A 225,895-nucleotide genomic window follows, 5' to 3' on the forward strand; every position below is an offset into this window, starting at 1 on the left:
CCGCCGGCCTGCTTCAGCAGGCTCTCCACGCTCATCCGCTCGATCATCTTCTGCATGACGGCGGGGATCTTGATCTTCTTCGCGACGTCGCCCCGGCTCGCGGCGGCCGCGGCCATCATCTGGTCGACCAGCGCGGCCCCCTCGGGGGTGCGGCGGATGTCGCGCAGCGTGTCCCGGATGGAGAAGAACCCCTCGGGGCTGGGCAGCACGTCGTCGTCGAACCAGTTGATGACCGGGCCGCTGACCAGCGTGTAGTCCGGGTTCGGCTCGGCGACCCGCCGCACCGTCATGGAGTCGGACGCCTCCCCGGCGCGGGCGACGAGCGTGTGCTCCCCGCTCAGGGGCACGTCGAACCGGAAGACCCGGCGGCCCTCGCGGCGCCCGAGCAGGACGCCGTCGCGCCAGAGCTCCACCGCGGGCTGGTTGGAGTAGACCGTCACCTCGGTGACGTCCTCGGGGCGGTCGACGTAGCGGCGTCCGGCCAGATGCACGAACGGCTCGGAGGACCACGCGGCCTTGTAGACGTAGAACGCGTCCTTCTTCACCGACCGGTCGAAGGTGACCAGGCCCTTCATGTTGCGTCCGGGGACGCCGCCCTCGTCGCGTCCGTCCGCGGCGAAGTCGGCCAGGTTCCACACGTGCGTCGCCCACAGCCACGGCCGGGCCTCGATCATGGCCACCATGTGCTCGTGGTAGCGGGCCTGGTACTGCTCGGAGTAGTCGCCCCGGGTGGGGTTGGCCGTCTGGAGCGCCACGTTGGCGTCCGCCCCGTACTCCGACAGCCCGACCGCCACGTCGGGGAAGCGGGCGTGGAAGTCGTCGAACCAGGCGTCGTTGTCCTCCACCTCGCCGACGTACCAGCCGTAGTAGAGGTTGTAGGACATGACGTCGGCGATCGTGACGAGCGGGTCGTCGGACTCGAGCATGAACAGGTGGGCCATCGTCGTCAGGCGCGTCGGGTCGAGGCGGTGGGCCAGATCGTTGAGGCCGCGGTGTGCCTCGACGGATTCGGGTCCGGTGCCGGCGACGGAGATCTCGTTCGACAGCCCCCAGCACACGATGCTGGCGTGGTGCCGGTTCTGGACGATGAGCTCGGTGAGCTGGTGGGCGGCGTCGTCGACCGCGCCGGGCAGGAACTCCGTGATCATCGGGATCTCGGCCCAGACGACGATGCCCGCCTCGTCGCACAGGTCGTAGAACCGCTGGTCGTGCTGGTAGTGCGCGAGCCGCACGGTGGTGGCGCCGAGTTCGGTCAGCAGCGCCAGGTCGGCGTCCATCATGGCGGGGGTGATGGCGTTCCCGACGCCGAGCCAGTCCTGGTGCCGCGACACACCGCGCAGCGGGTAGGGCTCGCCGTTGAGGAGGAAGCCGCGCGCGGGGTCGACGGCGAAGGTCCGGCAGCCGAACCGCACCTCGACGGCGTCCACGACCTCGCCGTCGCGCAGAAGCTCCGCCGTCGCGGTGTAGAGGTGGGGGTCGGCGGTGCCGTGCCAGCGGCGGACGCGCGCGATGTCGAGCACGGTGGCCGCCGCGCCGTCGGCGACGGGAACCGTCCGCCAGTCCTCGCCGCCGATCGCGAACCGGACGGCGTCCCCGCCGGTGACGGACGCGGCCAGGGCCACCGAGGCCCGATCGCCCTCGAGCGTCGGGGTGACGGTCAGCCCGGGGCCGCCGTGCTCGTCGAGGGCGAGGTGCTCGCGTCCCACCAGCAGCAGCGAGACGTCGCGGTACAGGCCGCCGTAGAAGGTGAAGTCCGCGCGCTGGGGGTAGCTGGTCTCGTCGGGTCCGTTGTCGACCGTCACGACCAGGACGTTGGCGTCGGCGAGCGCGGCCGTGAGCTCGACGCGGAAGGTCGAGTAGCCGCCTCGGTGCCGCCCGACGGCGACCCCGTTGAGCCAGACCTGGGTGGCGGAGTTGGCGCCCGCGAACTCCAGCCAGACCTCCCCGTCGTGGTCCGGACGCGCGAACTCCTTCACGTAGCTGGACGCTCCCCGCCGGTAGTCGCCGCCGCCGTCCTGGCCGTCGGAGGCGTTCCAGGTGTGCGGCAGCGTGACGGGCTGCCCGTCCGGGAGCGGGGCGCCGGCGTCCAGCTCGCGCGGGACGAAGACCCAGCCCTCGTTGAAGCTCACGGCGCTTCGGGGCCGGCGGCGGTGGTTCATGGTGCTCCTCGGTTCGGCGATGCCCCGAGGCTATCGCCGGCCGCGGCGGCGTGATAGAAACGATCCCGCATCAGCAGCACGGATCCTGCGGCACCTGGCGCCGCGGCGGGAGGGGGCCCATGGACGCGGTCGAGGTCGCCGCCGGGACGCTCGGCACGGTGCTCGGGTGCCCCGTCGCCCTGACCGAGGACACCGCGGCGTTCCTGCGCGGCTTCGAGGAGCGGTACGCGTTCCTGCCGTCCGCGCAGCCGGCGCTGACGGCGTCCTATCTGGGCGCGTTCGTGGAGGCGATGGCCGACCAGGTGGTCCACGAGCTCACCGAGCCGCTCGGCACTGCCGTCACCGTGGTGCGCCTGCCCGGGCGCCTGGCCGTGATCGGGCCCTACACGGCGCGCACGCTGCGCGCGAACGAGGCCACGGCGCTGCTCGGGGAGTCCCGCATCCCCGGCGCTCACCTGCAGGCGTTCTCGCTCTACCGCTCCAGCTTCGCCATCGTGGACTCGGAGTTCGTGATGCGCGGCGCGATGGCGCTGCTGGAGGCGGCCGGTGGCGACGGCGACCGCGTCGGCTTCGAGCGCGTCGTCACGTCGGCCCGGCCGCTGGAGGAGGGCGTCCGGGAGCCGGCGCAGTCGGCCCCGTTCGCGGCGATCGAGGCCCGGTACGCGATCGAGCACGACTTCATCGAGGCCGTCTCGGAGGGCAACGAGCGCCGCGCGCTGGACGCGCTGCGGCGGATGAGCACCGTGCCGCGTCCGCCCGGGTACCTGAACACGCCCTTCCTGGGCGCCACCATCCTGCGGATCATGACGCGGGTCGCCGCCCAGCTGGGCGGCCTGCCGCCGGTGACCATCGACGCGATCTCCCAGACCTACGCCCAGGAACTGCACCGCAGCGGCCATTCCCCCGACGTGCAGCGGACGGCCGCGTCCATCGCGGCGATGGTCGGCGAGTTCTGCCGCCACATCCGGCGGCATCAGCAGAGCCCCTACTCCCCCGCGGTCCGGCGCGCGATGGACCACGTGGCGCTGCACCTGAGCCACCACGTCACGCCCGGCGAGCTGGCCGAGCGGGCCGGGGTGTCGGAGTCCCACCTGGGGCGGTTGTTCAAGGCCGAGACCGGCTGGACGCTGACCCAGTACGTCGCGCGCGAACGGGCCCGACGGGCCGCACAGTTGCTGGCCTCGACCGATCAGCCGGTGCGGGACATCGCCGCGCACGTGGGCTATCTGGACGCCAACTACTTCGTCAAGGTCTTCCGCACGGCGTACGCGATGACGCCCAGCGAGTACCGGCGCAGCCAGGCCTGAGCGACCGCCCGCGGCTCAGTCCGCGAGCGCGACCTCGGGCTCGGCGGTGAGCAGCGTGGCCTTCCGCTCGGCGATCCGGCGCTGCACGGCGACCATCTCCGGCTTGGTGAGGTGGTAGCCCTTCATCGCGATCACGGTGGCGATGAAGCCGAGCATCGGCATCCCGAACATCAGGGCGACCGTCAGGTACAGGATCGCGCTCGTCGGGGCGTCCGTGGGCTGCGGCATGACGGCGGCGTACCCGATCAGGGCGACCGAGCCGAGGGCGATGGTGGCGCCGAACGAAGAGACGAGCTGGTCGATGAAGTTGTAGGTGGCCGTGACGACGGCGGGGAGGTACTTGCCGGACCGGTCCAGCTCGTAGTCCACGATGTCGGCGCGCATGGCGCCGTTGGCCGTGGTCACGCACATCTTGGCGCCGTTGAGGATCAGCTGCAGCCCGAAGAAGCCGATCATGAGCGGGAGGCTGCCGAGGATGGCCCGCATGTCGACGGCGAGGCAGAACGCGATCGTGCAGGCGAGCAGCACGATGCACACCCAGCTCCAGGTGACCGTCGCCCGGTGCGACCCGTGGCGTCCGGCGTAGTGAGCGCCGATGATCGCGAACACGATCGAGGGCAGCATCGCGACCATGCTCATGATGGTGCCGAGCTGGATGTTCCCGATGAGGATGCCGTACAGCATCGTGCTGACCACGGCCTGGGCCGTCACGACCTGCGCGAGCTTCTCGGACGCCGCGGCGATCACGTAGCGCTGGAACGGGTTGTTGCGGCGCAGGAAGTCGAGCATGTCGCGGACCGTGACCGTGGCGTCGTCGCCCTGGGCCGACAGGTGCCGGAAGTTCTCCGGGCGGTCGGCGTGCGAGACGCCCACGCAGGCGAGGATCTGCAGGACCAGCGAGCACGCGACGAAGACCAGGGCGGTCTCCCGCAGCATCTCCACGGTGAACTGGTTGCCGTGGCGCGGCAGGATCACCACCGTCGACAGGATCGTGAACAGCGTGGGCACCAGGTAGGCGTACACGGTGGCCCACACCTGCACGGTCGGGCGCTGCCGCGGGTCGTTGGTCATGACCGGCGGCATCATGTTGCCAGCGATGTCGTTGGTGGAGGACCCGATGATGTAGACGACGTAGAGCGCGATGAAGAACACCGGCCCCAGGTCGTGGCCCGACCCCCACACGAACAGGGCCATGACCGCCAGCGACCGGACCGTCCAGCCCACCAGCATGAAGAAGCGCAGCTTGCCGAAGCGGAAGTCGACCCGGTCGATAATGAGCGCCAGGACGGGGTCGATCAGCCCGTCGAGGATGCGGGTCCCGGTGAGGATGAGCCCGGCGGCGGCCACGGCGATCCCGTAGCCGGCGTTCTGCAGGTAGCTCATCAGGCCGACCAGCACGTAGAAGATCATCGCCGAGCCGTTGTTGAGCTGGGAGAGGGCGATCTGCCACGTCCGGGCGCGGCGGTAGTCCACGCCGTCGATCTCGCCGGCGCTGAGTGTGCGTGCCTTGGCCATGGTGTCCCGACTCCTTCGTGTGAACAGCGCAGCCCGCCGGCGCGGGGGCGTCCATCGGCGAGTGGCTCGACCCTAAGGGCCACCGCGCGGCGTCGGATAGAACGTGAGCGGCGGCGCTAGAACGATCGCGGCGCGGGTGGGGAGGCCGGGTGTGACGTCGCGCAGGGCGGCGAGGCGCCCCCGCCGTGAGGAGGGTCGAGGGTCGGAGAAGGGAGGGTCAGGCGGGCAGCAGCATGACGTACTTCTGGCCGAGGTACTGCTCGACCAGGACGCCGCTGCGCACTACCGCGCCGAGCACCAGGTCGCGCGGCACCCGTCGGATCTCCGAGCCGTCGGCCCGCACGAAGACGGTCGCGCCCCCGGACTCGTCCAGGAGCGCCGCGGCCGTCCCCGACGCCGTCACCCCGACCGGCAGGCCGGTGAGGGGACGGTCGGCGAGGGAGATCCCAGGGCCGACGTCGGTCTGGACGCCGAACGTCGTCCCGTTGCGCCCCACGAAGGCGGGCCGACCCTGGTGGTCGGCGGCCTGCAGGTAGACGCCCTGGCCGGTGCTGGGGAACGGACGGCCCCACGTGCTGATGACGTCGGTGACCTCCCCGCGCGGCGACCCGTCGAAGCCGACCACGGGGCTGGCCGCGTCGGCCCTGCCCGGGCTGGCGACCTGGATCGCGCCCTCGGCGACCGGCACGACCGCGAAGGCGGCGCGGGCGGCGGGCACGACGGTCGCGCCGGTCCGCGCGTCGAAGGCCGCGTACTGCTGGTACTGGGCGTCGGTGCAGACGATGTGTTCGGACACGGGCAGGCACAGGGCCGGCAGGTCCAGGGCGGCCCCCTCGCCGAGCGCCCGGCGCTCGTACATGCCCTCGGGCACGGGGATCTTCCAGCGGGTCTCCCCCGCGTCGGTGATCGCCCGCAGGAACATGCCGTCGGTGTCGCTCGACATGAGGTAGGACGCCTCGGCGTCGCGCCCCAGGTGGAAGACCTGCTCGATGGCGCCCTCGATGGCGATCTTCGGGGTCAGCACCTTGCCGGTGGCCGCCTCGACGCGCTTCACCTGCCCCTCCGAGAAGACGAAGGCCTCGTCGTCGAAGGTGGCGTCCTGCGAGCACAGCCCCGGCATCTGCCAGACCTGCTGGTCGGTGCCGGTGCGGTAGGCCGTGATCGTGACGTCCGGGGTCGAGGACACGAGCGTGACCGTCGCGTCCGCCGACAGCCCGCAGAGTTCGCCGGGCAGCGCCCACTCGGTGACCTCGCCGGCGGCGTACGCGTCGTCGAGCCAGGCGCCCTCGGGCCCGACCGGGTGCGCGATCGAGGGCGCGGCGGGCGTCCCGGGCGTCGCGGGCGAGCCGGGCGTCGCCGGGCCGGTGGGGACGACACTGCACCCGGCCGCGGCGAGCAGCGTCACAGCGACGGCGGTGGCGGCGATCGCGCGGGGGCGACGAGCGGGGGTGAGCACCAGGGTCCTCCTCGGTTGGTCCGAACCCAACCTACAAGAGCGAGCCCGGACGCCGCCGCGGGCGTCCGCGTGCGGCCCGGACGCCTGCGGCCGGCTGGCGAGGTCTGCGGGTCAGCCCACGACCCCCAGCTCGTAGGCCCGGATCACCGCCTGGACGCGGTTGGCCAGGTCCAGCTTGTCGAGGATCCGCCCGAAGTGGGCCTTCACCGTGGACTCGCTCAGGTGCAGGGTTCCGGCGATCTCCGCGTTGGTGAGCCCCCGGCCCACCAGGACGAACACCTCGCGTTCCCGCTCGGACAGCGCGGCGAGCCCGTCCTCCTGCGGGGCGGGGCCCTTCAGGTGCGGGACGGCGACCTCGATGAGCTTGGCCGTGACGCGGGGCGCCACCACGGCGTCACCGCGGCGCACCGTGCGGATGGCGGCCACCAACTCGTCGGGGCGGGTGGTCTTGAGCAGGAAGCCCGCCGCCCCGGCCTGCAGCGCCCCGAAGGCGAACTCGTCGCGGTCGTAGGTGGTCAGCACGAGGACGCGGACGTCCGGCAGGGTGGCGGTGATCCGGCGCGTCGCCTCGATGCCGCCGATGCCGGGCATCCGGACGTCCATGAGCACCACGTCGGGCTTCAGGGTGGCCGCCGCCCTGATCGCCTCGCCGCCGTCGGCGGCCTCCCCGACCACGACCATGTCGTCCTCGGCCTCCAGCACCAGCCGGAAGCCGTAGCGGACCAGCTCCTGGTCGTCGACGAGCAGCACGCGCGTCCGATCGCTCACCCCTGCTCCCCTTCCGTGTCGCCGGTCGGCAGACGGACAAACACCCGCCAGCCGCCGCCGGGCCGCGGCCCGGTCTCCACCGCGCCATCGTAGAAGGCGGCCCGTTCGCGGATCCCGACGAGGCCGCGGCCGGGGTCCCCGGCTACCTCGGCCGGATCGGAGGCGTCCTGCACCAGCACCGTGATCCCCGCGTCGTCGGTCTCTAGGCGCACCTGCACGTCGCGGACGTTGCGGGCGTGCCGGAGCACGTTCGTCAGCGACTCCTGCACGATGCGGTAGACCGTGAACCCGACGACCGGGTCGCCGCCCGGGCGTCCGGACGACTCCAGCCGCACCGGTAGACCGGCGGCCCGGAACTCCTCGACCAGGGCGGGCAGCTGCTCGACGCCGGGTTGGGGATGCTCGGGGGTGGGCGCATCGTCGCGGACAGTGGCGAGGAGGCGCCGGACCTCGCCCAGGGTGCGGCGTCCGAGTTCGCCGATCCGCGCGACGGCGAGTTCGGCCTCCTCGGGACGCCGCGGTGCGGCCGCCCGGGCGCCGTCGGACAGGGCGATCATGACCGCCAGGCTGTGGGCGATCACGTCGTGCATCTCGCGCGCGATCCGCTCCCGCTCGGCGGCCCGCGCGATGCTGGCCTGCTGGTCGCGCTCGCGCTTCATCTGGTCCGCGCGCTCGACCAGGGCCGCGACGAGCCGGCGGCGGTGGCCGACGTTGATGCCGATCAGCGTCGACACCAGCACGCCCCCCGCCACGGGCACGAACAGCGAGAGGGCGTCGGTGAAGGCGTCGCTCTGCACGCGCGGGGTCAGCCCGAGGATGGGAGGGCCAACCTGCAGGCGGTGGGCCAGCGCCACCCCACCCGCCGCAGCCGACGCCAGCGAGGCCGCGCACCACAGCCAGGCCACTCCGGCGCGCCGTGCCAGGCCCGCGCGGTACAGCAGCGGCCCCAGCAGGATCACCTCCGCCCCCGTCCCGACGAGGAGGCTCACCGGGATCAGGACGAGTGCCGCCGCCAGCGCCACGCTGAGGGCCCGGCGCCGGATGGCGAGGACGACGGTGCCGGCGACGGTGATCAGGATCATCGGCCACAGCGGGGTGACGTGGGGCGGCTCCAGCGACAGCACGATGAGGAAGACCGCGACCAGCAGGTAGCCGGCCACCAGCACCGCGTCCGCCAGCAGGGCGCGCCGACTTCCCGGGACGCCCTCGGGCGGTGCTGCGGACGCGCGGGCGAGGGACGCCGCCGCGGCGTCCCTCCCGATGCTCGCGTCGGCCGTCATGCGTCGCGCCTGAGCAGGGCCGCCGCACCGCAGACCAGCGCGAGCAGCGTCCATCCGCCGACGAGCAGGTAGCCCGCCGCCGGGCTGATGTGGCCGCCCATCAGGTCCAGGAAGGGCGCGCCCGGGATGTCGACCCTCGACATGGCGTCGCCGGCGTTGCCGATCAGCAGGAGGCGGATGACCCGCGAGGCGACGTTGTAGGGCAGCATCGAGCTCAGGATCGGGCCCAGCAGCATCGCGAAGAACACGACGAACGAGCCGGCCGCGGTCGAGCGGAGCACCGCCCCCAGCCCCAGCCCGAAGACCGAGCAGAGCCCCAGGTAGACGCCCGTGCCGACCAGCGACCCGACCACCCCGTGCGCCGTCAGGGGCGCCTCGAGGCCGAACGGCGCGTACATCGGGTAGGTGACCGCCCAAGCGGCGACGACGGTGACCAACGCGACCACCGTGACGACGCCGAACAGCAGGACGGCCTTGGCCAGCAGCGACCGCAGGCGGGTCGGGGCGGCGAGCAGCGTCGAGGCGATGGTCCCCGAGGCGTACTCGGAGCTGATGCACAGCACCCCCAGAATCCCGGCGAGGATCTGGCCGAGGACCACCAGCGGCATGGTCACCTCGCCCATGGTGCGGGCGATGGACGCCGTCGAGGGCGGCTGTGAGGACTCCAGCGTGAGGCCCAGGAACAGCGGGCCGCCGAAGCCGATCGCGGCCAGGGCCAGCAGGCACAGCAGGGCGGCGGGCAGGCTCCAGAGTTTGATCCACTCCGAGCGCAGCAGGTCCACGAAGCGGGGGCGGCTGGCCGGCGCGGCGCTCCGTGCGGGGGCGAGGTCGAGGGTGTCGGTCATGCGAAGGCTCCGTTCGGGGTGGTCGACGCCGAACGGTACTCGACGGCGCCGGAGGTGAGGGCGAGGTAGGCGTCCTCGAGGGATCCGGCCACGGTGGTGACCTCGTACAGGACGACACCGGCGGCGGCGGCCGCGTCGGCGACCTGCTCGGCGGTCCGCCCGGTGATCTCGAGGGAGCCGTCGGGGTGGTTCGCCACGGTGACGCCGGGGGCGGCGACGGCTGAGGTGAGCCGGTCCGCTTCGCGCGTCCGGACGCGAACCGCGGACGTCGTCGCGTCGGCCATCACCTGGTCCAGGGGCTCGTCGATCAGGATCGAGCCGCGTCCCATGACGATGAGGTGGTCGGCGGTCTGGGCCATCTCCCCCATCAGGTGCGAGGACAGCAGCACGGTGCGGCCCTCGGCCGCCAGGCCCTTCAGCAGCGTCCGGATCCAGATGATGCCCTCGGGGTCGAGCCCGTTGACCGGCTCGTCGAGGATGATGGTGCCGGGGTCGCCGAGCAGGGCGCCCGCAATGCCCAGGCGCTGCCCCATCCCCAGCGAGAAGCCGCCCACGCGCTTGTCGGCGACGGACTCGAGGCCGGCCAGCCCGATCACCTCGTGGACGCGGCGTTTGCCGATGCCGTGCGTCGCGGCGAGCGCGAGCAGGTGCTTGTAGGCGGTGCGCTGCTTGTGCGCGGCGCGGGCGTCCAGCAGGACGCCGACCTCCCGCAGCGGCGCCGCCAGGTCGCGGTAGGCGCGTCCGTCCACCTCCGCCGTGCCCGCGGTCGGCGCGTCCAGCCCGACGATCATGCGCATGGTGGTGGACTTCCCCGCTCCGTTGGGCCCGAGGAAGCCGGTGACCTTCCCCGGCCGGATGGTGAAGTCGAGGTGGTCGACGGCGGTCTTGTCGCCGTACTTCTTGGTCAGGGACTGTGCCCGGATCATGTGAACCCCTTTCGTCGAGATCGACGCTACGGAGGTGGCCGCCCGTGCACATCGGTCAGCGATACCGACCCGGACGCCGACCAGTACCTGGGTACACATGACGGGTGCACCGGCGGTCGGGGCGGACGGTGTATCGGCGGGGAGTAGCCTCGACGACACGATGGAGATCCCCAGCCCCAGTCCGAGGTGGCGCGTCATCGCGGTCGCGCTCACCTGCCTTCCCTCGTCGTAGGGATCATGTTCGCGGCCCAAGCGACGAGAGACTATTGGCGCACCAGGGGGTCTCAGGGCGATCGCCATGTCGAACATTCTCCTGGTCGTGTATGACCCCGTCGGGTCCAGCTTCTTTCTGTTCGAAGGCGATGGGGTCTGAAGATGCTGAATGACAGACTCAGCCCCGAGGTCGACCGGTGATCCGCTCGGCAAGAGCCTGCACGGCCGCCTCGTCCAAGTCGCGCGCGAGGGCGACGAAGTGATCCTGAACAGCAGGCCGGTAGCGCACGGCAAGCACCTGTCCGGCGGCCAGTCGTGCGATCTGCGTGATCGTCAGCACCTCGTCGGCGATGCCTCGGAACTGATCCCCGTCGGGGGTCGTCACGTCGAGCATCACGACCATGCGCTGCTCGCGGTTCACCTCACGCCAGTCGACCACGGTGCCGATGGCGAGCGAGCCAGCCTTCAACTCCTCGTTGCGGCGACGGGCCTCGCCGCTCAGCAACGGGTTCGGCGCGATGCCCGGAAACGCCGATCCGACGCCGAGCGAGTCTCGGGACAGGTCGGGTCGCACCCGCGCCATGACGTCGTCGAGCCGGGTGTTGCTCTCCCGCTTCTTGCCGAATCCGAACACCTGCACTCCTCACCCGGTCGGCTGTGCACGCGGCTTCGCGGAGCAGGATGCCTGACCAGATCGCAAACGATACCCACCGTCGGTGACCGGTTCTCTGGGCGACCAATCCGGAACGAGTAGCTGATGCTCCCCGACCGTCGCACGCAAGTCACCGCCCCGACCACCGTCCGGCGCGCTCCGCCGAGCGTCTGGCCATGGCTAGCGCTGGGGCGTGACGCGGAGCGACCCGTCGGGTGAGCGGGCCACCGTGATCCCGCCGTGGAGGTCGGTGCGGAACACCCGGGCGCCGGTGGCCTCCACATCGCGCACCGTCCTGGCTGAGGGGTGGCCGTAGTCGTTCCCAGCACCCACGCTCACCAGCGCCACCGTGGGACTGACGGCCGCGAAGAAGGACGCGGCGTGCCGTCCGCTGCCATGGTGCGGGACCAGCATGACGTCGGCGTCCACCAGCGCGCCGAGCCGGGCGTGAGCCGCCTGCGCGGCGTCCTCGGCGTCCCCGGCCAGCATCAGCGACAGCCCGGGCGCCTCGATGCGCAGCAGCAGCGAGGCGTCGTTCTCGGCCGAGGACTCCCCGTCGTTCTGGACCGTCGTGTCGGCCACCCGCGGCGCGGCGACCACCCCGACGACGATCTCCCCGACCCGCCAGGACTCCCCGCCCGTCACGAACACCCGCGGCGTGCCGCGGAACGTGGCGTCGAGCATCCGGTCGGCCGAGGCCGGCGTCCGCACCGTCGACGTCACCACCATGCCCACGGTACGGTCCCCCAGGGCCGCCGCACCACCGGCGTGGTCGGCGTGCAGGTGGGTGAGTACCAGCACCGGCACCGACCGCACCCCCAACTGGTCCAGGCACCGGCGCAGCAACCGCGGCTCGGGCCCAGTGTCGACGACGACGCCGGCGCCCGGCCCGGCTCGGATCACGGTGGCATCGCCCTGCCCCACGTCGCACGACGCAACCCGCCACGCGGGATCCGGCCAGCCCGGGGTCGGCGGCACCCGCAGCAGCACCGCCCCCAGGCCCGCCGCGATCACCAGGCACACCAGGGGCCGGGCGAGGACGCTGGGCAGCACGACGACCAGGAGCAGGCACGCCAGAGCCACGACGGACTGCCCCCACACGTCGGCGCGCCACGGGATCGCGGCGCCGGGCAGCCCGTCCCCGATCCTGGCGATCCACGCGATGCCCTCCGCGCACAGCCCCGCCGGCCACGCCAGCAGCCGCGCACCCGCGAGCCACACCGGCGCCACCAACGTGACACCCAAGCCGACCACGGTCGCCGGCCCGACCAGCGGACCCGCCAGCAGGTTCGCCACCACCGCCACGACGCTTACCTGACCCGCCAACGCCACCACGAGCGGCTCGGTCGCCAACTGGGCGGCCAACGGCACCGCGAGCGCCTCAGCCACCCAACGGGGCAACCAGCGTCCCAGCGCAGCCGCGAAGGGACGGGCCCACAACAACAATCCCGCCGTCGCCGTCACCGACAACCCGAACCCCAGCGAGCGCGCCATCGCCGGCTCGACCAGAACCACCACCAGCACCGCCACCGAAAGCGCACGCAGGCCCGACCCGCGGCTCCCGCCATGCCCCAGCGCGGCCAGCCCCACCAGCCCCATCGCCGCCGCCCGCAACACGCTGGGCTCGCCCAGGCACAGCAGCACGAAGCCCGCCACCCCCGCGACCATCACCACCGAGATCACGCGACCCCGCAGCCCCAACCCGACCACGAGCGCCCTCAGGAACCCCAACATCAACGTGAGGTTCGCGCCCGAGACCGCCGTGAGGTGCGTCAACCCGGTCGTCACGAACCGCTGCCGCAGGTCCTCGGGGAAACCTGACGTGTCGCCCACCACGAGCGCCGGGACGAGGTGGCGTGCGTCACCGGGCAGGGTCGCGCACGCCTCGCGGAGCCCGGCGCGCAGCGCACCCACGGCGTTCCACGGCACCCCGGGCCCCCCGACGATGGTGGGTGCGCCCCGGGCCCGCACGACGAGCCAGGCGGCCTGCCCCGCGTCCGGCTCGGCGAGCCGCGCCTGCGCGCGCACCAGCGATCCGAGCGGGAGCGACGCCCAGGCCGGGGCGAGTGCCCCCGTCACCACCAACTCCACCGGGGTTCGGCCCGCCCAACGCCCACCCCGGGCGTCCGCGCTCATCAGCGTGCCCGTCGCCCGCCACAGTCCGTCCCGGTTGCCCGCCGCGGGCCACAGGCGACCCGCGCCGACCTGGACCTCGACCACGGCCGTCGCGCCCTGCCGGGCGAGTTCCCCCAGCGGGCCGTCCCGGACCGCGACCGCCTGCACGGCTCCCGTCGCGACGCACACCGCCGCCAGCACGGCGGCGGCGCCCAGCAGCGCGCTGCGGCGCCGCCACGCCAGCATCCCGGCGACGCCGGCGGCCAGCCCGATCCCGATCAACCATCCGGCCTCACCGCCGACGGCCGCGGCCGTCGCGGCCCACGTCACCCCGGCCAGCACGGGCAAGGCCCACGGCCACACCCCGGGGTTCTGCGATGAGGTGTCGGGGCGGTCGTCGGGCGCCACGCCGCTAGACCCTCACCAGCGGCGCCAGCTTCTCCAGCGTCTTCGCCCCGATGCCGTCGACCTCCTGGAGTTCCTCGACCCGGGTGAACCGGCCGTGCTCCGCCCGCCACGCCATGATGCCCGCCGCGGTGACGGGTCCCACCCCGGGCAGCGCCTCCAGTTGCTCGGCGGTGGCGCGGTTGAGATCCAGCTTCGCGCCCGGCGTGCCCGGCGCGGCACCGCCGCCTCCCGTCCCCGCACGCACCTCTCCCCCGGGACGCCCGGCGTCGCCCACCGCGACCTGGGCGCCGTCGGCGATCACCTCCGCGAGGTTGAGATCGCCCGGCTTCGCCTCCGGCAGCAGCCCGCCCGCGGCCGCGATCGCGTCCTCCACCCGCGCCCCCTCGGGCAGGCTCACCACGCCCGGATGCGCCACCGCCCCCACCACGTGGACGCGCAGCGTCGGTGCGGGGCTCGGGCTCGACGTCGGGCCGGGCGCGGACGCGGACGCGATCGGCGTCGCCACGGGCGCCTCCACTGGGACGGCGCGGGCCTGGCTGATGCCCCACAGGGTCGCCACGAGGCCGACGAGCCCCAGCCCGGCCACCACCGTCAGGTGCCGTCGCGTGAAGGACGCCAACCGCGCCGCCCGGCCCGGGCCGGGCGAAGGGTCGGAGTTCCGGCCGCCCGGTGCGAGCCGGTCGGTCTTGAACGGCGTGGAAGGCGCGTCGGACGCGGGGGGCTTGCGGGCTGGGAGCCTGCGCCCGCGCTCGACCTCCGCGTTCGGGCTCCGGCTCCGGGAGCCGCCCCGTGCCGGTGCGGCCAGGCGACGGGGTCCGTCGTCGGCATCAGCCGGATCCGCCTCCGGCCAGGACCCCTCCTCCCAGAGGCGAGCGGGTTCGTCCGCCTCCGCCCAGAGGTGAGCGGCTTCGTCCGGCTTCGCCCAGAATTGCGCCGGTTCGTCGGTGCCGCGGGCCGCGGGCTTCGCGGCATCGGCGGGAACGGGACCATCCAGGTCGTCCAGGAGCGCCGCCAGGCGCGCGCGCACCACGTCGCCCAGTGCGGGATCCCTGTGCGGTCGCAGCATGCTCATGCCCGCAGGTTGGGCATCCGGGAGCCCGCGGCGTCACGTCGCCGGAACCTGTGGACAGCCCGTCCGATCGTCCACACCCCACGCCCGTCAACGCCCCCACTCGGCGCGCACGCCACCGCCGCGGCTGCGAGGCCCCTCCCGAGGGCTAGGGCGCTCCGGCTAGCCTGCGGAGGTACGAAGTCCGCCCCACGCAACCCCACGTCCCGGAAGGATTCGACATGACGCACAACCGCTGGCCCGCCCTTCGCGTCGACGACTGGACCTCCACGCGCGACTTGCTGCACATGTGGCTGCAGATCGTCGGGAAGGTTGAGATGGTGTCGACCAGCCTGGTCAACCACTGGTGGAACGTCTCCTACGAGGTCAGCGCGCGGGGATTCCGCACGCGGCTCATGCACGGCGTCTCGGACTCCTTCGACGCCGAGTTCGACTTCGTCGCCAGCGAGCTCGTGGTGCGCAGTACCTCGGGCAAGCGGCACGCCGTCCCGCTCGAGTCGGGCTCGGTCGCCACGTTCTGGGGCCGGCTGCAGGAGGCCCTCGACGACCTGGCGCTGGGCTGTTCCATCGTCCCGATCCCGAACGAGATCCCGAACGCAGTCGCCTTCCCGGCCGACACGACCGAGCGCGACTACGACCCCAAGGCCGCCCTGACGTTTTGGCAGCAGATCGTCAGCATGGAGCCCGCGTTCGCCGCGTGGCGCTCGGGGTTCATCGGCAAGGACAGCCCCGTCCAGCTCTTCTGGGGGTCGCTCGACCTGTCGGTCACGCGCTTCTCCGGACGCGGCGCCCCGCCGCACCAGGGCAACCCGCCCAACTGCCCGCCCTGGGTCATGGCCGAGGCCGAGTCACGCGAGAACGCCGCCGCTGGGTTCTGGCCGGGCGGCTCGTCCGAGGGCACCTTCTACGCCTACCAGTACCCCGAGCCCGACGGTTACCGGGACGCCCACCTGAGCGTCGGCCACTTCGACACCGACCTCGGGGAGTGGGTGCTGCCCTATGAGGAGGTGCGCGCCAGCGGCGACCCCGACAAGCTGCTGCTGCAGTTCCTCAACGAGACCTACGCGCTGGGCGCCGACAACGCGGGCTGGGACCGCGCCGACCTCGAGGTCGACCCGCACCGCCTGGACGCGAAGATCTACCGCGGCCAGGCGCCCTGGCGCCACCGCCTCTAGCCGGACGGCGGCGATCCTCCCCTGCCGCCCCGCCGGGCCGTGGCAGCCTGAGGGCGTGGTCCGGGAGCGCAGGAAGGTCGCCTCCGCCGGCAGGCGGACGGCCATCGCCGTCGGGGTGCTGTGCGCCCTGCTCGCGACGGTGCTGGCGATCCTGTACGCGGTCCCGGAGCTCCAGCCGCTCAGCACCTTCACGGCCATGGCCTCCGCGCTCATCCCCTATGGAGTGCTTGCCTGGGGCATGGCCGTGCTGGGGATCCTGATCGGCGGTCGCGGCCTGCAACGCCTGTGGCTGGTGCCGCCCCTGGTGATGCTGCTGGTGCAGGCCGGCTGGGCGCGCCCCTACTGGCCCGTCGCGCCGCCGCCGTCGGCGTCCGAGCAGGGCCTGCGGGTGTTCTCCGCGAACCTCCACAACGGCGACGCCGACCCCGCGGCCACCGCCGCGGCGATCCGCGCGGCCGCCCCCGACGTCGTGATCCTCATCGAGGTGGACGACGCCTTCCTCGCCGCCCCGACGGTGCGGGACGCGCTGGCCGCCCACACCCACCGCGTGGGCCGCTCGGTGCCCGGCGAGGCGCCGGACCCGTCCACCATGATGATCGCGTCCACCCGGCCGCTGACCGAGTTGGGCCGCCTGCCGGGACGGTTCGACCAGTACCTGGTGGGCGTCGCGGGCCACGACACGAACCGTCCCTGGACGCTGGCGGCCGTGCATACCATCAACATGCTGACCGGGGGTCGCGCCTGGGACGACGAGGCGGCCGCGCTCGCCCGCGCGCTCGCGCCTCACCGCGGTGGCCCGCTGATCGTCGCCGGCGACTTCAACGCAACCGTCGAGCAGCAGCCGATGCGGCGGCTGTGGGAGGCCGGTCTGCGCAACGGGGCGGCGGACGCGGGCGCGGGCTGGGTGCCCACCTACGACGCCGGCCTGGCGCCGAGGGTGGCCTTCGTCGCGATCGACCACGCGGTGACGTCGCCGTCCGTCCGCGTGACCCGCTTCGTCACGGTCGCGCTCCCGGGCACCGACCACCGCGCGATCTCGTTCACCGCGCAGCGCGTCTGACGCCGTGGACGCGACCGCGGCCACGACCGAGAGGGCCGGGGGCCGCGCGTCGCGTCAGGGATCAGGCGGGGACGATGCTGACCATCTTCGGCAGGCGGACGATCACCTTGGCGACCTCGCGACCGTTCAGGGCGCGCTGCACGTTCTCGTCGGCCAGCGCCGCCGCGGTGGCGTCCGCCTCGGAGGTGTCGGCGGGCAGGTCCAGCTTCGCCCGGACCTTGCCCTGCACCTGCACCACGACGGTGACCGTGTCCTGCACCAGCAGCGCGGGGTCGGCCGACGGCCAGGTCGAGCGCGCCACGGAGGGGGCGTGGCCCAGCACGGCCCACATCTCCTCGCCCAGGTACGGCGCGACCAGGCTGATCGCCTGCGCCGTGAACTCGGACGCCTCGCGCACCGCGGGGTCGCCCGCGCCGGGGCCGGAGTCGATGGCCTTGCGGATGTGGTTGACCAGCTCCATGATGCGGGCCACGACCACGTTGTAGCGCTGCGACTCCACCGCCTCGGTGATGTCGGCCAGCAGCCGGTGCGTGCCGCGGCGCACCGCCTCGTCGCCGGACGCCGGATCGGCGCCGACCTCGGACGTCACCTCGTCGGCGACGCGGAAGGCGCGCGCCAGGAACTTCGACATGGACGCCGGCGACATGGCCGCCCAGTCGATGTCGTCCTCGGGCGGGCCGGCGAAGACCAGCGCCGCACGGATCACGTCGACGCCGAACTTGTCGATCTGCTCGCCCAGATCCACCCCGTTGCCCAGCGACTTGCTCATCGCCTTGCCGGCGTTGATCACCTGGCCCTGGTTCATCAGGCGCGTGAACGGCTCGGTGAAGGTGATCAGGTCCAGGTCGTACAGCACCTTGGTGAAGAACCGGCTGTACAGCAGGTGCAGGATGGCGTGCTCGACGCCGCCGACGTACTGGTCGACCGGCGCCCAGCGGCGGGTGGCGTCCTTGTCGAAGGCCGCCTGCTCGTCGGTGGGCGAGCAGTAGCGGAAGTAGTACCACGACGAGTCCACGAACGTGTCCATGGTGTCGGTGTCCCGCTCGGCGGGGCCGCCGCACGTCGGGCACGCCACCTCGCGCCAGGCGCGCGCCGCCTCGGACGCCAGCGGGCTGGTCCCCTTGGGCTTGAGGTCCGCGCCGCGCAGGTCCGGCAGCGTGACGGGCAGCTGGTCCTCGGGAACGGGCACCTCGCCGCAGGTCGGGCAGTGGATGATCGGGATCGGGCAGCCCCAGAACCGCTGCCGGCTCAGCAGCCAGTCGCGCAGGCGGTAGGTGACGGTCGCCTTGCCGGTGCCATCAGCCTCCAGCTTGGCGTTCATCGCCGCGATGCCCGACACCTTGTCCGGCAGCCCGTCCAGGATCACCGAGTTCACATAGGTTCCGTCGCCCGACGTCGCGACCCCGGACTCGTTGGGGTCGGCCTCGCCGGTGTCGATGACGACCTTGACCGGGATGCCGAACGCCTGGGCGAACTCCAGGTCGCGCTGGTCGTGCGCGGGAACGGCCATGATCGCGCCGGTGCCGTAGTCGGCCAACACGTAGTCGGCCGCCCAGACGGGCAGCTTCTCCTGGTTGACCGGGTTGATCGCGTACCGGCCGGTGAACACGCCGGTCTTGGGCCGTTCGGTGGACTGCCGCTCGATCTCGGTGGCCGCCTTGGTCTGCTCCAGGTACGCCTCGAAGGCCTCCCGCTGCTCGTCGGTCACCAGCTCGTCGGCCAGGGGGGCGTCCGGCGCGACCACGAAGAACGTGGCGCCGTACAGCGTGTCGGGGCGCGTGGTGAACACGGTCAGCGGCTCGTCGCGGCCCTCGATGGTGAAGTCGACGTAGGCGCCCTCGGAGCGGCCGATCCAGTTCCGCTGCATCGCCAGGACGCGGTCGGGCCAGTTGCCCTCCAGCGCCGGCATGTCGTCCAGCAGGCGCTGGGCGTAGTCGGTGATCTTGAAGTACCACTGCGTCAGCCGGCGCTTGGTCACGGCCGCGCCGCAGCGCTCGCACGCGCCCTGGGCGACCTGCTCGTTGGCCAGCACGGTCTGGTCGACTGGGCACCAGTTCACGAAGGACGCCTTGCGGTAGGCCAGCCCCTTGGCGAAGAACTGCTCGAACAGCCACTGCGTCCAGCGGTAGTACTCGGGATCCGAGGTGTGCAGCCGGCGGGTCCAGTCGAAGCTCAGGCCGTAGCGCTTGAAGGACGCGGCCTGGGTCTCGATGTTGGCGTACGTCCACTCCGCCGGGTGCGCGTCGCGCTGGATGGCGGCGTTCTCGGCGGGCAGGCCGAAGCTGTCCCAGCCGATGGGGTGCATGACGTCGTAGCCCTGCATCAGCAGGTAGCGGGCGGCGATGTCGCCCATGACGAACGCCTCGGCGTGCCCCATGTGCAGGTCGCCCGACGGGTAGGGGAACATGTCGAGGACGTAGCGCCGCTCGGCCGAGTCGTCATCCCGCGCGACGAACGTGCGGTCTTCTTCCCAGAACTTCTGCCAGCGCTCCTGGGCGGCGGAGGCATCGTAGGTTCGGGCGGACTCCATGGTGTGTTCTCCTCGTGACGGATGGATCGTGGACGTCGGCATGAAAAAGCCCCTGGCTGCCGTGTGGGCATTCAGGGGCGCCGCGCAACCGGGTGAGGCGCGCGGCTAGCCGAGAAGTCGCTGGTCGATGCTGCGATCCATGATCGCCATCATAGCCCACCGTCGCCACGCCCTCGTCCGCCCGCCGCGCCCGCACGGCGGCCCCCACCCGTCAGAATCCGGACGCCGTGGCGGGCACGTCGCGGTGTCCGGCGACCAGCGCGTCCCAGTGGTTCGGGCTCAGCGCAGCCGTGTTCACCAGATCCAGCAGGTCGATCCACCCGGGCGGGCCGGCGACCCGGCCGAGCGCCTCGAGGCACACCACCTGCAGCGCCCCCTCGCCGCACAGCCACGACGTGAGCCCCAGCGCCACCAGCGCTCCCCCGCGGCACGACGGCACGCTGGCCCGCACCACCTGGAGCCACAGCCGCTGCTGCACCCGCGCCTCCTGCGGCGTCATCCCCCACAGGTGCCGGTCGAGGAAGCCGTCGTCGTGGCTGGCCAGGCACAGCAGCGTGACGTCGTCCAGATCCAGCTCCCCCGGGTCGGCGAGGTGCGCGGCCAGCAGCGCCTCCGCGCGCCCCAGCAGGTCACCGTCGTCCTGCAGCGAGGCCTCGACCCGGCGCAGCGACGCGGCGACCTCCTCGGGTGTGCGCGACGTTTCGATGAGGGCCGCGAGTTCGGCGCGCGACCGCCGCACGGGGCGTCCCTCGAAGGCCGCACGCGCGACGTGGACGTTCCCGAGCCGGTCGTACGGCGTCCCCTCGCCGTCGGGGGCATCGAACCAGCGGTCGTCCCCGACGACGAGGTAGCGCCGCTCCGTCGTGGCGGGCAGGTCGGCGTCCACCCGGGCGAGGGTGGCCCAGGCCACCGCCGGGTCTGCGCAGAAACCCAGCAGCAGGAACAGCGCCCGCGGGTAGCGCCGCCACAGGCTGTCCAGGGCGGGCGCCAGCCGTTCCTCCTCTCTGGGGAGGTCGGCGCGCGCGGTCACCAGGACATGGCCGTCCTCCACCGCCACGACCACGATGGAGTCGCACGGGTGGAAGCCGAGCAGCGTGGGGATGACCTCGACGAGGTCGGTCATCGTGCGGATGGTGGTGGGTGAGGTGGGGTGCGTCATACCTCAGGATTGGACGCGCGAGCCGGTGCGCGTCACCGTCCACAGGACCCGGCGTCCTCCACAGTTCGGCGCCGCCTCGACGGCTCCCGGAACCGCCCCGATCGCGCCGCCGGGTTGGGGCGTGTCGGGTAGCCTCGCGCCCATGACGCAACCGTGGCAGCAGGGTCCCTACCAGCGCCGCCCCGTCGACATCAACGCCTACGCCCCGCCCAAGCGGCCCGGCGGCATGGGCTGGTTCATCGCCCTGGGCGTGCTCCTGGTCGGGGTCGTCGTCGCCGTCCTCTTCCTGCGTCCCGCGCCGCCCGCTCCCGCGCCCGCGCCGACCCCCACCGCCACGCAGCCGACCGCGGCCGGCCCGGGCATGCCGTTCACCTCCCCGGCGCCAGCGGGAACGAGGGCCGCTGGGAGGTCCTGCAGCAGAGCTGGAACGGAGATTCCCTCACCGTCCGCGTCCGGATCTCCGCCGACAAGGGCACCGTCACCTACGGCTTCGTGGCGTTCTCCAACGCCGGGGTCTCGGTGTACGACCCGGTCGACGGCGCCCCTTCGCCGCAACTCGACACCGGTCGGCTCTCGGCCGGCCAGAGCACGGAGGGCTACGTCCGCATCGACATGCCGCGCGGGCCCGCGACCCTCATCCTCACCACGCAGGCCGGGCGGCAGATGTCCGCGCTCCCCATCACGGGCTGATCTTCGCGACGGCCCCGCCGGCCGGGCCTCGTGCCCACGGCGGCAGATCGGGGCTCAGCAACAGTGGCGCAGTCGATTTGGTGCTGGCCGCGCGGGCAGGGTAAAGTTCCCATTCGTTCCGCACTGGAACATGGGGCTATGGCGCAGTTGGTAGCGCGCTTCCATGGCATGGAAGAGGTCAGGGGTTCGAATCCCCTTAGCTCCACCGAAGGTCCCCCAGAACGCTCCGCCGAACGGCGGGGCGTTTCTCGTATCCGGACCGCTGACAGCGTCCCGACTCCTGCGCCCGACCCCGCGGGCGGGAGCACGCCGAGATCGCCCTCCCCCAGGCCGCGCTGCGACCGGCCGGCGGGCTGCGCCGTGGTACGTTCGTCACGCCTCCGCGCCGGACGCGCCGCAGGCCCATCACGACGCCCGAGGAGGCCCTCCATGCCCACACCGCACATCTCCGCCGAGCCGGGTCAGATCGCTCCGCTGATGATGATGCCGGGCGACCCGAAGCGCGCCGCCCGGATCGCGCAGGAGTACCTCGACGACGTCGAACTCGTCTCCGATGTCCGCGGCATCGGCTGCTGGACCGGCACGTACCAGGGCACGCCGATGAGCGTGATGGCGTCGGGCATGGGCGTCCCGTCGACCTCGATCTACGCCACCGAGCTGTTCCGGTTCTACGGCGTCGAGCGGATCATCCGGGTCGGGACGTGCGGCGGCATGCACCCCAAGGTCAAGGTCGGCGACACCGTCATCGCCACCGCGGCCCACACGAACGCGTCGATCTCGACCCTGCTCGTCCCCGGCATCAACCTGTCGTGGGCGTCCTCCTACCCGCTGCTGCGCGGCGCGATGGACGCCGCCGCGGGCCTCACCGACGCGGGCATCCACGCCGGCCCGGTCTACACCTCCGACCTGTTCTACCTCGCGCGCCCCGAGATCATCTCGGGCCTGGTCGCGCTGGGAACGCTGGGCGTCGAGATGGAGTCCGCCGCGCTGTTCGCCGCCGCCCAGCAGGAGGGGGCCGAGGCCCTGACCGTCCTCACGGTGTCCGACCACCTGACCGACGGCAGCGTGGACATGACCGCCGAGGAGCGCGAGACCCTCTACGCCACCGCCGTGAAGATCGCCGCCGCCGCCCTGCTGTCCTGAGGCCCGGCCGGAGTCAGCCGGCGACGCGCTCCAGCACCCGGATCGCGGCGGCCACCGCGTCGGGCTCCTCGGCCATGCGCCGGCCCACCTCCGCCGCGCGCCGCCGAGCCCCCGGCTGGGACGCCCACGCCACGGCCGCCCGCACCGCCCCCGCGTCCGGACGCCGGGGGTTCAGCGGTTCGGGAGCGACGCCCAGCAGGCGCAGCCGCTCGGCCCAGAACGGCTGGTCCAGCGCGAACGGCACCGGGACGGTCGGCACGCCCGCCCGCGCCCCCTGGTGCGTCGTCCCCGCGCCGCAGTGGTGGATCACGAGGCTGCAGCGCGGGAAGAGCCAGTCGTAGGGGACGTGGTCGACGGGGAACACGTCGGCGGGCAGCCCGCCCGACTCGAGTCCCGCCCAGCCCGACGACAGCACCACCCGTCGGCCGGCCAGGCCCGCCAGGACCGCGTCCCGCAGCGCCGGCAGTCCGTCGAAGCCGCTCACCGAGCCGAAGCCCACGAATACGGGCGGCTCCCCGTCGGCGAGGAACGCCTCCAGGCCGGGCGGCGGCCGCCAGTCGGGATCCGGCGGCGGCGTCCACGCCCCCGTGATCGTCGCGTCGGCGTGGGTCCAGTCCGGGGCCGCGGGCACCAGGACGGGCGACCAGGCCATCAGGATCGGCATCGCGTCCCAGTCGATGCGCAGCCTGCCCCGCCCGGCGGCCCGCCGGTCGCGGTTGACGCCCCGGCTGATCACGAGGTCGCCGGCGCGGACGAGCAGCCTGCCCAGCGGGCGGTTCAGGACGCGGGGCAGCCGCCGCAGCCCGGACGCCGGGGGCGGGTACTCGCTGGTCTCCAGCGTGGGCTGGAGCTGGATCCCGACCAGCGGGATCCCGAGGTCCTGCGCGACGGATCCCGCCTGATGCAGCCCCAGCACCGAGGACGCGACCACGTCGGCGTCCCGGGCGGCGTCCGCGATCGTGGTGAGCCATTCGCTGCGGTGGAACGAACTCATCTCGGACAGCGCCCGGCTCGACAAGCGGCCGCTCCCCACCGTCTCCCGCCAGCCGCGCGAGTCCTCGGCCAGCAGGCGCTTGACGCTGCCCGCCAGGACGAGGAAGTCGATGCCGAGGCGCTCCGCGGCGGGCCCGGCCTGCTCGTCGGCGACGAGGATCGCGTGGTGGCCGGCCCGGTTGAGCCCGTCGGCGAGCGCCAGGAGCGGGACGTTGTCGCCGGTGCTGCCGTACCCGCTCACCACCACCTTCATGGCGGCCTCCTCCGCTCGCACGAACCTTCGCCCATGATCCTCACGAAGGGCGGCGGCGCGTCAACCCTGCGCCGGACGCCGTTGTGGTGCGGTCAGGCGATCTCCCCCGCGCCCGGGGCGGCGGGGTCGGCGGTGGCTTCGGTGCCGGTGCTCGCCGGGGCGCGGTCGGCGGTGGCGTCGGCGCCCGCCGGGGCGCGGTTGGCGGGCGCTGCTTCGGCGTCCGCGCGCGGGACCACGTTGTTGTAGGAGATCAGCCGCCAGCGATCGGTGACGTCCACCTCGGACCACGAGCAGTTCCACAGGCCGCCGAGCACGTGGAACGCCTCCATGCCGAGTCCGAGTGCGAGGCACAGTCCCCCGCGCAGTGCCCAGCCGTGCCCGACCACGACGGTGGTGCGCCCCGCGCGCTCCGCCGCGAGCCCGCGCAGCGCCTCGGCGACCCGCGCGGCGGCCTCCTGCGACGTCTCCCCGGTCGCGGAGCGGCGGAAGTCGGCTCCGGTGCGGATCGCCTCGAGGTACCAGGGGTTGTCGGCGGCGACCTGCGCCGACGTCTTCCCCTGCCAGGTGCCGATGTTGATCTCGCGCAGCTGCGGGTCGGTCGTGATCGGCGCCCCGGTGGCGGCGGCGATGGCCTCGGCGGTCGCGGCGGCGCGGCTCAGGTCGGAGGACACGATGCCGTCGGGCGCGAACGCGACGAGCCGGGTCGCGACGTCCGCGGCCTGGCGGCGTCCGGTGTCGTTCAGGGGGACGTCCTGCTGGCCCTGCATCCGTCCGCCCGCGTTGGCGTCCGTCTGGCCGTGCCGGACGAGGATGAGACGGGTGGGGGCCGCGGCGGTCACGTCAGGACGCGGCCAGTTCGACCTGCGGGGTGTCGCGCCACAGCCGCTCCAGCGAGTACAGCTGCCGCTCCTCGGGGTGCTGGACGTGGACCACGACGTCGCCGAAGTCGAGCAGCACCCAGCGGGCCTCCCGATCGCCCTCGCGGCGCAGCACCTTCGCGCCCTCCTTGTGGAGGGCCTCCTCCACCGCGTCGACCACGGCGCTGACCTGGCGCTCGTTGGCGCCGGTCACGATGAGGAACACGTCGGTCAGGGCCAGCCGCTCCGACACGTCGAAGGCCACCAGATCGGTGGCCTGCTTGTCGGCCGCGGCGCCCGCCGCAGCCTGCGTGAGGTGGAGGGCTCGCTCACTCGCCGCCATGGGACTCCTTGTTCTCGGGGACCTCGTAGAGCCCCCGCTTGCTGATGTACTGCACGATACCGTCCGGCACCAGGTACCAGATCGGCAGGTCCTCGGACGTGCGACGCCGGCAGTCGGTGGAGCTGATCGCCATCGCCGGGATCTCGAGCAGCGTCACCTTGTCGGCGGGCAGGTGCGAGATGTCCTTCTGCTGCAGGTCGACGCCGGGCCGCGAGACGCCGACGAAGTGCGCCAGCTCGAACAGCTCGTCGGCACCGCGCCAGGTGAGGATCTGGCTCAGCGCGTCCGCGCCGGTGATGAAGTACAGCTCGGTGTCGGTGCCCCGCTCGGCGCGCAGGTCGCGCAGCGTGTCGACGGTGTACGTGTCTCCGGGGCGGTCGATGTCGACCCGGCTGACGGAGAACCGCGGGTTGGACGCCGTCGCGATGACGGTCATCAGGTAGCGGTCCTCGGCCGGGGACACCTTCTTGGTCGCCTTCTGCCACGGCTGCCCGGTGGGCACGAAGACGACCTCGTCCAGGCCGAACCGGGCGGCGACCTCGCTGGCCGCCACGAGGTGGCCGTGGTGGATCGGGTCGAACGTGCCGCCCATGACGCCGAGACGCCACGAGCGTTGGCCCTCCCCGAGCGCGAGCCCGGTGGAGCTCATTCGGAGCGGGTGTGGGGCCGGCCGGCGCCGAAGCCGACCAGGACGGCGAGGATCACCATGAGCACCAGGAACACGGACACGCCGGTCGCCACCGAAGCGAACATGTGGTCGCCGGCGGCCTCGAGCAGAACGGTCATGCGGGGCAGCTTAGCGAAGCCGGGACGCCTCAGGCGCGCGTCTGTCCGCGGCCGGTCACGACGTACTTGGTCGACGTCATCTCCGTCAGGGCCATCGGGCCGCGGGCGTGCAGCTTCTGGGTGGAGATGCCGATCTCCGCGCCGAAGCCGAACTCGCCGCCATCGACGAACCGGCTGGACGCGTTGACGAGCACCGCCGCGGCGTCCACCTCGGCGGTGAACCGGTCGGCGTTGGCGAGGTCGGCGGTGACGATCGTCTCGGAATGCCCGGTGGTGTGCCCGGCGATGTGGTCCAGGGCGGCGTCCAGGTCGGGGACGATCGCGCAGGCCAGGTCGAGGGTGAGGTACTCGGCGTCGAACTCGTCGGGCCCGGCGGGCACGATGCGCTCGGAGAAGGCGGCGACGTCGGGGGCGCCGTGGACGGTCACGCCCGCGCACTCCAGTTCGGCCAGCGCACGGGGCAGGAAGCTCGGCGCGATGTCGGCGTGCACGAGCAGCGTCTCGAGCGCGTTGCAGACGCTGGGCCGCTGGGTCTTGGCGTTGAGCAGGATCTCCAGGGCCATGTCGGGGTCGGCGGAGGCGTCCACGAACAGATGGCAGTTGCCGGTGCCGGTCTCGATCACGGGCACCTTCGCGCCCTCGACGACGGCGTTGATGAGTCCGGCGCCGCCGCGCGGGATCAGCACGTCGATCAGGCCGCGGGCGGCCATCATGTCGGCGGTCACCTCGCGCCCGCCCTCGACGAGCTGGACGGCGTCGACGGGCAGGTCGGTGGTGGCGATCCCGGCGCGCAGCGCCTCGATGATGGCCCGGTTGGAGTGCAGCGCGGAGCTGGACCCGCGCAGGAGCGCAGCGTTGCCGGACTTCAGGGCGATGCCGGCGGCGTCCGCGGTGACGTTGGGGCGGGCCTCGTAGATGATCCCGACCACGCCGAACGGGACGCGCACCTGGCGCACCTGGACGCCGTTGGGGTTGGTCCAGCCGCGCACCACATCGCCGACGGGGTCGGCGAGCCCGGCCAGGTCGACCAGCCCGGACGCCATGCCGGCGACCCGCTCGGGCGTGAGCCGAAGCCGGTCGATCAGGGACGCCTCCGTGCCGGCCTCTTGCGCAGCGGTCACGTCGAGCGCGTTGGCGGCCAGCACCGTGTCGGCGGCGTCGAGCAGGTGCTGCGCCATCGCGGCCAGCGCGGCGTCCTTGCGCCCCCGGGACGCGGTGGCCAGGGCGCGGGCGGCGGCGCGGGCGCGCTGCGCCTGCTCGAGGAACTCCATGGGTCCGATTCTAGAGAGGGCACGGTCGCACACGCCCTTGGGGAGCGACCGTGGACACCCTCCCACGTGGCCGCCGGGTCTGGGAGAGCCTCTGAGGAGACGACCGCTGGGAGCAGGTCTGCTCGCCATCGCGACGATCCGCGCGGACCCGGGTGGTCGGCCACGGCGGCTCATGCGCCGAGATGTGATCGCGGCCAGGTACGAGTCAATGGCGAATCGATCCCGCCGAGGCCGCCTACGTGCGGGTGTGCCGACCCGCATGGCCGGCCGGCACTCTCCTCACCGGGAGCTTCTCCTAGCTCATCGAGTCGGACGCGTCGTTCTGGTGCCCCGGCTGCACGCTTCGCGCCGCACGGTTTGCGCTGACAAGGGCACCCGCGAAAGCCGTCTCTCTCTCGGGGCACCAGAACGACAGGAAGGCCCCGGCACCCGGCGCGCTGCAGGCTCACGCGGCTGGATGACGAAGCCCTCGTCGCCGGTCTGCCCGAAGGACGGCGCCTCCGCGACCCTGACCGAACGCGGCCTCCGCCGCTGCGCATCATCGCGATCTCACGCGCACCCCGCCACGCCGGCGCAGTCGCCCCCCTTTGCGTCAGATGCCCCCTTTCCTACGGGGGCAACTGCACCGACGCGGGCGACTCGTCACAAACGCGGGCGGCGCGTCGCAAACGGGGGCGACTCGTCACGAGCCGGGGCGGCGCGTCGCAAACGGGGGCGACTCGTCACGAGCCGGGCAGCACGTCGCAAACGGGGGCGACTCGTCCCAAACGCGGGCGGCGCGTCCCAAACGCGGGCGACGGGGCCCGAGGAGGTCAGGCCCGGAACTTCTTGCGCAGGATCATCGCGTCCCGGTGCACCAGTTCGCGGTCGAAGCCCTCCCCCAGTTCGTCGGCCAGGGCGCGGGTGGTGCGGCCCAGCATCGAGGGCAGGTCGGCCGCGTCGTAGTTGACCAGGCCGTGGCCGACGAGTTCGCCGTCGGGGCCGTCCAGGCGGACGGGATCGCCGGCGTGGAACGAACCCGAGAACCCCGAGACGCCCGCCGGCAGCAGGGACGCCTTCCGCTCCACGACGGCGCGCACGGCGCCTGCGTCCAGGGTGAGCACCCCGGCGGCCTTGGACGCGTACGCCAGCCACAGCATCTTCCGCGAGCGGCGGCGTCCGGACGCCCGGAACAGCGTGCCGACCGGCTCGCCGGCCAGGGCGGCGGCGACCTCGGTGGCCGAGGCCAGCACCGTGGTGACGCCCGCGTGGGTGGCGATCTTGGCGGCCTCCAGCTTGGTGGTCATGCCGCCGGTGCCGACCCCCGAACCGATCCGGGAGGTGTCGACGGCGAGGTCGTCGACCTCCGCGACGTCGGTGATCTTCCGCGCGCCGGGTCGGGCGGGGTGGTCGGTGTAGAGCGCGTCCACGTCCGAGAGCAGGAACAGAGCGTCCGCGCCGACGAGGTGGGCGACCAGGGCGGCGAGCTTGTCATTGTCGCCGAAGCGCAGCTCGTTGGTGGCGACCGTGTCGTTCTCGTTCACGATCGGCACCGCCCCCAGCTCCAGCAGCCGGGTGAAGGTGCGCAGCGCGTTGGCGTAGCTGCCCTGCCGGGTGACGTCCTCGACGGTGAGCAGCACCTGCCCGACCGTGAGGCCGTGCGCGGCGAACAACGAGGTGTACTTGGCCAGCAGGAGGCCCTGCCCCACGGACGCGGCGGCCTGCCGCGTGGCCAGGTCGCGCGGACGCCGCCGCATGCCGAGCGGGTCCAGGCCCGCCGCCACGGCGCCGGAGGACACGACGACGACGTCCTGCCCGGACGCCCGCGCGGCGGCGATGGCGTCCACCAACGCGTTGAGTTGCGGCACATCGATGCGGCCCTCGCGGTCGGTGATGGACGAGGAGCCCACCTTGACGACGATCCGCCGCGCCTCGGCGACGGACCTGCGGATGGCTGCGCTCACCCCTGCTCGTCCTCCATGGCCCGCCAGCTCTGCTTGGGGTCCCGCGACAGGCCCTCGGCCGCGGCCTTGGCGGCGTGGTACTCCGCGTCCAGCTCGCGGCGGCGCTTCACCGAGGCGCGCTCGTCGTGGAGGCGCTCGTCGTCGCCGCGGCGGGTGAGCAGCTCGGCGCCGGACTGGATCTGCGGCGCGAAGTCGAACACGACGGGGTTCTCCCCGGCGCCGATCGCGACGGCGTCGCCCTCGCGCGCGCCCAGGTCGAGCAGCTTCTCCTCGATGCCCAGCCGCGTGAACCGGTCGGCCAGGTAGCCGACCGCCTCGGGGTTGTTGAAGTCGGTCTGCTTGACCCAGCGCTCGGGCTTGTCGCCGCGGACGCGCCACACGAAGCCGCCCTCGCCGTCGCCCATCTTGTTGATGGTGAACGCGGCCGCCGACCCGGCGACCGGCTCGGGCCGGATCACGATCCGGGCGGGTTCGGGCGCGGGCAGCGAGGCGCGCCGCTCGCGCACCAGGTCGGCCATCGCGTACGTGAGCGCGTTCAGCCCCTCGCCGGTCTTGGTCGAGATCGGGAACACCCGCAGCCCGCGCGCCTCCAGGTCGGGCAGCACGATGTCGGCCAGCTCGCGGCCGTCCGGGATGTCGATCTTGTTGAGCGCGACCAGCCGCGGCCGATCCTCCAGGCCGCCGTACGCGGCGAGTTCGCCCTCGATGATGTCCAGATCGGTGACCGGGTCGCGGCCCGGCTCGTAGGTCGCGCAGTCGATCACGTGCACGATGGCCAGGCAGCGCTCGATGTGGCGCAGGAATTCGTGCCCCAGGCCGCGGCCCTCGGACGCCCCTTCGATCAGGCCGGGCACGTCCGCGACCGTGTAGGTGGTGTCGCCCGCGACGACGACGCCGAGGTTCGGGATCAGCGTGGTGAACGGGTAGTCGGCGATCTTGGGCCGGGCGCGGCTGATCGCCGCGATCAGGCTCGACTTGCCGGCGCTGGGGAAGCCGACGAGGCCGACGTCGGCCAGCACCTTCAGCTCGAGGGTGATGGTGCGCTGCTCGCCGTCCTCGCCCAGCAGCGCGAAGCCGGGCGCCTTGCGCGCCGACGTCGCCAGCGCGGCGTTGCCCAGGCCGCCGCGCCCGCCCGCCGCGACGGTCGCCTCGGCGCCCTCGCCGATCAGGTCGGCGATGATCGCACCCGTGTCCGCGTCGGTGACCACTGTGCCGTCGGGGACCGCCAGCACGATGTCGCCGCCGTTCGCGCCCGACTTGTGGTCGCCCTCGCCGGGCTGCCCGTTGGTGGCGCGCCGCTGGGACTGCCGGTGGTAGTCGACCAGCGTCGTCAGGCCCGGGTCGACACGCAGGATCACCGAGCCGCCGTGGCCGCCGTTGCCGCCGTCGGGGCCGCCGAGCGGCTTGAACTTCTCGCGGTGCACCGACGTGCAGCCGTGCCCGCCGTTGCCCCCCTGGACGCGGAGGGTGGCGCGGTCGACGAACGAGGGAATGGCCATGTCCGCAGATTCTACCGTGGGCGTCCTCGATGGCCTGCCGTGGCGCCGCGCGCCGCGTCCCGGTCATCTCCGCGCCGGGAGGGGCTTCGGCCGCCACGCGCCCTAGGTGTGGCGGTGGCCCATGAAATGCAGCACCCGGTGCGCGACGTCGTCGATGAGCCGGTAGCGCATCGTCCGTCCCTCACGGCGCGCCTCGACCCAACCTTCCTCCCGGAGCACCCGAAGTGCTTGGGACGCCGCCGTGCGGGTGACCCCGGCCGCGCGTGCAAGGTCGGCGACCGGAGAATCGGGATGCAGGTGCATGTGCGACAGCAGATGGAGCCGAGTCGGGTCGGCGAGGAGCTCGAAGTGGCGCGCCCACTCCACACCCGTGGGCGGGTCGCCCGCAGGTGATCCCCCAACCTCCGACACGCCGACCTCCGGAACGCTGTCCCTGCTACCGTCTTCCATGTGTCTGATCAGACACATGTTTCTTCGGGAAGAGCCCTCATGCTATCTCGGTTCTCACGGCGTGCCTGCCTCGCCGGCGCACTTCTGACCCTCAGCCTGATGGGCTGCACGGCCCAGCCGCTCCCCGCCACCTCCGGCAGCGAGATCGTGCTCGCCGACGCTTACGAGCTGGGGGCTACAACCCCGTCTCCGGCTATGGCGAGCTCGGGGTCTCGCCGCTCTACGACGGGCTGATGCGGCTCGACAGCGCAGGCGACGAGGCCCTCCCCGCGTTCGCACCGGCCTTGGCCATGGAGGCGCCCATCCCCAACGCCGACTCGAGCGTGTGGAGCGTTCCGCTGCGCCAGGGCGTCACCTTCCACGACGGCACCCCCTTCGACGGTGCCGACGTGGTCGCCACCTACAACGCGGTGCTCGACCCAGGCAGCGCTTCGGAGATCGCGTCGGCGTTCGCCATGATCGCTGAGGTCAGTTCCAGCCGCACCGCAACGGGCGAGACCGTCACCTTCACCCTGGCCTACCCCTACGCCGACTTCCCGTCGCGCCTCCTGTTGGCGATCGCCCCCTCCGAGCGGCTCACCGGGGGGCCGGCGGCGGAGTCGAGCCTCAACCGCGAGCCTGTCGGCACCGGGCCGTACCGACTCAGCGAGTTGACCGCCGACCGTGCCGTGTTCACCGCGAACCCCCACTATTGGGCCGGCCCTCCGCAGGTGTCGAAGGTGACCACGGTGTATCTGCCCGACGACAACTCCCGCGTCCAGCGGGTGGCGGCCGGGGAGTTCGACGGCACCATCCTCCCGCCCGCACTGGCCCGCACGTTCACCTCCAAGCCCGGCTTCGGGATCGAGTCCGCCCACTCCGCCGATTGGCGGGGGGTCTCGCTGCCCGCCGATGTCGCCTTCACCCGGGATCCCCAGGTGCGTCTCGCCCTCAACCACGCCGTCGACCGGCAGGCGATGGTCGACACGGTCCTTGCCGGGTACGGCGAGGTGGCGCACACCCCCGTTTCAGCGGTGTACGGCGACGCCTTCGACCCCGCCGCGGTGTTCCCCTACGACGTCGACAAGGCTCGCTCCCTGCTGGCGGGAGCAGGCTGGAGTCCCGGCCCCGACGGCGTCCTGGTGAAGGGGACCGACCGGGCGGCCTTCACCGTGGCGTTCCGGCCGACCGACTCGGTTCGGCGCGACCTCGCGACGGCGTTCGCCGCCGACATGATGCGGGTCGGCGTCGAGGTGACCCTCGCGGGGCTGGACTTCGACAAGATCGAGCCTCGGGTGCGCGACCTGGGCATCCTGCTCGGCGGCGGCGACAAGCCCTTCTCGCTGGACACCCAGGTCTACGCCGCACTGCACTCCCCCCTGCCCGGGACGGCCCTCTGGGACAACCCGGGCCAGTTCAGCACTCCCGCGCGCGACGCTGCGCTCGACCAGGCGCGCCGGACCCTGGACCCGGAGCGACGGACCAGTCTGTACCGACAGGTCCAGGCGGACTACCTCACCGACCCGTCCTACGTCTTCCTGGTGTTCCTCGAGCACACCTACGCCGTCCGGGACAGCACGTGGCAGCGCGCTCCGGTGACGATCGAGCCGCACTCCCACGGGGTGAACTGGGGGCCGTGGTGGAACGTGGCCTCCTGGACACGCTGACGACCGTGCAGACGGCCCACGGATCGCAGACGCCCTCACCGGACCTCGCGACAGCCCGGCGTCGGCGCCGCGCCCGCGAAGTGCGAGGGCTGATCGGGCGGCGGATCACGGTGGCTCTGCCGCTGCTGGTCCTGATCTCGATGGGTCTGTTCGTCCTGGCCCAGGCCTCGCCGTTCGACCCGCTCGTCGGTTACCTGGGCGACCGCTACCCGCTCACCACACCCGAGCAGCGCCAGTCGATGCGTGAGGTGCTCCGGCTCGATCAGCCCTGGTGGGCGGGCTGGCTGGCCTGGGCGTCCGATCTGGTGTCCGGAGATCTCGGCCACTCGCGTTCGTACGCCATGCCGGTTTCGGCCGTGCTGGCCGAACGTCTGCCCGCCACGCTCCTGCTGTCGGCGGCGGGTCTGGCCGTCGCCCTGCTCCTGAGCCTGCTCGGCGCCCTGATCGCCGCGCTCAACCCGGGCTCTGTCCTGGACCGGGCGACCCACGCGCTCGCCACCTTCCTGCAGGCTGTTCCGCCCTTCGTTCTCGCCCTGGCCGCGGTGACCGTCGGGCCATCACCCTCGGCTGGTTCCCGGCGGGCGGGGCCTCCCCCGTGGTCGGCCCCACCACCGCCCTCACCACGGTGCATCATCTGATCCTTCCGGCGCTGGTTCTGGGGCTGTCGCAGATGCCGTGGCTGCTGCTCTCGCTGCACGCCGAGATCACCACCGCACTCGCCTCCGACCCGGTGCGCGCGGCGCTCGCCCGCGGCCTGCCGTGGCCCGGCGTGGTGGTCGGTCACGTGCTGCCGCCCGCCCTGGCGCCTCTGGTCACGCTGGTGGGGGTACGACTCCCTGAGTTGATCGTGGGGGCGGCCCTCGTCGAGGAGGTGTTCGGATGGCCCGGCGTCGCGGCCGCGATGGTGACGTCGGCCCGAACCCTGGACATGCCGCTTCTCGCCATCCTGACCGTGGCCAGCACCGCCACCGTCCTGCTCGGCTCACTCCTGTCCGATCTCGGCTACCTCGCTCTCGACCCCCGGGTGCGCATCGATGACTGACGCGCTCCTCACCGCCGCCCCGCGCCGTCGGACCGAACCGGGGGCATGGTGGGCCATCATCGTCCTGATCGTGGTGCTCGCCTACGCCGCCCTGGTTCCCCTGCTCGCTCCCGCCGCCCTGCACGAGGTGGACCTCGCCGCGGCCCGGGAGGCGCCGTCCCCGTCCCACCTGTTCGGCACCGACAACTCCGGGCGTGATCTCTTCGTGCGGGTCGCCGAGGGCATGCGCGTCAGCCTGCTCATCGCCCTGGTCTGCGCCCTCACCTCGACGCTCATCGGCGTGGCGGTCGGTACCGTCGCGGCCGTGGCGGGCGGCGTGGTCGATGGGGCCCTGATGCGCGCAACGGACGCCACCAACGCCCTGCCCCACCTGCTGCTCGGGATCGTGATCGTGGCGTTCTTCCCCGGCTCGCTCACCGCGATCATCGCCTCCATCGCGCTCACGCACTGGCCGCAGGTCGCCAGGATCGTGCGCTCGGTGGCGGTCACCACCCGACGCATGGAGTTCGTGGACGCCGCCTACCTGGCCGGCGCGACCCACCGCGATGTGGCGTTCCGCCACGTCGTGCCCGCCGCTTCGGGCCAGTCGGTCGTGGCCGTCGTCCTGCTGCTGCCGCACGCCATCTGGCACGAGTCGACCCTGTCGTTCCTGGGCCTGGGGCTGGCCCCCGACCGCGCGTCGCTGGGCACACTCCTGCAGATCTCACGCGGCGAGGTGATGATCGGTGGTTGGTGGACCCTCGCATTCCCCGCCGCCGCCCTCGTGGTGACGGCCTTCGCGATCGCGGGCCTGGCCGGGGCAGCGCAGCGTCGCGTGGCCCCGATCGCCGAGGGGCGCGTGACGTGACCGCCGTCGACATCCGCGCGCTGACCCTGCGCATTCCCACCACCGTCGGTCGCCGCCCTGCCTGGGTTCACGTGGCCAACGACGTCTCCCTGGCCCTGACCCCCGGTCGGATGCACGCGCTCGTCGGGGAGTCCGGGTGCGGGAAGTCCGTGCTGGCGGCGACCCTGAGCGGCCTGCTGCCACCGCGCACCCGGGTGAGCGGCCACGTGGTCATCGGGCGGACCGATGTCACGGCCGCGCTGGGGTATCCCCGCGATCCTGTGTGGGTTCCGCTGCGCGGCCGCGTCGTCGGGACGGTCCCCCAGTCGGCGGCGACGGCCTTCACGCCGACCCGGAGGATCCGTCGGCAGATCGAGGAGACCGTCGCCGCCCTGGGGGGTCTCCGCACAGCGGAGGACCTGGCCGACGCCTGCCACCTCCCACGCTGGGCCCTGGACGCCTACCCCCACGAACTGTCGGGCGGACTGATCGGTCGAGCAGCGCTGGCGGCCGCGTTGGCGGGGCAACCCTCCGTTCTCGTCGCGGATGAGCCCACCGCCTCCCTCGACCGTCCGCTGGCCCGCACCGTCCTCGGGCTGCTTCGCGCTCAGGCCGACTCGGGGGTCGCCGTCCTGCTGATCACCCACGACCTCGCGGCGCTCCTCGACGGCGTCCGGGACGGCCGGCCACTGGTGGAGGACCTGTCGGTGATGTACGCCGGACGCCTGGTCGAGCAGGGCCCGGCTTCTGACGTCTGGGCGGCGCCGAGCCACTCCTACACCCGGGCTCTGCTCGACGCGCTGCCGCGCAACGGCCTCCGGGAGGTACCGGGAACGCCGCCCACACTCACCGACCCCGATGGCCCGGCGCGCTTCGACGATCGTCTCCGGGGTGCGTCATGAGCCTGAACGCCACGGCCATCACCGTGAGCTACGACGGCCGCCTCGTGCTGGACGGCGTCTCCCTGAGCCTCGCCCCGGGGCGGACGGTGGGGCTGGTCGGCCCGTCCGGGGTGGGGAAGTCGACTCTGGCCCGCGTGATGGCGGGCCTGCTCAGCCCCCTCGCCGGCCAGGTCACCCGCGACGGTGTTCCGGTCGAGACGGGCCGGGGCCGGATGGCCGGAGCGGTCACCATGCTGTTCCAGTCGCCGCATCGCTCGTGCAGCCCCCGGCAGCGGCTGGGCGCCCTGATCGCGGAGCCCTGGGCCATCGCCGGTGTGCCGCGAAGCGATCGCCACGAGCGGGTGACGGCGCTGGCGCACGAGGTCGGCCTCACCACCGACCTGCTGGGGCGACTTCCCGCCCAGGTCAGTGACGGCCAGCTCCAGCGCGCCGCGCTGGCCCGCGCGCTGGCGTCCGGCCCCGACTACCTGATCTGCGACGAGGCCACGGCCATGCTCGACCCCATCAGCACGGCCGCGATCGTCGCCGTCCTCCGCCGACGAGCCGCCGCCGGGCTGGGCGTGCTGGCGATCAGCCACGACACCGAACTGCTCGACGCCTGGGCCGACGAGGTGGTGGCCCTCCCCGCGCTCGGTCCGGAGCGCACGCCGGGCGGCCCCGCCGCCGGTGCGTGAGCAGTTGACCGGGACAGGCTGAGGGCCTCGCCCACGACCGCGATCAGGCGGGGTGAAACCCCCAACCTCGGGCGCGGTCACCGCGCGGAGGGGCTCAGGCTCGCCGGTGCAGGAGGTGCGTGGCGACGGCCCCGCGGAGGTTCTCCCCCGCCCGGGCGAGCGCCTCGGGCAGCGGCTGGCCGGCGGGGGTGATGGTGATCAGAGCCTCCACGGCGCCGTCGCGCAGCAGCACGTCGGCCTCGGGTTCGACGCGTCCGGCGAAGATCGCCACGGGGACGCCGTGGCGCCGGGCGGCGGCGACGATGCCGGCGGGTGCCTTGCCCGCGAGCGTCTGGGCGTCGGCCGATCCTTCCCCGGTGAGGACCAGGGTGGCGCCGGCGACGCGGTCGTCCAGGTGCACCAGATCCGCGACCAGGTCGATGCCCGGGCCGAGCTCGGCACCGAGGAGGGCCAGCAGGGCGAAGCCGAGGCCGCCCGCGGCGCCAGCCCCGGCCTGCGACGCCAGCCGTCCGCGGCTGACGAGGGCGGCGACCCTTTCCAGCACTTCGTCCAGGCGGGGCACGTCCGCAGCGGTGGCGCCCTTCTGCGGGCCGAACACGGCGCTCGCGCCGCGCGGCCCGGTGAGCGGGGTGTCCACGTCGCACGCCACCCGGACGCGGACCGCGCCCAGCCGGGGATCCAGGCCGGCCGCGTCGACCTCGGCGAGCTCGGCCAGGCCGCGCGGCGTGGTGGCGACGGGTTCCCCCGCCGCGTCCAGGAACCGGACGCCGAGCGCGGAGAGCATGCCGGCACCGGCGTCGTTGGTGGCCGATCCGCCCAGCCCGATCAGCAGTTCGGTCGCGCCCGCGTCGAGGGCCGCGGCGATCAGCTGGCCGACGCCACGGGTGTCGGCGTCCCAGATGGCGCGGTCCTCGTCGGCGACGGCCTCCAGGCCGACCGCGGAGGCGACTTCGATGACGGCCAGGTGGCCGGTGAGCGCGAACCGACCCCGGGCCGGCCGGCCCAGCGCGTCCAGCACGTCCACCTGGACGATCCGCGCGCCGAGCGCCCCGGCGAGGGCGTCGGTGAAGCCCTCCCCGCCGTCGGACAGCGGCAGCTCGACCGCGTCGGCGTCGGGCCACGCGTCCCGCACCCCGTCCGCCATCGCGGCGGCGGCCTGGGTGGCGGTGAGGGCGTGCTTGAACGAGTCGGGGGCGCACACGACGCGCACGGTCATGGGGTCTCTCCTAGCGGCCGCGCAGCGCGTCCAGATCGCGCCGCTGCTTCTTGGTCGGGCGTCCGGCTCCGCGATCGCGCACGGCGACCTTGCCGCTCATCGCGTCGATGGGCGGCGGCTTGTCCGGGGTGTGGTCGACGTAGGCGGTCTGGGCGACCGGCGCGCCGACCCGCTTGGCCAGGGTGGGGTTCGTCACCTGGAGGATGCGTTCCTCACCTTCGCGGCGCACCCGGATCCTGTCGCCCGTGGCGACGGGTTGGGCCGCCTTGGCGGGGGCGTCGTTGACGCGGACGTGCCCGCCCCGGCAGGCGGCCGTGGCGGCGGAGCGGGTCTTGAACAGCCGCACCGACCACAGCCATGCGTCCAGGCGAGCCATGCCCTCACCCTAGCCGGGCCGGATCCGCTCCGGGCCGTCGACCTGCCCCGCGCACGTGTCCGGGGGACGCCGTGGAGGGCCGACGCCGGGCGCGACCGGGCCGCCACCGTCCGACGACCCGACCGACGGCGTCGCTTCACCAGGTCAGGCCGTGCCCCAGCACGTAGTCGTTGCCGTCGGCGTCGCGGTAGGCGTAGGTCGAGCCCTCGGGCATGTATTGCTGCTTGGCGAAGCCGGGCACGTCGTTGGGCGAGGCGCAGCGGCCCTGCTCGTCGACCGCGATCACGGCCTCGGACGCCGGCAGCGTGATCGGCAGCCTGCCGTGCGGGGCGCTCGCCCCGGTGAGCACGTCGAACTGGGCGTCGAAGAACGTGGAGAACCCGGCGACCAGGGCGTCCGCGAGCGGCTCGACGTCGTCGAGGATCCACGGCATGGCCAGGTTCACCGACAGCACCACCTTCTGGCCGCGGGCGCGTGCGTCCCGGGCCAGGCCACGGAACCGGTCGGCGCCCAGCAGGGTGGTCTCGGCGTAGGTCTCGCCGCCGGTGGAGGTGAGTTGCTTGTCCTCGCACAGGGTCAGCTCGAGCAGGCCCGGGGTCGAGCTGAAGTAGTTGCCCGACTGTGGGTCGGCGAACAGCACCACGGCGTCGGCGTCCTCGGGGCGCTCGACCAGCCGCAGCCCGGCGTGTTCGGACGCCGCCGCGCGCGCCTGCGTCGTCTTGAGCTCGGCGCGCTCCGGGGAGCGGTGGAACACCTCGACGTAGACGGTCGTGCCGGCCGGCAGCGGCAGCGTCCCGCCGGAGTTCTTCAACGCCACGACCGACTTGCGGTGCGTGGCGGCGGCGAGTTCCCAGCCGGGCGACGCGGCGATCAGGCCGTCCGCCGCGGCGGCGTCCACGTAGGTGTGCTCGTCGAACAGCCCGAGGGCGAACATCTCGATCAGGAGCCGGGAGCAGGCCTCCTCGAGCCGGGCGCGGGTGATCCAGCCGTGGTCGACGGCGGCCCGCAGGTCGGCCACGTTGTTGGTGTCGGCGACCAGGTCGGTGCCGGCGTTGATGGTCTTGGCGAACCGCTCGGGGATCGACAGGTCCTCCACGCCCCAGCACATGTTGTCGGTGATGCCGGAGTCGGAGTTGACGTAGCCGGTGAACCCCAGCTGGCCGCGCAGCAGGTCGTGCAGCACGTAGCGGTTGAACGCGAACCCGACCTCCTCGTAGGGGATCTCGACGCCGTCGACGGCCTGGACCACCGACTTCGCGATCGAGGGCGCGGAGTAGTACGGCATGAACGACGAGGTCGCGGTCGCGGCTCGGAACGGCGGCAGGTGGTAGGCCTCGAAGCTGCCGGGGGTCGGGTAGCAGTTCCACTTGCCCTCGGCGTAGTGCGGGTCGAACCCGTTCTCGCGGGCGCCGCCGCCCGGGAAGTGCTTGATGGTGGTGGCGACGCTGGTGCCGTCGAGCCGCTCGCCCTGCAGGCCGGCGACGAGGCGTCCGATGATGTCGGCGATCAGCGCGGGGTCCTCGCCGAACGTGCCGTAGATCCGCTGCCAGCGCGGGTCGGTGACCACGTCGGCCATGTACAGGTAGCCCTTGCGGATGCCCGCCGCCAACCACTCCTGCCGGACGACGGCGGCGAACTCCGACGCCAGGGACGCGTCCCCGCCGACGGCCAGGTCGCCGAGGATGGCGGCGGCGATCCCCAGGGTGGCCGGGAAGGTCGAGAAGGCGCCGACGGCGTCGTTCATGCCGAAGATCGGCTCGCCGTTCTCGTTGCGCGAGTTGGACGCCGCGAGCGTCGGGATGCCCAGCCGGGTCGACTCGGCCACCTCGTTCATGGCGTTGTTCCAGGTGGCGAGCTGCGTCGCCGAGACGGGGTCGCGCAGGATGAAGTGGCGCAGCTTGAGCCGCTCGATGGTCTCGGTGGTGCCGAACACCTTGCGCGTGGCGAAGATGGACGTCCCCGCCTCGATGGTCCGCTCGTCGAGTGCCCCGTCGTGCGACGTCTCGGCCCCCTCGGGGGCGATGAAGCCGGTGAACCGGGTGTTGATGAGCATCATCCCGACGAGCTCGTCGAGGTCCATCCGGGCGACCAGGTCGGCCGCCCGCTCGGCCGGCGTGAGCCGCCAGTCCTCGTAAGGGTCCAGCTCGCCGTTGCCGTTGAGGTCCTTGAAGCGGAGCCCGTCCACGTCGATGAGCTGCTTGGAACGGACCTCGAGGTGCGGCTGCTGCATGGCGGACTCCAATGGGCTGGACGGGTGCGGGGTCACCTCGATGCTAAGGAGCGCGGCGCATCCCGGCCCAGTTGTTGCCGTACTTTCCAGAAACATTGCCAGGCGTGTCCGGGGACGCGAACGAGGGCGCCCCCAGCGGGAGCGCCCTCGTTCGGAAAAGCTGTGTCAGGCCTGCTCGGCCAGCGCCACGTTCACCACGCGGCGGCCGCGGCGGCTGCCGAACTCGACGGTGCCGGGCTTGAGCGCGAACAGCGTGTCGTCCTTGCCACGGCCGACGTTGTCGCCGGGGTGGAAGTGCGTGCCGCGCTGGCGGACGATGATCTCGCCCGCGCCGACGACCTCGCCGCCGAAGCGCTTGACGCCGAGGCGCTGCGCGTTGGAGTCGCGACCGTTGCGCGAGCTCGATGCACCCTTCTTATGTGCCATGTCTTCTCAGTCCCCTCAGCCGTCGATGCCGGTGATCTTGACGCGGGTGTAGCGCTGGCGATGGCCCTGGCGCTTCTTGTACCCGGTCTTGTTCTTGTACTTCAGAATGTGGATCTTGGGGCCCTTGTGCTCGGCGAGCACCTCGGCCGTCACCGACACCTTGGCGAGCTTGCCGGCATCCGTGGTCACGGCGTCGCCGTCGACCAGCATCAGCGGCGTGAGCGGCACGCTGGAGCCGATCTCGGCGTCGACGATCCTGTCGACGGTGAGGACATCGCCGACAGCCACCTTGTGCTGGCGTCCGCCGCTGCGCACGATCGCGTACACGCCTGACCTGCTTTCCTACGAAAATCTGTCGTCTTGATCGAACATCGGGCCATCGGGCCCGCGCCCTCGGTGCCGGAGGCGGCTCCACATCAGCGAAGCGCCCGCACAGGCACCGGGGATCAAGATTACTGGCACCCCTGCCCCGGGTCAAACCAACCGGGACGGCGTTGCGCCGTCATTCGCCCACGGCAAGGAACGTCAGCACGGCACGCACGCGACGGTTCTCCTCGCCGGGCCCCAGGTCCAGTTTGCCGAAGATGTTGGCGACGTGTTTGCTGACCGCCCCCGGCGACAGGTGGAGTCCCTCGCCGATCTGCCCGTTCGACTGGCCGCGCGCCATCAGTTCGAGCACCTCGAGCTCGCGCGGGGTGAGCGCGGCCAGCCGCGTCGGCGTCCGGTGCATGAGGCGGGCGGCCACGTCGGGGTCGACCACGACCCCGCCGGCCGCGACCACGGCCAGCGAGCGCAGGAAGTCCGCCACCCGCGCGACCCGGTCCTTGAGCAGGTAGCCCAGGCCGCCGACCCCGTCGGGCGTCGCGCCGGCGTCCGACCCGAAGAGCTGGTGGGCGTACTCGGGCGCGACGTACTGGCTCACGAGCAGGATCGCGATGGTGGGGTGGGCCCGCCGGATGGCCAGCGCCGCCCGCAGCCCGTCGTCGGTGAGCGTCGGCGGCATCCGGACGTCGGTGATGACCACGTCCACGCCGTCGTCGGCGGCGTGCCGCACGACGGCCAGCAGTTCGTCTGCGTCGGCGGCCTGCGCCACGATCTCGTGGCCCTGGCGCTCCAGCAGGCCCGCGATGCCCTCGCGCAGCAGCGCGGAGTCGTCCGCGACGATGATCCTCATGGCCGGCCCTCCCCCTCGGTCGGAACGCCGGTCTCGCCCCGGCGCAGCAGCAGCGGGATGCGCGCCGCCACGCTCGTCGGCCCGCCCGGCGGGCTCGTGAGGCTGAGCTCGCCGCCGAACGTCGCCAGCCGCTCCCGCAGCCCCGCCAGGCCGTGGCCGGGGCGCAGCGCCGCGCCGCCGGGACCGTCGTCGACCACGCTGACGTGCAGCGTCGTGTCGGCGGCCACCACCACGCTGACGTGGGAGCCGGGGGCGTGCTTGATCGCGTTCGTCAGCGCCTCCGACGCGAAGAACCAGGCGGCGCTGAGCACGCCCGGCGGCAGCGGCGGCAGCGGGTGGGGGACCCGCACCTCGATGGCCGACTCGGGCGTGCTCAGCCGCTCCCCCAGCTCCCGGACCGCCGCCTCGAGGCCGCGCTCGGCCAGCGTCCGGGAATGGACGCCGGCGACGGTCTCGCGCAGCGCCTTCAGCGCCCCGTCGGTGTCGTCCTGGGCTTCGGCCAGCAGCCGCGCCACGGCGACCAGCTGCGGCGAGTCGGCGGCGGAGCGCAGGCCCTCGAGGGCCAGCAACGCCTCCCCGACCTTCATGGACGCCGCCACGAGGTACTGCTGCGCGCCGTCGTGGAGGTCGCGCTCGATGCGCGCCCGTTCGATCTCGAACGCGTCCACGATGGTGCGCCGCGACTCGGTGAGCTGCTGGACGGCGCGGGCGTAGTCGGCCTGCGCCCCCGCCGGGGGCGCCGCCTGCTTGCGTCGGCCGAACACCCGCCCCAGTCTGCCAGGGTGGAGCTGGGTCCACCCCACAACGGGTGCCCGCGCCATGGTCCGGCGCCCGCGCCGCCACAAGACTGGAGCCATGACCACGAGCATCCCCACCCAGACCACCACGGGCACCCTCCGCGCCCGCGATCTCGTCAAGCGCTACGGCCCGGTCGTGGCGCTCGGCGGCGTCACCCTCGAGCTGTCCGCCGGCGAGAGCGTCGCGATCATGGGGCCGTCGGGGTCGGGCAAGTCCACCCTCCTGCACTGCCTCTCGGGCATCCTTCCCCCCGACGAGGGCGAGGTCACGCTCGGCCACCTGCCCGTCTCGCAACTCTCGGACGCCGAGCGCTCCCGGCTGCGGCGCGAGCGCTTCGGCTTCGTCTTCCAGGACGGCCAGCTGATCGGCGAGCTCCCCGCCCGGGAGAACGTCGCCCTGCCGCTGCTGCTCGCCGGGGTCGGGCGCGGCGAGGCGCTGCGGCGCGCCGACGCGTGGCTGGCGCGCCTCGGCCTGGAGACGATGGGCACCCGCCGCCCCGGCGAGCTGTCCGGCGGCCAGGCGCAGCGCGTGGCCATCGCCCGCGCCCTGGTGCACGACCCGTCGGTGATCTTCGCCGACGAGCCGACCGGCGCGCTGGACCAGGCCACCGGCCACGAGGTGATGCAGATCCTCACCGCGACCGCCCGCACGATGGGCGCCACCCTCGTCGTGGTCACCCACGACCTGCACGTCGCGCGCTGGTGCTCCCGCCTCATCGAGATCCGCGACGCCCTGGTCCACTCCGACACCCGCCAGGAGGCCTGAGATGGGCAGCAACACCCTCGCCCTGTCGACCCAGCTGGCGACCGCACGGCTCCGCGACCCCCGCGGGACCGGATCGCTGGACGTCTTCGCGGTCGTCGCCTACGGCGTCACCGCCTGGCTCGCCTTCGTCGTCGCCTCCGGCACGTGGATGTTCGTGCGGCGCCAGACCGAGCCGTCGGCGTGGCTGGTCGCGGTCGACCCCGAGGCGGCCGCCATGTTCGGCCCCTCCTATGTGGCGCTCGCGTTCATCGCCTGCGCGCTCCTCATCGTGCCGATCCTGACCCTGGGCGGCGCCGCGGCGCGGCTCGGTGCCCGCGGGCGCGCCCGCCGGCTGGCCTCGCTGCGGCTCATCGGCATGACGTCGGGGCAGATCGTGGGCATGTCGGTCGTGGAGAGCCTCGTCCAGGCGGCGGCCGGGCTCGTGCTCGGCGCGGCCGCCTGGGGGCTGAGCGTCCCGCTGCTCGGGCTGCTCACCTTCCAGCACGCGGCGGTGGCCGCGCATCACCTGCTCATGCCCTGGTGGCTGTGGCTCGCGCTGATCGGCACGCTGCTGGCGCTCGCGGCGGTCTCGACCGCGCTGGGGCTGACCCGGGTCTCGATCTCCCCGCTGGGGGTCGCCCGGCAGACCAGCGCCCCGGCGCTCGGCGCCCGCCGCCTCCTGGCGCTGCTCGCCGGGGTGGCCGCCATCAGCCTGCTCAGCTTCGTGCTGCAACTCCCCCTCGGCGCCCTGGTGATGGGCCTGATCTTCGCCGGCCTGCTGGGCGCGGGGATCGGGACGATGAACCTGGTCGCACCGTGGCTGCTGCAGGTGCTGGCCCGCATCGGGGTCGCGACCGGATCGCCGGCCCGGATGATCGCGATGCGCCGCATCATCGCCGACCCCCGCGGCGCCTGGCGCAACGTGTCCTCGCTGGCCCTGATCGGCGTGATCGCCGGCATGCTCGCCGTCATCCCGGTCGATGCCGCGACCTTCGGCGGGATGGACGACATCAACCTCATGATCATGTCCGACATCCGCACCGGTGCCCTGGTCACGCTGGCCATCGCCCTGCTGGTCGGGGCCACCTCGACCGCCCTGACGCAGGCGTCCGACGTGGTCGACCGGTCCGACGAGCTCGTCGCCCTGGACCGGATGGGCGTCCCGCCCGCCCTGGACGCCGCCGCGCGCCGCCACCAGGTGCTCATGCCCCTGCTGACCACCCTGGCCCTGTCGCTCGGCCTGGGTGTCCTCGCCTCGCTGAGCGTGATGTCGGCCTCCCCCGACATGTTCAGCTGGGGGCTGTCGAGCGGGACCCTGGTGCTGGGCACGGTGCTCGTCGCGGTCGGCCTGACGCTGGCGGCCGCGGAGGCCACCCGTCCCCTGCGCCGCCGGGCGATCCACCAGCAGGTGCGCCGCAACGACTGATCAGCCCAGGAGGGGCGTCAGGAACTCCTCGGCGGCGGCGACGACCTTCCCCGACGCCGCCGCCGGGAAGCTGTGGGTGGCCCCCGGAACCACGATCAGGTTCCGGGGGCCACCCTGCGTCCGCGCCAGGGCGTCCGCGAACTCGGCGGGCGAACCGAACGGATCGCGCGCCCCGGACACCAGCAGCATCGGGACGCCGACCGGCTCCATCTCGGCGGCGCGGCTCGCCTCGGGTTTGCCCGGCGGGTGCAGCGGGAAGCTGAGCGCCAGCACGCCGGCCAGGTCGGGCGTCCAGGTGCGGCAGGCGATCCGGGCGCCGGCGCTGCGCCCGCCGGTCACCAGCGGCAGGCCGGGCCAGCGGCGTCCCACCTCGGCGACGGCCGCTTCCCAGGCGGGGTCGGACGCCGGGGGCCGCGGCCCCACCTTCTTCCCGGCCACGCGCCAGCCGAACTCGAACCGGGCGACGACCCAGCCGTGCGCGGGCAGGGCGCGGGCCAGCGCGTCCAGGTCGACGGTGCGCACCTGACCGGAGTGCCCGCCGCCGAGCAGGAGGACCCCCTTCGGGTCGTCGCCGACCACCCAGGACAGCCGCCCCGGACCCTGGTCGGTGGGCACCTCCACGCTCTGCTCGCTCATGCGTGCACCATGACATGCTGAGCGCATGGACTTCTACAACCTCTACGACCACGACATGGTGCGCGTGGCCGCGGCGACGTTCCCGCTCACGCTGGTGGAGCCGGACAGGAACGCGGCCGCGATCGTGGCGGAGGCCCAGCGTCTGGACGCCGAGGGGGTCCGGCTCGTGGTGTTCCCCGAGATGTGCCTGGTCGGGTACTCCATCGACGACCTCGTGCTGCAGGACGCGGTGCTGGACGGCGTCGACCACGCCCTGACCGACCTGGTCGCCGCGTCGACGGATCTCGGCGCCGTCCTGGTGGTGGGCGCGCCGCTGCGCAGCCTCAACCGGGTCTACAACTGCGCGGTCGTCATCCACCGAGGCGCGGTCCTGGGCGTGGTGCCCAAGGTGTACCTGCCCACGTACCGCGAGTTCTACGAGGCCCGCACGATCGGCAGCGGGGAGGACGTGACCGGCGAGATCGCCGTCGCGGGCCAGGACGCCCCGTTCGGCGCCGACCTGCTGTTCGAGGCGGCCGATCTGCCCGGGTTCGTGCTGGCGGTGGAGATCTGCGAGGACATGTGGGTGCCGGTGCCGCCCGCCGCCGAGGCGGCGCTGGCCGGGGCGACCGTGATCGTCAACCTGTCGGGCTCCCCCATCACCGTGGCCAAGTCCGTGGAGCGCCACCTGCTGTGCCAGTCGAGCTCGGCGCGCTACCTGTCGGCGTACCTGTACGCCGCGGGCGGCGAGGGCGAGTCCAGCACCGACCTGTCCTGGGACGGCCAGACGATGATCTACGAGAACGGGACGCTGCTGGCCGAGTCCGAGCGGTTCCCGTCCGGCGCCCGCGCCTCGATCGCCGACGTCGACCTCGGGACGCTGACCCAGGAGCGGCTCCGGCAGGGCACCTTCGACGACAACCGGCGCGTCCACGCCGAACGGGCCGCGCAGTACCGCACCGTCACCTTCGACCTGGAGCCCCCGTCGGGCGACCTGGGGCTGCGGCGTCCGCTGGCCCGGTTCCCGTTCGTGCCCAGCGACCCGGAGCGGCTGGCGCAGGACTGCTACGAGGCGTACAACATCCAGGTGGCCGGCCTGGAGCAGCGGCTGAAGAAGATCGGCCAGCCCAAGATCGTCATCGGCGTCTCGGGCGGCCTGGACTCCACGCACGCGCTGCTCGTCGCGGCGCAGGCGATGGACCGGATGGGCCGGCCGCGCACCGACGTTCTGGCGTTCACCATGCCGGGCTTCGCCACCTCCGACCACACCCGCAACAACGCCGCCGCGCTGTGCGAGGCCCTCGGCGTCTCGTTCGAGACCCTCGACATCACGCCCGCCTGCCGCGCGCTGCTGGAGCAGATCGGGCACCCGTTCGCCGACGGCGAGCCCGTCTACGACGTGACGTTCGAGAACGTCCAGGCCGGGATGCGCACCGACTTCCTGTTCCGCCTGGCCAACCAGCGCGGCGGCATCGTGCTGGGGACCGGCGACCTGTCCGAGCTCGCGCTGGGCTGGTGCACCTACGGCGTCGGCGACCAGATGAGCCACTACAACGTCAACGGCGGCGTCCCCAAGACGCTCATGCAGCACCTGATCCGCTGGGTGATCTCCTCCGACCTGTTCGGGGACAAGGCCGACGAGGTGCTGACCTCGATCCTCAACACCGAGATCACCCCCGAACTCGTGCCGACCACCGAGGGCGAGAAGCCGCAGTCCACCGAGGCCTCCATCGGGCCCTACAACCTGCAGGACTTCACCCTCTACTACGTGCTGCGGCACGGGATGCTGCCCTCCAAGATCGCCTTCCTGGCCACGCACGCCTGGGGCGACGCGGCCGCGGGCGCGTGGCCCGAGGGCTTCCCGGACGCCAAGCGCGTCGCCTACGACCTCCCGACGATCAAGAAGTGGCTCGGCGTCTTCTGCAATCGCTTCTTCGGCTTCGCGCAGTTCAAGCGCTCCGCGCTGCCGAACGGCCCGAAGGTCGTGCGCGGCGGCTCGCTGTCGCCGCGCGGCGACTGGCGGATGCCGTCCGACACCTCCGCCACCCTGTGGGTCGACGAGCTGGAAAGGAACGTCCCGTGAGCCTGTCCCCCCTGACCGCCGTGATCTTCGACGTCGCCAACGTGATCGTGGACTGGGATCCGCGCCTGCCGCTGGCCGGGCGCGTCCCCGAGGAGACCATCGAGGCGTTCCTCGCCCACGAGGAGTTCTGGGACCTCAACGCCGAGGCGGACGCCGGGGTGACCATCGCCGAGATGATCCCCCGCGTCGACGCCGACATGCCCGAGTTGTCGGAGGCGTTCCGGGTCTACCTGGAGCACTTCGCCGACAGCGTGCCGGCGACGGTGCCGGGCACGACCGAGATCCTCGACGAGCTGCTGGCCCGCGGCGTCCCGACCTACGGGCTGTCGAACTGGTGGCCGGAGAACTTCACGGTGCCGCGCGCGATGGCGCCGGTCATCGGGCGCTTGCGCGACGTCGTCGTCTCGGGGCACGTCGGGCTCGCCAAGCCCGACCCGGCGATCTTCGAGCTCGCGGCGGCGCGGTTCGGGGTCGAGCCGGCCACGACGCTGTTCGTCGACGACTCGCTGCCGAACATCGAGTCCGCTGCCGCGCTCGGGTTCGCCACCCACCACTTCACCCACGCCGACCGGCTGCGCCGCGACCTGGTCGACCGGGGCCTGCTCGACTGAGCCCCTGCGCCGGGGCGCGCGCTCAGTCGAACGGCCAGCCCTCCACCATGCCGGGGGCGCGGTCGGGCTCGCGCAGGAACTCCTGTCCGAACATCACCGCGAACGCTGGCGGCGGCATCAGGAGCATCCCGGCGGCGTCGGGCTGGCTGGCGTGCGCCGCCAGCGCGTCCCGCTTCACCTGGATCAGGTCGGAGATGTCGACCGCCCAGTGCAGGTGCGCCTCGGGCGTCCCGATCGGGTTGCCGTCGTCCATGGGGGCGTCGACGTCCCACCCCTCGAATCCCTGGGCCGCGGCCTCGACGGCGAAGCGGCGCATCCGGTCGCGGTTCATGGTCGCCTCCAGGTAGCGGGGCCGGCGCGCGGCCACGTCGGCGGCGCGGCGCGTCACCCGATGCACCTGGACGTGGTCGGGGTGACCGTAGCCGCCGTGCCAGTCGTAGCCGACCAGCGCGTCGGCGTCCTCCTCGTCGAGGACGTCCGCGATCTCGCGCGCGACGGCGTCCACGTCGGCCCGCATGAAGGCGCCCTCGGCCGCGTTGCTGTCCCAGCCGCGCATCCCGGAGTCGTGGTAGGGCAGCCACACCAGCCGCTGGGCGCCCGTGACGACGGCGGACGCCTCCGCCTCGGCCCGGCGCAGCTCGGCCAGCGAGCCGGCCTCCCCCTCGGGCAACGTGCCCTGGCTGCCGTCGGTGGCGTAGATGATGACGACGCGGTGCCCCTGCGCGACGGCGCGCGCGATGGTCCCCGAGGTCTGGCTGGCCTCGTCGTCGGGATGGGCGTGGACGAACACGATGGTGGACACGGCGCCACTGTGCCACCACGCGCCTCACAGCGCGCGGCGACGCCCATCCCTCGGGCGGTCGGTCAGGGCCGCAGCGGGCGTCCCGCGCTGTCGCGGGGGCTGCCCGCCAGGATGATGATCCCGTCGATCACGGGCCAGAGGATGCCGAAGCCCATGGTGAGGAAGGTCACCAGGATCTGGGCGATGCCCATGCCGACGTTGCCCATGTAGAAGCGGCCCACGCCCAGCCAGCCCAGGAAGATCTGCAGCAGGCCGGCCGCCAGCTTGCTCTTGTCGGAGTAGGGGATCCCCGTGAGCGGGTCCAGGCCGTACGGCGCGGAGATCCCGACCCCGTACCCGGGCCCCATGACGCCGTAGGCGGGCACGGGGTACGGCGCCGGGGCGTAGGGCGGCGCGGGCCGGCCCGCGGAGGCGTCGTAGCCGCCCGGGTTGGAGCCGAACCCCGTGGCGTAGGCGTTCGTCGGCGTCCCGAATCCGGTGGCGTACGGGTCGGCCGGCGTCCCGAAGCCCGGCGCCTCGAAGCCCCTCGGTTCGGCGGTGCGCCCCGTCCCGTACGGGGAGGGGCCCGCATCGAACGTGGGCGTCGTGAACGGCACCCCGGGCGACCCGAGGGGCTCGGCGGGGTCCGCGGCGAGCGGCTTGCCGAAGTCCGGGAAGGGCGCTTCCCGCGACGCGAGGGGCTCGGCGGGGTCCGCGGAGAGCGGCTTGCCGAAGTCGGGGAAGGGCGGCGGGGACTGCGGGTCTGACATGACACTCTCTCTCGTGGTGCCGGGCGGCGCTGCGAAGATATCAGCGCCCACCGACGGTGTTCACCGTTATGGACGGGCCGGTGCCGGACCGGGACCGGGCACGCACCGGGGAGCCCCTGAGGTCTCGACCCGGCGGCCGTGGAATGCTGGATCGGTGCAGCTGATGGCCCTGTCCCCCGGAGACGAACAACGCCTACGCCGGCTCCGCCGGATGAAGGTCGTCGCCCTGTCCCTGCTGATCGCGGCGGCGGTGATCTACCTCCTCACGTTCCGCCTGGATCACGCGGGCGTCTGGGGGTACGTCAACACCATGGCCGAGGCGGCGATGGTGGGCGCGATGGCCGACTGGTTCGCCGTCACCGCCCTGTTCAAGCACCCGCTCGGCATCCCGATCCCCCACACCGCCATCATCCCCCGCAAGAAGGACGAGCTCGCCGGCTCGCTGCAGTCGTTCTTCGCCGACAACTTCCTCACCGAGGGGATCGTCCGCGAGCGGATGGCGGACGCCCACCTGGCGCGCCGCCTCGGCGTCTGGCTGCAGGACGAGGCCCACGCGCGCCGACTGGTGGTCGAGGCCGTACGGATCCTGAAGGCCGCCCTGAACAAGGTGAGCGACGAGGACGTCCGCAGCGTCGCGACCGACGTGCTGCTCCCCCGCCTGGCCAAGGAGGAGGTCGCCCCGATGACAGGGGCCCTGCTGGAGGCCATCGTCGAGGACCGCGCGCACAAGGGGCTGGTCGACCTGGTGCTGCGCGAGCTCTACACCTGGCTCACCAAGAATCCCCGCGACTTCACCGCGATGCTGCACGAGCGCGCGCCGAAGTGGTCGCCGCAGTTCGTCAACCAGCGGGTCGTGTCCGCCCTGTACTGGCAGGCGCTGGACTGGGTCGCGGCCGTCCGGGACGACCCCGAGCACCAGACCCGGCAGGCGCTCGACGCCCTGCTGCTGCGGATCGCCTCCGACCTGGGCGAGGACGCGTCCGTGCAGGCCCGCGCCGAGGCGCTGAAGGTCAAGCTGCTGATGCACCCGCAGATCGGCGACACCGTGATCTCGCTGTGGCAGAGCCTGCGCGCCAGCCTGAACGACGCCCTGGACGACCCCGACTCGACCATCCGGGCCCGCGCCGTGGCGATGATCGAGGACCTGGGCCGCACCCTGGTGGTGGACGAGGCGCAGCAGGCGCGCGTCGACGGGCTCGCCCAGGACGCCGTGGGCTACCTCGTCACCACCTACGGCCGGGAGCTCAGCTCGGTCATCAGCCACACCATCAAGGAGTGGGACGGCCAGAGCGCGTCGCGCCGCATCGAGCTCTACGTGGGCCGGGACCTGCAGTTCATCCGCATCAACGGCACCGTCGTGGGCGCGCTGGTCGGCCTGATCATCCACGCGGTGACCCAGCTGCTGCTGTAGCCGGTCAGCGCCGCCCGCGCGCCCCGGCGGCGAGTTCGGCCTTGAGGGCGAAGCTGACCAGCCAATGGGTCGCCATGAAGTCGCCCTCGACGATCTCGCGGGCGACCCGCTCCACCTCCGGCTCGGTGCGGGCCGCGATCCGGGCGGCGGCGTCGGCGTCCAGCAGGCCGGCGAGCTCGCGCAGGTGCCAGGACCGCGACAGCGCGAGCCCGAGCAGGTGCGCCAACTGGCCGTCGGCGGCGTCGGCACCCACGGGCGCGGCGAACACGGGGTCGCCCTCGCGGGCCAGCCCCGGGAGGAAGTCCGCGAGCCAGCCCGCGGCGTCCGGCCCCAGGACGCGGGCCATCAGGACCGCCTCGCTCAGGCCCGCCGACAGGAAGTCGTGGCCGCCCGGCTCCCACGCGATCGGGTAGGCGCGGTCCGCGCCGAACCAGCGGGTCGCGGCCGCGTCGATCGCGCCGACCAGGTCGCGCCGCCCCAGGTCCAGGGCGGCGTCGCGGGCCAGCGCCAGCGCGAACGCGGTGTTCTGGTGGGTGCCGACGCGCACCGGCAGCGGCATCCCGGGCAGCCAGTCGGCGAACCGCTGCGCCAGCACGTCCCCCAGCGGCGCGAGCGCCGTGGCCCAGCGCGGGGCGTGCGGGTGGGGCGACGTGGCGGCCGCGGCGACGAGCTGCAGCGCCCAGGCCCAGCCGTAGGGCCGCTCGAAGCTCGGACGCCGGCGCAGCAGGTCCGCCTCGGCGGCCACGGCGTCCGGGGTGAGGCGCTCGTCCAGCAGGGCGGTCAGCGCGGCCGCCGCGTCGGCGTCCAGTGGGCGTCCGGGCAGGCCGAGCAGCGTGACCCCGGACCACAGCATGTGGACGCAGCTGTGCCAGTCGTAGCTGCCGTGGAAGGCCGGATGCAGCCGCGTGGGCGTGACGTCGACGTCGTCGGGCCCGGTGACGGTGTGCTGGGCCGCCCACGGGTAGGGGCGGCGGACGGCCGCCACGACCGTCCCGGCCCAGGCCTGCGCCTGGTCGGGGGTCGGTCGCGCGGTCACGTCGCTCAGGAGTCGGCTGCGGCGGAGCCGGCGGCCGCGTGGTCGCCGCCGTTCGACTCCGAGCCCTTGCCGTTGTCGGAGCGGCCGCGGGAGCGGCCCGAGCGGGAGCGGCTGGGGCGGCGGCCGTGGTCGCGGTCCCCGCCGTCGGCGGGAGACTGGGTGGCGACGGGGGCGTCGTGGACGTGGTAGCCGCGGCCGTTGCAGGTCTCGCAGCTCACCGTGAACGCCTCGGCCAGGCCGGTGCCGATCCGCTTGCGGGTCATCTGCACCAGGCCGAGCGAGGTGACCTCGGCGACCTGGTGGCGGGTGCGGTCGCGGCCCAGGCACTCCACCAGCCGGCGCAGCAGCAGCTCGCGGTTGGCGGGCAGCACCATGTCGATGAAGTCGATGACGATGATGCCGCCGATGTCGCGCAGCCGCAGCTGGCGGACGACCTCCTCGGCCGCCTCCAGGTTGTTGGAGGTGACGGTGGCCTCGAGGTTGCCCGACGTGCCGGTGAACTTGCCGGTGTTGACGTCGATGACGGTCATCGCCTCGGTGCGGTCGATGATGAGCGAGCCGCCGGAGGGCAGATGCACCTTGCGCTCGAGCGCCTTGGACACCTGCTCGTTGACGCGGAACTTGTCGAACAGGTCGCCCTCGGTCTCCCGGTCCCAGCGGCGCAGCCGCTCGCTGAGGTGCGGCGCGACGTGCGTGACGTAGCCCTCGACGGTGTCCCAGGCGTCCTCGCCCTGGCCGTTGCCCTCGACGACGAGGGCGGTGAAGTCCTCGGTGAACAGGTCGCGCACGATGCGGACGGTCAGGTCGGGCTCCGCGTAGAGCTGCTGCGGGGCCGAGCCGGCCTTCACCTTCTTCTCGATGACCTCCCACTGCGCCTGCAGGCGGTGGACGTCGCGCTCCAGCTCGTCCTGGCTCGCCCCCTCGGCGGCGGTGCGCACGATGACCGAGGCGTTGTCGCCGACGGCGGCGTCCAGGATGCCCTTGAGGCGGGCCCGTTCCCCGTCGGGGAGCTTGCGGGAGATGCCCGAGAGCTGTCCGCCCGGGCAGTACACGACGTAGCGGCCCGGGACCGAGATGTGGCCGGTCAGGCGGGCGCCCTTCGCACCGATCGGATCCTTGGTGACCTGCACCAGGATCGTCTGGCCGGACTTGAGCACCTTCTCGATGCGGCGGTCCTCGCCGGTCACGCCGTAGGCGTCCCAGTCGACCTCGCCGGCGTAGATCACGGCGTTGCGGCCGCGGCCGATGTCGATGAAGGCGGCCTCCATGCTGGGCAGCACGTTCTGGACGCGCCCCAGGTAGACGTTGCCGATCAGGGACGCCGAGCTGTCGCGGTCCACGTAGTGCTCGACCAGGATGCCGTCCTCCAGCACCGCGATCTGGGTGTAGTCCTCGGCCTGGCGGATCAGCATCTGCCGGTCGAGCGACTCGCGCCGGGCCAGGAACTCGGCCTCGGACAGGATCGGGGCGCGGCGGCGGCCGGCGGCGCGGCCCTCGCGGCGGCGCTGACGCTTGGCCTCCATGCGCGTGGAGCCCTCGATGCCGGTGATCTCGTCGTTGGGCGACTTGGTGCGACGGGGCTCGCGGACCTTGATGACGACGTCGACGCCGTCCTCGTCGGCCGCGCCGGTGTCCTCACCGCGGCGGCGGCGCCGGCGGCGGCGGCGCGACGAGCCGGAGGACGACTCGGAGTGGTCGTCACCGTCGCCATCGTCGCCCTCGTCGGACGCGCCGGCCTCCGAGGCGTCCTCGCCCTCGGCGTCGCCGCCGTCGGAGGAGTCCTCGTCGGAGTCCGAATCGTCGGAATCGCCGTCGTGCTCGTCGGTGCTGCGGCGCCGGCGACGGCCGCCGCGGCGGCGACGGCGGCGGCGCGGCGTCGCGTCGTCGTTCTCGCCGTCGGCGTCCTCGGAGTCGTCGGAATCGCCGTCGTTGTCGTCGTCGGTGTCCTCGTCGGACGCCGCGGGCTGGTCGCCCCCGATGGCGGCCGCGAGGCTGTCGAGCGCGGCGGTGACGTCGGCGTCGTCGCGCGCGGCGTCCTCCTGCTCGCCCTTCTCGCGCGAGGCGGTCAGCTCGGCCAGGCTCGCGCCGACCTCGTCGGCGGTGTCACCGGACTCGGCGTGCTCGTCGGCGTCGGCGCGGCGGCGGCCGCCCCGGCGTCGGGTGCTGCGGGTGCCGGCGCGGCTCGTCCGGCGGGCGGGGGCCGGGGTGTCCTCGTCGGAGGCCTCGCCCTGGTCCGCGGCGCCCTCGTCGGGGTGGCCTCGGCCTGCGGCGCGTCGGGCGCGGGGGTCTCCGCGGCGGCGTCCTCGGCCGGAGCGTCGTTCTCGGCGGGGGCTTCCTCGGCCGGCGCGGGGGCGTCCTCGGCGGTCGCCGCGTCCGGGGCCTGCTCAGCGTCCTGGTCCTGGGCCGGCGCCGCCACGTCCGCGCTGTCGGCGGGTGTCTCGGGTTCGGCGTCCTCGGCGGGAGTCTCGGGCTCGGCGGGCTCGTCGGCCTCAGCGGCGGGTGCCTCCTCGGCCGGAGCCTCGGGCTCGGCTTCCTCCTCCGCGGCGGACACGGCCTCGGCGGGCGGTGCCTCGACCGGCTCGGCGGCGGGGACGCTCTCCTCGACGACCTCGGTCGCGGCGGCGTATTCCTCGGGGTCTCCCCCACGGCGGCGGCCTGCTCGGCGACGTCGGCGGGGCCGGTTCGGCGGGGGTCACCACCTCGGCGGGCGGACCCGCCGGGCGGGTCGCGGCGCGCCGGCGGCGGCGCGGCGCAGGGGTCGTCGGTTCAGAAGATTCAGAGGTGGCACCGGTGGGTGCGTCCGAATCGAGCATGTTGCTCTCCTCACGCGGCGGGTCGCCCCGCCGTACGGTAGGTCGCGCGACCAGGACGAACGCCCTTGGCGCGACGAAGCTTGCGATCTGGGGGTACCCGCCGCGGTCGATCGACTCGTCGCGGCCTGGTGCCCCGATCGGACACCGAATGGCATCCGATCCGGCCTCCATTCTTCCACACGGACCGGGCAAACCCCAGCGATACGCGCCGACGCAGCCTCGCCACGTCCCGGCGCGGGCTCAGTCCGCGGGGCGCTGCTCGAACGGACCGACGATCCGGCCGTCCTCCAACCGGCCCTGCGCGAGCCGGGTCAGCACCGGCGGCTCGGCGGGCGCGAACCCCGCGTCCACGCGGGTGAGCGCCTGCAGCACGTCGTCGGGACGCACCAGCGGCGTGCCGTGGGTGAGCACGACCCGCAGCCGTCCGGGCTCGACGAGCGTCAGATCGGCGATCGCCGCGCGGGCGTCGAACGCGCGCATGCCGGTCTTGGTCATCCGCTCGACCTCGAGGTGCTCCGCCGCCAGCAGGGCGGCCACGGCCGCGGCCAGCGCGTCCGGGTCGGCCCCGGGCAGCGCGATGCCCCACGCGGACGCGGTGAGCCGGTCCGCGAGCGGACCCGCCGCCTCGACCACCTCCACGATCGCCAGTCCGCCCGGCATGGCGGCGTTCAGGGCCGCGGCGACCTCGTCCGGGTCGACGCGCTCGCTCAGGCCGATCTCGAGGTACTCGGCCTCGGTGGCGGCGCCCGTCGGCGAGGCGTTGGCGAAGGACACCCGGGGGTGCGGGTTGAAGCCGGAGCTGTACGCCATCGGGACCCCGGCCCGGCGCAGCGCGCGCTCGAAGGCACGGGCGAAATCGCGGTGCGAGGTGAAGCGGGCCCGGCCCCGCTTGGCGTAGCGGACCTGCAGTTTCTGCACCGGCGGTGCCTGCTGCTCGGGCTGGCGTCGGGCGCTGTTCGTCACGGTGGCTGAGCCTAGCCGAGCCTATCCAGGCTTGCGGGTGCCGGGTAGGGTGCCTGAACCATCGCGGTGTGCGACCAACGATCAGGAGGTGCGCCATGGCGCGACCGGCACCGGACGCCGACCCGGGCGACGCCCGCCTGGAGATCGTCGAGCCGTCGCGGGCGGCCGCCGGCGTCCCGGCGGTGCTGCGGGCCCTGCGGATGGCCACCGAGCAGATGGGGGTGCCCCGCGCCGCGCTGACGCTGACCGCCGTGAACCAGAAGTCGGGCTTCGACTGCCCCGGCTGCGCCTGGCCCGATCCCGACCACCGGCACGCCGCCGAGTTCTGCGAGAACGGCGCCAAGGCCGTCGCCGAGGAGGCCACGCTGCGCCGGGTGACCCCCGCCTTCTTCGCCGAGCACCCCGTCGCCGACCTCGCCGAGCGGTCCGATCACTGGCTGGGTCAGCAGGGCCGCCTCACGCACCCGATGCTGCTGCCCGAGGGCGGCACGCACTACGAGCCGATCGGCTGGGACGAGGCGTTCGACCTGATCGCCGCGGAGTTGGCCGCCTGCGACAGCCCCGACGAGGCCACCTTCTACACCTCGGGCCGGACGTCGAACGAGGCGGCCTACGCCTACCAGCTCTTCGTGCGGCAGTGGGGCACCAACAACCTGCCCGACTGCTCCAACCTGTGCCACGAGAGCTCCGGCGTCGCCCTCACCCAGACGCTCGGCATCGGCAAGGGGACGGTGACGCTCACCGACGTGGAGACCAGCGATCTGGTCATCGTCGCCGGGCAGAACCCCGGCACCAACCACCCGCGGATGCTGTCCGCGCTGGAGCGCACCAAGCGCAACGGCGGGCGGATCATCGCGCTGAACCCGCTGCTGGAGCCGAGCCTGACGCGGTTCAAGAACCCGCAGACGGCGCGCGGCGTGCTCGGCCCGGGCACGGACCTGTCCGACGACTACGTGCAGGTCCGGCTCAACGGCGACCTGGCCTTCTTCGCGGGGCTCAACCGGATCCTCATCGAGCGGGGCGCGCTGGACGAGCCGTTCATCGCCGACCACACCCGCGGCTTCGACGCGGTCGCCGCGCACCTGGCGGGGCTGGACTGGGCCACCATCGAGGCGCACGCCGGGGTCGACCGGGCCACGATCGAGCGCGTCGCCGACCAGGTGGTCGCGGCGGACTCCGTCATCGTGTGCTGGGCGATGGGGCTGACGCAGCACCGCAACGCGGTGCCGACCATCCGCGAGATCGTCAACTTCCTCCTCCTGCGCGGCAACGTCGGGCGGCCCGGGGCGGGCGCCTGCCCGGTCCGCGGGCACTCCAACGTGCAGGGCGACCGCACCGTCGGCATCAACGAGCGCCCGCCGGCCGCCTTCCTGGACGCGCTGGAGCGCCACCACGGCGTCCGGATGCCGCGCGAGGACGGCCACGACGTCGTCGCCGCCATCCGCGCGATGGACGCCGGCCGGACGCGGGTGTTCCTCGGCCTGGGCGGCAACTTCGTGCGCGCCACCCCCGACACCGCGCGCACCGAGCGCGCGCTGCGGCGGACCGCCCTGAGCGTCCACGTCTCCACCAAGCTCAACGGCAGCCACGCCGTCACCGGACGCCGGGCCCTGATCCTGCCCACCCTCGGACGCACCGAGCGGGACGAGACCGGCGGCCGCGAGCAGTTCGTCACGGTCGAGGACTCCATGGGCATGGTGCACGCGTCGCGCGGGCGGCTCGCGCCCGCCTCCGACCAACTGCGCTCCGAGGTCGCGATCGTCACCGGCCTCGCCGAGCGGGTCTTCGGCCGCTCCCCCATCGACTGGGCGGCGCTCGGCGAGGACTACGCCCGCCTGCGGGACGCCATCGAGGCGGTCGTGCCCGGGTTCGACCGCTACGACGAGCGCGTCCGGCTGCCCGGCGGGTTCGCGCTGCCGAACGGCCCCCGCGACGCCCGCCGCTTCGACACCGGTTCGGGCCGCGCCGAGTTCACCGTGAACCCGCTCACCGCGGTCGAGGTGCCGGAGGGCCGGCTGCTGCTGCAGACGGTCCGCAGCCACGACCAGTTCAACACGACGGTCTACGGCATGGACGACGTGTACCGCGGCGTGAAGGACGGCCGCCGCGTCCTGTTCGTCAACGAGGGCGACCGCCGCGCGCTCGGGTTCGCGAACGGCGACCTGGTCGACGTGGTGTCGGAGTGGCGCACGGACGCGGGCGTCGAGGAGCGGCGCGCCCCCGCCTTCCGGCTCGTCGACCACGCCACGGCGCCCGGCTGCGCCGCAGCGTACTTCCCCGAGACGAACGTCCTGGTCCCGCTGGACTCCACCGCCGAGGAGTCCGGCACGCCCACCTCGAAGTCCATCGTGGTGCGCCTCGAACCCGCCGCGGACCCCCGCGCGGTCCCGGTGAAGTAGGTGGCGCCCGGCATCGTGCGGCGTCCCGTCACCGTCGTCGGGGACGCCCCGCCCCGCGCCGCCGACTCGGTCGCCGTCGAGGAGCCGCTGGAACTGCGCTCCGGCGGCCGCGTCCTGACCCTGACGATGCGCACGCCGGGCCACGATCTGGAGCTCGCGCACGGCTGGCTGCACGCCGAGGGCTACATCGCCGAGCGCTCCGACGTCCTGACCGCGCGGTTCGCGCGCAGCGAGCCCGAGGACGCCACCCTCGCCACGCCCGGCTACAACGTGCTGGAGGTGACGCTGGCCGGCACGCTCCCGCCCCCGCGCAGCGTCACGGTCACCAGCAGCGCCTGCGGGGCGTGCGGCTCCGCGTCGCTGGACGCCCTGGTCCGGCAGGGTCGCTTCGACGTCGCCGCGGACGCCACCCAGCTCGACGCCCGCGTCCTGGTGGGGCTCCCGGCCGCGCTGCGCGAGCACCAGCACGGCTTCGCCGGATCGGGCGGCCTGCACGCCGCCGGGCTGTTCACCGCGACGGGTCGGCCGCTGGTCGTCCGCGAGGACGTCGGCCGCCACAACGCCGTCGACAAGGTGATCGGCTGGGCGCTGCTGCAGGAGTCGCTGCCGCTGCACGGCGTCGTCCTGCAGGTGAGCGGGCGGGCGTCCTTCGAGCTCGTGCAGAAGGCCGTGCGGGCGGGCCTGCCGGTGCTGTCGGCGGTCTCGGCGCCCAGCTCGCTCGCGGTCGACCTGGCCGAGCGCGCCGGGATGACGCTGGCGGGCTTCGTCCGCGAGGGGCGCGCGACGCTCTACACCCGCCCCGACCGCGTCCGCGCCTGAGCCTCCCGCAGGCGAACACCGTTGCCCGATGGCCGCTGCACTAGCCTGCTGGGGTGTCCGACTTCATCTTCCGCACCGTGCCCACCAGCGTCCCCGTGACGCCCGAGATGCGCGCCTGGCAGGACGCCGTCCGCCTCGGCTTCGGCATGTCCGACGGCCCCGACGAGGCCTACGACCACTGGGCCGTCGACGTGGTGGCCGACGGCTACCGCCTGGACGCGGCCTACGCGACGCCGCCCGCCCTCGCGCCGGTGGCCGAGCTCGAGCAGCCCGTCGCCACGTTCGCGTCCGGGGCCAAGACCGTCAACGTCGGCGGCGGACGCCTCGAGCCCGCGCTGTTCATCAGCGAGGTCACCGTCCGCACCACCCATCGCCGGCGCGGGCTGCTGAAGCGCCTCATGCTGGACGCCCTCACCCGGGCGAAGGCCGACGGGCTGGCGCTGGCGACCCTGACGGCGTCCGAGGGCGCCATCTACGGACGCTTCGGCTTCGGCATCTCCACCGAGCACCGCTCGGTGCGCCTGGACACCGGCCCCCGCCTCGCCTGGTCGCGCGAGGTCGAGCCCCGCGTCGTCCTGACGCCGGCCGCCGACTCCCAGGCCGTGCGGGAGGAGGTGTTCGCGCGGTTCCACGCCCGGACGCGCGGGTCGCACGAGCGGCCGCACTTCTACGCCAAGTCCAAGACCGGCGTGTGGGAGTACGACACCGACAGCGCGCATCGCGAGTTGCGGGTGGCGGTGCACTGGGACGCCGACGGCGCGCCCGACGGCGTGCTCACCTACGCGGTGAACGAGTCCGAGCAGAGCGTCCGGGTGTGGGACTTCGTGACGGCCGGCGCCGAGGCCGAGCTCGCCCTGTGGCAGTACCTGGGCTCGATCGACCTGGTCACGGGCGTGGTCTTCCGGCACCTCGGGCCCGACTCTCCGCTGCGGTGGGCGCTGGCCGACCCCCGCGTCCTGACCACGACCGGGGTCGAGGACTACACGTGGACGCGCCTGCTGGACGTGCCGGGGGCGCTGCAGGCCCGCGGGTGGGACGCCGACGGCGAGGCGCGCCTCGAGGTCATCGACCCCCTGGGCTTCGCCGCGGGCACCTGGCGCGTCGCCGCCTCGGCCGGGCGGGCCGAGGTCACGCGCAGCACCGACGCGCCGCTGCGGGTCGAGGCGCGGGCGCTCGGCAGCCTGTACTTCGGCCTCGCCGACGCCCGGGCCCTCGCTCAGGCGGGGCAGATCCACGGCCCCGACGACGAGGTCGCGCGCCTGGCCGCGCTGTTCCGGACCGACACCGCGCCCTACAACCTGGCCGCCTTCTAGGGCTGCAGCCGCTCCGGCGCGGACCCGGCGTCCGAGGCCGGCTCCTCGCGGGCGGCCGGCCTCGCGGCGGCGTCGAGCTCCCGCACCTCCGCGGGTCGGGGCGCGTGGGCGCCGGCCCGGCGCACCGTGAGCGCGCTGGTCAGGGCGGCCTGCCGCAGCGGCACCGCCACGTCCTCCCACCGGGCGTGCCGGAGCCGGGCGCGGGCCTCGGGGCCGCCCAGCAGGCCAAGATCCCACAGGCCCGCCAGCAGGCCGGCCATGAACGAGTCGCCCGCCCCGACGGTGTCGGCCACCTCGACCGCCGGCGCGGCCACCTGCAGCGCCGTGTCGTCGTGGGCCAGGCGGGCCAGCGCGCCGTCCGCGCCGCGGGTCATCACGACCAGGGCCGGGCCGCGACGCGCCCAGGCGGCGAGCACGGCCGCGGGGTCGGCACCCGGGTACAGCCAGGCGATGTCCTCGTCGCTGGCCTTGACCACGTCGCTGAGGGCGATCAGGTCCTCGATGCGGGCGCGTACGGCGATGGGCGAGCCCATGATCGCGGGCCGGGCGTTCGGGTCGTAGGACACCGTCGCGCCGGCCCGCAGCCGCGCCACCTCGGCGGCCACCCGGCGACCGCCCGGCTCGACGGTCGCGGCCAGGCTCCCGGTGTGCACGTGCCCGATGCCGGACGCCGCGGGCAGCGCGGGGACGTCCCAGGACAGGTCGAAGGTGTAGCGGGCGTGCCCGCCGGCGTCCACTCGGGCCTGGGCGACCGGCGTCCGCTCGGCGCCGTCGCTGCCGGCGACCACCCGGACGCCGGCGGCGCGGGCGGCCTGCGCCAGCCGGTCCCCGCGGGCGTCGCGCCCCCACCAGGACGCCAGCAGCGTGTCGACGCCGAGCGCCGCCGTGCCGGCGGCCACGTTGAGCAGGCTGCCGCCCACGTGCTCGACGGGCTCGCGGCCCTCGCGGAGGACGACGTCGATGAGCGCCTCGCCGATGCACAGCAGCGCCGGATCCGGGGTCATGCCGCCCACCCTAAACGCCGTCGCGGGGCCGCGTCAGGCCCGGAGCCCACCGAGCCCCGGTCCCGTACCCCGACAGGGCCGGACGGTCAGGCCGTCGCCTCGTCCCCCTGCGCGCGCAGGTGCCACGTCCAGCCCAGGGCGCCCAGCAGGGTGAAGCCGACCGCGCTCGCCGCGAGGCTCGGCAGGCTGAAGGCGACCGCGGGGGCGACGAACCCGGCGATGATGGCGTTGAAGAACAGTTGCACGAACGACTGCACCGAGCTGGCGGCGCCCCGGGTGTGCGGGAACTCGGCGAGCATCTCCAGCGTGACGGTGGGGACCGTCAGGGCGATGCCGAAGGTGTAGATCGGTAGCGCCAGCACGATCCACGGCAGGTGCTGGGTCGCGGGCACCATCGCGAGCAGCACGTTGGCCAGCCCCCCGATCAGCGCGACGCGGAAGCCGAGGGTGGCGACCTGACGGCCCGGGATGCGGCCCGCGAGGCGTCCGCTCATCCAGGAGCCGGCCACCATGCCGCCGATCAGGGGCACGAAGAGGTGCCAGAAGTCCTGCTCGCCGCCGCCCAGCAGCGTCACGATGAACATGGGCGCCGACGAGATGAACAGGAACATGCCGGCGAAGTTGAGCCCGCCGATCGCCGCGAGCCGGCGCCCATTCGGCGTCCGAAACACGGCCCACAGGCTGCGCAGCAGCGGCCCGACCCGCAACGGCGTGCGGTCTGCGGCCGGGTGCGACTCCGGCAGCGCCACCAGCGTGAGCGCCACCAGCGCCACGCCGAGGGCCGCCAGGAACCAGAAGATGCTGCGCCAGTCGCCGCCGATCAGCAGCCAGCCCCCGACGATGGGGCCAGGGCGGGCGCCAGCCCGAAGATCATCGCGATCTGCGCCATGACGCGCTGCGCCCGCTCGCGGACGAACAGGTCGCTGACCATCGCGCGGGAGATGATCTGGCCCGCGCCGGCGCTGGCGCCCTGCACGGCGCGCAGGATCAGCAGCCAGGTCAGGTCGGGCGCGAGCGCGCAGCCGACCGAGGCCAGCGCGTAGACGCTCAGGCCGGCGACGATGACGGGCTTGCGGCCCAGCGCGTCCGACAGCGGGCCGTGGAACAGCGACATCACCGCGAACGACAGCAGGTACACGCTCAGGAGTTGCTGCAGGGCGAACGGCGTGACGTCCAGGTCCACGGCCATCTGCGCGAACGCCGGGAAGATGGTGTCGATGGTGAACGGGCCCACCATGCCCAGCCCGGCCAGCGCGACCAGCAGGACAGGCTGCGGGGGCATGCGAGGCGTTTGTGGCATCGCGCGATTCTGCCAGGGTTCGGGTCCTCTCCCCCGCGGCGCCCGAGGCGCGACCCTCGACACGCCGTGGCAGTAGTCCCGTGGTCCCCCCTCACGGGCCCCGACGTCGTGCTAGGGTCATACATGAGCTTCCGCTCAGCAGGGTTGCTACCCGTTTCCGGGGCAAGACCTGAGGTGACGCACGTGTGCGCATCTCAGGTCTTTTTTGCGTTCGGGGGCGGCGACGGAACACGAAAGAACAGGAACCATCATGACAACCAACCCCACCCGATCCGCCGCGCAGGCGATCGTCGATGAGGTCGGCGGGCCCGACAACATCGAGAGCCTGACGCACTGTGCCACCCGGCTCCGCTTCCAACTGCGGGACGCCTCCAAGGTCGACCCGGCCAAGATCGACCAGATCCCCGGCGTCATGGGCGCGGTCCCCCAGGGCGGGGACCGATTCCAGGTCGTCATCGGGGGCGCCGTCCAGAGCGTCTACTCCGACATCATGAACCTCCCGAGCATGGCGAAGGCGGGCAGTCCGGCCCCCCAGTCCGACGCCGACGTCAAGGCCGCCGCCCGCTCGAAGGCGCGCGGCAAGGTCTGGTGGCTCGACGCCTTCTTCGAGTACCTGTCCGACTCGTTCCGGCCGCTGCTGGGCGTCCTGCTCGGCGCCTCGCTCATCATCGCGTTCACCGCGGTGCTGGACGCGCTCGGCCTGGTGGACTTCCGCGCCGCCGACAAGCCCGCCGCCTGGGTGTTCGTCGACGCCATGTGGCGCGCCGTGTTCTACTTCCTGCCGCTGATGGTGGCGTACAACGCGGCCAAGAAGCTGAACGTCGACCCGTGGGTCGGCGCCACGATCATGGGCGCCCTGATGACGCCCGAGTTCATGAAGCTGAACAACCCCGACAGCGGCGTCCCCGGCGTCCTGTGCACCGTGAACGAGACGCTGGGCACCAACCAGTGCGTCGCCGACGTGTTCGGCCTGCCGCTGCAGCTCAACGACTACGGCGGCCAGGTGTTCGTGCCGCTGATCATGGTCGCGCTGCTCGCGCCGCTCTACAAGGGCCTGAAGAAGGTCTTCCCCGAGAACGTGCAGATGGTGTTCGTGCCGTTCATCTCGATGGCGATCATGATCCCCGTCACCGCGTTCCTGCTCGGCCCGCTGGGCATCTGGCTCGGCAACGGCCTGGGCTTCGGGCTGGCCTGGCTCAACACCAACGCGCCCATCGTGTTCGCGATCCTGATCCCGTTGATCTACCCCTTCCTCGTCCCGCTGGGCCTGCACTGGCCGCTGAACGCCCTGATGCTCATCAACATCAACACGCTGGGCTACGACTTCATCCAGGGCCCCATGGGCGCGTGGAACTTCGCCTGCTTCGGCGCCACCGCCGGCGTGCTGGTGCTGTCGATGCGCGACAAGGACGTCCAGATGCGGCAGACCGCGACCGGCGCGCTGGCCGCGGGCCTGTTCGGCGGCATCTCCGAGCCGTCCCTGTACGGCATCCACCTGCGGTTCAAGCGGATCTACCCGCGCATGCTGGTCGGCTGTCTGACCGGCGGTCTCATCATCGGCATCCTGGGCGCCGGCATCGGCGGCGTGAAGACCAACGTGTTCGCCTTCACCTCGCTGCTCACCATCCCGGTGTTCGACCCGATCTGGATCTACGCGATCGCCATCGCCGCCGCGTTCTTCGTCGCGATGGCCCTGGTCATCGTGTCCGGCTACAAGGACCCGGTCGCCGTCGAGCAGCTCGAGTCGCCGATGGCCGGCCCCGAGCTCCTGGCCCCCGCCGGTGCCGGCGCCGCGGCCGTGGCCGCCCCCGCCGCGGCCGCCGCGGTGGACGCCCACAAGGGCGCGCAGCTCGTCGTCGGCTCGCCGATGGCCGGGCACGTCATCCCGGTGACCGAGGTCGAGGACAAGGTGTTCGCGTCCAAGACCCTCGGCGACGGCGTCGGCATCCAGCCGACCGGCGCGCAGGCGCAGGTGCACTCCCCCGTGGCCGGCAAGGTCGCCACGGTCACCAAGACCGGGCACGCGTTCGGCATCAAGACCGACACGGGCGTCGAGGTGCTGGTGCACGTCGGCATCGACACGGTCCAGATGAAGGGCGAGGGCTTCGACGTGGCCGTCACCAAGGGCCAGGAGGTCGCCGAGGGCGACCTGCTCGTCACGGTCGACCTCGACAAGGTCCGCGCGGCCGGGTTCGACACCACGACGGTCGTCACCATCACCAACACCAAGGCGATGAGCTCGGTCACCCCGCTGACCGGCGACACCGTCGCGGTGGGCGGCCCGATCATCGACGTCACCCGCTGACCGACCCCCCTCGGCAGCCCGTGGTCACCGCGGCCACGGGCTGCCGCGCGTCCCGGCGATGTCGCCGCGTCCCCCCGGGGCGCGGACGCCACCGCTACCGTGGTGCTCACCCGCCGCGGCGTCCCAACGGCGGCCAGCGCCGCCGCCACACCAGCTGAGGAGGATCGCAGGGGTCCCATGAAGGTACTGCGCGTCTTCAACAACAACGTCGTGCTCGCCCGCGACGCCTCCGGGCAGGAGGTCATCGTCACCGGCCGCGGCATCGGCTTCCAGACCGGGGCCGGCAGGACGATCGACCCGGCCAGGATCATCCGGGTGTTCGTGCCCAGCGACGGGCGCGACCCCGACCACCTCGCCGAACTGCTGGCCGGCGTCCCACCCGAGACCATCCAGTTGGTCTCCCACACGCTGACGCAGATCGGCATGGGCGAGCAGGCGGCGCACAGCCCCACGCTCGTGATCGCCCTGGCCGACCACATCAACTTCGCCGCCCACCGGGTCGCTCGGGCCTGGTCGTGGAGTATCCGCTGCGCGCCGAGGTCACCCACCTCTACCCCGACGAGGTCGAGCAGGCCCGCCGGATCCTGCAGGCCGTCAACGCCGAGCTGGAGCAGCCGCTGCCCGCCTCGGAGGAGATCGCCCTGGCCCTGCACCTCGTCAACGCCGGCATGGCGAGCGGCGACCTCACGTTCACCTACCGGATGACCGGGGTGATCCACCAGATGGTCGCGGTGATCGAGGCCGAGTACGCCCTCGAACTCGAGCACGACACGGTGAGCGTGGGCCGGTTCATCACGCACCTGCGCTACCTGTTCGTCCGGGTGGCGCAGCACAAGCAGCTCACCTCGGACGCCTCCCCCATCGGCGCGGCCATCCGCGGCACCTACCCGGAGGCGACGGCGGTCGCCGAGCGGCTGGCGGGCATCATCGAACTCCGCCTCGGCGACGAGCTGACCGCCGACGAGGTGTCCTACCTCGCCCTGCACGTGGCCCGCATCGCCGAGGGACGCTGACGACGGCAGGACCCCGGCCCGGCGCTCAGCGGGTGAGGCGCTCCAAGGTCACGATCACCGACTCGTACGGCCGCCCCGTCGCGTGCTCCATGCCGAGCTCGCAGGTGCGGTTGCCCGACACGAAGCCGGCCTCCCCGGCCACGGGCTGCGCCAGCCGCTCGGCGACCTGGGCGACCTCCTCCTCGGTCGCCGTGGCGGTCAGCTCGGGGTGCAGCATGCCGCGGTCGCCGGCGAAGGCGCAGCAGGTGGCGCTGACGGGCACGAAGACCTCCTCGCTCACCGCACCGGCCAGCGCGGCGAGGTCCTCGGTGATCCCGAGCGTGTTCATGGAGCACGTCGGATGCACCACGGCCAGGCCGAGCGCGCGCGCCCGCGGCAGGTCGGGCAGCAGCACCTCGCGCGTCCAGCGCAGCACGTCGACGATCCGCAGCTGGGCGTGCCGCGTCGCCCGCTCCGGGTCGAGCAGTTCGACGATGTCGTGCGCCAGGCCGAGGGTGCAGCTGGAGGCGTCCACCACGATGGGGAGGCGTCCGCCCTGCGACCAGGACCACATCCGGTCGAGCACGCGGGCGGCCATGATCCGGTTGCCGTCCTCGAGTCCCTTGGAGTGCCAGACCGTGCCGCAGCACAGCCCCTCCACGTCGTCGGGCAGCCACACCGGATGACCGGCGCGGTCGGCCAGGGCGACGAACGCCTGGGAGACGGTGGTCGGCTCGGCGGCGGCCTTCGAGGCCCCGAAGATCCGGTTGATGCAGGCGGCGAAGAACACGGCCTCGGCACCGTCCCTGGTGGTCGCGGGCAGCCGCGGCGCCGGGCCGGGCAGCTCGGCGACCCAGCTCGGCACCAGCTCCTCGCCGCCGATCCGGCGCCCGACGCTGGTCAGCGCGGACAGACCGCGGTCGCCGACGACCGGACGCAGCAGCTGCGCGGCCCGCAGCGCGAACCGGCCGGCGACCTCGGCGGCGCCCCAGTGCCGCGCGAGCTGGACGCCGACGCCCTGGGCGAGCGGGACGGAGCCGTCGCGGCGCAGCTCCTTCATCACCCTGCCGGTGTCGATGTCGACGGGGCAGGCGATCGCGCACGACGAGTCGCCCGCGCACGTGTCCACCGCCTCGTAGGCGTACTCGTCGGTGATGCGCTGCGCCACGGGGCCGGTGTAGCCCTGCCGCGCCAGCTCGCGCTGCAGCACGATTCGCTGCCGCGGCGTCGAGGTGAGGTGTCGCGACGGGCAGACCGGCTCGCAGAAGCCGCACTCGATGCACGGGTTGAGGTGGTCGTGGATGGCGGGCATCGACTTGAGGTCGGTGAAGGCGGCCTCGGGGTCCTCGTTGAGGAAGACGCCGGGGCCGAGCAGCCCGGCCGGGTCCAGCGCCCGCTTGACGCGCCACATCGCCGCCACGGCGGCCTCGCCCCATTCGCGGCCGAGGTAGGGGGCCATGTTCCGCCCGGTGCCGTGTTCGCCCTTGAGCGAGCCCTCGTAGCGGTCGACGATCAGGTCGACGAGATCCTCCATGAACGCGCGGTAGGACGCCAGCCGCGCGTCGTCGGTGGCGTCCAGGTAGAGGTAGAAGTGCAGGTTGCCCGCGGACGCGTGCCCGTTGACCGCCCCCACGAAGCCGTGCGTGACCAGGAGCCGCTGCAGGTCGACGACGGCCTCGGGCAGCCGCTGTGGCGGCACCACCACGTCCTCGGTGATCAGCGCCGTGCCGTCGGGGCGCGACGCCCCGATCGAGGGCAGCATCCCCGACCGGAGCCGCCAGTACACGGCGGCCTCGCGCGGGTCGCGCGTGGTGAGCGGCTCGCCCATGGCGACGACCGTCGGGGTGACGATGGCGGCCAGGTCCGCCTCGAACCGCTCCAGGGCCGCCTCGTCGGTGGCGCGCCGCTCGGTGAGGATCGCCGCGTCCGTGGCGTCGGTGGCGAGCTGATCGATCCAGGCCGGGGTGCCGGCGCGGCCCTGCAGCGAGCGCAGCGAGGCGGCGTCCATCAGCTCGACGGCCTGGGCATCGGCGTCGTTCAGCGGGGCGACGACCGCGGCCGCGGTGGCGACGTCGGGGAACCGCAGGAACGCGGTCGACCGCATCGGGCCGGTCTCCAGCGTGCGCCAGGTGGTGTCGACCACGGCGCCGAGCGTCCCCTCGGACCCCACCAGCAGCAGCGTGAGGATGTCGGCGGGCCGGTCGGCGTCCAGGAAGGCGTCCAGGCGGTAGCCGGAGGTGTTCTTGATGGCGAACTTGCGCCGGATCAGGGCCGTCAGCTCCGCGTCGGCGCGCAGGTCGTCGCGGATCGCCTCGAGCGCGGCGTGCAGCTCCGGCTCGTCGGCGCGCAGCCGCGCGTCGGCGTCCGGGGCGCCGGTGTCGACGACGGTGCCCGAGGCCAGGACCGCGACCAGCGAGTCCAGCGTGGTGTAGCTGTTGTAGCGGGTGCCACAGGTCATCCCGGACGCGTTGTTGGCCAGCACGCCGCCGATCGTGGCGGCCCCCGAGCTGGCGGGGTCGGGGCCGAGCATCCGGCCGCGGCGGGCCAGCAGCGCGTTGGCGCGGGCCAGGATGACGCCGGGCTGGGCGCGCAGCCGCGCCCCGTCGTCCAGGACGCTCACGTCGCGGAAGTGCTCGCGCATGTCGACCAGGACGTCGTCGCCCTGGGACTGGCCGTTCAGGCTGGTGCCGCCGGCGCGGAACGTCACCCCGCGTCCGGCGCGGCGCGCCGCCGCCAGAACGGTGCGGAGCTGCTCGGGGTCGCGGGGCCGCACGACGACGCGCGGCAGCAGCCGGTACGGGCTGGCGTCCGAGGAGTACCGGATGAGGTCGCTCGCCGAGGTGAGGACGTCGTCGGCCCCGAGCAGGCGCGTGAGCTCGGCCGCCAGCGGGTCCAGCGCGCCGTCGAGCACCTCGGGGCCCAGGGCGTCCGGCGCGGCCGGAGCGGGGCGGTGCCGCAGCGCCCGGCGCGCCCGCTTCGAGGCGGGCGGTCCCTCGGTGCGGGAGGGCCGGCGGACGCGTTCACGGTGGCGGACATGCCCCCCATGCAAGCACATCGGACGCCGTCCCCGCGCCGCCCACGCGGGGACGCCCGTCCGCGGAATCAGGCCGGGTGGTCGATGGTCTCCTGCAGCGCCGCGCGCATCTCGGCGACGTCGAACGTGGCGGGCGGCCAGGTCGGGTCGAGGTCCTCCAGCGTGCGCGTCAGGATCTCGGTCACCGCCAGCCTCGCGTACCACTTCTTGTCCGCCGGGACGACGTACCACGGCGCCTGCTCGGTGCTCGTCCTGGCGAACACGTCGGCGTAGGCCTCCTGGAAGGCGGGCCACTTGCTGCGGGTGTCGATGTCGCCGGGGCTGAACTTCCAGTACTTGTCGGGGCGCTCCAGCCGCTCCATCAGGCGGGCGCCCTGCTCGTCGTAGGACACCATCAGCGCCACCTTGACCAGCGTGGTGCCCGACTCGATCACCTTCTGCTCCCAGGCGTTGATCTCGTCGTAGCGCCCGCTCCACACCTCGCGGGGCACGAGCTCGTCGACGCGCACCACGAGGACGTCCTCGTAGTGGCTGCGGTCGAACACGCCGATGCGCCCGGGCGGCGGCAACTGCTTCTCGATGCGCCACAGGTAGTGGTGCTCCCGCTCCTCGGGGGTCGGGACGCCGAAGCTCGCCAGCTTCACGCCCTGGGGGTCGACCATCCCCATCACGTGGCGCACGATGCCGCCCTTGCCCGCGGTGTCGAGGCCCTGGAGGACCAGCAGCACCGACCGGTTCCCGCCGCTGCGCCCCTCGGCGAACAACCGCTCCTGCAGTTCGGACATCTCCTCCCCGCGCCGCGCCATGTACTCCTCGCCGCCGTCGCGGTCCCCCTCCCAGCCGGGCTGGCCGTTGCGGTCGAACGCCGCGAGATCGAAATCTGGTCCGGCCTTCAGCGCCTCGCGCGGGTCGGTCCTCCACTGTTGCTTCGCCATGGCGGCATCCTTGCTCATCCGCGACGCCGATGGGGAGACCCCCGGACGGTGGCGTCCCGCCGAAGGGCGTCCCCGTAGAGTGCGGGCATGGCCGCCCAGACCCCCTTGGGGATCGACCTCCTGCCCGAGCCCCTGCAGCGTCCCCTGACGTGCGAGGGCCGACCGGCCCGCGTCATCGGCACCATCGCCGAGGAGTGCGACATCGTCGAGTTCGGCGACGACGGCAGCGTGGCCGTTCACGACCGGGTCGCCGGCGAGACGCACCCCCTCAACCGGGACCGTCCGAGCCTGGAGTCCTTCCTGGACGCCTTCGCGACGTACCTCGAGACCGGGCCGCCCGACGTCCCGCCGACGATCTACACCGCCGGGGAGATGGCGGCGCGGCTCGCCGACCTCCGGGCAGGGCGGATCAAGCCGCAGCCCCGCCCCGCTCCGCAGCTCTCGCACCGCAAGCGCCTCGCGCGGCTCCGGGCCCGCCTGACGGAGGTCGACGCCGCCGCGCTCGCGCGGGGGCACTGGTGGCGCGGCACCCTCGAGGAGGCCCGCGACGACCTCCTCTAGGCGGATCGGCTTCCAGGCGGATCGGCCTCCAGGTCGGCGTCCGCCCCTCGGGGACGGGACGCGTCAGCGCGTCACACCGGCGTGATCGGCAGCAGGTGCCGGCCCGTGGGGCCGATCTGGATGGCGGTGTCGAGCTGGGGGCACACGCCGCAGTCGTAGCAGGGCGTCCAGCGGCAGTCCTCGACGGGCTGCTCGTCCAGGGCGTCCTGCCAGTCCTCCCACAGCCAATCCCGGTCCAGCCCGGAGTCGAGGTGGTCCCAGGGCAGCACCTCGTCGTAGTCGCGCTCGCGGGTGGTGTACCAGTCCAGGTCCACGCCTGTCCCGGCCAGCCCGGTTTCGCAGGCGGCCACCCAGCGGTCGTAGTCGAAGTGCTCGCTCCAGCCGTCGAAGCCGCCGCCGTTGCGCCAGCACTCCTCGATGACGGCCCCGACCCGGCGGTCGCCGCGGGACAGCAGCCCCTCGATGACGCCCGGGCGGCCGTCGTGGTAGCGCATGCCGATCGCCCGGCCGTACTGCTTGTCGGCGCGGATGGTGTCCCGCAGCGCGTGCAGCCGGTGGTCGATGGTCTCGGCGGACGCCTGCGCCGCCCACTGGAAGGGCGTGTGCGGCTTCGGCACGAACCCGCCGATCGAGACCGTGCAGCGGATGTCGCGCGTCCCGGCGGCGGCGCGGCCCGTCTCGATGACGCGGGCGGCCATGCCGGCGATGGCCAGCACGTCCTCGTCGGTCTCGGTGGGCAGCCCGCACATGAAGTAGAGCTTCACGTTGCGCCAGCCGTTGCCGAACGCGGCCGCGACCGTGTCGATCAGGTCGTCCTCGGTGACCATCTTGTTGATGACCTTGCGCATCCGCTCGGAGCCGCCCTCGGGCGCGAACGTGAGGCCGCTGCGGCGTCCGTTGCGGGACAGTTCGTTGGCCAGGTCGATGTTGAAGGCGTCCACGCGCGTGCTGGGCAGCGACAGCGAGACGTTCGTGCCCTCGTAACGGTCGGCGAGCTCGCGGGTGACGTCGGCGATCTCGGAGTGGTCGGCGCTGGACAGCGACAGCAGCCCGACCTCCTCCAGCCCCGTGGCGTCCAGCCCGCCGGCGACCATGGTGCCGATGGTCTCGATGGACCGCTCCCGGACCGGGCGGGTGATCATGCCCGCCTGGCAGAACCGGCAGCCGCGCGTGCAGCCGCGGAAGATCTCCACCGAGTAGCGCTCGTGCACCGTCTCGGCGATGGGAACGATCGGCGCCTTGGGGTAGGGCCACTGGTCGAGGTCCATCAGCGTGTGCTTGGCGACGCTGAACGGGACGCCCGGGCGGTTCGGCGCGACCTGCCGGATCCGGCCGTCGGGCAGGTACGTGACGTCGTAGAACCGCGGCACGTACGCCACGCCGTCGGCGGCGAGGCTGAGCAGCAGCCCCTCGCGGCCACCCGGGCGGCCCTCGGCCTTCCAGGCACGGATCAGCTCGCTGACCCGCAGGGCCGCCTCCTCGCCGTCACCGATGACGGCCGCGTCGATGAAGTCGGCGATCGGCTCGGGGTTGAACGCGGCGTGCCCGCCCGCGATCACCAGCGGTTCGTCCTCGCCCCGGTCGGCGGCGTGCAGCGCCATGCCGGCCAGGTCGATCGCCGCGAGCATGTTGGTGTAGCCCAGTTCGGTGGAGAAGCTGACGCCGAGCACGTCGAACGCGGCCACGGGCCGGTGGTTGTCCAGGGTGAACTGCCCGACGCCGGCGGCGCGCATCAGGTCAGCCAGGTCGGGCCAGACGGTGTAGGTGCGCTCGGCCAGGATCCAGTCGCGCTCGTTCAGGATCTCGTACAGGATCGCGATGCCCTGGTTGGGCTGGCCGATCTCGTAGGCGTCGGGGTACATCAGCGCCCAGCGGACGTCGGCGTCCTCCCAGGGCTTGGAGACGGAGTTGACCTCCCCACCCACGTACTGGATGGGTTTGCTGACCTTGGCGAGCAACGGCTCCAGCCGGTCGAACACGGAGTCGTGTCGCGCGCGAGTTTCGGCAGTCATAGGTGGCCCATGCTAACCGAGGGGCCCGTGGCTACCCCAGGGGCCCGCGCGACTTCCCCCCGCCGGTGTCCTCGGGGCGGTTGGTGAAGCCGGCCGCCTCCAGGTCGTCGCCGAGTTCGTCCACGGTGGCGTGGGCGTCGTCCCACTGGTCGGTGCGGTAGGCGGTGCGGGCCAGCATGTGGCCGGAGACGGGCGCGGTCAGGATCTGGAGCCCGATGGTCAGCAGCGCCAACAGCACGACGTGCCAGGTGCGCAGCGTGAGCGCCACGCCGGTCAGGATCAGCACCAGCCCGAACACCTGCGGCTTGGTGGCGGCGTGCAGCCGGGTCATGACGTCGGGGAACCGCACGACGCCCACCGCGGCGGCCAGGCAGAACACCGCGCCGGCGAGCACCGACAGCGCCCCCAGCACGTCCAGCACCTCACCCAGCATGGTCGCCCCCGTCCCGCGGGTCGGCCCCGCTGCGTTCGCGCTCGATCCGGTGGGCCTCCGCCTCGGCCTGCCGGCGCTCCTCGTAGGCGGCCCGCGCCTCGGCCTCGAGGAACATCCGCTCGCGCGCCGACGTGCCGGTGATGAGCCGGGCCAGCCCCACCGCGGTGGTGAAGCCCACCAGCGACAGCACCAGGATGATCACCAGGGCGATGGACGTGCGATACCACAGCGCGTGCGCGCAGATCGCGGCGATCAGGATCGCGAGCAGCACGTCGGACGCGACGCCGCGGTCCAGGCCGGTGGGCCCCTTGGTGAGGCGGTAGAAGGCCAGCAGCGCCGAGATCAGCAGGATCACCGCCGCCACCATCAGGATGACCTGACTGATCGTCATGCGTCCTCCCCCGTCGTGTCGGTGGGTCGGCCCTCGGGCTCCGCGCCGCCGCGGGGCGGACGCGCGTCGCGGCTGCCGGGCAGCGCGACCTCGCGGCGCTCCTCGCGGGTGCCGAACGCCCCCACGACGCGGCGCTCGAGCGCCAGGGTGTCGTCGATGGTCTGCTGCCGCTCTCCCGGGTCGGGCAGGTCGAAGACGTGGAGGTACAGCAGTCGCGGCTTGCGGCGGGCGTCCACGACGATGGTGCCGGGCACCACCGACGCCAGCTCGGCGGTGTTGACCTCGTACAGGTCGGAGTCCGACCGCAGCGCGACCCGGACGATCCCGGGGTGCGGGACCCGGCGCCCGAAGGCGTACCCGACCAGCTTGACCGACGAGACGGCCAGGTCCTTGAGCAGGTGCAGGCCCAGGACGAGCGTCCGCCACGGGTGCAACCGGCCCGCGTAGTCGATGGGCGGCAGCGGGAAGACCACGGTGATGATCCACGCCAGGAGCGCACCCCCGAGCACCGTCACCACATTGACCTGCCCGACCAGCACCAGCCAGATGAGGGTCAGCAGCGCGATCTGGCGCGGTTGGAACCGCAGCCGCGCGGGCCGGCGGGTCTCGGGCGTGCCGGACGCGGCCCCGGTGGTGCGCGGATCGTCGGTCATGGCGTCGCCTCCCCCAGCACGGCCTGGACGTACGCGCCGTCCAGCAGCGATCCCGCGGCCTCGGTGGCGTACTGGTACAGCGGGCCGGCGAACACCGTGAGCAGCAGGCTGAGCCCGATGAGGCCGCACGTCGCCGCCACCATGATGGGCGGCATGGGGCCCTCGGACCGGCCGAGCGGCTCCTCCTCGTCCTCGTCGGCGACGGCCTTGCTGTACGCCACGGGCGTGCCCCAGAAGGCGCGGTTCCACACCTTGGCGATGCAGTACAGCGTCAGCAGGCTCGTCACGACGCTGGTGGCCACGAGGAACCACGCCAGCGGCGTCCCGACCTGGACGCCCGCGCTCAGCAGGCCGAGCTTGCCGATGAAGCCCGACAGCGGCGGGATGCCGGCCAGGTTCATGCCGGGCACGATGAACAGCACCGCCAGCAGCGGCGAGGTGATCAGCAGCCCGGAGAGCCGGTCGAGGGAGTTGCTCCCGCCGACGCGCTGGATCAGCCCCACGACCAGGAACAGCGTCGCCTGGATGGTGATGTGGTGCGCGGTGTAGAAGATGGCGCCCGCCAGGCCGGCCTGCGTCGCCAGCCCGATGCCCATGATCATGTAGCCGATGTGGCTGACCAGCGTGAAGGACAGCATCCGCTTGATCTCGGACTGGGCGATCGCGCCGAGGATGCCCACGATCATGGTGGCGGCCGCGACGACGAGCAGCAGTTCGGTCAGGGGCCGGTGCGGGAAGATCAGCGTCTGGGTGCGCAGGATCGCGTACACGCCCACCTTGGTGAGCAGGCCGGCGAACACCGCCGTGACGGGCGCGGGCGCGGTCGGGTAGGAGTCGGGCAGCCACGCCGACAGCGGGAACACCGCCGCCTTGATCGCGAACACGATGAGCAGCATGAACTGCAGCAGCGCCTGCGTCCCCTCCGGCAGGTCCGGGACGCGCTGGGCGATCTGCGCCAGGTTGACCGTCCCGACGGCCGCGTAGACGTTGGCCAGGGCGATGAGGAACAGGCTGGAGCTGACCAGGTTCACCACGACGTAGATCGAGCCCGCCCGGATGCGCGAGCCGGTGCCGCCCATGGTGAGCAGCACGTACGAGGCGAACAGCAGGATCTCGAAGCCGACGAACAGGTTGAACAGGTCGCCGGCGAGGAAGGCGTCCGAGACGCCGGCGCACATCAGCAGGAACGTGGGGTGGAAGATCGAGACGGGGGTCTCGCGTTTGACCTCGTCGTCCTCCTGGCCGGCGGAGTAGAGCAGGACGGCCAGGGTGACGAGCGCGGCCACGGTGAGCATGAGCGCGGAGAGCCGGTCGGCGACCAGGACGATCCCGAAGCCCTGGGGCCAGGCCCCGACCCACAGCGTCTGCGGGCCGAAGGCGTTGGCCTGCAGGGCGAGCGTCCCGGCGACGCCGACGACGCCGGCCAGGACGAGGATCGACACCAGCCGCTGCGCGCGCGGGCGGCGTCCGAGCATGAGGGCCAGCGCGGCGCCCAGCATCGGCAGCAGGACGGGGACGGGGAGCAGGTTGTTCATTCGCTCACCCGATCCTCACCGGTGTCGGAGAACCCGATGTCCTCGTAGGAATCGGACACGTCGTCGCGCTCGGCCAACTCACGGATGCGGCGGTCCTCCACGTCGTCGGAGACCTCGTCGTGCCCGTTGAGCTGGAAGCTGCGGTAGGCCACCGTCACGACGAAGGCGGACACCGCCATGGTGATGACGATCGCGGTGAGCACCATCGCCAGCGGGAGCGGGTCGATCATCTTGTCGATCGGGAACATGTCGAGGATCGGCGGTGCCCCGGCCGGGCCGGCGGCCACCAGGAACAGGATGTTGACGCCGTTGCTCATCACCAGCACGCCCACCAGGATGCGGGTGAGCGACCGCTCGGTGAGCAGGTAGACCCCGGCGGCGATGAGGACCCCGGCGACGACGGCCAGCGTGACGCTTCCGGTCATCGGGCCCCACCCCCGTGGTGGCGCGCGGTGGCGGGCACGGCGGTCGTGGACTCGGGACGTGGCACGGGGGTGCGCTCCTCCTCGGCCTGCTGGTCGATGCCGGAGCCGAGGCTGCGCACCAGGTCGAGCATCATGCCGAGCACGACCAGGTAGACGCCGATGTCGAACACCGTCGAGCTGACCAGGTGGAGGTCGCCGAACGCGTTGACGGTCCCCCACGGCGTCGCGACGGCGTCCAGGCCGGGCAGGGTGAGGTGGATGTCGAAGCTCTGGAAGATCCGCCCGCCGAACGCCCAGGGCAGCATCGCCGCGCCGGCGCCGATGAACAGGCCCGCGCCGAGGACGCGGCCGGCATCGATCGGCGCCGCGTCGTCGAGTTCCTTCGCGCCCGCCGCCAGGTACCGCACGACGAGCGCCAGGCCGGCCACCAGCCCGCCGGCGAACCCGCCTCCGGGGAGGTTGTGTCCGGCGATGAGCAGGTAGACCGAAACGAGGATCATGACGCCGAACAGCAGCCGGGTGACGACCTCGAAGATCAGCGACCGGGCGGCCGGGTGCAGGCTGCGGCTGGCCCGCAGCCACGCCCCCGCGCTCTGGTTGGGCGCGCTGGCCCGCGTCGGACGCCGCCCCGGCACCCGCGACCGCAGGAAGATGAGGCTCGCCACGCCCGTCGCCGCGATCACCAGCACGGAGATCTCCCCCAGGGTGTCCCAGGCGCGGGTGTCGACGAGGATGACGTTGACGATGTTCTTGCCGTAGCCGAACTCGTAGGCCGCGCGCTCCAGGCCCGTCGAGGCGGGCTCGGCGGTCCGGGACCCGGCGCTCACGAGGATCGACGCGGTGACGGTCAGGCCGACCCCGACCGCCAGGATCATGCGCCACCAGCGCGAGCTGTGCAGCGGGCGGTCGGTGAAGTACTTGGGCAGCGTCCGCATCACCATCAGGAACACCAGCAGCGCGGCGGTCTCGATGAGCACCTGGGTCAGCGCCAGATCCGGCGCGCCGTGGAACAGGAACAGCAGCGCCGTGCCGTAGCCGGTGACGCCGACGGTGAGGATGGCCCGGATCCGGCCACGCACCGTGACGAGGCTGATCGCCGCGACACAGACGACCACGGCCACGCCGACCTGCGCGAGGTTGTCGTACAGCACCGGGACGACGGGCCACACCGGCAGCACGACCAGCGTGCCGCCCACCAGGACCACGAAGACGGTGAGGATCGTGCCGATCGAGGACGCCAGCGAGCCGCGCTGCACGCGGGCGGTGACCTCGACCGCCACGGCGTCCAGCAGCCGCATCGTGGTGCGGTAGAAGTCGTTGGCGGCGGGCATGTGCGGGAACGTCCCCTGCACCCGCGCGACGCCGTCGCGCAGCCAGAACAGCACCGCGCCGCCGGCGATCGCGAGCGCGGACAGCGCCAGCGGCGTCGAGAAGCCGTGCCACAGGGCGAGTTCGTGCGGCGCGGAGCCTTCGCGGATGGTGGCCACGTACGGGGCAAGCGTCTCGGTCAGCGGGTGGCCCAGGAAGCCCATCACGAGGCAGGCCAGCCCGAGCAGCGCGGGGCCGGCGAGGAAGCCGGGGGTCGGGGGGTGCTCCACCGGGGTGGGCTCGGCGCGCCGGCGCGTCCCGAACGCGCCCCACCAGAACCGCAGCGAGTACGCCACGGTGAGCATGGAGCCCACGACGATCGCGGCGACGAGCAGCACGGCGGGTGCGGGCAGCATGCCGGTGCCGTCGCCGGAGTGGGTGAGCTTGACCAGGGCGTCCAGGGCGGACTCCTTGGACACGAACCCGAACAGCGGCGGCAACCCGGCCATGGAGGCGGCCGCGAGGCCCGCGATCACCGCGAGCGCCGGCAGGCGTCCCGCCAGCCCGGAGAGTTTCGTCAGGTCGCGCGTGCCGGTGGCGTGGTCGATGACGCCCACGCTGAGGAACAGCGTCGCCTTGAACAGGGCGTGCGCCAGCAGCATGGCCAGGCCCGCCTGGCCTGCGGCCTTGGTGCCCAGGCCGACCATGAGCGTGATGAAGCCGAGCTGGCTGACGGTGCCGTAGGCCAGCAGCAGCTTCAGGTCGTCCTGGCGCAGCGCCCGCCAGCCGCCGAGGATCATCGTCAGCGCGCCCAACAGGGTGATGACGGGACGCCACAGCGGCACCGCGGCGAACGCCGGCGCCATCGCGGCGACGAGGTACACGCCGGCCTTCACCATGGTGGCGGCGTGCAGGTAAGCCGAGACCGGGGTGGGCGCGGCCATGGCGCCGGGCAGCCAGAAGTGGAACGGCGCCAGCGCGGACTTGCTCAGCGCCCCCACCAGCATGAGCAGCGCCGCCGCGGTGGCGGCGAGCCCGGTCGGCGGCGCGGCGAGCAGCGCGCTGAGGCTGTAGGAGCCGGTCAGGACGCCGAAGGTCACGATGCCGACCAGCATCGCCAGGCCGCCGGTGGTGGTGACGATCAGGGCCGTCGTCGCGGCGGCGCGGTTGGCGCGCCGGGACGAGTCGTGGCCGATCATCAGGTAGGAGAAGACGGTGGTGAGCTCCCAGAACACGTAGAGCACGACCAGGTCGTCGGCGGCCACGAGGCCCAGCATGGCGCCGGCGAACGCCACCAGCAGGCCGAGGGTGCGGGCCGGCGGCTTGGCGAAGTACCAGCGGCAGTACACCAGGACGATGAACCCGATCCCGGTCACCAGCAGCCCGAGCAGCCATTGCAGCAGCCCGACGCGGAAGGTCAGGCTCACCCCCAGCGCCGGGATCCAGTCGACGCTCTCGACGTACCCGGCGCCGTCCAGGATCGGACCCGCCTCGGCCAGCAGCAGGCAGAACCCGATCAGGGGGACGATCGCGACGACGAGGAACGCGTTGCGGCCGAACCAGCGGGACCACAAGGACGCCATCGCTCCCACGAGGAAGTGGAGAGCGAGGAGGCCGAGCAGCACGCGGTCACACCTTTCGAGGGATCGTGGCCGGAAGAAAAGTCACGGCCATCCTACCAAGGGCGAGGCCATCGCCCCGTGTCGGACGGCAACCGTGGGACCGGGACGCCGTTCAGAACCGCGGCCCGTACGCCGCCGCGGACGCCAGCGTGGCGTCGAGCTCCGCGCGTCCGGGATCGTTCGCCTTGACCAGCTTGCGACGCCTCGCCAGGAAGTCGATCAGGACACCCGCGATCAGCAGCACGCCGATGTTGATCAGGATGGTGGCGTCGCCGGCGCCCGCCTCCCGGTCGAACATGCCCGAGATGTCGATGAACGGCAGCAGCGCCTCGCTCAGCATGTTGTTGACGATGTGGATCGCCACTGCGGCCTCCAGGCCGCCCGTGCGCCACGTCAGCCAACTGCCCACGAGGGCGAAGGCGACGTAGTACACGTTGAGCCACGGGTCGCCCGCGCCGTGCAACGCCATGAAGACCAGGGCGGTGACGAGGGTGGACACGCCGAAGCCCACCGCCGGGGCCGGGAACCAGGAGGCGACCACGCGGCCGAGCAGGCCGCGCACGAGGTACTCCTCGCCCGCCGCCTGGAACGGCGTGGTGAGCAGGATGCCCACGATCATGGGGACGGTGTGGGGCCACAGGCCCACGTCCTGGGGCGGCATGATCGCGTAGCCGATCGCCATCAGTACGATCCACAGCGGGGTGAGCACCCCGACGACCAGCCAGAACCAGCGCCAGCGCATCCCGCCGACCACCGAGGTCAGCCAGCGTGGGCGCTGCCCCACGCACGCCCACGCGGTCAGCATGGCGATCGGGATGCACAGGGCCAGGCTCACGTTGTTGGCGATGAAGAACCCGGGGCCGACGGGGATCTCCCCCGTCCTGGAGACCTCGGCGAAGTCGACGCCGTCGATGGCCATCCCGATGAACCCGGCGACCCCCGACAGCGCCAGGAAGATGCCGCCCGCCATCAGGAGCGCCAGCAACGACTTCCACCACCGGTACCGGGGCGCGCGCCAGAACGCGAAGTAGTCCCGGGTTTCGACCGGCAGCGCCGGGCGCAGGTGCGGGGGCAGATCGTCGGCCGTCGTCGGGACGGGCATCCATCCGGGTTGCGGGACGCCGGGGCCGTACGGGCCGTGGCCGTACTGGCCCTGCGGTCCGTGGCCGTCCGGATCCCGGGGCCCGGGGCCGTACGGGCCCTGCGGGCCGCCGTAGGGCTGCCCGGGCGGGACCGCATAGCCGTGGCCCGGCGCCGGGGCGCCGTACTCATGACCGGGCTGCGGGGCGCCGTACCCATGGTCGGGCGCCGGGACGTCGGGGTTCGGCTGCGGCGGCTGCGCGGTCGGGCCGGGCTCGGCCGGTCGCGGTTCGCGGGGATCGTTGTGTGAAGTCATCGTCCTGGGGTGGGGTCGAGGGCGGGGAACCACAGTGCGATCTCACGGGCGGCCGACTCGGGCGAGTCGGACGCGTGGACCAGGTTCCGGGAGCCGGAGGTGGAATGGTCGCCGCGCACGGTGCCGGGCGCGGCCTTGATGCCGTCGGTCGCCCCGTTGAGGGCGCGGACGGCCTCGACGGCGCGCTCGCCCTCCACGACGAGCGCGACGAGCGGCCCGGACGTGATGAAGGTGCGCAGGCCCGGGTAGAAGGGCTGCTCCAGGTGTTCGGCGTAGTGCCGGTCGGAGAAGTCGCCGTCGATGACGCGCAGATCCATGGCGGCGATGCCGAGCCCCTTGGCCTCGTAGCGGGCGAGGATCGCTCCCACGAGACCGCGCTCCACGGCGTCGGGCTTCAGCAGGACCAGCGTGCGTTGCGTCATGGCCGACAGACTACTGACACGGCGCCGCGGGACGCGCGACGCGCGGGGCGGCTAGGACCTCGGCGTGCTCTGCTCGATGCGCCGGCCCAGGACGAACGACACGACGAACAGCAGCGCGAACGCGCCGCCCACGACGTACATCCACGGCGTCAGCAGGCCCAGCGCCAGGCCGGCGGCCTGCGCGAGCCACGCGAACACCCACCCGACGGGACGCCGCAGCAGCGCGGCGGCGAGCAGCGGGACGAGCGCGGCCGCTCCCCCGGCCCCCATCGCCAGGCCGATCGGGACGTCGTCGACCTGGATCATCCCGGGGATGGCCAGCACGAACACCACGACCTCGAAGATCAGCGCCAGGGAGATGGCGCGGTTCATCGGGTTGTCCTTGCGCAGCATCAGTCGTCGTCCTCGTCCTGCAGGTGATCGGGGTCGTAGCCGTCGGCCTCGCCCAGCACGTCGTCGGAGTCGCGGTCGGCGGCCTGCCGCACCAGCAGCGTCCGGGCCTCGCCGGCGAGCACCACCGACCCGGCGACCAGGATGCCGGCGCCCGCGCCTGCCTGGTCGGCGAGGGTGACCGCGAGTTCGAGGGCGTCGGGCAGCGAGTCGCGCACGTGGACGCGCTCGGCGCCGAACACGTCGGAGGCGACCTCGCCCAGTTCCTCGGCGGGCAGGCCGCGGTCGGTGGAGGCGACCTGGGTGCAGACGATCGTGGTGACGCCGTCCTCCAGGACGCGCAGGACGCCCTCGATGTCCTTGTCGGCCATCATCCCGACGACCGCGATGAGCGGGGTGAAGTCGAACGCCTCCGCCATCCCGGCCATGGTCGCGGTGGCGCCGTGCACGTTGTGACAGGTGTCGAGCACCACGGTGGGGTCGGTGCGGACCACCTCCAGGCGCGCCGGCAACCGGACGGCTCCGAGCCCCTCCGCGAGCACGTCGGACGGCACCGGCTTGCCGCCGAGGAAGGCCTCCACGGCCGCCACCGCCAGGGCGGCGTTGTGGGCCATGTGCTCGCCGAAGACCGGCAGCAGCAGGTCGTCCACGGGGCCGTCCGCGGTCTCGAGCCGCAGCACCTGGCCGCCGACCGCGGGCGTGCGACCGATCAGGCCGAACTCCACCCCCTCGCGCACCATCCTGGCGCCCACCTCGCGGCAGCGCTCCATCAGGACGCGGGCGGCGTCGGGGTGCTGCTCGGCCAGCACGGCGACCGAGCCCTCCTTGATGATGCCGGCCTTCTCGCCGGCGATCTCGGCGATGGTGTCGCCGAGCAGGTGGGTGTGGTCGAGGTCGACCGGGCACACCACGGCCACCTCGGCGTCGGCGACGCTGGTGGCGTCCCACGTCCCGCCCAGCCCGACCTCGATGACGGCGACGTCGACCGGGGCCTGGGCGAACGCCTCGTAGGCCAGCCCGGTCATCACCTCGAAGAACGTCATGCCTACCCCGTCGAGCCGCTGCTCGTCCACGATCGACACCAGCGGCATCACGTCGCCGACCAGGGCGTCGAACGCCTCGTGGGAGATCGGCTCCCCGTCGATGCTGATGCGCTCGGTCAGGTCGGAGAGGTGCGGCGAGCTGACCCGGCCGACCCGCAGGTTCATCGCCAGCAGGATCGACTCGATCATGATGGCGGTGCTGCCCTTGCCGTTCGTCCCGGCCACCTGGATGACGGGGTAGGAGCGTTGGGGGTCACCGAGCAGTTCGGTGAGGGCGGCGATCCGGGACAGGCTGGGAGCGACCCGGTGCTCCGGCCATCGCGATTGGAGCGAGGCGACGATGTCGGCGTGCGTCATGATCGCACCAGCCTATCCGGCGGGTGTCCGGCTCGGCCGAACCGGCCATGGGGTTTGGGGGCGCCCTTGTATCCTGAGCGGCATGACCGCAGCGCACACGCCCGTCCGGAGCGCCTGGATGGGTTGGGTCGGGTTGCTCGCGCGGCTGGTCCTCGGCGGAGTCCTCCTCGTCGCCGGCGCCCTCAAGGTGGGGGCCATCGGCGAGTCGATCCTCGCGGTCCGCGCCTACCGGCTGCTCCCCTACGAACTCACCACCGTCGTCGGGACGGTGCTCCCGTTCGCCGAGGTGCTGCTGGGCCTGCTGTTGATCACCGGCACCTTCACCCGGATCAGCGGCGTCCTGGGCGCGCTGCTCATGGTCGCGTTCATCATCGGCATCGGCAGCGCATGGGCGCGCGGCCTGACGCTGGACTGCGGCTGCTTCGGCGGCGGCGGAGAGATCTCCGCGGAGGAGGCGTTCGCCGCCTACCCGTGGGAGATCGCCCGCGACGTCGGGCTGGCCGCCTGCGGCGCCTGGCTGGCGCTGTGGCCGCGCACGCCCTTCTCGCTCGACAACTGGATCTTCGGCGCCCCCGGCGCCACGCCGGCGGACACCGCGGACGCCGACACCGAACCGCTCACCACAGGCAACTAAGGAGTCCTGCATGGCCAGCAACGCCACGAACCGACGCGACCAGCTGCGACGCCAGCAGGAAGCGGCCGCCCGGCAGTCCCGCACCACCCGCATCATCGGCGTGGCCGCCGGCGTCCTGGCGCTCGTCCTGATCGGTGTGCTGGTCTACGCCTTCGTCTCGCAGCAGCCCAAGGGCGGCGAGACCGGCGGGCCGGGGACCACGCCGCTGGCCGCTCAGATCGTGCCGCCGAACGCCAACGCCGACAAGGACGGCCTGATCGTCGCCCAGGGCGCCGCGGGGACCCCGACCGTGACGATGTACCTGGACTACCAGTGCCCCAACTGCCGCACCTTCGAGCTCGGCTACGGCCAGATGCTCGACGACGAGGCGAAGGCCGGCACCTGGACGCTGGAGAACAAGACCATGGTCTTCATGGACAACAACCTCCAGAACACCGCCTCGACCCGCGCCGCGCTCGCCGCGTCCTGCGCCGCCACCGTGGACCACTACAAGGAGTACAGCCTCGAGGTCTACAACAACCAGGCGCTGCAGGAGGTCCGCGGCTCGGACGGCTACAGCGACCAGCTGCTGCGCGAGACCATCCCGGCCAAGGTCGGCATCGCCGGGGACCAGCTGAGCACCTTCCAGGCCTGCTACGACGGCCGCGCCACGCAGGACTTCGTCGCGGCGGTCGACAAGGCCGCCTACGCCGACGGCGTCACCGGGACCCCGAGCATGGCCGTCAACGGCAAGCTGCTCAACCTCAGCCTGCTCAAGGACACCTCCCCCGCCGGCCTGAAGGCGTTCATCCTCGCCAACACCGGCGCCTGACGGGCCGGGGCGTGGCGTCCTCGGCGTCGCGGCGCGACCAACTCCGCCGGCAGCAACAGGAGGCGGCGGCGCGCCAGAAGCGCACCACGCGGATCATCGGCGTCGCGGTCGGCCTGCTGGCCGCGGTGCTGGTCGGCGTGCTGGTCTTCGCCCTGGTGAACGCCCCGCAGGCCCCCGCCCCGACGCCGCGGGCCGAGCAGGTGACGCCCCCCTCGGCCAACGCGGACGCCTCCGCGCTGGTGCTGGGCCGGGGCGCGCCCGGGTCGCCCACGGTGACGGTGTACCTGGACTACCAGTGCCCCAACTGCCGCATCTTCGAGGAGGTCTACGGGCCGATGCTGCAGCGCGAGGCCGCCGCCGGCACCTGGACGCTGCAGAACTCCACCATGACGTTCCTGGAGCAGGCGCTCAGCAACACGGCCTCGACGCGGGCCGCGGTCGCGGCGGCGTGCTCGGCGTTCGCCGACCGCTACGCCGACTTCAACGCGGCGATCTTCTCCCACCAGCCCGCCAACGAGGTGCGCGGCGCGGTCGGCTACACCGACGAGCTGCTGCGCGCGACGATCCCGGCCGACCTGGGCTTCACCGCCGAGCAGACGACCGCGCTGCAGGCCTGCTACGACGGGCGCGCGACCGAGGACTTCGTGGCCGGCGTCGACAAGGCCGCCTACGCGTCCGGGGTGAGCGCCACCCCCACCCTGACGGTCGACGGCCGGCCGATCGACCTCAGCAAGGCGCGCGACGGGTCCCCGACGCGCTGAAGGAGCTCATCCTCCTCAACGCGTGAGGACGCCGTCGCGGCGGTTGCCCGCCCCCGGGCCCGAAGTGACGGGCGCGTTCGGGACGCCGTAAACTCGCGCGCATGGCTTCGACACCTTCCGCTGACACGTCCACGCCGACCTCGCCCGCGTGGACCGTACCGGAGCGCCCCGCGCTGGAGGGTCTCGAGGATCGTTGGGTCGCGTCCTGGCGCGACGCCGACACCTACGCCTTCACGCGCCCCGAGCGCCGCGATCAGGTGTTCAGCATCGACACCCCGCCGCCGACGGTGTCGGGCTCGCTGCACGTGGGACACGTCTTCAGCTACACCCACACCGACCTGGTGGCCCGCTACCAGCGCATGCGCGGCAAGCAGGTCTTCTACCCGATGGGCTGGGACGACAACGGCCTGCCCACCGAGCGGCGCGTGCAGAACTACTACGGCGTCCGGTGCGACACGTCGGTCCCCTACGACCCCGACTTCACGCCGCCGGCCAAGCCCGACCCCAAGAAGCAGATCCCGATCAGCCGCCGCAACTTCATCGAGCTGTGCCACGAGCTGACCTCGGTGGACGAGAAGGTCTTCGAGGACCTGTGGCGGCGCCTGGGGCTGTCGGTGGACTGGAACACCCTGTACGCGACCATCTCCGACGAGGCCCAGCGCGTCGCCCAGCTCGCCTTCGTGCGCAACCTGGCGCGCGGCGAGGCCTACCTGTCCGAGGCCCCGACGATGTGGGACGTGACGTTCCAGACCGCCGTGGCCCAGGCCGAGCTCGAGGCGCGGGAGTACCCGGGCAACTACTACCGGGTGGCGTTCCACGCCGCCGACGGCCCGATCCACATCGAGACGACGCGCCCCGAGCTCATCCCGAGCGTGTGCGCCCTGATCGCCCACCCCGACGACGAGCGCTACGCCCACCTGTTCGGCACGACCGTCACCTCGCCGGTGTTCGGCGTCGAGATCCCCGTGCTGGCGCACGCCGCCGCCGAGAAGGACAAGGGCGCCGGCATCGCGATGTGCTGCACGTTCGGCGACCTCACCGACGTGCAGTGGTGGCGCGAGCTCCAGCTGCCCACCCGCGTGGTGCTGCAGCGCAACGGCCGGCTGCAGCCCGAGGCCCCCGACTGGCTCGTGAACGCCGAGCCCTACGCCGAACTGGCCAACAAGACCACGTTCAGCGCCCGCGAGGCCATGGTGGGCCTGCTGCGGGCCGCCGGCGACCTCGACGGCGAGCCCCGCCCCACCCAGCGCATGGCGAACTTCTACGAGAAGGGCGACAAGCCGCTGGAGATCGTCTCGACGCGGCAGTGGTACCTCACCAACGGCGGCCGGGACGCCGGCCTGCGCGCGACCCTGCTGGAGCGCGGCCAGGAGCTCGCCTGGGTGCCGGAGTACATGCGGCACCGCTACACCAACTGGGTGGACGGCCTCAACGGCGACTGGCTCATCAGCCGGCAGCGCTTCTTCGGGGTGCCGTTCCCGATCTGGTACCCGCTGGACGCCGAGGGCGAGCCGGACCACGACCACCCGATCGTCGCCGACGAGGCCTCGCTGCCGGTCGACCCGACCTCCGAGCCGGCCCCCGGCTACGAGGAGTCCCAGCGCGGCGTGCCCGGCGGCTTCGTGGCCGACCCCGACGTCATGGACACCTGGGCGACGTCGTCGCTGAGCCCGCAGATCGTGTGCGGCTGGGAGCGCGACGAGGAGCTGTGGAACCTCACGTTCCCGATGGACCTGGCACCCCAGGCCCACGACATCATCCGGACGTGGCTGTTCAGCCGCGTCGTGCGCGCCCAGTTGGAGAACCACTCCCTGCCGTGGGTGCGCGCCGCGATCTCCGGCTTCGTGGTGGACCCGGACCGCAAGAAGATGTCGAAGTCCAAGGGCAACGTCGTCGTGCCGACCGACGTGCTGGACAAGTTCGGCGCGGACGCCGTCCGCTGGCGCGCCGCCATGGCGCGCCCCGGGCTGGACTCACCGTTCGACGAGACGCAGATGAAGGTCGGACGCCGGCTGGCGATGAAGATCCTCAACGCGTCCAAGTTCGTGCTCGGCATCGCGTCCGAGGGCGGCACGGTGCCGCAGGCGTCCGCGATCGGGGCGCCGGTCGACCTGGCGATGCTCGCCGCGCTCCGGCAGGTGGTCGACCAGGCCACCGCCGCGTTCGAGGCGTTCGACTACACCAGCGCGCTCGAGGCGGCCGAGAAGTTCTTCTGGACGTTCTGCGACGACTACCTCGAGCTGGTCAAGGAGCGCGCCTACGGCGCCCAGGGCGAGGCGGCCGCGGCGTCGGCCCGCGCCGCGCTGGCGACGGCGCTCGGCGTCCAGCTGCGGCTGTTCGCGCCGTTCATGCCGTTCGTGACCGAGGAGGTGTGGTCCTGGTGGCAGGACGGCTCGGTGCACCACGCGCCGTGGCCCGAGGCGTCCGAGATCTTCGGCGACGGCGATCCGCGCCTGCTCGACGACGTGTCGGCGGTGCTGATCGGCCTGCGCGGCGCCAAGTCGGCCGCGAAGGTGTCCATGAAGACGCCGCTGAGCTCCGCCACCGTGCAGGGCCCCGCCGATCAGGTCGAGCGGCTGCAGGCCGTCGAGGACGACCTGCGCGCCGTGGGCCGCGTCGAGGCCTCGGTGGACTGGGTGCCCGGCGGCGACGCGCTGAGCGTCGCGGCGATCGTCGCGCCGTCCGAGGCGCAGGCGTGAGCGCCGCGCGTGCGGCGGCCGCCGCCGTGGCGGCCGCGCTGCTCCTGGGCGGCTGCTCGGTCGGGGATCGCCTCAACACGGTCAAGCAGGAGGCCGGCAAGGCGGTGCTGCCCAGCATCGCGATCGGGGCCTGCACCAACCTGGACCTCGGTACCTCCGACGTCGCCACCGAGGTGGACCAGATCCCGCCGGTCCCGTGCGACAAGCCCCACGGCTGGGAGGCGTACGCCGAGAAGCAGTTCGGCATCGACGACGCCTTCCCCGGCGACGCCGTCCTCGCGGGCGAGGCCGAGCAGTACTGCGTGGACTCCTTCGAGGGCTACGTGGGCGCCGACTACGACACCTCCTCGCTCGAGATGCAGTACCTCTACCCCACCGAGCAGTCCTGGACCCGCCTGGTCGACCGCACCATCACGTGCCTGGTGGGGACGCCGGCGCTCGACCTGGTGGGCAGCGTCAAGGGCTCCGGGAAGTAGCAGCCGGGCCGACCCCGGACGCGGCGAGCCCGCGCGATCAGGCGATCGCGCGGGCTCGTCCGCGTCGGGGCGGCGTCAGGCCGAGCGGGACCGCCGCGTGCTGCGGGGCGCCCGGGGCAGCATCCGCGGTTCGGCGCCCTCCCGGACCGTCTCGGCGGTGACCACGACCTGCCCGATGGTGTCGTCGGAGGGCACGTGGTACATGACGTTGAGGAGGATCTCCTCCAGGATCGAGCGCAGGCCGCGGGCGCCGATGCCGCGCGCCAGCGCCAGCTCCGCGATGGCCGTCACGGCGTCGTCGGTGAACTCCAGATCCACCCCGTCGAGCTCGAACAGCTTGCGGAACTGCTTGGTGAGCGCGTTGCGGGGCTGCACCAGGATGCGGACCATCGCGTCCAGGTCGAGGGGGTTGACCGTGGAGATCATCGGGAGTCGCCCGATGAACTCGGGGATCAGCCCAAACGTGTGCAGGTCCTCGGGGCGGACCTCCTCGAACGGGTTGCGGGTGTCCTTGCGGCGCAGGCCCAGGTCGTTGTTGAAGCCGAGCGGCCGCTTCCCGATGCGGGCGTTGATGATGTCCTCGAGCCCGGCGAACGCGCCGCCCACGATGAACAGGATGTTCGTCGTGTCGATCTGGATGAACTCCTGGTGCGGGTGCTTGCGCCCGCCCTGCGGCGGCACGGACGCCGTCGTGCCCTCCAGGATCTTCAGCAGCGCCTGCTGGACGCCCTCGCCGGACACGTCGCGGGTGATCGACGGGTTCTCCGACTTGCGGGCCACCTTGTCGATCTCGTCGATGTAGATGATGCCCGTCTCGGCCTTCTTCACGTCGAAGTCGGCGGCCTGCAGCAGCTTGAGCAGGATGTTCTCGACGTCTTCGCCGACGTAGCCGGCCTCGGTGAGCGCGGTCGCGTCCGCCATGGCGAACGGCACGTTCAGCATCCGCGCCAGCGTCTGGGCGAGGTAGGTCTTGCCGCAGCCGGTGGGGCCGATGAGGAGGATGTTGCTCTTGCCGAGCTCCACCAGCTCGTCCTCGGCGGCCCGGCGCGGGCTGTTGGCCTGCGCCTGGACCCGCTTGTAGTGGTTGTAGACCGCCACGGCGAGCGCCTTCTTGGCGGTCTCCTGGCCGATCACGTACTGGTCGAGGTGCCCGACGATGTCGCGGGGCTTGGGGAGGTCCTCGAGGAGGCCGACGTCGGCCCCCTCGGAGAACTCCTCCTCGATGATCTCGTTGCACAGCTCGATGCACTCGTCGCAGATGTACACGCCGGGTCCGGCGATGAGCTTCTTCACCTGCTTTTGGCTCTTTCCGCAGAACGAGCACTTCAACAGGTCGGAGGTCTCACCGATGCGAGCCATGCCACTCCCCTACTTTTCTCGACGCTCGGCGACGTCAGGCGACGTCTTTGAGCGAGGTGAAGATCTCGTCGATGATGCCGTACTCCTTGGCCTCCTCGGCGGTCAGGAACTTGTCGCGCTCGATGTCGCGGCTCACCTGCTCGACGCTCTGGCCGGTGTCCTTGGCGAGCATGTGCTCCATCAGGGACCGGATGCGCAGGATCTCGCGGGCCTGGATCTCCAGGTCGGAGCCCTGCCCGTAGCCGCCCTCGGTGGCCGGCTGGTGGATCAGGATCCGGCTGTTGGGCAGCGCGTACCGCTTGCCCTTCGTGCCCGCCGCCAGCAGCACCGCCGCCGCCGAGGCCGCCTGGCCCAGGCAGACCGTCGACACGTCGGGCTTGATGTACTGCATGGTGTCGTAGATCGCGGTCAGCGCCGTGAAGGAGCCGCCCGGGGAGTTGATGTACATGCTGATCGGACGCTCGGGGTCCATCGACTGCAGGCACAGCAGCTGCGCCATCACCGCGTTGGCGATGTCGTCGCTGATCGGGGTGCCGAGGAAGATGATCCGATCCTCGAACAGCTTGGTGTAGGGGTCGACGCGCCGGACGCCGTAGCTGGTGCGCTCCTCCCACTGCGGGATGTAGTAGTCCATCGAGGCGCCACGGGGGGCCAGGCCGCCGGGCATCGCGTTGAAGTCCATGGTCGTCCTTACTGGTTCGGAGCGTTGTCGGCGATCTGGGCCGCGTTGGTGTACACGTGGTCGATGAAGCCGTACTCGAGGGCCTGCGGCGCGGTGAACCAGCGGTCGCGGTCGGAGTCGGCCTCGATCTGCTCGACGGGGCGTCCGGTGTGCTCGGCGATCAGTTCGGCCATCTCCTTCTTGGTGGCCAGGATCTGCTCGGCGAGGATCTTGATGTCGGACGCGGTGCCGCCCAGGCCGCCCGAGGGCTGGTGCATCATGATGCGGGCGTGCGGCAGCGCGTAGCGCTTGCCCTTGGTGCCCGCGCTGAGCAGGAACTGCCCCATGGACGCGGCCAGGCCCATCGCCACCGTGGCGACGTCGTTGCTGATCCACTGCATGGTGTCGAAGATCGCCATGCCGGCGGTCACCGAGCCGCCCGGGGAGTTGATGTAGAGGTAGATGTCCTTCTCGGGATCCTCCGCGTTCAGCAGCAGGAGCTGCGCGCAGATGGCGTTCGCGTTGTCGTCGCGAACCTCGGATCCGAGGAAGACGATGCGGTTGGCCAGGAGGGCCTGGTACACGGAGTCGTTCATGCCGATGCCGCCGGCGCCGACAGCGGCCGAAATGCCAGGAAGTTTTTCGTTCACGTCCCCGAAACTACCTGCACCCGGTGACATTTCGGAGCCCCCCGCGCCGCTGTTCGCTGACGGCGGAGACGCGACGACGCCCCGGCCGCTGGCCGGGGCGTCGTGGGTCCGTGCGAGGGAGATCACTCCGCCGCGTCGGCGTCCTTCTCGGCGGCGGCCTTCTTGGCCGCGGCCTTCTTCGGCTTGGCCTCGGCGTCGGCCTCGTCGGCCTTGTCGGCCTTCTTGGCGGCGGCCTTCTTCGGCTTGGCCTCGCCCTCGGAGTCGGCCTTGGCCGCCTTCTTGGCGGGTGCCTTCTTGGCCGGGGCCTTCTCGGCGGGCGCGTCCTCGGCGGACTCGTCGGCGGCGGCCTCGACCAGCGTGCCGTCGGGGCGGATCGCGGCGACGTCGACGACGGCGCCGTCGGTGTCGGTCACGGTCGCCTCGCCGACGATCGAGCCCAGCACCTTGCTGCGGCGGATCTCGGCCATCCACTCGCCGGCGTGGTTGTGCTCGATCATGTGCTGCATCTCCTGCTCCGGCGAGGAGCCGGAGGCCTGGGCGCGGCGGAACAGCATCTCGGTGAGCTCGGACTGGTCCACGCCCACCTCGCGCTCGTCGGCGAGCTTGTCGAGGATGATCTGCGCCTTCAGCGAGGTCTCCGCGTTCTCGGCGACCTGCGCCCAGAACTCGTCGGGGGTCTCGGCGGTCTCGTCCTCGGACTCGGCCAGGTAGTCCTCCACGGAGTAGCCGGCGCGTGCCAGCTGCTCGGTGATCTGCTGCTTGCGGGCCTCGATCTCGCCGGCCAGCATCGCCTCGGGCAGCTCGAACGGCGTCTTGGCGACCAGGTCGGAGACCACGGCGTCGCGGGCGGCGTTGAGCTGGTCGACGCGCGCCATGCGCAGCACGGCGTCGGCCAGGTCGGCGCGCATCTCCTCGACCGTGTCGAACTCGGAGATCATCTGGGCGAACTCGTCGTCGACCTCGGGCAGCGTCTCGGTCTGCACCTTCTCGACGGTGACGGTGACGTCGGCCTTCTCGCCCTTGGCGGGTCCGCCGACCAACTCGGCGGCGAACTCGGTGCGGTCGCCGGCCTTGAGCCCGGTGACGGCCTCGTCGAGGCCCTCGATCATGCCGCCGGAGCCGACCTTGTAGGACAGGCCGGACGCGGAACCCTCGAGGACGGGCTGGCCGTCCTGGCTGGCCTCCAGGTCGATGGTGACGACGTCGCCCTCCTCGGCGGCCCCGTCCTTGTCCTCGCGGGTGGCGAAGCGCTGACGCATCAGCTCGATGCGCTGCTCGACCTCGGTCTGGTCGGTGGAGACGGGCTCCACCTCGGCGGCGAGCTCGGAGAACGCCGGCACCTCGAAGTCGGGGCGGACGTCAAGCTCGGCGGTGAACTCGACGACGTCGCCGTCCTCGAGCTTGGTGACCTCGATCTCGGGCTGGCCCAGCGGCACGACCCCACCCTCGACGACGGCCTGCTCGTACGCGTTCGGCAGGGCGGCGTTGATGGCCTCCTGCAGCACGGCGCCGCGCCCGAAGCGCTGGTCGATGATGGCGGCGGGCACCTTGCCCTTGCGGAACCCGGGGATGTTCACCTGGCCGGCGATGTCGGCGTAGGCCTTGTCCAGGTGCGGCTTCAGGTCTGCGAAGGGGATCTCGATGGTCAGCTTGACCCGGGTGGGGCCGAGCTTCTCGACGGTGCTGGGCACTGGGTTACTCCTGTTGGTCGACGGTCAGTGGAACCTCGGAGCGGATGACGGGAATCGAACCCGCGTAGCCAGTTTGGAAGACTGGGGCTCTACCATTGAGCTACATCCGCATGTGACGCCGATCCAGCCTACCGGCGCAGCGACAAGGATGCACACCGAGCCCGGCGTTGCCTCGGCTCAGTAACTCCCCCGGGGCCAACTCTGCTCCGATCCGTGGTCGTCGAAGCGCTCCGCGCGTCGCCGCTCGATGCCCCGCAGCCCGTGCACGAAGGCCGCGACGTCCTCGCGCCGCACCCCGTCGTGCTGCGGCGCGAGCGGCAGGCCGTCGGCCCCCGGCGCGGCGGCGTCCACCGGGTCGGCTCCCAGTTGCAGCAGCCACCGCCGCACCAGCGGGCCGCCCGCGGCGTCCAGCCGGACGCCGACGCGCGGCCGCGAGTGCGGGACGGGGACGGACGGGGACACGGCGCTCAGTCGTCCAGGTGGGCGGTGCGCGGCCCGGGGGTCCCGAGCGACCCGGTGAACGCCGGCGTCCGCTTGTGCCGGAAGGCGGTCACGCCCTCGGAGAAGTCGTCCGAGGCGCCGGACGCCGCGGACGCCAGGCCCTCCAGAGCCATGCCGAGCCCGAGCCCCGCCCCGGCGTCGATCGCCTGCTTCGACATCTGCACGGCCAGCGGCGAGCGGTCGGCCACGACGGCGGCCAGGGCGAGGGCGGCGTCCACGACGTCGGCGCGCGGGGCGACGTCGGTGACCAGCCCCCAGTCCAGAGCGGTGGCGGCGTCGATCGGGGTGCCGGTGAACACCATCCGCTTGGCCCGCGCCGGACCGACGAGCGCTGGGAGCCGGTCGAGGCCGCCCCAGCCCGGCACCGTGCCGATGGCCACCTCGGTCAGCCCCACCTGCGCGTCGTCGGCGAGCACGCGCAGGTCGCAGGCCAGCGCGATCTCCAGCCCGCCGCCGAACGCGTCACCGTCCATCGCCGCGATGGTGGGCTGCCGCAGCCGCGCGAGCCGGTCGAAGACCCGGTGCCCGGTCCGCGTCCAGGTCGACCACATCTGCAGCGCGGTGAGCCGGCGGAAGTGGTGGATGTCCGCGCCGGCGCTGAACACGCGCTCCCCCGCGCTGGTCACGATCACGACCCGGACGTCCTCGGAGCGCTCGAGGGCGTCCAGGTGGTCCTCCAGCCGGGCGAGCATCGCGAGCGTGAAGGCGTTGAGCTTGGCGGGCCGGTCGAGGTGCAGACGAGCGATCCCGTCCTCGACGTGCAGGCCGACCGTGCCCTCGGCGGGGTCGCTCATCGCTGCACCCGCTCCCGGAGCTCCTGCTGGTCGGGCAGCGGACGCCGCGGCTCGGCCAGCGTCAGGCCCATCGGGGCGTCGGTGAAGATGCGGGCGTCCATCTCGACCAGGTCGTCGGCCACCGCGAGCGGGATCGCGGACCGGTCCAGCACGTCCTCCTGCAGCCGGACGCCGGGCGCGATCTCGATCACCGTGAGGCCGGCGTCGCGCAGTTCGAGCACGCAGCGCTCGGTGACGTAGCGGACCTTCTGGCCGCGCTCGGCCGCCAGCGCGCCGGCGAAGGAGATCTGGGCCACGTCGGGGACGAACTTCGCGATCGCGCCGTCCTCGTTGATCGCGAGGCGTCCCTCACCCAGGGTGACGTCCTTGCGGCCGGCGGTGAACTGGCCGGAGAAGACCAGGTTGGGGGCGAAGCCGGTGATGTCGGCGAAGCCGCCGATGCCGGCCGTGGCGTGCGGGCGCGCCTTCAGCAGCGAGACGTTGACGTCGCCCGCCGAGGACACCTCCATGAAGGAGAGCAGGCCGGCGTCGAAGCCGCCGCCCTGCAGCAGGGTGAACTGGTCGGAGGACCGCACGATGGCGTCGGGGTTGATGGCGGCGCCGAACTGGAACCCGGTGAGGGGGAAGCCGCCGACCGGGCCCTGCTCGATGACCCAGGTGACCTGGTCGAAGATGCCCTCCTCCAGCAGGACGCGCGGCACCCCGGCGCTGATCCCGAAGCCCAGGTTGACCACGTCGTTGCGCGCCAACTCCATGGCGGCGCGGCGGCAGATCACCTTCTCCAGCGAGAACTCCAGCGGCTCGATGGCGTCCAGGTCGCGCAGTTCGTTGCCCGAGATCGCCGGGTCGTACTCGGCCAGGCCGGTCTGCACCTGGTCGGGCGCCACGACGACCGCGTCGACGAGGATGCCGGGCACCAGCACCTCGCGTGGGTGGTGCGGCACGTCGGTCAGGCGCTTGACCTGCGCGATGACGACGCCGCCGCTGTTGCGGGCGGCGTAGGCGATGTCGAGGGCGCCCAGCGGCGACGCCTCCTCCTCGAAGGTGAGGTTGCCGCGCGGGTCGGCGGTGGTGGCCCGGATGAGCGCCACGTCGACGGGGACGGCCGGGTAGAACAGCCACTCCTGGCCGTCGAACTGCTCGAGCCGGACGAAGTCGGGGGCGGCGGCGTTCATCTTGGCGCCCTCGACGCGCGGGTCGGCGTAGGTGCCGAGCCCGGACTGGGTGAGGACGCCCGGCTGGCGCAGCGCGGCGGCGCGGTGCATCTGGTACATGATCCCCGACGGGATGTTGTAGGCCTCGACCTGGCCCGCCGCGATCATCCGCCGCACGGGCGGGGCGTCCATCGTCGCGGGGCCGGCCGGGAACGAGCCGCCGAGGATGCGGCGCAGCAGGCCGGGCTTGGCGAGGTGGTCGACGCCGGCGATCCCGCTGGACATCTCGCCGGAGTTGATGCAGTGCAGCGAGGTGATGCCGGCGGGGTGCGCGGTCTCCTCGAAGCGCTGCCCGATGCCGGCGAGCAGGGCGTCGGGGACCCCGATCGCCGAGGCCGAGCTCACCGAGACGGTGGCGCCGTCGCCGACGAGTTCGGCGGCCTCGCGGGCGGTGAGGACCGGTGGTGTGCGCATGGGTTCAGGGTTCCTTTCGTGGTTGCTGCCGGTTCGTCGTTCCCCGCCGTACGGGACGGTCGGCGGGCTGGTAGATCGATCTATTCCTGGGGCGCCGCTGACGTCGCCCCGCCGCGCCCGAGGAACGCGTCCATGGCCTCGCCGCGCTGGTGCGCGCGGACGGCGCGGCGCCCGAGCATCGTCTCGTGGATCTCGGAGGTGCCGTCGAAGATCTGCGTGACCTTGGCGTCCCGGTTGAGGCGGTTCACCCACGACGAGGCGACCATCCCCTCGGCGCCGTGGATCTGGACCGCCTCGTCGGTGTGCTCGCGGGCAGCGTCCGAGGTGAAGAGTTTGGCCATGGAGATGACGTCCTGGTCGCCGCCGTCGCCCCGCGCGAAGGACGCGGCCGCGCGGTCGGTGAGGGCGCGCGCGGCCTGGTAGGCCGCAGCCATCCGGCCGATCTTGGCCTGGATCGAGGGCAGGTCCCCCAGCACCTTGCCGAACGCCCGGCGGGTCGCGGCCCGCTCGACGCTGGCGGTCAGAGCGCCGCGCAGCAGGCCGCACGCGTAGGCGGCGGCGTCGATGCGGGCCAGGTTGAGGCCGTCCATCATGCCGCCGAAGCCGTCCACGGCGAGCACGTCGGTGGCGGGCACGCGGACGGCGTCCAGGCGCAGGACGCCGTTGGGCATGCCGCGCAGCCCGGAGAAGGCGGGGCCGTGCTCCTGGGTGACGCCGGCGCTGGCGGTGTCGACGACCACGGCGACCGTTCGAGCGTCGCGGGCGTCGTCGTCCAACTTCGCCAGGACGATGGCGTACTGGCCGTTGGGGGCGTAGCCGACCCACCGCTTCTCGCCGGTCAAAACCAGGTCGCCGCCGTCGCGGCGGGCCACCGTGGCGATGGCGCGCACGTCGGAGCCGGCGTGCGCCTCGGTGATCCCGAATGCGCCGAACGCCTCGGCGCGCAGCGTGGGCTCGACCCAGCGCTCGACCAGGTGCTGCGGGGCGTACTTCAGCAGCAGGTAGGTGGTGAGCCGGCCGTTGGCGATGGTGACGGCCGAGGCCATGGAGTGCATCGCGATCCGCTCGGAGGTCTCGACCACGAGCGGGGTCCGGGCGACGTCGAGGGCGCCGTCCTCGGCCAGCAGCAGCCGCTGGACGCCGATGGCGGCGGCGGCGCGCGTGATGTCGACCGGGAACTCGGCGGTCTCGTCGATCTGGGGGGCTCGGGCGATGAGGGTGGTCTCGATCAGGTCGTCGAGCCGCGCCAGCAGGTCGGTCATCGGGTCTCCTCGTAGCAGTAGAGCAGGTGCTCGGCCACCAGGATCAGGTCGCCGCGCTGGTTGGTGACGCGCACGTCCGCGACGGCGATGCTGCGGGCGGGCTCGATCCGGGCCACGGTCAACTCGACGCTGACGGTGTCCCCCAGGAACACCGGCGCCAGGAACCGCACCTTGTCGTAGCCGTAGGACAGCGCGGTCACCCCGTGCTCGGCGCACAGCGCCGAGGACGCCGTGGAGGCGACCCCGAGCGTGAGGACGCCGTGGGCCACCCGCTGCCCCACGGGGTGCGCGGCCATGTACGCGGCGTTGGTGTGCTGCGGCGCCAGGTCGCCGGTGATGCCCGCGAACAGCGTGACATCGGTCTCGGTGACGGTCTTGGCGAAGCGCGCCCGCGCGCCGACCTCGGGGTACTGGCTCACCGGGCCACCCGGACCGGGTTCGGTGCGGTGCGGCGTGCGCTTCGCGGGCGGGACATGCGTGCCTCCTGGATCTCCGACCACCTCGGCGTGGGCCGGATGCGCTCCACAGTAGATCGATCTACTATGGAGGGGCAAGTAGGTTTCCATGAGGAGGAAACATGACGCGCGTGACGCTCAACGACGTCAGCCGAGCGGCAGGTGTTTCGCGCGCGACCGCGTCCCTGGTGGTCCGCGGCAGCGACCGCATCTCCCCGGCCACGACGGCACGGGTGCGCGCGGCCATGGAGCAACTCGGCTACGTGTACGACCGGGGCGCGGCTCAGCTGCGCGGTGGCCGCACCATGACCGTCGGCGTCATCGTGCCCGAGATCCGCAATCCCTACCTGGCCGACCTCCTCATGACCATCGAGCAGTCGCTGAGCGCCCACGGCTACACCTCCCTGATCGCGCACAGCGGCGAGAGCGTGCGGCGGGAGTCGGAGATCCTGGCCACCATGACCGAGCGCCGCGTCGACGGCGTCCTGGTGCACCCGTCGCGGACGCTGGACGACGCTCCCCTGGACGAGCACACGTCGCGGTTCGACATCCCGGTCGTCACCATGATGCGGCGACTGGAGGACCGGTTCTCGTCGGTGACCCCCGACAACGAGCGCGCCGGCGTCCTGATGGGCGAGCACCTGCGCACGCTCGGCGTCCGGTCGGTGACGTTCCTGGGCGGCCCCGCGCACTCGTCCGGACGCGCCGACCGGATCGCCGGGATGCGCACGTCCCTGGGCGAGAGCATCGCCTTCGAGCACGGCGAGCAGACCACCACGGCGACCACCTACTCCGACGCCGGCCGCACGGCGATGGCGCAGATCTTCGAGCGGGGCGAACTCCCCGACGCGGTGGTCGGCTTCAGCGACATCGTGACGATGGGCCTCTACGCGGAACTCCACCAGCGCGGCCTGCTCCCGGGCCGCGACGTCGCGGTGGCGAGCTTCGACGACATCTCCATGGCGTCGTGGCTCACCCCGCCGCTCACCTCCATGGCCGCCGGCGCCGACCAGGTCGGCGTCGCCGCGTCCGAGGAGATCCTCGCCGCGATCGAGCAGGGCCCCGCGCACACCCCGACCCGGCGGCTCATCCCGCCGGAACTGCGCCTGCGGACCTCGACCCTGGGCTGGCGTCCCCGCCCGACCGCCTGAGACGACCGTCGGCGGACCCGCTTCGGCGAGTGGTCGCGGCGCGCTCGAAGGCCCCTGCCAGAATCCGATGGGGTGCCACGGGGTGCGCCAACTCCCGGTCAGCGTCAGACTGGCTCATCCTCCGGATGCGCCCGAGAACGATCGCGAAGGTGTCACACTCAGGGCAACGATCCCAGGGGGGTGCCATGAAGGACGAACCGCAGGAAGTACCCTTCCTGGAGGTGCGAGGCAAGGTGCCCTGCCCCGACAACCCCGACCTGGAACTCCAGAGCGGCGGCTGGCGCAACCACGGACGGTTCGATTCGCTCGCCTACGACCTGGTGATCGTGGACAGGGACCAGCCGGTCCACCCCTCAGGCGACGGGGACGAAGCCGGGGCCACGGTCGCGTCGGCTGAGGGCGGCGAGGCCGCGAAGGACCTCGTTACCGCCGGTCTCGTCGTTATCGGGCTGGGCACCGCGTGGGCTGTGGGGAGATACGGGCCGTCGGCGATCGCCTGGGCCCAACGCGAAGTGCTCCCCCGCGCCCAGGACCTCTGGACGAACGCGTGCAGCGTGCAGCCCTTCCGTCGCTGGTCAACGCTGGGCCGCCGCCAAGCCCTGCCCCTGCAGTTGGAGCCCGGTCTGACCAGCCCCGAGCCCCTGCCGTGGGCGGCCATCGAGCCGGAGTTGGAACCCGCCAGTGACCCGAACCCGCCCAACCCGGAGGCTGGTCCGCAGCCCGCCCCGTGATGAAGGCGAAGACTTCTCCGCAGGTCGTTCGTGGCGCGAGGCCACATGCCCTAGACACGGTCGGGGCGACAGGACTCGAACCTGCGATCTCCTGCTCCCAAAGCAGGCGCGCTAGCCACTACGCTACGCCCCGGTTGACGACGTCACTCTACGGGCACGGCGACCCTGGCCCCTAACCGGGGCTCCCCCGCGCGTCGCCGGCACCCTCCGTTCCCTCGCCCATGCCCCGACCCAGAACGATGAAGCACGGCTTCATCGTGATGAAGTAATCCCCGCTTGTCCTTCATCGTCTCCGGGGTCACCGTGGAGATGTCGAAGGAGTGAAAGGGGTCGACATGCCTGGTATCGAAGTCGTGCTCGCGGCGCTGGTGGTCATCGCGGTGATCGGGCAGTTGGAGCGCACCGAGCGCCGGATGCGGGCCCTGCCGCGGGCGCCCCTGGGCGCCGACGAGGACTCCTTGGCCATCGCCGAGTACCGGCGCGAACTCCGCGAACTGCGCGAGGTCGCACAACGCGCGGATCAGAGGGCCCGCACGGGCGAGCGCTTCAACGCCGCGCTGCGGCACCTATGATCCGCCCATGATCGACGTGTCCCGGTTGCGCGTGTTCCGCGCCGTGGTGGCGGCGGGCTCGATCCAGGCCGCCGCCGCCAGCCTCGGTTACACCCCGTCCGCGGTGAGCCAGCAGGTCGCGGCCCTCAGCCGCGAGACCGGCCTCCCCCTCCTGCAGCGTGTCGGGCGGGGCGTCGAGCCCACCGCGGCCGGACTGCACCTCGCGGAGGCGTCCGCGCCGCTGTTCGCCGAACTGGCCGAGGTCGAGTCCGCCGCCGAGGACCTGCGCACCGGGCGCGTCGGCTCGCTCAGCATGGCCTACTTCACGAGCGCGGCGATGGCGTGGATCCCCGGCGTGGTCGCCGACGTGCTGGCCCATCACCCCGACCTGCGGCTGGACCTGCGCGTCCTGGAGTTGCCCACCGGCGAGGACGATCACGTCGATGTCGAAGTGCTCGTCTCCGACGGCGCCCTCGATCCCGCGCCGGGATTCCGCGCGGTCCCGCTGCTCACCGAGCCCTACGTCGTCGTGCTCCCCCGGACGCACCGGCTGGCCGGGAGCGATCAGGTGGAGGTCGCGGAACTGGCGGGCGAGCGCTGGATCGCGCACGACTCCGCCGACTCCTGGTGCCGACGCCTGACCGAGCGGGCCTGCGTGTCGGCGGGCTTCGTCCCGCAGTACTCGGTGTACACCCACGGCCACACCACGGCGATCGCCTTCGTCGCGGCGGGGATCGGGGTCGCGGCCATGCCGCTGCTGTGCGTCCGCGAACTGCCTCCGGACGCCGTCGCGGTGCCGCTGATCCATCCCACGCCCGAGCGCACGATCCACCTGATGGTGCGCCGCTCGGTCGAGCACACCGCTCCGGTCCGGCGCGCCCTGGCCGGGCTGGTCGCCGCGGCCGCCGCCCACCCCTGAGCGCGCTGCGGGCGGCCGGGGATGCCCGACCGCCCGCGACGGATCAGCGGACGCCGATACGGTCCATCACCACTTCGGCGCGCTCCGCGAAGGTGGCGTGGCCCGACTTCGTGAGGTAACCCGCCTGCCGCAACTTGTTGTCGTGCGCCCGCATCTGGGCGAGGTACTGCGACCGGTTGCGCCAGTTCCGCTCGAACTCGGCCTTCGAGATCGGATGGGCGACGCCGTTCATGTCGAAGGGACGCGCGAACCCGAGGAACTGCGCCAGCGGCAGCTCCATCAGCCCGTAGCGCAGGCCCCCGAGCACGTTGCCGTGGTCGTCGCGGACCAGGGCGCCGGCGGCGTCCCGCTGGAACCACTTCGAGGCGGGGAGTTCCTTGCCGGAGCGGTGGTTGTCGATCAGCGCCTGGGTGGCGGCGATCATGGCCGGCTCCATCGGGTACGGCGTGTAGACCGTCGGGAAGACCCGCTCGGGCCGCCCCGCCTTGCGGAGTTCGGCGTTGTCGGGGACGACGGGCGACATCGAGTAGGTGTGGCCCGTGCCCGAGACCTGCCAGACGCGGGTCTGGTCGTCCAGGGGACGCGGCATGGTCGCCTCGCGCTGGAACAGGGCGGTGTCGGACTCGGAGTCGACGAAGATCCACGGCACGTCGATGTCGACGGGCACGGACGCCGCGGGCGCGCCCTGTCCGGTCGGCTCGCCGTCCCGGATCGCGCGCTCGTTCCAGTTGCCCGCCGCGGTGAGGTAGCCGTCGAAGACGTGCTGACCGGCGTGCGCCGCGGTCACCGGGTTGTGGAAGTGGTTGACGTAGGTGTTGAGGTAGAGCCCCGACTGCGACTGGCCGATGAGGAACACGCCGGTGGGCTTGATGCCGCCGAGGATCTGCCGGCCGGCCTGCGGATCGCGCACCGCGTTCCCCACCTGGGTGAGGATGTCCCACACCAGCCCGGTCTCGGTGCAGGGCACGTCGTCGCCGGCCGCGGTGAACGTGTACGCGCAGGCCGCGGTCAGCGGCTCGTCGTACCAGCTCACCGGCGCGTAGCGCTGCGGGTCGAAGGTGTGGAGGGCGTCGACGTTGACGGGCTTGCTGGTGACGCCGATGTAGGTGTGGCCCTGCTCCAGGACGTCGGTCCACAACCGCCGCCACATGTCCTCGATGTCGTAGCCGTTGGACGCGTTGTAGATGTCGACCAGGACGGTGCCGGACGCCTTCTGCGCCCGCGCCGGGTGCCGGACGAGGATGCGGTTCGTGTAGGGCACCGCGGTCCGGTGCACCGCGAGGGTGCCGTCGGCCCGCGTGTAGACGTTGGCGTGCCCGGTGAGGAAGAACTCCTCCTCCACGAAGCCGTGGGCGGCCAGGTCGACGGGCACCCGGTGGTGATCGGCCGCGTTGAACGGGTAGGAGCCGCCCTCGCGCGGCACGTGGGTCACCGCGGGGACGGCCGTCATCGTGTCGGCTGCGTCGCCCCACGCGGGGCCGGCGGCCGCGGCCGTCGGCGTCATGGTGGCGAGCAGTCCGGCCATTCCGAAGCCGACCAGCGCGCGTCGTACGGATGTTCGCATGTTGCATGCTCCCTTGCATACTCAGTGGACAGGTCGCACAAATCTCCCGGGATTCCACCGTGATTGCACACCGTTGCCACCTATTGCCAGAGCGGTGCAAGCCGTGCCGGAGCCGCGGCCCCCTACCTGCGCAGGGCGCGGGGCGCGTCCCCGGGGACGGTCGCGCGCAGCCGGTGGAGCCTGTCGGTGGCGGCCACGTAGACGTCGCGCCGGTCGGGGCCGCCGAAGCACAGGTTGGCGACCCGTGCCGGGAAGTCGAGGTGCGCCAACTCCTCCCCCTCCGCCGAGAGCACCGTGACCCCGGCCCCGTGCGAGGTCCAGACGGCGCCGTCGGCGTCCACCCGCAGCCCGTCGGCGAACCCGCGTCGCGTCGTGAAGAAGATCCGCCCCTCCCCCACGCGGGAGCCGGCCACCGGGAAAGGCGTGGATGCGCCCCTGCCCGTCGGGGACGCCGGGCTGGTCGGGGCCGGTGTCGGTGACGTACAGCGTGGCACCATCGGGCGAGAACGCCAGCCCGTTGGGCGCGACCAGGTCGGTGACGACCGGCGCGAGGCTGCCGTCGGCGGGATCGAAGCGGAACACGTGGCACGCGCCGTACTCCCGGACGCCGGGGTGGCCCTCCTCGGGCACCTCGATCCCGTAGGCGGGGTCGGTGAACCACAGGGCGCCGTCGGGGCCCACGACGACGTCGTTGGGCGAGTTGAGCCGCGCGGCCCCGTAGCGGTCCACGAGCGGCCGGGTCGTGCCGTCGGGCAGGAGTTCCTCCACGGCGCGCCGCCCGTGCGAGCACTGGATCACCCGGCCCGAGGAGGTCACGGTCCGCCCGTTGCTGAAGTCGACGCCGGGGACCGCCACCTCGAACCCGTCGCCCCCGGCGTACCGCAGCACGCGGTCGTTGGGGATGTCGCTGACCAGGAGAACGCCGTCGACCCACGCGGGGCCCTCGAGCCAGCGCGCGCCGCCGGCCAGGTCCGTGATCCCCGCCGCGGCGTCCCACACCTCGACCATCGCCGGCTCCCTCCGCTCGGCCCGCGACCGGCGGGCGTCCTGGCCGAGACGATACGCCCCGGCGGGAGTCCCATCAGGCCACGGCACCACGGTGGGAGCGGAGAGGCGGTCAAGCGCGGCTGTGGGTCGGGACCTCCACGACGCTCAGCGCTCGGACCACACCAGCCACGCCAGCCCGTCGTGCGTGGGGTGCATCCCGTCGGCGTAGTCGGCGGCCAGCAGCGCGGCCGCCTTGTCGGCCGCCTCGACCGCCGCGGTGCGCAGGTCGGCCCCCTCGGGGACCGCCCGCAGCAGCGCGACCGACAGCCCGGCCTCCGCCGCGCCCAGCCCGATCGGCTGGCCGGGCAGCCCCGCGCCCAGCTTCCGGATCACCGCCCGGACGCCGTCGGCGTGCGCGTCGGGGTCCTGCCGGATCAGCGCCGCCTCCCAGCGCTCCTCGGCGGTCGAGGCGCGCTCCAGCACCAGGCTGAGGTCGAGCGGCGGGATGCCGAGTCGGAGCGCCCCGAGCCACGCCCACGACGCGATCAGCCCGTCGCCCAGCCCGAAGCGGCGGCCCAGCAGCGCGTCCATCGCAGCGGCGCCCAGCGCCTCGTCGTGGGTCTCGACGGCGATCGTGGTGGCCAGCAGCGGGCCGAACTGGTCCTCGCGCGCCAGCCAGTCCTCGCGCTCGAGCCAGTCCAGGGCTGCGCCGGGGTCGGCGACGGCGCGGCGCGACAGCGCTGCCGCCACGACGGCGGCCGCCGCCGTCGGGAGCCCGGCGGGGCGGCGGCGCAGCAGCCCGGCCGACACCTCGGCGGCCAGGGCGTCCAGGGCGGGGGTGAAGGTGGGACGCAGCCGCGTCACCCCGCGCGGCCCGTGCACCGCGAGCTCCCGGTGGCCGGGCGAGCCCGTGAGGATGCCGGCCACGTCGTCGCCGACGAGCCGGACGCCGGGGCCGGGCACCAGCGCCTGATCGGGGGTCTCGAAGCGGATCTCGTCGCCGGGCCGGGCGACGAGATCGGGGATCCAGGCGGGCATCGCGGCGCGGGCGGCGTCCACGTCGGGGATCGACCCGAACTCCAGCCGGGTGCTGTGCCGCCCGTGGCCGCGCAGCGCCCCGGCGGGGTTGGCCAGGAAGAAGGCGGCCATGCCCGGCTCCAGGGCGTCGGCGCGGCGTCCGGCCGGCACGAACGACGGCGTCGGGACGCAGGCGCGCAGGAAGCCCTGGCGCAGCCGCAGGAGCAGGGCGTCGCCGTCCCCGGCCTCGGGCGCGACGACGACGAACCCGTCGGTCTCGGCGGTCCAGGACCAGCCGACCCAGCCCGGCTCGACCCGCACGACCATGCCCAGGGGCGGCAGCGCCGCCTCGTCGGGTCCGCCGTTGTCCAGCACGAGTTCGCTGACCCAGACGTCGCCCAGTTCGCGCTGCGCCAGGCGGACGCCGATCTCCCCCACCGTCACGGCGAGGCCGTCCTCGTCGGACGCGGCCCCCTCGGGCAGGCCGAAGACGAACTCGGCGACGCCGGCGCCGCCCCGGCGGACCAGCAGCCCGCGGCCGCCGCCGGTGACGGCGTAGGTGAACCCGCCCGTCACGCGATGGCCTCCGGCAGCCCGCCGATCGCGGTCGGGACGCCGCGGGCGCCGGCCGGCTGGCAGGTCGGGCACCAGTAGAGGTGGCGGCCGGCCAGGGCCGTGGTCGCGACCGGGGTCCCGCAGACGTAACAGGGCAGGCCCGCGCGCCGGTAGACGTACACCTCCCCGCCGTGCCGGTCGACCCGGGGGTCGCGGCCCATCGCCTCGGGGGTGTGGTCGCCGGCGACCGTGTCGATCCTCCCCACCTCGACCGCCGCACGCATCAGGATCACGAGGTCGTCCCACACCGCGTCGAACACGGACCGGGACAGGCGTTGAGCGGGCAGCATGGGGTCGATGGCGTGCCGGAACAGCACCTCGGCGCGGAAGATGTTCCCCACCCCCGCGAAGACGCTCTGGTCCATCAGCAGCGCCGCGAACGGCTTGCGGCTGCGCGACACCTTCGCCCAGGCGCGCTCCGGGTCGGCGTCGCCCCGGATCGGATCCGGGCCCGAGTTGGCGACCACGGCGGCCCGCTCGACCGGGGTGATGAGCCGGCACCACTGCGGACCGCGCAGGTCCGCGGCGCTCGCGCCGTCGGTGAGTCGCAGCCGCAGGGTCGCGGGATTCGGCGCGGGGAAACTCTGGTTGAACTGGAACTTCCCGATCAGCCCCAGGTGCACCCAGACCGTGCCGGGATCGAAGTCGATGAGCAGGTGCTTGCCGACCGCGTCGGCACCGACCAGGGAGCCGCCGTCGAGTTGCGCGGCCGAGTCGGCGAACCGCCCCTGCGGGCTGGCCACGGTGAGCGGGCGCTCCCCGAAGGTGCGTGTGAGCTCGCGGGCGAGCCGGTGGGTCACGTGGCCTTCGGGCATGGGTCCTCCTCCTGGGCAGTGGGGGCCGATTCTAGTCGCCGCCGCTATGATCGCGGGCGTGGCGGAGAACACCCCTCGGCGGGCCCTGCCCGACGCACCCGCCCCCACCTCGACCGGCGAGCCCGAGCGCGCCCGGCCGTCCCGGCTGGCCATCTGGCACGACCGGTACTCGCTGGTCTCCGACATCCTCACCCCGCAGCGCGTGGGCCTGGTCCTCGTGGCCGTCGTCCTGCTCGTCACCGGCGCGCTGGGCGGCCTCGACGCGGTGCGGGCGGTGGAGGCCGAGGAGATCCCGTCCGCGCAGCCCGGCGAGGCGCTGAGGGTCGCACCCTTCACCATCACCGTGACGTCCCTGCGCCAGGGCGAGGCCCTCCCGCCGGTGGCGCGCGCCGAGCCGGGCGTCACCTACTACCTCGCGGTGCTCGACATCACCAACACGGGCGACACGGTGGTCGACGGCGTGGCCCTGGCGCAGGCGCTGCACCTCGACGCGCCCGGCGTCGACCCGGCCTCGCCGCAGGTCACCCTGTTCCGCGTCGAGGACTCGCTGCGCGCCCGCGGCTACCAGCCCGGGGTGCCCGTGCCCTCGGTCGCGGTGTGGAAGGCCGACGCGACCGCGGCGCGCCCCGCGGAGGCGACGCTCACGCTCAGCTCGCTGCGCTGGCACCAGTACTTCTCCTCGGCGGACGCGGCCTGGGAGGTCGACGAACCCGTCCACCGGCTGACCCTGCCCGTCAGGGCGCTGGCGGTCCCCTGATGCGCCTCACCCGCGACGGCGTGGTCACCGTCCTGCTCGTCATCGCCGCGCTGTTCGTGGGGACCCTGGTCGCCGACCGCGTCCCGGACGCGCAGGCGGTGCTGGACGCCCGGTACGAGCGCCACGGCGCGGTCGGCGACCCGGTTCAGATGCGCACCGGGACCGTCGCGGTCACGGGCGTCCGCTCCGCCAAGCAGGTCAGCTCGTTCACCGACACGGCCACCACCCGCGGCATCTGGGTCGTGCTGGACGTGACCTGGCGGCCCTCGACCGAACCCTTCATCCTCAGCGGCGACGCCGCGCGCATCGAGGCACCCGACGGCCGCCTGTTCGGCGGCTCCTCGGCGCTCATCACCTCCTGCACGCCGACCCAGCCCGGCGTCACGTTCGCCTGCTCGTTCGCGTTCGAGATGGATCCCACGGCGCTGGCCGGGTCGCGGGCGCTGTTCCCGGCCGTGAAGGAGCTCGAGGATCCCGACGACATCGCCGTGATCGACCTGGGCATCGACCCCGACGAGGCGGCCCGGCTGGCGGCGGCCACCGGCTCGATCCGCGTGCCGGTCACGACCGTGAAGGAGCCGTGATGCGCTCCTCGGCGTGGTGGCGGCGCAACCGGATCTGGCTGGCGCTCCTGCTGCCGCTCCTGGCCCTGGCGCTGGCCGCGTCGTCGTTCCGGCTGACCACGCTGTACCTGCGCTGGGAGTGGAGCCAGCCGGTCGTCCTGCAGGGCTCGGGCGTCTACACGCAGACCTACCAGGACGTGCAGGACGTCCGCCGGACCCGCACCGTGACCGTCGGGGTCGGGCAGGTCGCGCGCACCACCCAACTCGACGACGACCGCGCGGCCCCCGGCACCCAGCTCTGGCTGGTCGAGCTCGACCTCGCCGCGGCGCCGGATCAGATGCTGGCCGGGTGCGTCATCGAGCTCGAGGACGCCGCGGGCGTCCGCTACGGGACCTTCGGCGCCAAGGTCGACGGCGCCGGCCGGCCCAACACCCTCCCCGACCGGCCCCACTGCGTGCCGCAGGACGCCCCGGGCCCGGAGCTCAGCTGGGACGGGCACCCGCTGCCCGTCACCGCGCAGCGGCCCGCGGCGTGGCGGGTGGCCGCGTCGGTGGCGCTGCCCGAGGGGGTCGAGCCCACGGCCGTCCGGGTGATGTGGAACAAGCCGGGCTACGTCAAGGTGCTGATCCCGCGCTGATCGCTCGGCGCCGCGCCCGCGGGACGCTCAGCGCCGGGTCCCGGCCGCGGGATCGGGCTGCGGCTCGGCCGCCGGCGTCGCCCGTTGGCTCATCACGATCGCGTTGACCGCCGCGGCGAGCAGGGAAAGGGCCACGACGAAGTAGACGGTGCGTCCGGCCAGCAGCATGTAGGGGGCCAGCGCGTACTGCCGGGTGTCGTCGCCGGGGCCGAACACCTGCCGGACGCCGAGGTAGGTGAGGACCTGCAGGCTGCTGGCGATGTAGAACACGACGCAGAACATCACCATCGACAGCACGCCGGCGCTGGCGATCTTGGCGATGGCCGTGACCGTGTTCTGCACCGGCGTGGTCAGCGGCTCGACCGCCTGGGAGACGACTCGGCGCACCGGCTGCGGGATGTGGCGCAGCCGCTCGGTCACCTCGTCGTGGGTGTCGACCTTGAACTCGGTGGACTTCAGGGAGGCGCCGAAGACCGCGGCGCCGATGGCGAGCCAGGCGACCGGCACGATGACGAGGCTCCCGAGTTCGCCCAGGAAGTTCGCCACGGCGTCCACGATCGCCGTCATCTCGGCGCTGATGGAGCGCAGCCACGCCACGACGCCCGCCCACCACTCGGCCAGCCCGGCGATCGCTCGCCGCGACACCACCCATTCGGTGAGCTGGTCGAGCTGGCTGGTGAACGCGTTCACCAGCGTGATCATCCACAGCACCTCGATGTAGACCGCGACCGCCGACCACGCCAGGTGCCGGTCGGTGAGCTTGAGCAGCGAGATCAGCTTGCGCGCGCCCAGCGCCAGGAGCACCAGGACCGCCAGCGCCGCGCCCTCGGCGTACACCGTGCGTCCGAAGTCCACCGAGCCGAGCCCCGCGTTGAGCCCCTCGGCGGCCGTGGCGTCCATCACGAACAGGCGCGCGTCCTCCTTGAGCAGCCCCGCGGTGGCGTACACCGCCAGGAACGGGATCAGCACCTGAGCGGCCACGCTGAGGTCGGTGCGCCACCGCTCGGGCCGGGTCACGGACTCGACGACCCCGCGGAACGCCTCCAGCGTCGGGGCGGTGGCGCGCAGCATCAGCACCAGCGACAGCAGCGTCGACAGCGGCGCGAACGGCAGGATGAAGATCGCCAGCGTCGGGCTGACGTCCGACACCGCGGTCGTCAGCCACAGGAACCCCATGCGCCCCGCCCAGCCCGCCAGGAACAGCCCGATGAGCTGGGGCCAGTGGGCGGCCAGGACGCGCGCGCCGTCGATGAACACGCGGCTGAAGGTGCGCAGCGCGTCCGTGAGGAGGTTCACGGGGTCAAACTACCGCCGACGCCGCCCCGGCGTCCGCGTGCCGCCGCCCGGCGGACGCCTCAGGCGCGGTGGGCGTTCTCGTAGTCCTCGAGTTCCTTGATGCGCCGGACGTGCCGCGGGTCGTTGGAGAATGGGGTCTCGAGGAAGACCTGCGCCATCGCGAGCGCGTCCTCCAGGCTCTGCATGCGGCCCCGAGGCTGAGCACGTTGGCGTCGTTGTGCTCGCGGGCCAGGCGGGCCATCACCGTGTTGTAGGCCAGCGCCGCGCGGACGCCCTTGACCTTGTTGGCTGCGATCTGCTCGCCGTTGCCCGACCCGCCCAGCACGATGCCGAGCGATCCGGGATCCGAGGCGACGGCCTCGGCGGCCGGCAGGACGAACTTCGGGTAGTCGTCCTGCGCGTCGTAGGCGTCCGCGCCGTGGTCGACGACCTCGTGGCCCAGGGCGGTCAGTTCCTTGACCAGGTACTGCTTGAGGTCGAAGGCGGCATGATCGGTGGCAATGTGAACGCGCATGTCCCCCAGTGTGGCCCAACCCCGGCGCGGATCGCACGGCTTCTCACGACACCGGAGCGACGCGACGGCGCGGCGCGCGGCGACCGGCGCCGCCGCGCACCGACCGCTCAGGCGAAGATCGGGCCGACCGTCCGGGTCCGCTTGAGCTCGAAGAAGCCGTCGTAGGCCGTGACCTTGGAGACGCCGTCGAACAGGTCGCCGGCCTCCTCCCCCGTCGGCGCCGGGGAGATGACGGGCCCGAACAGCGACTTGCCGTTGATGCGCACGACCGGCGTCCCGACCTCGTCGCCGACCGGGTCCATGCCCTCGTGGTGCGAGCGGCGCAGGTCGTCGTCGCGCTCGTCGGTGTACCCCGCCTCGGCGAGGGCGACGGGCAGGCCCGCGTCGGCCAGCGCGTTCTCGATCGTGGCGCGGTCGCGCTCCTCCTGGCCGGGGTGGAAGCGGGTGCCGATCGCGGTGTAGAAGTCGCGCAGCGCCTGCTGCCCGTGTTCACGCTCGACGGCCAGGGCGATGCGGACGGCCGCCCACGAGTTGTCCATGAGCGCGCGGTACCCCTCGGACAGGTCGCGGCCCTCGTTGAGCACCGACAGGCTCATCACGTGGAAGTCGACGTGGACGTCGCGGACCTTCTCGACCTCGAGCAGCCAGCGCGACGTCATCCAGGCCCAGGGGCACGCCGGATCGAACCACATGTCAACGGTTTGCGTCATGGGCCAACCCTAGCGACGCCCCGCCCCCGGACCCGCGCCGTCCCGGGGCCGGGCGCTAGTGTGGGGAGGTCCCACTCATCAAAGTGCATTCGAGGATGAACCGCATGTTCCGCGCCAACATCACCCGCGACGAGGCCAACACCCGCAGCCGCCAGTTGCGCACCGCCTCGTACGAAGCCCTGGTCGACCTGTCGGGCCGGCTGCCCGACGGCACCCCGCTCGCGCAGCCGGAGGCCACGTTCGTCTCCACCACCACCGCCCGCTTCTCCTCGATCGCCTGCGTCGCCAACGCGAACGTCATCGCCGACGAGATCCTCAGCGCCACCCTCGACGGCGAGGCCGTGCCGGCGGAGGCCTTCGACGGGGAGCACCTGACGCTCACCCTCGCCGAGGGCGACCACGAGCTCGTCGTGACCGCCGTCATGCGGTTCTCGCGCACCGGCGAGGGCCTGCACCGCTTCGTCGACCCCGCGGACGACCGCACCTACCTCTACACGCAGTTCGAGGTGGCCGACGCCCGCCGGATGTACGTCACGTTCGAGCAGCCCGACCTGAAGGCCACCTTCCAGCTGTCGGTGATCGCGCCGCAGGGGTGGACGGTGCTGTCCAACGCCCCCGCGGTCGAGCCGGTCGCGTCCGGCGACGACCTGGCCCGCTGGGACTTCCCGGCGACCAAGCGCCTCAGCACCTACATCACCGCGCTGATCGCGGGCGAGTTCCACTCGGTGACCGACGAATACGTGCGCGAGGACGGCTCGGTCATCCCCCTGTCGATCCACGTCCGGACCTCGCTCGCCGAGCACCTGGACGCCGACCGCATCTTCGAGACGACCAAGCGGGGCTTCGCGGTGTTCGAGGAGCACTTCGGGCAGCCGTACCCCTTCGACGACTACGCCCAGGTCTTCGTGCCGGAGTTCAACTTCGGCGCCATGGAGAACGCGGGCTGCATCACGTTCCGCGACGAGTACATCTTCCGCAGCCGCCAGACGTCGGCCTCCTACGAGTCGCGCGACAACACGATCCTGCACGAGATGGCCCACATGTGGTTCGGCGACCTGGTGACCATGGTCTGGTGGGACGACCTGTGGCTGAACGAGTCCTTCGCCGAGTGGGCGTCCCACTTCGCCCAGGAGGAGATCCGCGCCCGCTTCGGCGACCGGGCCAACCCGTGGGCGACGTTCACCAACAGCCGCAAGACGTGGGCCTACCGGCAGGACCAGCTCCCCTCGACGCACCCCATCGCCGCCGACATGGTCGACCTGGAGGCGGTGGAGCTGAACTTCGACGGCATCACCTACGCCAAGGGCGCCTCGGCGCTGCGCCAGCTCGTCGCGTTCGTCGGCAAGGACGACTTCCTCGCCGGCGTCCGGGCATACTTCGCCAAGCACGCGTGGGGCAACACCCAGCTGCCGGACCTGCTGGACGAGCTCGAGGTGGCCTCGGGCCGCGACCTGAGCTTCTTCTCCAGCCAGTGGCTGCAGACGGCCGGGGTCAACACGCTGGCCGCCGACTGGGACGAGCGGGACGGCGCGTTCACCCGGTTCGCGATCCGGCAGTGGGCCTCCCCGCAGTGGCCCACGCTGCGCCGACACCGCATCGCGGTCGGCCTGTACAACCTCGTCGACGGCGTCCTGACGCGCACCGACCGGGTCGAGACCGACATCGACGGCGAGTCCACCGACGTGCCCGAGCTCGTCGGCAAGCCGCGCCCCGACCTGCTGCTGCTCAACGACGACGACCTCACCTACGCCAAGATCCGGCTCGACCCGCGCTCGCTGGCCACCCTGGTGGGCAACGTGCACCTGCTGGACGACGAACTCGCCCGCGCGCTGGCCTGGGGCGCCACCTGGGATCTGACCCGCGACGGCGAGATGTCGGCCTCCGACTACGTCGACTTGGTGCTGCGCGGCGTCGGCGTCGAGACCGACCTCACCGCCGTGACCGCGCTGCTGGGGCAGGCGCGGCTGGCCGTGGACTACTACGCGCCGCGCGCCGACCGCAAGGCGCTGGCCCAGCGGTTCACCGCGGGGCTGGCCCAGCTGCTCAAGGACGCCGCCCCCGGCTCGGACCATCAGCTCGCCCTCACCCGCGCGCTGGCCCTGTCGATCGGCTCGGAGCCGGGCGCGGCGGTGCTGAAGGCGTGGCTCGACGGCGAGGAGGTGCCCGAGGGGCTCGTCCTGGACGCCGACCTGCGCTGGCGGCTGCTCACCGAGCTGGCCCGCGTCGGCGCGGCCGGCGAGGCCGAGATCGCCGCCGAGCTCGCGGGCGACCGCACGGCGACCGGCGCGGAGAAGGCGGCCGGCGCCCGCTCGGCCTCCCGCGACGCGGACGCCAAGGCCGCCGCGTGGCGGGCCGCGACCGCCGAGGACACCGCGAACGAGACGCACTTCCAGATCGCGTCGCAGTTCTGGCAGCTCGATCAGGACGAGATCCTCGCGCCCTACACGGACGCGTACCTCGACGTCGTGGCCGAGATCGGCGCGCAGAAGGGACGCTGGGCGACGGCGTCCACGACGATCCGCCAGCACGTGCTGGGGCTGCTGTTCCCGCGCCCGCTGGCCGACCGCACCTTCCTCACCAAGCTGGACGCCTTCCTGGCCGACCACGACCTGCCGGACTCGGTGAAGCGGCTCGTCCTGGAGCGCCGCGACGACGCCCTGCGCGCGCTGCACAACCAGGGGGCGTGAGCCGGGAGGTGGCGGCGATGACCCGCGTGGGCGACGTGGTCGGGTGGCTCGAGGCGGCCTACCCGCCCGCGCTGGCCGAGGAGTGGGACCGCGTGGGCCTCAGCGTCGGCGATCCCGACGCCGAGGTGTCCGGCGTGCTGTTCGCGGTCGACGTGACCGACGCGGTCGCCGACGAGGCCGTGGAGCGCGGCGCCCAGCTCATCGTGAGCCACCACCCGCTGCTGCTGCGCGGCATCCACGCGGTGCGCGCCGACGAGCCCAAGGGGCGTGTCCTGATGCGGCTGATCCGCGCCGGGGTCGCCGTGTTCTCCGCGCACACCAACGCCGACGCCGGGACCGCCGGCGTCGCGGACGCCCTGGCCGACGCCGTCGGCCTGGTGGAGCGGCGTCCGATGCTGCCGGCGGAGGGCGCCGGGCTGGACAAGCTGGCCGTGTTCGTCCCGACCGGGGACGCCGACGCCGTCCAGGACGCGCTGTTCGCCGCCGGCGCCGGCCGGGTCGGCGACTACGCCGAGTGCTCGTTCCGCTCGGAGGGCACGGGCCAGTTCCGGCCGCTGGCGGGCGCGCACCCCACGCTGGGGACGGTCGGCGCGGTCGAGCGCGTCGAGGAGGTCCGCCTCGAGGTGGTGCTCCCCCGCGCGCGCCGCTCGGCCGTCCTGGCCGCCCTGCTCGCGGCCCACCCGTACGAGACCCCCGCCTTCGACCTGATCGAGCTGGTGCCCGCGGCGTCCGGCCTGGGCCTGGGGAGGGTGGGGCGACTGCCGCAGCCCGTCACCGCGGCCGCCCTGGCGCAGCGCCTGGCGCGGGCCGTCCCGGCGACCGCCGGCGGCGTCCGGCTCGGCGGGGACCCCGACCGGGAGATCAGCACCGTCGCGGTGCTCGGCGGCGCGGGCGACTCGCTGCTGGACGCCGCCCGGCGCCTCGGCGTCGACTGCTACGTCACCGGCGACCTGCGCCACCACCCCTCCCAGGACTTCCTGGCCCACGACGGCGCCCCCGCGCTGATCGACGTGCCGCACTACGCCGCCGAGTGGCTCTGGTTGCCCCACGCCGAGGAGCTGGTGCGCCGCCGGGCGAGCGCGGAGGGCGTCGAGCTCGCCACCCACGTCTCCACGCTGGTGACCGATCCGTGGGTGGCCGCCTTCCGCTGATGGAACCGGTTCCATAGACTTCGTTGTTCGATAGGATTATTTGCAGGCGCCGGCCGCGGCGCCCCGACGACGGAGAGCCATGATCCCCTACGCCAACCCGATCCTCGATTCCGATTTCCCCGACCCGGACGTCACCCGGTTCGGGGATTCGTTCGTCCTGGTCGCGTCGAGCTTCAACCGCACCCCCGGACTCCCGATCCTCACCTCCGACAACCTGGTCGACTGGAGCTACGCGAGCCACGCGCTGGCCGCCGTGCCCCCCGCCGTGGGCCACTTCGACCTCCCGCGCCGCGGCGGCGGCGTGTGGGCGCCGTCGATCCGCACGCACGAGGGCCGCCTGGTGGTCGTCTACCCCGACCCCGACCACGGCATCTTCGTGACGACCGCGCCCGCGCCGCAGGGTCCGTGGACCGAGCCGCACCTGCTGATCCCGGGCCAGGGGCTCATCGACCCGTGCCCGCTGTGGGACGACGACGGCCGCGCCTACCTGGTGTTCGGGTGGGCCCGCAGCCGCGCCGGGTTCAAGAACCGGCTCAGCGTCGTCGAGGTCGATCCGGGCCTGACGACGCCGATCGGCCCCCTCCGCACCGTGATCGACGGCGACGCGATCGAGGGCATGATCACCGTGGAGGGCCCGAAGTTCTACCGGCGCGACGGCTGGTACTGGATCTTCGCCCCCGCCGGCGGCGTGGCGACCGGGCATCAGGTCGTGTTCCGCTCCCGCTCGGTCTGGGGGCCCTACGAGCATCGCATCGTCCTGGAGCAGGGCGACAGCCCCGTGAACGGGCCGCACCAGGGCGGCTGGGTGACCGCGCCGGACGGCAGCGACTGGTTCGTCCACTTCCAGGACCGCGGCCCCTACGGCCGGGTCGTGCACCTGCAGCCGATGGGCTGGGGCGCCGACGGCTGGCCGTGGATGGGCGACGAGGGGACCCCCGTGCTGACGTGGCCGCGCGGCGCGGAGACCCGGCCCGCCTCGGCGGGCGAGCCCGATCGCGCCGACGACTTCACCGGCCCGCTCAACCCCGCCTGGCACTGGCAGGCGACGCCCGGGGCGGACTGGGCGCGCTGCGCCGGAGGCGTCCTGAGCCTCGAACTGGTGCCCCACCCCACCACCGAACTGCGCACCTTCCCGGGGATGCTGGGCCAGTCCCTGCCCGGCTACCCGTGCGAGGTCGAGGTCGAGGTCGACCTGGACGCCGACGCGCCGGACGGCTCGCGCGCCGGGCTCGCCGTGTTCGGCCACGCCTACGCGTTCGTCGGGCTGGAGCGCCGCGCCGGTGCGACGTACGCGATCCGGGTCAGCAGCGCCGAGCTGGGGGCCGAGACCGTCGAGGAGGCCGTCGCGTGCGCCGGACCCCTGCGGGTGCGGCTCGTGACGGACGCCGCCGCCCGGGTGACGCTCGGCGCGCAGGGTGCCGGCGCGGCGTTGCCCGAGGCGACGTTCCAGGCCACCGAGGCGCACTGGATCGGCTCGGACCTGTGCCTGTTCGCCCAGCGTCCCATCGGCACGCCCGCCGCGCGGGCGAGCTTCACGGGCTGGCGCCTCACGCGGATCTGAGCCGGCGGCGTCCCGGGCGGTGAGCGTCCGGGACGCCGGCGCGCCCGGTCAGGTCGCGCGGGTCAGTTCGTCGATCTCGTCGCGGTCCAGCAGCGCGTCCAGCAGCAACACCCGCAGGCCCAGCGTGAGGCTCTCCCCCGCCGGCAGCGTCAGGGGCCGGTCCCACGCCAGCGACGGCCCCAGGCCGGTGTAGTCGGAGGTGCGGCCGAACCACGGCCGCTCCTCGCCGGGCAGCTGGGTGAAGACGACGGTGAGCGGGTCCTGGGCGTTGACGCCGGCGACCCACGGGACGACGCGGCCGTTGATGGCGGGTTCGCCCTCGCCGTCGGGCGCGATCAGGCGCTCGACCCGGCCCTCGGCGAACCGCCAGAACAGCCCGGCGTACCCGGCGCCGGGGCGTCCCCGGACGCCCGGGCTGGAGAACGTGAGGTCGCCGCTGGACGCGGTGAGCACCGAGCGCCACGTGAGGGCCCAGCCGCCGCCGTCCGGCAGCAGCGACGCGGAGAGCTTCCGCTGCTCCTCCAGCAGCACCTCCCCGGTCTGGGTCAGCCAGGCGAGGCGCTCCTCCAGGGCGGCCTCGTCGCCCTCGACGACCCGGTGGTCCTGGACGATCTGCTGGCCGTGGTTGGGCAGCAGCGTCGCGCCCGAGCCCGGGACGTAGGTGCGGCCGCCCCAGAACGAGGTGCCGTTGACCTCCGGCGGCGCGAGCGAGAGGCCGTACTGGTGGCGGTGGTTCTCCGGATGGGCCGCCGTCACCACGCGGCCGCCCAGCGTCCGGAGGGGATGGAGGTACGGGCGACGGGCGTGCACCGTGGGCATGCCCGAGCCGTCGTGGTAGGCGGCCAACTCGAGGTCGCCGGCGAGCAGGGCCTCGCGCCCGGCGGTGGTGCGCCACTGCGGCGGGATCGCCGCGCGTCCGCGCTGCCTCTGGTGCGCCGCCCGGGACTTGGCGGCCGGGGCGGCCCCCGTGGAGTTACGCGCGACCAAGCGCGGGGCGAACGGGGCGCCGGCCGGCTGCTCCGAGCCCGTCAGCAGCCCGGCCAACTGCTGCCAGGCCAGGTCGCCCAGGGCGCGGTGCCCGACGCCCAGCGTGGTCAGCGCCGGCAGCGCGAAGCCGGCCAGGTCGATGTCGTCGAAGCCGACCACGGACACGTCGCGCGGCACGGAGACCCCGACCTGACCGAAGTGGCTCAGCAGGCCGAACGCGACCAGATCGTTGAACGCCACCACCGCGCTCGCGCCGGTGTCCAGCACCCGCGGCGCGGCCTCGAAGCCGTCCTGCATCTGGTAGCCGGCGCGCAGCGAGACGACCCGCAGGTACGGGTGGTCGGCCTGCACCTCCTCCCAGGCGTCGCGCCGGGCGCGGTCGCCTGAGCTCTCGGCCGGGCCGCCCAGGTAGACGATGTCCTGGTGCCCCAGCCCGATGAGGTGGTCGACGGCGATGTGGATGCCGGCGCGGTAGTCGATGGTGAGTCCGGGCGGGCAGACGGCGGAGCCGGCGGGGCGCCCGACCACGAGCGCCGGCTGGATCTCGGCCAGGGTGGGCACCAGCGCCTCGTCGGTGGCGCGCGGCGAGACCCACAGCACGGCGTCGCAGCGGGCGCGCGCGTCCCGGGCCATCTGCAGTTCGAGGTCGGGGTCGGGACCGGTCTCGGTGACCAGCACGCGGTAGCCGGCCGCCGAGGCCGACTCCATGATCCCCTCGACGATCCGCTGGAACATCGGGTTGCCGAGCTCGGGCACGAGCACGGCGATCGCCTGGGTGCGCCCCAGCGACAGCGAGCGCGCGGCGCTGCTGGGGTGGTAGGCCAGCTCGGACGCGACCCGCCGGACGCGCTCGGCGAGCACGGGGTCGACGGTGGTCTGGCCGTTCATCACGCGCGACACGGTCGCCGGCGACACCGCCGCGGCCTTCGCGACATCGCTGATCGTTACTCGGGCTCGTTCCGCCACAGTGGTGCTTCAGTCCTCACGCTCGGCGCCTCGACGTTGAGGCGACGGTTGCTCAGGCCTGCTCGATCTCCGTGCCGGCGGACTGGCTGCGGCGGAACCACTCGGGACCCATCACGATGAGCGCCACGACCGCAGAGATGGCGAGCGGAATGCCCAGGACTAGCGCGCCGATGTTCCACAGCGTCGGGTCGTACACCTCGGGCCAGCCCGGGACGGTGTGCGTTTCCAGTAGGGGGAACAGGGCGACATGCGACATGCGCGAAATGCTAGCGGACAACTGAGATAGATTGGTCCCTCGATCGGCGCGGGGTCTCCCGCGTCCGTTTCGAGTCGGAGGGGCAACCAGGTTGAGCGCAGCAGGCGACTCCCGGGTCATCTGGGACAGTGACGACATCTCCCGGGCGTTGAAGCGCATCGCCCACCACATCCTCGAGTCCAACAAGGGCGGCGACGACCTGCTGCTGCTGGGGATCCGCACCCGCGGCGTCCCCCTGGCGCACCGGTTGGGCGCGGCGATCGCGCAGGCCGAGGCCGACGTGCCGGTCGGGGAACTCGACATCACCATGTACCGCGACGACCTGCGGCGGAACCCGACGCGCGCGGTCGGCCCGACGCGGGTGCCGGTGTCGGTGGATGGCCGCACGGTGGTCCTGGTGGACGACGTGCTCTTCTCCGGACGCACCATCGCCGCGGCCATGGAGGCGCTGAAGGATCTGGGACGCCCGAAGGCGATCCGGTTGGCCGTCCTCATCGACCGGGGACGCCGCGAGCTGCCGATCCAGGCCGACTACGTGGGCAAGGACCTGCCCACCGCGCCCGACGAGCACGTCCGCGTCACGCTGGCCGAGACCGACGGCGAGGACCTGGTCACCATCGTCTCCGCGAAGGGGGCCTGATGCGTCACCTGCTGAGCGCGGCCGACCTGAGCCGCGACGAGGTCGTCTCGCTGCTGGACGTGGCCGAGGAGATGCACGAGGTGCAGCGCCGGCCCATCAAGAAGATCCCCGCGCTGCGCGGCCGCACCATCATCAACATGTTCTTCGAGGACTCCACCCGGACGCGTTCCTCGTTCGAGATCGCCGGCAAGTGGATGAGCGCCGACACCATCAACGTGTCCGGCAAGGGATCCAGCGTCAGCAAGGGCGAGTCCCTGCGCGACACGATGATGACCCTGGACGCCATGGGCGTGGACTGCTTCGTGATCCGGCACGGCTCCTCCGGTGCCGTCGCGCAGGCGGCCGGGTGGGTGAAGGCGCACGTCGTCAACGCCGGGGACGGCCAGCACGAGCACCCGACCCAGGCGCTGCTGGACGCCTACACGATGCGCCGCCACTTCCGCGACCAGAGGCTGGCGGAGGGCTTCGCCGGCAAGCGGATCGCCATCGTCGGCGACCTGCTGCACAGCCGGGTGGTGCGCAGCAACGTTCTGCTGCAGCGCACCCTCGGCGGCCAGGTCACCCTCGTCGCTCCCCCGACGCTGCTCCCGACCGGGGTGGAGCGCTGGGGCGTCAACGTCACCAGCGACTTCGACTCGGTGCTGGAGCGCGCCGACGTGGTCATGATGCTGCGCGTCCAGCGGGAGCGGATGTCGGGCGGCTTCTTCCCCACGGCGCGCGAGTACGCCACCGACTACGGGCTGACGCCGCAGCGGCTGGCCCGGCTCAAGCCCACCGCCGCGATCATGCACCCGGGCCCGATGAACCGCGGCGTCGAGATCTCCAGCGAGGCGGCCGACGCGGCCTCGTCCCGGGTGCTGGACCAGGTTTCCGCGGGCGTGGCCGTCCGCATGAGCGTGCTGTACCACCTGCTGGGTGGGGAAGGAGAGGCCCGATGAGCCTGCTGATCACCGGGGCCACCCTGGCCGACGGCACCACGACCGACCTGGCCGTCGCCGACGGCCGGCTGATCGATCCGGCCGACGCGCCGGCCGACGCCGAACGCATCGACGCCGCCGGGCTGCTGGCCCTGCCCGGTCTGGTCGACCTGCACGCGCACCTGCGCGAGCCGGGCCACGAGGACGCCGAGACGGTCGACTCCGGCACGCAGGCGGCCGCCCGCGGCGGCTACACCGCCGTGTTCGCGATGCCCAACCTCGACCCGACCACGGACACCGGCGAGGCGGTCGCCCACCTGCTGGAGATCGTCGCCCGCGACGCGCACTGCGAGGTCGTCCCGATCGGCGCGGTGACCAAGGGACGCGAGGGCACCGAGCTCGCCGAGCTCGGGCTGATGGCCGCCCGCGGCGTCACGATGTTCTCCGACGACGGCGCCTGCGTCGACGACGCGCTGATCATGCGCCGGGCGCTGACCTACCTCAAGCCGTTCGGCGGCGTCGTCGCGCAGCACGCGCAGGATCCCCGCCTGGCGGGCCCCGGCGCCTGCTGCCACGAGTCGGAGATCTCCGGACGCCTCGGGCTGCCCGGCTGGCCGAGCGTCGCCGAGTCGACGATCATCGCCCGCGACGTCCAGCTGGCCGAGTTCACCGGTGGGCGCTACCACGCCTGTCACATCTCGACCGCGGAGAGCGTGGACGTGATCCGCTGGGCCAAGAAGCGCGGCGTCGACGTCACCGCCGAGGTCACGCCGCACCACCTGCTGCTGGACACCCCGCACGTGGAGGGCTTCGACACCACCTTCAAGGTCAACCCGCCGCTGCGGACGTCCGAGCACATCGAGGCGCTGCGCGAGGCGCTGGCCGACGGCACGATCGACGTGGTCGCCACCGACCACGCGCCGCACGCGCAGCAGGACAAGGACCACCCCTTCGACGTCGCCTCCCCCGGCATGCTCGGGCTCGAGCAGTCGCTGGCGGTCGTCGTGGACGTCATGGTGAACTCCGGCCGCATGGACTGGGCGACCCTGGTCGAGCGGATGTCCGCCGCGCCGGCCCGGATCGGCCGGCTCGCAACGCAGGGGCGTCCGCTCGCGGTGGGCGAGCCCGCCCACCTGGTCCTGGTCGACCCGTCCCGCCGCGCGACCGTGGACCGGTCGGCGTCGGCGTCCCGCTCGCGCAACAACCCGTACCACGGCGTCGACCTCCCCGACCCGGTCCAGCTGACCGTGTGGCGGGGCGGTGTCACGTGGAGGCGCTGACCCCGACCCGCACCCCTGCACCGCCGCGCCCCGAGCCGCGCGTCCGGTGGCTCGCGCGCCGGCTCGCGCCGCTGGCGTACCTGCCGTTGTTCCTGGGCTGGTACTTCCTGCTGGAGGGCCGCCCCGCGGCGGGGATGATCGACGTGTCCAGCCCGCTGGACGCCCTGATCCCGTTCGACGAGCGCTGGATCGTGGGCTACCTCGCCTGGTTCGTGTACCTGCTCGGCTTCGTGGCGTGGCTGTACGTCAAGGACTGGCGCGCCGGCGCGGAGATCCCCCGCCTCGCCTTCTTCCTGATCGTCGGCATGACGGCGTGCCTGATCGGCTACACGCTGTGGCCCTCCACCCAGACGCTGCGTCCGGAGGTGTACCCGCGCCCGGGCCCGCTCACCGACCTCGTCGCCGGCCTGCAGGGCTTCGACGACCCCTCGAACGTCTTCCCGAGCCTGCACGTCTACACCTCCCTGGTGGTCGCGTTCTGCCTGGCGGCGAGCCGGTACGTGCGCCGCCGCTGGGTGAAGGCGGCCTCGTGGGCGTTGTGCCTGGTGATCGCGGCGTCCACGTGCTTCCTCAAGCAGCACTCGATCCTGGACGCCTTCGGCGCGGCCGCCCTGTTCGGCCTGGTGTGGCTGGCGTGGCGCGCCTGGACCCGGCGCGCGTGGACCCGGCGGCGCGCCGGAACGAGCCCAGCCCCCGCGAGCGAGTAACCGCCCCCGCACGCGACGAGCCGCCCCCGCTCGCGACAAGCCGCCCCCACTCGCGACAAGCCGCCCCCACTCGCGACAAGCCGCCCCCGCAAGCGACCAAACGCCCCCGTTCGGGTCAGTCGCCCCGTAGGAACGGGGGCAACTGACCTGAACGGGGGCAACTGGAACGGGAGCGCCCGTCAGCAGGCACTCAGCGCGCGGGCACGTCGGCGCGCCGACCGCACCGGCACGCAGCGCCCATGGCGCGCCTGCGCCCTTCAGCAACCGCATGCGCGTGCAGCGGGGCTCAGGCCGCGGCGGCCTCCAGCTCGCGGGCCAGCGCCAGGATCGACTCCCGGGCGCCGGCGTCGTCGATGCCGAGGTAGTCGGACGCCTTCGCCACCGACTCCTCCAGCGTCCCGGCGCCGATGGACGCGACCACGTCGGCCTTGGCGTCGTTGACCGGGGCGCCCAGACCGCGGGTGTGCAGCACCCAGGCGGCGACCGCCCGCTCGGCGCCGATGGGCTCGCCGCCCGCGGCGCGTTCCGCGTTCAGCGCCGGGACGATGCGGATCGGGATCTTCACCGAGCCGTCGGCGGCGATGCGGGAGAGCTGGTCCTTCATGCGCGGGTTGCCGAAGCGCTCCAGCAGCGCGGCGCGGTAGGCGTCCACCTCGGCGGCGGGCAGCGGCAGGTGCTTGGCGGCGACGTCCCACCACTGATCGACCCACCCGGCCACCACCGGGTCGCTGATCGCCTCGTAGACGGTCGGACGCCCGACGATGGTCGCCGCGTACGCCATCAGCGAGTGCGAGCCGTTGAGCAGCCACAGCTTGCGCAGTTCGTGCGGGGTGATGTCGTCGACGAACTGGACGCCGGCGTCCTCCCACGCGGGGCGTCCGGCCTTGAAGTCGCCGGCGATGACCCACTCGGTGAACGGCTCGGTGGCCACCGCGGCGGGGTCCTCGATGCCCCGGTCGGCGGCCAGCGCTTCGCGGGCCTCCTCGGAGATCGACGGGGTGATCCGGTCCACCATCGTCGTCGCGAACCCGACGTTGTCGGCCATCCAGTCGGACAGGGTGGGGTCCACGGCGGCGGCCAGCGAGGTGAGGACGCCCGCGACCATGTGGCCGTTGTCCGGGACGTTGTCGCCGGGCAGGAAGGTGATCGGGCCGGCGCCGGCCTCGCGGCGCGCCAGCAGGCCGGCCACGAACTTGCCGGGGGCGGTGGTCACCGCGGTGAGGTCGCCGGCCTTCAGGGCGGCCACGTCGGCCTGCACGGCCTCGGCGCTCAGGTCCACGCCGCCGTCGGCGCCGGGCAAGTAGCCCGCCTCGGTGATCGTGGAACTGACGATGGCGACCGCGGGGTCGCGGAAGTACTCGACGAACCGGGCGACGTCGCTGCCGCTGTGCGTGGCCGAGATCGCGCTGATCACCTCGTAGTCGTTGCCCTCGGGGTTCTGCACGATGAGCTCGTACAGGCCGTCCTGCTCGGCCATGGCCTCGGCCATCGCCACCGAGCGTCCGGTGAAGGCGGCGATCCCCCACTGTGCGGCGTCCGGCGCCTTCTCGGTGTACATGGCCTCGTGGGCGCGGAAGAAGTTGCCCAGACCGAGATGGACGATGCGGACGGGTGCGGCGGGCCGGCCGTCCTGGGCGCGGGTGAGTCGACGGGTCACGTCAAGGCCTTTCTGGTGCGGGCAACAAACCCTTGCAGCCTACGGTGGCGTCACTTGCCATCGCGGCAAACGGGCCGAACTGGACCATTGTTGGCAACCGGTGGCCGTAAGCTGGCAACCGATCTCACCACCACGCAGGAGGACGCCGTGACGCAGCACATCGCCCCACCCGTCGACACCATCGGCGGGCCGCACCTCACCGTGAGCGATGCCGAGTTGGACGCCTTCGTCGCCCGGAACTTCGCGGAGGTCGACTTCGACGGCAAGCGCGTCGTGCTGGTGGTGCCCGACGGCACGCGCAGCTGCCCCCTGCCGCTGCTGCTGCGCACCGTGCACCGCCACCTGATCGACCGGGTCGCGTCCCTCACCACGGTGATCGCCCTGGGCACCCACTCCTACATGGAGCCCGACGAGATCGACGCGTGGTTCGGCGTCGAGGCGGGCAGCACGCTCGCCGACACCTACCCCGGCATGACCGTGGTGAACCACGAGTTCCTCGACCACGACAAGGTCGTCACCCTCGGCACGCTCACCGCGGACGAGATCTCCGTGATGACCGACGGCATGGTCGCCGAGGACGTCGTGGTCGAGATGAACCGGTACGTCGCCGAGGCCGACATCAACCTGGTGATCGGCCCGGTCTTCCCCCATGAGGTCGTCGGCATCTCCGGCGGCAACAAGTACTTCATCCCGGGCTGCAGCACCCACGACGCGATCGACCTGTCGCACTGGGTGGGCGCGCTCATCGGCCTGGAGACCATGATCGGCACGCCGGGCATCACCCCGGTGCGGGCGATCATCGACGCCGGTTCGGCGATGATCCCCGGCCTGCGGCTCGCGCTCTGCCTGGTGGTGCAGTCCGGCTCCGGGGAGATCGAGTCGGTCTCGTTCGGCACCAGCGAGGAGTCCTGGGCAGCCGCCGCCGACGTGGCGTCGCAGACCCACGTGGTGTACGTCGAGGAGCCGTTCAAGAAGGTCATCGCGATGATGCCGACCCGCTACGACGACATCTGGACCGCCGCCAAGGGCTGCTACAAGATGCAGCCCGCGATGGCCGACGGCGGCGAGGTGATCATCTACGCCCCGCACGTCACCGAGGTGTCCGAGCAGCACCCCGAGATCTACGACATCGGCTACCACTGCATCGAGTACTTCACCAAGCAGTGGGAGAAGTTCTCCCACCTGCCCAAGGGCGTCCTGGCGCACTCGACCCACGTGCGCGGCACCGGCACCTACGACCCGGACACCGCCACGGAGCACAACCGGATCAAGGTGACGTTGTGCACCCAGATCCCCGAAGAGGTCTGCGCCTCGGTGAACCTCGGCCACCTGGCCCTGGAGGACGCCGACTTCGACGCCTGGAACGCCGACCCCGACGTCTTCGTCCAGGAGAACGCCGGCGAGGTGCTGTACCGCCTCAAGACCGACTGAGCCGACCGGCCGCCGTCCCACGGCGGCCGCCCCGTCCCGAGCACGAACACAGGCTCGATCGAGCACGACGAGCGCACCGCCCGGCGTCGCGGCCCACAGGCGAGCGCACCGCCCCGGGGGTCGCGGTCCGCCGCGATGGCCCACCAGCGCGCCGAGACGGCGCACCCGGCTGCCAGGCGACTGATCCATGGACCGGGCTCTCGGGACGGAACATCAACAACGGCGCACTCGCGCCCCGAATCCCCGGCATCCGCCCTTGTGGAGTCTCCGCAGATCGGCGCGAGTGCGCGATTCTTGATTTTCCTCGGTGGACAGCACCGAGACGGCCGGGCCCCTGGAGAGGTCGAAGCGTTCGGGTGTTCGCACAGCCGCGACGGCCCACCAGGGCGCCGCGACTGCGCACCGGGCCGCCAGGAAGGGATGCCGCGCCCGGGCTCTTGGGGCCGGAAATCAACAACGACGCACTCGCGCCCCGAATCCCCGGCATTTGCCCTTGTGGAGTTCCGCAGATCGGCGCGACTGCGCGATTCTTGATTTTCCTCGGTGGACAGCACCCCAGACAGCCCCGGCCGGCTGCAGGCGAAGCGTTCGGTGTCCGCACAGCCCGGGACAAGTGGCCGGCGCCACCAGGTCGCTCGTCTCGAACGCGTCCAGCTACGCCACGTCCCGCTCGGCTCTGCCGATCACCGCTCCATCAGCAGATCCAGCGCGTCACGTCCAGCAGGGCGCTCCCCAGTCGCCGGTTGCCCATGCGCCCGCGGGCGCCCTCGATCAGTCGCCGGTTGCGGGCCCATGCGCCCGCAGGCCTCGACACGGCAGGACGCCTCTCGAGGGGCCGTTCGGTGACCCGGCGATCCCACGCGCCCCCGCGTGCTCTCGATGGTGCGCGAGGTGGTCAGACCACAAGAGACCCGACGCTTCAGTGGGGCCCGCACAGCGTCAGGCGGCCGGTCCCGTGGACTGGCGGACGATCAGGCGCACCGGGACCAGGACGGGGCCCGTCTCGGGCGACTTGTGACCCGTCAGGGTCGCGGTGATGTACCGGACGGCCGAGTCCCCCAGCATCGTCAGCGGGGCCGCCACCGTGGTGAGGCCGGGCGTGACGAGCGCGGACGCGAAGATGTTGTCGAAGCCCACCACGCTGACCTGCTCGGGCACCTTGATGCCGCGCTCGGACAACCCCTGCATCAGCCCGATGGCCATCAGGTCGTTGAAGCACAGCACCGCCTTGAGCCGGCGGGCCGCGATCACCTCGGCGGCGCCGCGGCCGCCCTGCAGCGTGGGCGCGAACGGCCCGACGCGGTGCTCGGTGAAGCCCAGCTCCCGCGCGGACTCCCGCACGGCGCGCCAGCGCATCCCGTCGGCCCAGGACGCCTCGGGCCCGGCCAGGTAGGTGATGTTGCGGTGCCCCAGCGCCAGGAGGTGCTCGGCGGCCTTGCGGACGCCGTGGGCCATGTCCGGGACGATGCAGTGCAGCCCGGACACGCGCCGGTTGAGGATGACCACCGGCAGCGACTTGGCCAGGGTCCGCAGTTCGGTGTCCGACAGGCGGGAGCTCGCGATGATGAGGCCGTCCAGCAGCGGCAGCGAGCGGCGCAGCATCTCGCGCTCCAGCGCCTCCGACTCCTGCGCGTCGTTCAGCGTCACCACGAAACCGGCCTCCGCCGCGGCGGCCTGACAGCCCCGGATCACCCGGAAGTTGAACGGGTTGGTGATGTCGGCCACGGCGAGCCCCAGCACCTTGGTGGTCGTCTTCGCCGCGGCGCGGGTGACCTCGCGGCTCCGGTAACCCAGCTCCTCGGCGACCTGCCGGATCCGCTCCGCCGTCTGGGCGCTCACGCGGCCGGGGCGGGAGAAGGCTCGGGACACGGTCGACGGGCTCACCCCGGCGACGCGCGCCACGTCATAGATCGTTGCATCCGACCCCGTGCCCGCCTCATTGACCATGGCTGGGAGCCTAGCAAGTTGGCAACAAGTTGCCCCGCCGTTCGGGCAAGTTCGCGGGTCGAGTTTGGCCCCCGCGCCGGGTTCGGGGCCCCGTCCGGACGGGCACGGATCCATGGAGGCCCGGGACGGCGTCCGGGGAACGAGAAGGGCGGCCCCGCGTCGCGGGACCGCCCTGGCTCGTGGGTCGGCTCAGACCTCGAGGTTGAACGCCTTCTTGGGCAGGTCCACCACGAACTGGGTAGCCAGGTCCTCGGCCTCGTCGATCTCGAGGCGGTGCTGGACGACCAGGTTCGCCAGGTACGCCGAGTCGATCCGGCGGGCCAGGTCGTGCCGGGCCGGGATCGACATGAACGCGCGGGTGTCGTCCACGAAGCCGGTCGTCTTGTAGAAGGTGCCGTACTCGGTCACCGACGAGCGCCAACGCATGATGGCGTCGGGGGCGTCGATGAACCACCACGGCGGGCCCACGTAGACCGACGGGTAGAACCCGGCGAGCGGGCCGACCTCGCGGCTGTAGACCGTCTCGTCCTGGCCGAACAGGATCACCCGGAAGTTCGGGTTGGTCCCGAACGCGTTGAGCATGGGACGCAGCGACTCCACCGTCTCGAACGCGACCGGGATGTCGCCGCCGACGTCGGCGCCGAAGCGGTCGAACGTGGCCTGGTGATGGTTGCGGGCCACGGCCGGGTGCAGCGTCATGACGAGGCCGTCCTCGGACGCCATCCGCGCCATCTCGAACATGAACGTGCGGCGCAGCGCGTCGGTCTCCTGCGCGCTCGCCTCGCCGCGGCGGGCGCGGGCGTAGACGGCCTCGGCCTCGTCGGCGGGCAGCGGCTGCGTGCCCAGGTCCATGTGGGCGTGGTCGCTGGACACCGCACCCATGCTCTTGAAGAACTGCCGACGGTTCTCCATGGCGGCGACCCAGCCGGCGAAGGTGTCGGTGTTCTCCCCCGACTTCTCGCCCAGGGCGTCGATCAGGTCGTTCCAGCCGTCGCGTCCGGCCTCGAGGTACTTGTCGGGGCGGAACGTCGGGACGATCGTGGTCGCGACCGAGTCGTCGGCGGCGAGCGTGGCGTGGTGCTCCAGGTCGTCCAGCGGGTCGTCGGTGGTCGCCAGGAACGAGATGTTGAACTGGTCCAGCAGCGCGCGCGGCTTGAAGGCGTCCGTGGCGAGCTTGGCGTTGATCGTGTCGTAGATCTCGTCGGCGTTCTCGGCCGAGGGGCGCTGGTCGATGCCGAAGATGTCGACGAGCTCCATCTCCATCCAGTACTTCATCGGCGTCCCGCGGAACAGCTCGTAGTGCGAGGAGAAGATGCGCCAGGCCTCGCGGGCCTGCTCCTCGGTGAAGTCCGTGCGACCCACCGGCACGCCGAGATCGGCGAGGTCGACGCCCTGGCCGTGCAGGATGCGGTTCACGTAGTGGTCGGGCGTGAGCAGCAGGTCGGTGGCGTTCTTGAAGGGGATGTCGTCGGCGATCCAGACCGGGGGCACGTGCCCGTGCGGCGAGATGATCGGGAGGTCCTTGACTTGCTCGTAGAGCTTGCGTGCGACCGCGCGCGTCTGCGGCTCTGCAGGGAACAGGCGGTCCGGGTGGAGGGTCAACGGCTGCTTCATGGCGTCATTGTTGCCGCGAACCGGGCTCCTGTCAGGCGAAAGGCCGCCGTTGCGGCAAGTTGGCATCAGGTTGCGCAACCGATTTCCCACCGGTTGGCAATCAGTGACCGACGGGGGTGCTTTCGGGCAAGATGGGGGTGATACAGCGCGCGGATCGGGCGTCCGGGTCGGACGACGCCCTCCGTGCCTGGCGTTCCATCACCGACAAGAAGGACACCCACTTTCATGAGCGAGAAGACTGGCAGCGCCCAGATCGGCGTCATCGGCATGGCCGTCATGGGCTCCAACCTGGCGCGCAACTTCGCCAACCACGGGTACCGCACGGCGATCTACAACCGCACCTGGGCCAAGACCGAGGCGGTCGCCAAGGATCACCCCGAGGCCAACTTCATCGCGTCGGAGGACCTGGGCGAGTTCGTGGACTCCCTGGAGAAGCCCCGCCGCATCGTCATCATGGTCAAGGCGGGCGCCGGCACGGACGCCACGATCGACGCGCTCATCCCGCTGCTGGAGCCGGGCGACATCGTCGTCGACGGCGGCAACGCGTTCTTCCAGGACACCCGCCGCCGCGAGGAGAAGCTGCGCGCGCACGACCTGCACTTCGTCGGCGCGGGCATCTCCGGCGGCGAGACCGGCGCGCTCGAGGGTCCCTCGATCATGCCCGGCGGCTCGCCGCACTCCTACGAGTACGTCGGCAAGATGCTGGAGGACATCTCCGCCAAGGTCGACGGCCCGAACGGCGAGGAGCCCTGCTGCACCTACATCGGCACCGACGGCGCCGGCCATTTCGTCAAGATGGTCCACAACGGCATCGAGTACGCCGACATGCAGTTCATCGGCGAGGCCTACGACCTGCTCAAGGGCGCCGGGCTGTCCGCCGCTGAGGCCGCCGACGTCTTCGCCCAGTGGAACACCGGCGACCTGGACTCCTACCTGATCGAGATCACCTCCGAGGTGCTGCGCCAGACCGACGCCGAGACCGGCAAGCCGCTCGTCGACGTGATCGTGGACGCCGCCGGCATGAAGGGCACCGGCACCTGGACCGTGCAGGAGGCCCTCAACCTGGGCGTCCCCGCGGCCGCCATCGCCGAGGCCGTGTTCGCCCGCGCCGCGTCCTCCAGCCCCGAGCTCCGCAAGGCCGCCGAGGCCGCGCTGACGGGTCCGGACGGCGTCGTCGAGGTCGAGGACCGGGCCGCGTTCGTCGAGGACGTCCGGCAGGCGCTGTGGGCGTCCAAGGTCATCGCCTACGCCCAGGGCCTGCACCTGATCAAGGTCGCCGCCAAGGACTACGGCTGGGACATCGACGTGGCCGCGGTCGCCCGCATCTGGCGCGCCGGCTGCATCATCCGCGCCAAGCTGCTGGACCGCATCGCCAACGAGTACGCCGCCGGCAACCTCGAGACGCTGCTCGAGGCCCCGTCCATCGCGTCCGGCCTGGCCGAGTCCAACCCGGCGTGGCGCCGCGTCGTGGCCAAGGCCACGCTGGCGGGCGTCCCGATCCCGGGCTTCAGCTCGGCGCTGTCCTACTACGACCTGGTCCGCGCGCCCCGCACCAACGCCGCGCTGACCCAGGGCCTGCGCGACTTCTTCGGGTCGCACACCTACCGCCGCGTCGACAAGGAAGGCACCTTCCACACCGTGTGGTCGGGTGACCGCTCCGAGGTCAACGCCGAGGACACCCACTGATCGGGTGACCCCGCACGAACGCCCCGGAGCCTCGGCTCCGGGGCGTTCGTCGTCTGCGGGAGATGTCGGGCGGATCAGCGCGAGGCGGCGGTGTACCATGCAGCCGCCTCGGCCCGGCTCCGCGCCCCCACCTTCCCCAGAATCGCCGACACATGCACCGACGCCGTCTTCGGCGAAATGAACAACACCCGCGCAATCTCCGGATTCGACAATCCCTGCGCCACCAACCCCAACACCTCACGCTCCCGCGCCGTCAACTCATCAGCACCCGCACGCCCCCGCGCCTCGAACGCCCCACCCCGACGCGCCCACCGACCCAACCGCGCACACCCGTGGCCGGGGCGTCGCGCGCGATCGCGGCGAACGTCTCCGCGGCCCCGGCGGCGTCGCCGGCCAGGGCCTGGACGCCCGCGAACTGGAACGCCACGACGTGGCGCGTCGTGCGCTCGACGTCGTCCTGGGCGGCCCGGTCGGCAGCCGCGCGCCAGGCCGCCGTGCGGGTCTCGGACGGGACGTCACGGCCGCCCGCAACAGTCGGGCCAGTTCGGCCTTCCAGCCGCGGCGCAGCACGCGCAGGTCGGCGTCGACCGCGGCCAGTACGGCTCGGGCGGCCTCGCCCTGATCGGCCCTGCGGGCCAGTTCGGCCGCCCACAGCACCGCCGGCAGCGCCTCGACGCGCAGGCCGGCGACCTGATCGCTCGGGAGCGTCATCGCCTCGGCGGCCGCCGTCATGACCCGCTGCAGCCCGGCGTCCGCCTGGGCCTGGGGCCCCTCCAGCAGAGCGACGACCGCCTGCTCGAGCGCGAAGCGGGAGGTGCCGATCTGCTCCTGCTCGTCATCGGACAGATCGACCTCCGCCGGGTCCTCCGCCTCCTCGGTCGGGCGGGGCGATCGTCCCAGAACAGGGACCGCCTCTCCAGGCGGCGGCAGAAGGACCGGAACGCGACGTCACTCGGCAGGAGCATCCACGCGCGCCGGGCCATCCGCCGGCCCTCCTCTCCCTCGCCCAGCCCGATCAGCGCCTCGGCCAGGTTGCTGAGAATCAGCACGCCGTGACCACGCTCCACCCCGACGGCGACGGCGTCGGCGTAGGCGGACCGCCCTTCCTGCACGGCGTCCGCGAACCGGCCGGCGCGCGTCAGGACGTCGATGAGGTTCGCACGCGGCACCATCTGCATCGCCGGATCCGCCTCGTGGCTCACCGCCTTCCGGGTGAGGCGCTCGACCTCGTCGAAGTCCCCCGAACGCTCGGCGATGATCCCCTGTGCGGTCGCCGCCATCCCCCGCAGCTGCTCATCGTCGAGCAGGTCGGCTAGCCGCGCAGCCTCGCGCGCCTGGGCGGGCGCCGCCGTGGTGTCACGGCTGTTGCCCCGAGCAGGGCGAGCGCCTCCGAGCGGACGCGCATCGCGTCCGGCTCGTCGAGACCCGCCACGAGACGCTCGGCCTCCCGCACGTGCCGAAGGCCGGCCTCCGTCCCCTGGACGCCTACCTGCGCCAAGCCGAGCTCGAGTTCCATGCGGGCCCGATCAACGGTGGTGAGCCCCTCACGTGCAAGCACCTCCTCGGCCAGCCGCATCGCCCGGCGGACCTCTCCCGAGATCCGGATCACGTTGACGGTGCGGGCCGCGAGGGCCATGAACTCGCCCGCCGAGACCCGTGTCGTCGGCGCGACCTTGTCCCAGAGCGCCAGGAGTCGTTCGCCGCACTGCGCCTCGGTGGGCACCGCGAGGGCCCGACGCGCCTGTCGCAGCGCCACGGCCGTGGCCCGGAACGCCGCCTCGTCGTCGCGGGCCGCGACCCAGTGGGCCGCCGCCTCCACGGCCGGCCCGGCGTCGCCGCCGTCCACGCGGGCCTGGAGCACGGTCGCGTAGGCGCGGTGGAGCGCCAGTCGCTGGCCGGAGAGGAGTTCGTCGTAGACCGCCTCCTGGATCAGCGCGTGCCGGAAGGCGTAGCCGTCGCCCTCGGGCTGGATCACGCCGGCCCAGACGGCGCTGGCCAGCCCGGCGTCCAGGTCGAGGGGGCGGCCCTGGGCCGCGGCGGCGAGGACGTCATGGGCCACGAAGACGCCGCCGACGGCGAGCACGTCCACGACGGCCCGCGGGTTGGCGTCCAGCCCGTCAACCCGGGCCAGGACGACGTCGCGCAGGGTGCTGGGCAGCGGGGCGTCGCCGAGCCGGACGAGCTCCTCCACGAAGAAGGGGACGCCTTCGCTGCGGGCCACCAGCCGCGCGGCCTCCTCGGGCCCGACCTCGCGCCCCAGCAGACGGCTGGCCTGGTCGGCGACCCCGTCGGCGTCCAGTCGGGTCAGCTCGACGGTGGTGACGGCCCGGTTGCGCTCCAGTTCGACCAGCACCGATCGCAGCGGATGACCGCGGCCCAGGTCCTCACCGCGGTAGCTGCCGATCAGCGTCAGGTGCCGCCCGCGCAGCGTGGACGCGAACGTGCGCAGCAACGCCAGGGTCGCCGCGTCGGCCCAGTGCAGATCCTCGATGACGAGCACGAGGTGATGGTCCTGCGACAGCGCCTCGATGACGCGCTCGACGGCCTCGGCGACGTAGTCCCCCGAGCCCGGCGGCACCGGCTCGTCGGTGCGGAGCTCGGGCACGAGCGTCGCCAGGGTCGCCAGGACGGCCGGCGACCCCGCCGCGCGACGCAGGTCGGTCTCCCCCACCGCCTGGCCCAGTTCGTGCAGGAGTCGGCGCACCGGGGCGAACGGGGCACCGATCGTCCCGAGATCGACGCACTGCCCGGTCGCCACGACGGGCGCCATCGCCGCCCCCGCGGTGTGCCGGGCGAGCGCCTCGGTCAGCAGGCGCGTCTTGCCGATGCCCGCCTCTCCACGCAGCAGCACGACCCGCGCACGCCCCGTCACGCCCTCGGCCAGGGCGTCGGTGAGAACGGCGAGTTCCTCGCCCCGGCCGACCAGGGCGACCTCAGCCCCCATCACGGGTTCATCGTGGCTCGTCACCACGCCCCCCGACAAGGGGAGCCTGCACCCGTCCACGGACGGGTGAGCCTCCCCTTCCGGGACGCGGTCGGCCGGTGCCGGGGACCCGGGGACGGCGCCCACCGAGGACAGCGCGACGCCCGACCGGGCTGCCGGTCGGGCGTCGAAAGGGCGATCATGCGGCGGGCGACGGGGTGGGTGCGGGGCGCAGGTGGAGCCGCAGGCGGGCCAGCAGCCCCACCGGCACCGGACGCGTCACCGGCGCGTGCTCCGACACCACCGAGGGCCGCTCGGCGCGCCGACGCATCATCTCCACCTCGCGCTCCATGCGGGACCGCTCCTGCTGCGCGAGGGTGAAAGTGGTGAAAGTGGTGACGTCCATGACCGAACTCCTTGACCTGGATGCCGGCTCCCTGCCGACAACAGAAGACTCCGCTCCAAGGCCCCCACCCGCCTATCGGACGATCGCCCTATCTTCGCCGGGCGACGTCCTAGTCGGAGGCCTTCTGCGCCCGGATCGGGGCGGCGAACGCCTCACCCGCGCCTCAGAACGCGACCCAACGGCTCAGATCCGCCGCCCCGGCGGCGGACGTGGGGCGTCCGGTGGGAATGCGCAGGCCCCATGCCGCTGTTGTGCTGAGCATGAAGATCGACATCTGGTCCGACATCGCCTGCCCCTGGTGCTACATCGGGCTGACCCGCTTCGAGCGTGCGCTCGCCGGCTTCGAGCACGCCGAAGGGGTCCAGGTCGTCCATCACAGCTTCCAGCTCGATCCCACGCTGCCCGAGTCGTTCGACGGCACCGAGGCCGAGTACCTGGCAGCGCGCAAGGGCGGCTCGGTCGCCGACATGCGCGCCATGTTCGCCCACGTCGCCCGTGCGGCCGCGACCGAGGACCTCACGATGGACTTCGACACCCTCGTGGTGGCCAACTCCCGCCGCGCCCACCGGCTGCTGCACGCGGCCCGCGACGCCGACCCCACCGGCGGCGTCCAGCGTCGCCTGGAGGACGCGCTGTTCCGCGCCCACTTCACCGACGGCGAGTCCATCTCCGACGCCGACGTGCTGGTGCGTCTGGCCGTCGCCGCGGGCATGGACGCCGACCTGGCGCGCGCCGCCCTGGACGACCCGGAGCGCGACGCGCAGGTGGCGGCCGACATCGCCCGGGCGTCCCAGCTGGGGATCAGCGGCGTCCCGTTCTTCGTGCTGGCCGACAAGTACGGCATCTCGGGCGCGCAGCCGCTGGAGGCCTTCACCCAGGCGCTCGCGCAGGTGTGGGACGAGATCCACCCGCGCGTCGAGCCGCTGAAGGTGCCCGGCCTGGAGGGCTTCTCCGGCGGTCAGGCCTGCGGTCCCGACGGCTGCTGAGGCGCCATCGGCCCGGGTGCGTCGGGTCGCCGCGTCAGCCCAGCGCCGCGTAGGCGGCGTCCAGCAGCGGCTCGGGCGGACACTCCAGACCGGTGAACAGCCGGATCTGATCCAGCGCCTGCCCGACCAGCAGGTCGATCCCGGACAACTGCACGATCCCGGCGGCGCGCGCCGCCCGGTCCAACGCCGTCGGGTAGTGGTTGTACGTGGCGTCGAAGGCCGCGCCCGTGAGGCGCGCCAGGCCGGCGGCCGTCGCCTCGGGCAGCGGGGCGCTGACCGTGGACACCAGCACGTCGACGGCGTCGGCGTCGGGAATCTCGCCCCAGACCCCGTACTGCAGCCGGACGCCGAGCCGCTCCGCCAGGCCGGCGAGGCTGGCGCGGGCGTTGGCCTCCGAGCGCGCCAGGATCAGCGCGTCGGTGACGCCGAGGTCGGCCAGCGAGAACAGCGCCGAGCGCGCCGTCGCGCCGTTGCCGAGGACGATCGCCGAGGACGCCTCCCGCACGCCGGCGCGTCCCAGGGCTCCGATCAGACCGGTGACGTCGGTGTTCTCCACCCGCGCCGGCTCGTCGCCCCGCGCGAAGACGAACGTGTTGCCCGAATCGAGCAGCCGGGCGCGCTCCGACGCCTCGCCCAACGCCAGCACCGCGTGCTTCAGCGGCGCCGTGCACGACAGGCCGACCCACTCGGGCCGCAGCCCGCGACGAAGCCGGCCAGGTCGTCGGCGTCGAGCTCGTGACGCCCGTAGTCCCAGGCGTCCTCGATGCCCAGCACCCGGTACGCCGTGCCGTGGATGAGCGGGCTGAGCGAGTGCTGGATCGGCTTGCCGGCCACCGCGCAGCGTCGGATCACGCCAGACCCTCCGCGCCGATGGCCGCCCAGCGCCGCGCCGCGTCGTGCAGTTCGTCCGGCAGCGGCTGCGGGCGTCCGTCGGCGTCGCCGTGCACGAGGACGGTGGTGGACCGCGCGAGCACCGCGCCGCCCTCGGGGTCCACGACCTCGGCGGCCAGGGTCATGGACGTGCGCCCGAGGCGTCCGATCGCGGTGCGGACCTCGTACGGCGCCAGCCGGTGCTGCATCTGGGCCAGGTAGCGCAGGTCCTGCCGGGCGACCATCCAGGTGTGCTCCACCTCGGCGCCCCGCCCGGTGATGGCGTTGTCGAGCAGCGGCTCCTTCAGGGCGATCCGCGCCTCGGCGACGTAGTCGAAGAACACCACGTTGTTGACGTGGCCGTAGGTGTCGACGTCGGACCAGCGCACCGTGATCGGGTGCCGGTGGTAGCCGTCCCCGACCCGGAAGTCGCCCAGGGGCGCGAAGGCGTCCAGCTCGGTGCTGCGCTCGGCGAACCAGGCCCGCTCCGGCGGGCCAGCCGCGCCGGGCGGTGCGCCGCGAAGTCGAAGTTGGCCATCAGCGTCCGGGCGCGGGCCACGAGGCGTTCGCCCTGGAACACCTCGTAGCCGAGGTCGAACTGCGCCGCGCCGACCCGCCCGACCCACAGGTCGACGTCCACGTCCTCCCCGCCGAACCAGACCGGACCCAGGTACTCCACCCGGTGCTCGACGACGATGATCCCGTCGCCGAGCAGGTGGCCCTGCGGGCTGTTCAGCAGGAAGTCGACGCGCGCCTCCTGCAGGTAGTCCAGGATGCTGGCGTTGTTGGCGTGCCCCTGGGCGTCGAGGTCGACCCAGCGCAGCGGGACGCGGACGCGGTAGGCCTCCAACTCAGTCCTCGACCTCGTACATCGAGTCGACCAGGTCCGCGTAGTCCTTCGCGATCGCGGAGCGCCGCAGCTTCATGTTCGCCGTGACGCCGCCCTGCTCGACGGTCAGCTCGTGGTCGAGGATCGCGTACTTCTTGACCGTCTCCCAGCGCTCCAGCTTGGCGTTGGCCCGCCGCAGGAACCGGTCGATGGACTCCCGCATCTCGGGGAGCTGGGTCACCTCGGCGTAGCTCATGCCCTCCTTGCCGTGCCGCGTGGCCCAGTTCTCGACCGCGGCCGGGTCCAGGGTGAGCAGCGCGGAGATGTACTTGCGGCCGTCCCCGACCGCGACGGCCTGCGACACGTAGGGGATGTTGGCGGCCAGCGCGCCCTCGACCTTCTGCGGGGCGACGTACTTGCCGCCCGACGTCTTCATCAGGTCCTTCTTGCGATCGGTGATCCGCAGGTAGCCGTCGGCGTCCAGCTCGCCGATGTCGCCGGTGTGGAACCAGCCGTCGGCGTCCAGCACCTCGGCGGTCTGCTCGGGATCCTTGTGGTAGCCGCGCATCACGCCCGGCCCCTTGAGCAGCACCTCGCCGTCCTCGGCGATCCGGAACTCCGAGCCGGGCAGCGCCGGGCCGACCGTGCCGAAGCGCGGCGTGCTCGGCACGTTGACCGACGCCACCGCCGACGTCTCGGTCGAGCCGTAGCCCTCCACGACGACGATGCCGGCCGAGTAGAACCACTCCTGCACCTGCTCGCTCAGCTTGGCCGAGCCGGAGATGAAGAACTCGATGTTGCCGCCCATCTTCTCCTTCAGCGAGGAGAAGACCAGCTTGTCGGCGATCTTGTAGGCGATGCCCATCGCGAACGGCAGCGGCTTGCCCTCGAGGCGGTACGGGCGCGACTCGCGGCCCACCGCGAACGCCCAGCGGGCGATCTTCGCCTTCACGCCCGTGGCCGTCTTGGCCTTCACCGCGTTGCGCACCTTCTCGAAGATGCGGGGGGCGCCGCACATGAAGCTGGGGTGGGTCTCGCCCAGGCCCGGGACGATCTGCTCGAGTCGGCCGTCGACCACGGACGCGAACCCGATCTGCAGCTGGATCATCATGACGGCCTTGCCGAACACGTGGCTCAGCGGCAGCCAGAAGTACTGCAGCGAGTCCGGACCGATGATCTCGAGCTGGTCGACCGCGACGCCCTCGTAAGTCCAGTTGCTGTGCAGCAGTTCGACGCCCTTGGGCAGGCCCGTGGTTCCGGAGGTGTAGATGAGGGTCGCCAGCGAGTCGGGGCGGGTCGCCGCCACGGCGTCCTCGACCGCGCGCGGGTTCTCGGCCAGGTGCGCCCGGCCCTTCTCGCGGAGGGCGTCCAGGCTGTAGGCGTCCTCGTCGCTGCCGTCGAGCAGGATGGCCGCGCGCAACTGCTCGGCGCCGACGAGCTCGCGGAGCTTGGCCAGCTGCTCGGGGTTCTCCGCGACGAAGAAGTGCGAGTCCGAGTGCGTGATGATGTGGGCGAACTCCTCGCCCTGGGTGTTCGGGTACACCGTCGTGGTCGCGCCGCCGGCGCAGTTCGTGGCCAGGTCCATGAGGACCCACTCGATGCGCGTGTTGGACGCGATGGCGACGCGTTCCTCCGGCTGCAGGCCCAGGGCGAGCAGGCCCGCGGCGATCTCCCAGACGATGTCGCGCGTCCGGCGCCAGCTCAGGCTGACCCAGTCGCCGTGGTCGTCGGGATAGCGGAACGCCTCGTTGTTGGGCGTCGCTTCCACTCGCCCGCTGAACATCGCCCCGACCGTGGGTGGCCGGTTGTCGAGCACGTGCTGGATGTCGGTCATCGTCGATCCTTTCCAGGGCCTGCCGTCTCCGCCCCCGTTCATCGTTGCGTCAGTCTAGGGGGCAACAACCGCGAACGCCCCTGTGCACCCGCCGATTCCGGTCCGCGGGTCGCGCTCGCGCGCTACGTTGAGCGGACTGGAGGCGGGCGATCCTTCGACCGGCGGTGGTCGCCGGGCGGCCGCCGTGGCCGTCCCTCGAACCGTGGACCCGCGCTCCGCGCCGAGGCTGTCATGAGGATGTGGGTACGGGCCGGGTTCCTCCTGGTCGCGACGCTGCTGCTCGCCGGATCGGGGTGCCGGGCGACCCTGCTGCTGCCGATCGCGTGGCCGTGCGCCCTCCCCTGGGTGTGCTGGGGATACACCGCGTTCCTGGGCGTCCTGCTGCTCACCCGGGCGGTCACCGGCTGGCCGGCGGTCGCCCTGGCCGCCCTGTCCGGGATCCCCGCGGGCATCGGGCTGAGCCGGGTCGGCTACGTCGCGGACGTGGCCGGGATGGCGCTGTGGGGCACGGGCGTCGTCCTGGCGATCGCCGTCCCGGTCAGCCTGGCCGTCTTTCCCGCCCGCCGCCGGAACTGCGTGGGAGCCGCCCTGTCCTGCGTCCCGCTGCTCACCGCCTTCCTGCTCAACCCCTACGCCGCCCACGCGTCCTGGCCGGCCTGGACCGCCATGGCCCTCCTGATGGGAATGGTGTTCGGGTTGGCGCGGCTCACGGTGAGTGGGGTGCGTCGCCTCGCCGACCGTCCGGGCTCGGTCAGCGCGGCCGCGGCCCTGGCCTGCCCCATCGCCGCCCTGGCCACGGTCATGGCGGTCGCGACCTGGTGGCTCGGGTTCGCTCTCAAGGTCGGCTCCGTCCTCTGAGGGCACGCGGAGGCACCCTGGGGCGGCTCACCACCGCGGTGGAACGTGCCAATATCCCCGTCGGCGCAGGCTCCGGCGGCTAGAATGTCGACATGCCGAAAACGTCCGCCCGCTGGCTCAGCCAGGAGCAGCAGCTCGTGTGGCGGTCCTACCTCGACGCCGTCGCGAAGATCGACCGGCACCTCGACGATCGGCTGCGCCCGTTCGGACTCGACCTGGGCGAGTACGAGATCCTGGTGCGGCTGTCGGAGTCCGAGGGTCGGCAGATGCGGATGTCCGACCTGGCGGCGGCCGCGCGGCAGTCCCGCTCGCGCCTCACGCACACCGTCACCCGCATGGAGCGCAAGGGCCTGATCCTGCGCACCCCCTGCCCGGACGACCGCCGCGGCGTGGTGGCCGAGCTCACCGAGGCGGGTCTGGACCTGCTGCGGGACGCCGCCCCCGAGCACGTCGCCTCGGTGCGCGACGTGTTCATCGACGCGGTCGAGCCGTCCGATTTCGCGGCCCTGGGACGCGCCATGGCGGCCGTGAACGCCGTGACACACTGACGCGGTGACCGTGACCAGCCGCAACCCCGGGGCGGCGGCGTCCGACCCTGCCACCGCGCTTCCCGGCGTCGACGCGACCACCCTGACCCGCGGGTTGTACTCCACCGACGCCTCCCTGTACCGCGTGGTGCCCGCCGGGGTCGCCGTGCCGCGCGATCGCGCGGAACTGGAGGCCCTGGTGGACGCCGCCCGCGCCGCCGGCGTCCCGCTGACGCTGCGCGGGGCCGGCACCTCGTGCGCGGGCAACGCGGTCGGGCCGGGCGTCGTCGCCGACGTCGCCCGCCACCTGACCGTCATCCACGAGCTGGACGCCGACGCCGCGCTCGCCGTCGTCGACCCGGGCGTGGTGCAGGACGTGCTGTCGCGCCGCGCCCAGACCGTGGGGCTCCGCTTCGGGCCCGACCCGTCCACGTTCACCCGCTGCACCATCGGCGGCATGATCGGCAACAACGCCTGCGGCCCGCGCGCCCTGGGCTACGGCCGCACCTCCGACAACGTGGTCGCCCTCGACGTCATCACTGGGACCGGCGAGCGGCTCACTCTCGACTCCCGGACCGACCTGCGGGCGTCGGACTCCCCCACGCTGCGCGCCCTGCACGCGCTCGTCATGGCCAACCTCGGCGTGATCCGCACCCAGTTCGGCCGGTTCGGCCGGCAGGTCTCGGGCTACTCGCTCGAGTGGCTGCTGCCTGAGAACGGCTTCGACGTCGCCAAGTTCCTGGCCGGCACCGAGGGCACGCTCGCGGTCGTCACCCGCGCGACGGTGCGCCTCGTCGCCGACGCGCCCTTCACGACCATGGTGGCGCTCGGCTACCCGACCATGCCGGACGCCGCGGACGCGATGCCCGCGATCCTGCCGTTCCGGCCCACCGCCGTGGAGGGCATGGACGCCCGCATCGTCGACGTCGTCCGGCGCACGCTCGGCGCGGGGGCGGTGCCGCCGCTGCCGGCCGGCGAGGGCTGGGTGTTCGTCGAGCTCACCGACGACGACGAGGCCCGCCTGCTGGAGCGGGCCGACGCGCTGCTCGCGACGTCCGGCTGCCTGGAGGGCGAGGTCGTCACCGACACGGCCAAGGCCGACCGGCTGTGGAAGATCCGCTCCGACGGCGCCGGCCTGGCGGGGGTGAGCCTGGCGCGTCCGGCGTACGCGGGCTGGGAGGACGCCGCGGTCCCGCCCGAGAAACTCGGCGACTACCTGCGCGACTTCGACGCCCTGCTGGTCGAGCACGACCTGGAGGGGCTGCCGTACGGCCACTTCGGCGACGGCTGCGTCCACTGCCGCATCGACTTCCCGCTCACCCAGGTCGACGACGGCGGCGCCCGCTACCGGGCCTTCGTCGAGGCGGCGGCCGCGCTGGTGGCGTCCTACGGCGGCTCCCTGTCCGGCGAGCACGGCGACGGGCGGGCCCGCTCCGAACTGCTGGCCACCATGTACTCCCCCGAGGCGATCGCGCTGTTCGGGCAGGTCAAGGCGATCTTCGACCCCGACGGGCTGCTCAACCCGGGCGTGCTGGTCGACCCGGCCGGCGTGGACGCCGACCTGCGCGCCCCGCAGGTGCGCCGCTCGCCGCTGTTCCTGGCCGACCCCGGCTTCGTCGAGGACGTGCACCGGTGCACCGGCGTCGGCAAGTGCGTGGCGGCGAACCTGTCGGGTGTCATGTGCCCCAGTTGGCAGGCGACCCGCGAGGAGAAGGACTCCACCCGGGGCCGCGCGCGCATCCTGCAGGAGATGATCAACGGCACGCTGGTGACCGACGGCTGGCGCAGCCCCGAGGTGCACGAGGCGCTCGACCTGTGCCTGTCCTGCAAGGGGTGCTCGCGCGACTGCCCCACCGGCACCGACATGGCCGCCTACAAGTCGCGGGTGCAGTACGAGGCGTTCAAGGGACGCCCGCGCCCCCTGGACCACTACTCGATGGGCTGGCTGCCGCGCTGGGGCCGGCTGGTCAGCAGCAACCCCGTCCTGCCGCGGCTCGCCAACGCCGTGCTGCAGACGCCGCTGCTCTCCGGCCTGGCCAAGCGGCTCGCCGGGGTCGACGCCCACCGGGGCATGCCGCGGTTCGCCCCCGGATCGCGCCGGGCCGCCGCGCGCCGCTCGGTGGAGGGGAAGGTCGGCGCCAAGGGCGAGGTCGTCCTGTGGGTCGACTCGTTCTCGGACGCCTTCGCCGGCGACCACGTCGCCACCACCGCCGCCGTGCTGCTGGCCAACGGCTGGACGCCCCGGCTGCTGGAGCGCAAGGCCTGCTGCGGGCTGACCTGGATCACGACCGGCCAGCTCGACGGCGCCACCCGGGAACTGCGCAACGCCACCGACGTGCTCCACCCCCACGTGGCGCGCGGGCTGAAGGTCGTCGGCACCGAGCCCAGCTGTCTGGCGGTGTGGCGCTCGGACGCCCTCGAGCTCATCCCGGACGACCGGCGCGTGGCCGAGGTCGCGGCGTCGGTGATGACCCTGGCGGAGTTCCTGGACGCCGACGCCGCCTTCGAGGTGCCCGACCTGTCCGGCCACACCATCGTCGCCCAGCCGCACTGCCACGAGGCGTCGGTCATGGGGTGGGCCGCCGAGGCGTCCCTGCTCGCCAAGACGGGCGCGAAGGTCGTCAAGGTGCAGGGCTGCTGCGGCCTGGCCGGCAACCACGGCATGATCGCGGGCCACTACGACTTCTCGGTGTCGGTGTTCGGCACCAACCTCGGCCCCGCCCTGGACGCCGCCGGCCCCGACGCGATCGTGCTCGCCGACGGGTTCTCCTGCCGCACCCAACTGGAGGACCTGCGCGGCCTGCAGGCGCTGACGTTCGCCGAACTCCTGGCAGCTCATCACTCCTGAGATGAACGAGCGACTGCGTCTGCCAACTCTCTGGCAACCGCCCCGAACCAAGTGAGCCACTTCTTCAAGTAACCTTGCTCCGACAAGGGGAGACGAGTTAGGTTGCCTGGGACAACGACGGTCCCGAGATCACTGGACATGCCCTGGGAAGTAGGGATGCACCAGCCCCCCTGACACTGGCGACGCTGCTGTCGGCGAGTGAAAGGTACATCTCATGCCCGGAATGGCGCCTCCGCCCCATGGAGGCCAGAACCACGATCCGCAACGCCCTCAGCCAGGTGGCTCCGGCGGCTCACCCTGGGGCGGGCAGCAGCCGCCGCAATACCAGGGGCAGCAACCGGCCTCTCCATACCAGGGACAGCAGCCGCCTCATCTCCAGGGGCAACAGCCGCCCCCGCCGTACTACGCGCAACAGCCGCCCCCGCCGTACTACGGGCAACAGCCGCCCCCGCAGCACCAGGGACAGCCGCCTCACTACCCAGGTCAGCAGCCCCAGTACTTCATGGCACCGCCTTCCCAGGCGCCCAAGCGCCCGTGGTACAGGTTGAAGCGCACGTGGTTCATCGGTGTTCCCGTACTCCTGTTCATCCTGATGAATCCTGTAGGCGGCGGGGCAGGCTCGACACCCACCGCCGCGACCCCGCCGGCCGTCGCCGGAACGGCTGTCAAGCAGTCCGCGCCGCCTGAGGTGCTCAACGTCACCGCCGACCAACTGCTCGATGCGCTCGAGGCCAACGCTCTCAAGGCATCCGAGACCTACCTCAACAAGCGCGTGCGCATCGAGGGCAGGCTCAGCAATGTCGACGCATCGGGCAAGTACTTCTCCCTATCCCGGTCGGACGACTCCTTCACGTTCAAGCGCATCAGGCTCTACATCGAACCCGAGCACCGTGAGACGGTGATGCATTTCACCGCGGATCAGACCGTCGCCGCCACCGGCACCATCTCCGACGTGGACGACTCCTTCGGCTACACCATCCAGGTCGAGTCGATCGGCTAGGTGTGCTGACCGGCGGGCGTAGTGGAGGACGATGACGACACCCCCTGATCGGTGAACGCGAGGAAGGATGTCCGCGGTTCAGCGGGACACGGGGCAGGGCCGTTCGATCGGTTGGTCGTCCGTGTCCCACGCTCACGCGATTGGTAGCGTGTCGCCGGTGTCTGCCACGATCCACACTCCCCCTGCCGCCAATGATGCCCGGGCCGTGCTCACGGGCTGGAGGTCACCCGCCACCTCGCAGGAGTCGCTGCGGCAGGCGTACCTGGCGTTCCTGGACGCCCGCCCCGACGCCACGCTGCGCACGTGCGCGCCGGGGCACCTCACCGCGTCCGCCGTGGTGTTCAGCCACGACCTGTCCCAGGTGGCGCTGGTGCTGCACGGCATCGTCGGGGCGTGGATCCAGCCGGGTGGGCACATCGAACCCGACGACGCGACGCTGGCCGACGCCGCCCGCCGCGAGGTGCGGGAGGAACTCGGCCTCGACGTCGAGCCGGTCGGGCCGGTGATGCTGGACGTCCACCCCATCACCTGCCGCGGCTACACCGCCCAGACCCGCCACCTGGACGTCCGGTTCGCGGCGCGCGCCCGGCCGGGTGCGGCGCTGGTGTGCTCGTCCGAGTCGAACGACGTGGCCTGGTGGCCGGTCGACGCGCTCCCCGAGGGCACGTTCGACGAGGTCCGTGAGTTGATCGCCCTGGGGCACGCCCGGCTGCGCGGCTGACACCTCCCCGGCGGGCTCGGGTGGTCGGCGTGCCGCCCGCGCGGCCTATACTGGTGCGCGATTCCCAACCTCTCTTCAAGGACGGTCCATGCCCGAGTTCGTGTTCAACATGCACAACGTGCGCAAGACGCTGGGTGAGAAGCTCATCCTCGACAACGTCACGCTGTCCTTCTACGAGGGCGCGAAGATCGGCGTCGTCGGCCCGAACGGCGCGGGCAAGTCCACCATGCTCAAGATCATGGCCGGGCTGGAGAAGCCCAACAACGGCGAGGCGATGCTCGGCAAGGGCAAGACCGTCGGCATCCTGCAGCAGGAGCCGCCGCTGACCGAGGACAAGACGGTCATCGAGAACATCGAGGAGGCCGTCGCCGAGACCAAGGGCATGCTCGACCGCTTCAACGCGATCGGCATGGAGATGGCCGAGCCGGACGCCGACTTCGACGCCCTGATGGAGGAGATGGGCACGCTGCAGACCGAGCTGGACCACCGCAATGCGTGGGACCTGGAGAGCCAGCTCGAGCAGGCGATGGACGCGCTGCAGTGCCCGCCCGGCGACACCCCGGTCAACATTCTCTCGGGCGGCGAGCGCCGCCGCGTCGCGCTGTGCAAGCTGCTGCTCGAGGCGCCCGACCTGCTGCTGCTCGACGAGCCGACCAACCACCTGGACGCCGAGAGCGTGAGCTGGCTCGAGGGCCACCTCAAGAACTACGCCGGCGCCGTTCTGGCCGTCACGCACGACCGGTACTTCCTCGACAACGTGGCGCAGTGGATCTGCGAGATCGACCGCGCCAAGCTGCACCCCTACGAGGGCAACTACTCCACCTACCTGGAGACCAAGCGCTCCCGGCTGCAGGTCGAGGGCAAGAAGGACGCCAAGCGCGCCAAGATCCTGGAGCGCGAGCTGGAGTGGGTGCGCGCCAACCCGAAGGCCCGCCAGGCCAAGAACCGCGCCCGACTGGCCCGCTACGAAGAGTTGGCGGCCGAGGCCGAGCGCAACCGCACGCTCGACCTGGCCGAGATCAACATCCCGGCCGGCCCGCGTCTGGGCTCGGATGTGCTGGAGGCCAAGCACCTGGTCAAGGGCTTCGGCGACCGCGTCCTGATCAACGACCTGAGCTTCTCGCTGCCGCGCGCCGGCATCGTCGGCATCATCGGCCCCAACGGCGTCGGCAAGACCACGCTGTTCAAGATGGTCACCGGCTCCGAGCAGCCCGACGGCGGCGAGCTCAACGTCGGCAAGACCGTCTCGTTCAGCTACGTCGACCAGAACCGCTCCGGCATCGACCCCAAGAAGAACGTCTGGGAGGTCGTGTCCGACGGTCTGGACTTCATCAAGGTCGCCAACTTCGAGATGCCCAGCCGCGCCTACGTGGCCTCCTTCGGCTTCAAGGGCCCCGACCAGCAGAAGCTGGCCGGCGTGCTGTCCGGTGGCGAGCGCAACCGCCTCAACCTGGCGCTGACGCTCAAGCAGGGCGGCAACGTGCTGCTGCTCGATGAGCCCACCAACGACCTCGACGTCGAGACCCTGCAGAGCCTCGAAGACGCCCTGCTGGAGTTCCCCGGCTGCGCCGTGGTCATCTCCCACGATCGGTGGTTCCTGGATCGCGTCGCGACCCACATCCTCGCGTGGGAGGGCACCGACGAGAACGAGGCCAACTGGTTCTGGTTCGAGGGCAACTTCGCCGACTACGAGCAGAACAAGGTCGCCCGTCTGGGCGCCGAGGCGGCCCGCCCGCACGCGAGCAAGCACCGCCGCCTCACGCGCGACTGACCCCCGCCGGACACCCCGGTACCGCTGGACCACGGATGGCCCGCCCTCGCGGCGGGCCATCCGTCGTCATGGCGGCACCTCCACCGCGCCGAAGTGGGTGCGTCGGTAGCGCTGGTGCCGTCGGCGCGGCCACGGGCCTCGAACACCCGCCTCGACGGTCGACACCTAGGCGGGCACGGCCTCCGTCTCGGACACCTCCGCGTCGGCGTCCGACTCGCGCTCCTGCGCCTGCGCGGCCGCCTCGTGCCGCTCGAGCGAGGTGATGCGCTCGGCCTCGGCGTCCGACTCCCAGGGATCGCTCGCCTCGGGCCGCGCGGACGCCCGCCGGAACGTGCTGGCTCCCCGGCGCAGGTCGTGGGCGACCCACCCCGCCTCGATGGTGTAGGCCTCCCGCTGGACGCCGGACTCGTCGGTCCACCGATCCAGCCGCAGCCGACCCGCCACGATCACCGCGTCGCCCTTGCGGACGCTGTCGCGGACGTTGGCGGCCAGACGCCGCCAACACGTCACCCGGTACCAGGCGGTGGGCAACTCCACCCACGCCCCGTTGCGCTGCACTGCCGGGGTGCACGCGAGCGTGAACGTCGCCCGCCCCACGTACTCCTCGTGGTCGCGCCAGTCGACCTCGCCACCGACGTTGCCGTTGATCACGATCTCCGCTTCCATCTCCGCGCCTCTCTGCTCGCTGGGTGCCCGCAGGTTAGGCAGGAGCGAGCCCGCCGCGTCAGCGTCGCGGAGACCTGTGGACAACCCCAGCGCGCCGCCGCACGAGGTGGTCACCGGGAGGCCGCCGACGTGGCAGGCCGAACGGGACACCACAGCCGCGTGGCGGTCGGGGCCCCCTCGCCGCGGGCGACGGTGGGGCGTCAGACGGCGCGCTGCACGGCGGTCCGCGCCTCGGCGAGCCGCTCGAGTTCGGCGCGCACCGGGGCCAGCACCTCGGCGTCCACCACCGTGCCGACGGACGCCGTGAGCGCCTGGCGGGCCTGGCGCTGCTTGACGCGGGCGCCCGCCTCCACGAACACGCGGCTCAGCAGGCCCAGCACGATGCCCAGGCCGGCGCCGCCGAGCAGCAGCAGGGTCGGCACGGGCCAGCCCTGCCACGTCACCTGGGGCACCTCCATCGGCACCTGCAGCAGCCCGAGGATCAGGGGCAGCAGCAGCCAGACCCCGCCCACCACCATCGCGACGATCCCCAGCCACTGCAGGATCGTGACCAGGACCCACCAGCCGCGGCCGGCGTCCATGCGCAGGTCCGTCGCCGCGACCGCGCGGTCGAGCCGATCGGCCAGGACGCGCTGGTCGCCCCGCGCGGCCGCCCGGACGCGCTCGGCCCAGCCGCGCGGGATGCCCGCGGTGGCGGTGTCCATGAGGTGCCGCAGCGCCCCGTCGAGCCGGGCCCGCTGCACGGTGTTGGCCTGCGGCAGGGAGGTGCGGCTCACCTCGGTCGGGGCGAGTTCCTTGCGGCGGTCCATCCGCAGCGCGCGCAGGGGGTCGGGTTTGAAGCGCCGCAGCCACGTGACGAGCGGCCAGCCGGTCGCCAGCGTGCCCCGATGCCGCCACGCCTTGAGGACGCCCTCGGTCACCAGCGGCACGCCCGCGGCGTCCGCCACCGAGGCGTACAGCCGGTCGATCTCGCCGCGGCTGAGCTGGGGCACCGCGCCGGTCCCGAGCGCCGCGGACAGGCCGGTGGCGTCGCGGGTAACGTCGGCGGCGAAGCGGCGCGCGGTGATCGCCTTGTCGCGGGCCGCCCGGTCGACCAGTTCGCGAAGCTCGTCCATCCCCTCGCCCGTGAGCGCCGACACCGCCACCAGCGGCGAGTCGGCCAGCCCCTCGGAGTCGAGCAGGCGGCGCAGGTCGGCCAGCGCGGCGCGGCGCTGCTCGGGGCCCAGGCGGTCCGCCTGGTTGAGCGCCACGGCCATCACCGACGCGTGCCCGGCCAGGGGCTTGAGGTAGCCGTCGTGCAGGGCACCGTCGGCGTACTTCTGCGGGTCGACGACCCACACCAGCATGTCGACGAGCTTCACGAGCCGGTCGACGGTCACGCGGTGCGAGGTCTCGGTGGAGTCGTGGTCGGGCAGGTCGAGGAGCACCAGTCCGTCCGGCACGCCGGGCTGGGACGTGATGAGGTGGCGGCGCCCGACCTCGAGCCAGTCCAACAGCGGGCTGGGCAGTTCCGCCCCCAGGCCACGGCCATGGCCTCGCTGGTGGTGGGGCGGGTGACTCCGGGCTTGGCGAACTGCGTGCCCGACAGCGCGTTGAACAGGCTCGACTTGCCCGAGCCCGTCGCGCCGGCCAGCGCGATGACCGTGTGGTCGCCGGCGATCGCGAGCCGCCTACCGGCCCGGTCGATCAGGGCGTCAGCGGGGGCCAGCACCTCCTCGGGGACGCGGCCCCGGCTCAGCTCGACGGCGCGGTCCAGCGCGGTGAGGCGCGCGGCCAGCCCGGGCGCGGGCGGCTTACCGGCCTTCACGGGGCACCTCGACCTGGACGCCCTCGGCGTGCTCCACCGGGTCCAGCACCGCGCCGGTCACCGGAGGCGCCTCCGGCGGCGGCAGCGCGCGGGTCGCGCCGGGGGTGAGCGCGTCCGGTGTGGTCGCACCGGCGAGGGCGGGGTCGCCCTGCGCCTGCGCCGTCACGTCGGCGACGGCCGCCCGGATCGCGGCGGCCTGCTCGGGGTCGACCCCCGTGGCCGCCAGCGCCCGGTCGTAGCGGGACAGTTCACCGGCCAGGAGGCCCTCGATGCGGGCGTCCAACTGCTCCTTGGCCTGCTTGGTGAGGCGGCGCACGGTGTCCTCGCCGAACACGGCCTCCAGCAGCCGCTGCGCCAGCACGGCCGTGCCGCCGGCCACGCCGACCTCGGCGCCGGTGATGCCGCCGGTCTGGCTGAAGACGAGGATCATCAGCGCGACGCCGACGCCGTTGACGCCGAGGGCGAGGTACCGCGCCGTGGACCGCTTCGACGCGCCCACCTCGCTGACCAGGCCGAGCACGTCGCCCTGCCAGTCGCGGATCGACTCCGCGACGTGGGCCGGGAAGTCGGGCGAGGTGCGGCTGAGGTCCTCCCGGGTGCCCGCGAGGATCGCCCGGCCGGCCGGATGCGCCGCCCAGGACGCCTCCGCGCGCTCGGCGGCGGCGTCCCCCTCCTCGCGGACGAACGCCTCCAGCCCGGACTCGACGGCCATCTTCACCTCGTTGACCTGGCGGGGCTCGCCGCGCAGCGTCGCCATCATCCGGTCGCGCAGCCAGCCGATCTTCTGCTCCACGGCCCGCATGAACTCGCCGGTGCCGACGAAGTCCTGCCAGCGGGACAGCACCTCCCCGCGCAGCAGCGAACCGTCGGCGGTCTGGACGGCCACGGTCCGGACGGCTTCGTTGAAGGAGCGGTCCGCGTCGCCGCGGAGCTGCTCCAGGGAGGCGACCTCGGCGTCCACGGCGTCCGCAACGCCGGGGGCGGTGCGCACCAACGAGCCGATCGCCCCGTCCAGGGTCTGCAGGACGACCGCCTGCCGGCTGGCCTGGTCGGCGGCCAGGGTGGCCAGCCACGTGCGGATCGGCGCGACGGCGGAGTCGGGCAGCAGCCCGCGCTCGTCCACGGCCGTCTCGGGGACCGCGAACAGCGGCGAGCGACCCAGACCCCGCTCCACCATCAGCGACCCCAGGTGCGGCGGCACCTCGATCATGGCCGCGGGGGCACGCGGTCGAGCACGACCGCGACGGCGGCGGAGCGCTCCGCCGCGGAGCGGAGGTAGTCCCACGGCACGGCGTCGGCGTAGCGGGCCGCCGACGTGACGAACAGCCACAGGTCGGCCGCGGCGAGCAACTGCGCGGCCAGGGCGCGGTTCTCCTGGACGACCGAGTCCACGTCGGGGGCGTCCAGCAGCGCCAGCCCGCGCGGCAGGGAGGAGTCGGGCACGAGTTGCAGGGTGCCGGTGTCGTTGGCTTGGTCGCGGCTGCGGGCCAGCCCCGGCAGGATCCGGTCGGACTCGAAGTACTCCAGGTCGTCGGGGTGGTGCACCAGGACGGGGCTGCGCGTCGTGGGCCGGATGACGCCGGGTCGGGACACCACCCGTCCGATCAGCGAGTTCACCAGCGTCGACTTGCCCGCGCCGGTGGATCCCCCGATGACGGCCAGCAGTGGGGCGTCGAGCGTCGCCAGCCGGGGAAGGACGTAGTCGTCGAGTTGGGTGACCATGGCGCGCGCCCGGTCGGTCGCGGCCTGGGAGGCGGGGAGCGCCAACGGGAGCCGCACGGCGGCCAGCGCCGCCCGGAGTCGCGTCAGGGCCTCGGTCAGCGCGGCAGTGCTCATGGACTCCTACCCTCTCGGTGGCCCCCAGCGGGGGTCAACCGGTGAATACCCCGGGGAGCCTACCTGTCCGGGCAGGAACGACGCGGGGATTTGCCCCGATCCCGGCGGGCCCCAGGGGCCGACGGCCTCGGCCCGCCGCTTGCGGCGGCGGAACCACGCCGGCAGCTTGGGCAGTTGCACCTTCTGCGTCGCCGGGTCGGTGATCGCGATCGGGGCCAGGTCGCGCGCCCGATCCAGCAGGGCGCGGGCGCGCACGTCGCCCCCGTCGTCGACCGTGCCCAGCAGCTGGGCGTCGCGGAGGTAGGCGAGCTCGCTCATCGTGCGCTGGATCCGCAGGGTCGCCACCATGGCGCGCCACCCGTAGGTGATCGAGATGAAGAAGCTGGCCCAGCGCGTCCGCTGGCGGGCGAACAGCGGCACGACGGACGCCGGGAGCCACCCCATCGAGACGTAGTCGTCCAGGCGGTCGCGCAGGAGTCTCCCCTGCGCCAGCACGGTCCTGACGAGGTGGATCGCGATGCTGAGCGCGATGACCCAGCCGATGATCGCCATCAGCGTGTCGTCCATGCCGACGCTGGCGAAGAAGTTGAACATCATGTGGCCCAGGGACGCGGCCAGGTAGCCACCCAGCGGGGCCAGGATGCGGACGATCTTGCTCTGCGCGCGCAGGCCGATGATGAACCCCAGGGCGAGCAGGGTGGTGAACAGGGGATGCCCGAACGCGGTCTTGACGCCGCGCAGGAAGACGATCTGGTGGAGGGCGTCCTCGGGGTTGCCCGTGCCGATGGTGACCGAGGAGTACACGATCGCGCGGCTGTAGTAGAGGATGTTCTCGGTGAACGCGAAGCCCGCGGCGGACAGCCCGGCGAGCGTGACGGCCTGCAGCTTGGACACCACCCGGTACCGCAGCGCGATGGCGATGGCGAACAGGACGGTCGCCTTGGTGGCCTCCTCCACGAAGGGGCCACGAACACCGCCGCACGCGCGCCGGTGGCGGGGTCGTTGGGGCCGACGATCGCCATCTGCTGGCCGGCCCACGTGTTCAGGAACATGGACGCCGCGGTCGACACCGCCGCCCCCCAGCCCAGCGCGAGGTACCACAGGCCGAGCCGCATCGGGCGGAAGCGGTCCAGCGCCACGAACAGCACCACCCACACGGCCAGCGTCGGCACCGCGAGCGTCGCCGATCGCTTGATCGCGCTCAGGTTGAGCCCCGGGACCTCGCCGCCGCCCTCGGTCGGGGTGGGCTGAACCGAGATGTGGTACATCCAGTACAGGCAGCCCGCGTAGACCAGCGTGGCGCCGAGGATCAGCCACAACCAGGGGTTGCGCAGCAGCCGCACGGCCCAGTGCCGCGGCGCCTCGGCGGCGTCCACCGGAAGGCCGTTGGCGCGCAGCGCGCGCACCTCGAGCGTGTCCGACGTCATGGGCCCAAGGGTAGCGGCGCCGCCAACCGGGGCGTCCGGGCCGTCCGTGGGCGCCGGTTCAGCGCCCGGCGCGCCTCCTGCTCACCCGGACCGTGCGCCGCGGGTCCAACGGCGTCCACCCCTGGCGGGGGTCTTGACCCGCCCGACGCGCCGTGTTTACCCTGGCGGAACGCAGTTCCTATGGGCGGAACAAAGGAGATCCCCGATGGCTGCAGCCACAACACCGGACCACGACGACCCGGCCATCGCGCTGGCCGATCGGGTCCTGCAACTGACCGAGGACCGGGAGCTCGACGGGGCGGTCCGGTACTACGCCCCCGGGGCGGTGCTGGAGTTCCCCGGCGGCGTCCGCTACGGCTCGGTCCACGACCTGGCCGACGGCGCGCGCGGCCGCTACCGGTTCGTCCGGAAGGTCAGGCAGGACTTCGTCGTCGCCACCCGGGGGCAGAACAGGTGGTGACCTGCATGGGGACTCTCTACGGAGAGGACCTCGCCGGGAACGCGTTCGAGGACATCCGGTTCATCGACGTGTTCCGCATCAACGACGGCCTGATCACGCATCAGCTCGTCTGGAACGACCTCGCCGCGCTGGGCATCGTGCCCGCCACCCCTCGGCACCCGGGTGATCGGAAGGACCCATCATGAAACGACTCGCCTCGGCGGCCGCGGCCGCGCTGGCCCTCACACTCTCGCTCGCCGCCTGCACCGCCGGCCCGGCCGCCCCCGCCCCCGCGCCGACCACGGCCCCGGGCGCCACCACGGCCGCGCCGCCCAAGGCGGCGGAGGTCACCTGGGTCGCGCCCAGCGCGGTCTTCCTGCCCAAAGAGGAGGTCGCCGCCTACGCGGTCGCCGTCGAGATGGGCTACTACAAGGAAGAGAACCTCACGGTGAAGGCGATCAACGCCGACGGCTCGGTCGCCGCCGTGCAGGCCGTCGGCGCCGGCTCCGGCTCGGTCACCCCCTCCGATCTCGGCGCCGGACTCTCCGGCGTGGCCAAGGGCGCCCCGGTCAAGGTGATCGGCGGGCTCGTCACCACCTGGCCGTGGAGCATCGCCGTCCCCGAGGGCTCCCCCATCACCGATGCCAAGGGCCTGGCCGGCAAGAAGATCGGCGTGATCTCCCTGGCCTCGGGCAGCGCGCCGTTCGCGCGCGCCTTCCTGCAGGCCGGCGGCGTGGACCCCAACCAGGTGCAGCTCCTGCCGGTCGGCCTCGGCTCGCAGGCCGCCACCGCGCTCACCAGCGGCGCCGTGGACGCCCTCGCGCTGTTCAACCAGGCCTACAGCACCCTGGAGTCCAGCGGCATCGAGCTCTCCTACCTGAAGAACCCGGCCGACTTCGACGGCATCCGCTCCCTCAGCTTCACGGCGAACGCCGGTCAGCTCGACGCGGATCCCAGCGTCTTCGAGCGCTTCCTGCGCGCGACCTACAAGGGCATGACCTTCTCGGCCAAGCACCCGGACAAGGCGCTGGAGATGGGCTACAAGGTGTTCCCGCAGATCCTGGGCGGCAAGGACAAGGCCAGCCGGTTCGACGCCGACCTCGCCAGCCTCAAGGCCTGGCTCGCGGACGCCACCCCGCCCGAGTCCGAGCTGCTGACCTACCAGTGGGGCGACATCCCCTCCGGTGACTGGGACGTGACGCAGCAGTACGCGATCGACGCCGGCCAGATCCCCGGCAAGGTCGACCTGGCGAAGATCTGGTACCCCTCGCTGCTCAAGGGCGCCAACGACTTCGACCGCAAGGCCGTCCTCGCCCAGGCCGACGCCTACAAGCCCTGATCCCGCTCACCGCAAAGGACCCACGATGACCGAACAGCCGACCGGAGCGGGCGCCGCGGCGTCCGACGCCGGCCCGTGCATCGCCGTGCAGGACCTCGACAAGGTCTACCGCACGCGCACCGGGGACGAGACGCAGGCGCTCAGCGACATCTCGCTCGACGTCCGCTACGGCGAGTTCGTGTCCATCGTGGGTCCGTCGGGGTGCGGCAAGACCACGCTGCTCAAGATCCTGGCCGGTCTGATCCCGCGGTCCTCGGGGACCGCGGTCATCGCCGGCCAGGAACTGCGCGGCCCGCTGCCCCAGGTGGGCATGGTGTTCCAGTCGGCGACGCTGCTGCCGTGGCGCACCATCTTCGGCAACGTCATGGTGCCCATCGAGATCCAGGGCCGCGAGCGGCGCCACTACGAGCAACGCGCCCGCGACCTGCTGCAGCTCGTGGGGCTGGACGGGTTCGAGGACAAGTACCCGCACGAACTCAGCGGTGGGATGCAGCAGCGTGCCGGCATCTGCCGGGCGCTGGTGCATGAGCCCAGCGTCATCCTCATGGACGAGCCCTTCGGCGCCCTGGACGCCATGACCCGCGAGTACATGAACATGGAACTGCTGCGGATCTGGGCCGAGTCGGGCTCGACCATCGTGCTCGTCACCCACTCGATCCCCGAGGCCGTCCTGCTGTCGGACCGCGTCGTGGTGATGACGCCGCGCCCGGGGAAGATCGCCGAGATCATCGACATCGACCTGCCGCGCCCCCGCTCGCTGTCGATGATGGCCACCAACGAGGCGGGCGTCTTCGTCGAACGGATCCGCGGCCACTTCAACGCCAGCGTCATCGACTGAGGCGTGCCATGCCCCGCACCCGACTCCAGCCGACCGACTCCCCGAAAGGAGACCCCATGGTCCTCGACACCCCGCGACGACGCGCCACCGCGCTCTCGACGCGGCCCGAGCTCGCCCTCATCCCGCTGACCTTCATCGTCGCGACGGGCCTGTGGGAGCTGATCGTCCGGGTGTTCGGCGTCCCCGCCTTCATCCTGCCGCCGCCCAGCGCGATCCTCGAGGCGCTGATCATGCAGCTGCAGCAGCCGATCTTCTGGCGGCACCTGGCCGTCACGACGCAGGAGACCCTGATCGGCTTCCTGATCGGCGTGGCCGTCGCGCTGGTGCTCGGCACGGCCATCTCGCAGCTGCGGCTGCTGGAGAAGACGATCATGCCCTTCGTGGTCGCCTTCCAGACCATCCCCAAGGTGGCGCTGGCCCCGCTGTTCGTCGTCTGGTTCGGGTTCGGCATGACGTCGAAGATCGTGATGGCGGCCGTGATCTCCTTCTTCCCGATGCTCGTCAACGTCATCGAGGGCCTCCGGTCGGCCGACCCCGCCCAGGTGGAGATGCTGCGCTCGTTCGGCGCCAAGCGCGGCCAGATCTTCCGGATGGTGCGCGTCCCCAACGCGATGCCGTTCTTCATGGCCGGCCTCGACATCGGCATCGTCTTCGCGATCCTCGGCGCGGTCGTCGGCGAGTTCATCGGCGCCCAGGAGGGCCTGGGCTACCTGCTGCTGCAGACCAACTACAACTTCGACATCGCCGGCATGTTCGCCGTCCTCATCGTCCTGTCCGCCATGGGGATCATCGCCCACGCCCTGCTCTCGTTCGTGCGCCGGAAGTTGGCATTCTGGGGCCCCCAGGAACAGGTGATTGGAGCATGACGGTGACCCTCGACCCGACGACCCACCCCGACACCGCGCCCACCCCGGGCGCCGAGACCCCCGACCGGGCCCGGACGCCCCGGCGAGCACCACGCGCGCCCTCCCCACCAGTGGGCTCGGCCGAGCGCTCCTGGTGCTGGACCACATGGCCGACAACGCGCCGAACGCCCAGGGCGTCTCCGCGGTCGCGCGGACCGTGGGGCTGCCCAAGACCGTGGTGCACCGCATCCTGAAGGAGCTCACCGCCAGCGGCTACCTCGACTTCGACCCGTCCGACCGGCAGTACACGCTCGGCCACCGCGCGCTCCAACTCGGGATGGCCACGCTCCGCAGCCGCGACGTCCCCGGGATCGCGCTGCCGTTCCTGCAGCGCCTCGTCGGCACCACGCGCGAGACGGCGACGCTGTCGGTGCGCCGGCACTGCGAGCGCACCTACATCCGGCAGGTGCTGTCCCCGCAGGAGGTGCGGATGTCGGTCACCCTCGGCGTCCCCTACCCGCTGCACGCCGGCTCCTCGTCGAAGGCCATCCTGGCCGCCCTGCCTCCGCACGAGGCCGACGCCTGCCTGTCCGGGGACCTGACGGCGCTCACCCCGAGCACCCTGGTGGACGCCGCGGCCCTGCGCCGCGACCTGGAGATCATCCGCGAGCGGGGCTGGGCCGAGTCGCTGGGCGAGCGGCAGGCGGACGCGGGCAGCGTCGCGGCGCCCCTGCGCACCGTGGACGGGGCCGTCTTCGGCTCCATCTCGCTGTGCGGCCCCGTCAGCCGGTTCACCGCCGCGCACACCGCCGAGCTCGGACCGCTGGTCCACGAGGCGGCCCACCAGATCTCGCAGGCGCTGGGCTACCTCGGCGACCTGTTCGGCCACGACTCCCCCGGAGCATCCTGAGCATGGCCGCCGACGGGCCCCTGACCGGCTTCCGCGTCCTCGACCTCGCCACGATCCTGGCGGGGCCGCTGTGCTGCCAGATCCTCGGCGACTACGGCGCCGACGTGGTCAAGATCGAGCATCCGCGCCGCGGCGACGCGATGCGCGGCCACGGGGAGCAGAAGGACGGCCACCCGCTGTGGTGGAAGGAGATCTCCCGCAACAAGCGGACCGTCGGGCTCGACATCTCCGTGGCGGAGGGCCGGGAGGTGCTGCTGGCCCTGGCCGCGGACGCCGACGTGCTGGTCGAGAGCTTCCGGCCCGGGACGCTGGAGCGCTGGGGGCTGGGCCCTGAGGTCCTGCTCGACGTCAACCCCGACCTGGTGATCGTCCGCATCTCGGGCTTCGGCCAGGCGGGACCCTACGCGGGCCGCGCCGGCTTCGGAACGCTCGCCGAGGCGATGAGCGGGTTCGCCCACCTGACCGGCGAGGCCGACGGCCCCCCGACGCTGCCGGCGTTCGGGCTGGCGGACTCGATCTGCGGGATCGCGGCGTCCTCCGCGGCGGTGATGGCCCTGCTGGCCCGCCAGCGCGGCACCGCCCGGGGCCAGGTCGTCGACCTGTCGCTGCTCGAGCCGATCCTCACCGCGGTCGGCCCGGGCCCCACCGTCTACGACCAGTTGGGCGTCGAGGGGCGCCGGCACGGCAACCGGTCGCACAACAACGCCCCCCGCAACACCTACGAGACCGCCGACGGCGCGTGGGTGGCCGTGTCGACCAGCGCCCAGAGCATCGCCGAACGCGTCATGACGCTGGTCGGCCGCCCCGACGTCGTGGCCGAGCCCTGGTTCGCCACCGGGCGCGGGCGGGTCGAGCACGGCGACGAACTGGACGCCGCGGTCGCCGGCTGGATCGCCGCGCGCCCGCTGGACGAGGTGCTGGCCGCCTTCGCCGACACCGGCGCGGCCATCGCCCCCGTGTACTCGGCGTCCGGGATCCTCGCCGACCCGCAGGTCCGGGCACTGGAGATGGTCACGCGCGTGCCCGACGCCGACCTGGGGCCGCTCGCGATGCACAACGTGATGTGGCGGATGTCGGAGACGCCGGGCGCGATCCGGTTCACCGGCCGGGACCTGGGCGCCGACACCGACGCGGTGCTCGCCGAACTGGGCTACGCGACCGACCGGGTCGCCGCCCTCAAGGAGCAGGGGGTGGTCGCATGACCTCGTTGTTCGACATCGTGGCCGGCGGCGTCGAGGTCGTCGACCTCGGACGCCCCTACCGGATCGGCATGCCGCAGTCCCCCAACCATCCGCCCTACTGGCACGCGCTGCCGCGGCGGCACGGCGACATGGTGCGCGCCGACGGCGGCTCGGCGGCCAACGACATGATCGTGCTGGGCACCCACGTGGGCACCCACGTGGACGCGCTGGCGCACGTCTCGCACGACGGGCTGCTCCACGGCGGGCTCGACGCCACCGAGGAGTGCGTCGGCGGCCGCTTCATGACGCTCGGCGCCCACACCATCCCACCGATGGTCACGACCGGCATCCTGCTGGACGTCGCCGCCGCGCTGGGCGCGCCCGACGGGCTGCCCGCCGGCTACGAGATCACCCCCGAGGACCTGGACGCGACCGCCCGCGCCCAGGGCGTCGACCCGGGCACCGCGCGGGTGCTGCTGGTCCGCAGCGGCTGGGGGCGGCATTTCGACGACGCCGACCCGGCCACCTACGTGGGGCGCGACTCCGGCGTCCCCGGCGTCGGGGAGGCGGGCGCCCGGTGGCTCGCGGCGCACGCCCCGCTCGCCGTCGGCGCGGACACGATCGCGTTCGAGCGGCTCGCGCCCGGGGCCGGGCACGGGCTGCTGCCCGCGCACCGCGTCCTGCTGGTCGAGCACGGCGTCTACCTGATGGAGGCCCTCGACCTGGAGGAGCTGGCGGCGCGGGGCGTGCACCGGTTCGTGTTCGCGTTCGCCCCGCTCAACCTGGTGGGCGCCACCGGCGCCCCCGTGCGCCCGCTGGCGGTGCTCGAGCCGTGACCACCGACACGCTGAGCCGACGCCTGGCCGACTTCGCCGTGGCGGCGTACACCGAAGGGATCCCCCAGGACGTCGCCCGGAGCACCCGCGAGCGCGTCCTGGACGTCGTGGGGCTGTGCCTGGCCGCCACGACGCTCGACACGTCGCGGCAGGCGCACGGGTTCGCGGTGGCGCAGCACACGTCGGGGCCCTGCACCGCGGTCGGCCTGGGAACCGGCCTCGCCGCCCCGCAGGCGGCCTTCGTCAACGGCGTCCTGGCGCACTCGCTCGACTTCGACGACACGCACCTGCCCTCGGTGCTGCACCCCAGCCCCTCGGTGGTCCCGGCGGCGCTGGCCGCCGCCCAGGCGCACGGCCGCAGCGGCGAACAGGCCGTCCGCGCGGCCGCGGTCGGGATCGAGGTCGTGGTGCGCACCGGGATGGCCGGCTACGACCGCGAACTCGGGAACTCGATCTTCTTCGAACACGGGCAGCACGCCACCTCGATCTGCGGGACGCTGGGCGCCGCCGTCGCCGCCGCGCTGCTGGCCGGCGCGGACGCCGACGGCGTCGCGGACGCGCTCGGGCTGGCCGCTTCGATGGCCGGCGGGGTCATCGAGGCCAACCGGACCGGCGGCACCGTCAAGCGACTGCACTGCGGGTGGGCCGCCCAGGCGGGCGTGTCGGCCGCCGAGCTCGCCCGCCACGGGTTCACGGGTCCGCCGACCGTCCTGGAGGGCCGGTTCGGGTTCTTCGAGGCCTTCCTGCACGGCCCCGGCCACCTCGAGGAGGTCACCGACGGGCTGGGCACCGAATGGGCCGTCCCGGGCATCTTCTTCAAGCCCTACCCCAGCAACCACTTCACCCACGCCCTCATCGACGCCGGCCTCGCGTTCCGCGCGCAGGGGATCACCCCCGACGACGTGGCCCACGTGCGGCTGGGCGTCCCCGCCGCGGTGATCCGCACCATCGGCCAACCCCTGGACGCCAAACGCGCCCCCGCCACCGGCTACCAGGCGCAGTTCTCCGGACCGTACGCGTTCGCCGCCGGGCTGTTCGGCGGCGGCGGGCTGGGGGTGGCGCGCGAGGACTTCTCCGACGCGCTGGCCGCCGACCCCGCGCGCCGCGCGCTCATGGCCCGCACCGACGTCGAGCCGGACGCCGCGTGCGACGCGATCTTCCCCCACCAGTTCCCCGCCCGCGTCACCGTGACGCTGGCCGACGGCGCCACCCGCAGCGTCTTCGTCGAGGCCAACCGGGGCGGGCCGCAGCGACCCCTGAGCGCCGACGAACTGCTCGAGAAGTTCCTCGGCAACGCCGCCGCGGTCCTCGACGCGCCCGCGGCCCGGACGCTGGGCGAGCGCTGCCTGGCCCTGGACACCGAAGCATCCCTCGACGCCGTGTTGGCGTCGACCCTGACCGGCACCACGCATCCTGGAGGCTCCTGATGACCGAGCACGACCTGCTCCTGACCAACGTCCGCGCGCTGCTGCCCGGGGCCGCGGACCCGGTCCCGACGACCGTCGCCGTCCGCGACGGCCGCATCAGTGCGATCGGGGTGCCCGCGGACGAGCCGGCCGCGTCCACGATCGACCTCGGCGGCCGGCTGCTGTTCCCCGGCGTGGTCGACGCCCACCAGCACTGGGGGATCTACAACCCGCTCGAGGCCGACGCCGACTCCGAGAGCCGGGCGTGCCTGCAGGGCGGTGTGACGACGGCGGTGAGCTACATGCGGACCGGGCAGTACTACCTCAACCGCGGCGGCTCCTACCTGGACTTCTTCCCCAGCGTCCTGAAGGCGTGCGAGGGGCGGGCGCACTGCGACTACGCGTTCCACCTCGCGCCCATGAGCCGGCAGCACATCGACGAGATCCCCGAACTGATCGAGCGGTTCGGCGTCACGTCGTTCAAGATCTTCATGTTCTACGGCAGCCACGGCCTGCACGGCCGTTCCTCGAGCCAGTCGGACTTCCTCATGATCCCCGACGACGAGCGCTACGACCTCGCGCACTTCGAGTTCGTCATGCGCGGCGTCCAGGAGGCGCGCCGGGCGCGTCCGGACCTGGCCGACGCGATCAGCCTGTCCCTGCACTGCGAGACCGCCGAGATCATGACGGCCTACACCAAGATCGTGGAGGGCGACCCGACCCGGACCGGGCTCCCCGCCTACTCCGACTCACGGCCCCCGCACTCGGAGGGGCTCGCGGTGACGATCGCGTCCTACCTGGCGCACGAGACCGAACTGCCCACCATCAACCTGCTGCACCTCACCTCCCGCAAGGCCATGGACGCCGCCCTGCGGATGCGCACCACCTTCGACGAGGTGGCGTTCCGCCGCGAGGTGACGATCGCCCACCTGATGGCGTCGTGCGACACCGCGACGGGCGTGGCCGGCAAGGTCAACCCGCCGCTGCGTCCGGCGGACGACGTCGAGGCGCTCTGGGAGGCCGTGCTGGCCGGGGACGTCGACTGGGTGTGCAGCGACCACGCGTGCTGCCGCGACGAGATGAAGTTCGGCGACCCCCGCGACGACGTGTTCCTCGCGAAGTCGGGCTTCGGGGGCACCGAGTACCTGCTGCCGGCCCTCGTCAGCGAGGGCGTCCGGCGCGGCCTGCCGCTGGGGCGCGTCGCCGAACTGACCGCCACGAACCCGGCGGCCCGGTTCGGCCTGGTGACCAAGGGCGCCATCGAGGTCGGGCGCGATGCCGACTTCGCGGTGGTCGACGACGCCAGCCCGTGGACGATCCGCGCCGAGGACTCCTTCTCCAGCCAGGAGTACAGCCCCCTGGAGGGGTGCACCTCACCGCGAAGGTGACCGACACGTTCCTGCGCGGCCGCCGCGTCCTGGCCGACGGCGCCGTGCAGGACGCCCCGCAGGGCCGCTACCTGCGGCGTCCGACCGCGGTGGCCGCCGACTGAGGAGGTCGCCGGGGGCCGGGCGCGTCGCCCCGCCCCCGGTCGCGTCAGCGCAGCGCGGCCTTCACCTCGTCGATGAGCCCCCGGGCCGCGTCCGCCGGGGCCTTGGACTTGAACAGCACGTCCTGGGTGTAGCGCGGGAAGGCCGTCTGAAGAGCCGAGGCACCCTGGGGCGGCACCGGGAAGGGGGTCATCTCCTTGGCCGCCCGCTCGGCGTAGCGGACCGAGGCCTGGTCGGTGGCGCTCAGGTGCGGCATCACCGCGTCCAGCACGGCGGCGCTCGCCGGGATGCCGCGGTCGATCAGCAGGATCTCGCCCACCTCGGGCGAGTTGATTAGGTAGTCAGCGAGCCGCGCCGCCTCCTCCCCGTTCCGGCTGGTCGCCGACACCGAGATGTGCATGGACGGCTTGGCGTACACGCCCTTCGTCGAGGTCTGCGCCTCCCCCGGCATGCGCAGCAGCTTCAGCGGCGAACCCGCGGCCTTCTCCGCCAGCCCGATCGTGCTGGCCCAGCCGAAGGACAGCGCCGTCCGGCCGGTGACCAGCGGGCTCTGTTCCATCGGCTGCGCCTGCGCCTCGACCGACTGCTGGGCGTTGAGCGACGCCCCCGTGTCCATCAGCCGGAGCACGTAGCCCCACCAGTCGGTGAGCGTCTCGGGGGTGAAGCCCAGGCCGCCCTCGCCCCAGATGTTCTGGCCGCGCTGGCGGCAGAAGACGGTGAAGGTCTGCTCGTCGAGGCTCAGCTGCGAGGTGCCGTGCACCTGCTGGCCGGTGGTGCCCGAGATCTGTGCGGTGAGCTCGGAGAAGTCGTCCCACGACCAGGACTCGTCGTCGGGGAGCGGCACCCCCACCTGCTCGAAGACCTTCGTGTTCGCCCAGATCCCCGGCGCCTGCAGGCCCACGGGGATCCCCACGACCTTGTCCTTGACGGTGCTCGCCGCCAGGACGGGCGCGGCGAACTGGGTGAGATCGATGATCGAGGAGTAGGTGGACAGGTCGGCCAGCGTCCCGCGGCTGCCGTACTCGATGATGTACGGATCCACCTGCTGGATGACGTCGGGGATCGCCTTGCCGGCCGTCTGGGTGGCGAGCCGATCCCAGTAGCCCGCCCAGTCGGTCGGCTCGGCCGTCACGGCCACGTTCGGGTGCTTGGTCTTGTACGCGTCCAGCGCCTGCCGGTACAGCTTGTGGCGCGAGTCGTTGCCCCACCAGCTGAAGCGCAGTTCGGTCGGTCCCGAACCGGTCGCGCCCCCGGTCGCGGCCGGCCCCGGGGCCGAGCATCCGGCCAGCCCCCACGCACCCATCGCACCGGCCGCCATCAGCAGTCCCCTGCGCGAAATCGTCATTGACTCCTCCTAGTGATCGATCACGTTAGCGCTAACATTCTGGACTGTAGTGAGCGTGGTCCGGCGGGGACAAGGGGTTGCCAGGTCGGAGCGCACCGCGATCGGGGCGGGCGCCGGGTGGAGGTGCGCAACGCGTCGGCGTCGCCGCTCCACTGCTGCGCACCCCACCGGTGGGCGCCCCCGCCAGGATTCGAACCTGGGACCATCGGATTAGAAGGCCGCTGCTCTATCCCCTGAGCTACGGGGGCCAGCCACGATTGTAGGGCCCGACCGTCAGGCGACGCCGCCGCGGGACGGACGGCGTCCGGGTGTAGGTTCGCGGGACGTGACGGACAGCGGGATGAGTGGGGGCCACTGGCGCATGCTCGCCGTGTCGGTCTACCTGCCCACCACGCTCGCGCTGGTCGGGTTCGGGGCGGTCACCCCGCTCATCGCGATCACGGCGCTGGATCTGGGCGCATCGCTGGCCGAGTCGGCGCTCATCGTCGCGCTCCTCGGCATCGGCGCGCTGGTGGGCGCCCTGCCGGCGGGGATCATCGCCGACCGACTCGGGGAGCGGCGCGCGCTGGTCGTCTCGCTCGTGGTGGACGCCGGCTGCATGGCGATGGCGGCCTTCGCGAACAACGTGTGGGCGCTGGGCGCCGCGGTGTTCCTGCTGGGCGTGTCCGAGGCGGTCGTCACGATCGCCCGGCAGTCCTTCGTCACCGAGTTCGTGCCCTACACCCACCGGGCCCGCGCGCTGTCGACGCTGGGCGGCGTCTTCCGGATCGGCTCCTTCGTCGGCCCCCTGGTCGGTGCCGGCGTCGTGACGCTCGGGGGCCTGCGGGCCGCCTACTGGCTGGCGATCGTCACCTCGCTGGCGGCCGCGGTCATCAGCGCCTACCTGCCCGACGTCGAGCGCGAGGCCCCGCCCGGGACGCTGCCGGTGCGCACCGGCGCCGTGCTGCGCGACCACGCGGGCGTCTTCCTCACCGTCGGCCTCGGCGCCGCCGCGCTCACGCTGGTGCGCACGTCGCGGGACGCGCTCCTGCCGCTGTGGGCGTCCTCGATCGGCCTGGACGCCGCGCAGACCAGCCTCATCTTCGCGGCCAGTTCCTTCGTCGACCTCACGCTGTTCTACCTGGGCGGCTCCCTGATGGACCGCCTCGGACGCCGCGCCGTCGCCGTGCCCGCCATGCTCATCATGGGCACCTGCTTCGGCCTGCTGCCCCTCAGCGCCACCGCGATCGGGCTCGGGGCGGTGGCCGTGGGGTTGGGGCTGGGCAACGGCATCAGCGCCGGCGTCGTCATGACGCTCGGGTCGGACGCCTCCCCCGCCGTCGGTCGGACGCAGTTCCTGGCGGGCTGGCGGCTCACCACCGGCGTCGGCGGTGCGCTGGGCCCGGTGATGATCAGCGCGCTCGCGGCCGTGGCGTCCCTCTCGGTCGCCGCCCTCGCCGTGGCGGCGATCGGCTGGGTCGGGGGCGCCTGGCTGTGGCACTGGGCCACCCCGCCGCGTCCCGACCCGAGCGACCCCGGGATCTGACCCGCACGCCCAGAATCCCGCGTTTCCGCTAGTCACACTATGGACGCCGCCCCGCCGGCGGCGCATACTGAGGCCTTCCACACTTCCCGAGGTGATCGCCATGGACGTGGCAGGGATGAAGGATTTCCGTTCCGGCGCGGAGGCCTACGACCGGTTCATGGGTCGCTACTCCGAGGCGCTCGCCCCGCCGTTCGCCGACTTCGCCGGGATGGCGCCGGGCGTGCGCGTCCTGGACGTGGGGTGCGGCCCGGGCGCGCTCACCACCGAGGCGGTGCACCGGACGGGCGCTGCCAACGTGTTCGCCTGCGACCCGACCCCCGCCTTCGTCGCAGCCTGCCGCGCCCGCCAGCCCGCCGTCGAGGTGCGGCAGGCGCCGGCCGAGGAGTGTCCCTTCCCCGACGACGCGTTCGACGTGACGGCCTCGCAGCTGGTGCTGCACTTCGTGACCGATCCGGCGCGCGCCGCCGCCGAGTTCGTCCGGGTGACGCATCCCGGCGGCGTGGTGGCGGCCTGCGTGTGGGACCTCGCCTCGGGCATGCAGCTGCTCCGCGCCTTCTGGGAGGCCGCCCTGCGCGTCCACCCCGACGCCCCCGACGAGGCCCGCCGGCTCCGGTTCGGGCGTCCGGGCGAGATCGTGGAGCTGTTCCGCGCGGCGGGGATGCACGCCCTCACCGAGACCAAGCTGACCGTGTCGTCGCGCTACGAGGACTTCGACGAACTGTGGTCCAGCTTCCAGGCGGGCGTGGGGCCTGCCGGCGGCTATCTCGCCACCCTGGACCCGGACGACCGCGAGCGGGTGCGCGCCGCGATGCACGCCGAACTCGGCGGGCCGCGCGGCCCCTTCACCCTGTCGGCGACCGCCCGCGCCGCCCGCGGCGTCGTCTAGGGGCGCCCCCGGGTGCCCGCGCGGGGCGGCGTCCGTCCGGCCGGGCCATGAGGCCCGGGGTCCGGCCGGCGGGATCGCTCCCGGGACGCGGCGGCGTCAGTCGCCGACGGTGTCGATGCCGCGGGAGACGATCTGCGGGTCGGGTTGCAGGACGACCGAGTCGTCGCGTCCCTCGTAGTCGAACTGGTTCAAGAACGCCCGCATCGCGTTGAGGCGGGCCCGCTTCTTGTCGTTGGAGCGGATCGTGATCCAGGGCGCGTGGTCGGTGTCGGTGCGCTCGAACATCGCCTCCTTGGCGGCGGTGTAGTCCTCCCACCGGTCCAGGGACTCGAGATCCATCGGGGAGAGCTTCCACCGGCGCACCGGGTCGATCTGCCGGATCGCGAACCGGGTGCGCTGCTCACGCTGGGTGACCGAGAACCAGAACTTGGTGAGGTGGATCCCGGCGTCGACGATCATCCGCTCGAACTCCGGGGCCTGCTTCATGAACGTCTCGTATTGGGCGTCCGTGCAGAACCCCATCACCCGTTCGACGCCGGCGCGGTTGTACCAGGACCGATCGAACAGCACGATCTCGCCGAAGGTCGGGAAATGCTCGATGTAGCGCTGGAAGTACCACTGCCCGAGTTCCTTGGTGGTGGGCTTGGTCAGCGCCACGACGCGGGCCGCCCGCGGGTTGAGGTGCTCGGTGAACCGCTTGATGGTGCCGCCCTTGCCCGCGGCGTCCCGGCCCTCGAACAGGATGATGTGCCGGATGTCGTTGTCCTGGCTCCAGTACTGCAGCTTGAGCAGTTCGACCTGCAGCTTGTACTTCTCCGCCTCGTACTCGTCGCGGGTGAGCAGGGTGTCGTAGGGGTAGTCCTCGCGCCAGGTCTCCACCGCACGGCCGCCCGGATCGATCAGCATCGGATCCGGGCCCTCCGCGTCACCGACGGAGTAGCCCTCGTTCACGAGCTTGTCGATGAACTGCCGCAGATTCTCGCGCTGGCCAGGGCCTTCCTCGAGAATCTCCTGGAGGTTGTTCGGGTCCATGGCACTCCTGGGCTGGCGGCTGCGGGATCGTTCCCAGCCTAACAACCCCAGGCGTCCTACAGTGGACGCGTGAATGACCGAATGGTGTGGATCGACTGCGAAATGACCGGACTCGACCTGGGCGCCGACGCGCTGATCGAGGTGGCGGCGCTGGTGACCGACGGCGAGCTCAACGTGCTCGGCGAGGGCGTGGACGTCCTCATCAAGCCGCCGGCCGCCACGCTCGAGGCGATGGGCGACTTCGTCCGGCAGATGCACACCAACTCCGGCCTCCTCGACGCACTGGAGTCCGGCACCACGCTGGAGGACGCCGAGGCGCAGGTGCTCGCCTACGTCCGGGAGTGGGTCCCCGAGGAGCGCAAGGTGCCGCTGGCGGGCAACACGGTCGGCACCGACCGGGCGTTCCTCGCCCGCGACATGCCCACGCTCGAGGGTCACCTGCACTACCGCAACATCGACGTCAGCACGATCAAGGAACTGGCGCACCGCTGGTTCAGCCGCGCCTACTTCAACTCCCCCACGAAGTCGGGCAACCACCGCGCGCTGGCCGACATCCAGGAATCGATCGAGGAACTGCGTTACTACCGCGAGGCCGTCTTCGTCGCCTCCCCCGGACCGGACGCAGCCGCGCTGCGCACCCTCGCTCGCAAGCACCAGGGCGCCCTCACGGGGAACCGCCATCCGAAGGCTCCGGCGCCCGTGGAAACCCGCACCGAGGCGGCCGAGATCTGAGGTGCGGCGGGTCGTCATCGACGCCGTGTGGTGACCCCCTACTGTGATGCCACCGAGGCGGTTGGATCGACTCAACCGGCTCGGCGCCACATTTTCACGAAGGAGTCCCGCATGACCGAGCCCGGCACCGCAGCCCCGCTCCCCGCGCCCATCAGCCACGTCGTCGCCGCCGGCGACACGCTGGGCAAGATCGCGCAGCAGTACGGCGTCACACTCGATGACCTGCTGAGCTGGAACGCCATCAGCAACCCCGATCTCATCCAGATCGGGCAGACCATCGAGCTGGCGGATCCCAACGTGGACAAGGAGTACATCGTCGTCGCCGGCGACACCGTCTCCGAACTCGCCGCCCGGTTCGGCAAGCGCTGGGTCGACATCGCCGCCGTCAACAAGCTCGACGACGTCAACCTGATCTACGTGGGCCAGAAGCTGATCATCCCGGCCCAGGGCGTGGCCCGCGGTCGCTGATTCGGCAGACCCTCCGGATTTCACGTCGGTGCCGCCAGCCGCTATGCTGATCTTCGCTGTCCGCAGCGATGGTGGGTATAGCTCAGCTGGTAGAGCACCTGGTTGTGGTCCAGGATGTCGCGGGTTCGAGTCCCGTTACTCACCCCAAACGGGTCAGGTGTGAACTTGCGACCAAGGGGCCACCCTTGGTCGCGGTTCGCGCCTGGCCCATTTTCTTCGCCTCGGCGGCCCAGCTCAGGGCGTCGGCGTGGAGGCCGGAGAGGCTCAGTCCGTCATACGGGTTCCGGTAGCCGACGCGCACGTCGTTGTCCTCGTCGATGTAGATCGCCCTGAACAGTGCTTGGTTGCACAGTCGGCGGTTCGCGTCGTCGGCGTGCTCGTAGAGGTCGGCTGCGTTGGACAGCAGTTTCAGCGAGTCGTCGAGGTTCGCCCGCGCGTCGGCATAGTGGCCGTGGTGAGCGGTGATCCGGTGCTCGATGGTCTCCAACGACGCGGTGATCCGGTCCTGCTCCTTCTTGAGCAGGTCGAGCGGGATGGCTCCGGCGTAGTGGGCTTGCAGCAACTTCTGCTGCTCGCCTTCGAGTTGGGTTCTCCGGGACGCGAGGTCGGCAAGTTCGGCGGCTCCTTCGGCCATCATCTCGTCGAACCGGGCATGGATCATCGCCGAGACCGCCTGCGTCGTCTCGGGATCGAGCTGCACCTTGGCATAGAAGCGCTCGATGAGCCGTTCGACCTGCTCGATGAGCATCGCCTGCCGGGTGCAGTCGCCTCTGCCACCATGCCTGCTCGCGCACACGAAGTACGGGTAGATCGTGCCCTGGCTGCTCTTGGCGTTGCACACCAGTAGCCGCGAGCCGCACTGGCCGCAGAACACCGTCCCCTTCAAGTAGTGCTCGTGGACTTGCGTTGCATCTGCTGCCGAGCGGTGCGTGCCGAGCACGGTCTGCACCTGGTCCCACACCTCGTTGGGGACGATGGCCTCGTGCGCTCCGGCATAGGTCACGCCCTGGTAGCGGACGCTGCCCTTGTAGTACGGGTTCGTCAGCATCCGATGCACCGACGACTTCCCGATGGGTCGGGACGGTCGCCGCGGCGACGCCGCTGTCGTGAGCCCGCGCGCTACGAGCTCCTGGTGAAGCTGGCTCGTCGTCCAGTCGCCGGATGCGAACACCTGGAACGCCCACCGCACCAACGGGGCTCGCTCCTCGTCGATCTCGACGGTGCGTACTTCCCGCCCGAACTCGTCGCGCACGCCGACGTTGCGGTAGCCGATGGGTGCCTTCGTCACGGTGCCGCCCTGCGCGGCCTTCTGCGACAGACCCTTGACGACCTCGGTGGCGAGGTTGCGGGAGTAGAACTCCGCGATCGAGGACATGATGCCGTGCAGCAGCATCCCGGACGGGGTCTCGTCGATGTTCTCCGTGGCCGACACCAGCGTGACGCCGGCGTCCTTGAGGGCGAGGTGGATGGTCACGTCGTCGGCTCGGTTGCGGGCGAGCCGGTCGACCTTGTGGACGATGCAGTAGTTCGTCTTGTGCTTCGCGACGTACTGGATCATCCGCATCAGTTCGGGCCGGTCGGCCTTGCGCGCGGACTCGCCCGCGTCGACGAACTCCTCGATGATCGTTGCTCCGAGCTGGTCGGCCTTGCGCTGGTTCGCCTCGCGCTGGGCCGGGATCGAGAAGCCCTCCGCCTGGCCGCCCTTCTCCGCCTGCTCCTTCGTGGAGACCCGTAGGTAGGAGACGGCGAATGATCCGGGGAACGGGGTGGGCGCTACGAGGCTGTCTATCGCGGTTCGGTCCGCGTCGATGATCGTCATGGCTCTTCTCCACAGTCACTGGTCCTGCCGACGCGGACTTGTGAGAGCGGATGTTGATCGTGAGAAGAGCCCGAAGGCTGTAGGACTAGGCCGAGTCGGCCACGTTTACTTTGCCTCGCCGTGGCGGCGAAGCGCTAGGACCACAACATCCGCCATCCGCGACGGATGCCTCCATTCTACGACGACGCGCTCGCGGAGGCACGAGGGCGCTTCGGTCGCGTCGATCCCTCCGAACGGCACGCTCCCGACTGTTGGAGCGCCAGGCGGATCAGCAGCTCGCAGAGCTTGTCCAGGTCGGGCGGCTCGTGGAACTCGGCGCGGATCGTCAGCTCGCGCTCGCTCTGTTGACGCTGCCCGGTCTTCCGTTCATAGCGGCGCGCCACGATTCACACCTCGCCCGTCTCCGGGTCGATGCCCGCGAAGAAGGCATCCTCTGCTTCCTGGCGCGCATCCACCATGTCGATCACGAACCGAGCGAAGTCTTCGTCGCGATCCGTGATCGGTGAGTCCTCGATGGGCTGAGTGGGGTCTTCACCGGGCCAGCTCGTCTGGCGAGTCGGGCGGTCTCGGTCGAGCCGCGTACCGCAGGCCGACACCCAATCACGAAGGCGGGCACGGGCATCGGCGAAGTCGCGGTGCCAGCCGAGCGGTGCCGACCCATTCTGCTCGGGGTCGTATGCGCACAGCCAGTGCAGGTGCAGCGCCGACAGTTCCCAGAGGAGCTCGGGGTGACGGTGCCAGTAGGGCGGAACGACGCTGGCCGGAAGTCCGTAGGTGTGGCGAAGCCAGTCCACCCAACGGTTCAGTTCGAGCAACTCGGCTTCGAGATCGTTGGCGGTCAGCAGATTCCAGTTGACCGGATGCGGCGGCTCGGGCACGTCGAAACGCGGGGACGCGAGACCTGCCTCGGGTGGCATGTCGTCGTGCTCAGGGTGGAACTGATCGCTCATGGCGGGATCGCTCACATTCCGATGGCAGCCGCGGTGGACGGCGCGGCCTGCTGAGGTCCGGTGAACGCCGCGGCGTCTCGGCCGGAAGTGCGTTCGCTGCGATCCACCTCGTAGCGGGTGCGGGCGAGGTCGTGTCCGATGCGCGTCGCGATGAACTCCTCGCCCTCGTACCGCTGGCCGTTGCGCTCGTAGGAGTAGTCGCGCACCCGTCCGTCGGCGATGATGTTGTCGCCCTTGGCGAGCCGCTCGGCTCCCTGCTCGGCAGCACCGCGATACGCAATGAGGTCGTGGAACGTCGTCTCCAGTTGCGTGAAGGAGTTGTCGGGCTCCTTGCGGTAATGCTCGATGCCGACCTTCATGTAGAGCCGTGCGTCGCCGCGGTCGGTGTAGCTGAGCTGCGGGTCCGAGGCGACAAAGCCGGAGATGGACTGGTGGGTACGAATGGCCATGATGGCGTCCTCCTGAACTCGGGCGACCAGCCGTGTGTGGCCGCTGTGTCAGGCAGGTGCGCTTCGGCACCCAGACGCAGCGTCAGGTGACGGGGCGGTGGCGCAGCAGTGTTTCGAGTTCGTCGCGGTCGCTGCGGAGTTGCGCGGCATCGGGGCGAGTCGGCCAGGCGCGGAGGTCGGTGACGATGGGCGGCGCGGAGCGCAGCATCGCAATGCCGGTGCCGAATGGCAGGGTGCGGATGCGGTCTGGCGGCAGGATCGGGACGCGGCGGATCGAGCGCTGGTTGGAGCGGGTGCCGTGGTCGCCGAGTGTCACGCTGTCGGTGTACTCGTCGCGCTCTCCGATGAGCGTGGAGAGGTCTTGGAGGTCGCGGCTGTTGGATGCGCCGCCGAGGATGATCTTGACGATGCTAGCGTCCCAGATCGCGCCGGCCTGGTGTTCACTCCACCTGTCGCGAGCCTGTGCGAGGGACTGCAAGACCGGCATGGTCGTGATCCCGGTGCCACCGCCTTCGGCCATGAGCGTCGGCAGTGACGGCAGCGGTGCGAGATTCCCGATCTCGTCGAGCGCGAGCAGTAGCGGCGGGTCGAGCCGTGCTCCGGGCGAGCGGGCGGCAAGTCGGCGGGCGGTTTCGATGAGGTCTTCGACGAACGCCGCGACCAGCGATGCCGAGGCTCCTGCTCCTGCTCCGGTGGCGAGCAGGTACAGGGTGCCTTGTTCGGTGAGGAAGGTCTCGGGGTCGAAGTGCTCGTGCGGGCCTGGCGTGACGGCATCGAGCACGCGCGGGTCGGCCAGTGCGGCCAGTGCGAGGGAGACGCCTTGCCAGATGCTGTCGCGGGTCTTGGGGTCGGCGTCGATCATCGCGGCCAGGGAGTCGTCCCAGCCCATCGCCGCGTTCGGGTGTGAGTTGAGGATGGCGACGGCTTCGGACGCGGCGCTGGGGTCGAGGGTCCATCTGAACAGCTCGGCTGGCTGGCGGCCGTCGAGCGCGGCGGCATGCAGCAGGCTTTGGAGTGCGGTGCGGGTTTTGCCTTCCCAGAACCCGCCGGACTCGACCCCTCCGGCGCTGAGTCCTGTGGCGGCTGCGAGGCCGTTAGCGCGGATCATCGCGGTCAGCGGATCGTCACAGCCGCGAATGGGCGACCAGCGCAGCCCGGCGGGGATGCCTTCGGCGAGGTGTTGCGGGTCGAACACCGCGACCGGTCCGCCCCTGCGGCGTCGGGCGCGGAGGGTCGCGGTGAGGTTGTCGGGCCTGGTGCTGGTGGTGACGACCGCTCCGGGTGCGTCGAGGATCGCGTTGATGACGACATGTAGGCCCTTGCCTGAGCGGGGTGGGCCGATCAGCAGGATCGAGTCTTCGACAGATGCCCAGACCTCCGTCCCGCGACTGGCACCGAGGAGGTAGCCGACATCCTGCGGGGCTGGTGATTCCAAGGAGGGGCGCAGTGTGGCCGCGCGGTGCAGCAGTGCCTTCGCGGATGCTGCGGTCTTGACTTCATGGCTGGTCGCGATCCCGGCAAGGCGGTGCGGGTCGGTCTCGGTCTTCCGCGTGTGGCGGCGCAGCACGATCCACACCCAGACGATCCCGGTGGCGAGTCCGCCGAGCAGTGCCGCGCTGACGAGCCAGTAGGCGACCGGGTTGAGACCGTCGGCACCGAGCGCGGTTGCCGGGTCGCCGGGGTTGAACAGCACGGCGAGTCCCGCCGCTGCGCCGGCGTCTGGCTGGGGTGTGCCGGTGAGGAACGCGGCGACACTGCCACCGGCGCGGAGAACGAGGGCGATCCCGAACATGCCGATCAGCCCAATGAGGGCGGCATTGGTGAGTTCGTCGCCCATGCCCCCGGCCTGCCGCTGGTTCATGTCAGCCGCCGCACCGCGAGCGTGCCCGAGATGCGCCCGAACAGGATCACCTCGTGTGTGCCGTCGGGTAGGTCGTCGAGGTCGATGAGCGTCCGGGCTTCGCCGGTCCCGGTAGCGTCGGTGTGGGAGACGATCGTCGCGACAGCGACATCCTCGCCAGGCACGAACCCGCCCGCGGTGACCTCAGCCAAGCGCGGCACCCGTCGGGCGTGGCGACTTCGACGAGTTTCCGGCGCAGGGGTCTCGGACGGTGCGACTGCGCGTCGGGGTTTGCGGGTGCGGAGGATGTCGGTGAAGACGCTGCCGTCGTTCTCGCGCACCTCGACTCGGACTGCGATGGTGCGGTCGTTGGTGATGGCATCCATGAGCGGCCCGAACGTCGCGCGCGTCCAGTCGCCCGCGTCCGGCGACGCGAACGGTGTTCCATCGACCGTGGCGGTGAGGGTGCCGTCTGCAGCGACGGTGACGAGGACGTGCGGCAGCTCGACGGGAGCCGTGGCATCGTCTTCGTTCGGGGTGGATCGGCGCGGGCCGGTGAGGTTCATCGGTGTCCTCCTGCGGCGCGGCTGCTGGTGTCGAACAGGGCGAGTTCGTCGGGGTGGAGTTGGTGCTGGCAGACGAAGCTCCTGGCCTTGATCCGCCACAGCCCTTGGCCGACGCCAAGGTTCGGCAAGAGCTGCTGCTCCGTGCCGGTCAGACCGAGGGCGGTCGCGGTCGGTCCGAGCTGGTCGGACTCCTGCCGGTACACGATCCGCGTTTCCGCGTTCGCGAGTAGTGAGTTCGCCAGGGAGCGCATGGCTGAGCCTTGGTCGCCCACGTTGTCGAGGTCGGTGAGCTTGTGGAAGATCAGCATGTTCGCGATCCCGTAGTGCCGCGCGAGTCGCCAGTGCGCATCCATCCGCCGCAGCAGCGCTGGATGGGACATGAGCCGCCAGGCCTCGTCGTAGATCACCCACCGCTGTCCACCGTTCGGGTCGAGCAGCGCGGACTCCATCCACGCCGACGAGCACGTCATCAACACCGAAATGAGCGTCGAGTTCTCGGTGACGCGCGAGAGGTCGAGCGAGATCATCGGCAGCGACGGGTCGAACGCGACCGTCGAAGGCCCGTCGAACAGTCCGGCCAGGTCGCCGGCCACGAGACGGCGCAGCGCGTGGCCGACGAGCCTGCCGTCCTCGGCCAACCGGCCGTCGGCATCCGCGCTCGGGGCGAGGATGCGGTCAACGACCATCGGCAGGATCGGCACATCGTTCTCCCGCACGGTCTGGGTCAGGGCGATGTCGATCGCGGTGTGCTCCAACGGCGACAATCCCCGCGCGAGCACGGTCTCCGCGAGTGCGCCGATCAGGTCACGCCGTCGGGCTGCGACAGTGGACGCCCATTGCTCATCCGAGAGACCGCTGGGCCGGTGGCCTTCATCGAGCGGATTCAGGCGAGTGTTGAGTCCGTGACCGAGGACGATGGCACGTCCACCGACGGCGTTGGCGACGGCGGTGTGTTCGCCCTTCGGGTCGCCGGGCACGTATACGCGCCGTCCGAACGGTAGCGAGCGCGTGTAGAGGGACTTGGCCAGCGATGACTTGCCGGAGCCGACGATCCCGGCCAGCACCACGTTGGGTGCGGTGATGATGCCGCGTGCGTAGAGCACCCACGGGTCGTAGACGAAACTCCCGCCCGAGTAGAGGTCTTGGCCGACGAACACGCCATCGGCGCCGAGACCGCCCTCGGCGACGAACGGGTACGCACCCGCCAGCGTCGCCGACGTGTCCTGATGCCGCGTCAGATGGAACCGGCCCGGAGTGCGCAGCCGCGCAGCGCCGGACTCGCCTGCCTTCGGCAGGTAGACCGTCGCGCGGCGCTCGGCACGCTCCTCCTCGGCCTTTGCCTTCGCGGCGGCGAGCGCGGTCCTTCGCTGCTCGGCGTGGAGTCGGGCCTCGGCCTTGCGGCGCTGCTTGCGGAGCTTCCGCCGCTCCTTCGACGGTGCCACCAGGACAGCGGTATGCAGCCGCGCGCGATCCTCGGTCACCGCACCAGCCCCCGCGACTGCTTGACCGCCGTGATCTTGGCCGGCTCGAACCACGACCCATCCCGCTTCGGGGTCGGCGGGTCGGCTCGCTTCGGAGCGCCCGGCGACGAGTACGACACCAGAAGCTCCGGCCCCGGCTGCACCGGAGCCGGTTCGACCAGCTCGGCATCCTGGGGCTCGGCCTCTGGTTCGGTGTAGCGGCGCAGCAGCGAGACGTAGCCGATATGCGGGTTGACGACCAGCGCGTAGTCGCCCGAGAGCGCAACCCGATCGTTGGTGCCCTCGCCGGGCTTGTCGTAGACATACCCGTTCTCCAGCGCGGCCTGCGTGGTCTCGTCGCCGTAGTCCCACTGCGCGAGGAAGTCCACCGCATCCACGTGTCCCAGCTCGCCCAGGATGTGCAACGGCCGGTCGGCCTCCTCGCCCTGGAGGAACACCACGCTGACCCACCGCGACGGCATGACCTCCTCGACGGCGGGCTCGGGGTGCCAGGCGATCCGCCCCGCGGCGATGAAGCCTTCCGCGAGCCGGTCGTGGGCCCGGTCGACGAGGTTCGCGGCCTGACGCAACTCTTCCGCAGCAGCGAGCGCCTCCCGCACGCCTGCCTCGTGGCTTCCGGCGTCGTTGAACGCGTGCGCGGCCTTGCGCTCGTGAACATCGGCGATCTGGTCGAGCGCCTGCCGCAGCGAGCGCATGCCCGAGGACAGATCACCGATCACCCCGTACATCTCGGCGGGCTGATCGAAGCCCCGGCTCGCGTGCGCGAGGCCGCGCAAGGCTTCGGACGCCTCGGCGGCGTCGGCAGTCGAATCGAAGAACGTAGGCATGGTGACCTCCTGGTGCCGTATGACGGGGAGGTGCGCACCAGCGAACGGAAAATGTCGGTGGTGCGGCCTAGCGTTGTAGATGACACGAGGGCAAACGAGGCAGGAGCCCGACAGAGTGAGCGCAAGTCAGTACCGAGGACAGCTTGACCGCAAGCGCAAACAGCGGATCGACGCGGACAAGAAGGCGGGTGAGTACCGGTCGAAGGAGTCCTCGAAGCGAGCCGATGCCGCCAAGGCGCGGCAGGCTGCCGCAAAGACGACGAGCAGTTCCACCCGCAGCAGCAAGTTGCGGGACGCCGAGCGCCGCGAGAAGGAAGCGGAGACTGCGGGCAAGGAGGCCAGCCGCTGGCAGACCCGGGCAGCCGGCTACGCGAAGGACGAGGCCGCGCTACAGACCAAGCTCTCCCGTGCCGAACAGTCGGAGGCCGATGCCGCCGAGAGACGCCGAAAGAGCGAGCAGCAGCGTGCCGACCGGCGGGCGGCGGCTGAACGTGCCCAGCTTGAATCGCGGATCAGCGGTGCCGAGGTAGCCGTCAGTCACGCGCTGCGTCAGCTCCCAGCGCCCAAGCCGGAGAAGCTCCGAGTGCTCATGCTGGGTGCTTCGGCCGAAGGTGACCTCCGCGTTGGAAGGGAGCAGAAGCGCATCCGGGCAGCGGTCGAGTCGGCTTTGCACCGTGACCAGATCGAACTCGATGTGCGGCCAGCAGCAACTACGGCTGACCTACTGGACGGCATCACGAAGTTCCGTCCTCACGTGGTCCACTTCTCGGGCCACAGCAACGACGACCTGATCGTCTTTGAGGATGAAGCAGACGAACCCCACGAGGGAGTGATCGTGACGGCGCTAGCCTTCGCACGCGCGATCAGCGCAACCGACGATCCTCCGCTCCTCGTCCTGCTGAACTCGTGTCGCTCCGCAGCCCAGATCGACGACCTGGTGGCTCGAGTCGTGCCGTTCGCGATCGGGATGGCCGACAGCATCGAAGACGCCGATGCGATCAACTACGCCGCACAGTTCTACGCGGCAGTCGCAAACGGGCAGTCCATCATCTCTTCGCATCTGTCGGGACAGGCTGCGCTCGAACTCGCGGGACTGGAAAGCGCTGACCTGCCGACCCTTGCTTGGGCACCCGATGTCGATCCATCAGCCACGATCCTCGTCAGCCCTGAAGGCTGAACTCAGACCCGCCGGCAGAGCGGGAGCGCGGCGGCGGTGAAGGCGGCGGCTTGCTGGCCGACGAGCAGCCGCGTCTCACAGGAGGCTTGGATCGCGGCCTGCTCGATCGCGGCGACGGCGGCATCGAGCTCTTCGCCGGTGGGCGCAGAGACGGCGATGAGGCCGGTGTAGCGGAGGATGCCGTGGCCGGCGGTGAGGTCGGCTTCTTGCTGGAGCACGTCGTGATACTCGGCGGTCTGCGAGGCGTCCTCGATCTGGCCGATCTTCGCGCGCTGGGCCTGGTCGGAGATGTGCTCGACCTTCTTCCTGCGGATGTCGCGAGCAGCGGCATCGGAGCGCATCGGGGTGCAGATCAGCGAGAACGACCGCTGGATGCCGGTGGACAGCAGCACGGGCGACAGGAATCCCGGATAGACGAGCGACCTGGGCCACTCGCTGACCCAGAGCACCGCGTGGTGGGCGGAGTCGGTGCGCAGCTTGCCCCAGGTCTCGGTGACCGCAACCGGCCCTGCGGTCGCGAGGGACTGGCCGAGCCTGCCGTGCCGTTCCAGCGTGGCGGCGATCGCTGGGTCGTAGGCGGAACGCAGCATCACCGCGATGTGCCCTGGTGTCAGCCATCCCGACGGCGAGAGGTCGGCGGAGCGAAGCGCCGCGATGAGAGTGTTCATCTCTTGGCGCAGCACGGCGGCAGCACCGCGCATCCCGGCGCCCGCGGTCCTGATCTGCCGAGCGCTGGTCTTCATGTCCAGTGACAGCGAGAGGGTGGTGGCGTGGCGTTCGCCGGCGGGTCCGGCACGGTCGATGAGTTCTGCGTAGGTGTCGGCCGCCCATGATCCGTCCGGGGTGCCGTGGGTGGCCCACCATTCGGCCAGTCCGGTGCCGGAGTCCGGCAGAGTCCGCTCCAAGACCTGAAGAGTCGCGATCCGCCCGGAGCGGCAGACGGTGGCCAGCACCCGGCCCCAGGAGCTGACGCGGCGTTCCTGCTCGCCGGGATCGAGGAGCACGAACGCGGGATGGGTGACCTCGCACACCACGGTCAACGTGGCGGCGTGGGGGTCGTGGATCATCCCCGCTCCGGTGTCGGGGTCGGTGTACTCGCGCAGTCGCGCCATGTCGCCGGGCAGTGCGAGGGTGCCGACGGGGCGCGGGACGACGATCCTGCGCCGGTACAGCAGTTGTCCGCCGGTGGTACGCCACAGCCACCAGCAGGCGATGGGCAGCCACTCCACGATCGGCCGGCCCGCGATCGGTATCCAAGTCAGCGCGGCGGCGAGTACCCAGATCGGGGCACTGTAGGCGAGCAGCATCCCACCTCCGGCGTAGAACGCGCCGATGAGTGTGGCTCCGCCGATGGCGAGTGTGATGAGCTGGGTCAGCGACAGGCCGAGGAGGACGCCGCGGCGGGTGAGGCGGGAGAACTTCACCGGCACGAGTTCACCCGCAGTGGGCCGGTCCTGGTTCGTGCTGCTCATCATCTACTCCTTTGGTGGGCGTGGCGCGGGCGGCGGGGGCTGCTTCGGCGGCGGTGACGGGTCGGTGCTCGGCGGTCGTGGTGCCGAGATTGACGGCGGTGCCGCAGGTGAGGCGGCGGGCGGTGGCGTTGTCTGCGCGGCTGCGTCGGCGGCGTGCTCGCCCTGGGTTCCCAGCGCCGTTCCGGCCTTCGGCCCGGCGGTCGCGGCACCCTTGGCGACACTCGCCCCGACCACCACCCCTGCGGCCACGGGGCCGGCCGCGGCCGCGCCGCCCCCGCCTGCGGCGGCACCTCCACCACCCGCGGCGGGTGCCGGTGCCGGGGTCTTCGGCGGTGGCGGTGTGCTACTTCCTCCACCGGAGCCTCCGCCCGCGTTCCCGCCGCCACTGCTGCTCCCGTCGAGCACCTTCTTCCGATCGCCGCCTCCTTGCGGCTTGGTCGGGACGGGGATCGGGCGGTTGAGTGCGCTCTTGGCGTCCTGCTCGGAGCCGATCGCGTGGTACATGTCGAACCCGACGAACGCGATGAACTTGTACGTGAGATACGGGGCGAACGCGGCCATCGCCATCAGCACGATCCCCGCGATGGGATCGCTGACCGAGGCGAGGTCGGCGTCGATCGGTGCGGAGACCTGGGTGATCGCGACGAGGAACATCACGACGAGCACGAGCTTGGAGCAGATCAGCGCGACGACGAACATCGCCCACTTCCCGATCCACCCCCGCGAGGCGTCCCACGAGGCACCGCTGAACGCGAGCGGCGCGAACACGACCGCCACCAGCAGGAGCGCTTTCCGGACGAGGAGGGACAGCCACACGATCGCGGCGGCGGTGATCGCGAGGCCAGCCATGAAGATCGTGATGATGGCGCCGACACCGGGAGCGGCGATGTTGATGCCGACCAGCCCTGCGGCGAGGAGGGCGATCTTGTCGCCCATCGACTCGGTGGTCTCTCCGGCGGCTTGCACGATCCCGATGCACAGTTGATCGACGACTTCCAGCAGCAGTGCCGTGAGCGTGATGACGACAAACGATCCGAGGACGGACTTCGCCAGGCCGAGCGCGGCGCGGGTCAGGGCGGTGGGGTCGCGGCGGATCAGCCCGGTGATGAGTTGGAGGCAGAAGAAGATCAGCATCACGAAGACGGCGATGCCGAACAGCAGGTTGTAGACGGCGATGTAGCCGGGCTTGGTGACATCCACCAGCGTCGTGGTGTCGAAGACCGACCAGACCGCCTCGAACAGCCACCCGGCGGCGGCACCCATCGCCTGCGCGAGCCAGTCGAACGGGGCCGCGACCAACGACGCGGCTCCTTCGCCGACGGCATCGCACACCGAGGAGATCACGGGAACGTCGCACACGCCCATCACGAACACCAGCTCTCGACGACGATGGGGCGGGTCAGACGGACTGGCCGACGTTCCAGAAGAAGTTGATGAGCGTCACGCTCGAGCCGCAGATCACCGCAGCGCCGCAGGAGACGAGGACGCCGATCTTCCCGCGCGAGGCGAGGTGTGGGTTGGAGGAGTTCGCGCCGAAGCCCCACACGATCGCGGACACGATCAGCGCGAGCACGGACAGGATGAGGCCGATGGTCATCACCGCGCCGACGATGGTGCGCAGTTGGTTGATCCCCGGCAGGCCGTTGGTGTTGGGGTCGATGTTGATGTCCATTGGCACCAGCAGCGGCGCGGACATGACGTTGGCGAGCAGATCGAACACGGTAGGTCTCCTTGGCGACGGGCGGCCCGCCCACGAACTCGCAGACGGGGTACACGCGACAGGTGCGCGCTCGTCGCCGTCCCTGTCGGTGGCCGCCCGTAGCCTTGGAGTATCTGTGCGTCGCTCGCCCGCACGGGACCGCCGGACGAGAGGTGCAAGGAACATGAGTCAGTACGGGGTGGATTACCTCCAGCGGTTGCGTGCCGCTGTTGAGAAGTTCGAGGAAGCGTTCGACGCCTGGATGAGCACTCAGGTTGAGTCGGATCACATGTCGGCGCGCGGCCTCTTTCCTACTGTGTGGACAAAGGAAGGCCAGGACCAGAGCGAGGTTCAACGGCTCGAACTCGGTGTCGCGGAGGCTGCTGGCCTGGCGGCGAGCGCTGTGTCAGTGACCGGTGCCTACATTGGGATCGCTGGTCTCGGAGCGATCGACCCGATCTCTAACTGGTCATTTATGTCTGCGCCCAAGGCCCCCATCGCGCCTCGGGATATTCGGACTACGACCGCCAACGTCAAGGGCAGGCTCGACGCGATGATCGTCGACGCCGAGTCACGTACCGACTCTGACCTTCCGACCTTCGCTCCCGCACAGTTTCACCCCGTGGTCTGGGCTGGTGCTTCCGCCCATTGGACGACGCATCAGTACCGAGTTGCAGTTCGTGAAGCAGCCGAAGGCCTCACGGTCCACTGGAAGGAACGTCTCGGCCGGAACGATGTCGATGACACGGTCTTCTGGCAGCAGACGTTATCGTCGGGCGCTCCTGAACCGGGCAAGCCGAAGCTCACCTGGCCGGGAGGGTCGGATGACAAGACGGTGAAGAGCATGCGCGGCGGTCTTGAACCGCTCGCTAAGGCCCTCAACGCGCTGGCCACTGGTCTGAACCTCACGGTCCGCAACGTGACGACGCACACGCGCACCGAACTGTCCGAGCAGGAAGCGATGGAGCGCCTCGCGGCATACAGTTACCTCGCGCGCCTGCTCGACCAGTGCGAGACAGCGAGCGCCGACGCGGAGGAATCAGACCGATGACCGCGAAGCCGCAGCTACAAACTTGAACCGACTGTGAGTAGCCAGTTCATCCAGGCCACGCCGCCTCCGGCGAGGACGGCCGCGCCGACGGAGACGAGGACACCGATGCGGCCTTTGCTGGCGGTCGCGTAGTTTCCGTGGGCCGTCGCGATCGCCCAGACGATCGCGGAGACGATGAGCATGAGGACGGCCACGATCAGGACGAACGTCAGGAGCGCGCCGACCACGGCGCGGAGGTCGCCGATGCCGCCGAGTCCGTCGAAGTCGGGGAAGACACCCATTGCAGGTCACCCTGCCTTGACGGTGAGGTGGAGGTGGTCGTAGTGGCCGCCGGTGATGGAGGCGGGGTCGTGCATGCCTCCGCCGTTGTATGGCCGCCAGCCCTCGGCGTCGCGGGCGACGGACCAGATTTGGCCTTGCCAGATCAGGTACTCGACGCCGAGCACGTCGGCGTTGTCCTTCATCCAGTTGGTGACCTTCCAGCCGGCGTCGAGTTGTGCCGGGGTGGGTCGCTGGCCGATGCGGTTGCCGAAGGTGATGTCGCAAGCCCTGCCGAGGGGATGCTCGGACTTGGTGCCGGGGCGTGGTGAGTAGCAGCCCCAGCCGGTGTCGGGGAACGCTGCGAGGGTCTGCTGGTAGAGGTGGAGCATGCGGGCGGTGATCTTGCCCGAGCTGGTGGGATCGTCGACGAGCCGGTCGGGGTCTCCATCGACGCCGGTCGGCGTGCCCGCAGTGGTGTTGTTGCAGGCGGCGGGTGATCCGCTGGTCGCTGTCGGCAGGTTCGCAGCCCCGTGCTCATTGAGCCAGGCGGCGGCGTCGATGGCTTCCCCGTTCGTGCCGCCGGGCCGGACCTCGAAGTGCAGATGTGCGCCGGTGCTCATGCCCGAGGAGCCGACATCGCCGATGTGCTGCCCTGCGTTCACGCGGTCACCGGGACGGACGTGGATGCCGCTCTGCCACATGTGCGCGTAGGCCGTGGCGACGGTCTGGCCGTCGATGGTGTGCTCGATGACGATGAGGCCGCCGTACCCACCGGAGAACTCCGCGACGGTCACGGTGCCATCCGCGGCGGCGAGGATCGGCGTGCCGTCGGGCGCGGCGAAGTCGGTGCCGGTGTGCATCTTCCGTTCGCCCGTGATCGGGTGCACTCGCATCCCGAACGGCGAGGTCAGCACCCAGGTGCCCTCGGGCAGCGGGAACACCACCCGCGACGACAAGACCGCCGGGCCGCCCGCGCCGCTAGCGGCACCGCCGCCTGTGGTGAGGGCGGCGAGGATGCTGTCGGCGACGGGCGCGTAGTTGCGGTAGCCGTCGGGGAAGGCGGAGACCTCGACGGCTTGGGCGGCTTCGCCAGGGTCCATCTGTTGCCAGCCGGGGATGTCGAGCAGCCCGCGCGGCGAGGGGTAGTTCGGGCCGGTCGGCCCGCCGAAGAACGCCTGCGCCTGATAGTTCGGGTCCATCAACTCGGCGACGGTGCCCCACCCGGATTGGGGGCGCATCTGGAACAGGCCGAGGGAGTCGTGGTCGCCGCCGTTGCCGTCGTTCGGGTAGTTCGCCGAGTCGGGGTAGGTGCCGGTGTTGGTGAGCATCCGCAGCGTGGACTCGGTGAGCGCGGCCATCAGCGCGATCTTGATTCCCGGCCTGCCCACGTTGGTGATGCCGTTGCCGACCGTGATGATCGTGGCCGCGTGCGTGAGCTGCTGACGATTCAGCGTGAAGGTCTCGTCGTTCGCGGTGGTCACGGTGAGCGCGTCCGGGATCGGTCCGAGGTTCACGCTCCCGGCAGGTGTGGCGCAGTACGCAGCGGCGGGGTTCATCAGCACCCCGATCCCGAGGAGCGTGGCGGCGGGGGCGAAGAACAGCAGTGCCAGCGCTGCGATGGTGGCTTTGCGGAACACGACGCCAGCCCTTCAGCGCAGCGGGTTGTCGAGCTGCGAGAGCCGCAGCAGATGACAGGTCGGGTAGGTCGGGGCGCAGACGACGAACACGGTGAACGCGACCGGATGCTCGCTGGTGACCGGTTGCCCGTTCCAGACCCCGGCACGGTAGCGGGTGCCCTCGATCGTGACGGCCGTCGTTCCTGCCGCGAGCTGCCCCGGCTGGGCCTGCGCTGCCGCGTCGGCCCAGCCGTCGGGGACGTACGCGGCCTCGATGGTGAGGTGTTGGCGGGTGGCGTATTGCCGCAGCTCGATCCAGGCGTCTCGGGTCGGCAGGTAGACGGCTACGTCGGAGGCCAGCCCCGCCTGTTCGTCCCCGCTGGGGTCACCGACCGCGAGGATCGTCGGGCTGTAGTCCAGCGGCCACAGCCCCGAGGCGGTGTCCCACGCGAACAGCGTGGACGCGACGCCGCGAGCGAAGGTCTCGGGGTCTACCGAACGCGGAACCGCTGGAACCCGTGGTGTCCGGGGCGTGCTCGGTGCCACGGTCGGCGGTGCCGTCGTGGTCGGGCCAGGCTCCGGGCCGGGATCGGTGCTGGTGCTGGTGCGGGGGCCGGTGAGGAGTCCGTAGACGCCGACACTGGCGAGGAGCAGCAGGACGATGCCGGCGGCGATGAGGGCGACGAGTCGGCGGCGGTTCCGGGGATCGGTGGGTGCAGGGCTCATGCCGAGCAGGTGCACATCCGACACCCATGCCAGCGGTCAGAGCGCGCGGAGTCGTGGCCGCTCCACCGCGTCTTCGCGTGCGGCACGGAGGGCGTCGGCGAACCGGACGGTGCCGTCGGTGGTGGTGAGGAAGTTCTCGAACTGCTCGTCGGTTAACTCGGCGGCGAGTGTGTCGGCGTCGTAGTGGGTCCACCAGTTGGTGAGCTCGCCCCAGGTCTGCACGAACGCGCGAAGCGGGTAGCGGACGGGTTGGCCGTCGCCGGTGACGAGCGGCAACGGCTTGGGTGGGGTGCGCTTGCCCTTCTTGATCGACTTCGCCTGGGCCACGGCTGCTTCGGCGCGAGCGTGCATCTCTGCCTCGCGCCGCTCCCGCGCAGCGGTGTCGGCATCGCGGATCGCTTGATAGATCGGATGCACCGCGTCACCGGCCTCGATCCGACCCAACCCGGCGGCGGCCTCGGCGCGCAGAGTCTCTGGCAGAGCAGGGTTGCCAGCGATGTCTTCGAGGTAGCCGATCTTCTCCAGCGTCGTGTGCGACGCGCCACCCGGAATCATCGCCGCCGCCTGCTCCCGGGCCTTCCCAAGCGGCCCGCTCGACGGTGGTGCAAATTTTGCACCACCGTCGTTTCCTGGCTGGTTCTCGCTGCTGAACTGGGTCGCGCTCTTGCGACGGGCGGCGTCTTCGGCCATGACCTGCTTGATCTCGCGGTAGAGGCCGGCGGCTTCGAGCTGGGTGTAGGGCTTGTGGAGCATGTTGTCGTCCTGCTCGGCGAGGAGCTGCCCGAGCCGGCCGGACAGGCCGCTGCGCACCCACACGTTGACGGTGCGCCAGCCGAGCTTCTTGATCGCGGCCAGGCGTCGTGCCCCGCACACCAGTACGCCGTCGATCGTGATGGTGAGTGGTTGCAGCAATCCGTCGCGCCCGATGGATGCCGCGAGGGCGTCGATGTCGCCGAGGTCGGCGCGGTGCCGGGTGCCGACGAGGATCGACTCGACGGTGCGGTCGAGCTGGATGCTGCCGATCTGTGGCTCGGTCACGACGACTCACCGCCTCCACCACTCGGAGCGGCCAGAGCGAGCGCGAGGATCAGATCGTCGTCGCGGAGCAGTAGGTCGAGCGTTTCGCCCAGCAGCAGCCGGAGCAGGATGCCGCGACCGCTGCTGGTGGCGACGTAGGCCGGGTGCGGGTTCCCGAGCAGCGCCTTCAGCAGTGCGGCCCAGGAGCGGCGCGGGAGGTCGAGCAGTGCCCGCGCGTGCCGGTCGCGGCGCAGCGTCTCGTAGGCGGACTGGCGGGTGCCGGCTTTCGTCAACGCCCCGCAGACGTGCTCGACCGCGGCCCGTGCGGTGTCGGCGGGCCAGTCGAGCAGGCACAGCATCGCGATGGCGTCCTCGGCCGCCGATCCAGCGGACATGCACGCTTGCGCTGACCCGAGACTGTCGCGCGGTTCCGGTTCGAGGTCGCTGGGACGCAGGTCGGTGGTGTGGAACGCGGGATGATAGTCGGCCAGCGCGGTGTCGCGTTCGGAGAACCGTTCAGGATCGTGGAACGCCGAAACGTGCGCGCGACGAGCCTGGTGCACCGAGCAGAGCAGGCCTTGGGCGCGTTCCTCGTAGACGCAGGTGATCCGCACGGCGTGGGTGATGATCGCCCACGGATCGTTGGCCTCGCGGGTCGAGCGGTACTGCATCGCGTCGAACGCCGCCGTCACCGCTTCCCAGGTGTCGAGCCTGTGTTTCCTCGCGAGAGCGCGGTACTTGTCGGCGGCGAACTCCATCAGGTCGCGGGCCACCGGGTCGTGAACCCAGGCATCCTCGCCGCCCTCGGCGAGGCGATTGAGCAGGGCACGCAGGCCCTCGCCGGTGGTGAAGTCCTCAGCCCCGTCGGCCGTCTGCTCGGTGCTGGTGCTGGTTGGTCTGGTCATGGTGTCGGCACCTCCTGGCAGGCAGGTGCGCACTCGCTCCCACGAGCGCGTCCTGCATGCCGATGCCGTCGCAGCCATGACCTGTCACCACCGTCAACTCATCGAGACCCCGGAGCGGGACACCTGCGAGGCAGGTGCGGTGCTGCACCCGAACGCCGAGATCGGCGGCAACCGCCGGGCGCGATCCCCGAGACGACGAACACCTGCACCGAGCGGGGTGCGGGTGCGGCGTGCCAGCTCGGCCTGGAAGTCGAGACCCCGCCCGGCCGCGTGCGCCGAGTGCCGGGCGATCAAGTCAGTGGGGCGCACCCACTCCACGCCTCGCCCACGAACGAGCGCGTGCCGCTTGTCGTCGCGGGCGACCGGCGCGGCCCGCACCGCCTCCGGCGTACTCATCACTTCGACCGACTCGGGGCGCTCCCGCGGCTCCTCGGGCACCAGCCGTGCGGGATCGGGCCTCGCGGAATCGTTGCGCTGGGGGTTCTCAGTGGTGTTCATGGGATCGTCTCCTCCCGCTCGTCGGCGGTGTCAGTGGTGTCAGTGAGGTGCGCGACGGCGAACCAGCGGCCCACGGTCGAGGGATGCACCCCGAGTTCGCGGGCGATCCGCTTGTTCGACCAGCCCGCCTCGCGCAGCTCCCACCCCAGCGCCCGCCGATCCGCCACACCCTCATCGCGACGGTTGGCCTCCATCTCGCCAGGCGGCAGCGCAGGCATCGAATCCGCGGTGTTCGTCGAGAACGAGTCGGCAGTGGCGGGTTCCGCATGGGGGTCGGTGGTGCGGGTGAGAATCACGGTCAGGTGCGTGATGGCCAGCAGCACGACGGGCGGCACCGCGGCGACCGAGGCCGCGAGCATCCTTGGCACGTCGGCGTCCGCGGCGACGACAGCATGAATGGCGTTCGCCGTCACCGACACGAGCGCGCCGCCTACCAGCAGCGCCCACGGATACCAGGCCGAGCGCTGCCCGGCGAGCGCGACGACGGCAACCGTGGCGACGACGATGATGCCGTCCACGATCAGCGGCCACGCCCACGCCTGCCCAGCCCCGATCCCGGAGCGAGCAGCCAGATCGGCCAACGACGTGAACGACAGCCAGAACGCCCCGGCGGCGATGAACACCGTCCCCGCGACCGCCGTCATCGCGGCCCAGCGCCGCCCTCCCGATTCACGCCTCACAGCCCAGCCCTCCCCAAGGCTGCGGACGGTGGGCTCGCCGAGCGACCGAACCACCGACCCGCGCTCTGGCTCCGGCCGCCGGGCGTCACTTCGGATGCGGGCTGGGTGGCTCGGTAGGCGGAGCGCACGGTCGTGGTGATCTCGCGATCACCCAGACCCGCCGACTGTGCCGCAGCACCCAGCGCATCGAGCGCCTCGGCGGGCGAGACGCCGTTCTCTGCGAGGCGGCAGGCAGCCCAGAACAGGCCTCGGTTCCGCTCGCCCTCACCCCGCCCAGCGACCCACGTCGCCAACCGCTCAGCATCCTCATCCATCGAGCCGCTGCTGGCGCGTAGTGGAGCGACGGGGCGCGGGTCGAGGAAGTCCCGCAGACGGGCCGCGTCCACATGACCGACCGAGTGCGCGGCGATGTCCGCGACCTCGTAGCGGCACACACTGCCGTCGATGATTCGCCGGGAGGGAGGAGCGATGATGTAGCCGCCGTCGCCCCGGAAGTCGACGCCCGCGGTGGCTGCCTGCCACGACCGCTGCTCGCGGCCCGGGGTCGCCGGGAAGTACACGTGCGCGCCTCCGGTGGGTGTGCGCACGAGCAGACCCGCGCCATCGACGAGCCCCGCGTCGGTGGCGCGCTGGAACGCCGCGCGGCCGTCGTGGGGGCCGTGGACATCGACATCGACGACGACAACGCCGGATGGAGCGCCGGTCGGGATGCCGATGTTCGCGTTCGGTGTGCGCGACCACCACGCGGCAACCTGTTCCGGGTCGCTGCTCGCATCGAGGAACCCACGGCGGGTCAGCGGACGCTTCCCCTCGACGACGCACGGAAACACGGGCACGCCAGCCGCCGCGAGGCTCCGCGCCGCGAGCCCCAGGCTCGGTGAACGATCCACGCGAATGAGCGCCGCCAGGACATCGAATGCTTCGGGCATCACAGCCTCCGCCCTGCCAGCGCTGGCGCCGACGCAGCACGCGGACGATCGGTCTCCACCGAGTTCGCAGCCGTACGGGAGGTGCGCGGACTGGGAGCGTCGCGTTCGAGTCCGGGCGGGGTGCCGTCGCCGACCTGGAGCGTGTCGAGCTGGTCGAGGATCGCCAGCGCGGTCTTCCGCACCCGCTCGCCGGTGGACTGCACCACCTGGACGGGCTCTTGGCCGTCCACGCGGGCGGCCCAGGTCGAGACGTACGGGATCGTGTACCCGGTGGTGTCCATGCCGTGCGCGGCACCGATCATCAGCGCGACGGACTCGGCTTCGACCTCGCGGATGCCGCGATGCTGACGTGCTTCCTCGTCGTCGGGATCGTGCATCAGCACGTGCGCCAGCTCGTGCGCGAGCGTCTTGACCTGCGCAGCAGGGTCCATGTTCTCCCGCACCGCTACCGTGCGCTCCTCATAGTCGGTCATGCCGTTCGCGCCGGAGATCATCCCCTCGTGTGGCACCCGCAGCACCTCGAACCCCGCGCCGCGAATCTGCCCGGCCAGCCCGTCCCACAGCCCCGAGGGTGCTTCGCCTTCCAGCAGCGTCGGAGCGGGCGGAACTGGCAATGGTTCTCCGTCGGTCTGGGAGGCATCCCACACGTAGGCCGGCCGGGCTCCGACCATCCGCGAGCGCACCACCTCGCCGGCCTTCGGCGTCTCCCTCGGCCCGAGCCGCCGCCACGAGCCCGCATCGGCAGGGGTCGCGGTGGCGAACCGGCCCGTCACGGGCGCGAAGATCATGTAGCCCGGCTGGCCCTTCATCACCTGCCGACCGAGCCCCTGCCACTGCCGGTACCCGGCAACCAGGGTGGGGAAGGGTTCGGGCACGCGGCCTGCCTCGAACGCGGCTTCGTGCTGCACCCAGATCAGCATCGTGTTGTTGAACGACCGCGACCGGAACCGCGCCGCGAAGGCGAGCGCCTGGCGCCAGTCGTCACCCGAGACCAGCGACTCGACCGCGCCGGTCAGCTTCTCGTGCAGCTCGTCGAGCTTCGCCTCTCGCGCCGCGCGGGCGTCCTCGTTCGATGCCATGCTCCGGCCTCCTCTTCGGCGGGCCGCGACGCGGCTGCGCGCGGCGGTACACCTGGCAGGTAGGCGCGAACACCCGCGCCCAGACCGTGAGCTGGACATCGTTCACCTCCTTGAGGCAGCCCGAGCCGAGACCGGGACGCAACATTGAGCATGCTCAAAATGCCCCGGAGTCCTGTTCTAACACTGACCGTTGAGCATGCGCAAGCCTTGATTTGTGCATGCTCAACGAGTACGGTTGAGCATGCACAACCACCTTCTGGGTGGACTACATCGATGCCTTGCCCGTTGCGAAGGGAAGGGGGTCACCGTCATGACCGAAGACGAGAGCCAGGCTGCGGCCGAAGACCTCGCCAAACGTCTGCGGCTCCTGATGGATGTCGCCGTCGCCGAGTCCGGCACGGAGCCGACCTACTCGCAGATCGCCGGCTACCTCCAAGAACGAGGCACCAACCTGTCGCGGTCGCGCTGGACGTACATGGTCAACGGCCACCGCTACGTCCAAGACCCCGCCGTCTTCGAAGGGCTCGCGGAGTTCTTCGACGTGGACGCCGCGTTCCTGCTCGGCGAGGACGGTGCTGCCACTCCCGAGAAGGTCTCTGCGCAGCTCGACCTGGTTCGGTCCATGCGTGCCGCGAAGGTGAAGTCCTACGCTGCCCGCACCCTCGGCGATATCTCGCCGAAAGCACTCCACGCCATCACCAAGTTCCTGGACGAGGAAATGACACACATGCCCGAGCACTGACCGGTACCGCACGATGGAGCCGCCACCGGTCCCTGCTCCCTACAGAGAAGGGGCGAACCGTGAAGATCGAACAGACCGTATCGGCGGCCGTCGCGGGCCTTGAGCTCGGCAATACCTTCGCCCTTGACGATCTCCTCCACACCGTCCAAGACCGGCGGCACCGTAGGCTCCGCGTCGTCGAACTCGCAGACCTCGACACCCACGACGGCCTCTGCGCGCTCTGGCTCTCCACCGATGCCGAAGACGTCGTGCTTCACGCCCGCAGCGACTCCGCGCTGCATCGCCAGCAGTTCGTGCTCCACGAGCTCGCCCACATGATCCTTGGCCACGGCGAAGGCGACGGCTGTGCAGTCGGGGAGGTACTGCTGCCCAACATCCCGCCGTACACCAGAGGTCGCCTGCTCAGGCGGCAAGACCTCGACAGCGAAACCGAGATCGCCGCCGAGTCCCTCGCCGACCGGCTCGCCGCCGGCATCCGAGGGTCGGTGTTCGCAGAGTCCAGATACTCGGAGATATTCGGATGATCCAGACGCTCGTCGCAACGCTCATGTGGGCGCTCGTGGCGAGCCTGCTCATCTTCCGACGCAAACGCACCGACCGAAGCATCACCTACGCCGCCCTCACCATCGCCATCGCGATGACGCTCAACGTGGATGCCGCCTACAGCGCCGTCGATCGACTGCTCGGTGGCACCAACCTCGCCACCCTGATCGCGGACGCGCTCCTGATGACCGGGCTGTTCTTCCTCGGCCGCGGCGTCATGAAGACCGGCGAGTACCGGCCCAGGCTCGTCCGAGCCGCCGTCAGCATCCCCGTCCTGCTCGTCGCGCTGCTCGCGATCACCGCATCGTTCCTGCTCATCGACCGCGGCACCACTACCACACGATTTATGATCGACCTCGGCGCACAGCCAGCGGCGGCGGTCTACTCGATCATCAACTTCACCTACTGCCTCGTCATTGTCGTGGCGATGCTCGTCCTCGCCATAAGGCAGTACCGGCACAACACCGGCATCCAGCACCTCCCCGCGGCACTGTTGAGCCTGGGGTCGGCGTTCGGCGTCGCGCTCTGCCTCGCCGTGATCGTCATGGACGTTGCCCACGCCACGGGCCACCTCGACCTCATGCACACTATCCAGTCCGCCTACGATCCGCTCTCCGTCCTGACCTTCGTGTTCCTCTGTGCCGGGTTCGCGATCCAGCCTGCCGTCCGTCGCGCTCAGCACCGCGCCCGGCAGAGGCAGACCGTCGCCCTCACAGCGCAGCTGGAGTCGCTTTGGCACCAGGCGACGCGCGCACGGCCCGGGCTGAGCCAGGCCGACCCCCTCGCCGCCAGTAGCGAAGACCCCGAAGGGCACCTCCACCGAGTGATCGTCGAAATCCGCGACGCGATGATCGACCCTCGCATCACCTTCGACATCAGCACCGACGACCGCGACCTGCTCGAACGCGCCGAGAGCCACCTCGTCGGAAGCGACAGTGCCCTCGCGACGACCTCGCCCGTTCCCTACGTCGAGGAGCGGGAGTCGTGATAGGCCGCATCGCTCTCGGCGCTGGGGCCGCGGCGGCAGCGGTTGCCGGGGTCGGGTGGGCCATCGCGCGGCGGCTCACCGCACCCGTCGGCCCACGAATGTTCGACCTCACCGTTCGAGGCGTCGAGTACACCGACGACGGCGACCTGATCGTGCTCGACCGCACCGACCAGGCCGCCGCGCCAGGCATCTACAATCTCTGGTTCGAGCACGGCGGCTGGGCGCAGCTCGCCACAGATAGCGTCGATCGAGGACCCACCCGCGTCGCTCGCAGGATCACGGGCACCACATCGGGTTTCACTCCGAAGACCGGCGATTGCGCCTCCTGGAGCGGCATCTACTACGCCACCCCAGCCGACGCCGGACTCCACACACGCGACATCACCATCACGACCCCCGCAGGACCATGCCCGGCCTGGCGCATCGACGGCGACCTCGCGACCTGGGCCATCCACATCCACGGCCTCGGCAGCACCCGCGCCGGCACCCTCCGCGGCGTCCTCGCCGCAACCGAACTCGGCTACACCTCCCTCGTCGTCAGCTACCGCAACACAGCAGAAGGGCCGCGAGTTGGCACCGGCCGGACGACCTTCGGCTACGCAGAGACGAGCGACGTTGACGAGGCCATCGGGTACGCCGTCCGACGAGGAGCCGAACAGGTCGTGATCTTCGGCTGGTCGATGGGTGCCGCTGTCGCTCTCCAGCTCGCCGACCACCCGCGACATCCGGGACTGATCGCCGCGCTCGTACTCGACTCCCCAGTCCTCAACTGGACCGAAGTCATCAAGTCCAACTGCGCCCGCAGCGGATGGCCTGCAGCAGCCGGGCACCTCGCGATCCCGTGGCTCACCCTCGACCCACTGGCACGCACAGTCGGCCTGCCAGGACGCATCCCACTTCCCACCTTCGACTGGACATCCCGAGCCGTAGAGCTCAACACGCCGACCCTGATCCTCCACGGCACCCGAGACGACTCCGTGCCGATCCGGCTCTCACAAGCACTCCGAGACGCTCGCCCGGACCTCGTTGAGCTTGAGACCTTCGATGCCGGCCACACCCTCTGCTGGAACAGCGATCTGGACCGCTGGCGGAACACGGTGACCGCCTGGCTCAAGGTGCGCATCCCACGCTGATCGGCAGAACGCAGCGGCCACTCTCGAAACCCGTCTCGTTCGGCCACGCCCGGAGAAACCCAACTCAAGCCGTACCTCAGCCGGTATCATCGTGGGTGTTGGCCTGCCTGGGCCATTGAGCGAGGGAGGACCAACGTGGCTGAGCCGTGGCTGTCCGCAGACGACATCGCCGCCCACCTCGGGGTCACCAAAGACACCGTCTACACCTGGATCGCCGAGAAGGCCATGCCCGCCCACAAGGTCGGACGCCTCTGGAAGTTCCAAGCCAGCGAGATAGACGACTGGGTGCGCGCGGGTGCGGCGGCCAGTGACCAAGAGCTCCACGTAGCCCATCCCGGTGTCGGTGGACGCTCCTACGCTCATGACAACGACGAGCACCGGGAGGGGGGAAGATGAACCTGAAAGACGCCCAGCGCTTGGTGAAGTCCAAGCAACGCGTTGCGGACCACGGCGAGGTGTTCACGCCGGCGTGGATGGTCGAGGACATGCTCGACCTCGTTAAGCACGAGTCTGAGCGGATCGACTCCCGCGTACTCGAACCCGCCTGCGGCTCGGGCAACTTCCTCATCCCCGTCCTGGCTCGCAAGCTCGCCACGGTCGAGCTTCGGCACGGCAAGAGCGAGTTCGAGAAGCGCCACTACGCATTGTTCGCGCTCATGTGCACCTACGGTATCGAACTTCTCGCAGACAACGCCGAAGAGTGCCGTCACAATCTCGCCGAGGTGTTCAACACGTTCTTGGGTATCGGCAACGATGACCAGTGGGCACGAGCGGCCCGCGCGGTTCTCACCGTGAACATCGTCCAGGGCGATGCCTTGACCATGACCGTGCCAAGCGGCCAGCCGATCACCTTTCCTGAGTGGGGCTACCTCGGCAAAGGCAAGTTCCAGAGGCGCGACTTTCGCTACGACGACCTCACTCAGCGCGCCTCGTACGAGGGAACCCTATTCGGCGAGCTCGATGACGAGGACCTGTTCGTCCCCGCGCAGACTTACCCGACGATGACCGTCATTCAGATCGCCGAGGCCGCCGCGTGACCCTTGCACCTTTGACTCTCCGAGGGCACAACCCGGATGTCTTGACCTGCATCGCGAACCTCTCCAACGATGAGGTCTTCACCCCGCCGGAGTTCGCGAACCAGATGCTCGACACGCTTGCCGCCGCGTGGGCAGACGCCAACGACGGCGCCGACATCTGGGCCAACCCCGATGTCACGTTCCTCGATCCGTTCACCAAGTCTGGTGTGTTCCTCCGCGAGATCGTGCGCCGACTCACCGACGGCCTGATCCTGACGATCCCCGACCTCACCGAACGCGTCGATCACATCCTCACCCACCAAGTGTTCGGCATCGGGATCACCCAGCTCACGGCGCTGCTCGCGCGCCGGAGCGTCTACTGCTCGAAGTTCGCCAACGGCCCGCACTCGATCGCTAGGTCATTCACGACCGAGGACGGCAACATCTGGTTCGAGCGCACCGAGCACACCTGGGGCGGCGGGAAGCGGGAGTTCCGTGCTGATCCACTGACCAGCGAGGAAGTCGCCGTCTATACCAACCGCAAGTGCATCTACTGCGGCGCAGGCGAGGATGACTACGCCCGTGGTGACGACCTTGAGACTCACGCCTACGCCTTCATCCACACCGACGACATCAAAGCCCGCATCGCGGAGCTGTTCGGAGACACCATGCAGTTCGACGTCATCATCGGCAACCCGCCCTACCAGCTCAGCGACGGCGGTCATGGGACCAGCGCCGCCCCGATCTATCAACTCTTCGTAGAGCAGGCCAAGAAACTCGACCCGCGTTTCTTGTCCATGATCGTTCCCTCGCGTTGGTTTGCGGGAGGAAAAGGCCTCGATGAGTTCAGGGAGTCAATGCTGACCGACAGCCGCGTGCGGGCAATCAACGATTACCTGAGCGCTTCGGACGTGTTCCCAGGCGTCGGACTAAAGGGCGGGGTGTGCTACTTCCTCTGGGATCGCGACCACCCCGGACTCTGCGAGGTCACCACCCACTTCAAGGATTGGCCGACGACCACGGCCACTCGCTCTTTGCTCGAACCAGGCGCGGATGTCTTCATCCGGTTCAACGAGGCTCTGTCAATCTTGCGCAAGGTGATTGCCGTCGAGACCGGGCAGGAGCACTCGCTGGCACTGCCGGAGAGCAAGCGCTTCGAAAGGCTGGTCAGCTCCCGTAAGCCCTTTGGATTTGAGACCACGTTCAAGGGCAGAGCGTCAAAGGCGCCTGGCGACGTGCTCATCTACCAGAACGGTGGGACTGGGTATGTGGACCGAGCATCGATCCCTTCGGGCGCTCACCTCATCGATGGCTGGAAGGTTTACGTTGGCCGCGCCGCGCCCGGCACGGGAAATAAGGACACCTATCCCCATCGGATCATCAGCACTCCCTTCCTTGGCGAGAGCGGGAGCATCTCCTCCGAGACGTACCTCTGCATCGGAACCTTCGATACACGAGGAGAGGCGGAGAGCGCGCTGTCGTACCTCCGCTGCCGTCTGACGCGCTTTCTCATCCTCCTTCACAAGCCCTCGCAAGACACCACGCGGAAGGTCTATGCCTTCGTTCCGACCCAGGATTGGACGCGAGACTGGAACGATCATGATCTTTACGAGAAGTACGGACTCTCGGAAGACGAGATCGACTTCGTCGAGCGGATCGTTCGCCCGATGGAGGCGGACGAGTGAAGCGGGAGATTGACGAACTCCTCCCCAAGAAGCCCGAGGCGCGACTGCGAATCTACGCATGGTCGCCGAACGATCCACCAGTCGGCTACGCGGGGCTTCTCAAGGTGGGCCAGACGACGAAGGCGGATGTGAACGCGCGCATCCGCGAGTCTCAGGGGCAGATGCAGCAGGCATACACGCTGCACGTTGATGAGCTCGCCGAACGAGGCGACGGGACGGTGTTTCGCGACTCAGATGTGCGCCAACGGCTGATCGACAAGGGCTTCGAGAACCCGATCTTCGGCTCAGCGCGAGAGTGGATGTGGTGCACCCCAGACGATGTGCGCACGGCGATCACTGAGCTTCGCACAGGCGTGAAGCTCAGTGGAACCCATCATGAGAAGTTTCCGATGCGCCCGGAGCAAGCCAGCGCCGTGGACAAGGCCGAGGGCTACTACAAGTCCATCTGGGCCGAGGACTCTCACGCGGTGCCACGGTTCCTGTGGAACGCCAAGATGCGCTTCGGGAAGACCTTCGCCTCCTACCAACTCGCGAAGCGGCTCGGCGCCAAACGCATCCTCGTGGTCACCTTCAAGCCCGCAGTGGAGGACGCCTGGCAGACCGACCTGGAGTCTCACGCCGACTTCGACGGCTGGCAGTACCTCTCCTCGGCCACCGGGGGCAGCCCAGATGAGGCGGACAAGACTCGGCCACTGGTCTACTTCGGATCGTTCCAGGACCTGCTCGGGCGAGATCGGAAGACCGGCCTCATCAAGGCGAAGAACGAGTGGGTCCACACCACCAACTGGGACCTCGTCATCTTCGATGAATACCACTTCGGTGCGTGGCGAGAGTCCGCCAAGGAGCTGTTCGAGGGCGAGGACGAGAAAGTCAAGCAGAAGGAACTGGCCGCGGAGTACAACGACGGCCTCGTGGCCTTCGACGAGGAGCTTGACGAACTCGGCAACGACGAGGACGACTTCCTGCCGATCACCACCCGCGCCTACCTGTACCTGTCGGGCACGCCATTCAAGGCGCTGGCAACCGGTGAGTTCATCGAGGAGCAAATCTTCAACTGGACCTACACCGATGAGCAGCGCGCCAAGGCCGAGTACGCCGTCGCGCAACCGGACGCCTGGAACCCGTACGGGTCGCTCCCGGAGATGCGTCTGTTCACGTACCAGATGCCTGACGAGTTGATTGCCGTTGCGAATCAGGGAGAGTTCGACGAGTTCGACCTCAACGAGTTCTTCGAGGCAAAGGGCATCGGTAAGGACGCCGAGTTCACCCACAAGACCGACGTGCAGAAGTGGCTCGATCTCGTCCGCGGCGCTCACCTTCCCACCCAGGTCGACGCGATGCGGATGGGCACCCGCCCGCCATTCCCGTACTCCGATGTCCGACTCCTGCCGTACCTTCAGCACTCGTTCTGGTTCCTGCCCAACGTTGCTGCCTGCGAGGCAATGTCGAACCTGCTCGCGGAGAAGCAGAACGTGTTCTGGCACGACTACAAGGTCCTCGTCGTCGCGGGTCCCGGCGCGGGCATCGGGCTGGATGCTCTCCCGCCAGTGCGGGCGGCGATCGGCGACGGCCACGACACCAAGACGATCACCCTGTCGTGCGGCAAGCTCACCACGGGCGTCACCGTCAAGCAGTGGTCCTCGATCCTGATGTTGCGCAACCTCAACTCACCCGAGACCTACTTTCAGGCAGCGTTCCGCGTACAGTCACCGTGGTCGATCAAGAATCCCGACGGAGACAACCCGAGCGCCGAAGCAGTCCTCAAGCCTGTGTGCTTCGTGTTCGACTTCGCGCCCACTCGCGCGCTGCGTCAGATCGCCGACTACGGCGCCGGTCTCTCGCCGGAGACGCCGAACCCTGAGCAAGCCGTCGAGGAGCTCGTGAAGTTCCTGCCCGTGTTGGCGTACGACGGGTCGAATATGACCCAGGTCGATGCCGGCGGCATCCTCGACATCGCCATGTCGGGCACCTCCGCGACCCTCCTGGCCCGCAAGTGGGAGTCCGCAATCCTCGTCAACGTCGACAACGACACCCTGCGCAAGATCATGAACAACCCCGACGCCCTCAACGCCGTCATGAACATCGAAGGCTTCCGCGCGCTCGGCAGCGACATTTTCGAGACCGTCGTGAACAAGAGCGACGCCGTGAAGAAGGCGAAGAAGGAGAAGGGCGACGACATTACTCCGGCGGAGAAGAAGGAGTTGACGGAGGAGGAGAAGGAGTACAAGTCCAAGCGGACGCAGATTCAGGAGAAGCTGGTCAAGTTCGCCACCCGCGTCCCTGCGTTCATGTACCTGACCGACTTCCGTGAGAACACTCTTACCGACGTCATCACCAAGCTCGAACCCGGCTTGTTCCGCACCGTCACCGGACTGACCGTCGAGGACTTCCACCTCCTCGTGAATCTCGGCGTCTTTAACGCCACCCATATGAACCAGGCCGTCTTCGCCTTCCGCCGCTACGAGGACTCCTCCTTGTCCTACACCGGCATCGAGTCCCACAAGGGCCTGCGCCGCTACGGCCTCTACGACACCGTCGTCGCCGTCAACGACGAGACCGCAGTCTGACCACCCGTCAGCCCGAATCGAGAGAGCCGCATGTACTTCTAGACCCCGTGCAGCATCGAGGAGATGCTCACCGCCATCCGCAAGCGCGAGTATCTGATGCCAGCTATCCATCGTGAATTTGTCTGAGGCACGGATACCCCGTCGGCTCCTTCCTGCTCTGGAACTTCAAGCCCGACCGCGCAGTCGTACACGTTCTACGAGTTCCTGACGAACTACCGCGAGCGCGACAACCTTACGCGGACAAGACAACGGTTCCCTCCGGGCAGCAAGACCCTTCAGCCGATTGGTCAGAGGTACCGGCAGATCGACTCGGGTGTGCAGACCTCCGGCGGCGTCTGTGCTGCGTTCGCGCGTAGGTCGGCGACGCTGGTACGGAGCAGGCGGAGCTGCTCGAGCTGCTCGTCGATCTCGACCAGTCGCCGGTCGAGAAGGTCTCGAACATGACCGCACGGCGACCCGCCCGCGTCACGTACTTCGAGGATCTCGGCGGTTTGCGCGAGAGTGAGCCCTGCTGCGCGGGCCCGGTCGATGAATTCGAGCCGCTGCACCGCCTCGTCGCCGTAGTTGCGGTACCCAGCCGGGGTGCGCTCCGGCGGTTGGAGCAGCCCGCGCTCCTCGTAGTACCGCAGCGTGGACGCCCTCGTCTTCGCCTTCCCCGCGAGTTCCCCGATCCGCATCGTCACCTCGGCCACCGACTTGACCTTCAAGCATACTTTAAGGTCCATTCTTTCAGGAGTGGCCGCACGAGTGGCCGGTTCGAACTGGAGGAGGCATCGTGACATGGCACACGGAGGTTGATCTCGTGGTGATCGGGACGGGCGGGGCGGCGATGTCCGCAGCGATCCACGCGCGCCTCGAGGGGGCCAGCGTGGTCGCCATCGAATCGGGAACCCTCGGCGGTACCTGCGTGAACGTGGGTTGTGTGCCGTCCAAGACGCTTCTCGCGGCCGCGCACACCCGGCACTCCGCCCTCACGAACCGGTTCTCAGGCGTCCCCAGCTCTGCTGGGATGGTCGATCTCAGCGCGCTCATCGAGCAGAAGGATGATCTGGTTGGGATGCTCCGCCAGACCAAGTACGCCGACATCGCCGCTGCCTACGGGTTTGACATCCTCCCGGGCACTGCAACGTTCACAGACGCTGGAACCCTGCTCGTGGATGGACGACCGGTGCGCGCGAAGTCGTATCTCGTCGCCACCGGCGCCGAGCCGCACGTGCCGGCAATCCCTGGGCTTGAGCAGGTTGATTACCTCACGTCGACCACAGCGATGGAACTGACGGAACTGCCCGCGTCGCTCGTGGTGATCGGCGGTGGCTTCGTCGGCCTGGAACAGGCGCAGCTGTTCGCCCGGCTCGGAGTAGAGGTCACCGTCATCGGTCGGCTCGCCCCGCACGCCGAACCGGAACTGTCATCCGAGCTCCGCAAGGCCTTCCTGGCCGAGGGGATCAGCGTCATCGGCGACCGCGCAGCCACGATCACCCAGCACGAGGGCCTGGTCCAGGTGACGACCCGCAACGGGAAGGACGCGACCGGTGAACGTGTCCTCGTTGCCACCGGTCGCACCCCGCGCACCGAAGGGCTCAACCTTCCTGCTGCGGGTATCGCGACCGACGAGCGCGGCTTCGTCATCGTAGACGAGCAGCAGCGGACCACGAACCCGGCTGTGTTCGCCGCCGGTGACGTCACTGACGTGCCCCAGTACGTGTACGTCGCCGCGAGGACTGGGAAGATCGCCGCGCACAACGCCCTGGGTCACGACGAGCGAGTCGACTACACCGGGTTGCCGTCTGTGCTGTTCACCTCACCCCAACTGGCCTCCGCCGGGATCACCGAAGCCAGCGCCATCGCCGCCGGATACCGGTGCGCCTGCCGATTCCTACGACTTTCCGACGTGCCCAGGGCCATCGCCAACCACGACACACGCGGCGGCATCAAGGTCGTCGCCGACGCCGACACCGGCAAAGTCCTCGGTATCCACGCCCTCGCCGACACCGCTGGGGAGATGATGCTCGCCGCAACCTACGCCATCACCGCCGGATTCACCGTCACCCAACTCGCCGACACCTGGGCCCCCTACCTCACCATGGCCGAAGGCATCCGCCTCACCGCGAACCTCTTCCGCAACGAACTCCCCACCTCCTGCTGCGCCTGACACAAGAGCCGGGCCCAGCGATGTGGTGATCCAAGTGATATCCGCGACGCCTTCAACACCGGCACCGACCGCGTGATCGACGCCTACGCGGTCAGCGTGGGCTCAGTTGAGGCAGCGGCGCCGAGCACGTCGTCTGGGCCGCTCACACGCGCAGCGCACCGGGACACTCAGCCGCCAGGTAGCAACCACAGCACGCTGCCATCTACGCAGTCGGCTACGAGTTCAGAGGCCGAAGGCACCACCACTGACGAGGATGAAGATGCCCAGGCCGATGAGCACGATCGGGAACAGGATGTGTTCCCAGCGTTCCAGGAGTTCGGCGATCGGTCGGCGGGTGGCGACGAACTTGCCCAGGCCGACGAGGGCGGCGACCAGGGCGAGGAACACGATGCAGTACGCCACCACGGCCGCTGGGCCCACGCTGAGGAAGACCGGGACGTAGACGCCGATGTTGTCCCCGCCGTTGGCGAAGGTCACCCCGGCCACCGTCCACACCCCAACCTTCTTGCCCTCGACCTTTGCCTCATCGTCATCGTCGGCACCGCGGTTGCGCCAGGCTTGCCACGCAGCCCAAAGTCCCAACCCCAGCGGAATGAGTCCGAAGTAGGGGATGACCTCTGGCGGCAGGAACGCTCCCGCCCCGAGCGTCACCAGCACGGAAGCGCCCAGGATGCCAGCGAACCCGAGGTACTGTCCGACCAGGATTCGGGCGGTGGTCCCGCGCTGGCCCACGCCTCGGGCGAAGAACAGTGAGAGCACGATGATGTCATCGATGTTCGTGGCGATGAATAGGCCGATCGCCTGCAGGACGGAGGACAGGATCATGCGCCCACCGCCGCGTTACAGCCGCCTGGCGACCCAGCGGTTCCGGCAGCCGCGTGCCGTTGATACTCTGCGACCATCATTGTCCGTTCCTGGTGTGGTGTGGGCCTCGGAGGTAAAGCAGGACGCCCAGGGCGACGCCGAAACCGAGGATGACGTCGGCAAGGTTGCCGATGAACAGGTTGCCGTAGGCGAGGAAGTCGGTGACGTGACCGCGGCCAAACTCGGGAGGGGCGAACAGCCGGTCCAGCAGGTTGCCGACCGCGCCTCCCCACACCAGGCCGATCGCGACCGCCCACCCGACGGTGCGGGCGCGGGTTGCGGCGACGAGTAGAGCGACAGAGGCCGCCGCGGCGATGACGGTGAGCAGCCAGGTTGCGCCGGCTCCGAGGGACATCACGGTGCCGGGGTTGAACGCGAGCTGCAAGCCGAGCCAGTCTCCCAAGAGCGGAATACGGTCATCCTCGCTGAGCTGAGCGAGGGCGAGTGCCTTGCTGCCTTGATCGATCAGCACCGCGCCAGCGGCGACGGCGCACGCGAGCAGGAACCAGCGGAGCCGGACGCGCGCCGCCGCCGGGCCGGCAGAACTCGCTTCCACGGCATCCGCTTTTCCCGGGGAGGGAGCGGAGCCGTCAAGGGGATCGGTCATGCCTTCGTGCGCCGCGCCGCGCGGAGCCCGTTGAGGATGACGACGACTTCAGCGACCTCGTGTACAAGCACGACCGCGGCGAGCCCGAGGACTCCGGTAATCGCCAGCGGCAGCAGCACCACGATGATCGCGATCGACAACACGACGTTCTGGTTGATTATGTTGCGGCCGCGGCGGGCGTGGGCGAGGGCCTGTGGGATGAGGCGCAGGTCGTGGCCGGTGAACGCGACGTCGGCCGACTCGATCGCAGCATCGGCGCCCTTGGCTCCCATCGCGATCCCCACATCCGCGGCCGCCAGCGCGGGAGCGTCGTTGATGCCGTCCCCGATCATGGCAGTGGGCTGAGACTTCGACAACTCCGCGACGGCGGTGGCCTTGTCCTCGGGGCGCAGCTCGGCGCGCACGTCCATGATGCCGGCCTGGCCGGCCAGCGCTGCGGCGGTGCGGGCGTTGTCGCCGGTGAGCATCGTCACCCCGATCCCGCGGCGGTTCAGCGTGGCGATGACCTCGGGAACCTCTGGGCGCAGTTCGTCACGCACCCCGATCGCGCCAGCCGGCCGGTCGCCGCGGTGGACGATGACGACGGTCATCCCCTCGGATTCCATCACCTGCACCTGGTCGGCCAGCGTGCCGGCGTCCAGCCAGCGGGGGCTACCGACGGCGAGACGGGCACTACCGAGCGTGCCGGTGATGCCGCGCCCGGCGGTCTCGGTGACGTCGTGCGCGGTCGGGGCGTCGGGGACGGCCTTCGTGATCGCGGCGGCCAGCGGGTGCGTGCTGTGACCTTCCAGGCTCGCCGCCCACGCCAGCACCTCATTCTCGGTCGCGCCGGTGGTGACGACGCGGGTCACCGTGGGCTCGTTGCGGGTCAGCGTGCCGGTCTTGTCGACGGCGACGTGGCGGATGCCGCCGAACCGCTCGAACGCGGCCCCGGACTTCACGACCACACCGAACTTCGACGCCGCGCCGATCGCGGAAACAACGGTGACCGGGACGGCGATCGCCAGCGCGCACGGCGAGGCTGCGACCAGCACCACCAGAGCGCGGGTGATCCACAGCTCAGGGTCGCCGCTCAACAGCGACCCAAGCACGCCGACCAGCACGGCGAGGATCATCACGCCGGGCACCAGCGGGCGGGCGATCCGGTCGGCCAGGCGGGCACGGTCGCCCTTCTCGGCCTGCGCCTGCTCGACCAGCTCCACGATGGTGGTGAGCGAGTTGTCGGTGCCGGCGGCGGTGGCCTCGACCTCGAGCACGCCGGTGGTGTTGATCGACCCGGCCGAGACGTCGGTGCCCGGTTCGACCTCGACCGGGATCGATTCACCCGTGATCGCGGACGTGTCCAGGCTGCTCCGCCCGGCCCGCACGGTGCCGTCGGTGGCGATCCGTTCGCCCGGCCGGACCACCAGGACATCCCCGACGCGCAGCTCCTTCGCCTCGACCTCGGCGGTGGCGTCGCCGCGCTTGACGAGTGCGGTTTCGGGCACGAGCTTCAACAGCGCCCGCAACCCTGCGCGGGCGCGGTCCATCGCCTTGTCCTCCAGCGCCTCCGCGATGGAGTACAGGAATGCCAGCGCGGCGGCCTCCTCGACGTAGCCGAGGATCACCGCGCCGGTCGCGCTGATCGTCATCAGCAGCCCGATGCCGAACTTGCCCTTGGTGAACAGCTTGCGCAGCGCGCCCGGCACGAACGTGTACGCGCCCAGCAGCAGGCCGATCCAGAACAGCACCAGGCCCGCGGTCTCCGCGCCGGTCCACTCGCACACCAGGCCGGCGGCGAACGCGACGCCGGAGGCGATCGGGATCAGAACGCTCGGGCTCCGATACCACGGCCGGTCATCGTCATCATCGTGGTCGTCGAGGTCGACATGCTCGACCTGCGAACCCGTGACCGCGCTCACGCCCGCACCTCCCCCGCCTGGCAACCCTCGACCCCGCAGTCCGGGTCCATGCACGGCACGCTCTCGTCAACCGCGAGCGTGACATCCACCAGCGCCGTCAGCGCGCGGGCCAGGTGCGGGTCTGCCACCTCGTAGCGGGTCTGTCGGCCCTCGGGCTCGGCCACCACGATCCCGCACCCGCGCAGGCATGTCAGATGGTTCGACACGTTCGAGCGCGACAACCCCAGCTCGCGGGACAGCACCGCCGGGTAGCTCGGCCCGGCCAGCAGGGTCAGCAGAATGCGGGAGCGGGTCGGGTCGGCCATAGCTCGGCCGAGCCGGTTCATCACGTCGAGTCGATCGGAAATAGTCAGCATACGATGACTATACACTGTACGACGTACAGTCGGCGCCAGGTGTCCTCACGAGCGGCGAGTCAGTTGACAGCTCCCTACCAGCGAGCGTGGCGAAGTGCTCGAAGATCCGTCGTGGAGAATATGTCCCGTTCCTCCGTGCCGGCGTCCCGCTCGATTAAGATCGACGACTACTTGGCCGCCGCATGCCTGCTGCCGAACCTTCAGTTGCTGAGTGGGGCCGCCAACATCGAGAAGCAGGATGGACTGCCTGCGGAGTGGATGGACACCGCCTTCCCGAGCGAGAACAAGCGAGCTACGTACCTTGCCGAGGACGACCTCGACGGCCTTCCGCTCGACTTGGCCGACTTCACCTCGTTCTTCGAGCAGCGCAAGCAGCGAGTCCGGGTCCGCCTGCTCGCCGCTCTGGGAACGACACCGGGAGCACCGGAGGACGCCGCTCTCTCGTAGCCCACGTTCACGCGGCGAGCAGTGACAGCGCGGACACAGCCTGGAGGGGTAGCAATCCGTTGCCGAGGGCGGTGATCTGTTGATTCTGCGTCAGGCCGCCGCTATCGGTGACCCATCCAGTCGGCAGGCCCATGAGCCATTCGACGAATGCCGGTGCTGGGCGGGGGCCGTCGGCGTCGTCAGGGGAGGGCTGGCGCTGACGCGTCTCCTCCCGCTCGCCGGCGGCGTCATCATTGGTGTCGGGAAGGTGCGCGGCGGCGAACCATCTCCCCACAGTTGCCGGATGCACCTGCACCTCGCGGGCAATCCGCTTGTTCGACCAGCCCGCGGCCCGCAACGCCGCAGCACGAGCCCGGCGATCAGAACGACCAGGGGTTTCATCCGAGGCTAAGGACAACTCCCGCTCATCGGCCAGAGGTTCAGAGGCAACGGACAACAACGACTTTGAGTGGACAACACCCTGCGGTCCGGCATACACCTCGGACAGCATCTCCGGGATCTCGGACAACACCTCAGGCTGCCCCGGCAACTCCTGTGGGAAGGTGCGGGTGAGGATCACGGTGAGATGGGTGATCGCCAGCAGCACCACCGGCGGTACCGCGGCCACCGAGGCAGCCAGCAGGCCGGGCACATCGGCGTCCGCAGCGACCACAGCGTGGATCGCATTCGCCGTCACCGACACCAGCGCCCCGCCGACCAGCAGCGACCAGGGATACCAGGCTGAGCGTTGCCCAGCCAGCGCCACCACCGCGACCGTCGCCACCACGATGATCCCATCAACGATCAACGGCCACGCCCACGCCTGTCCCCGGTCGACCCCGGAACGCGCCGCCAGATCGGCGAGCGCGGTAAAGCTCAGCCAGAACGCACCCAACGCGATGAACACCGTCCCCACCACTGCGGTGCGCCCCGCCCACTGCCTACCGGTCGTCTTCATCACAGCCTCCGCCCACCCATGCCTGGGTTCGGGGCGTTGGCTCGCTCGAACCAGGCGCCGCCACCGAGGCCGGGGCCACCGGCTTCGGGCGCGGGGTGCGCGATCCGGTAGGCGGAGCGCACCGTGGTGGCGATCTCGCGTTCGCCCAGCCCGGCCTGGCTGGCGGCTGCGCTGAGGACATCGAGCGCATCCGAGGCAGAGACATCACTCTCGGCCAAGCGGCACGCGGCCCAGAACAGCCCCCGGTTCCGCTCACCCTCACCACGCCCAGCGACCCAGAACGCCAGCCGGTTCATATCCGCCAACCGCACCAACCCACGACCCTGCCGCACGACCGGTCCCGGACGTGGATCGAGGAAGTCCCGCAGCCGACGCGAGTCCAGCGCAGCGGCAGGCTGGTCGCCGACATTGACGACCTCGTAGCGGATCGGGACACCGCCGACGATGCGAACCGAGGGCGACACGATGATGTACCCGCCATCACCCCGGGAGTCCACCCCAGCGCGAGCGGCCTGCCATGACCGCTGCTCGACCCCCGCCGTCGCAGCGAAGTAGGCGTGCAGGCCACCCGTCGGGGTCTCCACCAGCAGACCCCAGCCATCGACGAGCCCGGCTCGCTCGGCGCGGGCGAACGCTTGCCGCCCATCAACCGGGCCATGCACGTCCACATCCACCACGACCATCCCCGACACCGCGCCAGTCGGGACACCCAGGTTCGCCTCCGGAGTCCGCGACCACCACGCCTCGACGCGACCGATGTCGGTGGTGGCATCGTGGAACCCCCGCGTCGTGAGCGGACGCTTCCCGCGCGGCTGGCAGGGGAACACCGGCACCCCCACCTGCGCGAGATGCCGGGCCGACGCCGCCAGCGTCGAAGCACCACTGGCACGCAACAACGCCCTGGTGAAGTCGGCACGCGCAGGCATCACAACCCCCGACCCGCCACCACCGGCACCCTCGCCGCCGGCCGATGCTCCGACGGCGGCGGCACATGCAGCGCCTTCGGCTCCGCAGTGGGAACATCACGCGCAAGACCAGGCGGCGTGCCATCGGCGACCTGGAACGTGTCCAGCTGGTCGAGGATGCCCAGCGCCGTCCTCCGCACCCGCTCACCGGTCGCCTTGACGACCTCCGCCGGTTCAGCGTCCTTGACCGACGACGCCCACCCCGCCACATACGGAATCGTGTAACCACTGGTATCCAAACCGTGCGCAGCACCGACCATCAACGCCACGCTCTCGGCCTCCACCTCCCGAACACCCCGGTGCTGGCGAGCGTCCTCATCCTTGGGGTCGTGCATCAGCACATGCGCCAGCTCGTGCGCCAACGTGGCGATCTGATTGACCTCCGTCACATCGGTACGCACCGACACCTGCCGAGCCAGATAGTCGGTCAGGCCGTCCGCGCCGCCGATCCGCCCGGCATCCGGGACACGCAGCACCTCGAACCCCAACGCTTCGACCTGCATGGCCAGGCCATCCCACAGTCCCTGCGGGGCTTCGCCGTCCAGCAGCTTCGGTGCGGGTGGCTCAGGGATCGGATCGCCCTCGGTCTGCGTCACGTCCCACACATAGGCGGGCCGAGCGCCCACCATCTTCGTGCGCACTACCTCGTTGACCTTGTGCTTCTCGCGCGGACCCAAACGACGCCACGACGACGGATCACCAGGATTCGACGAGGCGAACCGGCCGGTCACCGGAGCGAAGATCATGTAACCCGGCTGGCCCTTCTGCACCTGCTGGCCAAGCTGCTGCCACTGCCGATACCCAGCCACATACGACGGCACCGGCCCGGGCACCCGGCCAGCCTCGAACGCAGCCTCGTGCTGAACCCAGATCAGCAGCGTGTTGTTGAACGAGCGCGATCGGAACCGGGCCGCGAACGCCAACGCGCGGGCCCAGTCCCGCCCGGAGACCAGCGTCTCCACCGCGCCAGTCAGCTTCTCGTGCAGCTCATCGAGCTTCGCGTCCCGCTTGGCTCGTACTTCCTCCGTCGCAGTCATCCTGGACCTTCCCTCCGCCGAGATCACCCGATCGTCGGTGACCGTGAGGTACGCCAGGAACATCAAGAAGCACGGCGGGCCAGGGGTGCGACCAAGACCGCCAGGCGACAACACGAACCTGACGAGTCCCTACCGGACTACATCACCGACCGGCTATGAGAGGCCTAGGGAAGACAGACGTCCCGAAATCGGGCACTGAACACGACGAGATCGGGTACATCAGTTGCGCCCACACGACCCTTGGCGTCGTCGGTAGGCACCCGGCGTCAGTCCGACGTACTGACGGAACAGTTCCGTGCCGTGACTTCGGCTGCGCCATCCGACCCGCCACATTGCCTCGGTGACAGTGAGGTCCGTCTCGCGCAGGTACCTTGCCAAGCGTTCGGCTCGCACCATCGTTAGGAACGCGAGCGGTGTCTTGCCAAAGGCGTCGACGAACACCCTGCCTAGCTGAGCAGCCGACAGGTGTACTTCCATGGCCAAAGCGGCGAGAGTCCATCGCCGCTCGGGTGATGTCCGCAACAGCTCAGCAACTCTGCGGGCCTCCTCCCTGATGGGAGCGAACCGTCGTTCCCTCGGCAAGGTTGGCCGGACATGACTCGGCCGGGCGGCTGATATCCGCACCGGGGACGCCTTGATGAACGGGGCAATGACGTGTGCTATGGAAAACCACAGGGCCTGCATCCGGAAGAAGTAGCGAGCAACGGGCCGCTCGGCGCTCAGCGCGACCATCTCGTCGAGCCAAGTTGTGAGTGCCTCGGCCTGCCTTTCACCGAGGCTGAGAACCTGCGCTGGCTCGGCGTAGATGGTCGCCGCGAAGTCCTGAGCATCAAGCCGATCCCGCACGAGCCCAGCGTGCTGCCAGTAGACCTGATCGATCACATAGTCCGTATCCGCATGGATCGTGGTCAAGGTGATGTGGCCCTCAGGCTCGCTTCCGCACAGGACGTTTGCTGCAAGGATGAATCCCCCGGCGTGTCCGGGGGCTCCGAACCTTGGGAAGGGAAGGTTTGGAGTCATGCCAGGGAACACATCGAAGAGGTATCCGCTTGAGTTGAAGCAGCGGGCGGTGCGCATGTACGCCGAGGTCCGGCCGGATCATCCGACGGATTGGGCGGCGATGGCCAAGGTGGCCGGCCTGCTGGGGGTGGCCACGCCGGAAACGTTGCGGAAGTGGGTGCGTCAGGCCGAGGTCGACCAGGGTGCCCGGCCGGGGGTCACGTCGGAGGAGTCGGCCGAGTTGAAGCGGCTCAAGCGTGAGAACGCCGAGTTGCGTCGGGCGAACGCGATCTTGAAGGCGGCCTCGGCTTTCTTCGCGGCCGAGCTCGACCGGCCAGGGCTGTGATCGTGGACTTCATCCGCGAGCACGCCGACCGCCAGGAGCCTGGCGGGCTGCGATGGGGTGTTGAGCCGATCTGTGCTGTGCTGACCGAGCATGGCCTGCCGATCGCCCCATCGACTTTTTATGAGTGGAAGGACAAGCTTCCCACGCGTCGGCAAGAACGCGACCAGGCCTTGTTGGTGGAGGTGCATCGGGTGCATGCCGCTCATTACGGCGTGTACGGGGCCCGGAAGGTGTGGCTGCAGCTGAACCGGGAAGGGATCAGCGTGGCCCGCTGCACGATCGAGCGGCTGATGCGCGCGGCCGGGCTGACGGGGGTGGTGCGTGGCAAGGTGAAACGCACCACGATCGCGGATCCGGCAGCCGTTCGTCCCGGTGATCTGGTGAAACGGAACTTCGCCCCGCTGGAGCCCAACAGGCTTTGGGTGGCCGACATCACGTATGTGTCGACGTGGGCCGGCTGGGCGTATGTCGCGTTCGTCACCGATGCCTACGCCCGCCGGATCCTGGGCTGGCGCTGCTCGGCCACCATGACCACCCAACTCGTCCTCGACGCGGTCGAGCAGGCCATCTGGACCCGGCAACGCGACGGACACGAGTTGGCCTCGGTGATCGCGCATCACGACCGGGGCTCCCAGTACAGCGCCGTCCGCTATAGCGAACGGCTCGCCGCTGCCGGGATCCAGCCCTCGGTCGGGGCCATCGGTTCGTCGTATGACAACGCGCTGGCCGAGACGATCAACGGCTTGTACAAGACCGAACTGATCAAACGCCGGGCGCCGTGGCGGACCCTGGATGATGTCGAGTACGCCACCGCCGAATGGATCGACTGGTTCAACCACCGACGGCTGTATGAGTACTGCGGCGACATCCCACCAGCAGAACTCGAGAACGCGTTCTACGCTCGTCTACACGCCCAGCCACCGGCTGAGCTCACACACAGTTGAGCCTCCGGACACGCCGGGGGATTCACTCTCAATCACCACCCACACCGCGGACCCCAGCACGCCGAGCGGCCAACGGGCTCCTACTGCTCGCTGCCTGGCCGATCTACGAACGCAGGATCACCGCATCGGGGACACCCCCGCCGCTCACCCAGCGGAGTGATCGCGGCCGGCCGGCGGTCGCGTAGCCTCCGCTACCCAAGCGGCGAGAACGCTGACACGGCAGTCAGTGCGATCGCCGCTTGTAGAGGCAGGACCCCATTGCCAAGCGCCATCAGTTGCTGGTTCGGCGGAAGGCCATGTCGTGGATCGGAGAGCCAGGCGGTAGGGAGTCCCATGAGCCACTCCACGAACTCCGGTGCTGGACGCGGGCCATTCTCGTTCCTCAGGAGTGCGGGCGCTGGTGCGACTCGTCCGGTGATGTGCTCCCAACGAGCCACGGCGTGTGCATAGCGTCCCCAGCGGTGAAGATGTCCTCGGTCAGCGACCACAACGTCGCCGAGTCGCTGTGCCTGCTGAGCGAGCCATCCGGTCCGTGGAGCGCGAGGTCGATGATCTGGTGCGAGAGTGCGATCGTGCCCCGTCTCGCCTTCACCTTGTCCAGGGTCTCTCCACCTCGAAGCGAGTCCGACGCGAGCGGGGTTCGGAACAGCGTCTTGACGCCGGGCCAGGAGGAAGATGCGGAACCGGGGGTGAGGAGCGCCGACAAGGGAAGCAGGTAGACCGACCCATCGTGCATCCATCCGCAGGTCGGCCAAATCGCCGAGTACGGCGCTTATGCGAACTTCCACATAAGCGCCGTTATGCCGAGGGAGTGGTTATGTCGACCGGCCGCACGGCGCGCCTCGAAGCTGAGTGCCGACGGCGATCCTGGTCGGCATAACCGTGGCGCCGTCATCGGTCGGTGAGGAAGGCGATGAGAGCGTCCACCGTCTGGTAACGGGCGGGCGGCCTGACGTCGATCATCTGGAGCCGATACAAGCTTCGGTGCTCCAACTCCGGACCAGTGTGGGATAGGCCTGGATGGTCTGGACGGTTACATTGCCGAGCCAGCCGGCGTCCCCTGATGAAGGCGCTGATGAGACTTCGGGGTGTACAGACCATCCCATCGGTGTCGAGCACCGATCATTGGCGTCATCCATGCGCGTTATCTATCTTACATTGGTGTATGATATGAGGTACATTGACCAATAGGAGGCATCATGGGAGACCCGGAGATCGACGCGATGTCGGCGGTAGCTACCGCGCTGACCGACCTCGAAGAAGACGCGCAAGGCCGTGTGCTGCGCTGGGCCGCCGAGCGATACGGCGTGAGCATTGCGACAAGCGGCCGTCGAAGCGGCCCGAGCGCTGGCGATCAGGCCGAGGAGGCGGGTGACGAAGTCACCGAAGAAGAGATCGCAGAGGAAGCGCCCGCGTACGAACACTTCGCAGAGCTGTTCGCGAAGGCACAGCCGAAGACTGAACCGGATAAGGCACTGGTCGCCGCGTACTGGCTACAGGCGATTCAGGGCGAGAGTACGTGGCAGTCGGCAGCGTTGCAGAAGGAGCTCAAGAATCTCGGCCACGCGATCAGTAACATCACAGACGCGCTGACCAGCAACATGAGGAAGAAGCCGCAACGAATTATCCAGTTGCAGAAGGCTGGCAACGCCAAGCAGGCGCGCAAGACCTACAAGGTGACTCACGAAGGTTTGGTCTACGTGCAGGGCATGTTGCGCGGCGAGGGCTCCTGACGTGGGCCTGGCGCCGGCGGACGCGCTCTCGGTCCTTCCGAGCACCCTGCGCGATGATCTTTTGAATGCGTTTAACGAGATCGTCAAGAATTACCGCGAGCATCGATGGGAACCCTCAGAGCTGAATGGCGGCAAGTTGTGTGAGGCCGCTTACACAATCTGCAAGGGCTGGCTGGAGGGAGGAAACTACCCCGCTCGCGCTGAGAAGCCGAGTAGGTTCCCGAACAAGTGCTGGGAGATGGAGAGCGTCTACCAGCAGGTTCCGAACAGCAGGTCGGCCCGCATCCTCATCCCACGGATGATGATCGGCCTCTACGACGTCCGGAACAACCGCGGAGTGGGCCACGCCGGCGCCGAGGTCGATCCAAACCATATGGATGCCACCGCAGTGCTGTATACCTCCAAGTGGCTCGTCGCCGAGTTGGTGCGACTGCTCCACACGCTCACCACGGAAGAGGCCACCGCCGTCGTGGACGGCCTCATTCAGCGTGAAGTCGCGTGGGTCTGGACGCACGACGACAAGAAGCGCGTATTGCGAAAAGGACTGACCTGGAAGCAACAGACTCTCATGCTGTTGCTCACCGAGACGAGCGACGTGGACGAGGCTGATTTGTTCCGCTGGCTGGAGCACCCTGGACTGCCGTCCTTCCGTAAGGACGTGTTGAAGCAGCTACACAAGGCCCGCTTGGTCGAGTACGACACGACCAAGCGGACCATTCGGGCTCTTCGTACTTGCGGTGGGTCGGGGGCGACACGCCGGGTGAGCGGGGTGGGCTGAGGTAGGGGTCGGGGCCCTCAGGATCAGGAGTTACCAAGCTTCTTATCCACCGAGGACCCCGACTGTGTCTGAGCCTACGACGTGTGCTGCGCGCTGCCCCCATGACGACGCCTACTGCGACAACTGTGACCGTCTGGTCGGCTTGCCCGGCGTGCACGTCATCGGAGTGGACCGGCGACCTGCCGGGCTGGTGGTCGAGGTCGAGTCCCCACCAGCGATGATGGGCTGCCCGACCTGCGGGGTGGTAGCCCGCAGCCATGGCCGACGGACGGTCACCTTGGTCGACATCCCCTGCTTCGGAGCCCCGACACGCGTGCGTTGGCGCAAACGCACGTGGACGTGTCCCGAGCCGTCCTGTCCCGTAGGGGTGTTCACCGAGCAGGACGAACAGATCGCCAAGCCACGCGCGATGCTCACCACCCGGGCGTGTCGCTGGGCGACCGAGCAGGTCCGACGCGAGCACGCCAGCATCGCCGGGCTGGCTCGGCAGTTGGCCACCACGTGGCGGACTGTGTGGACCAGCATCGAGCCGATCCTGCAGCGTGCCGCCGCTGATGAGTCCCGGTTCGCCGGCGTGACCACGCTTGGGGTGGATGAGCACCTGTGGCACCACGTGAGCCCCCGCAAGCGTGGCCCCAAGGAGCTCACCGGCATGGTCGACCTCACTCGTGACAAGGACGGACGCGTCCATGCCCGGCTGCTCGATCTGGTGCCGGGACGTTCGGGCACCGTGTACAAGACGTGGCTCGACCAGCGCGGGAAGGGGTTCAAGGCCGGGGTCGAGGTCGCCACCCTGGACCCGTTCCGCGGCTACAAGAACGCCATCGACGACAAGCTCGCCGACGCCACCGCCGTCCTTGATGCGTTTCATGTGGTCGCTCTGGCCAGCCGGGCCGTCGATGAGGTCCGCCGCCGCGTGCAGCAGGAGATCCACGGCCACCGGGGTCGTTCCGGCGACCCGCTCTACGGGATCCGTAACATCCTGCGTTGCGCGGCCGAACGGCTCACAGACAAGCAACACGCCCGCCTCGCCGCGGCGATCGCCGCCGATGACCGCCACGACGCCGTCCACGTCGCCTGGCAGTGCGCCCAGAAGGTTCGAGCCGCCTACGCCCACCCCGACCCAGCCAAGGGCCGCCAGATTGCCGAGCAAGTCGTCGACGGGTTCCCCTCCTGCCCGATCCCCGAGATCGCCCGACTCGGCCGCACCCTCAGACAGTGGAAAGACGCCTTCCTGGCCTACTTCGACACCGGCCGCGCATCCAATGGCGGCACCGAGAGCATCAACGGGCTCATCGAGCTCCACCGACGCATCGCCAGAGGCTTCCGCAACCGCGAGAACTACCGACTACGCATGCTCCTCATCGGCGGCGGACTCAACCTCGACCCACCGCAGGTATGAAGAGCCACCATTCGACTGTTGCCGCCCGGTGTGACAGCCGCTGAGGCCCTGGTCGCGGCGGAATCGTGATGGTCGCTCCGTCTGCGCTGCCCGCCAGACGGACGCTTGTGTGAGATCAGCGTTCGGCAGCGAATTGCGCAACTCTGCCGGCGGCGGCCTCTGGCATCGTCACGAGGAGTTCGCTTGATCTGACTGGGCGGTCACACCGATCGCCTGGCACAGATCAAGGAGGATCGTGATGTCGAAGTATCGCAAGCGTGAGCGCTCGGATGCGCAGGACGTGTTGGAGGAGTTCGAGGACTGGCTGCTGCGGGAGCGGTCGGTCCGGGAGACCACGGCGCGGGTCTATGTCGATCAGATCGTCGGGTTCATCGGGTGGCTACCGGCCCCGGTCGAGGAGTCCTTGCGGAGCTTGACACCGGGGGCGATTCTGGAGTGGGTGGACCACGCTGCACGGCAGGGGTTGAAGCCCTCGACGTTGCGCAAGCAGTTGGTGATGCTGCGATCGTTCCTGCGGTTCTGTCACCGCACCGGCCGGGCCAGTGCGGACTTCTCCGCGGTGGTGCCCCATGCTGCGGGATGGCGGCTGTCCACGATCCCGGACCCGGTGCCCGAGGGCACGATCCAGACGCTGTTAGACAGTCTGGATCTGCAGGCGCCCAAGGGGTTGCGGGACCGGGCGATTCTGCTGCTGTTGACCGGTCTGGGTTTGCGGGCTGGGGAGATCGCGGCGTTGCGGCTGACCGACATCGGCTGGCGCACCGGCACACTACGCATCCGCGGTAAGGGCGACCGTGCCGATGAGCTGCCGTTGCCCGAGGAGGTGGGGCGTGCTTTAGAGGACTACGTGGTGCATGGCCGGGGCGGCAGAGCAGGCTATGACGAGGTGTTCTTGACGATGTTCGAGCCGGTGCGCCCGGTGGCCTCGAACGGCATCAGCAAGATCGTGCGGATGGCTTGTTCGCGGGCGGGGATCACCGAGTTCGGTCCGCATCGACTGCGGCACACCTTCGCCACCGGGCTGCTCGCCTCGGGCGCCACGCTCCAGGAAGTCCAGGGGCTACTGCGGCACGCACAACTGCGGACCACCGCGAACTACACCAAGGTCGACCAGACCAGGCTCACCCAGCTCGTCCCTGAGTGGCCGGCCGCGGCTGAGGGCAGGTGGGAGCGATGAGTGCGCTGCGTGACCTGCTGGATCGCTACTTGAGGACCAGGCGAGCGTTGGGGTTCAAGCTCACCGAGCCGGGTCGGGTGCTCGGTGAGTTCGTGGACTTCATGGACGAGAAGGGCCAGACCACGATCCGTCACGATCTCGCCATCGCCTGGGCGGCCAGGTTCTCCCGAGGCACGGTGCTGATCCGGTTGAACACGGTCCGCCAGTTCGCCGAGCACGTTGCTTGGTTCGATCCCGCCACCGAGGTCCCCGTCCTGGACGGCAGACCCTACGTGAACCACCGTCCTCGTCCGCACATCTACACCACCGAGCAGATCGATGTCCTGTTGCGCGCGGCGGGACGGCTGACGCCAACCGTCCGCGCCGCGGTCTGGCAGACGCTGCTCGGGCTGCTGGCGGTGACCGGACTACGGATCAGCGAAGCCTGCGACCTCAACGACGCCGACATCACCACCGACGACACCGGCGAGGGCGGATGGGTGCGCGTGATGGAGTCGAAGTTCGGCAAGTCCCGTCTGGTCCCCGTCCACACCACCACGATGACCGCGATCGCCGCCTATCGGAGGCTTCGAGATGAGCGGTTCCCGAGTCCGGTCAGCGAAGCTGTGTTCGTCACCCGGCGAGGCACGAGGATCGCCGCGTCGACGGCCGGGGCGACGTTCCGTGAAATCCGCACCCTTGCAGGCATGACCGGCAGCACGTCGGAACCGGCGGCCCGGTTGCATGACTTTCGGCATTCCTTCGCCACCAACACCCTGATCGGGCACATCCGCACTGGCGGTGACATCGAGCAGATGATGCCGGTGCTTTCGGCCTGGCTCGGGCACGTCAGCCCGGTCTCGACCTACTGGTATCTGTCGAACACCCCCGAGCTGGCCGCAGCGCTTGGCGCACGCCTCCCGATGATCGGGGGCGACGATGAGTGATCTCGCTCCGCTGTTGCAGCGGTTCTTCACCGACAAGCTCGACGGGCAGATGAACGCCAGTGTTCACACCAAGGCCGCCTACGCCGACACCTTCCGGCTCCTGCTCACCTACGCCCACCAGCGCACCGGCACCGCCCCGTCCGCCTTGAGGCTGGCGGACCTGGACGCCGACATGATCGGGGGGTTCCTCCAACACCTAGAAGACAAACGCGGCAACTCCGCCTCGACACGCAACGCCAGACGCGCCGCGTTGCGATCGTTCTTCACCTACGCCAGCTACCGGGCACCCGGAGCGATCGCGACGATCAGCCAGGTGCTGGCGATCCCCGCGAAACGGACCAAGACGACCATCGTGTCGTTCCTCACCCGCACCGAGGCCGAGGCGCTAATCGCAGCTCCTGACACCACGACCTGGACCGGTCGACGTGACCGGCTCCTGCTGCACCTGGGCATCCAGACCGGGCTGCGCGTCAGCGAACTCATCGGTCTGCGCGTTGTCGACGTCGAGATCGGGCCGCACAGTCAGCTCCGCTGTCTCGGCAAGGGCCGCAAGCACCGGGTGATACCACTGCAGAAGCCCGCCGTCCGGCTCCTGAACGCCTGGCTCGCCGAATCGGGCACGACCCCGACGGCACCGCTGTTCCCTACAAGCCGGGGAACGCCGTTGAGCCGGGCGGCGGTCGCGAAGCTCCTCGCTCGGCACGTCACGGTCGCGTCCGGACGCTGCCCGAGCCTGCGCGGGAAGAACGTCACCCCGCACACCCTGCGGCACACCTGCGCGATGATGCTTCTGCACGCCGGGATCGACACCGCGAGCATCGCGCTCTGGCTCGGCCACGCCACCATCCAGACCACCCAGGCATACCTGCATGCGGACCTGGAGCTCAAGCGCCGCAGCCTTGACCGGCTCGCCCCAATCGGAGACCACCCGCCGGCCCGCTATCAGGCGTCAGACGCTCTCATCGCCTTCCTCACCGATCGATGAGGGCGCCACGGTTATGCCGACCGGAATCGACATCGGCGCCCAGCATCCGGGCACGCTGCGGGACCGGTCGGCATAACCATCCACTCGGCATAACGGCGCCGGCTGCTCGTAGAGGTCGAGTTGCGCTGTCTCCCAGATGCCACGGGTCGGGCTCCAGAGCGCGAAGGGCTGTATCGTCGGGGGTTGCTGCGCAGGGGTTGCGCGGGGCATTGTCGTCTCCTTCGGTGATCGGTCGGATGGCTGGGGACGAGAGCAGACCGCGGACGTTTTCGATGACGACCCATTGGGGTTGCAGCACTTCGATGGCTGTGCCCATGTGCGCCCATAGACCTGAGCGGGTTCCGGGTGCGAGACCGGCGCGCTTGCCGACGGTGGACACGTCTTGGCAGGGGAAGCCGCCGATCAGAATGTCAACGGGCTCGACCTGCGACCAGCTGATCCTTGTGATGTCGCCCAGATTCGGGGCGTCGGGCCAGTGGTGGGCGAAGACCCTGGCCACGGGCTCATTGATCTCAGAGAACCAGACGGTCTCTCCGCCGAAGACATGTTCGACAGCGAGGTCGAGGCCGCCGTATCCCGAGAAGAGCGAACCGATCCTCAGCGGACTCGCGGGATCGGTCGGTGTGTCGTGCATGAATGCTCCGGCTGACGGGATGATCCCCGGCCAGAACTCGCGTGAGTCGTGTCGCCGGGCTGGTCACCTGTCAGGTGCACCACTACGTCGTGCTGACCTGTCCTCGCGGTCGCCGGCCCAGTGCCATCCAGTCCATCGACCAGCAACGTCCATTCACGACAGCCCGCACTCAGGAAGCTCCGCCACACCCTGCCTTTTCTGAGCTGACACGCCTCTTGCAGGTCGAGGTTGAGCCGGCCATGACCGCTTCAGAAGTCACCGGGTGAGGGTGCTCACCTGCCCGGCAGGAGCGGAGGTGGGCATGACGGTTTCGATGCGCGTGATGTCGGCAGGTGACGGCTACAAGTACCTGCTCAAGACCGTCGCGGCAGCCGACGGCAACAGGCCGCTCTCGACGCCGCTTACCCGCTACTACATGGAAGAAGGCACACCGCCCGGCCGCTGGCTCGGCGCAGGCGTAGCGGCCCTCGGCAAGGGCGAGATTCAGGTGGGCGACCGAGTATCGGAACACCAACTCCAGCTCCTCATGGGCACAGGCTGTGATCCGATCACCGGCGACAAGCTCGGCCTGGGCTTCGCGGCATACAAGAACCAGGAGCAGCGAATCGAAGCGCGGATCGCCGACCTCGAACCGACCATGACCCCCGGCGCCAAGGGAGAGGCCGTCGCGCAGATCGTTGCCGAGGAGACAGCCCGAAGTACACGGCGTGCTGTGGCGGGCTTCGACTTCACCTTCTCGATCCCGAAGTCCGCGAGCGTGTTGTGGGCAGTCGCCGACGCCGGGGTACAAGCACTCATCGCCGAGGCGCATCATCGCGCGGTTGCGGAGGTGGTTGCGTTCATGGAACGCGAGGTTGCAGCCACGCGCACGGGCGCAACCGCCGGAGACGGCGCGGTTGCGCAGGTCGATGTCACCGGGCTCATCGCGACCGCCTTCGATCACTTCGACTCCCGCGCCGGCGACCCCCACCTCCACACGCACGTCGTCATCAGCAACAAGGCCAAGACCGTCCTCGACGGCAAATGGCGCTCGCTCGACGGCAGACCCATGCACACCGCCGTCGTCGCGCTCTCCGAACTCCACGAAGCCGTGTTCGCCGACCACATGACACGCACCTTCGGCGTCTCATGGGAGGCCCGAGAGATGGGCCGCGACCACAACCCTGCATGGGCGATCACTGGAGTGCCCGAGGAACTGATCGCCGAGTTCTCTACCCGCGCGCGTCACATCAACGCCGAGACCGATCGCCTCATCGCCAAGTACGTCGCAGCGCACGGACGACGCCCGACACCAGCGGCGATCATGAAATTGCGAGCTCAAGCCACACTCGCGACTCGGCCCGAGAAGCAGGTTCGGTCCTTGGCTGACCTCACCGTCGAATGGCGGGAGCGCGCCACGAAAGCGTTGGGGCGGGATGCGACGACGTGGGCGCGCGAGGTGACCGACAACGACAAGCCGCTCCTGCTGCATGCCGACGACGTGCCGCTCGATGTCATCGGTGAGCTGGGGCGTTCGGTCGTCGAGGTGGTCGGTGAGAAGCGTTCGACCTGGCGGCGGTGGAATCTCATGGCCGAGGCATCCCGGCAGACGATGGGCTGGCGGTTCGCCACCATGCACGATCGGGAAGCGATCGTCGCGATGGTTGCCGATGCCGCCGAGCTCGTTTCCTTTCGGCTGACGCCCCCGAACTCGCCTCCTCGCCTGTCGTGTTCCGTCGGCCCGACGGCAGTTCCGTGTTCCGACCGAAGAGCTCGACGGTGTTCACCTCCGAGGCCCAGCTCGCGGCCGAGGACAGACTCCTCGAACGAGCAGCGAACCTGGCCGGGCCGACGGTGCAGCTCGCGACGGTCGAAAAGACCACGCGCAGACCCGCCGCGGATGGTCGAATGCTCGGCGACGACCAAGCCGATGCCTTGACCCGGATCGCGGTGTCGGGGCGGATGCTTGACGTGCTGGTCGGTCCTGCTGGGGCGGGCAAGACCACCGCCATGAGCGCGCTCCGACGAGCGTGGGAAGCCGAGCACGGCTCCGGTTCGGTCGTCGGGTTGGCACCGTCGGCGGTTGCCGCCCAGGTGCTGGCGGACGATCTCGGGATCGCGACGGAGAACACGGCGAAGTGGTGGCAGAACCACCTCATCCACGGCACCACGTTCGAGGCGAGTCAGCTCGTCATCATCGACGAAGCATCCCTGGCCGGCGCCCTGTCGCTGGACCGCATCACCCACCTCGCCCATGAAGCGGGCGCGAAGGTGCTGCTGGTCGGCGACTACGCGCAACTGCAATCCGTGGACGCCGGCGGAGCATTCGCGATGATCGCCAGAGACCGAGCCGACACCCCCGAACTGGTCGACGTTCACCGCTTCACCCACGTCTGGGAGAAGACCGCCTCACTTGAGCTACGCCACGGCCGCACGGCGGCTATCGACACCTACCTCGCCCATCAGCGCATTACCGACGGCGACGGCGAGGCCATGACCGATGCCGCCTACAACGCCTGGCGCGCCGATCGCGACGCGGGACTCGTCTCGGTGCTGATCGCCGAGACCCATGAGGACGTGACCGCGCTGAACGGTCGCGCCCGTGCCGATCTGATCCTCAACAAGACGCTGAACCCCGACCGCGAGGTCGAGCTGCGCGACGGTACCGCCGCCGGCGTTGGCGACACCATCATCACGCGACTCAACAACCGGAACCTGCGCACCCTGGCCGGGCGGGACTGGGTACGCAACGGCGACATCTGGACCGTCACCGCCGTCGGCGACGACAGCACCATCACCATCGCACGCGACTATGGAACCGGCACCACCGTCGGCGACGACGGAACCATCAAGGCTCGCAGGCGTGGGCGCAGGTTCGGCGGCAGCATCGTCCTCCCGGCCTCGTATGTGGCCGAGCATGTCGATCTCGGTTACGCAGTCACCGCCTACCGCGCCCAAGGCATCACGACCGACACTGCGCACGTGCTGGTCGAACCGACCTCGACGAGGGAGACCTTCTACGTCGCGATGACCCGAGGGCGGCACTCGAACCACGCCTACGTGACTCTCGACCGCGCCGACGACCATGCCCAGCCGCACCCTGGCGACGACCCGCATGCCACCGCGCGAAGCGTGCTGTACGGCGTTCTTCAGCACAGCGGGGCCGAACTCTCGGCGCACGAGACCATCGTCGCCGAGCAGGAACAGTGGGGCTCGATCGCCCAGCTCGCCGCCGAGTACGAGACCATCGCCGCCGCAGCCCAACGCGACCGCTGGGCCACTCTCGTTCGGGGCTCCGGGCTCACCGAGGAACAGGCCGAGAGTGCCATCGAGTCCGAGGCGTTCGGCCCGCTCGCGGCTGAACTACGACGCGCTGAATCGAACCATCACAATGTCGATGCCCTCCTGCCGCGCCTCGTGGCCGTGCGCGGGTTCGGTGACGCGGACGACATCGCCGCCGTCCTCCACTACCGAGTCGAGCGGGCGACCGCCCGGCCCGCAGGATCAGGCCGAACCCGCAAGCCAGCACGACTCATCGCCGGCCTGCTCCCACGGGCGCATGGAGTCATCGACGCCGAGATGCGAGCAGCTCTCGACGAGCGAGAGGAACTGATCGAGGCACGCGCCGACGCCACACTCGAAGCCGCGCTCACCGAGAACGCAGCGTGGACGAAGGCACTCGGAACACCGCTCGCCGATCGACGACGAGCCGCGGCCTGGCGCAAGTCCGCACGTGTGGTCGCGGCCTACCGAGACCGGTACCGCATCACCGACGACGCGCCCATCGGTGCCCCGCCCGAGTCGGCCGCGCAGAAGATCGACGCCGCCCGAGCGCGCTCCGCGCTCGACAAGGTACGTCAGCTGGTCGCTGATGAGAGCCGTCAGACAGAGGTCGATCTCCAGGCCGTCAGGCGCGACCAGCCCGGGCCCGGGCGCAGCATCTGACCCTTCCCAATGTCATGACTGGGGCGTAGCCTTGAGGTGAGGCGGATTTCTCCTTATCTTTGGGCCGCTCGCGGCAGACCTTCGGGTCACTCTCCACGCACCGTCTCGACAACGACTCGCGTGTTGAGAGGAGCCCATCATGATCCGCCTACTGTGGACAGCCAGCGCCGAGGTTCGCTACTTCCTGCGTTGCTACATGCCGAGCAACATCCTGCTCGATCTGATCCGCACGAGGAAGGGACTGAAGTGGGGCGTCCCCGCGATGCTCCTGGCCGGTCCCTACCTGGTCATCGCCTTCTGGTGCACCACACTCATTGAGAACGGCGGCCCTGGATGGCTCCACCTCGTCGTGCTGGTCTGCCTCTGGAACGCTCTCAAGATGATGGCCATCGGCCCAGTGAGCGTCGTTCTCCTCGTAAGGGCTCGCGCCCGTGAATACCGCGAGCAGCGGCAGCAGCGGCAGGAGCTCTCCGAGGATGTGCCACTGGGTGAGCTCACTCGAAGCTCTCGCTGAGTTCAGGCTCCGGCGTCCACTGCTGACCGGCGCGCTACAGCGTGCGCGTCGGAGCAGGAGAAGGTGGGCCGACCTGCTCCATGTCGAGTCGCTCTCGTGACACCTGGCCCCGCTCCACGAGCTTGGCGAGGTCCGAAGTGTCCGCCACCAAGGTCGCGATGCCGTCGCGCAACAAGCGGTGCGGTCCTATGCTGGCGGCGCTCGTGACTGGTCCGGGAACGGCACCGACACGTCGGCCGAGCTCGTCGGCTCGCTGGGCAACCAGCAGTGAGCCAGATCGAGCACCCGCTTCGACGATCACCGACGCGTAGGACAGCGCAGCCATCAGCCGGGCTCGGGCGATGACCCGGTGTCGGGTCGGAACGGCACCCGGCGGAACCTCACTGACGAGAAGGCCGACATCAGCGACGCGATCAAGCAGGTCGCGATGGCCGACAGGGTACGGGCGATCGACTCCGTTGGCGAGAATGGCGATCGTGTCGCCACCTGCAGCGAGGGCGGCCTGGTGCGACGCGCCTTCGATCCCGTAGGCACCTCCCGCGACGACAACTCGTTCCTCTGCGGCAACGGAACTGGCGAGTTCCCGAGCCACGTATTCACCGTAGGAGGTGCATGCCCGAGCCCCGGTGATCGTGACGAGATCGCTCATCGGACGCGAGAGGAAGGACGACGTGCCGCGAGTCCACAGCACGTAGGGCGCAACTTCACCAAGATCGTCGAAGGCGGTAGGCCAGTCGTTATCGCCTGGGATGAGTGCTCGAACCCCCGATTGGTGCACCTGGTCGATTCGCCCGGCGAGCTCCCTTGCATCTGGCACCCTGAGGCGTTCGCGCCAGACCTGCGCGTCCACTGGGCTCAGACCGACTACTTCGCGGTCGTGCTCAGCGAGCCAAAGCGTCTCGACTGCTCTGAGCCTGGACAAGATGCGTCCTGTCACCGAGTCATTGGGCTCGACGAGCATGGACAGCACCATCCTCGCGGTGCGCTCGTCGCTCGCGACATCACTCAAACTGGCCATCTTCGGTTCCTCTCGGCGTTCGTTACCGACGAGGTGCGCGGACCGAGCCTCGCGGACACCCACCCTGCTCAGGGGTCCTCTCCCGAGTGAGGCGAAACGGGCGCAGCTACGGAGATTCACCCGGCGGACTCCGAAGAACGGCCTATTCGCGGGAGCGTCCGCGTGGCGAACCACGATGTGATCTGTAACGAGTACTATCCGTAACATGAAGCGTCTAGGCAGCCTGAGTGACGTGGGGCTCACCGAGCTTGATCGCGCGTTACGCCATGAACGCCTACGCCGCCGAGAGGCATGGCGAGATTGCGAGCACTGCGACCAAGCCTTCCTCGGACGAGGTGACGCTCGCTTCTGCTCAGCCCGCTGCCGTGTTGCCGCACACCGGGCAAGGAAGGACTCCAATGACTGACAGCCTGCGTGTCATCGGGTCACGCCGATACGGCACACTCTCACCATTGCGATACCCCGGCGGAAAAGCTGCGCTCGCTGGCTTCTTCGCTGACATCATCGACATTCTTGGCATCAAGGACGCCCGCTACATCGAACCCTACGCCGGAGGTGTGGGCGCGGGGATCGCGCTTCTGCGCGAGGGCATCGTCCAACACTTGGTAGTCAACGACATCGACCCAGCCGTCCACGCCTTCTGGAAGTCCGTCGTTGGCAACAACGCAGAGTTCGTAGAAATGGTGGCGTCAACACCACTCACGATCGACGAGTGGCAGCGCCAGCGCGACGTATATCGCTCACGGGACGAGCGCGATGCACTGCGCCTGGGCTTCGCGTTCTTTTTCTTGAATCGAACCAATCGCTCCGGGATTCTGAACGCCGGCGTTATCGGCGGCCAGCGCCAGGAGGGAAAATACAAGATTGATGCGCGATTCAACCGGCTCACACTCGTCGAGCGGTTGACTGCGATCGGTGCTCTAGCGGATCGAATCACGGTCTCTGATCTGGATGGCCGGACTGTGATCCAGCAGTACTCTCACGATGACCGGTCATTCATGTACATCGACCCGCCCTACGTGCAAGCAGGCTCGCAACTCTATCTCAATGCCTTCGACGGACGAGACCACAAGGCACTCTCGACGATCGTCAACTCCGTTGAAAGTGCACACTGGTTGATGACCTATGACACAGCCCCGCTGATCGAGAAACTGTATCGAAATCAGTTCCAGTGCCGACTGGAACTCACCTACTCCGCCAGGTATCCGGGCCAGGCGGAAGAGCTGCTCGTGGCATCCCCGTCTGTCGCGCGGGCGATCAAGTCGTTGCAGACGACGTCTGCGATGGCGGGCGCAACAAGCGCCTAAGCAGCGGGTTCACGACCTTCCATGCCTGCCGGACGTCATCCGCACTCACGGAAGCATCGGCACTGTGCGCGATGAGGTTGAACCACTGGATCGATCCGTGCTTGTGCGCGTTACCCGACTGGATAGCACTAATGCCTGACTTGAGCGACTTCTCTTGTCCATAGGCCTGCACCACGCGCTTGAATACATCGCTCAACTGTCCAGTGGCGGGGGTTGGAGAGCCCTCGAAATGGACCTTGATGGTGGCCTCCAATACTGAGCGCATGAGGATCGCGGCCGCGATAGGGAGATTCGAGAGGCTGATCTTGCGCAACTCGAAGTATCGCAGCTTGAGATTCAGCGGCGCGTTCTCGTAGTCCAGCCCCGACAGATCAAGCGTGTCCTTCGTGTCTGGATGGTTGGGTCCACGGCTGCCCGTGCCGCCAGGAGGGCCGGGTGGGTTCGGAGCAGCACCACTCCCGCCAGTGTTGGGGCCACCGGGCGCGCCGGACGCGCCACCTTGGGACGGCCCGGATGGCGTCGGTTGCACGGGAGGAGTGGGCGGCGCTGGTTGGGGCGGAGCCGCAGTCGATACGCCGTTGAGGCGATCCACCAGGGACTGATACTCCTGGTTGCGCTTCTTGAACTCTGGTGAGCGAGTGTTGAGACGCCCTGCACGGAACTCGCTGACAAGGTACTCCAAAGCATTGAGCTTCTTCTTCGTCAACTTCACAGCGATCTTCTCAGGCGTCGAGGCCCGCGGCAGAAGCATGCCATCCTTGTCGAACTCGACACCGATCGCGGAGGCAATCTCCTTGCTTCGGTAGGCATACTCGAAGGCCGACATCGCCAGGTCGTCACTTGCGGCGTACTGCCGGAGGGTGTGATCGGAGAATGGCGCTGCGCTGAGGAAGCGCCGCATCACGGCCATCCGCATGAACCTGGCAACCTCGACATCCGGGTACTGTGCCTTCACATCGTCGACCGTGGTCTGCTCGTCGACGAGCGAATAGTAGAAGGTTGCCTGCTGATCGCGACTCCAGCGCCTCTTCGAGATGCCGGTGTGCAACCTCGCGACGTGAGGTGCAGCCGTCGCCCGGTCGGGAGCGACGATGACACGGATTCGTTCGGGGAGATTCTCCGCCTCCACTGCGTACCGCTTCAGCAGCGCGCGAATCTCTGCCTCATGGCCGGGCACGATCGTCGGGTCCTGAAGCGCCTTGAGCGCGCTAACTCGACGGTTGCCTTCCAGCACGGTGTATGGGGAGCTACCGCCGGACGCTGATGCCGACGTCACGATCGGGACTTCGTTGTCGAAGTAGCCGTCACGGAGGATCAGGCGCGCCGCTCCGAGGACGTCCTCGGATGCAAACAGGTACTTCAGCGCACCTGCTTCGTCGTCGCGGCGTGTCGGTATGCGGTAGTTCTCCAGGTCGAGAAGGAGCTGTTCGAGGTCGACCTCGACTATCGGTAGCTGCTCGTAAGCCATATCCAGCCCTGCTCTCGTGCTCCGTCCGGCGATCCACGCCCTCGGTGCCGAACTGGCGAGAGCAGTCGTTCGTCTCCAACGGTAGCTGCACGCCTCGCTCTCCGGGCTGAGACACGTCGGGAGCGACGATGTCCGCCGAAACCCTCTGCGCCATCAGCGGCCCAGAGCGGCGCTACGAACTGCTGGCGGACTCATCCGCAATGAGTCCAGCCTCGACCAGTGCTGCGCGCACGGCCTTGCGGTCCACGCCCATCCGGCGGCCGATCGCGCGCATCGAGACGCCCGCGCGTGCGAGGCGCACGGCCTCGGCCTTCTCGTCGATCCCGAGCCCTGGTCGGCGGCTCGGCACGTTGCGGCGACGTAGGTGAGCGAACACGGTGGCGCGGTGGATACCGTACCTCTCGGCGAGGGCCTTGACGCTCATCCCGGCCAGGTAGTCGCCGACGAGCGCATCCACCTCGGAGGCGGTGAGAAAAGTTTGAGCCGTCTCGACAGTCCTCACGACGGGGCCACGATCGTCCTTCGGAGCGGTATCCTGGGGACGTCGGGAGACCTCGTAGACCCCACGGTCTAGGCGGCTGACCAGGATTTTTGTCTTGGGGGCGGAGTTGCCGAACGTGCTACTCAGGCACCCCAGAGCCGAGGCCCTCATCGAGTCCACCAGGACCCGATGGGGGCCTCGCAGTTTTCCCGCCCCGGCCTCGATGCAGGGCAGCGGAGCGAAAAATCAAGAATCGCGCACTCGACAGCCGCGCGGCTGTGCCCCACAAGGGGGAATGCCGTCGAGACCGGGCTCGACTGCGCGATTCTTGATTTCTCAGGGGTGCTGCTGTTCCGGTCGGGGGTCGCCGTGGGTAGTCAGAGCCCGCAACCGCTCAGCGCGGCGGCGGCGTAGGGCAGGTGGACGGCGGCGCTCAGTGCGGCCATCCCGACGAGGTAGCCGGCGAGCGCGCCAGCCGGGAGGGCGCCGGCCCAGCCGCCGACCGGACGCACCAGGTGCCGGATGCGCTCCGGCCCGGCGGCCTGGAGCACGACCCGGCCCGAGGGCAGCGCCGTCGCGGGGTGGCCGCGCTCCCCCAGCTTGAGCAGCGCGCCGACCAGCGCCGGGGTGCCGACGCTGCGGCGGGCGCGGTCGTCGGCGGCGATCTCCAGGTAGTGCGGCAACGCGTCCACGGCCGCGCGAACCACCGGCACCCACAGCAGGGGCGCGGCCAGCCCGTCCACCAGCGCGGAGACGAGGTGGTGCCGCTGCCGCAGGTGGGCGTCCTCGTGGGCCAGGACGGCGGCGAGTTCGTCGTCGGCCAGCGCGTGGAGCGCCGCGGTGGACAGCACGATCCCGCCGCGCCGGGCGGGGAGGGTCAGCGCGAACGGGCGTTCGGCCTCGACCACCGTCACGTCGTGGCCCTGCACCCAACGGTGCTGGGCGCCGGGCAACAGCACCCCGGCCGCGCTCCGCGCCTGCGCGTCCGCGCGGAGCAGGCTGCGCAGCAGCCCCGCCCCGACGACCAGCGTCAGCGCCGCCGTCGGGGCCAGCAGCAGGACAGCAGGCACGGGGCCGGAGGCGGCCTGGCCCGGGAACGGGTTGGCCGCGCTCAGGCAGCGCCGGCACACGTCCGCGGCCCCCTCGGGCAGGAGCGCGGGTCCAGCAGCGGCCCACGCCAGCACGGGGCCGATCGCGAGCAGCGCGACCAGCCACAGCCCCAGCCCGCCGGCGATGACCAGGACGGCCAGCCGCGGCATCCGCACCAGGAAGGGGGACGCGTGCCGCAACAGCCACGGCCCGGCGGCCGTCCCCGCCAGGACCGCGGCGCACAGCACCACCGCGAGCAGACCGGCGGTCACGGACGCTCCCCCGCGTCGCGGCGTTTCAGGTAGTCCCGCAGCAGGTCGAGGTCGCTGTCCGGCATCGAGTCCACGAACTGCAGGATCGAGGCGCTGCGATCCCGACTCGCCTCGAGCACCTGCTCCATGAGCGCGGCCGCGTGCTCGTGGCGGCCGATCCGCGCGCTGTAGCGCGTCGAGTGGTTCTGCCGGGTGATCGACAGGAGGTGCTTGCGGTCCAGGTTGGTGAGCACGGTCGCGATGGTGGTGTAGGCCGGGTCGGTCGGCAGCCGCTCGATCACCTCGCGCACCGTCGCGGGGCCGTGATCCCACAGCACGCCCATGACCTGGGCCTCCAGCGCGCCCAGGCGCAGCGGCTCACCCGGATGCTCGGGAGCGCCCCTCATCGCACCGCCACCGTCGCCGGACGCACCGGGCAGGCGATCTGTCCGCGCAGCCGCCACACCAGCGCGACGCCGGTGAGGATCAGCGCGGCGGCCGCGAGCACCGGTTGCAGCGGGGCGAACCACGTGATCGCGCCGGCGTAGCCCAGCGCGAGCAGGGCCAGTTTGTTGCAGACCGGGCACCCGACGGCGAACCAGGCCAGGACGCCGCCCGCCACGCCGAGTCTGCTGCCGCGCCCTTCCTGGCCGCCGCCGGCGGCGTCCGGGCCCGTCCGGGGGCGGGGTCGCCGTCGGCCTCGGCGGCCGGGCTGGTCGCGGGTTCGGGGTCGCCGGCGGTTCCGATGGCCGGGGCCGCGTCCCGGGGCCGCACGTAGGTGGCGAGCAGCATCCCCGACAGGGCCGAGGTCACCAGCCACACGGGGTAGTTCCACCACACCGGCGGGATCTCGCGGCCGAAGATCGGGTTGGGGATCAAGACGGTGGCCACGCCGATCAGCAGCGCGACCCCGACGGCGGCCGCGGCGGCGACCAGCGCCTGCCGGGCGTTCCAGAGCCCCAGCGCGCGGCCGGCGAGCCGGACGCTTTCGGCGCCGGCGCGCAGCGGCCGGACGAGACGGGACGACATGCGGCCATTGTGGCACGACTCGACTATCGACCATAGTCGACTATCTTGGATAGTAACGCCGGAGCCACGACAGGAAGAGGGACCCGCATGCCCGCCGACACCCGCGCCCGTCCGGGAGCGCCGCGCCGCTCGCCCTCGTCGTGGAAGGTACCCGTCGCCGTGCTCGCGGTGGCCGCCGTGCTGCTCGCGACGATCGCGCTGGTGAACCGCGGCGAGCCCGCGGCCCCGGTGGTCCCGAGCCCCACGGGCGCGGCGTCCGTGGCCCCGCAGCAGCAGGGACCCGACCTCTCTGCAGCCGAGGGCAGGGACGCCGCCGACCTCCTCGCCGACGGCCCCGTGGACGCGCCGGTGGTGCTCGTGGTCTTCTCCGACTACCAGTGCCCGTACTGCGCGCGCTGGAGCGAGCAGACGCTCCCGGCGATGCGCGCGCACGTCGCGGCGGGCGACCTGCGGATCGAGTGGCGGGACGTGAACGCGTTCGGCCCGGCGTCCGAGCGCGGCGCGCGCGCCACCCACGCCGCCGCCCGGCAGGGCGCCCTGTGGGCCTACCACG

211 protein-coding genes, 5 tRNA genes and 5 pseudogenes (2 of these 221 only partly in view) are annotated in these 225,895 nt (G+C 71.3%); 93 read left to right on the forward strand and 128 right to left on the reverse strand.

Features of this window, described 5'->3' with window-relative positions; genetic code table 11:
• A protein-coding gene (locus tag G7070_RS00795; protein WP_166231077.1) for a glycoside hydrolase family 2 protein crosses the window boundary here: on the reverse strand, nt 1-2,159 show its 5' portion. It extends 61 nt beyond the left edge of the window; 2,159 of the gene's 2,220 nt are visible here — the first part of the coding sequence; the start codon lies at nt 2,157-2,159; the stop codon falls past the left edge of the window.
• Nucleotides 2,160-2,278: 119 nt separating this feature from the next.
• Here G7070_RS00795 and G7070_RS00800 point away from each other — a divergent pair, with 119 nt between their 5' ends.
• On the forward strand, nt 2,279-3,466 hold the full coding sequence (locus G7070_RS00800; RefSeq protein ID WP_166231080.1) for a helix-turn-helix domain-containing protein: 1,188 nt from the start codon (nt 2,279-2,281) through the stop codon (nt 3,464-3,466).
• A gap of 15 nt (nt 3,467-3,481) precedes the next feature.
• Here G7070_RS00800 and G7070_RS00805 read toward each other — a convergent pair whose 3' ends face one another.
• The 9 genes from G7070_RS00805 to G7070_RS00845 form a co-directional block, all read right to left on the reverse strand.
• Nucleotides 3,482-4,981 (reverse strand): MFS transporter, encoded by a 1,500-nt coding sequence (locus tag G7070_RS00805; RefSeq protein ID WP_166231082.1) that lies wholly within the window; start codon nt 4,979-4,981, stop codon nt 3,482-3,484.
• Between the two features lie 217 nt (nt 4,982-5,198).
• The gene (locus G7070_RS00810) at nt 5,199-6,437 is read right to left on the reverse strand and encodes a hypothetical protein (protein ID WP_166231085.1); all 1,239 of its coding nucleotides are present in this window, start codon (nt 6,435-6,437) and stop codon (nt 5,199-5,201) included.
• A 111-nt stretch (nt 6,438-6,548) separates the two neighbouring features.
• The gene (locus G7070_RS00815) at nt 6,549-7,205 is read right to left on the reverse strand and encodes a response regulator (protein ID WP_166231087.1); all 657 of its coding nucleotides are present in this window, start codon (nt 7,203-7,205) and stop codon (nt 6,549-6,551) included.
• Nucleotides 7,202-8,485 (reverse strand): sensor histidine kinase, encoded by a 1,284-nt coding sequence (locus G7070_RS00820; RefSeq protein WP_166231090.1) that lies wholly within the window; start codon nt 8,483-8,485, stop codon nt 7,202-7,204. The genes G7070_RS00815 and G7070_RS00820 overlap by 4 nt, the downstream gene beginning before the upstream one ends.
• Nucleotides 8,482-9,330 (reverse strand): ABC transporter permease subunit, encoded by an 849-nt coding sequence (locus tag G7070_RS00825; RefSeq protein ID WP_166231093.1) that lies wholly within the window; start codon nt 9,328-9,330, stop codon nt 8,482-8,484. The genes G7070_RS00820 and G7070_RS00825 overlap by 4 nt, the downstream gene beginning before the upstream one ends.
• Nucleotides 9,327-10,256 carry an ATP-binding cassette domain-containing protein gene (locus G7070_RS00830; RefSeq protein WP_166231096.1) on the reverse strand — a complete coding sequence of 310 codons (930 nt, stop codon included), beginning with the start codon at nt 10,254-10,256 and terminating at the stop codon, nt 9,327-9,329. The genes G7070_RS00825 and G7070_RS00830 overlap by 4 nt, the downstream gene beginning before the upstream one ends.
• 391 nt (nt 10,257-10,647) lie before the next feature.
• The gene (locus tag G7070_RS00835; RefSeq protein WP_206079871.1) at nt 10,648-11,103 is read right to left on the reverse strand and encodes a hypothetical protein; all 456 of its coding nucleotides are present in this window, start codon (nt 11,101-11,103) and stop codon (nt 10,648-10,650) included.
• Nucleotides 11,104-11,301: 198 nt separating this feature from the next.
• The gene (locus G7070_RS00840; protein ID WP_166231099.1) at nt 11,302-13,644 is read right to left on the reverse strand and encodes a ComEC/Rec2 family competence protein; all 2,343 of its coding nucleotides are present in this window, start codon (nt 13,642-13,644) and stop codon (nt 11,302-11,304) included.
• Between the two features lie 4 nt (nt 13,645-13,648).
• Nucleotides 13,649-14,716 (reverse strand): helix-hairpin-helix domain-containing protein, encoded by a 1,068-nt coding sequence (locus G7070_RS00845; RefSeq protein WP_166231102.1) that lies wholly within the window; start codon nt 14,714-14,716, stop codon nt 13,649-13,651.
• A gap of 218 nt (nt 14,717-14,934) precedes the next feature.
• Here G7070_RS00845 and G7070_RS00850 point away from each other — a divergent pair, with 218 nt between their 5' ends.
• Both G7070_RS00850 and G7070_RS00855 read left to right on the forward strand, forming a co-directional pair.
• Nucleotides 14,935-15,888, forward strand: a complete 954-nt coding sequence (locus G7070_RS00850) for a DUF5996 family protein (RefSeq protein WP_166231105.1) — start codon at nt 14,935-14,937, stop codon at nt 15,886-15,888.
• A gap of 55 nt (nt 15,889-15,943) precedes the next feature.
• A complete protein-coding gene (locus G7070_RS00855) occupies nt 15,944-16,948 on the forward strand; it encodes an endonuclease/exonuclease/phosphatase family protein (protein ID WP_166231108.1) in 1,005 nt (334 codons plus the stop codon).
• A gap of 61 nt (nt 16,949-17,009) precedes the next feature.
• On the opposite strand, the gene leuS is transcribed toward G7070_RS00855, so the two are convergent.
• Together leuS and G7070_RS00865 are read right to left on the reverse strand one after the other, a co-directional pair.
• On the reverse strand, nt 17,010-19,478 hold the full coding sequence (gene leuS / locus G7070_RS00860; protein WP_166231112.1) for a leucine--tRNA ligase: 2,469 nt from the start codon (nt 19,476-19,478) through the stop codon (nt 17,010-17,012).
• 211 nt (nt 19,479-19,689) lie between these two features.
• Nucleotides 19,690-20,637 carry a DUF4192 domain-containing protein gene (locus G7070_RS00865; RefSeq protein WP_166231115.1) on the reverse strand — a complete coding sequence of 316 codons (948 nt, stop codon included), beginning with the start codon at nt 20,635-20,637 and terminating at the stop codon, nt 19,690-19,692.
• A gap of 492 nt (nt 20,638-21,129) precedes the next feature.
• On the opposite strand from G7070_RS00865, the gene G7070_RS00870 reads away from it, so the two are divergent.
• The 3 genes from G7070_RS00870 (at nt 21,130) to G7070_RS00880 (ending at nt 22,470) form a co-directional block, all read left to right on the forward strand.
• Nucleotides 21,130-21,327 carry a hypothetical protein gene (locus tag G7070_RS00870; RefSeq protein WP_166231118.1) on the forward strand — a complete coding sequence of 66 codons (198 nt, stop codon included), beginning with the start codon at nt 21,130-21,132 and terminating at the stop codon, nt 21,325-21,327.
• Between the two features lie 132 nt (nt 21,328-21,459).
• Nucleotides 21,460-21,532: transfer RNA gene (locus tag G7070_RS00875), tRNA-Ala, on the forward strand.
• Between the two features lie 224 nt (nt 21,533-21,756).
• Entirely contained in the window at nt 21,757-22,470 is a 714-nt protein-coding gene (locus G7070_RS00880) for a purine-nucleoside phosphorylase (protein WP_166231121.1), read from the forward strand.
• 13 nt (nt 22,471-22,483) lie between these two features.
• Here G7070_RS00880 and G7070_RS00885 read toward each other — a convergent pair whose 3' ends face one another.
• The 9 genes from G7070_RS00885 to G7070_RS19370 all read right to left on the reverse strand — a co-directional run bounded on the left by G7070_RS00885 (nt 22,484) and on the right by G7070_RS19370 (nt 30,883).
• A complete protein-coding gene (locus G7070_RS00885) occupies nt 22,484-23,716 on the reverse strand; it encodes a glycosyltransferase (protein ID WP_166231124.1) in 1,233 nt (410 codons plus the stop codon).
• A 92-nt stretch (nt 23,717-23,808) separates the two neighbouring features.
• Complete coding sequence (locus G7070_RS00890) at nt 23,809-24,555, reverse strand: histidine phosphatase family protein (protein WP_166231127.1); 747 nt, start codon at nt 24,553-24,555, stop codon at nt 23,809-23,811.
• 1 nt (nt 24,556) lies between these two features.
• Nucleotides 24,557-24,916, reverse strand: coding sequence for a ribosome silencing factor (gene rsfS / locus G7070_RS00895; RefSeq protein WP_166231130.1), 360 nt, complete (start codon nt 24,914-24,916; stop codon nt 24,557-24,559).
• Nucleotides 24,903-25,565 (reverse strand): nicotinate-nucleotide adenylyltransferase, encoded by a 663-nt coding sequence (nadD, locus tag G7070_RS00900; RefSeq protein WP_166231133.1) that lies wholly within the window; start codon nt 25,563-25,565, stop codon nt 24,903-24,905. The genes rsfS and nadD overlap by 14 nt, the downstream gene beginning before the upstream one ends.
• The gene (locus G7070_RS00905; protein WP_166231136.1) at nt 25,562-25,702 is read right to left on the reverse strand and encodes a hypothetical protein; all 141 of its coding nucleotides are present in this window, start codon (nt 25,700-25,702) and stop codon (nt 25,562-25,564) included. The genes nadD and G7070_RS00905 overlap by 4 nt, the downstream gene beginning before the upstream one ends.
• Nucleotides 25,703-25,731: 29 nt before the next feature.
• Entirely contained in the window at nt 25,732-26,973 is a 1,242-nt protein-coding gene (locus G7070_RS00910) for a glutamate-5-semialdehyde dehydrogenase (protein ID WP_166231139.1), read from the reverse strand.
• Nucleotides 26,974-27,785: 812 nt separating this feature from the next.
• Nucleotides 27,786-28,916: a glutamate 5-kinase gene (proB, locus tag G7070_RS00915; RefSeq protein WP_206079872.1), complete on the reverse strand. Its 1,131-nt coding sequence runs from the start codon at nt 28,914-28,916 to the stop codon at nt 27,786-27,788.
• Nucleotides 28,913-30,415, reverse strand: coding sequence for a GTPase ObgE (gene obgE, locus G7070_RS00920; protein ID WP_166231141.1), 1,503 nt, complete (start codon nt 30,413-30,415; stop codon nt 28,913-28,915). The genes proB and obgE overlap by 4 nt, the downstream gene beginning before the upstream one ends.
• Before the next feature lie 102 nt (nt 30,416-30,517).
• Complete coding sequence (locus G7070_RS19370) at nt 30,518-30,883, reverse strand: ArsR/SmtB family transcription factor (protein WP_166231144.1); 366 nt, start codon at nt 30,881-30,883, stop codon at nt 30,518-30,520.
• Between the two features lie 215 nt (nt 30,884-31,098).
• On the opposite strand from G7070_RS19370, the gene G7070_RS00930 reads away from it, so the two are divergent.
• From G7070_RS00930 to G7070_RS00950, 6 genes are all read left to right on the forward strand, one after another.
• A complete protein-coding gene (locus G7070_RS00930) occupies nt 31,099-32,511 on the forward strand; it encodes an ABC transporter substrate-binding protein (RefSeq protein WP_206079873.1) in 1,413 nt (470 codons plus the stop codon).
• 110 nt (nt 32,512-32,621) lie between these two features.
• Entirely contained in the window at nt 32,622-33,149 is a 528-nt protein-coding gene (locus tag G7070_RS17445; protein ID WP_206079874.1) for an ABC transporter permease family protein, read from the forward strand.
• Nucleotides 33,137-33,553, forward strand: a complete 417-nt coding sequence (locus G7070_RS17450; RefSeq protein ID WP_206079875.1) for an ABC transporter permease subunit — start codon at nt 33,137-33,139, stop codon at nt 33,551-33,553. The genes G7070_RS17445 and G7070_RS17450 overlap by 13 nt, the downstream gene beginning before the upstream one ends.
• A complete protein-coding gene (locus G7070_RS00940) occupies nt 33,546-34,400 on the forward strand; it encodes an ABC transporter permease (protein WP_166231147.1) in 855 nt (284 codons plus the stop codon). Before G7070_RS17450 ends, G7070_RS00940 begins: the two co-directional genes overlap by 8 nt.
• Complete coding sequence (locus G7070_RS00945) at nt 34,397-35,281, forward strand: ATP-binding cassette domain-containing protein (protein ID WP_206079876.1); 885 nt, start codon at nt 34,397-34,399, stop codon at nt 35,279-35,281. The genes G7070_RS00940 and G7070_RS00945 overlap by 4 nt, the downstream gene beginning before the upstream one ends.
• Nucleotides 35,278-35,955, forward strand: coding sequence for an ABC transporter ATP-binding protein (locus tag G7070_RS00950; protein ID WP_166231150.1), 678 nt, complete (start codon nt 35,278-35,280; stop codon nt 35,953-35,955). The genes G7070_RS00945 and G7070_RS00950 overlap by 4 nt, the downstream gene beginning before the upstream one ends.
• A gap of 94 nt (nt 35,956-36,049) precedes the next feature.
• On the opposite strand, the gene G7070_RS00955 is transcribed toward G7070_RS00950, so the two are convergent.
• From G7070_RS00955 to G7070_RS00985, 7 genes are all read right to left on the reverse strand, one after another.
• Nucleotides 36,050-37,171, reverse strand: coding sequence for a glycerate kinase (locus tag G7070_RS00955; RefSeq protein ID WP_206079877.1), 1,122 nt, complete (start codon nt 37,169-37,171; stop codon nt 36,050-36,052).
• 10 nt (nt 37,172-37,181) lie between these two features.
• Nucleotides 37,182-37,547 carry an RNA-binding S4 domain-containing protein gene (locus G7070_RS00960; RefSeq protein WP_166231153.1) on the reverse strand — a complete coding sequence of 122 codons (366 nt, stop codon included), beginning with the start codon at nt 37,545-37,547 and terminating at the stop codon, nt 37,182-37,184.
• Between the two features lie 136 nt (nt 37,548-37,683).
• Nucleotides 37,684-39,777 (reverse strand): glycoside hydrolase family 3 protein, encoded by a 2,094-nt coding sequence (locus tag G7070_RS00965; protein WP_166231156.1) that lies wholly within the window; start codon nt 39,775-39,777, stop codon nt 37,684-37,686.
• A gap of 165 nt (nt 39,778-39,942) precedes the next feature.
• Nucleotides 39,943-40,203 (reverse strand): 50S ribosomal protein L27, encoded by a 261-nt coding sequence (rpmA, locus tag G7070_RS00970; RefSeq protein WP_166231159.1) that lies wholly within the window; start codon nt 40,201-40,203, stop codon nt 39,943-39,945.
• 15 nt (nt 40,204-40,218) lie between these two features.
• Nucleotides 40,219-40,530, reverse strand: coding sequence for a 50S ribosomal protein L21 (gene rplU, locus G7070_RS00975; protein WP_166231162.1), 312 nt, complete (start codon nt 40,528-40,530; stop codon nt 40,219-40,221).
• Between the two features lie 175 nt (nt 40,531-40,705).
• Entirely contained in the window at nt 40,706-41,377 is a 672-nt protein-coding gene (locus G7070_RS00980; RefSeq protein WP_166231164.1) for a response regulator transcription factor, read from the reverse strand.
• Complete coding sequence (locus G7070_RS00985; protein ID WP_246227203.1) at nt 41,374-42,141, reverse strand: sensor histidine kinase; 768 nt, start codon at nt 42,139-42,141, stop codon at nt 41,374-41,376. The genes G7070_RS00980 and G7070_RS00985 overlap by 4 nt, the downstream gene beginning before the upstream one ends.
• A gap of 91 nt (nt 42,142-42,232) precedes the next feature.
• Here G7070_RS00985 and G7070_RS00990 point away from each other — a divergent pair, with 91 nt between their 5' ends.
• Both G7070_RS00990 and G7070_RS00995 read left to right on the forward strand, forming a co-directional pair.
• Nucleotides 42,233-42,940 (forward strand): ABC transporter ATP-binding protein, encoded by a 708-nt coding sequence (locus G7070_RS00990; RefSeq protein ID WP_166231167.1) that lies wholly within the window; start codon nt 42,233-42,235, stop codon nt 42,938-42,940.
• 1 nt (nt 42,941) lies between these two features.
• A complete protein-coding gene (locus G7070_RS00995) occupies nt 42,942-44,345 on the forward strand; it encodes an FtsX-like permease family protein (protein WP_166231170.1) in 1,404 nt (467 codons plus the stop codon).
• Here G7070_RS00995 and G7070_RS01000 read toward each other — a convergent pair whose 3' ends face one another.
• Nucleotides 44,346-44,981 (reverse strand): alpha/beta hydrolase family protein, encoded by a 636-nt coding sequence (locus G7070_RS01000; protein ID WP_166231173.1) that lies wholly within the window; start codon nt 44,979-44,981, stop codon nt 44,346-44,348.
• A gap of 25 nt (nt 44,982-45,006) precedes the next feature.
• Here G7070_RS01000 and G7070_RS01005 point away from each other — a divergent pair, with 25 nt between their 5' ends.
• Together G7070_RS01005 and G7070_RS01010 are read left to right on the forward strand one after the other, a co-directional pair.
• The gene (locus G7070_RS01005) at nt 45,007-47,043 is read left to right on the forward strand and encodes an NAD(+) synthase (protein WP_166231176.1); all 2,037 of its coding nucleotides are present in this window, start codon (nt 45,007-45,009) and stop codon (nt 47,041-47,043) included.
• Nucleotides 47,040-47,654 (forward strand): HAD family hydrolase, encoded by a 615-nt coding sequence (locus tag G7070_RS01010; protein WP_166231179.1) that lies wholly within the window; start codon nt 47,040-47,042, stop codon nt 47,652-47,654. Before G7070_RS01005 ends, G7070_RS01010 begins: the two co-directional genes overlap by 4 nt.
• A gap of 22 nt (nt 47,655-47,676) precedes the next feature.
• On the opposite strand, the gene G7070_RS01015 is transcribed toward G7070_RS01010, so the two are convergent.
• Both G7070_RS01015 and G7070_RS01020 read right to left on the reverse strand, forming a co-directional pair.
• Complete coding sequence (locus G7070_RS01015) at nt 47,677-48,456, reverse strand: PIG-L deacetylase family protein (RefSeq protein WP_166231182.1); 780 nt, start codon at nt 48,454-48,456, stop codon at nt 47,677-47,679.
• A gap of 62 nt (nt 48,457-48,518) precedes the next feature.
• Nucleotides 48,519-49,205 (reverse strand): TM2 domain-containing protein, encoded by a 687-nt coding sequence (locus tag G7070_RS01020; RefSeq protein ID WP_166231185.1) that lies wholly within the window; start codon nt 49,203-49,205, stop codon nt 48,519-48,521.
• A 211-nt stretch (nt 49,206-49,416) separates the two neighbouring features.
• Between G7070_RS01020 and G7070_RS01025 the strand changes: the two genes are divergently transcribed.
• Nucleotides 49,417-50,616 (forward strand): DUF445 domain-containing protein, encoded by a 1,200-nt coding sequence (locus G7070_RS01025; protein WP_166231188.1) that lies wholly within the window; start codon nt 49,417-49,419, stop codon nt 50,614-50,616.
• Nucleotides 50,617-50,620: 4 nt separating this feature from the next.
• Here the strand turns inward: G7070_RS01025 and G7070_RS01030 are convergent, their stop codons facing one another.
• The 3 genes and pseudogenes from G7070_RS01030 to G7070_RS01045 form a co-directional block, all read right to left on the reverse strand.
• A complete protein-coding gene (locus G7070_RS01030) occupies nt 50,621-51,652 on the reverse strand; it encodes a DUF2891 family protein (RefSeq protein WP_166231191.1) in 1,032 nt (343 codons plus the stop codon).
• A 5-nt stretch (nt 51,653-51,657) separates the two neighbouring features.
• A pseudogene (locus G7070_RS01035) lies at nt 51,658-54,040 on the reverse strand (Rne/Rng family ribonuclease).
• Between the two features lie 665 nt (nt 54,041-54,705).
• On the reverse strand, nt 54,706-55,428 hold the full coding sequence (locus G7070_RS01045) for a TIGR03936 family radical SAM-associated protein (RefSeq protein ID WP_166231198.1): 723 nt from the start codon (nt 55,426-55,428) through the stop codon (nt 54,706-54,708).
• A gap of 95 nt (nt 55,429-55,523) precedes the next feature.
• Between G7070_RS01045 and G7070_RS01050 the strand changes: the two genes are divergently transcribed.
• The 3 genes from G7070_RS01050 to G7070_RS01060 are packed head-to-tail and all read left to right on the forward strand — an operon-like array spanning nt 55,524 to nt 59,959.
• Nucleotides 55,524-57,827: an FdhF/YdeP family oxidoreductase gene (locus tag G7070_RS01050; RefSeq protein WP_166231201.1), complete on the forward strand. Its 2,304-nt coding sequence runs from the start codon at nt 55,524-55,526 to the stop codon at nt 57,825-57,827.
• Nucleotides 57,828-58,646, forward strand: coding sequence for a formate dehydrogenase accessory sulfurtransferase FdhD (gene fdhD / locus G7070_RS01055; RefSeq protein WP_166231204.1), 819 nt, complete (start codon nt 57,828-57,830; stop codon nt 58,644-58,646).
• A 53-nt stretch (nt 58,647-58,699) separates the two neighbouring features.
• Nucleotides 58,700-59,959, forward strand: coding sequence for a GNAT family N-acetyltransferase (locus G7070_RS01060; RefSeq protein ID WP_166231207.1), 1,260 nt, complete (start codon nt 58,700-58,702; stop codon nt 59,957-59,959).
• Here G7070_RS01060 and G7070_RS01065 read toward each other — a convergent pair.
• Together G7070_RS01065 and G7070_RS19705 are read right to left on the reverse strand one after the other, a co-directional pair.
• Complete coding sequence (locus tag G7070_RS01065) at nt 59,956-60,963, reverse strand: PfkB family carbohydrate kinase (protein WP_166231210.1); 1,008 nt, start codon at nt 60,961-60,963, stop codon at nt 59,956-59,958. The two genes, G7070_RS01060 and G7070_RS01065, sit on opposite strands and share 4 nt — an antisense overlap.
• An 86-nt stretch (nt 60,964-61,049) precedes the next feature.
• Nucleotides 61,050-62,263 (reverse strand): annotated as a pseudogene (locus G7070_RS19705) (multidrug effflux MFS transporter).
• Nucleotides 62,264-62,513: 250 nt separating this feature from the next.
• On the opposite strand from G7070_RS19705, the gene G7070_RS01075 reads away from it, so the two are divergent.
• The 3 genes and pseudogenes from G7070_RS01075 to G7070_RS17470 all read left to right on the forward strand — a co-directional run bounded on the left by G7070_RS01075 (nt 62,514) and on the right by G7070_RS17470 (nt 65,581).
• Nucleotides 62,514-64,568, forward strand: a complete 2,055-nt coding sequence (locus tag G7070_RS01075; RefSeq protein WP_166231213.1) for a glucose PTS transporter subunit IIA — start codon at nt 62,514-62,516, stop codon at nt 64,566-64,568.
• Nucleotides 64,569-64,745: 177 nt separating this feature from the next.
• Nucleotides 64,746-64,841 (forward strand): annotated as a pseudogene (locus G7070_RS19710) (CAT RNA binding domain-containing protein); the annotation flags it as partial.
• 242 nt (nt 64,842-65,083) lie between these two features.
• A complete protein-coding gene (locus tag G7070_RS17470; protein WP_206079879.1) occupies nt 65,084-65,581 on the forward strand; it encodes a PRD domain-containing protein in 498 nt (165 codons plus the stop codon).
• A gap of 25 nt (nt 65,582-65,606) precedes the next feature.
• Here the strand turns inward: G7070_RS17470 and G7070_RS01085 are convergent, their stop codons facing one another.
• On the reverse strand, nt 65,607-68,615 hold the full coding sequence (locus G7070_RS01085; RefSeq protein ID WP_166231217.1) for an FAD-binding and (Fe-S)-binding domain-containing protein: 3,009 nt from the start codon (nt 68,613-68,615) through the stop codon (nt 65,607-65,609).
• A 47-nt stretch (nt 68,616-68,662) separates the two neighbouring features.
• Complete coding sequence (locus tag G7070_RS01090; protein ID WP_166231220.1) at nt 68,663-69,529, reverse strand: PPK2 family polyphosphate kinase; 867 nt, start codon at nt 69,527-69,529, stop codon at nt 68,663-68,665.
• A gap of 87 nt (nt 69,530-69,616) precedes the next feature.
• On the opposite strand from G7070_RS01090, the gene G7070_RS01095 reads away from it, so the two are divergent.
• Nucleotides 69,617-70,090 carry an SUKH-4 family immunity protein gene (locus G7070_RS01095; protein ID WP_166231223.1) on the forward strand — a complete coding sequence of 158 codons (474 nt, stop codon included), beginning with the start codon at nt 69,617-69,619 and terminating at the stop codon, nt 70,088-70,090.
• A gap of 71 nt (nt 70,091-70,161) precedes the next feature.
• Here the strand turns inward: G7070_RS01095 and G7070_RS01100 are convergent, their stop codons facing one another.
• The 11 genes from G7070_RS01100 to G7070_RS01150 all read right to left on the reverse strand — a co-directional run bounded on the left by G7070_RS01100 (nt 70,162) and on the right by G7070_RS01150 (nt 82,080).
• Nucleotides 70,162-72,102 carry a TIGR03960 family B12-binding radical SAM protein gene (locus G7070_RS01100; protein ID WP_166231226.1) on the reverse strand — a complete coding sequence of 647 codons (1,941 nt, stop codon included), beginning with the start codon at nt 72,100-72,102 and terminating at the stop codon, nt 70,162-70,164.
• Between the two features lie 31 nt (nt 72,103-72,133).
• Nucleotides 72,134-72,535, reverse strand: a complete 402-nt coding sequence (gene mnhG / locus G7070_RS01105; protein ID WP_166231229.1) for a monovalent cation/H(+) antiporter subunit G — start codon at nt 72,533-72,535, stop codon at nt 72,134-72,136.
• Complete coding sequence (locus G7070_RS01110) at nt 72,525-72,926, reverse strand: MrpF/PhaF family protein (RefSeq protein ID WP_166231232.1); 402 nt, start codon at nt 72,924-72,926, stop codon at nt 72,525-72,527. Before G7070_RS01110 ends, mnhG begins: the two co-directional genes overlap by 11 nt.
• Entirely contained in the window at nt 72,923-73,579 is a 657-nt protein-coding gene (locus tag G7070_RS01115) for a Na+/H+ antiporter subunit E (protein WP_166231235.1), read from the reverse strand. The genes G7070_RS01110 and G7070_RS01115 overlap by 4 nt, the downstream gene beginning before the upstream one ends.
• The gene (locus G7070_RS01120; RefSeq protein ID WP_166231238.1) at nt 73,576-75,114 is read right to left on the reverse strand and encodes a Na+/H+ antiporter subunit D; all 1,539 of its coding nucleotides are present in this window, start codon (nt 75,112-75,114) and stop codon (nt 73,576-73,578) included. Before G7070_RS01120 ends, G7070_RS01115 begins: the two co-directional genes overlap by 4 nt.
• Nucleotides 75,111-75,539: a Na(+)/H(+) antiporter subunit C gene (locus G7070_RS01125; RefSeq protein ID WP_206079880.1), complete on the reverse strand. Its 429-nt coding sequence runs from the start codon at nt 75,537-75,539 to the stop codon at nt 75,111-75,113. Before G7070_RS01125 ends, G7070_RS01120 begins: the two co-directional genes overlap by 4 nt.
• Nucleotides 75,536-78,472 carry a Na+/H+ antiporter subunit A gene (locus tag G7070_RS01130; RefSeq protein ID WP_246227204.1) on the reverse strand — a complete coding sequence of 979 codons (2,937 nt, stop codon included), beginning with the start codon at nt 78,470-78,472 and terminating at the stop codon, nt 75,536-75,538. Before G7070_RS01130 ends, G7070_RS01125 begins: the two co-directional genes overlap by 4 nt.
• A 109-nt stretch (nt 78,473-78,581) precedes the next feature.
• Nucleotides 78,582-79,865: a CPBP family intramembrane glutamic endopeptidase gene (locus G7070_RS01135; RefSeq protein ID WP_166231241.1), complete on the reverse strand. Its 1,284-nt coding sequence runs from the start codon at nt 79,863-79,865 to the stop codon at nt 78,582-78,584.
• A complete protein-coding gene (ndk, locus tag G7070_RS01140) occupies nt 79,862-80,287 on the reverse strand; it encodes a nucleoside-diphosphate kinase (RefSeq protein ID WP_166231244.1) in 426 nt (141 codons plus the stop codon). Before ndk ends, G7070_RS01135 begins: the two co-directional genes overlap by 4 nt.
• 51 nt (nt 80,288-80,338) lie before the next feature.
• Nucleotides 80,339-80,680, reverse strand: a complete 342-nt coding sequence (locus G7070_RS01145) for a DUF4233 domain-containing protein (protein ID WP_206079881.1) — start codon at nt 80,678-80,680, stop codon at nt 80,339-80,341.
• A complete protein-coding gene (locus G7070_RS01150) occupies nt 80,680-82,080 on the reverse strand; it encodes a bifunctional folylpolyglutamate synthase/dihydrofolate synthase (protein WP_166234864.1) in 1,401 nt (466 codons plus the stop codon). The genes G7070_RS01145 and G7070_RS01150 overlap by 1 nt, the downstream gene beginning before the upstream one ends.
• 79 nt (nt 82,081-82,159) lie before the next feature.
• Here G7070_RS01150 and G7070_RS01155 point away from each other — a divergent pair, with 79 nt between their 5' ends.
• The 5 genes from G7070_RS01155 (at nt 82,160) to G7070_RS01175 (ending at nt 87,458) form a co-directional block, all read left to right on the forward strand.
• Nucleotides 82,160-82,711 (forward strand): MauE/DoxX family redox-associated membrane protein, encoded by a 552-nt coding sequence (locus G7070_RS01155; RefSeq protein WP_166231246.1) that lies wholly within the window; start codon nt 82,160-82,162, stop codon nt 82,709-82,711.
• Between the two features lie 10 nt (nt 82,712-82,721).
• Nucleotides 82,722-83,522: a DsbA family protein gene (locus G7070_RS01160; protein WP_166231249.1), complete on the forward strand. Its 801-nt coding sequence runs from the start codon at nt 82,722-82,724 to the stop codon at nt 83,520-83,522.
• Nucleotides 83,523-83,533: 11 nt separating this feature from the next.
• Nucleotides 83,534-84,283 carry a DsbA family protein gene (locus G7070_RS01165; RefSeq protein WP_166231252.1) on the forward strand — a complete coding sequence of 250 codons (750 nt, stop codon included), beginning with the start codon at nt 83,534-83,536 and terminating at the stop codon, nt 84,281-84,283.
• Between the two features lie 101 nt (nt 84,284-84,384).
• Nucleotides 84,385-86,982 (forward strand): valine--tRNA ligase, encoded by a 2,598-nt coding sequence (gene valS, locus G7070_RS01170; RefSeq protein ID WP_166231255.1) that lies wholly within the window; start codon nt 84,385-84,387, stop codon nt 86,980-86,982.
• Nucleotides 86,979-87,458 (forward strand): septum formation family protein, encoded by a 480-nt coding sequence (locus tag G7070_RS01175; RefSeq protein ID WP_166231257.1) that lies wholly within the window; start codon nt 86,979-86,981, stop codon nt 87,456-87,458. The genes valS and G7070_RS01175 overlap by 4 nt, the downstream gene beginning before the upstream one ends.
• A 75-nt stretch (nt 87,459-87,533) precedes the next feature.
• On the opposite strand, the gene clpX is transcribed toward G7070_RS01175, so the two are convergent.
• The 10 genes from clpX to G7070_RS01225 form a co-directional block, all read right to left on the reverse strand.
• The gene (gene clpX, locus G7070_RS01180; protein WP_166231260.1) at nt 87,534-88,817 is read right to left on the reverse strand and encodes an ATP-dependent Clp protease ATP-binding subunit ClpX; all 1,284 of its coding nucleotides are present in this window, start codon (nt 88,815-88,817) and stop codon (nt 87,534-87,536) included.
• 34 nt (nt 88,818-88,851) lie between these two features.
• A complete protein-coding gene (locus G7070_RS01185) occupies nt 88,852-89,499 on the reverse strand; it encodes an ATP-dependent Clp protease proteolytic subunit (RefSeq protein WP_284690950.1) in 648 nt (215 codons plus the stop codon).
• A gap of 8 nt (nt 89,500-89,507) precedes the next feature.
• Nucleotides 89,508-90,074: an ATP-dependent Clp protease proteolytic subunit gene (locus G7070_RS01190; RefSeq protein WP_246227206.1), complete on the reverse strand. Its 567-nt coding sequence runs from the start codon at nt 90,072-90,074 to the stop codon at nt 89,508-89,510.
• Between the two features lie 176 nt (nt 90,075-90,250).
• Complete coding sequence (gene tig / locus G7070_RS01195) at nt 90,251-91,819, reverse strand: trigger factor (RefSeq protein ID WP_166231263.1); 1,569 nt, start codon at nt 91,817-91,819, stop codon at nt 90,251-90,253.
• A 39-nt stretch (nt 91,820-91,858) separates the two neighbouring features.
• Nucleotides 91,859-91,929, reverse strand: a tRNA-Gly gene (locus G7070_RS01200).
• A 67-nt stretch (nt 91,930-91,996) separates the two neighbouring features.
• Nucleotides 91,997-92,281, reverse strand: a complete 285-nt coding sequence (locus G7070_RS01205) for a hypothetical protein (protein WP_166231266.1) — start codon at nt 92,279-92,281, stop codon at nt 91,997-91,999.
• 5 nt (nt 92,282-92,286) lie between these two features.
• Nucleotides 92,287-93,114: an enoyl-CoA hydratase/isomerase family protein gene (locus G7070_RS01210; protein ID WP_166231269.1), complete on the reverse strand. Its 828-nt coding sequence runs from the start codon at nt 93,112-93,114 to the stop codon at nt 92,287-92,289.
• Nucleotides 93,111-94,742: an acyl CoA:acetate/3-ketoacid CoA transferase gene (locus tag G7070_RS01215; protein WP_166231272.1), complete on the reverse strand. Its 1,632-nt coding sequence runs from the start codon at nt 94,740-94,742 to the stop codon at nt 93,111-93,113. Before G7070_RS01215 ends, G7070_RS01210 begins: the two co-directional genes overlap by 4 nt.
• An 80-nt stretch (nt 94,743-94,822) precedes the next feature.
• Nucleotides 94,823-96,004: an acyl-CoA dehydrogenase family protein gene (locus G7070_RS01220; protein ID WP_166231275.1), complete on the reverse strand. Its 1,182-nt coding sequence runs from the start codon at nt 96,002-96,004 to the stop codon at nt 94,823-94,825.
• Nucleotides 96,001-96,423 (reverse strand): MaoC family dehydratase, encoded by a 423-nt coding sequence (locus G7070_RS01225; protein WP_206079882.1) that lies wholly within the window; start codon nt 96,421-96,423, stop codon nt 96,001-96,003. The genes G7070_RS01220 and G7070_RS01225 overlap by 4 nt, the downstream gene beginning before the upstream one ends.
• 158 nt (nt 96,424-96,581) lie before the next feature.
• On the opposite strand from G7070_RS01225, the gene G7070_RS01230 reads away from it, so the two are divergent.
• Together G7070_RS01230 and G7070_RS01235 are read left to right on the forward strand one after the other, a co-directional pair.
• Nucleotides 96,582-97,610, forward strand: a complete 1,029-nt coding sequence (locus G7070_RS01230) for a LacI family DNA-binding transcriptional regulator (RefSeq protein ID WP_166231281.1) — start codon at nt 96,582-96,584, stop codon at nt 97,608-97,610.
• Between the two features lie 185 nt (nt 97,611-97,795).
• Nucleotides 97,796-98,341 carry a hypothetical protein gene (locus G7070_RS01235; RefSeq protein ID WP_166231284.1) on the forward strand — a complete coding sequence of 182 codons (546 nt, stop codon included), beginning with the start codon at nt 97,796-97,798 and terminating at the stop codon, nt 98,339-98,341.
• Between the two features lie 60 nt (nt 98,342-98,401).
• Here the strand turns inward: G7070_RS01235 and G7070_RS01240 are convergent.
• Nucleotides 98,402-98,474, reverse strand: a tRNA-Pro gene (locus tag G7070_RS01240).
• A gap of 202 nt (nt 98,475-98,676) precedes the next feature.
• Between G7070_RS01240 and G7070_RS01245 the strand changes: the two genes are divergently transcribed.
• Nucleotides 98,677-98,913, forward strand: a complete 237-nt coding sequence (locus G7070_RS01245) for a hypothetical protein (RefSeq protein WP_166231287.1) — start codon at nt 98,677-98,679, stop codon at nt 98,911-98,913.
• Between the two features lie 7 nt (nt 98,914-98,920).
• Nucleotides 98,921-99,811, forward strand: a complete 891-nt coding sequence (locus G7070_RS01250) for a LysR family transcriptional regulator (protein ID WP_166231290.1) — start codon at nt 98,921-98,923, stop codon at nt 99,809-99,811.
• A gap of 43 nt (nt 99,812-99,854) precedes the next feature.
• Here G7070_RS01250 and G7070_RS01255 read toward each other — a convergent pair whose 3' ends face one another.
• From G7070_RS01255 to G7070_RS01275, 5 genes and pseudogenes are all read right to left on the reverse strand, one after another.
• Entirely contained in the window at nt 99,855-101,375 is a 1,521-nt protein-coding gene (locus G7070_RS01255; RefSeq protein ID WP_166231293.1) for an alpha/beta hydrolase domain-containing protein, read from the reverse strand.
• A 122-nt stretch (nt 101,376-101,497) separates the two neighbouring features.
• Nucleotides 101,498-101,788, reverse strand: coding sequence for an SMP-30/gluconolactonase/LRE family protein (locus tag G7070_RS19125; RefSeq protein ID WP_166231296.1), 291 nt, complete (start codon nt 101,786-101,788; stop codon nt 101,498-101,500).
• Nucleotides 101,789-101,855: 67 nt separating this feature from the next.
• A pseudogene (locus tag G7070_RS19715) lies at nt 101,856-102,383 on the reverse strand (SMP-30/gluconolactonase/LRE family protein); the annotation flags it as partial.
• 144 nt (nt 102,384-102,527) lie between these two features.
• A complete protein-coding gene (locus G7070_RS01270) occupies nt 102,528-103,955 on the reverse strand; it encodes a hypothetical protein (protein WP_166231299.1) in 1,428 nt (475 codons plus the stop codon).
• On the reverse strand, nt 103,952-104,809 hold the full coding sequence (locus G7070_RS01275; RefSeq protein ID WP_166231302.1) for an Fpg/Nei family DNA glycosylase: 858 nt from the start codon (nt 104,807-104,809) through the stop codon (nt 103,952-103,954). The genes G7070_RS01270 and G7070_RS01275 overlap by 4 nt, the downstream gene beginning before the upstream one ends.
• A 58-nt stretch (nt 104,810-104,867) precedes the next feature.
• Here G7070_RS01275 and G7070_RS01280 point away from each other — a divergent pair, with 58 nt between their 5' ends.
• From G7070_RS01280 to G7070_RS01290, 3 genes are read left to right on the forward strand one after another with little or no spacing between them, the layout of a single operon-like run.
• Nucleotides 104,868-105,566 carry a hypothetical protein gene (locus G7070_RS01280; RefSeq protein ID WP_166231305.1) on the forward strand — a complete coding sequence of 233 codons (699 nt, stop codon included), beginning with the start codon at nt 104,868-104,870 and terminating at the stop codon, nt 105,564-105,566.
• Nucleotides 105,566-106,150 carry a hypothetical protein gene (locus G7070_RS01285; protein ID WP_166231308.1) on the forward strand — a complete coding sequence of 195 codons (585 nt, stop codon included), beginning with the start codon at nt 105,566-105,568 and terminating at the stop codon, nt 106,148-106,150. Before G7070_RS01280 ends, G7070_RS01285 begins: the two co-directional genes overlap by 1 nt.
• Nucleotides 106,150-106,767 (forward strand): hypothetical protein, encoded by a 618-nt coding sequence (locus tag G7070_RS01290; protein WP_166231311.1) that lies wholly within the window; start codon nt 106,150-106,152, stop codon nt 106,765-106,767. The genes G7070_RS01285 and G7070_RS01290 overlap by 1 nt, the downstream gene beginning before the upstream one ends.
• 27 nt (nt 106,768-106,794) lie before the next feature.
• Here the strand turns inward: G7070_RS01290 and G7070_RS01295 are convergent, their stop codons facing one another.
• From G7070_RS01295 to G7070_RS01305, 3 genes and pseudogenes are all read right to left on the reverse strand, one after another.
• The gene (locus G7070_RS01295; RefSeq protein WP_166231314.1) at nt 106,795-108,063 is read right to left on the reverse strand and encodes a hypothetical protein; all 1,269 of its coding nucleotides are present in this window, start codon (nt 108,061-108,063) and stop codon (nt 106,795-106,797) included.
• 59 nt (nt 108,064-108,122) lie between these two features.
• A pseudogene (locus G7070_RS01300) lies at nt 108,123-108,577 on the reverse strand (ribose-5-phosphate isomerase).
• A gap of 107 nt (nt 108,578-108,684) precedes the next feature.
• Entirely contained in the window at nt 108,685-109,287 is a 603-nt protein-coding gene (locus G7070_RS01305) for a mycothiol-dependent nitroreductase Rv2466c family protein (protein ID WP_166231317.1), read from the reverse strand.
• 104 nt (nt 109,288-109,391) lie between these two features.
• Here G7070_RS01305 and pepN point away from each other — a divergent pair, with 104 nt between their 5' ends.
• From pepN to G7070_RS01320, 3 genes are all read left to right on the forward strand, one after another.
• Nucleotides 109,392-111,974, forward strand: a complete 2,583-nt coding sequence (gene pepN / locus G7070_RS01310) for an aminopeptidase N (RefSeq protein WP_166231320.1) — start codon at nt 109,392-109,394, stop codon at nt 111,972-111,974.
• 17 nt (nt 111,975-111,991) lie between these two features.
• Nucleotides 111,992-113,125, forward strand: a complete 1,134-nt coding sequence (locus G7070_RS01315; RefSeq protein ID WP_166231323.1) for a Nif3-like dinuclear metal center hexameric protein — start codon at nt 111,992-111,994, stop codon at nt 113,123-113,125.
• A 79-nt stretch (nt 113,126-113,204) separates the two neighbouring features.
• Complete coding sequence (locus tag G7070_RS01320) at nt 113,205-114,686, forward strand: glycoside hydrolase family 43 protein (RefSeq protein WP_166231327.1); 1,482 nt, start codon at nt 113,205-113,207, stop codon at nt 114,684-114,686.
• Nucleotides 114,687-114,734: 48 nt separating this feature from the next.
• Here G7070_RS01320 and G7070_RS01325 read toward each other — a convergent pair whose 3' ends face one another.
• Together G7070_RS01325 and G7070_RS01330 are read right to left on the reverse strand one after the other, a co-directional pair.
• On the reverse strand, nt 114,735-116,639 hold the full coding sequence (locus G7070_RS01325) for a DUF6807 family protein (RefSeq protein ID WP_431977911.1): 1,905 nt from the start codon (nt 116,637-116,639) through the stop codon (nt 114,735-114,737).
• Nucleotides 116,640-116,691: 52 nt separating this feature from the next.
• Nucleotides 116,692-116,895 carry a hypothetical protein gene (locus G7070_RS01330; RefSeq protein ID WP_166231333.1) on the reverse strand — a complete coding sequence of 68 codons (204 nt, stop codon included), beginning with the start codon at nt 116,893-116,895 and terminating at the stop codon, nt 116,692-116,694.
• A gap of 91 nt (nt 116,896-116,986) precedes the next feature.
• Between G7070_RS01330 and pyrR the strand changes: the two genes are divergently transcribed.
• The 4 genes from pyrR to G7070_RS01350 are packed head-to-tail and all read left to right on the forward strand — an operon-like array spanning nt 116,987 to nt 120,439.
• Nucleotides 116,987-117,535, forward strand: a complete 549-nt coding sequence (pyrR, locus tag G7070_RS01335) for a bifunctional pyr operon transcriptional regulator/uracil phosphoribosyltransferase PyrR (protein ID WP_166231336.1) — start codon at nt 116,987-116,989, stop codon at nt 117,533-117,535.
• The gene (locus G7070_RS01340; protein WP_166231339.1) at nt 117,535-118,473 is read left to right on the forward strand and encodes an aspartate carbamoyltransferase catalytic subunit; all 939 of its coding nucleotides are present in this window, start codon (nt 117,535-117,537) and stop codon (nt 118,471-118,473) included. The genes pyrR and G7070_RS01340 overlap by 1 nt, the downstream gene beginning before the upstream one ends.
• The gene (locus tag G7070_RS01345; RefSeq protein WP_166231342.1) at nt 118,470-119,732 is read left to right on the forward strand and encodes a dihydroorotase; all 1,263 of its coding nucleotides are present in this window, start codon (nt 118,470-118,472) and stop codon (nt 119,730-119,732) included. The genes G7070_RS01340 and G7070_RS01345 overlap by 4 nt, the downstream gene beginning before the upstream one ends.
• On the forward strand, nt 119,720-120,439 hold the full coding sequence (locus G7070_RS01350; RefSeq protein ID WP_166231345.1) for a phosphatase PAP2 family protein: 720 nt from the start codon (nt 119,720-119,722) through the stop codon (nt 120,437-120,439). Before G7070_RS01345 ends, G7070_RS01350 begins: the two co-directional genes overlap by 13 nt.
• 286 nt (nt 120,440-120,725) lie before the next feature.
• On the opposite strand, the gene G7070_RS01355 is transcribed toward G7070_RS01350, so the two are convergent.
• Nucleotides 120,726-122,096, reverse strand: a complete 1,371-nt coding sequence (locus G7070_RS01355; protein ID WP_246227207.1) for a mannitol dehydrogenase family protein — start codon at nt 122,094-122,096, stop codon at nt 120,726-120,728.
• A gap of 147 nt (nt 122,097-122,243) precedes the next feature.
• Here G7070_RS01355 and G7070_RS01360 point away from each other — a divergent pair, with 147 nt between their 5' ends.
• Nucleotides 122,244-123,527, forward strand: coding sequence for a lactate racemase domain-containing protein (locus G7070_RS01360; RefSeq protein WP_246227208.1), 1,284 nt, complete (start codon nt 122,244-122,246; stop codon nt 123,525-123,527).
• Nucleotides 123,528-124,466: 939 nt separating this feature from the next.
• On the opposite strand, the gene G7070_RS01365 is transcribed toward G7070_RS01360, so the two are convergent.
• Complete coding sequence (locus G7070_RS01365) at nt 124,467-125,474, reverse strand: LacI family DNA-binding transcriptional regulator (RefSeq protein ID WP_166231351.1); 1,008 nt, start codon at nt 125,472-125,474, stop codon at nt 124,467-124,469.
• A 189-nt stretch (nt 125,475-125,663) separates the two neighbouring features.
• On the reverse strand, nt 125,664-127,088 hold the full coding sequence (gene uxaC / locus G7070_RS01370) for a glucuronate isomerase (RefSeq protein WP_166231354.1): 1,425 nt from the start codon (nt 127,086-127,088) through the stop codon (nt 125,664-125,666).
• Nucleotides 127,089-127,313: 225 nt separating this feature from the next.
• Between uxaC and gndA the strand changes: the two genes are divergently transcribed.
• Nucleotides 127,314-128,774, forward strand: coding sequence for an NADP-dependent phosphogluconate dehydrogenase (gndA, locus tag G7070_RS01375; RefSeq protein ID WP_166231357.1), 1,461 nt, complete (start codon nt 127,314-127,316; stop codon nt 128,772-128,774).
• Between the two features lie 74 nt (nt 128,775-128,848).
• Here the strand turns inward: gndA and G7070_RS18180 are convergent, their stop codons facing one another.
• Both G7070_RS18180 and G7070_RS18185 read right to left on the reverse strand, forming a co-directional pair.
• Nucleotides 128,849-129,010 carry a response regulator transcription factor gene (locus G7070_RS18180; RefSeq protein ID WP_348981481.1) on the reverse strand — a complete coding sequence of 54 codons (162 nt, stop codon included), beginning with the start codon at nt 129,008-129,010 and terminating at the stop codon, nt 128,849-128,851.
• A 17-nt stretch (nt 129,011-129,027) separates the two neighbouring features.
• Entirely contained in the window at nt 129,028-129,201 is a 174-nt protein-coding gene (locus G7070_RS18185; RefSeq protein ID WP_246227210.1) for a hypothetical protein, read from the reverse strand.
• 625 nt (nt 129,202-129,826) lie between these two features.
• Between G7070_RS18185 and G7070_RS01385 the strand changes: the two genes are divergently transcribed.
• Nucleotides 129,827-130,090: a hypothetical protein gene (locus G7070_RS01385; protein ID WP_166231360.1), complete on the forward strand. Its 264-nt coding sequence runs from the start codon at nt 129,827-129,829 to the stop codon at nt 130,088-130,090.
• Here the strand turns inward: G7070_RS01385 and G7070_RS01390 are convergent.
• Together G7070_RS01390 and G7070_RS01395 are read right to left on the reverse strand one after the other, a co-directional pair.
• Complete coding sequence (locus G7070_RS01390) at nt 130,087-131,718, reverse strand: ATP-binding protein (RefSeq protein WP_246228150.1); 1,632 nt, start codon at nt 131,716-131,718, stop codon at nt 130,087-130,089. The genes G7070_RS01385 and G7070_RS01390 overlap by 4 nt on opposite strands.
• 178 nt (nt 131,719-131,896) lie before the next feature.
• Entirely contained in the window at nt 131,897-132,103 is a 207-nt protein-coding gene (locus G7070_RS01395) for a hypothetical protein (protein WP_166231366.1), read from the reverse strand.
• 260 nt (nt 132,104-132,363) lie between these two features.
• On the opposite strand from G7070_RS01395, the gene G7070_RS01400 reads away from it, so the two are divergent.
• Entirely contained in the window at nt 132,364-133,089 is a 726-nt protein-coding gene (locus tag G7070_RS01400) for a DsbA family oxidoreductase (protein WP_166231369.1), read from the forward strand.
• A gap of 34 nt (nt 133,090-133,123) precedes the next feature.
• Here G7070_RS01400 and G7070_RS01405 read toward each other — a convergent pair whose 3' ends face one another.
• The 5 genes from G7070_RS01405 to G7070_RS01425 are packed head-to-tail and all read right to left on the reverse strand — an operon-like array spanning nt 133,124 to nt 136,622.
• The gene (locus G7070_RS01405; RefSeq protein ID WP_166231372.1) at nt 133,124-133,735 is read right to left on the reverse strand and encodes a shikimate dehydrogenase family protein; all 612 of its coding nucleotides are present in this window, start codon (nt 133,733-133,735) and stop codon (nt 133,124-133,126) included.
• Between the two features lie 8 nt (nt 133,736-133,743).
• Nucleotides 133,744-133,941: a hypothetical protein gene (locus tag G7070_RS01410; RefSeq protein ID WP_166231375.1), complete on the reverse strand. Its 198-nt coding sequence runs from the start codon at nt 133,939-133,941 to the stop codon at nt 133,744-133,746.
• The gene (locus G7070_RS01415; RefSeq protein WP_166231378.1) at nt 133,938-134,348 is read right to left on the reverse strand and encodes an acyl-CoA thioesterase; all 411 of its coding nucleotides are present in this window, start codon (nt 134,346-134,348) and stop codon (nt 133,938-133,940) included. Before G7070_RS01415 ends, G7070_RS01410 begins: the two co-directional genes overlap by 4 nt.
• On the reverse strand, nt 134,264-134,809 hold the full coding sequence (locus G7070_RS01420; RefSeq protein ID WP_166231381.1) for an acyl-CoA thioesterase: 546 nt from the start codon (nt 134,807-134,809) through the stop codon (nt 134,264-134,266). Before G7070_RS01420 ends, G7070_RS01415 begins: the two co-directional genes overlap by 85 nt.
• Nucleotide 134,810: 1 nt before the next feature.
• The gene (locus G7070_RS01425; protein WP_284690952.1) at nt 134,811-136,622 is read right to left on the reverse strand and encodes an AMP-dependent synthetase/ligase; all 1,812 of its coding nucleotides are present in this window, start codon (nt 136,620-136,622) and stop codon (nt 134,811-134,813) included.
• A 231-nt stretch (nt 136,623-136,853) separates the two neighbouring features.
• Between G7070_RS01425 and G7070_RS01430 the strand changes: the two genes are divergently transcribed.
• From G7070_RS01430 to ettA, 6 genes are all read left to right on the forward strand, one after another.
• Nucleotides 136,854-137,480: a hypothetical protein gene (locus G7070_RS01430; protein ID WP_166231384.1), complete on the forward strand. Its 627-nt coding sequence runs from the start codon at nt 136,854-136,856 to the stop codon at nt 137,478-137,480.
• A gap of 92 nt (nt 137,481-137,572) precedes the next feature.
• The gene (locus G7070_RS01435; protein ID WP_166231387.1) at nt 137,573-138,028 is read left to right on the forward strand and encodes a MarR family winged helix-turn-helix transcriptional regulator; all 456 of its coding nucleotides are present in this window, start codon (nt 137,573-137,575) and stop codon (nt 138,026-138,028) included.
• A gap of 10 nt (nt 138,029-138,038) precedes the next feature.
• Nucleotides 138,039-140,855, forward strand: coding sequence for an FAD-binding and (Fe-S)-binding domain-containing protein (locus tag G7070_RS01440; RefSeq protein ID WP_246228151.1), 2,817 nt, complete (start codon nt 138,039-138,041; stop codon nt 140,853-140,855).
• A 502-nt stretch (nt 140,856-141,357) separates the two neighbouring features.
• Nucleotides 141,358-141,855, forward strand: coding sequence for an OB-fold protein (locus G7070_RS01445; protein WP_166231393.1), 498 nt, complete (start codon nt 141,358-141,360; stop codon nt 141,853-141,855).
• A 157-nt stretch (nt 141,856-142,012) separates the two neighbouring features.
• Nucleotides 142,013-142,576, forward strand: coding sequence for an NUDIX hydrolase (locus G7070_RS01450; protein ID WP_246227211.1), 564 nt, complete (start codon nt 142,013-142,015; stop codon nt 142,574-142,576).
• Between the two features lie 88 nt (nt 142,577-142,664).
• Nucleotides 142,665-144,347, forward strand: a complete 1,683-nt coding sequence (gene ettA, locus G7070_RS01455) for an energy-dependent translational throttle protein EttA (protein WP_166231397.1) — start codon at nt 142,665-142,667, stop codon at nt 144,345-144,347.
• 165 nt (nt 144,348-144,512) lie between these two features.
• On the opposite strand, the gene G7070_RS01460 is transcribed toward ettA, so the two are convergent.
• The 6 genes from G7070_RS01460 to G7070_RS01475 form a co-directional block, all read right to left on the reverse strand.
• Nucleotides 144,513-145,013, reverse strand: coding sequence for a single-stranded DNA-binding protein (locus tag G7070_RS01460; protein ID WP_166231400.1), 501 nt, complete (start codon nt 145,011-145,013; stop codon nt 144,513-144,515).
• 200 nt (nt 145,014-145,213) lie between these two features.
• Complete coding sequence (locus G7070_RS01465) at nt 145,214-146,455, reverse strand: P-loop NTPase family protein (protein ID WP_246227212.1); 1,242 nt, start codon at nt 146,453-146,455, stop codon at nt 145,214-145,216.
• Nucleotides 146,389-146,820: a GTPase gene (locus G7070_RS18190; protein ID WP_246227213.1), complete on the reverse strand. Its 432-nt coding sequence runs from the start codon at nt 146,818-146,820 to the stop codon at nt 146,389-146,391. Before G7070_RS18190 ends, G7070_RS01465 begins: the two co-directional genes overlap by 67 nt.
• Nucleotides 146,807-148,030: a hypothetical protein gene (locus G7070_RS01470; RefSeq protein ID WP_206079883.1), complete on the reverse strand. Its 1,224-nt coding sequence runs from the start codon at nt 148,028-148,030 to the stop codon at nt 146,807-146,809. Before G7070_RS01470 ends, G7070_RS18190 begins: the two co-directional genes overlap by 14 nt.
• Nucleotides 148,027-148,656, reverse strand: a complete 630-nt coding sequence (locus G7070_RS17475) for a GTPase (RefSeq protein WP_206079884.1) — start codon at nt 148,654-148,656, stop codon at nt 148,027-148,029. Before G7070_RS17475 ends, G7070_RS01470 begins: the two co-directional genes overlap by 4 nt.
• A 6-nt stretch (nt 148,657-148,662) precedes the next feature.
• Nucleotides 148,663-149,973, reverse strand: coding sequence for a PrsW family intramembrane metalloprotease (locus tag G7070_RS01475; protein WP_431977912.1), 1,311 nt, complete (start codon nt 149,971-149,973; stop codon nt 148,663-148,665).
• 315 nt (nt 149,974-150,288) lie between these two features.
• Between G7070_RS01475 and G7070_RS17480 the strand changes: the two genes are divergently transcribed.
• The 11 genes from G7070_RS17480 to G7070_RS19375 are packed head-to-tail and all read left to right on the forward strand — an operon-like array spanning nt 150,289 to nt 159,369.
• Entirely contained in the window at nt 150,289-150,543 is a 255-nt protein-coding gene (locus tag G7070_RS17480; protein WP_206079885.1) for a hypothetical protein, read from the forward strand.
• Nucleotides 150,544-150,548: 5 nt separating this feature from the next.
• Nucleotides 150,549-150,728, forward strand: coding sequence for a hypothetical protein (locus G7070_RS17485; RefSeq protein ID WP_206079886.1), 180 nt, complete (start codon nt 150,549-150,551; stop codon nt 150,726-150,728).
• Entirely contained in the window at nt 150,725-151,861 is a 1,137-nt protein-coding gene (locus G7070_RS01485; protein ID WP_166231405.1) for an ABC transporter substrate-binding protein, read from the forward strand. The genes G7070_RS17485 and G7070_RS01485 overlap by 4 nt, the downstream gene beginning before the upstream one ends.
• Nucleotides 151,862-151,886: 25 nt before the next feature.
• Nucleotides 151,887-152,699 (forward strand): ABC transporter ATP-binding protein, encoded by an 813-nt coding sequence (locus G7070_RS01490; protein ID WP_166231408.1) that lies wholly within the window; start codon nt 151,887-151,889, stop codon nt 152,697-152,699.
• Nucleotides 152,700-152,755: 56 nt separating this feature from the next.
• Nucleotides 152,756-153,565, forward strand: a complete 810-nt coding sequence (locus G7070_RS01495; protein WP_206079887.1) for an ABC transporter permease — start codon at nt 152,756-152,758, stop codon at nt 153,563-153,565.
• Complete coding sequence (locus tag G7070_RS01500) at nt 153,555-154,454, forward strand: IclR family transcriptional regulator (protein WP_431977913.1); 900 nt, start codon at nt 153,555-153,557, stop codon at nt 154,452-154,454. The genes G7070_RS01495 and G7070_RS01500 overlap by 11 nt, the downstream gene beginning before the upstream one ends.
• Before the next feature lie 2 nt (nt 154,455-154,456).
• Nucleotides 154,457-155,656, forward strand: a complete 1,200-nt coding sequence (locus tag G7070_RS01505; RefSeq protein ID WP_166231436.1) for a CaiB/BaiF CoA transferase family protein — start codon at nt 154,457-154,459, stop codon at nt 155,654-155,656.
• Complete coding sequence (locus G7070_RS01510; RefSeq protein WP_166231439.1) at nt 155,653-156,471, forward strand: cyclase family protein; 819 nt, start codon at nt 155,653-155,655, stop codon at nt 156,469-156,471. Before G7070_RS01505 ends, G7070_RS01510 begins: the two co-directional genes overlap by 4 nt.
• Nucleotides 156,468-157,898 carry an MmgE/PrpD family protein gene (locus G7070_RS01515; protein WP_166231442.1) on the forward strand — a complete coding sequence of 477 codons (1,431 nt, stop codon included), beginning with the start codon at nt 156,468-156,470 and terminating at the stop codon, nt 157,896-157,898. Before G7070_RS01510 ends, G7070_RS01515 begins: the two co-directional genes overlap by 4 nt.
• Nucleotides 157,898-159,265 carry a dihydroorotase gene (locus tag G7070_RS01520; protein ID WP_246227214.1) on the forward strand — a complete coding sequence of 456 codons (1,368 nt, stop codon included), beginning with the start codon at nt 157,898-157,900 and terminating at the stop codon, nt 159,263-159,265. Before G7070_RS01515 ends, G7070_RS01520 begins: the two co-directional genes overlap by 1 nt.
• On the forward strand, nt 159,244-159,369 hold the full coding sequence (locus tag G7070_RS19375) for a hypothetical protein (protein ID WP_284690953.1): 126 nt from the start codon (nt 159,244-159,246) through the stop codon (nt 159,367-159,369). The genes G7070_RS01520 and G7070_RS19375 overlap by 22 nt, the downstream gene beginning before the upstream one ends.
• A 44-nt stretch (nt 159,370-159,413) precedes the next feature.
• On the opposite strand, the gene G7070_RS01525 is transcribed toward G7070_RS19375, so the two are convergent.
• Nucleotides 159,414-160,712: an ABC transporter substrate-binding protein gene (locus G7070_RS01525; RefSeq protein ID WP_166231445.1), complete on the reverse strand. Its 1,299-nt coding sequence runs from the start codon at nt 160,710-160,712 to the stop codon at nt 159,414-159,416.
• Nucleotides 160,713-160,887: 175 nt separating this feature from the next.
• Nucleotides 160,888-160,960 (reverse strand) — tRNA-Arg (locus tag G7070_RS01530).
• Between the two features lie 77 nt (nt 160,961-161,037).
• On the opposite strand from G7070_RS01530, the gene G7070_RS01535 reads away from it, so the two are divergent.
• On the forward strand, nt 161,038-162,237 hold the full coding sequence (locus tag G7070_RS01535; protein WP_246227215.1) for an MFS transporter: 1,200 nt from the start codon (nt 161,038-161,040) through the stop codon (nt 162,235-162,237).
• A gap of 115 nt (nt 162,238-162,352) precedes the next feature.
• Complete coding sequence (locus tag G7070_RS01540; RefSeq protein ID WP_166231448.1) at nt 162,353-163,123, forward strand: class I SAM-dependent methyltransferase; 771 nt, start codon at nt 162,353-162,355, stop codon at nt 163,121-163,123.
• 96 nt (nt 163,124-163,219) lie between these two features.
• Here G7070_RS01540 and ppk2 read toward each other — a convergent pair whose 3' ends face one another.
• On the reverse strand, nt 163,220-164,155 hold the full coding sequence (gene ppk2, locus G7070_RS01545; protein WP_166231451.1) for a polyphosphate kinase 2: 936 nt from the start codon (nt 164,153-164,155) through the stop codon (nt 163,220-163,222).
• 81 nt (nt 164,156-164,236) lie between these two features.
• On the opposite strand from ppk2, the gene orn reads away from it, so the two are divergent.
• The 3 genes from orn (at nt 164,237) to G7070_RS01560 (ending at nt 165,502) form a co-directional block, all read left to right on the forward strand.
• Nucleotides 164,237-164,887, forward strand: coding sequence for an oligoribonuclease (orn, locus tag G7070_RS01550; protein ID WP_206080059.1), 651 nt, complete (start codon nt 164,237-164,239; stop codon nt 164,885-164,887).
• A 111-nt stretch (nt 164,888-164,998) separates the two neighbouring features.
• Nucleotides 164,999-165,355 (forward strand): LysM peptidoglycan-binding domain-containing protein, encoded by a 357-nt coding sequence (locus G7070_RS01555; RefSeq protein WP_166231456.1) that lies wholly within the window; start codon nt 164,999-165,001, stop codon nt 165,353-165,355.
• A gap of 71 nt (nt 165,356-165,426) precedes the next feature.
• Nucleotides 165,427-165,502: transfer RNA gene (locus G7070_RS01560), tRNA-His, on the forward strand.
• On the opposite strand, the gene G7070_RS01565 is transcribed toward G7070_RS01560, so the two are convergent.
• The 8 genes from G7070_RS01565 to G7070_RS01600 form a co-directional block, all read right to left on the reverse strand.
• A complete protein-coding gene (locus G7070_RS01565) occupies nt 165,495-167,174 on the reverse strand; it encodes a recombinase family protein (RefSeq protein ID WP_026926257.1) in 1,680 nt (559 codons plus the stop codon). The genes G7070_RS01560 and G7070_RS01565 overlap by 8 nt on opposite strands.
• 176 nt (nt 167,175-167,350) lie before the next feature.
• Nucleotides 167,351-167,557 (reverse strand): hypothetical protein, encoded by a 207-nt coding sequence (locus G7070_RS01570; protein ID WP_026926258.1) that lies wholly within the window; start codon nt 167,555-167,557, stop codon nt 167,351-167,353.
• Between the two features lie 3 nt (nt 167,558-167,560).
• A complete protein-coding gene (locus G7070_RS01575; protein WP_431977914.1) occupies nt 167,561-168,124 on the reverse strand; it encodes a hypothetical protein in 564 nt (187 codons plus the stop codon).
• Between the two features lie 11 nt (nt 168,125-168,135).
• Nucleotides 168,136-168,573 carry a single-stranded DNA-binding protein gene (locus G7070_RS01580; RefSeq protein WP_026926260.1) on the reverse strand — a complete coding sequence of 146 codons (438 nt, stop codon included), beginning with the start codon at nt 168,571-168,573 and terminating at the stop codon, nt 168,136-168,138.
• Between the two features lie 82 nt (nt 168,574-168,655).
• On the reverse strand, nt 168,656-170,434 hold the full coding sequence (locus G7070_RS01585; protein WP_026926261.1) for a type IV secretory system conjugative DNA transfer family protein: 1,779 nt from the start codon (nt 170,432-170,434) through the stop codon (nt 168,656-168,658).
• Complete coding sequence (locus tag G7070_RS01590) at nt 170,431-170,979, reverse strand: hypothetical protein (RefSeq protein ID WP_026926262.1); 549 nt, start codon at nt 170,977-170,979, stop codon at nt 170,431-170,433. Before G7070_RS01590 ends, G7070_RS01585 begins: the two co-directional genes overlap by 4 nt.
• The gene (locus tag G7070_RS01595) at nt 170,976-172,460 is read right to left on the reverse strand and encodes an ATP-binding protein (RefSeq protein ID WP_026926263.1); all 1,485 of its coding nucleotides are present in this window, start codon (nt 172,458-172,460) and stop codon (nt 170,976-170,978) included. Before G7070_RS01595 ends, G7070_RS01590 begins: the two co-directional genes overlap by 4 nt.
• Nucleotides 172,457-173,287, reverse strand: a complete 831-nt coding sequence (locus G7070_RS01600) for a hypothetical protein (RefSeq protein ID WP_026926264.1) — start codon at nt 173,285-173,287, stop codon at nt 172,457-172,459. Before G7070_RS01600 ends, G7070_RS01595 begins: the two co-directional genes overlap by 4 nt.
• A gap of 115 nt (nt 173,288-173,402) precedes the next feature.
• Here G7070_RS01600 and G7070_RS01605 point away from each other — a divergent pair, with 115 nt between their 5' ends.
• Nucleotides 173,403-174,464 carry a CHAT domain-containing protein gene (locus G7070_RS01605; RefSeq protein ID WP_026926265.1) on the forward strand — a complete coding sequence of 354 codons (1,062 nt, stop codon included), beginning with the start codon at nt 173,403-173,405 and terminating at the stop codon, nt 174,462-174,464.
• 2 nt (nt 174,465-174,466) lie between these two features.
• On the opposite strand, the gene G7070_RS01610 is transcribed toward G7070_RS01605, so the two are convergent.
• Genes G7070_RS01610 through G7070_RS01620 form a run of 3 tightly spaced genes read right to left on the reverse strand, consistent with a single transcriptional unit; the run spans nt 174,467 to nt 177,656 of the window.
• On the reverse strand, nt 174,467-175,936 hold the full coding sequence (locus G7070_RS01610; RefSeq protein ID WP_026926266.1) for a PrgI family protein: 1,470 nt from the start codon (nt 175,934-175,936) through the stop codon (nt 174,467-174,469).
• A 3-nt stretch (nt 175,937-175,939) separates the two neighbouring features.
• Entirely contained in the window at nt 175,940-177,301 is a 1,362-nt protein-coding gene (locus G7070_RS01615; RefSeq protein WP_026926267.1) for a hypothetical protein, read from the reverse strand.
• 34 nt (nt 177,302-177,335) lie between these two features.
• Nucleotides 177,336-177,656: a DUF6112 family protein gene (locus tag G7070_RS01620; RefSeq protein ID WP_026926268.1), complete on the reverse strand. Its 321-nt coding sequence runs from the start codon at nt 177,654-177,656 to the stop codon at nt 177,336-177,338.
• A gap of 163 nt (nt 177,657-177,819) precedes the next feature.
• On the opposite strand from G7070_RS01620, the gene G7070_RS01625 reads away from it, so the two are divergent.
• A complete protein-coding gene (locus G7070_RS01625) occupies nt 177,820-178,686 on the forward strand; it encodes a TIGR02391 family protein (RefSeq protein ID WP_026926269.1) in 867 nt (288 codons plus the stop codon).
• 14 nt (nt 178,687-178,700) lie between these two features.
• Here G7070_RS01625 and G7070_RS01630 read toward each other — a convergent pair whose 3' ends face one another.
• The 9 genes from G7070_RS01630 to G7070_RS01670 form a co-directional block, all read right to left on the reverse strand.
• On the reverse strand, nt 178,701-178,967 hold the full coding sequence (locus G7070_RS01630) for a DUF6112 family protein (protein WP_026926270.1): 267 nt from the start codon (nt 178,965-178,967) through the stop codon (nt 178,701-178,703).
• Between the two features lie 6 nt (nt 178,968-178,973).
• Nucleotides 178,974-180,584 (reverse strand): M23 family metallopeptidase, encoded by a 1,611-nt coding sequence (locus tag G7070_RS19720; RefSeq protein WP_026926271.1) that lies wholly within the window; start codon nt 180,582-180,584, stop codon nt 178,974-178,976.
• A 12-nt stretch (nt 180,585-180,596) separates the two neighbouring features.
• Nucleotides 180,597-181,313 (reverse strand): hypothetical protein, encoded by a 717-nt coding sequence (locus G7070_RS01640; protein WP_226996989.1) that lies wholly within the window; start codon nt 181,311-181,313, stop codon nt 180,597-180,599.
• A gap of 12 nt (nt 181,314-181,325) precedes the next feature.
• Nucleotides 181,326-182,327, reverse strand: coding sequence for a ParB N-terminal domain-containing protein (locus G7070_RS01645; protein WP_166231462.1), 1,002 nt, complete (start codon nt 182,325-182,327; stop codon nt 181,326-181,328).
• Nucleotides 182,324-183,211 (reverse strand): hypothetical protein, encoded by an 888-nt coding sequence (locus tag G7070_RS01650; protein WP_026926274.1) that lies wholly within the window; start codon nt 183,209-183,211, stop codon nt 182,324-182,326. Before G7070_RS01650 ends, G7070_RS01645 begins: the two co-directional genes overlap by 4 nt.
• Before the next feature lie 93 nt (nt 183,212-183,304).
• Entirely contained in the window at nt 183,305-183,709 is a 405-nt protein-coding gene (locus G7070_RS01655) for a hypothetical protein (RefSeq protein WP_077684802.1), read from the reverse strand.
• Nucleotides 183,706-184,353, reverse strand: coding sequence for a DUF2637 domain-containing protein (locus tag G7070_RS01660; RefSeq protein ID WP_013601299.1), 648 nt, complete (start codon nt 184,351-184,353; stop codon nt 183,706-183,708). Before G7070_RS01660 ends, G7070_RS01655 begins: the two co-directional genes overlap by 4 nt.
• Before the next feature lie 32 nt (nt 184,354-184,385).
• Nucleotides 184,386-185,318 carry a bifunctional DNA primase/polymerase gene (locus G7070_RS01665; RefSeq protein WP_013601298.1) on the reverse strand — a complete coding sequence of 311 codons (933 nt, stop codon included), beginning with the start codon at nt 185,316-185,318 and terminating at the stop codon, nt 184,386-184,388.
• Nucleotides 185,318-186,397, reverse strand: a complete 1,080-nt coding sequence (locus G7070_RS01670; RefSeq protein WP_026926276.1) for an ArdC-like ssDNA-binding domain-containing protein — start codon at nt 186,395-186,397, stop codon at nt 185,318-185,320. The genes G7070_RS01665 and G7070_RS01670 overlap by 1 nt, the downstream gene beginning before the upstream one ends.
• A gap of 310 nt (nt 186,398-186,707) precedes the next feature.
• Between G7070_RS01670 and G7070_RS01675 the strand changes: the two genes are divergently transcribed.
• The 8 genes from G7070_RS01675 (at nt 186,708) to G7070_RS01710 (ending at nt 195,071) form a co-directional block, all read left to right on the forward strand.
• Nucleotides 186,708-187,139 carry a hypothetical protein gene (locus G7070_RS01675; protein ID WP_013601296.1) on the forward strand — a complete coding sequence of 144 codons (432 nt, stop codon included), beginning with the start codon at nt 186,708-186,710 and terminating at the stop codon, nt 187,137-187,139.
• A 59-nt stretch (nt 187,140-187,198) separates the two neighbouring features.
• On the forward strand, nt 187,199-187,663 hold the full coding sequence (locus G7070_RS01680) for a hypothetical protein (RefSeq protein ID WP_013601295.1): 465 nt from the start codon (nt 187,199-187,201) through the stop codon (nt 187,661-187,663).
• Complete coding sequence (locus G7070_RS01685; protein WP_026926277.1) at nt 187,660-188,670, forward strand: MAB_1171c family putative transporter; 1,011 nt, start codon at nt 187,660-187,662, stop codon at nt 188,668-188,670. Before G7070_RS01680 ends, G7070_RS01685 begins: the two co-directional genes overlap by 4 nt.
• Nucleotides 188,671-188,768: 98 nt before the next feature.
• Entirely contained in the window at nt 188,769-189,803 is a 1,035-nt protein-coding gene (locus tag G7070_RS01690; protein ID WP_206079889.1) for an alpha/beta hydrolase, read from the forward strand.
• A gap of 135 nt (nt 189,804-189,938) precedes the next feature.
• On the forward strand, nt 189,939-190,199 hold the full coding sequence (locus tag G7070_RS01695; RefSeq protein WP_035757278.1) for a helix-turn-helix domain-containing protein: 261 nt from the start codon (nt 189,939-189,941) through the stop codon (nt 190,197-190,199).
• Nucleotides 190,196-190,840, forward strand: coding sequence for an N-6 DNA methylase (locus G7070_RS01700; RefSeq protein WP_026926279.1), 645 nt, complete (start codon nt 190,196-190,198; stop codon nt 190,838-190,840). Before G7070_RS01695 ends, G7070_RS01700 begins: the two co-directional genes overlap by 4 nt.
• A gap of 41 nt (nt 190,841-190,881) precedes the next feature.
• Nucleotides 190,882-192,504 carry an Eco57I restriction-modification methylase domain-containing protein gene (locus tag G7070_RS01705; protein WP_246227216.1) on the forward strand — a complete coding sequence of 541 codons (1,623 nt, stop codon included), beginning with the start codon at nt 190,882-190,884 and terminating at the stop codon, nt 192,502-192,504.
• Nucleotides 192,501-195,071, forward strand: a complete 2,571-nt coding sequence (locus G7070_RS01710) for a DEAD/DEAH box helicase family protein (RefSeq protein ID WP_026926281.1) — start codon at nt 192,501-192,503, stop codon at nt 195,069-195,071. Before G7070_RS01705 ends, G7070_RS01710 begins: the two co-directional genes overlap by 4 nt.
• A gap of 287 nt (nt 195,072-195,358) precedes the next feature.
• Here the strand turns inward: G7070_RS01710 and G7070_RS01715 are convergent, their stop codons facing one another.
• Nucleotides 195,359-195,778, reverse strand: coding sequence for a heavy metal-responsive transcriptional regulator (locus tag G7070_RS01715; RefSeq protein ID WP_425325634.1), 420 nt, complete (start codon nt 195,776-195,778; stop codon nt 195,359-195,361).
• Between the two features lie 68 nt (nt 195,779-195,846).
• Between G7070_RS01715 and merA the strand changes: the two genes are divergently transcribed.
• On the forward strand, nt 195,847-197,223 hold the full coding sequence (merA, locus tag G7070_RS01720; protein ID WP_035757281.1) for a mercury(II) reductase: 1,377 nt from the start codon (nt 195,847-195,849) through the stop codon (nt 197,221-197,223).
• A 222-nt stretch (nt 197,224-197,445) separates the two neighbouring features.
• Here merA and G7070_RS01725 read toward each other — a convergent pair whose 3' ends face one another.
• The 4 genes from G7070_RS01725 to cmtR all read right to left on the reverse strand — a co-directional run bounded on the left by G7070_RS01725 (nt 197,446) and on the right by cmtR (nt 200,951).
• The gene (locus G7070_RS01725; protein ID WP_073186143.1) at nt 197,446-198,048 is read right to left on the reverse strand and encodes a cadmium resistance transporter; all 603 of its coding nucleotides are present in this window, start codon (nt 198,046-198,048) and stop codon (nt 197,446-197,448) included.
• A 76-nt stretch (nt 198,049-198,124) separates the two neighbouring features.
• Entirely contained in the window at nt 198,125-198,694 is a 570-nt protein-coding gene (locus G7070_RS01730; RefSeq protein ID WP_077684801.1) for a signal peptidase II, read from the reverse strand.
• Complete coding sequence (locus G7070_RS01735) at nt 198,691-200,595, reverse strand: heavy metal translocating P-type ATPase (protein ID WP_026926286.1); 1,905 nt, start codon at nt 200,593-200,595, stop codon at nt 198,691-198,693. The genes G7070_RS01730 and G7070_RS01735 overlap by 4 nt, the downstream gene beginning before the upstream one ends.
• Nucleotides 200,592-200,951: a Cd(II)/Pb(II)-sensing metalloregulatory transcriptional regulator CmtR gene (gene cmtR, locus G7070_RS01740; RefSeq protein ID WP_026926287.1), complete on the reverse strand. Its 360-nt coding sequence runs from the start codon at nt 200,949-200,951 to the stop codon at nt 200,592-200,594. Before cmtR ends, G7070_RS01735 begins: the two co-directional genes overlap by 4 nt.
• Nucleotides 200,952-201,062: 111 nt before the next feature.
• On the opposite strand from cmtR, the gene G7070_RS01745 reads away from it, so the two are divergent.
• Nucleotides 201,063-201,398: a hypothetical protein gene (locus G7070_RS01745; RefSeq protein WP_166231465.1), complete on the forward strand. Its 336-nt coding sequence runs from the start codon at nt 201,063-201,065 to the stop codon at nt 201,396-201,398.
• Nucleotides 201,399-201,405: 7 nt separating this feature from the next.
• On the opposite strand, the gene G7070_RS01750 is transcribed toward G7070_RS01745, so the two are convergent.
• From G7070_RS01750 to G7070_RS01765, 4 genes are all read right to left on the reverse strand, one after another.
• Nucleotides 201,406-202,335: a DUF2637 domain-containing protein gene (locus tag G7070_RS01750; protein ID WP_073186140.1), complete on the reverse strand. Its 930-nt coding sequence runs from the start codon at nt 202,333-202,335 to the stop codon at nt 201,406-201,408.
• Complete coding sequence (locus G7070_RS01755; RefSeq protein WP_073186139.1) at nt 202,335-203,261, reverse strand: bifunctional DNA primase/polymerase; 927 nt, start codon at nt 203,259-203,261, stop codon at nt 202,335-202,337. The genes G7070_RS01750 and G7070_RS01755 overlap by 1 nt, the downstream gene beginning before the upstream one ends.
• The gene (locus G7070_RS01760) at nt 203,261-204,400 is read right to left on the reverse strand and encodes an ArdC-like ssDNA-binding domain-containing protein (protein ID WP_246227217.1); all 1,140 of its coding nucleotides are present in this window, start codon (nt 204,398-204,400) and stop codon (nt 203,261-203,263) included. The genes G7070_RS01755 and G7070_RS01760 overlap by 1 nt, the downstream gene beginning before the upstream one ends.
• A 156-nt stretch (nt 204,401-204,556) precedes the next feature.
• The gene (locus G7070_RS01765) at nt 204,557-205,414 is read right to left on the reverse strand and encodes an AraC family transcriptional regulator (protein ID WP_206079890.1); all 858 of its coding nucleotides are present in this window, start codon (nt 205,412-205,414) and stop codon (nt 204,557-204,559) included.
• On the opposite strand from G7070_RS01765, the gene G7070_RS01770 reads away from it, so the two are divergent.
• Nucleotides 205,356-206,626 (forward strand): IS3 family transposase gene (locus G7070_RS01770; RefSeq protein WP_166230744.1). Its coding sequence is split into 2 segments (ribosomal slippage): nt 205,356-205,644 and nt 205,644-206,626, totalling 1,272 coding nucleotides; the frame shifts between segments, so codons are not numbered across the junction. The two genes, G7070_RS01765 and G7070_RS01770, sit on opposite strands and share 59 nt — an antisense overlap.
• Nucleotides 206,627-207,008: 382 nt before the next feature.
• Here the strand turns inward: G7070_RS01770 and G7070_RS01775 are convergent.
• Nucleotides 207,009-207,218, reverse strand: a complete 210-nt coding sequence (locus G7070_RS01775) for a hypothetical protein (protein WP_166231471.1) — start codon at nt 207,216-207,218, stop codon at nt 207,009-207,011.
• Nucleotides 207,219-207,825: 607 nt separating this feature from the next.
• On the opposite strand from G7070_RS01775, the gene G7070_RS01780 reads away from it, so the two are divergent.
• The 6 genes from G7070_RS01780 (at nt 207,826) to G7070_RS01805 (ending at nt 213,627) form a co-directional block, all read left to right on the forward strand.
• Nucleotides 207,826-208,359: a hypothetical protein gene (locus tag G7070_RS01780; protein WP_166231474.1), complete on the forward strand. Its 534-nt coding sequence runs from the start codon at nt 207,826-207,828 to the stop codon at nt 208,357-208,359.
• Nucleotide 208,360: 1 nt separating this feature from the next.
• Complete coding sequence (locus tag G7070_RS01785; protein WP_166231477.1) at nt 208,361-209,137, forward strand: hypothetical protein; 777 nt, start codon at nt 208,361-208,363, stop codon at nt 209,135-209,137.
• A gap of 190 nt (nt 209,138-209,327) precedes the next feature.
• On the forward strand, nt 209,328-210,539 hold the full coding sequence (locus tag G7070_RS01790) for an ISL3 family transposase (protein ID WP_206079689.1): 1,212 nt from the start codon (nt 209,328-209,330) through the stop codon (nt 210,537-210,539).
• 238 nt (nt 210,540-210,777) lie between these two features.
• A complete protein-coding gene (locus tag G7070_RS01795) occupies nt 210,778-211,716 on the forward strand; it encodes a tyrosine-type recombinase/integrase (protein ID WP_166231480.1) in 939 nt (312 codons plus the stop codon).
• Complete coding sequence (locus tag G7070_RS01800) at nt 211,713-212,642, forward strand: tyrosine-type recombinase/integrase (RefSeq protein WP_166231483.1); 930 nt, start codon at nt 211,713-211,715, stop codon at nt 212,640-212,642. Before G7070_RS01795 ends, G7070_RS01800 begins: the two co-directional genes overlap by 4 nt.
• Nucleotides 212,635-213,627 (forward strand): tyrosine-type recombinase/integrase, encoded by a 993-nt coding sequence (locus G7070_RS01805; RefSeq protein WP_166231486.1) that lies wholly within the window; start codon nt 212,635-212,637, stop codon nt 213,625-213,627. Before G7070_RS01800 ends, G7070_RS01805 begins: the two co-directional genes overlap by 8 nt.
• Here G7070_RS01805 and G7070_RS01810 read toward each other — a convergent pair.
• The gene (locus tag G7070_RS01810) at nt 213,614-214,261 is read right to left on the reverse strand and encodes a DNA cytosine methyltransferase (RefSeq protein WP_166231489.1); all 648 of its coding nucleotides are present in this window, start codon (nt 214,259-214,261) and stop codon (nt 213,614-213,616) included. The genes G7070_RS01805 and G7070_RS01810 overlap by 14 nt on opposite strands.
• Before the next feature lie 262 nt (nt 214,262-214,523).
• Between G7070_RS01810 and mobF the strand changes: the two genes are divergently transcribed.
• The 3 genes from mobF to G7070_RS01820 all read left to right on the forward strand — a co-directional run bounded on the left by mobF (nt 214,524) and on the right by G7070_RS01820 (nt 218,699).
• A complete protein-coding gene (gene mobF / locus G7070_RS17490) occupies nt 214,524-216,179 on the forward strand; it encodes a MobF family relaxase (protein ID WP_246227218.1) in 1,656 nt (551 codons plus the stop codon).
• Nucleotides 216,080-218,185 carry an ATP-dependent DNA helicase gene (locus G7070_RS18200; RefSeq protein ID WP_246228152.1) on the forward strand — a complete coding sequence of 702 codons (2,106 nt, stop codon included), beginning with the start codon at nt 216,080-216,082 and terminating at the stop codon, nt 218,183-218,185. Before mobF ends, G7070_RS18200 begins: the two co-directional genes overlap by 100 nt.
• A 139-nt stretch (nt 218,186-218,324) precedes the next feature.
• A complete protein-coding gene (locus tag G7070_RS01820) occupies nt 218,325-218,699 on the forward strand; it encodes a sulfate permease (RefSeq protein ID WP_073186128.1) in 375 nt (124 codons plus the stop codon).
• A 34-nt stretch (nt 218,700-218,733) separates the two neighbouring features.
• Here the strand turns inward: G7070_RS01820 and G7070_RS01825 are convergent, their stop codons facing one another.
• Nucleotides 218,734-219,717 carry a DNA-processing protein DprA gene (locus G7070_RS01825; protein WP_073186127.1) on the reverse strand — a complete coding sequence of 328 codons (984 nt, stop codon included), beginning with the start codon at nt 219,715-219,717 and terminating at the stop codon, nt 218,734-218,736.
• A 266-nt stretch (nt 219,718-219,983) separates the two neighbouring features.
• Here G7070_RS01825 and G7070_RS01830 point away from each other — a divergent pair, with 266 nt between their 5' ends.
• Nucleotides 219,984-221,024, forward strand: coding sequence for a DNA adenine methylase (locus G7070_RS01830; protein WP_084189328.1), 1,041 nt, complete (start codon nt 219,984-219,986; stop codon nt 221,022-221,024).
• Here the strand turns inward: G7070_RS01830 and G7070_RS01835 are convergent.
• The 5 genes from G7070_RS01835 to G7070_RS17495 form a co-directional block, all read right to left on the reverse strand.
• Nucleotides 220,975-222,492: a hypothetical protein gene (locus G7070_RS01835; protein ID WP_073186125.1), complete on the reverse strand. Its 1,518-nt coding sequence runs from the start codon at nt 222,490-222,492 to the stop codon at nt 220,975-220,977. The two genes, G7070_RS01830 and G7070_RS01835, sit on opposite strands and share 50 nt — an antisense overlap.
• Before the next feature lie 172 nt (nt 222,493-222,664).
• Nucleotides 222,665-222,949 carry a hypothetical protein gene (locus G7070_RS01840; protein WP_175558236.1) on the reverse strand — a complete coding sequence of 95 codons (285 nt, stop codon included), beginning with the start codon at nt 222,947-222,949 and terminating at the stop codon, nt 222,665-222,667.
• A gap of 401 nt (nt 222,950-223,350) precedes the next feature.
• Entirely contained in the window at nt 223,351-224,334 is a 984-nt protein-coding gene (locus G7070_RS01845; protein ID WP_246227219.1) for a M56 family metallopeptidase, read from the reverse strand.
• Complete coding sequence (locus G7070_RS01850; RefSeq protein WP_166231492.1) at nt 224,331-224,720, reverse strand: BlaI/MecI/CopY family transcriptional regulator; 390 nt, start codon at nt 224,718-224,720, stop codon at nt 224,331-224,333. The genes G7070_RS01845 and G7070_RS01850 overlap by 4 nt, the downstream gene beginning before the upstream one ends.
• On the reverse strand, nt 224,717-224,935 hold the full coding sequence (locus G7070_RS17495) for a hypothetical protein (protein ID WP_206079891.1): 219 nt from the start codon (nt 224,933-224,935) through the stop codon (nt 224,717-224,719). Before G7070_RS17495 ends, G7070_RS01850 begins: the two co-directional genes overlap by 4 nt.
• A 494-nt stretch (nt 224,936-225,429) precedes the next feature.
• Here G7070_RS17495 and G7070_RS01860 point away from each other — a divergent pair, with 494 nt between their 5' ends.
• Nucleotides 225,430-225,895, forward strand: partial view of a DsbA family protein gene (locus G7070_RS01860; RefSeq protein WP_166231495.1) — the 5' portion only. It continues 281 nt past the right edge of the window; the window shows 466 of its 747 coding nt (coding positions 1-466); the start codon lies at nt 225,430-225,432; its stop codon lies off the right edge, out of view.

Origin of the sequence: Propioniciclava coleopterorum (genome assembly GCF_011393335.1) — a bacterium.
In the GTDB taxonomy this organism is placed as follows: domain Bacteria; phylum Actinomycetota; class Actinomycetes; order Propionibacteriales; family Propionibacteriaceae; genus Propioniciclava; species Propioniciclava coleopterorum.

What these genes read in the sequence shown, in the direction of transcription:
- G7070_RS00800 (WP_166231080.1), top strand. Translation starts at nt 2,279, where the DNA reads ATGGACGCGGTCGAGGTCGCCGCCGGGACGCTCGGCACGGTGCTCGGG.
- G7070_RS00805 (WP_166231082.1), bottom strand. Translation starts at nt 4,981, where the DNA reads ATGGCCAAGGCACGCACACTCAGCGCCGGCGAGATCGACGGCGTGGAC.
- G7070_RS00820 (WP_166231090.1), bottom strand. Translation starts at nt 8,485, where the DNA reads ATGACGGCCGACGCGAGCATCGGGAGGGACGCCGCGGCGGCGTCCCTC.
- G7070_RS00825 (WP_166231093.1), bottom strand. Translation starts at nt 9,330, where the DNA reads ATGACCGACACCCTCGACCTCGCCCCCGCACGGAGCGCCGCGCCGGCC.
- G7070_RS00830 (WP_166231096.1), bottom strand. Translation starts at nt 10,256, where the DNA reads ATGATCCGGGCACAGTCCCTGACCAAGAAGTACGGCGACAAGACCGCC.
- G7070_RS00845 (WP_166231102.1), bottom strand. Translation starts at nt 14,716, where the DNA reads ATGAGCATGCTGCGACCGCACAGGGATCCCGCACTGGGCGACGTGGTG.
- G7070_RS00850 (WP_166231105.1), top strand. Translation starts at nt 14,935, where the DNA reads ATGACGCACAACCGCTGGCCCGCCCTTCGCGTCGACGACTGGACCTCC.
- leuS (WP_166231112.1), bottom strand. Translation starts at nt 19,478, where the DNA reads ATGGAGTCCGCCCGAACCTACGATGCCTCCGCCGCCCAGGAGCGCTGG.
- G7070_RS00865 (WP_166231115.1), bottom strand. Translation starts at nt 20,637, where the DNA reads ATGACGCACCCCACCTCACCCACCACCATCCGCACGATGACCGACCTC.
- G7070_RS00880 (WP_166231121.1), top strand. Translation starts at nt 21,757, where the DNA reads ATGCCCACACCGCACATCTCCGCCGAGCCGGGTCAGATCGCTCCGCTG.
- G7070_RS00885 (WP_166231124.1), bottom strand. Translation starts at nt 23,716, where the DNA reads ATGAAGGTGGTGGTGAGCGGGTACGGCAGCACCGGCGACAACGTCCCG.
- rsfS (WP_166231130.1), bottom strand. Translation starts at nt 24,916, where the DNA reads ATGGCGGCGAGTGAGCGAGCCCTCCACCTCACGCAGGCTGCGGCGGGC.
- nadD (WP_166231133.1), bottom strand. Translation starts at nt 25,565, where the DNA reads ATGAGCTCCACCGGGCTCGCGCTCGGGGAGGGCCAACGCTCGTGGCGT.
- G7070_RS00905 (WP_166231136.1), bottom strand. Translation starts at nt 25,702, where the DNA reads ATGACCGTTCTGCTCGAGGCCGCCGGCGACCACATGTTCGCTTCGGTG.
- G7070_RS00910 (WP_166231139.1), bottom strand. Translation starts at nt 26,973, where the DNA reads ATGGAGTTCCTCGAGCAGGCGCAGCGCGCCCGCGCCGCCGCCCGCGCC.
- obgE (WP_166231141.1), bottom strand. Translation starts at nt 30,415, where the DNA reads ATGGCCATTCCCTCGTTCGTCGACCGCGCCACCCTCCGCGTCCAGGGG.
- G7070_RS19370 (WP_166231144.1), bottom strand. Translation starts at nt 30,883, where the DNA reads ATGTGTCTGATCAGACACATGGAAGACGGTAGCAGGGACAGCGTTCCG.
- G7070_RS00930 (WP_206079873.1), top strand. Translation starts at nt 31,099, where the DNA reads ATGCGGCTCGACAGCGCAGGCGACGAGGCCCTCCCCGCGTTCGCACCG.
- G7070_RS00940 (WP_166231147.1), top strand. Translation starts at nt 33,546, where the DNA reads ATGACTGACGCGCTCCTCACCGCCGCCCCGCGCCGTCGGACCGAACCG.
- G7070_RS00950 (WP_166231150.1), top strand. Translation starts at nt 35,278, where the DNA reads ATGAGCCTGAACGCCACGGCCATCACCGTGAGCTACGACGGCCGCCTC.
- G7070_RS00955 (WP_206079877.1), bottom strand. Translation starts at nt 37,171, where the DNA reads ATGACCGTGCGCGTCGTGTGCGCCCCCGACTCGTTCAAGCACGCCCTC.
- G7070_RS00960 (WP_166231153.1), bottom strand. Translation starts at nt 37,547, where the DNA reads ATGGCTCGCCTGGACGCATGGCTGTGGTCGGTGCGGCTGTTCAAGACC.
- G7070_RS00965 (WP_166231156.1), bottom strand. Translation starts at nt 39,777, where the DNA reads ATGCAGCAGCCGCACCTCGAGGTCCGTTCCAAGCAGCTCATCGACGTG.
- rpmA (WP_166231159.1), bottom strand. Translation starts at nt 40,203, where the DNA reads ATGGCACATAAGAAGGGTGCATCGAGCTCGCGCAACGGTCGCGACTCC.
- G7070_RS00980 (WP_166231164.1), bottom strand. Translation starts at nt 41,377, where the DNA reads ATGAGGATCATCGTCGCGGACGACTCCGCGCTGCTGCGCGAGGGCATC.
- G7070_RS00990 (WP_166231167.1), top strand. Translation starts at nt 42,233, where the DNA reads ATGACCACGAGCATCCCCACCCAGACCACCACGGGCACCCTCCGCGCC.
- G7070_RS00995 (WP_166231170.1), top strand. Translation starts at nt 42,942, where the DNA reads ATGGGCAGCAACACCCTCGCCCTGTCGACCCAGCTGGCGACCGCACGG.
- G7070_RS01000 (WP_166231173.1), bottom strand. Translation starts at nt 44,981, where the DNA reads ATGAGCGAGCAGAGCGTGGAGGTGCCCACCGACCAGGGTCCGGGGCGG.
- G7070_RS01005 (WP_166231176.1), top strand. Translation starts at nt 45,007, where the DNA reads ATGGACTTCTACAACCTCTACGACCACGACATGGTGCGCGTGGCCGCG.
- G7070_RS01020 (WP_166231185.1), bottom strand. Translation starts at nt 49,205, where the DNA reads ATGTCAGACCCGCAGTCCCCGCCGCCCTTCCCCGACTTCGGCAAGCCG.
- G7070_RS01025 (WP_166231188.1), top strand. Translation starts at nt 49,417, where the DNA reads ATGAAGGTCGTCGCCCTGTCCCTGCTGATCGCGGCGGCGGTGATCTAC.
- G7070_RS01050 (WP_166231201.1), top strand. Translation starts at nt 55,524, where the DNA reads ATGGCGCGACCGGCACCGGACGCCGACCCGGGCGACGCCCGCCTGGAG.
- G7070_RS01065 (WP_166231210.1), bottom strand. Translation starts at nt 60,963, where the DNA reads ATGACCCCGGATCCGGCGCTGCTGTGCATCGGCGAGGCGCTCATCGAC.
- G7070_RS01075 (WP_166231213.1), top strand. Translation starts at nt 62,514, where the DNA reads ATGACAACCAACCCCACCCGATCCGCCGCGCAGGCGATCGTCGATGAG.
- G7070_RS01085 (WP_166231217.1), bottom strand. Translation starts at nt 68,615, where the DNA reads ATGTGCTTGCATGGGGGGCATGTCCGCCACCGTGAACGCGTCCGCCGG.
- G7070_RS01090 (WP_166231220.1), bottom strand. Translation starts at nt 69,529, where the DNA reads ATGGCGAAGCAACAGTGGAGGACCGACCCGCGCGAGGCGCTGAAGGCC.
- G7070_RS01095 (WP_166231223.1), top strand. Translation starts at nt 69,617, where the DNA reads ATGGCCGCCCAGACCCCCTTGGGGATCGACCTCCTGCCCGAGCCCCTG.
- G7070_RS01100 (WP_166231226.1), bottom strand. Translation starts at nt 72,102, where the DNA reads ATGACTGCCGAAACTCGCGCGCGACACGACTCCGTGTTCGACCGGCTG.
- mnhG (WP_166231229.1), bottom strand. Translation starts at nt 72,535, where the DNA reads ATGCTGGGTGAGGTGCTGGACGTGCTGGGGGCGCTGTCGGTGCTCGCC.
- G7070_RS01110 (WP_166231232.1), bottom strand. Translation starts at nt 72,926, where the DNA reads ATGACGATCAGTCAGGTCATCCTGATGGTGGCGGCGGTGATCCTGCTG.
- G7070_RS01115 (WP_166231235.1), bottom strand. Translation starts at nt 73,579, where the DNA reads ATGACCGACGATCCGCGCACCACCGGGGCCGCGTCCGGCACGCCCGAG.
- G7070_RS01120 (WP_166231238.1), bottom strand. Translation starts at nt 75,114, where the DNA reads ATGAACAACCTGCTCCCCGTCCCCGTCCTGCTGCCGATGCTGGGCGCC.
- G7070_RS01125 (WP_206079880.1), bottom strand. Translation starts at nt 75,539, where the DNA reads ATGACCGGAAGCGTCACGCTGGCCGTCGTCGCCGGGGTCCTCATCGCC.
- G7070_RS01135 (WP_166231241.1), bottom strand. Translation starts at nt 79,865, where the DNA reads ATGACTTCACACAACGATCCCCGCGAACCGCGACCGGCCGAGCCCGGC.
- ndk (WP_166231244.1), bottom strand. Translation starts at nt 80,287, where the DNA reads ATGACGCAACGCACGCTGGTCCTGCTGAAGCCCGACGCCGTGGAGCGC.
- G7070_RS01145 (WP_206079881.1), bottom strand. Translation starts at nt 80,680, where the DNA reads ATGCTGCGCAAGGACAACCCGATGAACCGCGCCATCTCCCTGGCGCTG.
- G7070_RS01155 (WP_166231246.1), top strand. Translation starts at nt 82,160, where the DNA reads ATGACCGCAGCGCACACGCCCGTCCGGAGCGCCTGGATGGGTTGGGTC.
- G7070_RS01160 (WP_166231249.1), top strand. Translation starts at nt 82,722, where the DNA reads ATGGCCAGCAACGCCACGAACCGACGCGACCAGCTGCGACGCCAGCAG.
- valS (WP_166231255.1), top strand. Translation starts at nt 84,385, where the DNA reads ATGGCTTCGACACCTTCCGCTGACACGTCCACGCCGACCTCGCCCGCG.
- clpX (WP_166231260.1), bottom strand. Translation starts at nt 88,817, where the DNA reads ATGGCTCGCATCGGTGAGACCTCCGACCTGTTGAAGTGCTCGTTCTGC.
- G7070_RS01185 (WP_284690950.1), bottom strand. Translation starts at nt 89,499, where the DNA reads ATGGACTTCAACGCGATGCCCGGCGGCCTGGCCCCCCGTGGCGCCTCG.
- G7070_RS01190 (WP_246227206.1), bottom strand. Translation starts at nt 90,074, where the DNA reads ATGAACGACTCCGTGTACCAGGCCCTCCTGGCCAACCGCATCGTCTTC.
- G7070_RS01210 (WP_166231269.1), bottom strand. Translation starts at nt 93,114, where the DNA reads ATGAGCGACCCCGCCGAGGGCACGGTCGGCCTGCACGTCGAGGACGGG.
- G7070_RS01215 (WP_166231272.1), bottom strand. Translation starts at nt 94,742, where the DNA reads ATGCGCACACCACCGGTCCTCACCGCCCGCGAGGCCGCCGAACTCGTC.
- G7070_RS01220 (WP_166231275.1), bottom strand. Translation starts at nt 96,004, where the DNA reads ATGACCGACCTGCTGGCGCGGCTCGACGACCTGATCGAGACCACCCTC.
- G7070_RS01230 (WP_166231281.1), top strand. Translation starts at nt 96,582, where the DNA reads ATGACGCGCGTGACGCTCAACGACGTCAGCCGAGCGGCAGGTGTTTCG.
- G7070_RS01235 (WP_166231284.1), top strand. Translation starts at nt 97,796, where the DNA reads ATGAAGGACGAACCGCAGGAAGTACCCTTCCTGGAGGTGCGAGGCAAG.
- G7070_RS01245 (WP_166231287.1), top strand. Translation starts at nt 98,677, where the DNA reads ATGCCTGGTATCGAAGTCGTGCTCGCGGCGCTGGTGGTCATCGCGGTG.
- G7070_RS01250 (WP_166231290.1), top strand. Translation starts at nt 98,921, where the DNA reads ATGATCGACGTGTCCCGGTTGCGCGTGTTCCGCGCCGTGGTGGCGGCG.
- G7070_RS01255 (WP_166231293.1), bottom strand. Translation starts at nt 101,375, where the DNA reads ATGCGAACATCCGTACGACGCGCGCTGGTCGGCTTCGGAATGGCCGGA.
- G7070_RS01275 (WP_166231302.1), bottom strand. Translation starts at nt 104,809, where the DNA reads ATGCCCGAAGGCCACGTGACCCACCGGCTCGCCCGCGAGCTCACACGC.
- G7070_RS01285 (WP_166231308.1), top strand. Translation starts at nt 105,566, where the DNA reads ATGCGCCTCACCCGCGACGGCGTGGTCACCGTCCTGCTCGTCATCGCC.
- G7070_RS01290 (WP_166231311.1), top strand. Translation starts at nt 106,150, where the DNA reads ATGCGCTCCTCGGCGTGGTGGCGGCGCAACCGGATCTGGCTGGCGCTC.
- G7070_RS01305 (WP_166231317.1), bottom strand. Translation starts at nt 109,287, where the DNA reads ATGACGCAAACCGTTGACATGTGGTTCGATCCGGCGTGCCCCTGGGCC.
- pepN (WP_166231320.1), top strand. Translation starts at nt 109,392, where the DNA reads ATGTTCCGCGCCAACATCACCCGCGACGAGGCCAACACCCGCAGCCGC.
- G7070_RS01315 (WP_166231323.1), top strand. Translation starts at nt 111,992, where the DNA reads ATGACCCGCGTGGGCGACGTGGTCGGGTGGCTCGAGGCGGCCTACCCG.
- G7070_RS01320 (WP_166231327.1), top strand. Translation starts at nt 113,205, where the DNA reads ATGATCCCCTACGCCAACCCGATCCTCGATTCCGATTTCCCCGACCCG.
- G7070_RS01330 (WP_166231333.1), bottom strand. Translation starts at nt 116,895, where the DNA reads ATGTCGCATGTCGCCCTGTTCCCCCTACTGGAAACGCACACCGTCCCG.
- G7070_RS01340 (WP_166231339.1), top strand. Translation starts at nt 117,535, where the DNA reads ATGCGTCACCTGCTGAGCGCGGCCGACCTGAGCCGCGACGAGGTCGTC.
- G7070_RS01345 (WP_166231342.1), top strand. Translation starts at nt 118,470, where the DNA reads ATGAGCCTGCTGATCACCGGGGCCACCCTGGCCGACGGCACCACGACC.
- G7070_RS01365 (WP_166231351.1), bottom strand. Translation starts at nt 125,474, where the DNA reads ATGGTCAATGAGGCGGGCACGGGGTCGGATGCAACGATCTATGACGTG.
- uxaC (WP_166231354.1), bottom strand. Translation starts at nt 127,088, where the DNA reads ATGAAGCAGCCGTTGACCCTCCACCCGGACCGCCTGTTCCCTGCAGAG.
- gndA (WP_166231357.1), top strand. Translation starts at nt 127,314, where the DNA reads ATGAGCGAGAAGACTGGCAGCGCCCAGATCGGCGTCATCGGCATGGCC.
- G7070_RS01390 (WP_246228150.1), bottom strand. Translation starts at nt 131,718, where the DNA reads ATGGGGGCTGAGGTCGCCCTGGTCGGCCGGGGCGAGGAACTCGCCGTT.
- G7070_RS01395 (WP_166231366.1), bottom strand. Translation starts at nt 132,103, where the DNA reads ATGGACGTCACCACTTTCACCACTTTCACCCTCGCGCAGCAGGAGCGG.
- G7070_RS01400 (WP_166231369.1), top strand. Translation starts at nt 132,364, where the DNA reads ATGAAGATCGACATCTGGTCCGACATCGCCTGCCCCTGGTGCTACATC.
- G7070_RS01425 (WP_284690952.1), bottom strand. Translation starts at nt 136,622, where the DNA reads ATGACCGACATCCAGCACGTGCTCGACAACCGGCCACCCACGGTCGGG.
- G7070_RS01430 (WP_166231384.1), top strand. Translation starts at nt 136,854, where the DNA reads ATGAGGATGTGGGTACGGGCCGGGTTCCTCCTGGTCGCGACGCTGCTG.
- G7070_RS01435 (WP_166231387.1), top strand. Translation starts at nt 137,573, where the DNA reads ATGCCGAAAACGTCCGCCCGCTGGCTCAGCCAGGAGCAGCAGCTCGTG.
- G7070_RS01445 (WP_166231393.1), top strand. Translation starts at nt 141,358, where the DNA reads ATGGCACCGCCTTCCCAGGCGCCCAAGCGCCCGTGGTACAGGTTGAAG.
- ettA (WP_166231397.1), top strand. Translation starts at nt 142,665, where the DNA reads ATGCCCGAGTTCGTGTTCAACATGCACAACGTGCGCAAGACGCTGGGT.
- G7070_RS01460 (WP_166231400.1), bottom strand. Translation starts at nt 145,013, where the DNA reads ATGGAAGCGGAGATCGTGATCAACGGCAACGTCGGTGGCGAGGTCGAC.
- G7070_RS01470 (WP_206079883.1), bottom strand. Translation starts at nt 148,030, where the DNA reads ATGATCGAGGTGCCGCCGCACCTGGGGTCGCTGATGGTGGAGCGGGGT.
- G7070_RS17475 (WP_206079884.1), bottom strand. Translation starts at nt 148,656, where the DNA reads ATGAGCACTGCCGCGCTGACCGAGGCCCTGACGCGACTCCGGGCGGCG.
- G7070_RS17480 (WP_206079885.1), top strand. Translation starts at nt 150,289, where the DNA reads ATGGCTGCAGCCACAACACCGGACCACGACGACCCGGCCATCGCGCTG.
- G7070_RS17485 (WP_206079886.1), top strand. Translation starts at nt 150,549, where the DNA reads ATGGGGACTCTCTACGGAGAGGACCTCGCCGGGAACGCGTTCGAGGAC.
- G7070_RS01485 (WP_166231405.1), top strand. Translation starts at nt 150,725, where the DNA reads ATGAAACGACTCGCCTCGGCGGCCGCGGCCGCGCTGGCCCTCACACTC.
- G7070_RS01490 (WP_166231408.1), top strand. Translation starts at nt 151,887, where the DNA reads ATGACCGAACAGCCGACCGGAGCGGGCGCCGCGGCGTCCGACGCCGGC.
- G7070_RS01495 (WP_206079887.1), top strand. Translation starts at nt 152,756, where the DNA reads ATGGTCCTCGACACCCCGCGACGACGCGCCACCGCGCTCTCGACGCGG.
- G7070_RS01505 (WP_166231436.1), top strand. Translation starts at nt 154,457, where the DNA reads ATGGCCGCCGACGGGCCCCTGACCGGCTTCCGCGTCCTCGACCTCGCC.
- G7070_RS01510 (WP_166231439.1), top strand. Translation starts at nt 155,653, where the DNA reads ATGACCTCGTTGTTCGACATCGTGGCCGGCGGCGTCGAGGTCGTCGAC.
- G7070_RS01520 (WP_246227214.1), top strand. Translation starts at nt 157,898, where the DNA reads ATGACCGAGCACGACCTGCTCCTGACCAACGTCCGCGCGCTGCTGCCC.
- G7070_RS01525 (WP_166231445.1), bottom strand. Translation starts at nt 160,712, where the DNA reads ATGACGATTTCGCGCAGGGGACTGCTGATGGCGGCCGGTGCGATGGGT.
- G7070_RS01540 (WP_166231448.1), top strand. Translation starts at nt 162,353, where the DNA reads ATGAAGGATTTCCGTTCCGGCGCGGAGGCCTACGACCGGTTCATGGGT.
- ppk2 (WP_166231451.1), bottom strand. Translation starts at nt 164,155, where the DNA reads ATGGACCCGAACAACCTCCAGGAGATTCTCGAGGAAGGCCCTGGCCAG.
- orn (WP_206080059.1), top strand. Translation starts at nt 164,237, where the DNA reads ATGGTGTGGATCGACTGCGAAATGACCGGACTCGACCTGGGCGCCGAC.
- G7070_RS01555 (WP_166231456.1), top strand. Translation starts at nt 164,999, where the DNA reads ATGACCGAGCCCGGCACCGCAGCCCCGCTCCCCGCGCCCATCAGCCAC.
- G7070_RS01565 (WP_026926257.1), bottom strand. Translation starts at nt 167,174, where the DNA reads ATGACGATCATCGACGCGGACCGAACCGCGATAGACAGCCTCGTAGCG.
- G7070_RS01575 (WP_431977914.1), bottom strand. Translation starts at nt 168,124, where the DNA reads ATGAGCGATCAGTTCCACCCTGAGCACGACGACATGCCACCCGAGGCA.
- G7070_RS01580 (WP_026926260.1), bottom strand. Translation starts at nt 168,573, where the DNA reads ATGGCCATTCGTACCCACCAGTCCATCTCCGGCTTTGTCGCCTCGGAC.
- G7070_RS01585 (WP_026926261.1), bottom strand. Translation starts at nt 170,434, where the DNA reads ATGAACCAGCGGCAGGCCGGGGGCATGGGCGACGAACTCACCAATGCC.
- G7070_RS01590 (WP_026926262.1), bottom strand. Translation starts at nt 170,979, where the DNA reads ATGAACCTCACCGGCCCGCGCCGATCCACCCCGAACGAAGACGATGCC.
- G7070_RS01600 (WP_026926264.1), bottom strand. Translation starts at nt 173,287, where the DNA reads ATGCCTACGTTCTTCGATTCGACTGCCGACGCCGCCGAGGCGTCCGAA.
- G7070_RS01610 (WP_026926266.1), bottom strand. Translation starts at nt 175,936, where the DNA reads ATGAGCAGCACGAACCAGGACCGGCCCACTGCGGGTGAACTCGTGCCG.
- G7070_RS01615 (WP_026926267.1), bottom strand. Translation starts at nt 177,301, where the DNA reads ATGGGCGTGTGCGACGTTCCCGTGATCTCCTCGGTGTGCGATGCCGTC.
- G7070_RS01625 (WP_026926269.1), top strand. Translation starts at nt 177,820, where the DNA reads ATGAGTCAGTACGGGGTGGATTACCTCCAGCGGTTGCGTGCCGCTGTT.
- G7070_RS01630 (WP_026926270.1), bottom strand. Translation starts at nt 178,967, where the DNA reads ATGGGTGTCTTCCCCGACTTCGACGGACTCGGCGGCATCGGCGACCTC.
- G7070_RS01650 (WP_026926274.1), bottom strand. Translation starts at nt 183,211, where the DNA reads ATGACCAGACCAACCAGCACCAGCACCGAGCAGACGGCCGACGGGGCT.
- G7070_RS01655 (WP_077684802.1), bottom strand. Translation starts at nt 183,709, where the DNA reads ATGAACACCACTGAGAACCCCCAGCGCAACGATTCCGCGAGGCCCGAT.
- G7070_RS01660 (WP_013601299.1), bottom strand. Translation starts at nt 184,353, where the DNA reads ATGACGGCGGTCGCGGGGACGGTGTTCATCGCCGCCGGGGCGTTCTGG.
- G7070_RS01665 (WP_013601298.1), bottom strand. Translation starts at nt 185,318, where the DNA reads ATGCCCGAAGCATTCGATGTCCTGGCGGCGCTCATTCGCGTGGATCGT.
- G7070_RS01670 (WP_026926276.1), bottom strand. Translation starts at nt 186,397, where the DNA reads ATGGCATCGAACGAGGACGCCCGCGCGGCGCGAGAGGCGAAGCTCGAC.
- G7070_RS01675 (WP_013601296.1), top strand. Translation starts at nt 186,708, where the DNA reads ATGACCGAAGACGAGAGCCAGGCTGCGGCCGAAGACCTCGCCAAACGT.
- G7070_RS01685 (WP_026926277.1), top strand. Translation starts at nt 187,660, where the DNA reads ATGATCCAGACGCTCGTCGCAACGCTCATGTGGGCGCTCGTGGCGAGC.
- G7070_RS01690 (WP_206079889.1), top strand. Translation starts at nt 188,769, where the DNA reads ATGTTCGACCTCACCGTTCGAGGCGTCGAGTACACCGACGACGGCGAC.
- G7070_RS01700 (WP_026926279.1), top strand. Translation starts at nt 190,196, where the DNA reads ATGAACCTGAAAGACGCCCAGCGCTTGGTGAAGTCCAAGCAACGCGTT.
- G7070_RS01725 (WP_073186143.1), bottom strand. Translation starts at nt 198,048, where the DNA reads ATGATCCTGTCCTCCGTCCTGCAGGCGATCGGCCTATTCATCGCCACG.
- G7070_RS01730 (WP_077684801.1), bottom strand. Translation starts at nt 198,694, where the DNA reads ATGACCGATCCCCTTGACGGCTCCGCTCCCTCCCCGGGAAAAGCGGAT.
- cmtR (WP_026926287.1), bottom strand. Translation starts at nt 200,951, where the DNA reads ATGCTGACTATTTCCGATCGACTCGACGTGATGAACCGGCTCGGCCGA.
- G7070_RS01750 (WP_073186140.1), bottom strand. Translation starts at nt 202,335, where the DNA reads ATGAAGACGACCGGTAGGCAGTGGGCGGGGCGCACCGCAGTGGTGGGG.
- G7070_RS01755 (WP_073186139.1), bottom strand. Translation starts at nt 203,261, where the DNA reads ATGCCTGCGCGTGCCGACTTCACCAGGGCGTTGTTGCGTGCCAGTGGT.
- G7070_RS01760 (WP_246227217.1), bottom strand. Translation starts at nt 204,400, where the DNA reads ATGTTCCTGGCGTACCTCACGGTCACCGACGATCGGGTGATCTCGGCG.
- G7070_RS01765 (WP_206079890.1), bottom strand. Translation starts at nt 205,414, where the DNA reads ATGCGCACCGCCCGCTGCTTCAACTCAAGCGGATACCTCTTCGATGTG.
- G7070_RS01780 (WP_166231474.1), top strand. Translation starts at nt 207,826, where the DNA reads ATGGGAGACCCGGAGATCGACGCGATGTCGGCGGTAGCTACCGCGCTG.
- G7070_RS01795 (WP_166231480.1), top strand. Translation starts at nt 210,778, where the DNA reads ATGTCGAAGTATCGCAAGCGTGAGCGCTCGGATGCGCAGGACGTGTTG.
- G7070_RS01800 (WP_166231483.1), top strand. Translation starts at nt 211,713, where the DNA reads ATGAGTGCGCTGCGTGACCTGCTGGATCGCTACTTGAGGACCAGGCGA.
- G7070_RS01805 (WP_166231486.1), top strand. Translation starts at nt 212,635, where the DNA reads ATGAGTGATCTCGCTCCGCTGTTGCAGCGGTTCTTCACCGACAAGCTC.
- G7070_RS01810 (WP_166231489.1), bottom strand. Translation starts at nt 214,261, where the DNA reads ATGCACGACACACCGACCGATCCCGCGAGTCCGCTGAGGATCGGTTCG.
- G7070_RS01820 (WP_073186128.1), top strand. Translation starts at nt 218,325, where the DNA reads ATGATCCGCCTACTGTGGACAGCCAGCGCCGAGGTTCGCTACTTCCTG.
- G7070_RS01825 (WP_073186127.1), bottom strand. Translation starts at nt 219,717, where the DNA reads ATGGCCAGTTTGAGTGATGTCGCGAGCGACGAGCGCACCGCGAGGATG.
- G7070_RS01830 (WP_084189328.1), top strand. Translation starts at nt 219,984, where the DNA reads ATGAACGCCTACGCCGCCGAGAGGCATGGCGAGATTGCGAGCACTGCG.
- G7070_RS01835 (WP_073186125.1), bottom strand. Translation starts at nt 222,492, where the DNA reads ATGGCTTACGAGCAGCTACCGATAGTCGAGGTCGACCTCGAACAGCTC.
- G7070_RS01850 (WP_166231492.1), bottom strand. Translation starts at nt 224,720, where the DNA reads ATGAGGGGCGCTCCCGAGCATCCGGGTGAGCCGCTGCGCCTGGGCGCG.